Source organism: Comamonas thiooxydans, assembly GCF_002157685.2.
Taxonomy (GTDB): Bacteria; Pseudomonadota; Gammaproteobacteria; order Burkholderiales; family Burkholderiaceae_C; genus Comamonas; species Comamonas testosteroni_H.
Genome location: NZ_AP026738.1, coordinates 3987573 through 4213827, shown reverse-complemented (window position 1 = coordinate 4213827; position 226255 = coordinate 3987573). Strand labels below are relative to the sequence as shown.

Genomic DNA, 226255 nt, shown 5'->3' with positions numbered 1-226255 from the left:
GCCTGCAGGAGTTGCTGGACGTTCCCGTGGTGGATATCACCGAGGCAGCGGCCACCGCGGCCATGTTCCTGGGCCACAAATACTCGGTGGTCACGACGCTGGATCGCGCTGTGCCATTGATAGAGGATCGACTCAAGCTCGCTGGCCTGAACGACCGCTGTGCATCGGTTCGCGCCAGTGGCATGGCTGTGCTGGAGCTGGAGACTCAACCCGAGCGCGCGGTTGAAGCGATTGTTCGCCAGGCCGCCCTTGCCGTCAGCGAAGACCATGCGGAAGTCATTTGCCTTGGCTGTGGAGGCATGGCCGAGCTGGATGCCAAGATCCGTGAACTGACTGGTGTACCAGTGGTCGATGGAGTAGCTGCGGCCGTGACCATTGCCGAGTCGCTGGTGCGCCTGGGCCTGAGCACCTCCAAGGTCCGTACCTACGCTCCCCCCCGAGCCAAGCGCGTGACCGGCTTCCCATTCACTAGCCAGGTCGCAGGATGAATTGCCCGGAATTGTGTCAGTCGTCCTGGCCTCTTATTTCCATTCAGACGAGAGTTCCTTGTGGGCAGCCAATGCTATCTCGAAGAGTTCGGCTGTGAAGCGCTGAAGTAGATACGGGCAGGCCTGCCGGTCAGCGATGATCGGTCCTGACTTGGCGTCATAGTTCCGTCACCGCCTGGTGCAGGCAGGCCAGCAATGCCTGCACCAGCGGATTGGCCGGTGTACGCCGCCACATGGCCAGCATCTCCGATGATGGGTGCGAGCCTTTGAGCGGGCGGAACACCAGGCGCGGCATGCCCACGCGCGTCAGCGCCTGGGGTACCAGGGCTACGCCCTGACCCAGCGAGACCAGCGAGATCACCGACAGCCAGTGCCGTACCTCGTGGCGTACTTCGGGTGCAAAGCCATGGGCCAGGCACATCTCGTAGATGCGCTGGTGATAGGTGGGTGAGACCAGGCTGGAGAACAGAATCAGACGGTCGTTTTTGAGTTCGGTCAGATCGATGGCGGAGCTGACCTGCAGCGGGTGGCGGTCGGGCAGGCAGACCACGAAAGGCTCTTCCATCAGCAGCCGGCTGGCAATTCCTTCGGGCGGCTGTATGGAGTGGACCAGGGCCATGTCCAGCCGCATTTGCTGCAGGTCCAGGATTTGCTCTGCGCTGTTGGCCTCAAGCATGTCCACGCGTACCAGGGGGTGGTCGTGCTGGAACCGCTCCAGCGCCTGTGGCAAGCCGCGGTACAGGCTCGATCCCACGAAGCCCAGGCGCAGATGGCCGCGCGTGCCCTGGGCCACGTCGCGCGTTTCCTGGGCGGCCTGCTGACTCAACGCCAATAGCTGGCGTGCCTTGTCCAGCAAATGTTCACCGGCCGCAGTCAGCCGCACGCCCTTGCTGCTGCGCTCGAACAACTGGGCCTGCAGCTCCTGCTCCAGCTGCTTGATGGCCACGGACAGCGGGGGCTGGGAGATCGACAGCCGCTGCGCCGCACGGCTGAAATGAAGCTCTTCGGCGAGGGTGACGAAGTAGTGCAGCAACCTCAGTTCCATGTTTTATTGATATTTAAAAAGTATTGAGAAAGATTTTAATAATATTTGACGTGAATATATGAGGGTGCTGAAATTCGTGGCAGTCCTTGCCTCCGTTGCTGGCGTTGTGTGCGGTACATATCGCCCGAATTCGTCACGGCCTGAACCAGAGACGGCAAGCAAGGTAAGCCCTGTAGCGAGGTTGTCGTCCTCTTTTCAATGAGAGGGTGCTCAGCTCCTCAGGGGATATTCGAATTCAGCAGGAGACGTTCATGTCCGCCAACGATAAGAGCCAGATGCATGCCGTGGCCCAGGCTGTCTGCGCTGCAGACCATCCCGTGCCTGATCGCCACGGTGCCAATTTCTACGCCACCGATCCTGAGCTGCAGTCGCTGCTCGCACTCTACCTGCCGGCTGATCTGCTGGCCCACCTGCAACCCTATCTGCAGCGCATGGGCCATCTGGCGGGCGGGCGTGTGGACGAGCTGGCCGGCATTGCCGACAAGAACCCCCCCGAGCTGGAATACCGCACCCGCGCCGGCGTCGATCGCCAGCGCATCATCAAGCACCCGGCCTACGAGGAACTGGAGCGCATTGCCTATGGCGAGTTCGGCCTGCAGGCCATCTCGCACCGCGACGACATGCTGGGCTGGCGGGGCAAGATGCCGCCGGCCGTCAAATACGCGCTCACCTACATGTTCGTGCAGTCGGAGTTCGGCCTGTGCTGCCCGCTGTCCATGACTGACTCGCTGACGCGCACGCTCAAGAAATTCGGCACGCCCGAGCTGGTGAGCAAGTACCTGCCGCAGCTGCTGTCGCTGGACTGGGACGAACAGGCCCAGGGCGCCATGTTCATGACCGAGCAGGCCGCAGGCTCCGACATCGCCAACACGCTGACCATGGCCCGCCCGCAGGCCGACGGCTCGTGGCTTCTCACGGGCGACAAGTGGTTCTGCTCCAACCCCGATGCCGAGTTCGCCATGGTGCTGGCGCGCGTTGAAGGCGGTGCGCTGGGCATGAAGGGCATCTCGCTGTTCCTGCTGCCGCGCACCCTGGACGACGGCAGCACCAACCACTACCGCATCGTTCGCCTGAAGGACAAGATGGGAACCAAGTCCATGGCCAGCGGAGAGATCCGCATGGACGGCGCCGTGGCCTACCTGGTGGGCGAGCAGGGCCGGGGCTTCGTGCAGATGGCCGACATGGTCAACAACTCGCGCCTGTCGAACGGTGTGCGTTCGGCCGGCATGATGCGCCGCGCCGTGGCGGAGGCCGAGTTCATCGCCCACGAGCGCATCGCCTTCGGCAAGCGCCTCGAAAACATGCCGCTGATGCAGCGCCAGCTCGACAAGCTGCGCGTGCCCGCCGAACAGGCACGCACCATGGTGTTCCAGACCGCGCAGACGCTGATGCGCTCCGACGCGGGCGAGGAGGGCGCCTATGCGCTGCTGCGCATCCTCACGCCGATGATCAAGTTCCGCGCCTGCCGCGATGCGCGCAAGGTCACTGGCGACGCCATGGAAGTGCGCGGCGGCTGCGGCTACATCGAGGAGTGGAGCGACCCGCGCCTGGTGCGCGACGCGCACCTGGGCTCGATCTGGGAAGGCACGAGCAACATCGTGGCGCTGGACGTGATCCGCGCCATCAAGCGCGAAGGCTCGCTGCCAGTGCTGCAGCAATACCTGCACGGCCTGCTCGACCAGGCGCGCCTGGCACCCGGCTACCGCAGTGCCCTGGAGGACGCGCTGGCCCGCGCCAGCGCCCTGGCGGAAAAGGCCGCGCAGGATGGCGGCGATGTGCTCGCCCGCCAGGCCGCTACCGGCCTCTACAACTGCACCACGGCCATCGCCATGGCGTGGGAGGCCGCGCAGACCGGCTCGGCAGAACGCCTGCGCCTGTCGCAACTGGTGCTGCTGCACCGCGTGCTGCCACGCGATCCGCTGGCGGCGGCCGAGATGCCGCCTGCTTGGCAAGAGTGAATCAATGAATAAAACGGCTCTGACGTAATACAGACAAGCGCCAGCAGCTATGTATTTTGAAAGCCAACACCGACTGGCGTACCTACCAAGGAGACAAATCATGAACATCAGCCGTCGCCTGCTGGCCGGATCTATCGCGGTCGCCAGCGCAGCCCTGTGCCTGGGCATCTCTTCGAATGCCCAGGCCGCGGAGAAATTCCCCGAGCGCCCCATCATGTTCATCGTGCCGTTCCCGCCCGGCGGCCCTACCGATGCCATGGCCCGCATTCTGGCTACAGAGCTGACCAAGGAGCTGGGCCAGAGCGTGATCGTGGAGAACAAGGCCGGCGCCGGCGGCAATATCGGTGCGGACTTCGTGGCCCGCGCCAAGCCGGACGGTTACACGCTGATGTTCGGCACGTCGGGCCCGCTAGCCATCAACAAGCCGCTGTACAAGTCCATCAGCTACGACCCGCGCACGAGCTTCACGCCCGTCATCTATGTGGGCTATCTGCCCAATGTGCTGGTGGTGCGGCCGGACCTGGGCGTCAGCAACGTCAAGGAGCTGATCGCACTGGAAAAGAGCAAGCCCGGCAAGCTCAACTTCGCGTCTTCGGGCAACGGCGCCTCGTCCCATCTGGCGGGTGTGCTGTTCAACGGCATGGCAGGCACCCAGCTGCAGCACGTGCCCTACAAGGGCACGGGGCCGGCGCTCAACGACCTGCTGGCTGGTCAGGTGGACATGACCTTCACCGACATCCTCACGGCCATGCCCTATATCAAGGCCGGCAAGGTCAAGGCCCTCGGCGTGGCCACGGCCAAACGCTCCAGTGCCATGCCCCAGATCCCCACGATCGCCGAGCAAGGTCTGGCTGGCTACGACGTGAGCGTGTTCTTCGGCGTGGTCGGACCCAAGAGCATGCCGGCAGAGCGGGTGGAGCTGCTCAATCAGGCCTATGCCAAGGCGCTGGATTCCGAGAATGTGAAGAAAGCCTTTGCGGCCCAGGGCCTGGAGCGCGGCGCGGATACCCAGCCCGCCTATCTGGCCGGCTTCGTGAAGAGCGAGCTCGACAAATGGAGCGAGGTGGTGCGAAAGGCTGGCGTGAAGCTTGACTGATGGCGCTGTCGCTTGGGCGCAAGCGCAGGCATGCCATCGAAGGTTGGACGTGTTAGAACTTTTCGAAACTCCTCGCCTTGGCCGTGAGGAGGACACTGTTTCGCACTGCCTGCCACTTCCTGCCACTGCCCGAGAGTCCATGCAAGGCATGAGCCGGGGTACTTCAACCATCCATAGCCATGACATCTTCAACGTCCCTTCTGCTCGCCCAACTGCAGTCCGTTGCTGCCGAGTTCGTGGAGGTTCGCCGCAGCATCCATGCTCATCCCGAACTTGCCTTTGAAGAGACGCGCACCAGCGACATGGTGGCCGCATCCCTGGCTCGCTGGGGCTATGCCGTGCACCGCGGCCTGGGTGTCACCGGCGTGGTCGGCGTGCTCAGAAAAGGATCGGGAAGCAAGTCGCTGGGCATACGCGCAGACATGGACGCCTTGCCCATCCATGAAAGAACAGGCCTGGACTACGCCAGTCGCCTGCCCGGGAAAATGCATGCCTGCGGCCATGATGGACATACCGCCATCCTGCTGTGCGCGGCAAAGTTCATCGCCGAGAAGCTTGATTTCGACGGCACGCTTAACCTGATCTTCCAGCCGGCCGAGGAAAACGAGGGCGGAGCCATGCGCATGGTGGACGAAGGCCTGTTCGAGCTGTTTCCCTGCGACGAGATCTACGCGCTGCACAACGCGCCGGGCCTGCCCGTGGGCCGGATGGCGATCAGCTCGGGGCCGGCCATGGCTTCGTTCGATCGCGTGACCGTCACGCTGCGCGGGCGCAGCGCCCATGGCGCCATGCCGCACCACGGCATAGACAGCATGCAGTGCGCGGCCAGCATCGTGCTGGGGCTGCAGTCCATCATCACGCGCGAGATCGATGCCCAGCAGGCGGCCGTGATCACGGTGGGCTCCATCCAGGCCGGCGAGGTCTTCAACATCGTGCCTGAAAGCGCCGTGCTCAAGATCGGCGTGCGCGCCCTGCACCCGGACGTGCGCAGCTGGGTGGAAAAGCGCATCAAGGCCTTTGTGCAGGCCCAGGCCGAGAGCTATCAGCTCAGCTGCGACATCGACTACGTGCACAAGTACCCGGTGCTCGTGAATTGCGCAGCCCAGACCGAATACGCGCGGCAGGTGGCCATACGCCTGCTGGGCGAGGACAAGGTGGGCGAGCGCACGCCGACCATGGGCAGCGAAGACTTTGCCTACATGCTGCAAAAGCGCCCCGGTGCCTATATCCGGCTGGGCAACGGTGTGGGCGAGGACGGAGGCTGCATGGTGCACAACCCGCTGTACGACTTCAATGACAAGGCCCTGCCTATAGGGGCAGCTTTCTGGACGCACTTGGTGCAAAGCTATCTGGCCTGAGCGGTCGCACTCTGAACGGGAGAGAAAAGATGAACACAGGGAACCGCCGCGGCTTTATGCGGTACACGCTGTGGCAGGCGGCTGCCTTGGCGGCAGCTTCGACCGGGGTCCGGGCTGCAGAAAGCTTTCCGGCCAAGCCTCTGGTCCTTATGGTGCCTTTTCCCGCAGGTGGGGCCAGCGATGTGGCTGCGCGCATCTTTGCCGAATCCATAGGTCGCAGCATCAGGCAGCAGGTGGTGGTGGAGAACCTGGGCGGCGGAACGGGCCTGATTGCCGCAGCCAAGGTGCTCAACGCGCCTGCAGACGGCTATATGTTCTTCCATGGTTCGGCCAACGAGATCTTCCTGGCGCCCATGCTCAATACGGCAGCGCGCTACAAGCCGGGCGACTTCACGCTGGCGGCTCCCACGACGGAGTCGCCCATCGTTCTCATGGTCAAGAGCGGGCTGCCTGTCGAAAGCTATGACGAGTTCATCGAATATGCACGCGCCAGCAAAAGCGGCCCGCTGACCTATGGCACGGTGGGTGTGGACTCCATGTACAACCTCATGGGCGATGCTCTCGCAGCCAGACTGAAGCTGCCGTTTCTGCATGTGCCCTACAAGGGCGGTGCACCGGCCCTGCAGGACCTGGCGGGAGGGCAGGTGGACTTCGCCATCCTGCCTTATCAGACAAGCTTCGAAGGCATGGTCAGGCAGGGGCGCCTGAAGATTCTGACCAGCTTTTCCAAGGCCTTGCCGAAGGAGCTGGCCCATGTGCCGCTGATATCGCATAGCCGTCTCAGCCCCGACTTTGAATACACGGTCAGCGCTGGCTACTTCGTGAAAAAGGGCACACCCGCCGACCGCGTGGCCGCGCTGCGCAGCGCCATAGGGCAGGCGCTGGTGAATCCGGAAATCCGCGCCAAGCTGGAGCGGGAGGGCAAGCACCTCCGCCAGCCCGTTGCCTCGCAGGTAGAGGCGGACCAGAGTTTCCATGCCATCCATCAGCGCTTGAGCGCGCTGGTGCGCGGCGTGAGCCGAAAGCCTCTGGCCTGAGACATGGGCTGCCGCGACTGGCGGTGCAAGCTCACGAGCAATCTTTGATCAACACGCAGGCCATGGGCCCGCATTCTGTCGGAAAGTGAAACATGCACAATCCAGCCTCGATTGGCGCCGGAGCCCTGCAGGGCGTCAAGGTGCTTGATCTGTCACGCATTCTCGGCGGGCCGTTCTGTGGCCAGATACTGGGCGACCATGGCGCCGATGTGCTCAAGGTGGAGCCGCCGCAGGGCGACGACACCCGCACCTGGGGGCCTCCGTTTCGCGATGGCGTGGCCTCCTACTACTTCGGCTTGAACCGCAACAAGCGCCTCCAGTTTCTCGATCTGTCCGCGCCCGAAGGCCAGCAGCGCGTGCGCGCATTGATGGCCGAGGCCGATGTGGTGGTGGAGAACTTCAAGGTCGGAACCATGGAGAAATGGGGCATAGGCTATGAGCAGATGCGAGAAGAGCTGCCGCATCTGATCTGGTGCCGCGTCACGGGCTTCGGCGCCGACGGCCCTCTGGGAAGCCTGCCCGGCTACGACGCCGCCATCCAGGCCATGGCCGGCATCATGAGCATCAATGGCGAAGCCGACGGTGACCCGCTGCGCGTGGGACTGCCGGTGGTGGACATGGTGACGGGTTTGAATGCCACCATAGGCGTGCTGCTGGCCCTGCACGAGCGGGGGCGCAGCGGACAGGGGCAACTGGTGGATGCCTCGCTCTACGACTCCGGGCTGTCGCTGCTCCATCCCCATGCGGCCAACTGGTTCATGGGACGCAAGGTGCCGCAGCGCTCGGGCAATGCACATCCCAATATCTATCCCTATGACGTTCTCAGCACGGGCGGTGCCCCCATCTTTCTGGCCGTGGGCAACGACAGGCAGTTCCGGTTGCTGTGCCAGCATGTCGGGCAGGAGGGGCTGGCGCAGGACGAGCGCTTTGCCACCGCAGGCCAGCGTTCTGTCCATCGTGCCGAGCTCAAGCCCTTGCTGGAGCAGGCGTTTGCGCCGCTCGATGGCGTGAAGCTTGCCGACGAGCTGATGGCCATCGGCGTGCCTGCCGCGCCGGTGCTCGATGTCGCTCAGGCGCTAGAGCATCCGCATACCGTGCACCGCGAGATGGTGGTGACGATGGGCCAATACCAGGGGCTGGGCGCTCCGGTCAAGCTCAGCCGCACGCCGGCCAGCTACCGCTTTGCGCCCTTGAGCGAAGGAGAGGAGTTTCTGCCGGACACCGGCGCCTGAGCTTGCTTCAGCGCGACTCCAGCCCGCCCAGCGCGGGCTTTCTTTTTTCTGCGCCCATGTGAGCCGGTTTGCACTGCCGGCGCCCTTTCCCACCCTTTTCACGGGCATTGTGTGCACAATGGAATGCAAAAGCGTTTCCCCTGTGTTCTGTCCATGGAGAGTCTCACGATGTCGCATGCTTTTGCCAAAACCCTGAAGTCCTTTGAACTGGCCGAGGGCAAGAAGGGCAAGTTTTATTCCTTGCCGGCCCTGACCAAGCAGTTCCCGGAGATCAAGCGCCTGCCGGTCTCGATTCGTATCGTGCTCGAATCGGTGCTGCGCAACTGTGATGGCAACAAGATCACCGAGGAGCATGTGGCGCAGCTGGCGCGCTGGCAACCCAAGGCCGAGCGGGTCGACGAGATTCCGTTTGTCGTCGCGCGCGTGGTGCTGCAGGACTTCACCGGCGTCCCCTTGCTGGCCGACCTGGCAGCCATGCGAAGCACCGCTGCCAAGCTGGGCAAGAAGCCCAAGTCCATCGAGCCGCTGGTGCCCGTGGACCTGGTGGTGGACCACTCCATCATGGTGGACTACTTCGGCACCAAGAAGGCGCTGGACCTGAACATGAAGCTGGAGTTCCAGCGCAACCAGGAGCGCTACCAGTTCATGAAATGGGGCATGCAGGCTTTCGACACCTTCGGTGTCGTGCCGCCGGGCTTCGGCATCGTGCACCAGGTCAATCTGGAATACCTGGCGCGCGGCGTGCACAAGGCCAGGAGTGGCAAGGGTGAAGCGGTGTATTACCCCGACACGCTGGTCGGCACCGACAGCCATACCACCATGATCAACGGCATAGGCGTGGTGGCCTGGGGCGTGGGTGGCATCGAGGCCGAGGCGGCCATGCTGGGCCAGCCCGTGTACTTCCTCACGCCCGATGTGGTGGGCTTCGAACTGACCGGCCAGTTGCGCGAAGGCGTGACTGCCACCGATCTGGTGCTCACCGTCACGGAGCTGCTGCGCAAGGAAAAAGTGGTCGGCAAGTTCGTCGAGTTCTTTGGCGAAGGCACGCGCAGCCTTTCGCTGCCGGATCGCGCCACCATCGGCAATATGGCCCCTGAGTATGGGGCGACCATGGGTTTCTTCCCTGTCGATGAAAAGACCATCGAGTACTTCAAGGGAACGGGACGCACCAAGAGTGAGATCCAGGCCTTCGAAGCCTACTTCAAGGCCCAGCAGCTGTTTGGCGTGCCCAAGGCCGGCGAAATCGATTACTCGCATGTGGTCAAGCTGGATCTGGGCAAGGTGGCACCGAGTCTGGCCGGGCCCAAGCGCCCGCAGGACCGCATCGAGATCGGCCATGTGGCCGGGCAGTTCGACGAGCTGTTCAGCGCTCCCGTGGCCCAGAATGGCTTCAATCTTCCTGCCGATCAACTGGCGCGTCGCCACGTGGTGAGTCCCGATGGTCCCGAGTCATTGCAGCCCGAGAGCAAACCCCTGTCGGCCGGTGCGGAGCGCAACAAGGCCGAGATGGTGAGCAACACGCCCGAGACCGGCAAGGTCGAGGCCAGTGCGATTGCTGTGGATGCCAGCCATGCGGTTGCAGCGCCGGAAAAGAGCTTCGATATCGGCAGCGGCGATGTGCTGATTGCAGCCATCACCAGCTGTACCAATACCTCCAATCCCAGCGTCATGCTGGCCGCAGGCCTGCTGGCCAAGAAGGCAGTGCAGGCAGGCCTCAAGGTCAAGCCGCATATCAAGACCTCGCTGGCCCCGGGCTCCCGCCTGGTCACCCGCTATCTGACCGAGGCGGGCTTGCTGCCCTATCTGGAAAAACTGGGCTTTGCGCTGGCAGGCTACGGCTGCACCACCTGCATCGGCAACGCGGGTGATCTCACCCCCGAGATCAATGCCGTCATCACGCAGAACAATCTGGTCTGCTCGGCCGTGCTCTCGGGCAACCGCAATTTCGAGGCCCGCATTCACCCCAATATCAAGGCCAACTTCCTGGCCAGTCCTCCGCTGGTGGTGGCTTACGCGATTGCCGGTACGGTGCGCAAGGACCTGATGACCGAGCCCGTGGGCAAGGGCAAGGGCGGCAAGGACGTGTATCTGGGCGACATCTGGCCCAGCAGCGAGGAGATTCAGGAGCTGCTCAAGTTCGCCATGAACGGCAAGGCCTTCCGCAGCAATTACGAGCAGGTGGCCAGCGAGCCAGGCAAGCTCTGGGAAAAGATTCGGGGTGTGACGGGCTCCACCTATACCTGGCCCGAGAGCACCTATATCGCCGAGCCGCCGTTCTTTACCGACTTTGCTCTGGATTTGAAAGCGCCATCCGCAGATGGAGAAAGCGCTGCAGGTCAGAAAGGCTCTAACTCCAGCGCGGTGCACGGCGCCCGCATCATGGCCTTGTTCGGTGACTCCATCACCACCGACCATATCTCGCCTGCAGGTTCCATCAAGGAGTCTTCACCGGCAGGCAAGTGGTTGCTCGAGCATGGCGTGCAAAAGGCCGACTTCAACAGCTACGGCTCGCGTCGGGGCAATCATGAGGTGATGATGCGCGGCACTTTTGCCAATGTGCGTATCAAGAACCTGATGATTCCCGCAGCCGCCGACGGCTCGCGCGAGGAGGGCGGTGTCACCTTGTTCCGCGACGACCATGGCAAGACCGAGAAGATGGCCATTTACGACGCGGCCATGAAGTACCAGGCCGCGGGTCGTGCCACGGTGGTGCTGGCCGGCGAGGAATACGGCACGGGCTCCAGCCGCGATTGGGCGGCCAAGGGCACGCAACTGCTGGGCATCAAGGCCGTGGTGGCGCGCAGCTTCGAGCGCATTCACCGCTCCAATCTGGTGGGCATGGGTGTGTTGCCGCTGCAGTTCAAGGGCAATGACAGCTGGCAAACCTTGGGTCTGACGGGCGAGGAGTTCATCGATGTGATCCCGGCTGCCGACCTGGCGCCGCAAAGCGATGCCCAGCTGGTGATCGCGAGGCCCGACGGCAGCAAGAAAACCGTGACCGTGAAGCTGCGCATTGATACTCCCATCGAGGTGGACTACTACCGCCATGGCGGCATCCTGCCCTATGTGCTGAGGCAACTGCTGGCCTGATTGCGCCCGCTTGCCACGTAAAAAAGGCCTGCTCTCCTCGGAGGCAGGCCTTTTGCGTGGGCTGGCGCCAGTCTGTCCTATTTCATCGAGTGCAGGCCAAACATATTGCCTTCGGTATCGATGGCCAGGGCAATAAAGCCATAAGGGCCTATGGAGACCTTGTCGCGGTGCAGGCTGCCGCCGTTGCGCGCGACGCGGGCGGCTTGCTCGGCGCAGTCTTCACAGACGAAATAGACCAGCGTACCGCCGCCGCCAGACGGACATTCCGGCATGCGGACCAGCGCCCCTGTGGCGCCAGCGTTGTTCGGCTGCCCGGGAAAGGCCCACATCTCCATATCGGGGTGCTCGCCGCCTTCCGGTATGGCCAGCGCTTGCAGCTGACAGCCCAGCACGGCTTCGTAGAAGCTCCTGGCGCGCGACATGTCCTGCACGTAGATCTCGAACCAGCCAACGGGATTCATAGCCATCTTCAGCTCCTTGTCTGCTCATCGGTGGAAGTGCAGATGCTGAGGCCGCAGAGGCTGTGATGCAAGCAGACCCGGCCCTGAACAGGGATATCCGAGCCTGGCTCCTTCAGGACTTTCTCTGGGCCGCAAGCTTTCTGGCCTTGCGGCGGTGCCACCAGAGCCAGATTCCGCTGATGCCCAGGCCGCCCAGCACCAGGCCGTTGAGGCCGGCCAGGATTTCCATCAGCACGCCACCCAGCTCGCCCGTGTGCAGCGGATAGGCCACGGCCACCGCCGCAGCGCCGGGGTCGAGTTCGTTCCAGCGCCTGACGTCCAGTACCGCCCCGTTGCGCGGGTCCAGCCATACCGAGCTGATGCCGTTGGGGTGCGGTTCGTCGGGGGCGCGAAAGCGGATGCGTACGGCCTGCTTGGCATTGGGCGGCAGCTGCACGAAGCTGGCCTGGGCATCGGGCATGGCCGCGCGGGCTGCGGCCAGCATGGCGTCCACATCGGCGGGCAGGGTGCCTTCCTCAGCCAGTGCGGGCAGCTTGGGCGGCTTGATTGCCTTGCTGCTGCTGAGCACATTGAGCCAGTCGCCCAGCGGCCGCCATGCCATATAGGCACCGGTGACGACCGACACCGCGATCAGCAGGCCCATGATCACGCCGCCGATGCGGTGCATGTCGAACAGGGCGCGCACCAGGCTTTTGTTGAGTTCTATGCGCCAGTTGCCCGGCCAGCGCTTGGGCCACCAGAGAATGACGCCCGTCAGCAGCAGCAGCACGTAGGCCAGCGTGGTCCAGGCCAGTATGGCCTTGCCATTGGCGTCGAGTAGCAGGGTGCTGTGCAGCTTGAACAGCGTGTTGACAAAGCCCTCGGTCTCGCCGCGCCGGCCCTGCTCCGCTCCGGTCACAGGGTCCAGGTAGATGGTGCCGCGCCAGTTGGCCGCCTGAACGCGCAGCCACAGGCTGTCCTGTGTCTCCTGAGGCAGCCGGAAGCGCAAAGTGGCTTTGCTGCCGAACTCCTCATGGGCTCTGGCCAGTATCGGCGTCAGTGCTGCGGCCTGCTGGGCCTGTGTCGTGCGGGCCTGGAACAGCTCGGGGTGCGCCATGCGGTCCAGCGGCTGGCCGATGATGAGCAGGGTGCCGGTGAGTCCGGCCAGAATCAGAATCCAGCCCAGGCTCAGGGCAAACCAGCGGTGCAGCCGCAGCCACAGAGAACGGAGCGAAGTCATTGCGCGTGATGTTGTGATGCCCCGCGTGACCGGTCCTGAGACGGACTCGCGGGGCCGCCGCTTAGAACGGCAGGGTGGCCTGAACGTACAGGGTGCGTGGCATGCCCACGTATTTGCCACCGCCGTTGTTGTCGGTGGAGCGGGTGAAGTAGCGGCGGTCAAACACGTTCTTCATGCCCACGGTCAGGCGCAGATTGTTCAGCTCCTTGCCCGCCTGGTAGCTGGTGCGCAGGCCCAGAATGGCAAAGCCCGGGATATCGCCCAGATTGCCGTTGGCATCTTCCTGCGTGATGTAGGAATTGGGCTTGGCACTGGTGCCGGGCGTGCCGGGCGAGCGTTGCTTGGACTGGGCGTTCAGATCGGCATTGAAGGTCCAGCGCTCCATCGCATAACGTGCCGACAGGCCGGCCGTGTGGCGCGAATAAAGCGGCAGGTCGCGGCCTGCGAAAGGACCGGCCTGGCTGGTGGCCTGGGTGAAGGTATAGCTCATGCCCAGCGACAGGCCCTTGAGTGCCGGGTAGTTCTTGCCGAAGTCATAGCGCAGCGCCGATTCCAGACCACGGTGGCGCGTGGCACCCAGATCGGTCCAGATGCCGTTGCCGGTGCCGTCGCCCGGGCGGTCCAGGAACAGCTCCTTGTTGAAGTCGATATTGAACAGCGTCAGCTCGCCGTTCCAGGTGTCGCTCTTGTAGTGCGTGCCCAGCTCATAGGTCTTGGCCGATTCGGGGTAGAGCTGGTTGTTGGACGACTGGGCCAGCTGTGCGTACTGTTGGGGTCCGAAGGACTTGCCGGCATTGGCGAACACCGACCAGTGGCTGTCGACGCGGTAGAGCACCGACAGCGTGGGCAGCAGTTCGTTGGCGGCCGCCGTCGGATAGATGGCCGCTGCGGTCGCGCCCTTGTAGTCCACCACATTGTTGAAGGAGCGGATGCGCTCGTAGCGCACGCCGGGCGTGATGGTCCAGTTGCCCACATCGATGCGGTTGTCGATATAGAAGGCATTGGCCGTGGTGCCGCCCTGGCTGGTCTGGGTGGTGTTCAGCGGCAGAGCCATGGCATCGACCTGGCCGGGCACATAGAAGCCCGAAGTGGCCAGCGCCGTTTCGGAGCTCTTTTCCTTCAGGTAGCGATAGCCCACGCTGACTTCCTGCACCACGGAGCCGGTCTCGAAAATGCGCGAGTAGCGCGGCTCCACGCCGTAGTAGCTGTAGTCGCGCGGTGCGGCCGTGAGGCTGCGCTTGCCGGCATTGGCGCCGGTGGCGTCGCGTTCGATATAGCTGCCGCGGAAGGAGTCCACGTAGTAGCTGAGCACTTCGAAGTTGTTGCGACCGTCCTTGTAGCTGTACTTGAGCGAGCCGTCGGTGCGGCGGCCCGTGAACTGGTCATAGTTGCGCGTGCTCTGGAACGGGTCGGCGGCGTACTGCGCCGTGGTCAGGCCGCCGGGCATCTGGCCCTTGCCCTCGAAGTGGTGCAGCGAAGCGGAGATGCTGCTGTTGTTGCTGAGCTTGTAGCTGCCCTTGACCAGCAGATCGTCGATGTCGGTCTTGTCGTTGCTGCTGCGCCAGCCCTTGCCGTGCGTGCCCGAATACAGCACGGCCAGGCCCAGGCCTGAATCGTTGGTGCCGCCCACAAAGAAGCTGGGCGAGGTCTTCACGTTGCCGCCGTGGCTGTAGATCTCGGTGCCGATGGAGGCTTCCGCCGCAAAGGTCTTGGGAATGGCACGCGTCGTGAAGTTGATGATGCCGCCCACGTTCTGCGGGCCGTAGCGCACGGAGCCTGCGCCGCGCACCACGTCGATGGAGTCAAGATTGCCCAGCGCCACGGGTGCCAGCGACAGCTGGGGCTGACCGTAGGGAGCATAGGAGACGGGCACGCCGTCCTGCAGCACATAGGAGCGTGGCGACAGGCGCGCGGTCAGACCGCGCACGCTCAGGTTCAGGGAGATATCGCTGCCGCCCGTGCCGTTGCTGTCCTGAACCTGCACACCGGGCACCAGGCGCAGCGCTTCGCGCAAGGTGGTGGCACCGCTTTCCTGAATGCGCTCGCGTTCGACGATGGTGCGGGCGCCTGGATGCTCCAGCACCTTCTCGGCACTGGACATATCGCCATCCAGCCAATTGCCGGTGACGGTGACCGAGTCCAGGGCGGCTTCGGCAGCTGCGGCGCTGGCCGTCTGTGCATGAACGGGGCTGGCGAGCACGCCAAGGGCTGCGGCAACGGCAGCGGCGGCACTGCTCAGGCGAAAAGCGGGGGAGTCGGAAAGATGGAGGTTAGCCATAGGTGTTGTAGAGGAGGGCACACAGCACCTGGCTGGCATGAACAGCGCGCTGCCCCCAGCCTTGCGCTGGCGGCATCTCTTGTCTTCAGTCGGGGCCGGAGGGGGCTATGTGGCGTTTATTGGCAGGCGCAGATATTAATGAGAATTGCTGTCATTTGGCTGTGTGTGGTTATGTTGAGACACAAAAAAACAGCTTCCCCGTCCGGCAATCTGGCCGTCCGGGGAAGCTACGTGCGGGAGCCGGGCGAGAGGGCCGCTTAACCCTGTTCGGCCAGCAGGTCCTGCAAGGTCTTGACCTGCAGGCGAAGGCGCTCGTTCTCGGCCTCCAGCTCGGTGACGCGGGCCTGCAGCTCCTCGGGGCTGGCGGCTGGCGCGGCCTCTGCCGATTCTTCGGCTTCGGGCTTGGCGGCCTTGGGCTTTTTCTTGGCATCGCGCACGCGCTTGGCGGCCTGCTTGAGCGCATCGGCGCCTTCGGCGGCCACGGCCTGCTGCTCTTCCTCGGGCAGAGTGGCGACCACGGCTGCGGCATTGAGCGAGAGCTCACCGGCCTTGACGGCGGCCACGACTTCGGGCGCGGCCTTTTCCTGGATGGTCTCGATCATCTTGACCTGACCGGCCGACAGGCGGGCGGCTCGGGCCAGGGCTTCACGTGTGTCCAGCGCTTCGTCGGGCACCTTGGCCACGCTGGCCAGCGCCTGGGCCACCACGGGGTCGGTCTCGCCTTCCCAGGGCGCTTCCTCGCTGGCCGGCTGGGCGGCCTTGGCGGCGTTTACGGCAGCGGCTGCCGCAGCGCGTCGCTCGGCAATGATCTCGCGCTTGCGCAGCGCCAGCACGCCGCGCTGGAAGTCGGAGACTGAGCGTCGGCCCAGATGCTGGTCGATCATCCACAGATGCACGTCGTCCATGTTCTTGAACTGCGTGGCCTGCACGGTGTTGTAGGGCAGGCCGTGCTTCTGGCAGATACCGTAGCGGTTGTGGCCGTCGATGAGCAGATCGCCCCAGACCACCAGGGAGTCGCGGCAGCCTTCGGCGAGGATGCTGCGCTCCAGCGATTCGTGCTCGTCCGGGGTCAGAGGGTCGATATAGGCCTTCAGGCCTTCGTCAATCTTCAGTTCCATGTGTGTTCTTCAAATTGAGGAGCTGCTTGCGCTTGTTATCGTTGATTTTCAGCATGAATTCAATTTGAATTCAAGAGGATACGAGCGAAAGCAGCTATAGAGAAAAGAGCAACGCCCCAGCGTATGGGGCGTTGGAAAAGCAAAGCCGGTCGAGCTTACAGCAGACGCGAAATCAGCGCACCTTCCACAGGGCCGTCCAGCGGAATGCGCACGCGCACGGGGTTGCCCTGTGCGACTTCCACGGGCTGGCCTTCGAGGTTGAACATCTTCTCCAGCTTGACCTGGCGGTTGCCCTGGGGATGGATCACTTCGATGGTGTCGCCCACGGCGAAACGGTTCATGGTTTCAATCTCGGCCATGCCGTCGGCCCAGCCGCGCACCGCGCCCACGAAGTGGCTGCGCTGCAGCACGCTGTGACCGGTTTCGTAATTCTGGTAGTCGTTGGCAGGGCGGCGCTCCAGCAGGCCGCCGGTATAGCCGCGGTTGGCCAGACCTTCGAGCTCGGTGATCAGATGCGGGTTGAACGGGCGTCCGGCCACGGCGTCGTCGATGGCGCGGCGGTAGGTCTGGGCCGTGCGGGCCACGTAGTACAGGCTCTTGGTGCGGCCTTCGATCTTGAGCGAGTCCACGCCGATCCTGGTCAGGCGCTCCACATGCTCCACGGCGCGCAGGTCCTTGGAGTTCATGATGTAGGTGCCATGCTCATCTTCCATGATGGGCATCATCTCGCCGGGGCGGCCTTTTTCCTCGAGCAGATAGATGGCATCGGCCTTGGGATGGCGCTGCTGGTCGCCGCAGGTGCTGGTGAACTGGTTGTCCAGATCGTTCTTGGCTTCTTCGAAGTTGAAGCCGTTTTCCATGGTCTGGCCCAGCGCCTCGCCGGTGTTGGGGTCCACGGCCGCGTCATGCGTCTTGTAGTCCCAGCGGCAGGCATTGGTGCAGGTACCCTGGTTGGGGTCGCGGCGGTTGAAGTAGCCCGATAGCAGGCAGCGGCCCGAGTAGGCGATGCACAGCGCGCCGTGCACAAACACTTCCAGCTCCATGTCGGGGCATTCCTGGCGGATCTTCTCGATCTCGTCCAGGCTCAGCTCGCGCGACAGGATGATGCGCGAGACGCCCATCTTCTGCCAGAACTTCACGGTGGCGTGGTTGGTGGTGTTGGCCTGCACGGACAGGTGAATTTCCTGCTCGGGCCACTTTTCCTTGACCATCATGATGAGGCCGGGGTCGGCCATGATCATGGCGTCGGGCTTCATGGCGATGATGGGCTCGATGTCTCGGATATAGGTGCGCACCTTGTCGTTGTGCGCGATCAGATTGCTGGTCAGAAAGAACTTCTTGCCGCGTGCATGGGCCTCGGCAATGCCCTGGCCGATCTGCTCCAGGCGGAATTCGTTGTTGCGCGCGCGCAAGCTGTAGCGCGGCTGGCCGGCGTAGACGGCGTCGGCACCAAAGTCGTAGGCGGCGCGCATCTTGTCGAGCGAGCCGGCAGGCAGCAGCAGTTCGGGGGCTTTGAGGGTCATGATGGCGCTATTGTCCCGCATAGCGCTTTTCACCGTGGCTTGCTAAGGCTACGCGGTCTGTAGCAGCTGCGCGTGCAGCTGCCGCGCAGGCAATGACAGGGAGGCCGTCGCGGCGGGCGTGCACAGCAGCAGCTGGCGCTGCGCCCAGACGTCGGACAGCGGCACGGCCACCACGCCGGTGGCGGCGCCGTGGCGCTGCACGGCGGCCAGCGGCAGCACGGCAATGCCGACGCCCTGGCCCACGAGCTGGCACAGTCCCTCGAAATGCTGCAGCTGGACCTGGATGCGCAGCAGCCTGTCGTTGATCCGCAAGGCCTGTTTCTGCAGCAGCTGTTGCAAGGCGGAGTCGCGTGGCAGGCCGACCCAGTTCTCGTGCAGCAGCTCGGCCAGTTTCAGTTGCGGGCGTCCGGCCAGCGCATGGCCCCGCGGCAATGCGGCAGCCAGCGGGTCCGGCCTCCAGGGCTGGCAGTGCAGGCCTGCCAGGGCGCTGCTGTCTTCGGCATCCCAGGCCGCCACGCCGATATCGCACAGGCCCTGGCGCAGTCCGGCCAGCACTTCGCTGCTGGGACATTCCTGCAGTTCCAGCGCAATCTGCGGATGCTGGCGCAGAAAGCCGCTGACGGCCAGCGGCAGATGCTCGCGCACGGCCGAGGTATTGCCGCGCAGCCGGATCTGCCCAGCCAGGCCGGCGCCGAATTCGCCCATGGCTCCGCGCAGGAGCTGCATCTGGCTGAGCACCTGGCGCGCATGCTGGCCCAGGGTATGGCCCGCAGCCGTGGGCTGCACGCCGCGTGCCTTGCGAATGAGCAGTGCCGTGCCCAGAAGCGCCTCCATGCCGCGCACGCGCTCGCTGGCCGATGCCAGCGTGAGATGGCTGCGCTGTGCCGCTGCCGTCAGCGTGCCGCTGTCGAGGATGTGCACAAACAGCTGGAGGTCGGTCAGGTCAAAGCGCATGGGGGTTCAAGTCTAAGGTTTATACGAAGTCTGGTTTTGGCAAATCCCGCTGGTCAGGCGCCTTCTGTCGCTGGATTATCGGCGTCATGCAAGGTGTTGATGATTCCTGCTTGGCTTTTATGGTTCGGATGATACGAAGGATTGAAGATGTGGAACGAAGGCTGGATGGCTGCGGCAGCCATTGCCGTGTTTGGACTGGCGGGTTGTGTCAAAGGCGTGGTGGGACTGGGGCTGCCCACGGTTTCCATGGCCTTGCTGGCGGTGTTCATGCCGCCCGCGCAGGCGGCTGCCCTGCTGCTTTTGCCGTCGCTGGTGACGAATCTGGTGCAGATGCGGCCCGTGGCCGGCTTGCGGCCCTTGCTGCAGAGACTGGGCTGGATGCAGCTGGGCATTGTGCTGGGCACGCTGGGAGGTGTGGCCCTCTGGGGTGGAGTCGGCAGTCTGCCCGCAGCCAGGCCGGCGCTGGGCCTGGCGCTGGTGATGTACGCGCTGTGGGGGCTGTCGGGCCTGCGCTGGCAGACGCCGGCGCCGCACCAGGCCTGGCTGGGGGCAGTATGCGGCCTGCTGACGGGAGCCATCACGGCGGTGACCGGTGTCTTTGTCGTGCCAGCCGTGGCCTTTTTGCAGTCGCTGGGCCTGTCCCGTCCCGCACTCATGCAGGCCATGGGCCTGTGCTTTACCACCTCCACGCTGGCTCTGGGGGCCGGTTTGCTCTGGCAGGGCCAAGGCCTGGGCACGCAGGCGAAGGAGATGGGACTGGGACTGCTGGCTTCGGCCCTGATGCTGATTCCGGCTCTGGCCGGCATGCGCTGGGGCGAGCTGCTGCGTGAAAAGCTCTCGCCCGAGCTTTTCCGGAAGCTGCTGATGCTCAGTCTGCTGGCCCTGGGGGGCTACCTGTGTTTCTGAGTGGCCGGGCCTTAGCAGCAAGGGATGCAGGCCCAGCCACAGGCTGCCGAGCAGCACCCCGGAGGGCCGCTGCGACATTGTCGCCACCCCTGTGTTCGGGGGAGGGCGGCAATGTCGTTCCGGGACGGCTACAGGCGGAAGACCTTGACGGCCTGACCGCGCTCGACTTCCCAGTGCTGCTGACTGCGCAGGCGCTGGGCCTGCCCCTCGCTGCGTGCATTGTGTTGCGCCAGCTTGATGGCCAGCAGCTCGCGTGCCAGCCGCTTGTTGGCATGCTGGCTGCGTTCGCTCATGACCTTGACGGCAATCCCGCTGGGAACATGCAGGGCATGGACGGCCGAGTCCGTGGTGTTGACATGCTGGCCGCCCTTGCCAGAAGCCTTGCAGGCCTGGAACTGGATCTCGCCGTCCATGGCCAGCTGGCGCGGCGGCTCGCAGCGCTGCACGGCGACGAACCAGTTCTTGCGCGGATGCCGGGGTCGGAAGGGGCTGGCGAAGACCCACTGGATGGTGCCCAGCCATTCGCGCAGCGCTGGCGTCTCGCGCTCGCAGCGCAGCAGCACCGACCTGTAGCCGGCCGGAGTGCGGAACTCGTCCAGCACCTCGACCGCCAGATCCTCGGCCGCGCAGGCCTGCAGCAGCTTGCGCAGCGTCAGCTGCAGCGCGTATTCGCACTCGGCGGGGCCGTGGGCGGAGCTCAGTTGCATCAGCAGCATTGCAGGGCTCCCTTCTTGTAGGTCAGCAGGGGCTTGAGACGCGCGACCAGCTCCACCAGGCCGGCTTGCTGCAGGCTGGCGACCACGGAGTCCACATCCTTGTAGGCCTGGGGGGCCTCCTCGTAGACCAGCTCGCGGTCGGCGCAGACCACGGCGCTGCCGAAGCGCGTGCGCAGCAGCTCGTCCAGCGTGAAGCGGGGCCGCAGCCGGCCCACGCAGTCTGTGCGCGCCCATTTGCGGCCGGCGCCATGGGCCAGCGAATCGAGGGCCTCGTGTCGCCCGGCGACGGGCCGGACCAGGTAGCTGTAGTCGCCGCGCGAGCCTGGAATGACGACCAGCCCCCGGTCTGCCGGCGTGGCGCCCTTGCGGTGCAGAAAGCCGTCCTGGCCCTGCCAGTGGTGGGGCAGCACATGGTTGTGTGTGATGTCGAGCACGGCCTCGCCCTGGGTGCGGATCGCGCGCAGCAGGCGCTGGGCGATGCTGCGGCGGTTGAGCTGCGCATAGTCAATGGCGGCATCGTGCTGCAGCAGGTACTGCCTTGCGGCTTCGGTGCCGGCGGCCAGGCCGTCGTGGCTGAAGCGCTGCACATGCTCGCGCAGTATGGAGCCGCCAAGACCGCGCGAGCCGCTGTGCACCATGAGGTGCACGCGCTTTTTGTCGAGTGCGCCTTCCTCGTAGAGGGTCTCGACCTGCTGCAGTTCGGCAAAGTGGTTGCCGCCGCCTATGGTGCCCAGGCTCTGCAGCAGATAGGCCAGGTCGGCGACACCGCTGGTCTGCGCGATCTGCTGCAGCTGCTCCATGTCCACTGCGTCCAGCAGTTCCTGGGGCAGAGGGCCGTCGATATTGCCTACGGCTTTTTCGAGCCTGGCGCCCGAAGTCTTGTGCACGGCCAGCTCGGTTGCGTACAGGGACATGCCGCAGCCTATGTCGCCGCCGACCAGGGCCGGGTAGAAGCGTCCTGTCGAGAAAAAGGCCGCGCCAACGGGATAGCCCCGGCCCGGATGCAGGTCGGGAAGACCCACGGCGGCGCGGATGCCGTCCAGATTGGCGGCGGTGGTGTGAAGTTGCTGGATGGCAGCGTCCTCGATCCAGACGCTGCGGTTGGCGAACACCTTGATATAGGTGTCCGAAAAAGAATTGCCCATGAATGGCCCTTGGTCGAATGCATGAAATCAGCGATGGGCAGTCGCGACATGCTCGGCCGAGAGGCATCCGGGAATTCACGCGCAGCGCAAAGCCTGACTCCATGTCGTTTCATGGGTCGGCCAGGGTCTGCAGCGTGGCGGGAAGCGCTAGAAGGCTTTAGGCGTGCACGACTGCAAAGGGATTTGTCGTCTGGGACATGGCTCTCTCCTTTGCGTGAGTGGGACAGGCGCGCAATCCTTCGTGGATTGCGGCAAAGGAAAGCATGCTATGGACTGGCAGGCGGCGGCGCAAGCCGTGCAGATCGATGCGTTGTGGATTGGCCACAGATGGAAAAAAGCCCCGCAGGCCATGCCTGCGGGGCTTGAGGGGCAGCGCGGGGGGCAGTCCTGCGTCAGTCCTGAGGTCTGAAGCCGATAACCAGATCCGAGGGCACCTTGCCGTCGATATCGCGCGGCAGCTTGTCGGTCTTGTGCAGGGCGCGGACCACGGCCTCGTCCCAGGCCGCGTTGCCGCTGGACTTGGAGATCGTGGCGCTGGTGATGGTGCCGTCCGGTGCCGTGCGCACGCGAACCTCGGCGCGCGGATTGCCGCTGATGGCGTCGGGATAGACGATGTTGGGCTTGACGCGCGCGGCCACCTTGGCACCGTAGCCGGCAGAGGGGCCGCCGCTGGCACTGCTGCCCGCGCCGCCCGTGCGGCTGCCGCCGCTGCCGGCCTGATCGCTGCCGCCGGATCCGCCGGCCAGCCCTTGCAGGCGTGCCAGCTCGGCCTTGCGACGGTCATCGGCTGCCTTGGCATCCTTGGCGTCCCGGGCCGCCTTCTCCTTGGCTTCCTTGGCGGCTTTTTCCTTTTCAGCCTTGTCCTTCTCGGCTTTTTCCCTGGCAGCCTTGTCCTTGGCGGCTTTGTCGGCTTTTTCTTTCTCAGCCTTTTCCGCTTTTTCCTTCTCGGCCTTGTCCTTGGCAGCCTTGTCGGCCTTTTCCTTTCTCTCGTGCTCGAGCTTTTCCTTGCGTTCCTTTTCCGCTTTTTCAGCCTTCTCGGCCTTTTGCTTTTCCAGCTGCGCTTTTTCGGCCTTTTCCTTATCGGCCTTGTCTTTTTCGGCTTTTTCCTTGCGTTCTTTTTCCCGTTGTTCGCGGGCTTCCTGCTCGGCCTTTTCCTTTTTCAGCTGCTCCTGCTTTTTCTTTTTGGCCAGGGCAATCTCGGCCTCATGATCGTCGTCATGGGCCTGAGCCTTGGGGGCTGGCGCAGGAGGAGGCAGCGGTGCCACCACGGGCTCCGGCGGAGGTGGCGGCGGCTCGGGAGCCGGGGCTGGCTCCGGAGTGGGATCCGGGGCGGGAGGCGGCGGTGTCACGGCGGCTGCGGAAGCCGGGGCGGAACTGCTCCAGACCTCGGCTTCGACCATGGCTTCGTCGGCTTCTTTGGGGGGGCGCACCGTCCACAGCAGGGCCGCGATCAGCAACCCGTGCGCGGCCAGGGCGAGCGACCATGAGCGCGCCCGGCCTTTGGGGCGGGGCGGGGCAAACTGATCGCGATCTTGCTGGTTAGGCATGGTGAATTGGTGGTCTGCGCGGGCTGCGGCTTCAAGGCATCAAAGTCGCGGCTGGCTGCAGAGCTTCCTGTAGGGGATCAATTGCTGGAAGAAGAAACAACGCCGAAGGCAATGCGCTTGACGCCGGCCTTGGACAGCGTGGTGTGCGCCTTCATGACGTCGTCAAAAGGCAGACCTTTGTCCGCGATGATCTGGATGGCGCTGTCCTCGCCCTGGCCTTGCTGCCAGGACTGGGCCAGACCCTTGAGGTCGTCGAGCTTGATGGTCTGGGTGTTGCTGCCGTTCTTGAACTGGATGCTGCCGTCCTTGTCGAGCAGCACATAGGCAATGTTCTTGGTCGGCGGGCGCGAGGACTTGCCTGCGCTGGGTACGTTGATGGAGCCGGGCGTGAGCATGGGGGCCGTCACCATGAAGATGATGAGCAGCACCAGCATCACGTCGATGAAGGGCACCATGTTGATTTCGTTGACGGTGCGGCGATTGCGACCGCGTGAACTCATGGCTGGCATGGATCACACTCCTTACAAATAGGCTGCTTGGCGCGCAGCCGTCCTGCTTGCGCGGGGCTCAATCCAGAGGCGCAGTGCAAAGGCCCGCGGGCCTTGTGTCCTGTCAAGGCCAGAGGCCTGAAGCGACTCGGGAACAGTTTCATCTCAATGGCCGGAGGCAGAGCTGCTGGCGGTGGAGCCGACATTGCGCTGCAAGATATTGGAGAACTCTTCGATGAAGGTTTCTTCCTGGCTGGCGATGCGGTCGATGTGGTGGGCGTAGCGGTTATAGGCCGTCACGGCGGGGATGGCCGCAAACAGACCCATGGCGGTGGCGACCAGGGCTTCGGCAATGCCGGGGGCCACGGTGGCCAGCGTGATCTGTTCCATGTTGGCAAAGCCGGTGAAGGCGTGCATCACGCCCCATACGGTGCCGAACAGGCCGACGTAGGGCGAGACCGAGGCTACGGTGCCCAGGAAGGACAGGCCGGATTCGATCTCGTCGAGTTCGCGCTGAAAGCTTGCGCGCATGGCTCGGCGCGTGCCGTCCATCAGCGTGGCGACATCGCCGATGCGGCGCTCGCGCAGCTTCTGGTACTCACGCATGCCGCTGGCAAAGATGCGCTCCATGGGGCCGCCGGTCTTGGCGTTCTGCGCGGCAGAGGCGTAGAGGTCGTTGAGGCTGGTGCCCGACCAGAAGTCCTGCTCGAAGTTATCGTTGAGCGAGCGCACTCGCTTCAAGGTCTGGGCCTTGCGAAAAATGGTGGCCCAGCTCGCTATGGATGCGATCACCAGGATCAGCATGACCAGTTGTACCACCCAGCTGGCCTGCATGATGAGGCTGAGGATGGACATGTCTTGGGAGTTCATGAAAGTTGCTCCAGGATATGGTTCGGAATTCTCGCGGGGCGCATGGTCTTGCCATCCACCCACCCAATTCGGATGGAGCCCGTGCACAGCGGCGTGGGCTCTTGGGCGTGACTGTCGGAATGCACCAGCAGCGCCTGCTGCTCGATTGTGAGCGAAGCACGGCCGGCACTTTTCAAGCTAGCGGTAACAAAGAGTTGGTCATCGAGTCGCGCCGGGTGCAGATATTCAAGCTGCGCAGACGTTACGACAAAGATGCCGCCGGTTTGTTCCCGCAGCTTTTGCTGGGCGATGCCCAGCGAGCGCAACCACTCGGTGCGGGCACGCTCGAAGAACTTGAGGTAGTTGGCATAGAACACGACGCCGCCGGCATCGGTGTCTTCCCAGTAAACGCGCATCGGGAATGTGAACACCCCGGCTGCGGCGGTTTGCATGGCATCGGCCCCGTCAGGCAAAGGCGCTGGTTGGCTCTGCATCATCACGGATTCAGCAGAAGAGCTTTTTCATGCGAGCAATCGCTTCCTGCAACTGCTCCATGGAGCTGGCGGTGGAAAAGCGCACATAGTTCGCCGTCTCGGCCTGACCGAAGTCGCGACCGGGAGTGATGGCCAGGTGAGCCTGGTTCATCAGCGCATAGGCAAAGTCCCAGCTGCCCTTCACGCCGAGCTTTTCGGCGGCAGCGCGGCAGTCGGCCCAGGCGTAGAAGGCGCCGTCGGGCTTGACGGGCACGGGCAGGCCTATCGATTCGAGAGCCGGGATGAAGTAGTCGCGGCGGGCCTTGAACTCGGCGCGGCGGCGCTCGTACTCGGCGATGCTTTCGGGCTCGAAGCAGGCCAGGGCCGCATATTGCGACACGGTGCTGGCACAGATGAACAGATGCTGGGCCAGCATCTCGATGGGCGCGACCAGGGACTCGGGCACCACCATCCAGCCCAGGCGCCAGCCCGTCATATTGAAGTATTTGCTGAAGCTGTTGATGGAGATGATGTCGTCGCCCAGCTTGAGTGCCGATTGGCCGAAGGCTTCGTCATGCGACAGGCCCAGATAGATCTCATCGACGATGGTCAACCCGCCTTTGGCGCGCACGACGTCGTGGATGCGGCGCAGTTCATCGGGAGCAATCGAGGTGCCCGTGGGGTTGGACGGCGAGGCCAGCATGACGCCGCGCGTGCGCTCGCCCCAGGCCGCTTCGACCTTGGCGGCGCTGAGCTGAAAGCGCTCCGCCGCCGAGGAGGGTATCAGCACCGGCTTGCCCTCGGCCGCCGAGACAAAGTGGCGGTTGCAGGGGTAGCTGGGGTCGGGCATCAGCACCTCGTCGCCCTCGTCGATCAGTGCCAGGCAGGCCAGCTGCAGCGCGGCCGAGGCGCCGGCCGTGATGATGATGCGGCGCGCCGGCACGTCCACGCCGAAGCGGCTGGCGTACCAGGCGCTGATGCGCTCGCGCAGCTCGGGCAGGCCCGGTGCCTGGGTGTATTGCGTGCGGCCGGAGCGGATGGCGCGCTCGGCCGCTTCCTGAACCAGAGGCGGGGCGCTGAAGTCCGGCTCGCCGATGTTCAGGTAGATCATGGGCGTGCCGCTGGCGCTGGACTGGCGGGCCACTTCCTGCGCGTGCTTGGCCATTTCCATGACGTAAAAAGGCTCGATGCGTTGGGCGCGGCGGGAAAGCTCGATGACGGACATGGACGACGTTATTCTTTCAATCAATCAGCGTTCGGGCGCAATCGGGCAACTGCGGGGCGAGCGATGCAGCCGCTTGGCACCCATAAAAAAACTGCAACCAGCCAGCGGGTGCACGATAGCACCAGCGGCCCGGTTGCAGTATTTGCTTTGACTATGCATGCAGCGGCAGCAGGGCCGCGCAGGCGCGGCGCTGCAGGTCAAGCGCTTCAGCTGGCAGACTTGTTGGCGCGGTCATGCGCCACTTCGGTGGCACGCAGCTCGGGAGCCAGTCCGTTGAGCACGGCGTTGACGTACTTATGACCGTCGGTGCCGCCGAATTCCTTGGCCAGCTCGATGCACTCGTTGAGCACCACGCGCCAGGGCACGTCGGGGCAGTTCTGGAATTCGTACACGCCAATCCACATGCAGGCATGTTCGATGGGCGAGATCTCGGTCAGACCGCGATCGAGCTTGGGCGTGATCAGCGAATCCAGGGAGACTTCGTTTTCCACGCAGCCGCGCAGCAGCGCGTCGTAGTGCACCACGTCGGCCTTGTGAAAACCGGCCAGATCGCGCGTGAAGCGGTCGATGTCGAGCACCGCATTGCGGCCCACGATGTGCTGATACAGGCCTTGCAGTGCGAACTCGCGTGCGCGGCTGCGATTGGATTTGGAGCCCGCCTTGCGTGCGCCGGTGCTGGTCAGGCCGGTGCGCTTCTGGGGAGGGCGGCGCGAGCCGGACTCGCTGGATTGTTCTTCACTCATGATCGTCGTAGGAGTTGAGCAGGTTGGCCATTTCCACGGCGACGCGGGCTGCGTCGCGGCCCTTCTCGACCTGGCGGGCAATGGCCTGCTCCATGTTTTCAGTGGTGATGATCGCGTTGGCGATCGGCAGGCGGTAGTCCAGGGACAGGCGTGTCACGCCTGCGCCCGATTCGTTGGCTACCAGCTCGAAGTGGTATGTCTCCCCACGGATGATGCAGCCCAGCGCCACCAGGGCGTCGTACTGATCGGTGTCGGCCAGTGTCTGTAGCGCCACGGGCACTTCGAGTGCGCCGGGGACGGTGACATGGTCGATGTTCTCGCTCTTCACACCCAATGCCAGCAGCTCGTCGCGGCAGGAGGCAAACAGGGTGTTGGTAATGCTTTCGTTGAAGCGTGCTTGCACGATGCCGATCTTCAGTTCGGCGCCGTTGAGGTTCTGGCCTTGGCCTTTTTCTGCGTTTTGCATCTGGTGTTCCGTCTCTTATTCTTTGGGGATGTAACCCGTGATTTCCAGGCCATAGCCTGCCATGCTGGGCATGCGGCGGGGCTGGCCCATGAGGTGCATCTTGCTTACGCCCAACTCGCGCAGGATTTGCGCGCCCACGCCATAGGTGCGCAGGTCCATGCGGCCACGCTCCGGCGCCTGGGCCGAACGGGCCTTGCCTTCGAACTGGGTCAGCAACTGCTCGCCGGACTCGCTGCAGTTGAGCAGCACGGCCACGCCCTGGCCATTGCCGTTGATGTACTTGAGACTCTCGTCCAGGCACCAGGAATGCTGGTTGCGGCCGATCTCGAGCGCATCGAGCACCGACAGCGGCTCATGCACGCGCACGGGTACGGTGGTGTCGGGCTGCCACTCGCCCTTGACCAGTGCCAGATGCACCGAGCCGCTGGGCACGTCGCGGAAGGCATGGGCGATGAATTCGCCATGGGCCGTCTGCATGGGGCGGCTGCCCACTTTCTGCAGCAGCGATTCGTTGCGGCTGCGGTATTCGATGAGGTCGGCAATCGTGCCGATCTTGATGCCATGCTCGGCGCAGAACAGCTGCAGATCGGGCAGGCGGGCCATGGTGCCGTCGTCCTTCATGATCTCGCAGATCACGGCCGAGGGCGTGCAGCCTGCCAGCGCGGCCAGATCGCATCCGGCTTCGGTATGGCCGGCGCGCATGAGCACGCCGCCGTCCACGGCCTGCAGCGGGAAGATATGGCCGGGCTGCACCAGATCGCTGGGCTGGCTGTTCTTGTTCACGGCCACCTGGATGGTGCGCGCGCGGTCGGCGGCCGAGATGCCTGTGGTCACGCCTTCGGCGGCTTCGATGGAGATGGTGAAGGCCGTGCTGTACACGGTGCCGTTGCGTGCAGCCATGGGCGGCAGCTTGAGGAATTCGCAGCGCTCGCGCGTCAGCGTCAGGCAGATCAGGCCACGGCCGAAGCGGGCCATGAAGTTGATGGCTTCCGCTGTGACATGGTCGGATGCCAGAACCAGATCGCCTTCGTTCTCACGGTCTTCTTCGTCAACGAGAACGACCATGCGGCCGGCACGCATTTCCGCCACGATTTCTTCGACGGGCGAGATGGGCACAGGTTGGAGGGAGCTGTTCATGGAATGCCTTTTTGGACGTGAACTGGATGCGATGCACTGCAGTCGGCGGCTGGCGCATGACACGCACCAGTGAGGCATTGCCTACGCCGCCATGGGCGCAGGCAGGACTTCCAAAGAACGTGTGAGGCGGGAGGCCGCCTGGGCGGAGCCGCTTTCTGCAGGGCAGGGCCTTGCGGAAAGCGCTCATTCTATTGCAGAGCGGGCTTTGAGCGCGCGAGCCGACCCTGAAACCATGATGCAGTGCAAGAACCGGGCGCAGTTCCAATGCGTGGCGTTCAGCAAGAGCGGCCCCGGAGGATGCCTTCCCCCTTGGGGGAGGCGGCAAGGCGGCTCAGAGTGGCTTACAGATACTCATGATCCTTGAGCACCACATCGCTGTCGGGATAGGCACAGCAGGGCAGCACATAGCCTTCTGCCTGCTCTTCGGTCGTAACACCCGGCCACTCGATGTCGTAGTGCACGCTGCCCGATACCAGCTGTCCCATGCAGGTGCGGCAGGTGCCGTTGCGGCAGGAGCTGGGCCAGTTCACGCCGCCGCTCTCCAGCGAGTCCAGCAGGGACTGGTCGGTCCAGGCGTCGACCTGCAGGCCGCTGGGCTCGCACTTGGCAATGAAGAAGGGAGGGGCAAAAGCAGAGTCGTTGGACATGAGGCGCTGTGGTGATTCTTTGCAAAACCTGTTGTTGTAGCCGGTTTGCCAAGGCCGTGGGCCTGGTGCGGATTGCCTGTTTTTTCAGCGTTGGAAAATGAACCCTTTGGAATCAATGACTTGCCTGACTTATTCATGGGGCGGGTGCAGTTGTTCACAAGGATGTCCAGCGTAGGACGGGATAAGTGGCTGGTTGTCGGATAGGAGCTGATCAAAAAACGGGCAGTTTGAAAAACTACCGATAAATCAAGTGCTTGAGCCAGTACTGCAAAAGCTATTCAGGCTTGTCCACAGGCTTGTTGAGAAAAATTGGGGAAAAGCCCGTCGCTTGTGGATGGCCGATATTTGCTATTGAAAGAAGAGCTTTCAACGCTTGAAAGTAATGAAATTTAAATAGTTTTGATATTGGAAATAATTGAATGCTTGCGGTAATAGCTCCCAAGTCAATAGCATTCTCCTGACTTACCCGCAGGCAGTCGCAAACGCTACGTTGCGCTGCAGCATGGGCGCTTAAAGTGATTGCATCAATGCACAAGCAAGGAGCAAGACATCATGGCAATGGATTTTCAAGGTCGTGTGGCCATCGTGACGGGAGCGGGCGGCGGTCTGGGGCGTCTGCATGCGCTGGCCCTGGCCAGGCGCGGCGCCAAGGTGGTGGTCAACGATCTGGGCGGCGCGGTGGACGGCTCGGGCGGCTCGGCCACGGCGGCGCAGCAGGTGGTGGATGAAATCCGTGCAGCGGGCGGCGAGGCGATTGCCAACGCGGCCTCCGTGACCGACTTCGAAGCCGTGCAGGCCATGGTCAAGCAGGCCATCACGGCCTGGGGGCGCGTGGACATTCTGGTCAACAACGCCGGCATTCTGCGCGACAAGAGCTTTGCCAAGATGGATATGGCGGACTTCCGCCTGGTCGTCGACGTGCACCTGATGGGCGCGGCCAACTGCTGCAAGGCCGTCTGGCCCTATATGCAGGAGCAGAACTATGGCCGCATTGTGATGACGACCTCGTCCACCGGCCTCTATGGCAATTTCGGCCAGGCCAACTATGGCGCGGCCAAGCTGGCCCAGGTGGGTCTGATGCAGACGCTGGCCATCGAAGGCGCCAAACACAATATCCGGGTCAACGCGCTGGCCCCCACGGCGGCCACGCGCATGACGGCAGGCCTGCTGCCCGAGCCGGTGCTGGAAGCCTTGAAGCCGGAGGCCGTGGTGCCCGCCATGCTGGTGCTGGCGCACGAGAGCGCGCCCACGCGCACCATTGTCTGCGCCGGTGCCGGCGGTTTCGAGGCCGCGCACATCACCATGACCGAGGGCATTTATCTGGGCATGGGCGAGACCGTTCCCGAAGAGCTGGCCGCGCGTCTGGCTGAAGTCACGGCCAGCGAAGGCCAGCAGGTGCCGGCCAGCGGCGCCGTCCAGGGACAGGTGGAAGTGGGCAAGGCCATGAAAGCGCATGGACATTGATCAAGGCCAATGTCGCTGAAATTTTTGCCCTGTGCGAGCGGCAAGAGCGGCTGGCGATTGCGATTAGCACAGCTGAAAAAAGCCCTCTCGCGAGGGCTTTTTCTGTTTTGGAGTGAGCATGTGCTCATGTTTGGGTTGCTGTTAACCTGACAAATTTCTGGCAGAGGCCCTGGCTCTTGGCGGCTCAACAGGCCGAAAAACGTGGTTAAGCGGCCAGCCGCCATCGCGTTGCGTCTTGTTTCTCTATCATTCGCCGTCTGGGCGCGATTGGGCAGACGAAGTTTGTCGTCAGCGTCTTCACTAAGAAGGTAAGAACAATGAAGACATCGCAGGCCGCCGTGAATATGCCCACCGCCGAAAGGCTGCTGGGCATTCGTCGCGGTATCGAGAAAGAGGGACTGCGGGCACTGGCCACGGGCTCGCTGGCCCTGACGCCGCACCCGGCGGAACTGGGCTCGGCTCTCACGCACCCGCACATCACCACCGATTACAGCGAGTCCCAGCTGGAACTCATCACCGGCGCACGCCTGGGCGTCGAGGAATGCCTGGACGAGCTGACCGAAGTCCATCAGTTCGTGCTGCGCAACCTCAGCGAAAGCGGCGAGCTGATGTGGAATTCCAGCATGCCCTGCCGCTTGCCCATAGACGAGACGATTCCGCTGGGCCGCTATGGCAGCTCGCACTCGGGTCGTTCCAAGAGTGTGTACCGCATGGGTCTGGGCCACCGCTATGGCCGCCGCATGCAGACCATCTCGGGGATTCATTACAACTGGTCGCTGCCCGGAGTGAGCAGTGACCAGTACTTTGCGCTGATCCGCAACTTCCGCCGCAACGCCTTTGTGCTGCTGTATCTGTACGGCGCCTCTCCCGCGCTGTGTCCCTGCTTTGTGGAAGGGCGCGAGCATCGCCTGCAGCCGCTGGGCGACGGCCGGCATGCGTTGTATCTGCCTTATGCCACATCGCTGCGCATGGGACGCCTGGGCTATCAGAGCGACGCGCAGTCCAGCATCAATGTCAGCTACAACGGACTCGACGGCTATGCGGACTCGCTGCATGAGGCGCTGACCCGTCCTTACCCGGCCTACGAGCAACTGGGCGTGCGCAACCCCGGTGGCGACTACAACCAGCTGGGCACGGGCCTGCTGCAGATCGAGAACGAGTTCTACGGCACCATCCGCCCCAAGCGTACCGTCAAGAGCGGCGAGCGCCCGCTTCACGCGCTGCGCGAGCGCGGTGTGGAATACGTGGAAGTGCGGCTCATGGACATCGATCCCTATGAAACCGTGGGTATCGCCCCGGCCACCATGCGCATGATCGACGTCTTCCTGCTGCACTGCCTGCACAGCGACAGCCCCGATGACACGCCCCAGGAAATTGCCGACCTCAAGCACAACCAGCATCTGGCAGCCGAGCAGGGCCGCGAGCCGGGCCTGACGCTGGTGCGCAACGGCCAGCAGGTGCTGCTGACCGACTGGGCACAGGAAGTGCTGGAGCAGTGCCATCCCTATGCCCAGGCGCTGGATGCCGCGCATGGCACGGCCGACTATAGCGCCGCGCTGGAGCAGGCTCTGGCCCGCGTGCAGGACGCGCAGTCCACGCCCTCGGCCCATGTGCTGCAGGAGCTCACCGGCGCCTATGACAATCGTTTCATAGACTTCATGACCACACAGTCCGCCAAGGCGCGCGATGCCTTGCTGGCCATGCCCTGGACGGCCGAGCAGCAGGCGCGCTACGAGCGGATGAGCCAGGAGTCGGTGACCGCGCAGCAAGCCATCGAGGCTGCCGACACCATGACGTTCGAAGAGTGGCGCCAGCGCTATATGGATCCAGCCAGCCTGCTGTAATTCTTGGAATTTGATAGCTGGGAGCGCTTGCAATCTCTGGGTTGCAGGCGCTTTTTTATTGCATTCGGTGCTGCGGCTGTCACGTCACTGTCATCTGTGTTTCATATCGTAACGATCAGCGGAGCACTGCGCTCCGCGCTTGATCGGCGGTGTGCTCATGTTGTTGAAGAAATTCCAGAACCTTTCGGTGGCTCGCAAGATGTGGGCCTTGTTCCTGGGGCTGTTGCTGTGCAATGTGCTGGTGGCAGGCGGCTTGTTCAGCTATCTGCAGAATGTGGAGCAGCGGGTCAGCGCCGCTGTTCAGGCCACGGACAAGCGCATCAATCTTGCGCTGCGCTGGCAGGCGCTGACGCTGCAGAGCGTGGAGGCTGCGCTGGCCAGCGTGCTCTCTTCGGAAGAGCATCTGATTGCTCAGCTCTCGCAGAAAGCTCGCGGGCTGATGCAACAAGCCGGTGGTCTGCAGCAACAGGTGCAGGCCGATGCTCAGAGCGAAGTTGATCGCAGCGGCCTGGCCAGGGTGGAGCAGGAACGCAAGGCAGTGCTCGATATCTACGAGCAGGCCTATCAGGCGCGAGATCTGGGCAAGGCCTGGGAGGCGCAGAAGCTGGTGGACGAACAACTGATTCCCGCCTCCAAGCGCTATGTCCAGGCGCAGGACTCCTTTATCGAGGCTCAGCAGCAGCAGCGTCTGGACGCCGAGCAGCATGGGCGCGAGCAAACCGCCATTGCCAAGCGCATGGCCGTAGGCGTGGGCCTGTTCATGGGCCTGGTGGGGGCGTTGCTGTCGCTGACGACGATTCGCTCCATCACCACGCCCTTGAGCGAGGCGGTGCAGCTGGCGCAGACCATTGCGGCGGGCGATCTCAGCTATGCACCGCCGGCGACGGGGCGCGGCGACGAGCTGGGTCGGCTCATGCAGTCGCTGGCGCTGATGACTAGGCAGTTGCGCGGCCTGGTAGGCGAGGTGCAGGGTGGAGTGGAGGCCGTGGCTGCCGCATCCAGTCAGATGGCGCAGGACAATAGCGATCTCTCCGATCGCACAGCCCATGCTGCAGAGCAGCTCAAGGCCACGGTCAGCAGCATAGAAAACATGGTCACCCTGGTCACCCATTCGGCCGACAGTGCGCGCCATGCCGACCAGAGCGCGCGCAGCGCCGCCGAGGCTGCGGCCAGCGGAGGCAGCGTTGTGCAGGAAGTGGTTCGCAATATGGAGCACATGGCGCAAAGCAGCCAGCAGGTGGCGGCCATCGTGGGGGTGATTGACGGCATTGCCTTCCAGACCAATATCCTGGCGCTGAATGCCGCCGTGGAAGCAGCGCGGGCAGGCACTCAGGGCCGTGGCTTTGCCGTGGTGGCGGCCGAGGTGCGCGAGCTGGCACAGCGCAGTTCCGAAGCGGCCAAGCAGATCCGCCAGCTCATGGAGCATTCCACCAAGCAGATGAAGTCGGGACAGACACTGGCGCTGCAGGCCGGCCAGCGCATGGAGCATATCGTGCGCGATGTGCGCACGGTCAGCGGTCTGATCGCTTCGATCACCGAGGCGGCACAGGCCCAGAATCAGGGTATCGCCCAGATCAGCGAGGCGGTGCAGGCGCTGGACCACATGACCAGCCAGAACGCCGGCCTGGTGGCAGAGTCCAGCGCGGCAGCGCGCGAGCTATTCCATCAGGCGCAAAGGCTGGAGGCAGGGGCGGGGCGCTTCCGTATCGACTATCAAGCGCTGGAGAACGAGATCGCCGATATCGAGGTAGATTTCATGGAAAAAGAAGTCCATGTGCCTCGCCTGGCTGCGCTGGAAGCCGAAATGGCATGAGTCCCGAGTAGCGGGTTTCAGGTTGCGGTCAGGGCTTGGGCCGCATCCTCCAGCCAGAAAGCCAGCGCACCGTAGTAACCTTCCCAGACGCAACCGTTGCAGCCGCGCCCGCAGCAGCTAGCGGGCTCGGGCGGCGGCTGGCGCAGCTTCACCGCCGCTGCTGCGGCGCGCTGCTGCCATAGCGCAATCTGGCTGCGCGCCTGGGTCAGCGGCTGCAGCAGGGCTGTGTCGCTCATTTCTTGAAGCGAACCCAGAGAAACTGGGCGATGAAGGCCAGACCCAGAACCAGAGCAAACCAGCCCACGATATGGGACTGGGCAAACAGCTGGGCAATTCCGCTTTCAGGCTTGAACACCGGGGCCAGCAAGATGATGATGCCGATCAGTGCAATCGTCAGGCCCTTGATCAGAATTTCGTTGCGGGCTTTGGACTTTTGGGGGGCGGAGGGCAAGGGCATAAGCGAGCTGGCAGGTCAGAAAAGCAGAGGGAGATTATCCTTGCGCGCCTGAATTCACTGACATAAAAGGGTGTTTGCGCCCATGGCGTGCTCACACCCTGCAAAAAAGAAAGATCTCCGCTTATGGCCATCCAATGGTTTCCCGGTCACATGCATCTGACGCGTCAGGCCATCACGGAGCGCGTCAAGGAAATCGATGTGGTCATCGAGGTTCTGGATGCGCGCTTGCCCGGCTCCAGCGCCAACCCTTTGCTGCAGGAGATGACGGGCCACAAGCCGCGCCTGAAGATACTCAACAAGCAGGATATGGCCGATCCGGTCCAGACCAAGGCCTGGATGGACTGGTACAACGCCCAGAGCGAGACGCGCGCCATTGCGCTGGACGCCTCGGAACCTGCTCCCACCAAGCGTCTGATCGAGCAGTGCAAGCTGCTGGCGCCCTCGCGCGGCGGTCTGGCCAAGCCCATGCGCGTGCTGATCTGCGGCGTGCCCAATGTGGGCAAGTCCACGCTGATCAACTCCATGAGCGGCAAGACCCAGGCCAAGACCGGTAATGAGGCCGGCGTGACCAAGCTGGAGCAGCGCATCGTGCTGGCCGACGACTTCTACCTCTGGGACACGCCCGGCATGCTGTGGCCGCGCATCATCGTGGAGAAAAGCGGCTACAACCTGGCGGCCAGCGGCGCCGTGGGGCGCAATGCCTACGACGAAGACCTGGTGGCGCTGGAGCTGCTTTTGTATCTGCAAAAGCACTACGCTTCCATGCTGGAGGCGCGCTACAAGCTGGGCATTTCGGCCGAAGAAATTGCGGCGTTGCACGATGACGAGTTGCTGACGATGATCGGCAAAAAGCGTGGAGCCGTGATGAGCGGCGGCCGCGTGAATCTGCAAAAGGCGGCCGAGCTGGTGCTGACCGACTTCCGTGATGTGAGCATTGGCCGCATCACGCTGGAGACTCCGGCCGAATTCGAGGTCTGGCTTGCCGAGGGCCAGCAAAAAGATGCGGAGCGCCAGGCCAGGAAAGATGCACAGACCAAGGCACGCCGAAGCGCGCGGCGCCAGCAGCAGCGTTAGGCTGCAGGCGACAAGCCCGATGCAGCCGGAGCGGTATGCGCTCAAGCCGGGCAGGCCGCGCGTCTGGGCTTTCAAGACCTGGCTCGCAGGACGATTGAACTAATTGGCAACTGCCCCTAGCATTCATCATTCAGTCTGAATGCCAAAGGGCTTGCATGCAGCGTCACTTCGTCGAGGCCAGATACCGGTTGCCCATGCGCCGCATGGTGTGGCTGGGCTGTCTCTGGATGTGGGTCCTGGGCGCTGCGATGAGTCTGGTCTGGTTGCTGACGCCGGCGATGGACGACATGGATCTGGCGCTGTCCGGTGGCGTCATGCTGCTGTCGCTGCTGTGCATGGGCCTGGCCAAGGCCAGGCAGTGGGTCTGGGCCGTGTCCTGCTTTGTCTGGGGCAACTGGCTGTTGAGCTTGCTCTGGGTTTGGCACATGGGAGGGCTCTATGGGCCGGCCGTGATGGCATTTCCTGCCTGGCTGGCTGTTGCGCTCTGGGTGCAGGGCACGCGTGCGGCCCTGACGATGCTGGGGCTGTCCTCCATCGCCGTTGCCGCTCTATGGTGGCTGGCTCCGCATATCGGCACGCCATTTGCGGCTCTATCGGCAGCCGAGCATCTGCTGGCGATGATTCATTTGCTGGGCATGATGATGCTGGTGCTCATCATTTGCTTGCAGGCAAGAGCCAGCTTGGGGCGGCGCGTGCAGAAAAGCCAGGAGATGCTGGCCGCACTGGAGGCCAGCCAGAACGAGTTGCGCAAGTTCTATCGGGCGGTCGAGCAGAACCCCGAGAGCATCGTCATCACCGATCCCGAGCTGAAGGTCATCTATGTCAACGAGGCCTTTCTGCTGCGCTCGGGCTATGTGCGTGAGCAGGTGCTCGGCCAGTCTACAGAGCTGGTATCCACCATGGGCATGGATCGCAGTCACCGCCAGCGCGCGCTCAAGCAACTGGCCAAGGGCACGCTATGGCGTGGCGAGATGACCAATCGCACGAGCAAGGGGGAGGCCTTGCGTGAGTCGGTGCTGGTGACGCCGATTCGCACGCCTCAGGGAGAGGTCGTCAATTATGTGGAGCTCAAGCGCGATCTCTCCGAGCGTGTTCTGGCCGAGCGCCGTATCCACGATCTGGTCTACCTGGACTCGCTCACAGGGCTGCCCAACCGCCATTCGCTGACCTTGCATCTGCGCGAACTGGCCCTGGTTCGGCAGGATGCCAGCCATGGATTGCTGCTGCTGGATGTAGATCGCTTTTCCGTCTTCAACGATGTGCATGGCATGCAGCACAGCGACGAGCTGGTGCAGGCCATGGGGGCCAGACTGGTCGAGGTGCTGCCTGACGATGCCTGGATTGCGCGTATCGCGGCTGCGGAGTTTGCTATCGTCTTTGATAGCCTGCACAAGCATGCCCAGGGCGTGGAGGAGCAGCTGCAGCAGTACGCGCAGACCTTGAAGAAGGCCTTGCAAAAGCCGTTTTCCCTCAACAGCTGGGTGGAAACCGAGTTTGTCAGCTGTTGCATCGGTGGCGCGGTGCTGGAGCCGGCCATCAAAGGCGGCAACAGCCATGATGTGCTGCGCTTTGCCAGCGTGGCCTTGCATGAGGCCAAGCTGGGCGGTCCGGGCAGCGTGGTGCTGTTCGAGCCGCGCATGGCCCAGGATGTGTATCGGCGCGTGCGCATTGCCAGGGATCTGTACCACGGCATCTCCCAGGGCGAGCTGCGCCTGTATCTGCAGAGCCAGACCGATGCGCGCGGTCGTTGCGTGGGCGCCGAGGCGCTGGTGCGCTGGCAGCATCCCGAATGGGGGCTGGTCAGTCCGGGAGAGTTCATTCCGGTGGCCGAGGAGTCCGAGCTCATCGTGCGTCTGGGCGATTGGGTGCTGCGCCAGGCCTGCATGCTGCTGGCCAGGCCGGCCATGGCAGAGCGTGGACTGCGTCTGTCGGTCAACGTCAGCGCCCAGCAATTTGCGCATGACGACTTCATGGCCACGCTGGACAAGGTCTTGAGGGAAACCGGTGCCAATTCTCGCCAGCTGACACTGGAGATCACCGAAGGCACCTTGCTGCGGGATCTGGATCAGGCACGCCGGCGCATGCTGGCACTGCGCGGCCTGGGCATAGAGATTTCTCTCGATGACTTCGGGACCGGCTATTCCAGTATGTACAGCCTGCAGCACCTGCCTATTCAGGAGCTCAAGATCGACAGAAGCTTTGTCAGCGGCAGCCATCGTTCCGAAAAAGACGCGGCTCTGGTGGAAGCCATGTTGCTGGTGGCGCGCCGCTTGCAGCTGCGCGTGGTGGCCGAAGGCGTGGAACTGTCCGAGCAGGCGCTGCAGTTGACGCAGTGGAACCCGGACATCGTGCTGCAGGGCATGCTGCTCGGCATGCCCATGCCGCAGTCGCGTTGGCTGGTCGAAGTGTTGGGCGAGCCCGATGCCGCTGCCAAGATATGAAAAAAGCCCACAACCATTGCTGGTTGAGGGCTATCAACTATGAATAGCGTAGTTCTTGGCTGTTGTCAGGCGGCCGGCTGCTCAAAATAGCGACGTGCCAGCAGATCCCAGAACCTGGAGCCGCGGCCGATGTTGTCATCGTTGAAGTCGTAGGCCGGATTGTGCAGGCTCACGCCGGGCTGGTCGCCCTTGGCATTGCCAATCCAGCCATAGGCACCGGGGACGGCCTCCAGCATGAAGCCGAAGTCTTCAGAGGTCATGGCGGGCAGCACATCGTCAAAGGCGTTGTCGTCACCGACCACTTCACGCATCACGGCGGCCATGAACTTGGCTTCGCGGGCGTGGTTGGTGGTGTTGGGGTAGGCGCCGGGGCGCAGCGTGAATTCGGCCGTGCACAGATGGGCGGCTGCCACATGGCTGCTGATGCGTTTGAGGCCTTCGACAAACATCTCGCGCGTTTCCTTCTTCAGGGTGCGCACGGTGCCGGCGATGATGGCGTCATCGGGAATGATGTTTTCCACGGTGCCGCTGGTGATCTTGCCCACGGTGAGCACTGCCGAGTCCAGCGGGTCGGTGCTGCGCGAGACCAGGGTCTGCAATTGGCTGACGATGGCACAGGCCACGGGAATCGGGTCCAGCGTGGTGTGGGGCATGGCCGCATGGCCGCCCTTGCCGTGGACCCGGATCTGAAAGCGCAGGGTGGAGGCCATGATGGGGCCCACACGCACAGCCATCTGGCCGGCTGGCAGCGAGGGCCAGTTGTGCAGCGCAAACACGGCTTCGCAGGGGAATTTCTCGAACAGGCCGTCATCCATCATGGCCTTGGCGCCTGCACCGCCTTCTTCGCCGGGCTGGAAGATCAGGTGCACCGTGCCGTCAAAGTCGGGCTGCTGTGCCAGCGTGGTGGCGGCTCCCAGCAGCATGGTGGTGTGACCGTCGTGGCCGCAGGCATGCATGCGGCCCTTGTTCTGGCTGATGTGCTCGAAGGTGTTGATTTCCGTGACGGGCAGGGCGTCCATGTCGGCGCGGATGCCGATGCTGCGACCGGGGTTGTCCTTGCTGCGGCCCTTGCCGTAGATGCTGGCGACGACGCCAGTCTGGCCCAGGCCGCGATGCACGGTCAGGCCCAGGGCCGTGAGGTATGCGGCGACCTTGTCGCCGGTGCGGTGCTCTTCGTACTTGAGCTCAGGATTGGCGTGCAGGTCGCGGCGAAAACTGAGCAGCGTACCGAGGTGAGGAGTGATATCGGGTGTAGATCGCATACAGGGGCCGCGGAGCACCCAGCGCTGAAACTGTCGTGGCAGGCAAGCGTTGCGGGCCTGCCGGTGACCGCAGCATTTCAATAGCAAGACCCCCATCATAGGCGTACGCGAGGAGTGGGGGCTTAGGTAGATACCGAAATCAGGGATTTCAGCGTTTGTGCTAACCGAGAAAAAAGCAAGCGGTGACTTACCAGGCGTGAGTCCTCTTGCGGGCAGCCGGATGAGCCCTGCCGGCCCTGTCTGGTGGGGCGAAACACCCGACGATGCAGTCAGTCGTGAACCCGCAATGCCCCGTGCGTCGCCTCGTTCCGGCGCAAACGGCGAAAATACCGGGCTATGACCGCACAGAACGCCAAAATTTCCCTGTTCCAGCAGTTGCTGGTGCGCCCCGATCGCAACGATCCCAACCCCCTCATCCTCTACCATGGCCGTCGCTGCCCCGACGGCTTTGGCGCGGCGCTGGCGGCCTGGCTGTTCTATGAAGGTCAGGCCGAGTTTCGCGGTCTGGATCACGGCGAGATTCAGACGGCCGACGACCTGGGCGAGCTGGCCGGTCGCGCCGTCTATGTGCTGGACTTTGCCTTCGAGCCCACGCTGATGGCCGAGATCGAGTCGCGCGTGGCCAAGCTCGTGGTGCTGGATCATCACAAGAGTGCGGCCGAGAAACTCAGTGGCTACCAGTGCCAATGCGGCGTGGTGCATTTCGATATGAGCAAGTCCGGCGCGCGTCTGGCCTGGGAGTTTTTCCAGGCCGATAAGCCCGTGCCTGGTCTGATTCGCTACATCGAGGACCGTGATATCTGGAAATGGGAATTCCCCGAAAGCGCGGCGTTTCTCGCGGCTCTGGACATGGAACCCGTGCGCAGCTTCGAGCGCTGGGCTGAGATTGCGGCCTTCACGCCCGAGCAGGAAATCGTCTACATGGCCCGTGGCGGCGCCATGGACGAGAAATTCCAGAAGCTTTGTGCCGATATTGCCGACGGTGCCCAGGTGCTGGTTTTCAACGGCAGGCAGGGCCTGATGGTCAACTGCCCGGGCATGTTCCACAGCCAGGTGGGTGATCTGCTGGCGCGCCAGAGTGGCAGCTTTGCCCTGATGTGGCATGCCAATCACAAGGGCACCAAGGTGGGCCTGCGCTCGCGCTCGGAGTTCAACTGCATTCCTCTGGCGGAGAGCTTTGGCGGCGGCGGCCATGCCCAGGCCTGTGGCTTCAAGATGGGCAACGAGCGCTTGGTGGAGTTGCTGCAGGGGGAGCTCAAGGCCGAACCCGAAGCGCAATACGAGTTTGCGGCCGCACCAGGCCTGCAGTTCGACGAAGAGGGCAAGTGGATTCGCGCAACGCCAAAGTCTGCGTAGTTGCAGAAAATCATAGCTGCCAACGCTTGAGATACAAGCGCTGACAGCTATTTCTTATGCTATGGATTGCCAGCCCGGCAGTGCCAGCAGCTTTTGCCAGTCCCGCGCTTCCTGCAGCTGAGTCAGGCTGGGCCAGTCGGCCTCGAAGCGCATGGGCTGCCCGCTCACGGGGTGGGCAATCTCCAGTGCCCTGGCATGCAGCCATAGCCGCTGCTGACCCAGGCGTTCGGCCCACCAGCGGTTCAGCGGCCCCTTGCCATGGGTGGCGTCGCCGATGATGGGGTGGGCCACATGCTTGAGATGGCGGCGGATCTGGTGTCGGCGGCCCGTGGTTGGCAGGGCTTCGACCAGGCTGATGCGGGTTTCGGGGTGTCGGCCGTCATAGCTTTCGGGCCAGGACAGGCGCGCCAGACAGCGCAAGTGCGTGTGAGCCTCCTGCACAGGGGCATCCTCGGGCGCATCGTCGGGCTTGAGGGGATGATCGACCTCCAATGCTTCGGGCAGCCAGCCGCGCACCAGGGCCCGATATTCCTTGCGGGTTGCATGGGCTGCAAAGCTGGCAGCCAGAGCCTGGGCCGCTTGCTTGTGCAGCGCCATGAGCAGCACGCCGCAAGTGCCCTTGTCCAGCCGGTGCACGGGCCAGACATGGTGGCCCAGCTGGTCGCGCAGCGTCTGCATGACGAAGCGGGTCTCCTGCGCATCCAGGCCCGTGCGATGCACCAGCCAGCCGGCGGGTTTGTAGACCACGACCATATGCTCGTCCTGCCAGAGTATGTGCAGGGGTGGATTGGCAGAGCCGTCGGATAGGGCGGTATCGGGCATGTGGAAGGCAGACAGAAGAGGGCGAGCCGCACTCTAGCGCACAGTGCAATGCTTTGCTGACCAGGGTCTGCCTGCCGACAGGCCGCTTCGTGGCCGAAAATCGGTGCGGGCCGCTCGACGTCGGCTCATTTTTTTTGAAGTAGCTGCCAGCGCTTGACAGATCAATGCTGGCCGTCATTTGGAGGCTTGATCTTGTGTCTGTGATGTTCAAGGGCGTGGTGGTTTCGGTCTTGGCGTCCGTGCTGTTCGCCTCGCTGTATTACCTCTCGCCTTTTCTCGCCCCGCTCGATGGCGAGCAGATCTTTGGCTGGCGCGTGCTGGTGACGTTGCCCTTTACCACGGCCCTGCTGTTCGCTCTCAAGGAGGTGGCTGCGGTACATGCCTTACTGGCGCGAGCTCTGGCCCAGCCCCGCTTCGGGCTGCTGCTGGTGCTGAGCTCGGCGCTGCTGGGCGTGCAGCTCTGGATTTTCATGTGGGCCCCCATGAACGGACGCGCGCTGCCGGTGTCGCTGGGCTATTTTCTGCTGCCGCTGGTGATGGTCGTGGCCGGGCGTGTGCTGTTTGCCGAGCGTCTGACGCTGGGCCAGAGCCTGGCTACGCTCTTGGCGGCTGCGGGCGTGGCACATGAGTTCTGGCAGGCCGGCGGCATGTCCTGGGAGACCTGGGTGGTGGCTCTGGGCTACACGGTGTATTTCTCGCTGCGCCGCTGGCTGCAGACCGATACCCTGGCCGGTCACTGGATAGACATGGCGCTGCTGGTTCCGGTGGCCATTGTCTTCACGCTGCGCACGCCCGACAGTTGGCCGCTGGTGGCGGGTCATCCGACGCTATGGGGCCTGCTGCCCTTGCTGGGCATCGTTAGCGCCGTGGCGCTGGCGCTGTACATGATTGCCAGCCGCTGGCTGCCGCTAGGCCTGTTCGGTCTGCTGTCCTATGTGGAGCCGGTCCTGCTGGTCGTGGTGGCCTGGCTGCTGGGCGAGAGCATGGAGCCGCAGCAGCAGACCAGCTATGCGCTGATCTTTGCCGCCGTGGGCCTGCTGATTGGCGACGGCTTGCGGCATTCATGGCGTGGGCGTTCACACACATCGAACTGAGATTGCTGCAGTTCCAGCCCCAAGTTGGTGCATCACAGGGCAATAATTGAAGTTTTGTTTTGTTTGAAGGAATAGCTCGTCATGGCATCGACCCCATCCCCTATCCGCGTTGCTATCGTCGGTTACGGCAATCTGGGCCGCGGCGTGGAAGCTGCTGTCGCCAAGAACCCCGATATGCAGCTCAAGGGGATTTACACCCGTCGCGACCCTTCCCAGCTCCAGCCCCTGAATGCAGGTACGCCTGTGCATTCCATGGATGTTTTGCTGTCGCACAAAGGTCAGGTCGATGTGCTGATTCTCTGCGGCGGCTCCAAGGACGATTTGCCCAGACAGGCGCCCGAGCTGGCTGCCCATTTCAATCTGGTCGACAGCTTTGACACCCATGCCCGCATCCCCGAACACTTCGCCAATGTGGACAAGGCCGCTCAGGGGGGGCAGTGCACGGCCCTGATCTCGGCCGGCTGGGACCCCGGAATGTTCTCCATCAACCGCGTGCTCGGTGAAGCCCTGCTGCCTGACGGCGCTACCTACACCTTCTGGGGCAAGGGCCTGAGCCAGGGCCATTCCGACGCCATCCGCCGCGTGGAAGGCGTGGCCGGCGGCGTGCAGTACACCATCCCTGTGGAAGAGGCCGTCGACAAGGTGCGCTCCGGCGTGCGCCCCGAGCTGTCCACCCGCGAGAAGCACCAGCGTGAATGCCATGTGGTGCTCAAGGATGGCGCAGGCGCTGAAGTCGTGCGCAAGACCATTGTGGAAATGCCTCACTACTTCGACCAGTACGACACCACGGTCCACTTCATCAGCGCCGAGGAGCTGGCCCGCGACCATGCCCGCATGCCGCATGGCGGCTTTGTGATCCGCAGCGGCAACACCAGTGCCGAAAACAAGCAGGTCATCGAATACCGCCTGCAGCTGGACAGCAACCCCGAGTTCACTTCCAGCGTGCTTGTGGCCTATGCCCGCGCCGTGCATCGCCTGGCCCAGGCTGGCCAACATGGCTGCAAGACCGTATTTGACGTGGCCCCTGGCCTGCTGTCGCCCAAGAGCGCCGAACAACTGCGTGCGGAGCTGCTGTAAATCAGCCGCCGCGATCAGCAAAAAGCCTCGCAGGGTCTGCGAGGCTTTTTTGTGTCGAAACGGGTTGCGGCGTCAATTGTCCGATTATTGGCAGCTATTGATTTTTAAGTGCTTGCGGGGGGCTCGAGGCCGCTCACGCGCGCCGCATCTTCGAGCCTGTCCACATCGCGCAGGGGCTTGAACAGTGTCATCCAGCCACCCACCACGCCCAGCGTGCACAGGCTGCCCAGAATGGCGGCGGGAACTGCGCCAAACCAGGACGCGCTGCTGCCTGCGCGGAACTCGCCCAGCTCGTTGGAGGAGCCGATGAACAGCATGTTCACTGCATTCACGCGGCCGCGCATATGGTCGGGCGTGGAAAACTGCACCAATGCGCCGCGAATATAGACGCTGACCATATCGGCTGCACCGGCCACGGCCAGTGCCAGCATGGACAGTACAAACCAGTGCGAGAGCGCAAACACCAGATTGGCCAGTCCGAATACGGCCACGGCCGCAAACATCACCTTGCCCACGCGGCGGTTGATGGGGCGCGAGGCCAGCCACAGGCCCATGCAGACCTCGCCTGCGGCCATGGAGGAGCGCAGCAGGCCCAGACCCTGCGGGCCGACCTGCAGCACCTCATGCGCATAGACGGGCAGCAGGGCCACCACGCCGCCCAGCAGCACGGCAAACAGATCGAGCGAGATGGTGCCCAGGATGATGGGGCGGGTGCGCATGAAATGCAGACCTTCGGCAAAACGTTGCCACATGGTGGTTTGAACGTCGAGGCCGATCCTGGGGCTGGCAAAGTGCACTGGGACCTGGCTCAGCAGGACCGCGCCCAGAAGCAGAGCGACGCCGCAGACCGCATAGGTCAGCACGCCGCCGCCGAGTGCATAGAGCAGGCCGCCCAGCACGGGAGCGGCAATCGCCGAGATGCGCATCAGCATGCTGTTGGTGGCCAGGGCCTTGGCCAGCTGCTCGCGGGCGACGATCTGCGGCAGCAGGCTTTGCAGCGCCGGTCCGCTGAAGGCGCGGCTGCAGCCAAACAGCACCAGCACGGCGTAGATCCAGTGCACATCGTGCGCTCCGCTCTCGGCCAGCAGCCAGAGCAGGCCCGAGCAGACTGCGGCCACCAGCCAGCTGATGCCAAGCAGGCGCTTGCGGCTCATGCGGTCGCTGAGATCGCCAGCGGGAATCAGCAGACCCGCCATGGGCAGGAACTGCGCCAGCCCGACATAGGCCAGAGACAGAGGCTCGCGCGTGATGTCGTATACCTGCCAGGCCACCACCACGGCCTGCATCTGCTGGGCAAACATGGCAAGCATGCGTGCCAGCACGAAATTGACAAAAGCGGGATCGCGCAATGGCGGGATGGAGGCGGCCTGAGGCGCTGTAGAGGTGACGGGGGTGGACAAGGTGAGATCCGTGAGTGCGGCTGGGGAGGCGGGAGTTGGCCTGGGCCGACTTCCTGCCTTGGCGACCTGAAATGTCAGAGGGCCGAGTATGCGCGATCGCCTTGTTCTCTGCAGTGCCTGTGGCCGTTATGAGCATTCACTTCTGCTGCGGTTCATATCCGGCAAGCAGGCTGCGGATTGACCTTCATGCCATGCAGGAGAGAAGCCTTGTTTGTCAAAAAATGTTTACCGACGAAGGCATGAGTCACTTTCCCACACGCAAAGAAACAGCGGCGATTCATCATAGCTTCACACAAATGGTTTTGCGTTATGAATAGCGAAGCTTTCTCTCAAGGAGTCACATCATGTCCATGCTTTCGATGCAATACGCAGGAACTCTTCTGGGCCGCGAAGCAGTCATTGAATTCCCGGACAGCCAGGCCCAAGTCCGCTACACCGCCAGCGGTCAGATGCGCTGGCGCGTGGTGGACTCGCAAGGGCATATTTCCGAGGGCTGCGAGAACCTCAGCTATTTGCAACTGAGCGATCACCTACATTTTTTGAACTGGATCGAGAAAACCGGCTTCACGGTCAGCCAGGTCATTGACTCGGCCAAGGGCACGGTGCAGGCTTTCTGGTCCTATGCCGACAACCAATGCGAAAGCGGCCATCGTTCTTCCATGTTTGTGGAAGGTCGTTTCCGCCTGCGTTGAATCTTCCGGCTCTTGCCCGGGGCATGGAGCCGGGGCACGAGCCAGCTCAATGATTTGTGTGTGAGGTCAGTGACTTTCCTCTCTTGCCGACATCCGAAAGGTGTCGGCTTTTTTCTCCGTGAAACATTGCAGGTTCAACCGTTCCTGCGTATTTTTTGATCGCAGGGGCCGAAGTCAATGCCTGTGCGGCCTCGCCCTGTTTTTCCGAGGCTTGTCCACAGGCGGCTCCACAGACGCTGGGCATAACCTGCAATCCTGTTTCCCGAACTGCGGCGTTCAGAAAACATTGCCTAAGTATTTATTGCCAAAAGAAAATCGTCCTCTGGCAACGAATTCGATTGATGGAGCGTGGTGCGTGAAACATCGGCGTTGAATGTACGCATGGAAATAGAAAAGCCGGCACCTGGGCCGGCTTCTTCAATGCCTGAACGCAGGCTTACTTGCGCTTGTCGGCGATGGCCGAGGACACCACCATGTCCAGTACATAGACATAGCTTGAAGCATCGGCGGGTACATTCTGGCGCTTGAAGCGATTGATGCGCAGCACGTTGCTCACACCGGCTTCGTGCTTGTAGCCTTCAATCTCGCTATAGAAGTTCTCCCACTGGCCGGTATAGGTCTTGACGCCGTTGTCGCCGTAGCGGATCTCGCGCACCTGCAGACACTGATGGCGTCCTGCACCTGCACTACAGGCCTTGCGCTCGGGACCGACCTCGAGAAATATGCGTTCGGGAGCGCTGCCGTATTGGGTCTGGGCGGTGGGCTTGCCGTTGAGCTGCCAGCGCGTGCCATCGATGAACTGCAGCGTCAGGCGAGGCTGTTCAGTAGTGGAGCCGCCGAGCTGCACGTTCCACTGCTTGGCCGTAGGCAGAATGCGCGCAACCTTCTGCTCCAGCATCATCAGCTGGTTGTCATTGCAGGCGCGCAGGGTGCTCATGCCGCGCTGCAGATTGATGCGCTGGCCTTCCACGGTGTAAGCCGACGAGATGACGTTGCACAGATTCTTGACGACAACGCGCTGGTCCACGAAGTCCAGCTCGATAGGTGCCTGGCTGGAGCTCAGAAACCAGCTCTGGTCCTCATTGCCAGCTGGCGTGAAGGCCTCTTGCAATTTCCAGTGGTAGGCGGTCAGCGACGCGGCATCGCCTGCGGGGCCTGTAGGGCCGGGCTTGCTTGCACCGCCGCCGCCTGTCGTACCGCAGGCGGCAAGCGTCATGGAAGCAACAAGGGGAAGGCACCAGGTCCAGCGAAATTTCATAGGGTTTCCTTAAGGTGGAATAGAGGAATACGGCAAACCGTGTCAGCAGAAACAGAGTCTCGCTGACCATATCAGTTCCCTGCGGGTTGTATCTGACCTTAACCCAACGTTGCTGTTGTTTTGCGCTTCGACAACCTCAGAGTGTCAACAAATGCTGCACGCTGAAGGGCGGAGAAATCAGATGTGCTGCTCGGGCGTGAAGTCGCTGTAAAGATCGAAAAAATCCGTACGTCTAGACAGCGCTTCGTCAAATTAGTCTTTGCCAAGCTGCTACGCTTCGAAGGTTCGGGCCATGAAGAAACTATGGCCCAGGCATCAAGGAGTTTCTGTGCGCTTAGGTGGTGTTGCTTTGTTTGGGCTGAATTGGGGGCGGCTGGGTTCTGTGGGCATATTGGCGGGTTTGCTGGGGGCATGCTCGGCCACTGCACCTCAGCATATGCCGGTTCAGGAGACTTTCGACTCCAGTTCCACGTTTTCCCGCGGCTTTGATGCGACACCGGCACAGACCTGCGAGGCCGCGCGCCGCGCCTTGCTGAGCCAGGGCTATATCGCCACGGCCAGGACGCAGGAGCTGATCGAAGGGCGCAAGAACTTCCAGCCCAATACGGAGACCAATCTGGAAATCAATTTCCGTGTGGTCTGCGTGCCGCAGACCAGCGACGGCCTGGTCAGTCTGGGTTTTGCGACAGCGTTGCAGGATCGCTATTCGCTCAAGAAGAGCGCAACCTCGGCCAGCGTGGGCGTGAGCGCTCTGGGGTCGCTGTCTCTGCCGTTTTCTTCCAGCAACGATTCCCTGGTCAAGGTGGGCAGCGAGACCATTTCCAAACGCAGCTTCTACGACAGTTTTTTCGAGCTGGTGGAGAACTATCTGAAGCAGGATCAGGATGCGCCATAGTTTCAAGCAAATCAGCCCGTAGTGCTTGACGGATATACGCTTTAGGTCCTGATTTGATAGCAATAAAGTAAAAAGCGGCTCCGTGAGCCGCTTTTTTATCAGCGAGATCCGTTCAGATGAACAGCGCCGGATCCACCATGGCGCGGTTCAGCATCACGCCCCAGTGCAGATGGGGGCCGGTCACGCGGCCGGTGGCTCCGACCTTGCAAAAGGCATCGCCTGTCTGCAACTGGTCTCCTGGTCTGCAATCCACCTGGCTCAGGTGGCAGTACATGGTGAGCAGGCCACCGCCATGGTCCAGCCAGACCGTGCCGCCGTTGAAGAAATAGTCGCCCACGTCGATCACCTTGCCGGGCAGCGGTGCGCGCACCGGCGTGCCCGTGGGGGCTGCAATGTCCATGCCGCTGTGCGGATTGCGCGACTGGCCGTTGAAGACACGGCGCAGGCCGAAGCTGCTGGAGCGCCGACCCGGCACCGGCACGCGCATGTGCAGGCTGCCGGAAGGCAGCGGCTCGGTGAAGGTGGCCATCACGGTCTTCAGGTGGGCGGCCTCGCGTTCGTAGCGGGCATTGTCTTCGGCAGACAGGTCCACCGTCTTGGGCGAGACCTTGAGGCGCTGCTCCACATACTGTTTGTCGCGCACCGTATAGCTCATGCTGCGCAAACGGCCGTCGGTCTTCACGCCAATGCTCTGCTCGCCCGGTGCGGTGGCAAGCGGTATGCCCACGATTGCGGTCCATTCGATCATATCGCCCACCACCAGAACCTCGGCCTCTGCGGCCGTGACCAGGGGGCGTGCGGAAGCCGGGCCCAGCGACAGGCGTGCGACGCCGCCGGGAACCCGGCTGTCCTGCGGCCATAGCGCGCTGTCCGAGCTGGCGCTGCGTGCCGCCCAGGCCGGTGCGGCGGCAAACAGCGCTGTTTGTGCCATCCATTGCAGCAGGCGACGGCGTTCGGGCGGGAGAGAGGGGCTGGTGAGGTTTTCGGTCGGCATGGTGCTTATCGGGTTGTGCAGGCATTGTGCTGCATTGCTATCGATAGCGGAGCTAAAGGCGATACAGACATGTGAGCTTTACGCTGGTCATGCCTTGAAGACCGGCTGCGGGATCAGGGCTGGCGCATGCTCCGGGCCAGGTCCAGCTGTCCCCGCTGCTCCAGAGCCTGGACCGCGCCAAGCCGGTCGCGCTGCTGCTTGTTCTGGCTCAGCTTGAACTTGGCTTCCAGGCGGTCGACAGTCATTTCCAGGCCCACGATGGCGCCGAGCATGCGTTGCAGGTAGTCGGGCGGAGCGTCGCTCATCTTCCATGGGGCCTCGGCATTGTTGCTGGCCTCGTGGCGGCGGGTGAGCCGGCCCACCACGCCGCGCACGAACTTTTCATCGTCGCGCACGCTGATGCGGCCGTGCGCGTGGACCACACGGTAGTTCCAGGTCGGCACCTGCTCGTGGGTCTCGTGCTTGCTGGGATACCAGCTGGGAGAGATATAGGCCTGCTCGGCACGGAAGATCACCAGCACGGGGCTGTCGTCCCGGATCTGCTGCCACACAGGATTGGCGCGTGCCACGTGGGCGATCAGTCGCAGCATGCCATCCTCGTCCTGCAGCAACTCGAACGGCAGGTGATTGGCATCCAACCCCGCATCGGACTGGGTGACCAGGCAACCCAGCGGGTGAGCCTGGATCAGGGCATGCAGGGCGGTGGGGTCGTCGACCTTGAAATGGCTGGGGTTGTACATGAAGGCTGCTGCAATGAGTGGTGCAAAAACGAATGAGCTTTTATGAGCTTGTTTATACCGTCATGCAGGCTGCGCGCCGAGAAGCCGCCTGCATGACAGGCGGCATGGCACGAAGGCGAGTGGCGTTTCAGCGGTGCTCTCGATCCCCGCGCGAGCGGCCCTCGGAGCGCGCCGCTTGCATGCGAGCCTGTTGCTCGGCCTGGTGCTGCTGAGCCTGCTGCTGGTGTTGGGCCTGTTCCTGCGCCCGTTGTTGCTGCATCTGGGCTTGCTGCTGGCGTTGCTGTTGCTCACGAGCCTGTTGCTGCTGCATTTGCTGCTGGCGCTGAGCCTGCTCCTGGGCACGCTGCTGCTGCATTTGTTGCTGGCGCTGAGCTTGTTCCTGGGCGTGCTGCTGTTGCATCTGCTGCATCTGGGCCTGCTGCTGGCGCTGCTGTTGTTCACGGGCCTGTTGCTGCTGCATTTGCTGCTGGCGTTGAGCCTGCTTCTGGGCGCGCTGCTGTTGCATCTGGGCTTGCTGCTGGCGCTCCTGCTGCTCTCGGGCTTGCTGCATTTGCTGCTGGCGCTGGGCCTGTTCCTGGGCGTGCTGCTGTTGCATCTGCTGCATCTGGGTTTGCTGCCGATGCTCTTGCTGTTCACGGGCTTGCTGCTGCATTTGCTGCTGGCGCTCCTGCTGCTCTCGGGCTTGCTGGATTGGCTGCTGGCGCTGGGCCTGCTCCTGGGCGTGTTGCTGTTGCATCTGCTGCATCTGGGCTTGCCGCTGCTCCTGCCGCTCGCGGACTTGCTGCATTGGCTGCTGACGCTGGATTGGCTCCTGTGGGCGTTGCTGCAAGGCTTTCTCCGTCATGGCAGCCTGCATCTGTGGTGCCTGCGGCGGATGGCGATCATGTGGGGCTTGCGGCTGCATCAAGGCATTGCCATTGGATGCGCGCGGCCCGCCTGAAGCCTGGCTGGGGCCCTGGGCAAAGTCCGGCCGCCCCTGAGGCTGTGTCGCCAGGGGGCTTGATGCTGGTTGGCGCTGGTTCAGGACATGGCCGCCGGCTGCGAGGGCGGCGGCACCGACGGCTGCGCTCGCTGCTGCGCTCGCGGCCATCGTGCCCGGCGCTGTAAGGGTGCCTGCAGCCTGGGGCTGCCCGGCTGGCCCGCGGCGTTCGCCTGAGGCATTTTCATGAATGTTGTTGATGTAGGTGTTGTCCGTGCGATGGATGTTCTGCACCACGGTTCGCGACTGGGATATATAGGTTGTGTTGTTGTAGACCACGGCCGGGCGTGCCTGCGGGGGCGGGGGACGTTCGCCGTGACGCCAGGGCCTTTCGGGGTCGCCCCAGTGCATATTCCAGGCATTCCAGCCCCAGGACGGATGCCTGTCCATGGACCCGGCCAGCACGATGGCGGTGCCAAAGCCCAGCAGGCCGGCCATCACGGGCATGCCGGCCACGGGAGCCGGAGGCGGCACCTCCACATAACGGTAGCCGCCATATACGGGCAGCGGCTGACCGTAGACCGCAGCCGGGTCGTACTGAGGAACGTAGACCGTATCCACCTGGGAGGGGCTGATTTCAATGAACTGCTCCGGTGGCTCTATGACCGGGTCGGGCAGCGGTGTGACCACGGCTCCTGGCGTATAGGCCACGGCGGCGGGCGTGGACGCCAGGTTGACCTTGAGCTGGCTGGAGGTCTTGAGCGTGCCGGCCTTGTAGGCCCGACTGCGCATGACCTGTATGGCGTTCATCACATCCGAGGGATCGTTGTAATAGGCCTTGCCGAGCGCCGTGGTCCAGGGCAGGTTGGAGGCCAGCTGTTCCAGCACGTTGGGGAACTGGGTCAATGATTTGACGGACGGGTCCCAGTTCTGGGCGTTGACGGCATTGCTCAGCGCCGTCTTCTGCAGTCCGGGGTTCTGCCCCAGCCAGGTTTCGGCGGCGCTGATCTGGTCTGGATAGGTGGCACCGGCCAGGATCTGGGCCACCAGCTTGTCCGGGTACAGCGCAATCGGCGCCACCATCCGGTAGAGCGCGTCTGCATCGGGCGGCACATAGGCTGCGGGCTGAGGCTGGGCGGCATCGAGCGTGGCGACCGATGCCGAGGCCGGCGGTGCACTGTCCGCCTTGATCGGTGAATCCTTGTCGTTGCACGCGCTCAGCGCCATGGCGGCGGCCAGGGCTATCACGCCCGGGTGCCAGAGACGGGCGACCGTGTTTGGCTGCAGTTCCGGCTGCTCAGGCCGGGTCCGGGGGAAATGCGACATCTGACGCTCCTTGCGCCGCGCCGTGCAAATCACGGTGCTTTGGCGGATGCTGTTTTAACGCCAGTGTTGAGCCGTTGTTGACAGAGTGTTGTAAGCAAATAAAGCGTGTGGCTGCAGGCCACGCTCCACAGGAGAATATAAATCTTGATAGCTTATTTCGCAGTGTAGGTAAGGCTTGAAGGCTGAAAATACCAACAACTTTGGGCAAAGCATGCAGAGGGCGGTTGCTCGCCTGTATCTCCACGCTCGGGGCATTTTTTCCATGAAAAAGGCCTGCGCGAGGCAGGCCCTGGAGCTATCCGCGAAGCAACGCACCGGTTACATCATTCGGTCATGGTGCCCATGAGTGTGCTCGTGCCCATGGCATCCAGTGGCTTGCCGTTGACCTGGAATTCACCCTTGGCATAGACGATCTCGGTGCGCATCTTGCCGTCCTTGTCTTCGAAGATGCCTTGCTCCTTGAGCATGTCCAGGCTGGCTTGAGTCTGGGCTTTGGCGGCTTCCTCGATATCTTCGGGCTTGTACTCGCTCTCGCCTTCAAACACGGCCAGTAGGCTGGAGCGCCTGCGCGAGAGCATCATGTTTTCCATGAAGGGCTTGGGCATATCGGCCTTGAGGCTGACCTTCAGGTCCTGCAGCAGAGTGCCCATCTTCTCGCCATCGCCCAGATACTGAATGGCTGCCGCGAACTCGCTCACGCCGTCGGGGGTGCGCATGGACAGGCGTTTGAGCTCGATCACGGGCTGGCGCGCCAGGGCCTGTGTCAGCGACTTGAGCATTTTCTCGCGCAGATCGCCGCTGCGCTGCTCCTCGGCATCTTCGTCGTCAGTGGACTCGCCGAGCAGCGGGTTCTTGCGCTTGCTCATTTCCACGACCTGGTTGATCCAGTTGGCATCGACATTGTTGAACGCCATGTCCAGCACCAGATCGTCAGCCTGTTTGTCTTCGAGCTTGGCGGTCTTGATGCCGGTCTTGAGCGTCATCTCCACCACCTCGCCCTTGAGCACGGTGTCCGAATCCATGGTGATGCCTTCGAAGTGGCTGGCAGAGTTCTTGCCTTCCTCTTCCTGCTTGGTGGCGGCAATCTTGGCAATCGTCATGGCAAACGGGCCGGTCCAGAACTGCTGTCCCGGGGGCTGCTTCATGTCGAAGCGCATATCGGCCTTGTCCAGCGTCACGCTGCCTTCCTCGTCCTTGAACTGCAGGCCGGCAAAGCTGCCCGTGCCCTTGGCGGCCTTCATGTCGGCGGGCATGTCCCAGACGATCTTCATCCCGCCCCAGTTCATTTCGCTGTCCTTGATCTTGCTGCTCACAGCCGGCGATGTCATGACGTTGGAGCTGCTGCGGCCCCAGCCGACCTTGGTGTCGACTTCCAGCGGCGAGCGGCCGTTGAGCGCGGTCTTCAGCGCCGGATCCGTGTCCTCGGGAAGATTGAAGCTGGTGTGAATCTCGGCGGCATGGCCCAGGGGCAGCGGACCATGGCTGATCTTGTGCTCGGCGGTGAACTGGACGGGCTCGTCGCCGCTGTCCAGGGTCCATACCGTTTTGGCGGTGGAAGAAAAGGCGCCGCGGTCATAGCTGGTGACCTGAATCTTCACGCCATGCTCGCTCCATTTGTCCAGGCCTTCGGTAAAGCTCTGCTGCAGCTTGCCGCCCATGTAATAGCTGGTGCCCAGTGTTCCTGCCACGATCACGGCGACGGCCGCTGCAATGCCTGCTCCTGCTTTCCTGTTCATTCTTGACCTTTGATGAAAATAAAAAATCCGCGAATGAATTGCGGATTGGTAATGTTGTGGTGAGCAGGATTCTAGAAAGAAAATAATCAAATGCTCTGAATTTCAGAACATTTTATGTAAATGCTTTTCAAGTATTAAAAATCAATACCGGCGGTATTTATTTCAATATGTAACCAGAGTCCATAGGGCGCTATCCATTTTTCGATCGGAGAACCGAATAGCTTTTCCCGAGATAAATGCCGCGGCGGTTTGCGTAATAAAAAAGGCTGCCAGTGAATCCTGGCAGCCTTGCTGAAACCGGCTGAAGTGTTTACTTGCCCCAGCTGTCCTTGAGTCCGGTGATCTTGTTGAACACGGGCTTGTCGCTGCGGTGATCCTTGCGGTCGGCCACAAAATAGCCAAAACGCTCGAACTGGAACTTGTCGTCAGCCTGGGCCGCCTTGAGCGAAGGCTCCACATAAGCGGTGACCACCTTCAGGCTGTCGGGGTTCAGCAGGCTCAGGAAATCCTTGCCGCCGGCATCGGGCTGCGGATCGGTGAACAGACGGTCGTACATGCGCACTTCGGCCTGCAGGCCATCGGCCACGCCCACCCAGGTGATGGCGGCCTTGACCTTGACGCTGTCGGCACCCGGTGTGCCGCTCTTGGTATCGGGCACCACGGTGGCCAGCACCTTGGTCACATTGCCATCGGCATCTTTTTCGGCGCCCGTGCATTCGATCACATAGCCGCCCTTGAGGCGGACCTTGTTGCCGGGGAACAGGCGCTTGTAGCCCTTGGGCGGCACTTCGGCAAAGTCCTCGCGCTCGATCCACACTTCGCGGCCAAGGGTGAAACGGCGCTCGGGCACGGTTTTACCTTCTGCCGCGTGGGGCAGGGCGGGCAGGTGGCAGTCCTCCAGATGCTCGGCGCTGCCAAACACCTCGGCCCAGTTGCTGAGTTCGAGCTTGACCGGGTCCAGCACGACCATGGCGCGGTGGGCCTTGTTTTCCAGGTCTTCACGCAGGCAGCCGTCCAGCGTGCCGTAGTCGATCCAGGCGTAGTCCTTGGTCACGCCGATGCGTTCGCAGAAGTTGCGGATGGACTCAGGCGTGTAGCCGCGGCGGCGCAGGCCGACCACGGTGGGCATGCGCGGGTCGTCCCAGCCGGTGACGAACTGGTTGTCCACCAGATGCTTGAGCTTGCGCTTGCTGGTGATCACATAGGTCAGGTTCAGGCGCGAGAACTCGTACTGGCGGGGCTGGGGGGCGTCGATCAGACCGCCTTCGCGCAGATGGTTCAGCAGCCAGTCATAGAAGGGGCGCTGATCCTCGAACTCCAGCGTGCAGATGGAGTGGGTGATGTGCTCGTAGGCATCCTCGATGGGGTGCGCAAAGGTATACATCGGGTAGATGCACCACTGGTTGCCGGTGTTGTGGTGTTCGGCATGGCGCACGCGATAGATGGCCGGGTCGCGCAGATTGATATTGGGCGCGGTCATGTCGATCTTGGCGCGCAGCACGGCGGCGCCATCGGCCAGCTTGCCGTCCTTCATGTCGGCAAAGCGCTGCAGGTTTTCGGCCACGGAGCGGTCGCGGAAAGGGCTGTTCACGCCGGGGCGGGTGAAGTCGCCGCGGTTGGCCTTCATCTCGTCGGCCGACTGCTCGTCCACGTAGGCCAGGCCTTGCTCGATCAGGTAGACCGCACAGCGGTACATGAAGTCGAAGTAATTGCTGGCGAAGTAGAGGTTCTCGTGTCCGTCGACATCCTTCCAGTCGAAGCCCAACCAGCGCACGGCATCGATGATGCCGTCCACATATTCCTGGTCTTCCTTTTCGGGATTGGTGTCGTCGAAGCGCAGATGGCAGACGCCGCCGAAGTCGCGGGCCAGACCGAAGTTCAGGCAGATGGACTTGGCATGACCCACGTGCAGATAGCCGTTGGGCTCTGGCGGAAAGCGGGTGCGGATCTTCGCTTCGTCGACCTGGCCGCTCTGGTGATGCTGGGCATCGCCGGGCGCGCCGCCCCAGTGACGGGCGGCATAAGTGCCCTTGTCCAGATCCGATTCGATAATCTGGCGCAGGAAGTTGGTTGGCTTGACCGCTTCAGGGGCGGCGTTGTTGGATTTGGAGGCGTCAGCAGAGCTCATTGCACCATTTTAGGCCGGCTGCCATGACCTCATGTCGATCAGCGGACACTGCAGCTTTGCCTCGTGTGCATTTGGACACAATGTTTTTGAGGAACCGTGCCATCCTGACGGGACTCTGAAACGTTATATCCCCAAGGGCCGAAGGCGCTGCACAGATCTGCAGGCTTGCCCTCGGTGACTCATAAACAGAGGAGAGATTGTGATGTCCAGAACAACTTCCCCCCGCATGGCCAAGCTGCTTGCCGCTGGCTCTATCGTTGTGGCCGGCCTGATGGCTGCCGCAGGCGCCCAGGCGCATGGCGGCGTCAGCCTGTCGGTCGGCATCGGCGTGCCCGGCGTGGCCGTGGGCGTCGGCGCTCCCGTTTACGCCACGCCCTATGTGGCGCCGGCCCCGGTCTATATGCCGCCACGCCCTGTCTACTATGCGCCTCCGGCACCGGTCTACTATGCGCCGCCGCCTCCCGTGTACCGTCCCGCACCCGTGATGGTCGTGCCCGGCCCTATCTATTACGGTGGCGGCCCGCGCTGGCGTGGTCATCACCATCATCACTACCGTTGATGGCATCGATAACAGAGTCCTGAAAGACTCTGCACCACGGACGGCTGCCCAGGCAGCCGTTTTTTATGCCCGCAGGCCGGGTGCCGCGCTCGCATAATCCGGGGCAGTCCTTAAAAAACAGGAGAGTGCTTCCGTGAAAACCGTCTACGTCCTCAATGGCCCCAATCTCAATCTGCTGGGCATGCGCGAACCCGCCATCTATGGCTCGGCCACGCTGGTCGATGTGCGCCAGCTTTGCGAAGAGGCCTGTGCACGCCATGGCCTGAAGCTGGAGTTTCGCCAGAGCAACCATGAGGGCGAGCTGGTGGACTGGATTCACGAGGCAGGCCGTTTGCACGCCAAGGGTGAGTTGCAGGCGCTGATCATGAATGCAGCGGCCTACACCCATACCAGTGTGGCAATTCTCGATGCCGTCAAGGGCACGGCCGTGCCGCTGGTGGAGTTGCACATCAGCAATGTCCATGCGCGTGAGAGCTTTCGCCACCATTCCTATCTGTCGGCCACGGCGCGTGCCGTGATGTGCGGCTTCGGCGTGGCAGGCTACGGCCTGGCCATCGATGCGGTGGCGCAGTGGTGACATCGGCGGTTGAAGCAGCCTGTTCGCTGGAGCAGGTCTCGCAGGAGCTGGGGGTTGAGATACCGGCAGCCATTGCCCGGCTGCAGGCCACGGCGCAGCGCGTGCAGACCCGGCTTGGAGATGCTGCCGGCAGCGGCTTGATGGTCTGGCATGGCTGGCAACCCCCGGCCGGGGTGGCGCAGCGTGGCCTGCCGCTGGTGCTGCTGCATGGCGGCAGCGGCAGCTGGACGCATTGGTTGCGTGTGATCGAGCCGCTGACCGAGGCGGGCTACAGCCTGTGGCTGGCCGATCTGCCGGGTTTTGGCGAATCCGATGGCGTGCCCGGCGGCATGGATGTGGACACCATGCTGGAGCCTCTGGCCTGTGGCATCCGGCAACTGCTGGGCAGTGCCGATATGGGGCCGGTCTGCGATCTGGTCGGCTTTTCCTTTGGCGGCATGACCGCCGGTCTGCTGGCCGCCGAGTATCCGGAGCTGGCCCGCAGGCTGGTGGTGGTAGGCGCTCCCGGCATGGGAATGACCGAAGGCCGCAGCGTGCGCCTGCTGGGCTGGCGCCACCTGCAGGGGCAGGAGGCACAGATGCAGGCCCATCGCCACAATATCGCGGCCCTCATGCTGCATGACGCGGCGCTGATCGATGAGGAAACGCTGGCGCTGCATGCGCTCAATGTGGCTCGTGACCGGCTGCCGCGCAGACGGCTGTCGCGCACCGATGTGCTGGCCCGGGCTCTGACCCGTATCAAAGTGCCGGTGGCGGCGATCTATGGTGAGCATGACCCTCTGTATGCGGGCTGCCTGGCCGAGCTGCAACTGCTGATGCAGCGCCAGTGCGGGGGGGCGCTGGACTGGCATGTGATGCGGAATGTCGGCCATTGGGTGCAGCACGAGGATCCGGCCACCTTCTGCGCCGCACTGCAGGAGGCTCTGTCGTGAGCAATGCCGCCGTCTTCGAGCTGACCGAGGCCGATGTGCAATGGAGCGCCGTGCGCGCTCAAGGCCCGGGCGGCCAGAATGTGAACAAGGTGGCCAGCGCCGTACATCTGCGCTTTGATGTCCGGGCCTCGCGTCTGCCGCCCGATGTGCAGCAGCGCTTGCTGGCTTTGGGCGATTCGCGCATCACCACCGATGGGGTGGTGGTCATCAAGGCGCAAAAATACCGCACCCAGGAGCACAACCTGTGGGATGGGCTGCAGCGCCTCAATGCGCTGGTGGCAATGGTTGCCAGGCCGCCGCGCCCGCGCAAGCCCACCAAGCCGACCTGGGGCTCGCAGCAAAGGCGCCTGCAGGGTAAAAGCCTGCGCGCCGGCATCAAGGCATTGCGCGGGCGGGTGCATGACTGAGCTTGTGTAGCGGCAAAGCCACGCTCAGGCCAGTCAACTGTATCAAAAGGCATGCGCGTACCCTGTCGGGCCGAGTGCGGATCGGTCAGTCGGCTGCGGGTCTGCGCTATATTGTTTTGATAGCTGCAGTCGCAGAATGCAAAAGCGCTACAGCCTGTTTCCCATCAAATTCCGTGCTGCCTTCGGGAGTTGTCCATGAGCACATTGCCTTTGACTTATCTGGAGCGGCCCGCGCAGCTTGACGCCGGCCGGCCTGCCTGGCTGCTGGTGCTCATGCATGGCGTGGGCAGCAATGAGCAGGACCTGTTCGGCCTGGTGCCCTATGTGCCGCCGCAATTTCATGTGCTCAGTCTGCGTGCGCCCTTTGCCATGGGCATGGGCGCTTATGCCTGGTTTCAGTTCACTGTGGATGCCGATGGCACGCGCCATATCAATGTGCCGCAGGAGCAGCAGGCGCGCATCTTGCTGCAGCAGACGGTGGAGCAGGCCGCGCAGCAACTGGACATCCCGCCCGAGCGGGTGGTGCTGGGAGGTTTCAGCCAGGGCGGCATCATGAGTCTGAGCCAGTTGCTGACCCAGCCACAGACCTTGCGTGCCGCACTGGTCTGGCACAGCCGCCTGTTGCCCGAGATCGCGTCGCTGCACGCGCCCGCTGCCGCATTCGAGGGCAAGTCGGCCTGGGTCAGCCACGGCACTTATGACAATGTGATTCCGCTGACCAGCGCCCATGCCGTGCGTGATCGCCTGGCCTCCTTGCCCTTGCAGCTGAGCTATCACGAGTATCCAGGCGCCCATGAGATCCGGCCCGAGGAACTGCGCGCCAGCATGCAGTGGCTGCAGGATCTGACGCAGGCAGTGGAGGACGTCGGGGGCGAGGGCGATCAGTGACCGGCGGTCTTTGAAAACAGATTGATCACCAGCACGCCCCCCACAATCATGGCCATGCCGGCCAGAGCGGGGGCATCGAGCTTCTGGCCCTGCCAGAAATAGGCAACGGCCGAGACCAGCACGATGCCCACGCCGGACCAGATCGCATAAGCCACGCCTGTGGGAACGGTGCGCAGTGTCAGCGACAGCAGATAGAACGAAATCGCATAGCCGACCAGGGCAACAGCGGTGGGGCCGAGCCTGGAGAAGCCTTCCGACCTGGCGAGGAAGGAGGTGGCAATCACCTCGCAGATGATGGCCAGGCCCAGATACAGGTAATTTGTCATGCCGGGCACTTTAGTGCGGCTGGGGCCGGGCTGGTTCCAAGACCCCGGACCGCTTCTGGCCGTTATTGCCAAAATCCGGCAACTGTGCGCGCCTCGCCGAGGGCAGGCAATACGCGCGATTTGCCGTGCTTGATCAGATGGCTGGGTAGTCGCCTGTGCCCTCGGGCCAGGGCGTCAGCACCTCGAACCCGGCCTCCGTCACCAGCACCATATGCTCCCACTGGGCGGACAGCGATTTGTCGTTGGTGATCACGGTCCAGCCGTCAGACAGTTCGCGTGTGGCGGCCTTGCCGGCGTTGAGCATGGGTTCGATGGTGAAGATCATGCCGGGCTGCAGCACCAGTCCCTGGCCGGGCGTGCCGTAGTGCAGCACCTGAGGTTCGTCGTGATAGACCTTGCCGATGCCGTGACCGCAGTACTCGCGCACGATGGAGAAGCGCTCACGCTGGGCCACGGTCTGGATGGCATGGCCCACATCGCCCAGCGTGGCTCCGGGCTTGACCGCGCGGATGCCGGCCACCAGGGCTTCATAGGTGGTGTTGACCAGGCGCCTGGCCAGATTGCTGGGCTGGCCCACGTAGTACATGCGGCTGGTGTCGCCGATCCAGCCTTCGGGCGTGGTCACTGCGACGTCGACATTGACGATGTCTCCGTCCTTGAGGACCTGCTTGGCATCGGGGATGCCGTGGCAGACGACGTGGTTGACGGAGGTGCACACGGTCTTGGGGAAGCCGTAATAGCCGACATTGGTGGGCGTGCATTTCAGCTCGTTGACGATGTAGTCGTGACAGATCTTGTCCAGCTCCTCGGTGCTCACGCCGGGCTGCACATGGGGCGTGAGCATGGCCAGCACCTTGGCGGCCAGGCCGCCGGCCTTGCGCGAGAGGTAGATGTCGGTGGCGTCATGAATGGGCACGACTTTTTGTTTGCCGCGCTTCATTGCATGCCTCCTACCAGGCGCACGGGACGGGGGCGGCGCACGACTGTGTCGGCCTCATGAGCGCTGGCAGGCTGCAGTTCACGCTCGGCTTGTTGCAGCAGCAGGGCGCAGATGCCTTCGTAATTGAGCTGGGGGTGATGCTCGGCCAACTGGCCTACACGCAGCCAGTGCTCGGCCTGGGCATTGATGGAGCGGCCGAGGGCCGCGCTGGAGACACGAATCTGGTCGTGCAACTGGTCTGAAATTTTGACGATTCCCATGGTCGAGCATCATAAGGTCTGTATACGTTTCGTATATTGACAAATGCAAATTGCATGGTTGGAGCCGCGGTTTTGCCGTTGCTTGACAAGCGCTGTTCGTCGAATGGAGTTTTAAGGCCACGTCGTACGACATGGCGCTCAAGAAGTTGATAGCGCTCCACGCTTGATTGGCATTGCTTGCAGCCAGGGTTATTCAGAAAATTGAAAGCTTTCAAGGCAGACCTTGCATTCGTACAGCACAAGTCTTATAAAAGATATATATCATCAGTATCTGCCTTGTCCATATTGAGTTTCCTGCTATAAAAATTGAAGAACAATCAATGCGTGCCAGATATCTTGGGATGTTCTGGCGTCCGGTCACAACAGACGCAGAGTCAGGGTCGTTCATGGAAAACGCAGTCAATCAAGCAGAGCAGGGCGAGCAGCCCGTCATCGAATCCCGGGAGCCGCAAGCTCGAAAGCCACAGCCTCCACGCGATGGACATGGGGCCCGCATCGTGGTCGTGGGCGGTGGCGTGGCGGGGCTGGAAGTGGCCACGGCCCTGGGCAAGCTCAAGAGCGAAAGCATCGACACGGTGACGCTGGTGGACAGCGACTCCGCCCATGTCTGGAAGCCCATGCTGCACACGATTGCCGCCGGCACCCGTGATCTGGCCCAGCAGCAGACCACTTATCTTGCCCAGGCCACCGATGCCGACTTTGCCTACCAGCCCGGCGAGATGTGCGGCCTGGACCGTGAGGCACGCGAGATTCTGCTGGCCCCCATCTATGCACCCGATGGTCGCGAACTGGTAGCGGGTCGGCGTCTTGCCTATGACAAGCTGGTGATTGCGGTGGGCAGCGGCGCCAACGACTTCGGCACGCCCGGCGTGCATGAGCATTGCTTCATGATCGACTCGCGGCGCAAGGCCGATGCCTTCAACCAGGAAATCCGGCTGCGCATGGTGCGCTGCATGACCAGCGGGGAGCAGTTGCAGGTTGCCATCGTGGGCGGCGGTGCCACGGGGGTTGAGCTGGCGGCAGAGCTTGTCCAGCTTGCAGAAAGTGCCACGGCCTACGGCGCATTGGGTGAGGCGGCCAAGTTCCGCATCGTGCTGATAGAGGCAGGCTCGCGCTTGCTGCCCAGCTTTCCCGAAGAAATCTCCGAAGCCACGCGAGTGCGGCTGCAGGCCCTGGGCGTTTCCGTGATCGTCGGTGGCCGCGTCAGCCGTGCGACCGAGCAGGGTTTCGAGCTGGCCAATGGCGAGTTGATTCCCGCCAGCCTGCGTGTCTGGGCAGCCGGGGTCAAGGCGCCGGAATTCCTGATGCAGCTGGGTTTGCAGACCACGCGCAGCAATCAGCTGCTGGTCAATGACGAGATGCAGACCAGCGACCCCGATATCTATGCCCTGGGCGACTGTGCCAGCTATACCTTGCCGGGCAAGCAGGAGGCCCTGCCTCCCACAGCCCAGGTGGCCCACCAGCAGGCCCGCTATCTGATCGAGACCCTGCCCCATGTGCTGGAGCGTCCCGGTGCCAAACCCGTAGGCTTTGCCTACCGCGACTTTGGCGCGCTGGTGTCCCTTGCGCATTACGACGCCTATGGCTCGCTGGGAAAGTTCGGCCTGTTCAATGGCGGCGTGATCCGTGGCCGCATGGCCATGCTCAGCCACATCATGCTGTACCGCTCGCATCAGGCGCGGCTTTACGGCTTCTGGCGTGGCGGCCTGCTGTGGCTGATCGACCTGATGAATGCGCGGCTGCGGCCCTCCATCCGCCTGGACTGAGTTACAAAAATCCTTCGATGGGCAGCCAGCTCAGCACCCGCACCATGAAGCGCTGCCACTAGCTGGTGCCGGGGTCGGCACTGAAGGTCTGGGCTTCATGGGGCGGCTGCGGATTCTGGCCCGTCCAGCTCAGCCCGCCTTGCGCGTCCAGTTGCACCTTGTAGGCCATGCGCGGCAGGTGCTGATCCAGGCTGGTGCTGACCTGCTGGCTCAAGGCCGGGTCTTTGATGACCACGCCCATTTCTGTGTTGAGCATGGCCGAGCGCGGATCGAAGTTGAAGGAACCGACAAAGAGCTGCTTGCCGTCAACCGCGAAGGTCTTGGCATGCAGGCTGGCGCCCGAGCTGCCCGTGGTGGCAGAGCTGCCGCTCAGCGCGGCAGGTGACGGGACTTCGCGCTTGGGGGGCTTTTCGGCAGGCTCGCTTCTTGGTGTCATGTCCGGCCCGGTGGCAGCGGGCTGGCTGCGCAGATCGATCTGGCGGCGCATCTCGTAGAGTTCCACGCCCATCTTCAGCAGCGGCTTGCGGTATTTCTCGTAGCCCGCGTGCACCACGGCCACATCGGTGGCCTCCAGGCTGTTGGTCAGAATGCGTACCCGCACGCCTTGCTGGCGCAGGAGTCCAAAGGCGTCGACCCCGGCCCGGGTGGGCACGAAATAGGGCGAGACCACTTCCAGCAACTGCTGCGGCTTGCCAATCACCGGCTGGAGCTGGGACAGCAGCAAGTCCTCGGGCGCGGCTTCGCGCAGAACCTTGGCCGGGTCGTCGCTGACCAGGGTGGTCTCGGCCCATTGCAGCGGCAGTCGACCCGCCAGCAAGTCGGTGCTGAAGCGGCTGCGGCCCACGGCCTGCACATAGGCCTGTGACTCCGGGCGGTTCACATCGGCGTGCAGGCCTGCATAGACTTTGTCCACGGCCTGCTGTGGCATGGCGGGCAGCAGGCTGGCTGCCGGGTAGGCGGAGGGGCTGTTCCAGTAACGGTCGAATTCCGCTGCCACCTCACCCACCACCGAGCCTGTGGCCACCACATCGAGGTCGGCGAACAGCACGCCATCGGAGGCAGCAAAGTACTCGTCGCCGATATTGCGCCCGCCCACGATGGTGGCGGCGGAGTCGGCCGTGTAGCTCTTGTTGTGCATGCGCCGCTGGGTGCGCGCGAAGTCCGTTACATAGCCGATCACCTTGGGCGTGCGCAACGCGAAGGGATTGAACAGCCGTACCTCGATCTGCGGATGCTGGTCCAGGGCGGCCAGCATGGCGTCCATGCCGCCGGTGCCGCCATCGTCCAGCAGCAGGCGTACGCGCACGCCGCGGTCTGCCGCGAGCAGCAACTCATCGAGCAGCAAATGACCTGTGGTGTCGTTGCGCCAGATGTAGTACTGCACGTCGAGCGTGCGCTGCGCGGCCCGGGCCAGCAGGGCGCGGGCGGCATAGGCGTCATGGGCATCGGCCAGCATGTGAATACCGCTTTGCCCCGGATGCGCCTGCTGCAGCGGCTCCAGAGCCTGGCCGAGCCGGGTTTGCAGGGCCTGTTCGGCACTCAGAGCCTGCGTGGCAGTGCGATCCGGCAGGGGCGGCAGACCGCAGCCTGTGAGCAGCCCCGCGATCAGCAGGGCGGCCGCCGTACCGCGCCACAGGGGAAGTTCGGGTCTCGAGGCCTGTGTGTTTTGCATGACCCGAGTATGCCGCAGCGCATCAGGCGATCTTCACAGGGCCGGGGCGGCGATCTTCCACCACAAAGCGTGCCAGCGTATAGAGGCTGCTGTCGGCCTGGAGCGGGTTGCTCACGGCGCGCAGCTCGGTGCTCATGGACTGCGGCGTGATCTCCACGAGGCTGTAGCCGCGCTCCTCGCAGCGTGCGAAAACCACCTGGGGGTTGTGGGCCACGATGGCATCTACCCTGGCCTGCGTCGTGCCGCTGTGCGAGCTGATGGAGGTGCCGCAGAATTCGCTGGCGATCACCGGATTGGCCTTGTCCGGAGCCTGATCGGCCTGGGTTGCAATGGCGCAGACATAGTTCTGGTGAATGTCTCCACCGAGCAGCACGCTGTTGCGCGGCTGGCTCTCGGCAATCTGGCGCACCAGGCGTTGGCGGGCCTGAGGGTAGCCGTCCCAGCTGTCGGTCGATTGCCGGCCATTGGGATGCTTGCGGGCCGCGAACAAGGTGGTCTGCACCACGGTGCTCCAGCGGGTGGCCTCGGCCCTCTGGCGAGCATCGTCCTGCAGCCGCCGGGCCAGCCAGCGCTCCTGATCCCAGCCCAGGAAGCTGCGTGCCGGATCTTGCAGGGCAGGGCATTCGGCTGGGTCCACGGTGCCAGTGCTGGCCTTGCCCTCGGGGCGGCAGGCCTGCAGATCGCGGTACTGGCGGCCGTCCAGCAGATGCAGTCTGGCCAGCTTGCCCCACTGCAGGCTGCGGTACAGCGCCAGGCCTTGAAAGTTGCGCTGCAATGCGCTGTCACGCAGCGGCATGTTTTCATAAAAAGCCTGCCAGGCTGCCATGCGCCTTGCTAAAAAGTGAGCGCTGTCACCGCGTCCGTACTGGGCGACATAGTCGTTTTCAACCTCATGATCGTCCCAGATGACGGACCAGTTGCACGCGGCATGGGCGGCCTGCAGATGGGGGTCGCTCTTGTGCAGTGCATAGCGGTCGCGGTAGTCCTGCAGGGTCTGGGCGGTACGCAGCGGCTGTGGACGCGCCAGTCCATCGGGCTTGGCCGGTTGCGCATATTCATAGATGTAGTCGCCGAGGAACAGCACCAGATCGGGCGAGGCCTGCGCGACATCGGTCCAGGCGCTGTAGAAGCCATGCTCCCAGCGCTGGCAGGAGGCCACGGCCAGGCGCAGCTTGCGCACATCGGCGCCGGCCGCCGGGGCGGTGCGGCAGCGTGCCGTGGTGCTGAAGGCGTCCCCACAGCGGAAGCGGTAGAAATACCAGCGGTCAGGGCTCAGGCCGTTGACCTGCACATGGACGGCATGGCCCCATTCTGCCCTGGCCTGTGTCTGCCCATGGGCCACGGCCTGGCGGAACTGGGCATCATGGGCCACTTCCCAATGCACGGTCTGTGCTGCCAGGTCTGGCGCGGTCGCCGTGCCCAGGTAGTCCAGAGGCGCTGTGAGCCGTGTCCAGATCAGGATGTTGTCGGGTTCCGGGTCGCCGCTGGCCACTCCCAGGGTGAATGGGTTGTGGGTCAGTGATTCCGTGGCTCGGGCCCAGGCGGGCAGGGCACCCACGGCCGTGGCAAGGCTGGAGGCAATCAGAAAGCGCCGGCGCTCCGGCGCAGGCGCGTGAAGAGGAGAAAACATGGCGATGCTGCGGTGTTGGGGTTTTGTAGCCAGTGGCTGGAAGTATCTCCCCGACCCCACAGGCATCGCCGCGGTTTACCGCAGCTTTACGCGTTGACCAGCACCAGCTTGCCTTGTACTTGGCGCGAGCCCATGCGTTCGTAGGCGGCGAACAGCTCGCTCATGGGCATGGTGCGGTCGATCACGGGCTTGATCCTGCCCTGGGCCCACCATTGCGACAGCTCCTGCATCATGGCGGCATTGTTCTGAGGCTCGCGCTTGGCGAAGTCGCCCCAGAACACGCCGACCAGGGAAGCGCCCTTGAGCAAAGGCAGGTTCAGCGGCAGCGAGGGGATGGGGCCGGAGGCAAAGCCGATGATCAGATAGCGGCCGCGCCAGGCAATGGAGCGGAAGGCAGGTTCGGCAAAATCGCCGCCCACGGGATCGTAGATCACGTCGGGTCCCTTGCCGTCTGTCGCTGCCTTGATGGCTTCACGCAGATCGCCCTGGCTGTAGTTGATGGTGACGTCCGCACCTTGCGCCTTGCACAGCGCACATTTTTCGTCGGTGGAGGCAGCTGCAATCACCCGGGCACCGGCCGCCTTTGCGATCTGTATGGCTGCCGTGCCCACGCCGCCCGCCGCGCCCAGCACGAGTACGGTCTCTCCGGCCTTGAGCTGACCTCGGTCCATGAGTGCATGGTGGGAGGTGGCATAGGTCATGATGAAGGCGGCGGCATCGACAAAGGGGAAGTCGGCCGGCAGTGGCATGCACATGGCGGCGGGTGCCAGCGTATGCGTGGCGAACCCGCCCGTGCCCGAAAGACAGGCCACATGCTGGCCCACCTTGAGATGTTTGACACCTTCGCCCACGGCCTGCACCACGCCGGCGTATTCCGAGCCCGGCACAAAGGGCAGGGGCGGCTTGATCTGGTATTTGTTCTGCACGATCAGCAGATCGGGAAAGTTCAGGCTGGCAGCCTTGACTTCCAGCAGCACCTGGCCGGGGCCGGGCTGCGGTGTGGGCTGCTCGGTCCATTTCAGTGTTTCGACGCCGGTGGGGGTGGTGCAGAGCCATGCGTGCATATCTTGTCTCCTGATCTTCTTGAGGTGAGATTGGGGGGAATCGGCTCGCAGATGATAGAAGTGTGGTGCGAATGCCGCGTGTCTCTGTCGTGACCTTGGAGCCGCCTACAATCCGCCTCATCCATGAAGATTCTTATTTGCAATGACGACGGCTTCCAGGCCCCTGGCATCGTGGCTTTGCACGATGCGCTGCGCACCGTGGCAGACGTCGAAGTAGTGGCGCCCGAGCACAACAACAGCGCCAAGTCCAATGCGTTGACGCTGAACGCGCCGCTGTATGTGCACCAGGCCTATAACGGCTTTCGCTACGTGAACGGCACGCCCGCAGACTGCGTGCATATCGCGCTGACCGGCCTGCTTGGCTACCGGCCCGATCTGGTGGTCTCGGGCATCAACAACGGCGCCAATATGGGCGACGACACGATTTACTCGGGCACCGTGGGGGCGGCCATGGAAGGCTATCTGTTCGGTATCCCGTCGATTGCCTTCTCGCAGGTTGACAAGGGCTGGGCCGAACTGGAGGCGGCAGCTGCCACGGCCCGTCAGATGGTTCAGGAGATGCTGGCCCAGCAGTTGATCGGTACTGCTCCCTGGCTGTTGAACGTGAATATTCCCAATATGCCGCTGCATGCACTCAAAAGCGTCAAGCTGTGTCGCCTGGGGCGCCGTCATGCGGCAGAGCAGGCCATTCAGCAGCAAAGCCCGCGCGGCGAGACCATGTACTGGATCGGTAGCGCCGGCGCAGCCAAGGATGACTCCGAAGGCACGGACTTCCATGCCACGGCCCATGGCCATGTCTCCATGACGCCGCTCAAGGTCGATCTGACAGATCATGAAAACCTCGGCTATTGGGCGCAGACGGCCAGCAAGCTGGCAGGTCCATCCAACACATCGGCGGCCGCATCGTGAGCGAGCGTCGTCCGCCTCAGGTGCCGGGCTGGATTGCACGTTCCGTGCAGACAGGCACCAGCGCGGCGCGGCCGCCTGTTGCTCCCAAGCCCCTCAATCCCTTGCGTGTGGCCGCTTCGCCCGTGGGCGTGGGTCTGGATTCCTCCACGGTGCGCTCCCGCATGGCCCAGCGCATCGGTGCGGCCGGCGTCAGCAATCCCGCCGTGCTGCAGGCCATGGCCACGGTGGAGCGCCACCGCTTTGTCGACAGTGCTCTGGTCAACCAGGCCTATGAAGACACCAGCCTGCCTATCGGCCTCGGCCAGACCATCTCCAAGCCCAGCATCGTGGCCCGCATGATCGAGCTGCTGCTCGACTCCGATGCGGCCCGCAACGGGCAAGGGCGCGTGCTGGAGATCGGCACCGGTTGCGGCTACCAGGCGGCCGTGCTGTCCATGCTCACCAAAGAGGTTTATTCGATAGAGCGGCTGCGTGGCCTGCACGAGAAGGCGCGCAGCCATCTGCGCCCCATGCGCCTGTCCAATGTGCATCTGATCCTCGGTGACGGCATGGTGGGTTTTGCCAGTGGCGCGCCCTATGCGGGCATCATCTCCGCTGCCGGCGGTGATGTGGTGCCGCAGGAGTGGTGTGATCAACTGGCGGTGGGCGGGCGTCTGGTGGCTCCGGTCGTGGTGGGTGCGGGTAAGCAGGCACTGCTGGTGATTGACAAGAGTTCACACGGTTTTACGCAGACAGTTTTGGAAGCAGTCAACTTTGTCCCTCTAAAATCGGGGATCGCCTAGAAGGGAATAGCTTATGTTGGTATCGCGAAGTCTTGGTGCATGGGGAACGGCCGTGCTGGCAGGTGTCATCCTGGCCGGTTGTGCTGCCCAGGCAAACAGGGCTCCTGTGGAGGATCGCGGACAGTCGGCCTCCTCGTCTTCAACTGTGGACGTCAAGTCGCTGCCCGGCGCTGAAAATGCCGGCAAGCCGGGTTACTACACCATCAAGCCTGGCGACACTCTGATCAGGATTGGTCTGGAACACGGCCAGAGCTGGAAGGACATTGCTCGCTGGAGCAATCTGGACAATCCCAACGTGATCGAAGTCGGTCAGGTGGTGCGCGTGGTGCCGCCAGGACGCGAGGCGCCCGCCGCATCGTCCGGCTCGGGCCGCGGTGTCGCGCCCGTGGTTGTGGGTGGTGGCAGTGCCGCAACGACGACCACACCCGTGACTCCCCCCGCAGCAACTGCAACGCCCGTGCCTGCTACACCGGCCACGCCTGCAACCAGCCCGGCGCCTGTTGCCAAGGGAGCCGATGATGTGAACTTCATCTGGCCTGCCAGCGGCTCGCTGATTGCCGGCTTCGACGAGCAGCGCAACAAGGGCTACGACATCAGCGGCAAGGCCGGTGATCCCGTGGTGGCGGCGGCCGATGGCCGTGTGGTGTATGCCGGTGCCGGCCTGCGTGGCTACGGCAATCTCATCATCCTCAAGCACAACAACACCTATCTGACCGCCTACGCCCACAACCAGTCGCTGCTGGTCAAGGAAGATCAGGCCGTGAAGAAGGGACAGAAGATTGCCGAGATGGGCAGCACCGATGCCGATCGCGTCAAGCTGCACTTCGAAGTGCGTCGCCAGGGCAAGCCTGTCGATCCTTCGCGTTATCTGCCTTCACGTTGAGCATGGCCTCGCAACGCAAGCAAGCCGCACAAGCCCCTGCCCCGCAGGGGCTTGTGCCTTCTGACGCGGTCGAGCAGAGCTGGGACGAAGCAGCCGAAGACGCCATTGCCTCGGCGGAGGTCGAGAACCGCGAACTCATGGTCGGCACCGAGCATCACGGACAGCGTGTGGACAAGGTGCTGGCGCTGGGGGTGTCGGAGTTCTCGCGCAGCTATCTGCAGCAATTGCTGGCCGATGGTGCGGTCACGCTCAACGACAAGGTATTGATCAAGCCCTCGGTCAAGGTGGCCGTGGGCGATCGCCTGCGCGTGGAGATGCGGCCCACCCAGCAGAGCATGGCTTTCCAGCCCGAGGCCATGGATCTGCAGGTGGTCTATGAGGACGAGGATCTGCTGGTCATCAACAAGCCTGCGGGTCTGGTGGTGCATCCGGCTCCCGGCAACTGGACCGGCACACTGCTCAACGGCCTGCTGGCGCGTGACGAAAAAGCGCGCCAGGTGCCGCGCGCCGGCATTGTTCACCGGCTGGACAAGGACACCAGCGGCTTGATGGTGGTGGCGCGCAATCGCAGCACCATGGATGCGCTCATCAAGATGATTGCCGCGCGCGACGTGAGCCGTCAGTATCTGGCGCTTGCCCACAAGCAATGGGGCAGCCGCAAGCGCCGCGAGGTCGATGCTCCGATCGGCCGCGACCCGCGCAACCGCCTGCGCATGGCGGTGGTGGACCTGAATCTGCATCCCGGCAAGCAGGCGCGTACCGACTTCGATCTGCTCGATGGTGATGCAACTCACAGCCTGGTGCGCTGCACGCTGCACACCGGCCGCACGCACCAGATCCGGGTGCACATGGCTTCGCTCGGTCATCCGCTGATAGCCGATACGCTGTATGGCGGCCAGCCCGAGGGCGGACTGGAGCGCCAGGCGCTGCATGCCTTCAGGCTGGCCTTCGAGCACCCTGTGACGAGAAAGCCGCTGGTCCACTATGCGCCGCTGCCACAAGACATGGCCGGTGCACTGGATTTATGGGGTCTGCGTTACAATCTGCCGGAAAGCCTCTGACCATCACTCGCATGGCATCTTTGGGGCGCTTCCCTCTCTTCTTAGAATCAGGCGTCCCACCGCAGTCGGTGCGACAGCCGCTCCCGAAACGCTGCGCCCATGAATACGGTAGATGCCAAGCGGGTTCTTGAAACAGCATTGATTTGTGCCCCGCAGCCTGTAACGCTGCGGGAATTGCGCTCACTTTTTGATGATGTGCTGGGCTCGGACACGGTTAAGGATTTGCTGCTGGATCTGCAAAAGGACTGGGCCCTCAAGGGCGTGGAACTGGTGCAGGTGGCTTCTGGCTGGCGTTTCCAGAGCCGGCCCGAGATGCGCGTCTATCTGGACAAGCTTCACCCCGAGAAGCCGCCCAAGTACACGCGGGCGACGCTGGAGACGCTGGCCATCATTGCCTACCGTCAGCCGGTCACGCGGGGTGATATCGAGGACATTCGCGGTGTGACCGTGAACAGCCTGATCATCAAGCAACTGGAAGATAGAGGCTGGATCGAGGTCATCGGCCACCGTGAAACCGTGGGGCGGCCCGCGCTGTTTGCCACCACACGCCAGTTTCTCGATGATCTGGGTCTGCAGTCGCTGGATCAGCTGCCCATGCTGGAGGAAACCCAGGCCCAGCAAAGTCTGTTCAAGGCGCTGGATGGGGAGGTGGGCGACCAGACCGCCGTGCCGGAGGCCGGGGCCGAGGGCGCCCAGCGCCAGGAGGGCGTGGAGGCCGCAGAGCCGGCCGAGGTCGCTGCGGATACGGATGTCGTGACAGAGTCCGATGCGGCGGAGAGTGAGATCCTGGGTGCCCCAGATGAGGAAGATGGCGCCGAGGAGCTGCCGGATACCGATGCCGACCCTGTGGCGCAAGCGCCTGCAGAGCTTGTGTCGGAGCTTCAGCCCGAGGCGGATGCGCCAGAGTTGGAGCCATATCCGGACCAAGTGCAGAGTGATATTGAGCAAGATGCTACTGAAGAGATAGCGATTGAGCTGCCGGATTCGGAGCCAGGGCCGACTGAGGCGCCGCCAGCCGTGAGCAAGCCCAAAGCGGCCAGGCCCGCCAGGACTGCCAAGGCGGCAGAGCCGGAGCCCAAACCGGTGGCCAAGAAAGCCGGGCGTACCGAGTGGGTGGGCCTGAAGGCGTTTCTCGAGGATGACTACGGCAGCGACGACGAGGCCGAGGACACAAATACGAAAGCGCGGGCCGACGATGCCGTCGGGTCGGCAGAACAACGAATTGTGGAGGATGGCGATGGCGTCATCCCCGAAGGAAAACTGGAATGAACAACGAGACATCGAACCCGATGCCCGAGTCCGCAGCCGCTTCGCCCGAAGCCGAGCCGGTCAAGAAGACTCGCAAGCCCCGCGCAGCCAAGGCCGATGGGGTCAAGGATGCCACCGAGGCCAAGAAGCCTGCCGCACCGCGCAAGCGCGCCGGCGTCAAAAAGGACGCTGCTGCCGAGGCCAAGCCTGCGCGCAAGCGAGTGACCAAGCCCCGTACCGAAGAAGCCGTGGCCGTCGAGGAGCCGGTTCAGCCCGTGGCTGAGCAGGAGGTGGAGGCCCAGTCCCAGGACCATGACGCAGCAGATGCCGTCGTTGCGGAAGTGGCTGTGGAGAGCGCTCCCGCTCCTCATGGATCCAAGGGACGCAAGGGTCAGAACATCGACTTTGCCGATGTGATCTCGGGCGATTTCGACGACGAGGAAGAGAATGGCAGCGCCATGCCCGCCAAGCGCGTGCTTGCGCCCCAGGTTGATTCTCCCAAGCTGCACAAGGTGCTGGCCCAGGCCGGCATGGGTTCGCGCCTGGAGATGGAGCAACTGATCCTGGAAGGGCGCATCTCGGTCAACAACGAGCCTGCCCACGTCGGCCAGCGCATTCAGTTCGGCGATATCGTCAAGGTCAACGGCCAGCCCATCCGCTTCCGCATCGACCCGCCTCCCGCACGCGTGATTGCCTATCACAAGCCCGTGGGCGAAGTGGTGACGCATGACGATCCGCAGAACCGCCCCACGGTGTTCCGCAAGCTGCCCAAGCTGCAGCATGGCAAGTGGCAGTCGGTGGGGCGCCTGGACCTGAATACCGAAGGTCTGCTGCTGTTCACCAGCTCGGGCGAGCTGGCGAACTCGCTCATGCACCCCCGCTTCGGCCTGGAGCGTGAATACGCGGCCCGCGTGCTGGGCGCGCTGAGCAAGGAAGAAAAGCAGCGTCTGCTGGACGGCGTGCAGCTCGAAGACGGCGAAGCCAGCTTTGGTGCCGTGGAAGATGGCGGCGGCGAAGGTGCCAACTGCTGGTACCGCGTGACCATCTCCGAAGGCCGCAACCGCGAAGTGCGTCGCATGTTCGAGGCCGTGGGCCATGCCGTCAGCCGTCTGATCCGCATTCGCTACGGCGCCATGATGCTGCCGCGCGGTCTCAAGCGCGGCGCCTGGGTGGAGCTCGATCAGGCCGATATCCAGGCGCTGATGTCCGCAGCCGGCGTCAAGGAGCGTGCTCCCGTCGAGCGCAACAACGGCGGCGCCCGCGGTGCCAACAACCGTGGCGGCCGCAACAACCGCAGTGGCGGTCGTGGCAATGGCATGAATGCCGATCGCGCACCCCAGGGACGTCGTGAAGGCGGTGGCCAGCGCCGTGGCGAGTGGGACGGCAATCGTCCGGCACCTAGCGGCATGCTGGGTGACAACCCGCGCAACAAGTCCGGCGGCCGCTCCGGTGGCTCGGGCCGCTCGCAGGGGGGCGGTCAGCCCGACCCCATGCGCACCTCGGTGGGTTATATCGGCAGCGACAGCCTGTCGCGTGCCCGCCAGAACGCCAAGCGTCGCCCTGGTGGCGGCGGTGGTGGCGGTCGCCGCGGCGGTCGCTAAAAAGGCATCCGTAAGGATTTGAGTGCTGCCCGGACTTCAAGGTCTATGGCGGCACCGCTAAAATCAACTGTTTTGCTTTTTCGGCAAAAACCCATAGTAACCCTGATTAGGAAATAATCATCATGGCTATCGAACGTACCCTCTCCATCATCAAGCCCGACGCAGTTGCCAAGAACGTGATCGGCCAAATCTACGCCCGCTTCGAAGCTGCTGGCCTGAAGATCGTGGCTGCCAAGCTGGTGCACCTGTCGCGCGGCGAAGCCGAGCAGTTCTACGCTGTGCACGCTGCTCGTCCTTTCTTCAAGGATCTGGTGGACTTCATGGTCTCCGGCCCCGTGATGATTCAAGCTCTGGAAGGCGAAAACGCCATCCTGAAGAACCGTGAACTGATGGGCGCCACCGACCCCAAGAAGGCCGAGAAGGGCACCATCCGCGCCGACTTCGCCGACAGCATCGATGCCAACGCCGTGCACGGCTCCGACGCTGCTGAAACTGCTGCTGTGGAAGTTGCCTTCTTCTTCCCCGGCATGAACGTGTACTCGCGTTAATCCACGCTAGCTTTACAGCATGCTCTCGCTGACGCCAGCGCTTTGCATTCGTGCAAAGCGGGTGTCAGCACTTGAAGATGCTGGCCACGGCGTGGCAAACACCGTTCGCAAGACGCCTCGCCACATGCCGATATGACTACTAATTTGCTTGATTTTGACCTCGAAGGCCTGACCGCTTATTGCGAGCAGCTCGGGGAGAAGCGTTTCCGTGCGACGCAGCTGTTCCGCTGGATTCACCAGCGTGGCGCATCCGATTTCGACCAGATGACCGATCTGGCCAAGTCCCTGCGCGAAAAGCTCAAAAGCCGGGCCCACATTACCGCTTTGCCTGTGGTGACCGAGCATGTCTCGGCCGATGGCACCGTGAAGTGGCTGTTCGATGTGGGTGACGGCAATGCCGTTGAATCCGTTTTCATTCCTGAGGACGACCGTGGCACGCTGTGTGTCTCGTCCCAGGCCGGTTGCGCCGTGGGCTGCCGCTTTTGCTCTACGGGGCATCAGGGCTTCAGCCGCAACCTCAATACTGGCGAAATCCTTGCCCAACTCTGGTATGCCGAGCATTCGCTGCGCAAGCGCTTCGGTACCGAAGATCGCATCATCTCCAACGTGGTGATGATGGGTATGGGCGAGCCGCTGCAGAACTACAGTGCGCTGGTGCCTGCCCTGCGCGTGATGCTGGACGACCATGGCTATGGCCTGTCGCGTCGTCGCGTGACGGTGTCCACATCGGGCGTGGTGCCCATGATGGATCGCCTGTCGCAGGACTGCGCGGTGGCGCTTGCGGTGTCGCTGCACGCACCCAATGATCCGCTGCGTGACAACCTGGTGCCGCTGAACAAGAAGTACCCGATTGCCGAGCTGCTGGACGCCTGCGAGCGCTATCTGGAGTTCGCGCCGCGTGACTTCATCACCTTTGAATATTGCATGCTCGACGGCGTTAACGATCAGCCTGAGCATGCGCGCCAGCTGATAGAGTTGGTGCGCGCGCGCGGCGATGGCAAGAGCTGGTGCAAGTTCAATCTGATCCCGTTCAATCCCTTCCCTGCTTCGGGTTTGCTGCGCTCGCCTTCGGCTCGTGTGACCGAGTTCGCTACGTTGCTGAGCAATGCCGGCATCGTGACCACGGTGCGCAAGACCCGGGGCGACGATATCGACGCGGCCTGTGGTCAGCTCGCGGGCGATGTGAAGGACAGAACTCGCGCCGCCGAGCGTATGGCCAAGCAGCGTACTATCCCGCTCAAGCAGGTGTCTTGACGGAGTTTTGAATAAAGGACAATCAATGAGGGCAGTGGTACAGCGACCGGTTTGGCAACATTGGGGCTTGTTGGCCCGGTGGGGGGTACCGGTTGCGGTTGCGGCACTTGTGGGTTGTACTTCGACAACGACCACCACCACTTCCTCTACGTCCGTCCCCCAGGCTTCTGTGGTTGGCACGGGCGGGACCCAGGTCGCCGATGCCAATCGCCGTGCACAGATTCGCCTGGAATTGGCTGCCAATTACTTTCAGGCCGGGCGCCTGGATGTGGCCATGGATGAGGTGGGGCAGGCCTTGGCTGCCAAGCCCGATTACGCCGATGCATACGGCCTGCTGGGCCTGATCCTCATGCAGAACCAGGACTGGACGCAGGCGGAGATCGCCATGCGCAAGGCCGTGGATCTCAATCCGCGCGACGGCAACCAGATTCACAATTACGGCTGGATGCAATGCCAGCAAAAGCATTTCGACGTAGCCCAGCAGTGGTTTGATAGAGCCTTGCAGGCTCCGGGCTACCGTGAACAGCCCAGGACCCTGCTGGCCAAGGGCATGTGCTACCAGCAGGCAGGACAGTTGGAACTGGCCTACCAGAACATGTTTCGTGCCTACGAGATGGATGTGGGCAACCCCGCCGCAGGCTACAACCTGGCAAATGTGCTTTGGCTCAAAGGTGATCTGAAGAAGGCGCAGTTCTACATCCGGCGCTTGAATAACAATAGCAACCAGGCCAGTGCGGAAAGCCTCTGGCTGGGGATCAAAATAGACAGGGCATTGCACGACGACATTGGAGCGCGTCAACAGGCCGATCAGTTGCGCGAGCGTTTTCCTCAATCGCGTCAGTGGCTGGCCTATGAGCGTGGAGCTTTCAATGAATGAGGCTGCGGTGGAAGAGGAAACTATGCAAAGCGAAGAGCAGGTGCCAACTCAGGGGCAGGCCACGGCCGGGGTCTTGTTGCGTCAGGCGCGGGAAGCAGCCAGGATGCAGTTGCCCGTGATGGCTGCGACATTGAAGGTGCCGCAGCACAAGCTGGAAGCGCTGGAGGCCGATGACTATGCGGCCTTTCCCGATCATGTGTTCATGCGTGCTCTGGCCATGGGAATGTGCCGGACCTTGCATATCGATGCCGAATCGGTGCTGGCCAAGCTGCCACGCACCGAGATCAAAAGCCTTGCCAAAACAGGTCCTGGCATCAACGAGACCGTCAAGGTGCGCAGCAGCTTCAAGGTCACGGGTACACCGCTGGACTCCGGCAACAGCAGCTCTCGCAAGATTGCGGCAGGCGTTCTGATTCTGCTGGCGGCTGCCGCTGCCGTGTACTTTGTGCCATTCCAGCAGATGGTGGACGGCGCCGATGGGGCAGGCGCGCCAGCGCCGGCTCAGGCCCAGTCTGGCCAGGCGGCAGCGGTGAGCGCTCCGGCTGCAGAACCGCTTGCCCAGGCCGAGAGCGGCGCACAGGGCAGTTCTGCCGTCCCTGCGGCGCCGGTGACAGAACCTGTGTCGGTTGCTGCTGCGGCCGGCATGCCAGGCGACAGCGCTGCAGCAAGCGCTCCCGCACCTGTGGCAGCTGCCCAAACCGCAGCCCCGGCAACCGAGGCGGCTGTGCCCGTGACCGGCGCTGCCGGCCTGCTGGTGCTGAAGGTGAATACCGGCCAGTCCTGGGTCAAGGTCAGGGATGGAGCCGGCAAGGTGGTGCTGGAGAAGACCCTGTCCAAGGATGAAACTGCGACTGCCGAAGGCCAGTTGCCCCTGTCGGTGATTGTGGGCAATGCCAAGGGCACGCAGGTGACGGTACGTGGTGAACCCTTCGATATCTCGAGCACACGCGACAATGTGGCTCGCTTCGAGGTGAAGTAACCGTTCGAGGTAAACAAGAGTGCAAGATTCTCAAAGCTCGCAGCAGCTCAGCCAGGCGATAGCCATCGCCAGCCCGCTGCCGCGCAAATCGCGCCAGGCCCGGGTGGTGTGGCGCAACAACGTGGTCACCGTGGGGGGCGATGCGCCCGTGCGCGTGCAGTCCATGACCAATACCGACACCGTGGATGCGGTTGAAACCGCCATCCAGGTGCGCCAGCTGGCCCAGGCTGGCTCGGAGATGGTGCGCATCACGGTGAACACGCCCGAGGCGGCGGCGGCCGTGCCCTATATCCGTGAGCAACTCGACCGCATGGGCGAGTACGTGCCGCTGGTGGGCGACTTCCACTACAACGGCCATCGCCTGCTGACCGACTATCCCGATTGCGCCCAGGCGCTGTCCAAGTACCGCATCAACCCCGGCAACGTGGGCAAGGGCGACAAGAAGGACAAGCAGTTCGGCCAGATGATCGAGATCGCCGCCAAGTACGACAAGGCCGTGCGCATCGGCGTGAACTGGGGCTCGCTCGACCAGGAAATCATGGCCGAGCTGATGGACCAGAACAGCAAGCGTGCCCAGCCCTGGGAAACGCGCCAGGTCATGTACGAGGCACTGATCACCTCGGCCATCACCTCGGCCGAGCTGGCCAGGAACATGGGGCTGAATCCCGACAACATCATCCTGTCCTGCAAGGTCAGCGGTGTACAGGACCTGATTTCGGTCTATCGAGAGCTGGCGCGCCGCTGCGACTATGCACTGCATCTGGGCCTGACCGAGGCCGGCATGGGCACCAAGGGCACGGTGGCATCCACTGCTGCGCTGTCGGTGCTGCTGCAAGAGGGCATTGGTGACACGATTCGCGTCTCGCTCACGCCCCAGCCGGGTGAAGCGCGCACGCAGGAGGTCGTGGTGGCCTCCGAGATTCTGCAGGCCCTGGGTCTGCGCGTGTTCGTGCCCAGTGTCACCGCCTGCCCGGGCTGCGGCCGCACCACCAGCACCACTTTCCAGGAACTGGCCAAGAAGATTGACGATTTCCTGCGCGGTGAAATGCCGGTCTGGCGCACCCAGTTCCCTGGCGTGGAAGCCATGAAGGTGGCCGTGATGGGTTGCATCGTCAACGGCCCCGGCGAGAGCAAGCATGCCGATATCGGTATCAGTCTGCCCGGCAATGGCGAAGCGCCAGCAGCGCCCGTTTTCATTGATGGCGAGAAGGCCTTGACGCTGCGCGGCGAGCATATCGCCGAGGAGTTCCAGACCCTGGTGCTGGAATATGTGCAGCGCCGCTACGGCCAGAAGGCCTGAGCGAGTCGAGCGCTTGCAGCGGCCCGGCATGCGGGTGGTGATTGCGCTTGCTGGCACAATGCCAGCGAGCCAAGACTTTGGAATTGATAGCTGCTTGCGCACTATCTGTATGGATTTGAATTAGGTTTCTAGTTGAAGAGCATGATTGCCATGCGCAATATGCTCTTGTTTTGCTAGTAGCCCAAGTGTGAGACTTCACGTGGCCAAGAACGAAAAACTGACCGCCGTCAAAGGCATGAACGACATTCTCCCACCCGATTCGGCGCGTTGGGAGTGGTTTGAAGCCAAGGTGCGCGATCTGATGGGCCGCTTTGCCTATCGCAATATGCGCACCCCCATCGTCGAGCCCACGGCCCTGTTTGTGCGCGGCCTGGGCGAGGTGACCGATATCGTCGAAAAGGAGATGTACTCCTTTGAGGACCGGGCGGATAAGCATGGCCAGGCCGAGCATCTGACCCTGCGTCCTGAAGGTACGGCCGGCGTGGTGCGTTCGGTGGTGGAAAACAATCTGCTGTATGAAGGCGGCAAGCGTCTGTTCTACATCGGTCAGATGTTTCGGCGCGAAAAGCCCCAGCGCGGTCGCTATCGCCAGTTCCACCAGGTCGGTGTGGAAGCCCTGGGTTTTGCCGGTCCCGAGCTGGATGCGGAAGTGATTCTGCTGGCCGCTCAACTTTGGAAAGAACTGGGCATTGAAGGCGTGCGTCTGGAGCTCAACAGCCTGGGTCAGCCCGAGGAGCGCAAGACCCACCGCGAGGCGTTGATTGCCTACTTCGAGCAGCACACCGAGGTGATGGACGAGGAAGCCAAGCGCCGCATGTACAGCAATCCGCTGCGCGTTCTGGACACCAAGAATCCTGCCATGCAGGAAATGGTCAACGCAGCTCCCAGGCTGATGGACTATCTGGGCGATGCATCCAAGGCGCATCTGAAGGCTGTGCAGGACATTCTGGATGCCAACGACGTGGCGTGGAGCCTGAACCCGCGTCTGGTGCGCGGCATGGACTACTACAACCTCACGGTGTTCGAATTCATTACCGACAAGCTGGGTTCGCAGAGCACGATCTGCGGCGGCGGTCGTTACGACTATCTGATCGAGGAAATCGGCGGCAAGCCCGCTCCGGCCGTGGGCTGGGGCATGGGCGTGGAGCGCGTGCTCGAAGTGCTCAAGGAAGTGGGGGTGGAGATTCCCCAGCCCGCAGCCGATGTCTACGCCATCATTCCCGACGCCTCGGTGCTGCCTCAGGTCTTCAAGACCGTGCAGCAACTGCGTGCAGCCGGTGTGGCGGTTCAGATGCATGCGGCGGCCGGCGGCTCGGCCGAGGGCATGGGCTCGATGAAGTCCCAGTTCAAGAAGGCCGATGGCTCGGGTGCACGCTTTGCCCTGATCTTCGGCTCCGACGAGCTGGCCCAGGGCAAGGTGACTGTGAAGTCGCTGCGCGACGGCGAAGGCCAGCAGGTGCAGCAAGCTCTGGCGGACGTGGCCCTGTGGGCCGGCAGCCTAAAATCGGCGGTTTGATTTTCCGCACCTCGTTTTCCGACCAGCGTTCCATCCAATCTAAGTAGCCATGGCAAATCATCTCGATCTTGAAGAACAAGAGCAAATTGAGCAGCTCAAGCATTTCTGGAATTCCTGGGGAACTCTGATCACCAGCGTGCTGGTCGTGGTCTTTCTCGGACTGGCCGGCTGGAACGGCTGGCAGTACTGGCAAAAGCGTCAGGCCACCCAGGCCTCGGCCCTGGAGTTTGCCGTGGACGAAGCGCTGACGGCCAAGGATGCGGCGCGCGCCGACCAGGCTTTCAGCGAGCTGCGGGACAAGTACGCGGGCACGGCGCAGGCCGCCCAGACGGCTTTGCTGATGGCCAAGGCCTCGGTGGATGCCGGCAAGCTCGATGACGCCAAGGCTCAGCTGAACTGGGTGGCCGATAAGGGCGATGAAAGCTTCAAGGCCCTCGCCCGCATTCGTCTGTCTTCCGTGCTGGAGCAGCAAAAAAGCTATGACGAAGGCCTGAAGGTGCTTGAGGCGGCCATGCCCGAGTCCTATGTTGGTCTGCAGGCTGATCGCCGTGGCGATCTGTATGTGGCGCTGGGCAAGCAGACTGAGGCGGTTGCCCAGTACCAGGCTGCCTACAAGGCTCTGGACAAGGATCTGGACTACCGTCATCTGGTGGAATTCAAGCTGAATGCGCTGGGCGTGGCTCCTGAAGCCGCGACCCTGGTCAAGACAACGCCGTCGGAGAAATAATCTTGAAGACTTTTGCCCATCAAGTGAAGTTCGCTGCCCCCGCAGCGCAATCCGCAGCCCGTGTGCTGGTGCTGACTGCGGTGGCCGCGTCGCTGGCTGCCTGCTCCATGTTCGGCGGCAAGGACAAGCCAAAGCCCCTGGACCTGGGGCCCAATCCAGGCAAGATCGCGGTGCATCAGGCCTGGTCGGCCAAGCTGGGCAGCGAAGTGCCTCTGGCCATGCCTGCGCTGGTGCAGGGCAATACCGTCACCGTGGTCACCAAGGATGGCAGCGTTACGACGCTTGATGGCAATACCGGCAGCCAGTTGGGCAAGTTCAGTGCGGGCGAGCCGCTGACCACCGGTGTGGGCAGCGACGGACAGCGCACAGCGGTGGTTACACGCAGCAACCAGCTCATGGTGTTTGCCGAAGGCAAGCAGCTGTGGAAGAACAATCTGACCGCCGCAGTCTATACGCCGCCTCTGGTGGCTGGCGGCCGCGTGTTCGTGATGGCGGCTGACCGTTCTCTGGCGGCCTTCGATGCCAATACGGGTCGTGAGCTGTGGTCGGTTGAAGGCCCCAGCAATGAACCGCTTATTTTGCGTCAGCCAGGCGTTTTGCAGGCCGTTGGTAATAATCTGGTGGTAGGCGTGTCCGGACGTCTGGCAGGTGTTGATCCTGACAATGGCTCGGTGCGCTGGATGGCTCCTCTGGCCGCACCGCGCGGGACCAACGATGTGGAGCGACTGGTGGATCTGGTCGGTCCCGTCAGCCGTGTGGGCAGCAGTGTCTGCGCACGTGCGTTCCAGGCCTCGGTAGGGTGCGTGGATGTGAGTACGGCCAATGTGCGCTGGACGCAGACCTCCAAGGGTAGCGATGGCGTGGCGGGCGACGAGCAGGCCGTGTTTGGCGCGGAAGGCAACGGCACGGTACAGGCCTGGAATCGTGCAGACGGTCAGCGTCTGTGGTCCATCGACAAGCTGCAGTACCGCAAGCTGACGGCGCCTCTGGTGCTGGGCCGTTCCGTGGTGCTGGCCGATGATTTGGGGACGGTGCATATGCTCTCGCGTGAAGACGGCTCTGCACTGGCCCGTTTGGAAACTGACAAGGCAGGAGTTGCCACTTCCCCGGTTGTCGCCGCCAATACCCTGGTGATCGTCAGCCGAAGCGGAACTGTGTATGGCTTCAAGCCGGATTGATAGGTTGTTTTTGGAATGAAGCCAGTTATTGCCCTGGTAGGGCGCCCCAATGTGGGCAAGTCGACGCTGTTCAATCGACTCACGAAGTCGAGGGATGCCATCGTCGCCGACTTTGCAGGGCTGACGCGTGACCGCCATTACGGCCAGGGCCGTCAGGGCAAGCATGAGTACATCGTCATCGATACGGGCGGTTTCGAGCCGGACGCATCGCGCGGCATCTTCAAGGAGATGGCCAAGCAGACGCAACAAGCCGTGGCGGAAGCCGATGTCGTGATCTTCGTGCTGGATGCGCGCGCCGGTCTGTCCGGTCAGGATCACGAAATCAGCAACTACCTGCGCCGTCTGGGCAAGCCCACTATGCTGGTGGCCAACAAGGCCGAAGGCATGAAGGACGGCGTGCACCTGTCCGAGTTCTATGAGCTGGGCCTCGGCGAGGTCATGCCTGTGTCCGCAGCCCATGGTCAGGGCGTGCGCAGCCTGGTGGATGCGGCTCTGGGTCTGCTGAATCTGCCCGAGCCTGAAGAAGAGGTCTTTGGCGAGGAAGACCAGAAGCCCGTGCGTCTGGCGGTGGCAGGTCGTCCCAACGCCGGCAAGTCCACGCTGATCAATACCTGGCTGGGTGAAGAGCGCCTGGTGGCTTTTGACATGCCTGGCACCACGCGCGATGCGATCACTGTGCCTTTCGAGCGCAATGGTCAGAAGTTCGAGCTGATCGACACCGCCGGTCTGCGCCGCAAGGGCAAGGTATTTGAAGCCATCGAGAAATTCTCGGTGGTCAAGACGCTGCAGGCCATCGAAGGCGCCAACGTCGTGCTGCTGCTGATCGACGCCACGCAAGGCGTGACCGACCAGGACGCCCATATTGCGGGCTATATCCTGGAAAGCGGTCGCTCGGTCGTGCTGGGCATCAACAAATGGGATGCCGTGGATGACTACCAGCGTCAGATGCTGGAGCGCTCCATCGAGACGCGCCTGTCCTTCCTGAAGTTTGCGCCGCTGCACTTCATCTCGGCACAAAAGCGCCAGGGTCTAGAGCCGCTGTGGAAATCCATCATCCAGGCCCATCGTGCAGCCACCTGCAAGATGCCTACTCCTGTGCTGACGCGCATTCTGATGGAGTCGATCCAGTTCCAGACGCCCAAGAAGGTGGGGGCCTATCGTCCCAAGATGCGCTATGCCCACCAGGGCGGCATGAACCCGCCCATCATCGTGATCCACGGCAATTCGCTGGAACTGGTCACCGATGCGTACAAGCGCTTTCTGGAAGGTCGTTTCCGCAAGGAGTTCAATCTTGTCGGCACCCCGTTGCGCATCGACTTGAAAACCTCCCATAATCCTTACGCCGACAAGGATTAATAGCTGTCTGCTGGTGCCTACGGGAAAACCCTTTTCGCTGTTTTTCCTGGGCCCTGTGGTAATGTGTCGGTTTACAACAACACTCTTCGAACACGGAGAATATCGTGAGCAATAAAGGTCAACTCCTCCAAGATCCGTTCCTGAACGCACTGCGTCGTGAACATGTGCCGGTCTCCATCTATCTGGTCAACGGCATCAAGCTGCAGGGCCAAATCGAGTCGTTCGACCAATATGTGGTGCTTCTGCGCAACACTGTGACCCAGATGGTATACAAGCACGCCATCTCCACCATCGTTCCCGGTCGCGCCGTGAACTTCTCGGCCGCTACTCCGGCTGACAACGACGCCGCTGCTGCCTAAGCTTTCTTGCGTCAACGCCCGCCGGCTAGTCCGGCGCGGCTCTTACCCTACGGGACAGGTATTTGAGTTCTGAATCCTTTGAACGTTCCGCGTCTGCGCCAGTGCTGCTGGTGGGCGTGGATTTTGGTGTTCCCCATTTCGATGACGAGCTGGAAGAGCTGGGCCTGCTGGCACAGACCGCTGGCTTGCAACCCGTGGCGCGCTTGACCTGCAAGCGCAAAGCTCCCGATCCTGCGTTGTTCGTGGGCAGTGGCAAGGCGGATGAGATCCGCATGCTGGCCCAGATGCACGGCGCCAAGGAAGTCTGGTTCGACCAGGCTCTGAGCCCGGCGCAGCAGCGCAATCTGGAGCGCCATATCCAGATGCCGGTCAACGACCGGACCATGCTGATTCTGGAAATCTTCGCCCAGCGTGCACGCAGCCATGAAGGCAAGCTGCAGGTGGAGCTGGCTCGCCTGCAATACATCAGCACGCGCCTGGTGCGCCGCTGGAGTCACCTGGAACGTCAGGCTGGCGGTATCGGTGGCCGTGGCGGCCCCGGTGAGAAGCAGATCGAGCTGGACCGCCGCATGATTGACGATGCCATCAAGCGCACCAAGGAGCGCCTGAAAAAGGTCAAGAAGCAGCGTTCCACGCAGAGGCGTCAGCGCTCGCGTCGCGAAGTTTTCAATATTTCCCTGGTTGGCTATACCAATGCCGGCAAATCCACGCTGTTCAATGCCATGGTGAAGGCTCGCGCCTATGCCGCAGATCAGCTGTTTGCCACGCTGGATACCACCACCCGGCAGATGTATCTGACGGAGGCCGAGGAGTCGGTTTCCCTGTCGGATACCGTCGGTTTTATTCGTGACTTGCCGCACGGTCTGGTGGATGCTTTCCAGGCCACCTTGCAGGAGGCGATTGACGCCGATCTGCTGCTGCATGTCGTGGATGCATCGAACCCCGGATTCCCCGAACAAATACAACAAGTCCAAAAAGTTCTGGGTGAAATCGGGGCCGATGATGTGCCTCAGATTCTGGTTTTCAACAAGCTGGATGCCATTGAGCCCGAGCGTCAGCCTGCCATGCTGCAGGATATGTATGAGCTCGATGGCACGCCGGTGCCGCGTGTGTTTGTCAGTGCTCGCTCGGGGCAGGGGCTGGCGCAGCTGCGGCAGATGTTGGCTGACCGGGTTTTGCAGGTACGTGAAGAGGCGGCACGCGAAGAAGTCGAGGGGCAGGACGATAGGTACTGGATGTCCCCTGATGACGACGCGCAATACTAGGGGCTTGCGTTCCTATTGGGCACAATGCTTGCCATGGTCCATGTCTTTTTGAAAACACAGAGACGTCTCGCATGAATTTTTCACAACGCGTCCATCGCCTGGCGGTGCTGCCGCAACGCATTCGCGGGATGTTCAATTTGAACGATCCGCGCTGGGGTCGTGGCGACAACAACAACGAAGATGGCTCCAAGCCGGACAGCTCGGCACCCGAAGGGGATCGTCCTCCGATGCCGCCCGCTCCCGAGCAGCGACCCCGTCCTTCCTCTCCTCAGCAAGGCCAGCCGCCTGATCTGGAAGAGGTATGGCGTGATCTCAACCGCAAGCTTTCCGGCCTGTTCGGTGGAGGCTCCGGCAACGGCCGTGGTGTGCCACCCAGTCGCAGCGGCGGTCAGCCAGGCGAGCCTTTCAACCCCGGTAAAGGAATTTTCCTGATTGCCGGCGTGGCCGTGCTGATCTGGCTGGGTACGGGCTTTTTCATCGTGCAGGAAGGCCAGCAGGCCGTCATCACGCAGTTCGGCAAGTACAAGAGCACCGTGGGAGCGGGCTTCAACTGGCGCTTGCCTTATCCCGTTCAAAAGCATGAGCTGGTCTATGTTTCGCAGATTCGCTCCGCGGAGGTGGGGAGTGACAACATCGTGCGCAGCACGGGGCTGCGTGAATCGGCAATGCTGACCGAGGACGAGAACATCGTCGAGATCAAGTTTGCCGTGCAGTACCGTCTGAGCGATGCGCGAGCCTGGCTGTTCGAAAGCCGCAGTCCTTCCGAGGCCGTGATCCAGGTGGCAGAGTCCGCCGTGCGTGAAGTCGTCGGCAAGATGAGGATGGACGCGGCTCTGGCTGAGGAGCGTGACCAGATCGCGCCGCGAGTACGCGATCTGATGCAGTCCATTCTGGACCGCTACAAGGTGGGCGTTGAAGTGGTGGGCATCAATATGCAGCAAGGCGGCGTGCGGCCACCCGAGCAGGTGCAAGCCTCGTTTGACGATGTGCTCAAGGCTGGTCAGGAGCGTGAGCGTGCCAAGAATGAGGCCCAGGCTTATGCCAACGATGTGGTGCCTCGTGCTGCAGGTGCAGCGGCGCGTCTGGGTGAGGAGGCTGCTGCCTACAAGTCCAAGATCGTGGCCCAGGCTCAGGGTGATGCTGGACGCTTCAGTTCGCTGTATTCCGAGTACCAGAAGGCTCCTCAGGTCACGCGTGACCGTCTCTACATCGATGCGATGCAGCAGGTCTACACCAACGTGACCAAGGTTCTGGTGGAGTCGCGCCAGGGCTCCAATCTGCTGTATCTGCCTCTGGACAAGATCATGCAGAACGTGGGTGGCAGCGCCGCTGCTCCCGCTGCGTCGGGTGATGCAGCTGCCGGTGGCGCAGCTTCGGCTCCAGCCAACGTACGTGTAGTACCCAATCCCGCCGGTGATGCCCGCAGCCGCGATGCGCGCAGCCGTGACCGTGACGCACGCTAGGAGAGAATGCAGTGAATCGAATCGGATTTTTTGTCACCAGCATTCTCGTGGTGCTGGCCTTGCTGAGCTCGACCCTGTTTGTCGTGGATCAGCGTCAGTTCGGTGTGGTCTATGCGCTGGGTCAGATCAAGGAAGTGATCACCGAGCCCGGGCTTAACTTCAAGCTGCCGCCACCGTTGCAGAACGTGCGTTACATCGACAAGCGTCTGCTGACGCTCGACAGCACCGATACCGAGCCCATGCTCACGGCTGAAAAGCAGCGCGTGGTCATCGACTGGTATGTGCGCTGGCGCATCTCCGAGCCTTCGGAATACATCCGTAACGTGGGTCTGGATGAATCTGCCGGTGCCATGCAGCTCAACCGTGTGGTGCGCAATGCCTTTCAGGAAGAGATCAACCGCCGTACCGTGCGTGAGCTGCTGTCTTCCAAGCGTGAAACGCTGATGGCCGACGTCAAGCGTGAAGTGCTGGAAACCGTGCGCGGCTCCAAGCCCTGGGGTGTCGACATCGTCGATGTGCGCATCACTCGCGTGGACTATGCCGAAACCATCACCGAGTCCGTCTATCGCCGTATGGAGGCCGAGCGCAAGCGCGTGGCCAACGAGCTGCGCTCCACAGGCGCGGCTGAGGGTGAAAAGATTCGCGCCGAGGCCGACCGTCAACGTGACATCACCATTGCCAATGCCTACCGCGATGCCCAGAAGATCAAGGGTGAGGGCGATGCTGAAGCGGCACGTGTCTACGCAGAATCCTTTGGCAAGGATCCGCAGTTTGCGCAGTTCTATCGCAGTCTGGATGCTTACAAGGAGAGCTTCTCCAAGAAGAGCGATGTGCTGGTGCTCGATCCTTCGCAAAGCGACTTCTTCAAGGCCTATCGCAGTGGCGGCTCCGCTGGCAAATAAGCCTTGGCTTGCGCAAATTCGGATCAGGCATGGTGTTTTGCCGAGAGCAATGCCTGTTGTGCATCCTTGTTTGCGCAGGTTCGTAAAGCTTTGACAGCGATACAAGCAATGGCCCCTTGAGGGCCATTGTCTATTGGAGGATGGCAATGGATTGGTGGGAGATCCTGGGACTGGCGATCGCCATGCTGCTGGTGCTGGAGGGGCTGCTGCCCCTGTTCGCGCCCGGACTGTGGCGCCAGCTGTTTTCCCAGTTGCTGCAACTCAGGGATGGGCAGCTGCGCTTTTGCGGATTGCTCTGTATCGCAGCAGGCGCCATCATGCTGGTGCTGCTTTAAATACTGCCGATACTGGCTAGGCCTTAGCGGTCAAATTGGGCGAGGCTGGCAAAGCCGGTAGAATCGCATTTTTAACAGCCTCCCCATTTCTCCATGTCTGCTTGGGTCCTGCCGGATCACATTGCCGATGTTTTGCCCTCCGAGGCACGGCACATCGAAGAATTGCGTCGAGGATTGCTCGATACTGCGCGCAGCTATGGCTATGAGCTTGTCATGCCACCCATGCTGGAGTATCTGGAGTCCTTGCTGACGGGTACAGGCGAAGCTCTTGCCCTTCAAACCTCCAAACTGATTGACCAGCTCTCCGGTCGCACCATGGGCCTGCGCGCAGACATGACGCAGCAGGTGGCACGCATTGATGCACATTTGCTCAATCGCAAGGGCGTAACCCGTCTGTGCTACTGCGGCCCTGTCGTTCATGCGCGCCCCGATCGTCCGCGTGCCACGCGTGAGCCGTTCCAGTTCGGTGCTGAAATCTACGGTCATGAAGGCCTGGAAGCCGACCTCGAAGCCCTGCACCTGGCTCTCGACTGCCTCAAGGGAGCGGGCGTCAAGGATGTCATCGTGGACCTGGCCGATGTGCGCATCGTGCGCAGTCTGCTGGCTGGCGTGTTGGTCGATGAGCAAGTGCTGCGAGGGGTTCATGCAGCCCTGGCCTCCAAGGATGCAACCGAGCTGGCTCAGCTGACCCGCGATTTCCCCGAGGCCTCGCGTGAAGGCCTGATGGCGCTGCTGCAACTGTACGGCGGCATGGAAGTGCTCGATCAAGCTGAAAAGCTGCTGGAGCGCACTGCCGGCGTGCGCAATGTGCTGTCACATTTGCGCTGGCTGGTGCAGCATCTGGATGGCGTCAAGGTCAGCTTCGATCTGGCCGATCTGCGTGGCTACTCCTACTACAGCGGCACGCGCTTTGCGATCTATGTGCCCGGCGGCAGCGATGCCCTGGTGCGCGGTGGCCGCTACGACGAAGTTGGTGCAGTGTTCGGGCGCAATCGTCCCGCTGCCGGCTTCAGTCTCGATATCAAACAACTGGTGGCTGTCGTGCCCGAGCGTCCGCTCAAGGCTGCCATCCGCGCCCCCTGGGGCGATGACGCGCAAGTGGCTGCCGCCATTGCCGCATTGCGTCAGCAGGGCGAGACGGTGGTCTGCGTGCTGCCAGGGCATGAAAGCGAAGTGGATGAGTTCCACTGCGACCGTGAGCTTGCCAATGTAGGCGGGCAATGGGTCGTGCAAGCCATTTAAGGCATTTGACTAATTCTTCGATTTATCGGATTGGAATATGAATACATCCAAAGGTCGCAATGTGGTCGTCGTCGGCACCCAGTGGGGTGATGAAGGCAAGGGCAAGCTGGTTGACTGGCTGACCGAAAGCGCCAACGGCGTCGTGCGTTTCCAGGGCGGTCACAACGCCGGTCACACACTGGTCATCAACGGCGTGAAGACGGCTCTGCACCTGATTCCCAGCGGCATCATGCGCCCTGGTGTGAAGTGCTACATCGGCAACGGTGTGGTGCTTTCCGTGGGCAAGCTGTTTGAAGAAATCGAAGGTCTGGAAAAGGCCGGCGTGCAAGTGCGTGAGCGTCTGCGCGTGTCCGAAGCCTGCCCGCTGATCCTGCCTTTCCACCAGGCTCTGGACGTGGCCCGTGAAGCGGCCCGCGAAAAGGGTGGCGTGCAGAAGATCGGCACCACCGGCAAGGGCATCGGCCCCTCCTACGAAGACAAGATCGCCCGCCGTGCCCTGCGTGTGCAGGACCTGAAGCACCCTGAGCGCTTCGCCACCAAGCTGCGCGAGCTGCTGAACCTGCACAACCACATTCTGGTGAATGTGCTGGGTTCCAAGAACTTCGACTTCGGCGCTGGCCTGGCTCCCTACATGAAGGACGGCGAAGTGCAGTTCGACGCCGTGTATGAAGAAGCCATGCGTCATGCCGAGCTGCTCAAGCCCATGATTGCCGATGTTTCGCGCGAGCTCAATGCTGTGCACGCCGAAGGCGGAAACCTGCTGTTCGAAGGCGCGCAAGGCACGCTGCTGGACGTGGATCACGGCACCTATCCCTATGTCACATCGTCCAACTGCGTGGCCGGCAATGCCGCCGCAGGTGCTGGCGTGGGCCCGGGTCTGCTGCACTACATCCTGGGCATCACCAAGGCTTACTGCACCCGCGTGGGTGGCGGTCCCTTCCCCACTGAGCTGGAATGGGAAAAGGAAGGCACTCCCGGTTGGGTCATGTCCACTGTGGGCGCTGAGAAGGGTGTGACCACCGGTCGTTCGCGCCGCTGCGGCTGGTTCGATGCTGCGTTGCTCAAGCGTTCGGCCCAGATCAACGGTCTGTCCGGTCTGTGCATCACCAAGCTGGACGTGCTGGACGGCATCGAAGAGCTGCAACTGTGCGTGGGCTATGAGCTCGACGGCGAGAAGATCGACCTGCTGCCTCTGGGCGCGGACGATATCGAGCGCTGCAAGCCCATCTACGAATCCATCCCTGGCTGGACAGACTCCACCGTGGGTGTGACCGAATACGACAAGCTGCCCGTGAACGCTCGCCGCTATCTGGACCGTATCGCTGAAGTGACCGGTGTGCCCATTGCCATGGTGTCCACCAGCCCCGACCGCGACCACACCATCCTGATGCACAACCCGTACAGCGCCGCCTGATCGGGCCGGGTTTTACTGAACTTTCAAAGGAACTGTGCCCATGCTGACAGAAGACGGTAAGCACCTGTATGTGAGCTACGACGAGTACCACGGTCTCATCGAAAAGCTCGCCATCAAGATCCACCAGTCCGGCTGGGAATTCGACACCATCCTGTGCCTGGCACGCGGTGGTCTGCGTCCCGGCGACATCCTGAGCCGCATTTTCGACAAGCCTCTGGCCATCATGTCCACCAGCTCCTACCGCGCCGAAGCCGGCACGGTGCAGGGCCATCTGGACATCGGTCGCTTCATTGCCACGCCCAAGGGCGATATTTCCGGCCGCGTGCTGCTGGTGGACGATCTGGCGGACTCGGGCGCCACGCTCAAGGCCGTGATCGCCATGCTCAAGACCAACTACGCACCCATTACGGAGCTGCGCAGCGCCGTGATCTGGACCAAGGGCGTGTCGACCTTCGAGCCCGATTATTCGGTGGACTTCTTGGCCACCAACCCCTGGATTCACCAGCCTTTCGAAGGCTATGACACGCTGAATCCCGAAAAGCTGGCGGAGAAGTGGAAGGTCTGAGGACCCGTCACCGACGTTGGCAAAGGAGCCCTTTCAGGGCTCCTTTTTTTATAGAGCAATGATGTTCATCAATAGATGAGCGCCATGTGCCTTTATTCCAACGGTTTCAAGCTTTTTTAAAGCTGTACTGTAATAAAAGCATGAGCTAGCTGCTCCTGTTTTTGAATTGTTGTCATGATGCGGCCTGCGTCGATCAGGCAAGCTTGGCGTGGCATTTCAACAAGCTTTGTAAACCAGAAGGCTTGTGTTGGCAGCGGCTGCATTGGCGCAGCTACACTGCATGGATTCTGAGAAGGTGGTGGTTGTGGGACGTCTTTCTATTGGGCGCACTGGCGCTGCTGTGGCATTGGTCGTGGGCGTGGGTGCCGCGGCATGGTTGGGGGCTTCGGCCTTGCCCGGTTTCAAGTCTGCCAAGGCAGCCGCACCGGCGGTCGCTGCCGCTCCTGTGGTCGCGCCCGCGGCGGCGGTTGCAACCGGTGCATCTGTGCCGCCAGCCGCTGTCAAGCCCGCACAGGCGGCGCGTGCAGTGCAAGGCCCAACGCCCATCTTTGTGCTCAATTCCCTGGATGCATCCATCAGCGTGATCGATCCACAGACCTGGAAGGAGCAGTCGCGCATTCCTACGGGCAAGGAGCCTCATCATCTGTATCTGACGCCAGACGAAAAGTCGCTGGTGGTGGCCAATGCGCTGGGCGATTCGCTGACTCTGGTGGATCCGCGCACGGGGGCCGTGCAGCGTGTGATCCGCGATATCGTGGACCCATACCACCTGCGCTTTTCACCGGACATGAAATGGTTCGTCACGGCTGCCAACCGCCTCAACCACATCGATTTCTACCGCTGGGATGCGGCCACGCAGACGCCGACTCTGGTCAAGCGCGTCTCCACCGGCAAGACGCCCAGCCATTTGTTCATCGACGCGCAGAGCAAGACGCTGTACTCCACCATGCAGGACAGCGACGCCCTGGTGGCCATCGATATCGCCACCCAGACCATCAAGGCCCGCGTGCCCACAGGCCCCATGCCTGCGGACGTCTATGGCAGCCCTGATGGCAAAAAGCTGTTTGTCGGCCTGACGGGCGGCGATGGTGTCGAGGTGTTCGATATCACCGGCGCCGAGCCACGCAGCCTGGGTCAGATCAAGACGGCTGCCGGAGCGCATGCCTTCCGCGCTGCCGGCGATGATCGCCATCTGTACGTGAGCAATCGCGTGGCCAATACCATCAGCAAGATCGATATGGTCAGCAGCCAGGTCGTTGCCAATTACCCGGCGCCTGGCGGCCCCGACTGCATGGATGTCTCGGCTGACGGTCGCTACATCTTCGTGGCCTCGCGCTGGGCGCGCAAGCTGTCGGTGATCGACACGGTGGAGAAGAAGGTGGTCAATCAGGTTAACGTGGGCAAGTCGCCTCACGGTGTCTGGACGCTGTCCCACGCTGCGCGCTAAGGTGCTTGTCCTTGCTGCATCGAAACGGCAGGGATGGCTTGGTCTCCGTGTTGACCACCTCAAGGAGGGTGGATGCAAAGACGTTGTTTCATGCTTGGATCGCTGGTCGGTGGCCTGTCTGCCGTTCCAGCCTTCGCTGTCGAAGCTTCAAAAAAGATAGCTTCAGGCACTTGCTCCAAGGCGGTTTACCTGACCTTTGATACCGGGCATATGGGCATAGCCCAGCTTGTCGCCCAGGTTCTGCAAAAGCACAAGGTGCCCGTCACATTCTTTGCGGCCAATGAGGCCACGAAGGAGGGGGGCAGCAGTCTGGGCGACTTCTGGGCACCCTGGTGGAAGGCGCGTGCCGACGAAGGTCACCAGCTTGCATCGCATACCTTCGACCATATGTACTGGCTGGCCGATATCCGCGACAAGGCCACGGGCCAGGTCACGCACTTCAAGGTCAAGCCCTCGGCCGGGCCCAGAGCCGGTCAGAGCTATGTGGTGTCTGCCGATGAGTACCGCCAGGAGATTGCCCGCTCCGCTCAGCGGCTGGCGCAGATCACGGGTCGCAAGACCTTGCCGCTGTATCGTGCGCCCGGCGGCAAGACATCGCCAGCACTGATTGCCGCAGCGCAGCAAGGCGGCTTTCAGCATGTGGGCTGGGCGCCGGCAGGCTTTCTGGGCGATGAGCTGCCCAGCGACAGGTACCCCAATGAACGCTTGCTGGCCCAGGCACTCAAAAACATAGGCGGCGGCGATATCTTGCTGGCCCACCTCGGCATCTGGTCGCGCCAAGACCCCTGGGCCCCGGCGGTGCTGGAGCCGCTGATCGTCGGTCTGCTGGATAAGGGTTTTTGCTTTCGTACGCTGGCCGAGCATCCGGCGTACCAGGGCTGGATTGCGCAGCACCGCTGAGTGCTGCAAGAGGAGTGAGTTGTGGATTGGTTGGTTCAGATGTTTGGAGAGGCGCAGCAACGCTTGTTTGAAGGCGTGGTTCAGCCGTTTCTGTTCCATTTCGGCATGGCGAACCTGCTCGAAGATGGCTACACGGCCACAGGCTGGCTGTTGGTGGGCTTACTGCAGATAGCGGTCATGGTCGCGGTGATCGTGCCGCTGCAGCGCTGGAGGCCGGTCGAGCCCGTGGTCGACCGCCAGGCGATTCGTGTGGACATCCTCTACACGCTGATTCATCGGCTGGGACTTTTCCGGCTGGCCTTGTTCTTCACGACAGAGCCGCTGTGGAATTCGCTCATGGGCCAGCTCCATGTCTGGGGCTTGCCGGGCTTTCACCTTGACGACATCTGGCCGGGCGTGACGGACAACGCCTGGGTCAGCCTGCTGATGTATCTGGTTGTCTTCGATCTGGTCGAGTACTGGATTCATCGCGGCCAGCATGGATTTACATGGTGGTGGAAGCTGCATGCCGTGCACCACTCGCAGCGCCAGATGACGGTGTGGAGCGACAACCGCAATCACCTGCTCGACGACGTGATCCATGACGCCATCATCGTGCTGGTGGCGCAACTGATTGGCGTGGCGCCCGGGCAGTTCGTGGCCATCGTGGCCCTGACCCAGCTCAGCGAGAGCTTTCAGCACGCCAACGTGCGCATCTGGTTTGGCCAGCTGGGTGAGCGTCTGTGGATCAGCCCGCGCTTTCACCGACGCCATCACGCCATCGGTATCGGTCACGAGCCCATGGCGCCGGTGCGCAACAAAAAGGTCCACGGCAACAACTTCGGCGTGCTCTTGCCCTGGTGGGACATGTTGTTCGGTACGGCCAATTTCGATCTGCGCTATGACCCCACTGGCATTCGCGATCAGGTGCAGGCCAATGCGAAAGGGCAGCTGCGCGACTATGGCCGTGGCTTCTGGGCGCAGCAGTGGCTGGCTGTCCTGCGATTGATGGGTCGCGCATAAGTCAATCCTTGAGTATGCTTGCCAGCATGAGCTTGCTACTCGACTCTTTTTGGCGTGCCATGGCGTATTGCCTGCATAAGCGGGTCATTGTCTGGTCACTCTTGCCGCTGCTGGCCATGGCCTTGATGGCCTGGCTTCTTGGTTACTTCTTCTGGGCCGATGCGGTCCTCAAGGTGCAAAGCCTGCTTGATGGGGTGGGCTGGCTGCATTCCTTGTGGCTATGGCTGCAAGGGCTGGGCCTTGGGTATGCCTCGGAGGTGGTGGCTTCCATTTTTGTTGTGTTGGGAGCAACGCCTGTACTCGTGGTGCTGGTTTTGCTGCTGGTGGGCCTGTTCATGGCGCCTGTGCTGACGCAACTGGTGGCCGAGAAACGCTTTGCCGGGCTGGAGAAAAAGCATGGTGGCTCTACTGTGGCCAGCCTGGTCTGGTCGGGCGGCTCCACGTTGATTGCGCTGCTGGCCTTGTTTGTCACTCTGCCGCTATGGGTGTTCCCGCCGCTGATGCTGGTGGTGGCGCCTTTGATCTGGGGCTGGCTTACCTATAGGGTCATGGCATTTGACGCCTTGTCCGAGCATGCCAGCAAGGACGAGCGCCGGGCCCTGTTTGCCCGTCACCGCATGTCGCTCATTCTGATGGGGGTGATCTGCGGCTATCTGGGTGCAGCACCTGGTGTGGTCTGGATTTCCGGGCTGCTGTTCCTGGCCGCTTTCTGGATTCTGGTTCCGATTGCGATCTGGATCTATGCGCTGGTGTTTGCCTTCTCTGCACTGTGGTTCGCTCACTTCTGCCTGGCGGCGCTGGAGCAAATGAGGGCGCAGACCATCCCCAGTGCTGCCGACCCGCAGGTCCCGTTTGCACCTGGTGCAGGTGATTCGGATGGTGCAGCTTCGGTGGCTCGCTGATGAGCGTCTGTAGCAGGGCGAATCAGGCGTCATGCACCAAAAACAATCTTATTTCAAAAATGCACCATCTTGGTGCATTTTTATTCACCAAGATGGTGCAGCTGTGAGGCGTGCTCTGGCAGTGAGACAATGCGCGTCTGTTTGGTGCAGTTTGCAGATACAGCTCTGGTAAGTGCTTATGTCTTGTGCCGAATATCTTTACACCAAGGCTCGGTTTCGGTGCGCAGATGTTGTTGTGAGGCGCCTAGGTCGAGTTGGCACGCAAACTGCTAGATACTATTCATTCTTTATTTGATCAGCCAAAGTTGGCAGGAGAGATCTAATGGCGAAGACCGTTGCAGACGTGATGCAGATGGTGCAGGATAACGAGGTCAAGTTCGTGGACCTGCGCTTTACCGATACCCGCGGCAAGGAACAGCACGTGACCGTGCCCGTGTCGCACTTCGACGAGGACAAGTTCACCTCGGGCCATGCTTTCGACGGTTCTTCCGTTGCTGGCTGGAAGGGTATCGAAGCCTCGGACATGCAGCTGGTTCCCGATCCCAACACTGCCAATATCGATCCCTTCTTCGAAGAAACCACACTGATTCTGCAGTGCGATGTGATCGAGCCCGGTGACGGCAAGGCCTACGACCGCGATCCCCGTTCCATCGCCAAGCGTGCCGAAGCCTATCTGAAGGCTTCCGGCCTGGGCGATACCGCTTACTTCGGCCCCGAACCCGAATTCTTCATCTTCGACGGCGTGCGTTGGGGCACCGAGCCTCACAACCCCTTCTTCGAAATCGAAGAATACGAGGCACCCTGGAACACAGGCACCAAGTTCGAGACCGGTAACCGTGGTCACCGTCCTCGCGTCAAGGGTGGCTACTTCCCCGTTCCTCCTGTCGACAGCACCCAGGACATGCGCGCAGAGATGTCGCTGCTGCTGGAAGCCGTCGGCATTCCTGTCGAAGTGTTCCACCACGAAGTGGCCGGTGCCGGTCAGAACGAAATCGGCACACGCTTCTCGACCCTGGTCGAGCGTGCCGACTGGACACAGCTGCAGAAGTACATCATCTGGAACGTGGCCAACACCTACGGCAAGACGGCAACCTTCATGCCCAAGCCCTACGCTGGCGATAACGGCTCCGGCATGCATGTGCACCAGTCCGTGTGGAAGGATGGCAAGAACCTGTTCGCCGGCGACGGCTATGCCGGCCTGTCCGACTTTGCCCTGTACTACATTGGCGGCATCATCAAGCACGCTCGTGCGCTGAACGCCATCACCAACCCTGGCACCAACAGCTACAAGCGTCTGGTTCCCGGCTTCGAAGCGCCCGTGAAGCTGGCTTACTCGGCCAAGAATCGCTCGGCCTCCATCCGTATTCCTTACGTCAGCAACCCCAAGGCTCGTCGCGTGGAAGCTCGCTTCCCCGATCCTCTGATGAACCCCTACCTGGGTTTCGCCGCTCTGCTGATGGCCGGCCTGGACGGCGTGGAAAACAAGATCCATCCCGGCGAAGCCGCGACCAAGGATCTCTACCACCTGCCTCCCGAGGAAGACAAGCTGGTGCCTACCGTCTGCCACAGCCTGGATCAGGCTCTGGAAGCCCTGGACGCCGACCGTGCGTTCCTGACCAAGGGTGGTGTGTTCTCCGACAGCATGCTGGATGCCTACATCGAGCTGAAGATGGGCGAAGTGACTCGCTATCGCCAGTCGGTGCACCCTGTCGAATACGATATGTACTTCTCGCTGTAAAGCAGAGGTCAAAAAAGGCGGCGCAAGCCGCCTTTTTTATTGAGCGCCCGCTGCGGTGGGCGTGGAAGCAAAGGAACCAAACGGGTTGGTGGCGGTCAAGTAGTCAATAAAAGCCGCGGGCTTGGAGCGATACTCAGGGTATTGCGGACTTGCGGCCGCCGTCTGCCTGAGAGGACCGAATGAAGAAGTTTTATGTGTTGTCGTTGCTGTGCCTTGCATCCGGGCTGGTTTCTGCCCAGGATGTGATCTACCGCTGCGGCAATGAGTACACCAACAATGTTTCGCAGGCCAAGGCCAAAGGGTGCAAGCCGGTCGATGGCAGTGGCGTGACGGTGATTCACGGCACCAGATCCTCGGGTGGCAATACCGCTGCGGCTGCGGCCAAGCCCAAGGCGGCAAGTAGCTCTGCATCGAGCGCACCGGCCCCGGCCCGTAGCGACAGTGCCGCGCAGAAAGCGCGTGACTCCGATGCACGAGCCATCCTGCAAGGCGAGTTGAACAAGGCCCAGGCCAGACTGGCCGAGCTCAAGACAGAGTACAACGATGGCAACCCCGTGCGCACGGCGCTGGAGCTGCGCAATCCTCAGGGCTACCCGGAGCGGGTGGCCAAGCTCAAGGCCGATATCACACGCCAGGAAAGTGATATCGCAGGCATCAGGCGAGAGCTGGACCGGCTGCCTGCGGTCAATTAATCCGGCCCCTGGGGCTGGTCATTTTTGGTCTATCGAATGAGTTCCACTGCAGCCCCGCTCCCCGATATCTCCAGGCCTGATCCGGATCAGGCCAATGCTCACGGCTACCAGTCGCTGGACTGGCTTTGCACCCTGATTGCCGTGCTTGACGAGTACGGCATGGTGCGCTTCGTCAACGCCGCGCTGGAAAACGCCCTGGGCCAGTCGCGCCGCATCATGGTGGGCAGTGACTTCGCCACCTGCTTTGCCGAGCCTGCCTTGCTGGACAAGGCGCTCAGCGGCGCCCGTTCCAACGACTTTGCTGCGCTGCGCTTCGAGGCCAGCCTGCTGCGCCTGGGGCAGGAGCCCTTGCCGATTCACGCGGCGGTTTCGCTGGCCGAGAAGGCCGGCCATGTCATGGTAGAGATGTGGCCACTGGAGCAGCAGGCCCGTCAGGATCGCGAGGAGCGCATCCGAGAGCAGGCGCTGGCGAACAAGGAACTGATCCGCAATCTGGCGCACGAGATCAAGAATCCGCTGGGCGGTATTCGCGGCGCGGCCCAGCTGCTGCAGATGGATCTGGTCACGCCCGAGTTGCTGGAATACACCACGGTCATCATTCACGAGGCTGATCGCCTGCAGGCGCTGGTGGACAGATTGCTGGCCCCGCATCGCCACCCGCATGAAGTGGGCGACGTCAACATCCACGAGGTCTGCGAGCGCGTGCGTTCGCTGGTGCTGGTCGAGCATCCTCAGGGGCTCAAGATCACGCGCGACTACGACATTTCCATCCCCGAGTTCAGAGGCGACAGCGCACAGCTGATACAGGCCCTGCTCAATATCGTTCAGAACGCGGCACAGGCGCTTGGGCGGCGCATTGCAGAGGGCGATGCCGAGATCACTCTGAGGACGCGTGTGGCCAGACAGGTCACTCTGGGGCGCGAGCGCTACAGATTGGCACTGGAATTGCATGTAATCGACAACGGGTCAGGCGTGCCAGATGCCATCAAGGAGCGGATTTTCTATCCTTTGGTCTCAGGCAGGGACGGCGGATCCGGCCTGGGGCTGACGCTGGCTCAGACCTTTGTGCAGCGTCACCATGGCCTGATCGAGTGCGAGAGCCAGCCGGGGAGGACGGATTTCCGAATCCTGATACCGCTGCCATAAAGCCTGACATTATCAATATGCAGAAGAAGGGAAGGATGTTGCACGAATGAAGCCAATCTGGATTGTGGACGACGACCCTTCCATCCGCTTTGTGCTTGAAAAAGCATTGGGGCGTGAAGGCTGGCCCATTCGCAGCTTTACCCAGCCGCGTGATGTGCTCAAGGCCCTGGCTGATGTGGACAACAGCGATCCCGAGCGTCAGGCTCCGCAGGTGCTGGTCAGCGATATACGCATGCCTGGCGGCTCGGGCCTTGAGCTGCTGGAGCAAGTCAGGGCGCAGCAGCCCGGACTGCCCATGATCATCATGACGGCCTATTCCGATCTGGACAGTGCAGTCTCGGCGTTCCAGCGTGGAGCCTTCGAGTATCTGCCCAAGCCATTTGACGTACCCAAGGCCGTGGAGTTGATCCGGCGCGCCGTCGAGGAAAGCCAGCGAGAGGAGGTGGCCGATATCCAGGCTCCGGTACAGGCGGAAATGCTGGGTCAGGCACCCGCCATGCAAGACGTGTTTCGCGCCATCGGCAGATTGAGCCAGAGTCATGTCACGGTGCTGATCACCGGGGAGTCCGGTGCCGGCAAGGAGCTGGTGGCACGGGCGCTGCACAAGCATTCTCCCGTTGCAGGCGGACCGTTTGTGGCCATCAATACCGCCGCCATTCCGAAAGATCTGCTGGAGTCCGAGCTGTTCGGCCACGAGCGAGGCGCCTTTACCGGCGCGCAGACCCAGCGCAGGGGGCGTTTCGAGCAGGCCGAAGGCGGTACGCTGTTTCTCGATGAAATCGGTGACATGCCGTTCGAGCTGCAGACGCGTCTGCTGCGCGTGCTCTCCGATGGTCATTTCTACCGGGTTGGCGGACATCAGGCCGTCAAGGCCCATGTGCGTGTGATTGCGGCGACGCACCAGGATCTGGAGCTGCGCGTCAAGGACGGTGCTTTCCGCGAGGACTTGTTCCATCGTCTGAATGTGATCCGCCTGCGCCTGCCTGCATTGCGCGAGCGCAAGGAAGACGTCCCCATGCTGACCCAGCATTTCCTGCAGCAAAGCGCGCGTCAGCTGGGGGTTGAGCCCAAACGCATGAGCACGGCCGCCATGAGCCGTCTGCAGGCCTTCAACTTCCCGGGCAATGTGCGCCAGCTGGAAAACATCTGCCACTGGTTGACCGTCATGGCTCCGGCCCAGCAGATTGCACTCAAGGACTTGCCACCCGAAGTGTTGGGCAGCTCTGCATCGGCGAGCACCGCAGTCTTTGCCGGTGCATTGAGCAGTGGTGTGGGCCTGGACCAGTCCAAGGCAAGTCTGCCTGAAGCGGTAGCCATGTCCGTGCCAGGCACTGCGGCAACGCCTTTGACCGAAGCTCCGACATTGACCGAGGGCTGGCTGGAAGGATTGGGCAAGCAGGCCGAGGAACTTTTGTCGCAAGGCCACCACGATGTATGGGATCAGCTGTCCCATCAGTTCGAGGCACAGTTGCTGCGAACGGCCCTGGCAGCCACGCATGGTCGCAGAGTGGAGGCTGCCAGCCGGCTGGGGATTGGCCGCAACACCATCACCCGGAAGTTGCAGGAGCTGGGGCTGGAAAACGAGAATTTCGACTGAAGCAGTGTAGTGGCCACTTGCTTTCGCGGTGGGTTTTATCTGTCCTACATAGTGCAATCACGGTTGACGACATGAGGCAGATGGCGCAGGGATAAAAATCAACAGGCCTCTTGTTGATTGGACTGTTTGCGTTGTCTGCCTTGCCTTTACCCATCTCTTTCCCGCCTGCACCGGAGTCTTTCCCGCGGGATGCGAACGCCTTGTCGCCATTGCTGCAGATGCCGGAGGCCGAGGAGGCCTTCTGGCACGAGCGCTATATGTGTGAGCCTTACTTTGTCCCTGGGCGTAGCTTTGATCAGTATTACCCCGCCTATCTGCTGGGCTGGCAGGCCGGCAGATATCGGGCTCGGCAGTCGGCTTCAGGGAAGAGCAGGAGTTTCGAATCCCTGGAGGCCGAGTTGCGCCAGCATTGGTCGCGGCATTGCGGGGGCAGCCTGCTGGACTGGTCTCAGGTCAGAGCAGCCGTCAAGGCAGCCTGGCGCCGTGCGATTGTTCCACCCGTGTCCAAGCCTTGCGCGGAGGCCGCACTGGGCCAGATGGCGAAGAACAGTCTTGCTATGGCGTTGCAGGCAGGACTGCGTTTTGCGCAAAGCTCCAGACTGTTCTTGACGACTGCGGACTCCAGCATGGCTGTCGATGCTCTGCGCCGCTTCTCGCAGGATTCACACAAGCTGGTTTCCGAGCTGGAGGAACTGCTTGATGGTGTTCCGGAAGCCCCGCTATCCATGGCCTTGGATGAGGGCGGTCTGCTGGAGCGAGTGCGCAAGACATGGCTTGACTACTTGGGGGAGACGGTGGCCGAAACCTGGCTGGATGTGCTGCGGCGCTTGCAGACCTGGCTGGAGCGCACGGAGCACACTGTTCAGCTGGATTTGCCGGTCAAAGTTGCCAAGCTGCTCAAACGCCATGTGATGCTGTTGCGCGGCCAACTGCAGGCCTTGCAGTGGCTGAGCCATGGCGCTGCCTGATCTGCGTTCCGCCTCAGTCCAGTGTGACAACCACGGGGGCGTGGTCGCTGGGCTGTTTGTTCTTGCGCGGAGCGCGGTCCACGTTGCAGGCGCTGACCTTGCTCCTGAGCGCTTCGCTGACCAGAATATGGTCGATGCGCAGGCCGCGATTCTTCTGAAAGCCCAGCATGCGGTAATCCCACCAGGAGTAGCTTTTCTCCGGTTGCTCGAACATGCGGAAGGCATCGCTCAAGCCCAGTTGCAGCAGGCGCTGGAAATGCTCGCGTTCTTCCACCGTATGATGAATCGTGTCCTTGAGGCCGACGGGGTCGTAGGAGTCGCGATCTTCGGGGGCCACGTTGAAGTCCCCCACCAGCACTAGGCGCGGATGCAGGGTCATCTGGCTCTGAATCCAATCGTGCAGCGCCTGCAGCCAGCGCATCTTGTAGGCAAATTTTTCCGAGCCAGGTTCCTGGCCGTTGACGAAGTAGCCGTTGATCAGGCGAATTTCGCCATCCGGCGAGTCTATGGTCGTGGCAATGATGCGGGCCTGCTCGTCGTCAAGCCCGGGGATGTTGCGCACCACATCGCGCCCCGTGTCGCGCGTGATCCAGGCCACGCCGTTATAGGTCTTCTGGCCGTGGCTGACGGCCTTGTAGCCAGCTTCCTCGAACGCCATGTGCGGGAACTTGTCGTCGGTGAGCTTGAGTTCCTGCAGTCCCAGTGCATCGACGGGGTTGGCGGCAAGCCAGTCCAGCACCTGCGGCAGCCGTACGGACAAGGAGTTCACATTCCAGGTGGCAATTTTCATTGTCATATAAGCCCACTTGATTTCAATGGGTTGCGTATCTGATTTTTAGGTTTCTAGCTCCAGCTACCCAGCTAGCTACCTAAAAAAGTGTTCAAAGATGGTCGTGCTTTCAGCTCCTTCTATCGTATCAGCCACATAGTTCCCGCTGAGCGAGCGCGTTTTGGAATAAGGCGGCCAAGTTGCAGTCGCAAGCCCGTGAGTGCTGAACATGCCTTTGAGCCGTCGCACATGTGCCATCATCTGCAGGTGCTGTGCCGGTGTCACAGCCAGAGTGTGATCAGGCTACGCACACGCTCCAGGGCCTTGACGGCTTGTACCAGCGAGGTGATTGAGCCATGTCACGGCAACAAGGCTGGGTCGGCATCTCCGTCAGGCTCGTATTGGGGCGAGTGCCATTGGCTAAAACATATGACGGATACCGACGCCGAAGCCTGTCTGGTTGATTCCGGCGACCGGCAGGCTGCCAGCCTGGCCGCTGCTAGCACTGAATGTGGCATTGCCGCTGTTCTTCGTGTGTCCCAGTGATGCGTAGGCGGCGGTTCGTTTGGAGAGGTGGTAGGTGCCACGCAGCACCATGAACTGGCCTTTGTCGCTATTGGACTTGTACTGGAGCCGGTAGTACTGGGTGTCGAAAGTCCATGCCCCCGCGGGATATGAAAGGCCGACGAACCACAGGTCGCTGCGGGGGGAGACCTTGTAGCCATCGTTGTCGCGGCGCAGAAATCCCGCTCCAATCTTGATTCCGTTGAGTTTCACATAACCGTTGAGCATGCTGCGCTTGTCGCTCATGCTGCTTTGGCTTAGACCACCAAATGCACCCGAGCCCCCCTTGAGTACGTCATGAGCCAGCGCAGCCCCCCAACTGGCGGAGTCGTACTTGAGCAACATCGACCATTCGCGGCAAGCGTTCCTGTCGGTGCCACTCTCGCCGGCACAATTTGTGCCGGCGGGGCTAGGGCCGGCATTGACCGTATCACGCCCAAAGCTGTAGGTCATGCCCACGGTCAGTCCTGAGAATATGCCCTTGTAGGAGATGGCGTTGTCGGCGCGCGCATTCGGAAAATAGCTGTCGAAGTTCGCAATGCTGTGCATACCCGGTCCGATGACATCGGCGTCATGCATCGACCAAAACAGCATCGTGTACTGCCGGCCCAGGCCAACCTGACCCCAGGGGCCGTTCAGGCCAACAAACGACTGTCGCCCAAACCCGCGCCCACCTTGGTTCAAGACGCCCGAATCAGGTGCGATGCCCATTTCGAGAACGAACTGGGCACTTATTCCGCCTCCCAAATCTTCACGACCACGAAATCCCAGCCTGGATGGAATGTTGCCCGCGTTGCTGGGGATGCGCGTGAGTCCGGAACCAGTGGCACCCACATGGTTGATGTGTTCGACAGCGGTATCGAGCAACCCATAGATTGTGATGTTTGGTTGAGCATGACAGGCGCCTCCCACCCACAGGAATGCAGCGGCACGGAAAAATTGCTTGTTCATCGGGGTCTCCTCCAGCATTGCGGTCCAACGTCCGTACGCACCTCAGGCGATGGCCGTCGGCAGTGGCGAGCAATCAGCCTGTTCGCTGAGCTCCATCAGCAGCTGCATACACAACTGTCCGCGCTCGACAGCGCGCTCATGCCACAGGTTGTGTTGCTCGAGCGGATCGGCGCGCAGGTCGTAGAGCTCGCACAGCTCGGGCAAGTTGCTCAAGGTCAGGCGCCATTCTTCGCTGACGAGGCTGCGAAGGCGGTAGCGGCGCGTTCTTCCGTGCGGCAGCACCACAGGCTCGCTTTCTACAATGACGCCAGGGCGCGATGGGACTGTTTGCGACTGCCCGTCCAGCCAGGGCAGCAGATTGAGTCCCTGGATCCCGTTGTAGGGGGCGAGCCCGCAGCGCGCCAGCACGGTCTTGGCAATGTCGATGGTTCCGGATGGCAGATCCAGGACCGGAGGAGCGGCCCGGCTGCATGGGTCCTTCCAGATGAAGGGTACGCGCGTGAGCCCACTGAAATGCATGGCACCCTTGAGCACGATGCCATGGTCGCCCATCATGTCGCCGTGGTCACTGGTGAAGATGATGACCGTGTCGTCCTCTATGCCCAACTCCTGAAGAGTCTGGAGTAACGCCCCGACCTGCTCGTCGATCATGCTGACCATGCCGTAGGTCAGGGCCAGCGTTTCCTTGCATTCACGGCTGCTTACGGCGTAGGCGCCGTAACCCTCGCGGGAGCCTCCCTCTCTGGTGTAGCGATGAACGTCGACCAGCAGTTGAGAGTTGCCGGGCTTGCCGAAGCTGGGTGGCAATGGCATGTCCTCAGGCTGGTACATATCCCAGAACCGTCCCGGGGGGGTGAATGGGTGGTGCGGATCAGGAAAGGACAAGTTGAGAAAGAACGGCTTGCCGGACGAGCCTTGCACATGTTTTCTGAGCCAGTTGCAGCCGCGCTCCCCCACCCAGGCCGAGGGGTACAGTGCCTCGGGCATGGCCGTGCGCCATGCCTGCGGCGCGCTGTAGCCTGGCGAAGGCAGGGCGTTGGCGCGGCCGCGCAGACTGTCGGGTGCGGGGTGGCGTTGGGCCAGCCAGCGGGCATAGTCACCTTCAACCTGGTCGCCGTGGAAAGTAGCCAGCTCCACATGTTCGAAACCGTAGTAAGGGGTGCTCACCGCCATGCGCTTGCCACTGCGCCAATCGGACGTCCATTCGTTCAAATACCCGTCGCCGTCACGCTGGCGCTTTCGTGCGTCCAGTAGCTCGAGCGGCGGTGCGACACCTTGGTCGCCATGGCTCCAGCGACGGCGTGCAGGGCCGTCATAGCCAAAAGACTGCAGGTGAGACTTGCCTATGAGTGCCGTGGCATAGCCTCCTGCGCGCAGCAGTTCCACAAAGGTAGTGTGATCGCGCGAGAGGCTGATGCCGTTGTGCACCACGCCATGCAGCGATGGCAGCCGTCCGGTCATCAGCGTGGCACGATTGGACATGCATGTGGTGCTGGCAGCGTGAAAGTTGCTGGCGCGTACGCCGGTACGGGCCAGGCGGTCGATGTTTGGTGTCTGCAGCAGCGTGTTGCCCACGCAACCCAGGTGATCGGCACGCTGCTGGTCGGTGACGATCAGCAGCACGTTGGGAGTCTTGTTCGTCATGGGGCCGGCTTTCAGTCGGCAGTGATGCCAAGTTCTTTCACAAGCTTGCCGTAGCGCTTGTAGTCGGCGCGGGTCTTTTCGGCGAAAGCGCTGCGTGGCTGGTTTTCCACGCTCTGGTACAGGTTTCTGAACTGGGCTGCGACCTCGGGCTTGGCCAGAATCTCGCGCAAGGTCTTGTTGATATCGTCAGCCAGCGCCGGGTCCATGTTGCGGGGGCCATAGACGCCGAAGGAAATGTCGACCTCCACCCCTGCAAAGCCTTGTTCCTGCATGGTTGGCAAGCTGGGCAGAAAAGAGCTGCGGGCCTTGTCGGCCACGGCCAGCGGTACCAGGCGTCCCGCATCGATCAGGGGCTTGGCAACAGGCATGCCGAGGAAGGTCAGCATCACATGGCTGCCCAGCACGTCGTTGATCGCCGGTGTCGTACCTTTGTAGGGCACATGGCGCAATTGCACGCGGGCTGCCCTGTTGAACAGTTCACCCACGATATGCATGGGAGACCCATTGCCCGAGGTGGCGTAGCCCAGGTCGGGCTGTGTCTTTGCCATCCGGGCCACATCGCCCGCCGTTTTTGCACCGAGTCTGGGGTTGGCGAGCATCAGCATGGAGGCTGATGAGAGCAGCGCGATCGGAGTGTAGTCCTTGACGACATCGGCATGCTGCCCGCCCGCCGGCAGCACGTGAGGGACCATGGTGAAGGTGTTCGGTGTCACCAGCAGGGTGTGGCCGTCTGCCTCGGCGCGGGCGACGGAGTCGTTGCCCAGGTTGCCCGACGCACCCGCCCTGTTCACCACGATGACGGGATTTTTCCAGCGCGCTTGAAGCTGGGGCGCCAACAGGCGTGCTATCTGATCGGGAGCTCCTCCTGGCGGGAACGAGACGACCAAGGTAATGGGCCTGTCCGGATGTGTGGGCATGCCGGTTTGCGCGGCCGCGCCCCAAGCAGCCCCGCCGAGGCCGAGGCAAAGGGGGAGTAATAGTTGTCCAAGCAGGTGGGGCATCTGTGTGTCTCCGGCGATTTTGAATGTTTGCCGAACTTTACTTAGCGCCCGCGTGCTGTCACAGTAGGTGCAAGATTGAAACAGCTTCAAGCAGAATTTGTAAATACATGGACAGGCTTAGACTCATCACCACATTCATGAACGTGGCTGAGGCAGAGAATTTCAGCCGTGCCGCGCAATCGCTGCACCTGACGCCACAGGCTGTGAGTCAGCAAATATCACAGCTCGAATCGTGGTTGGGCGTGCGCCTGTTTCACCGCTCCACGCGCCGCATGGCATTGACGGAAGACGGTCGTGTGTTCTATGAGCGTTGCCGCGTCGGTCTTCAGTCGATCGACCAGGGCGAGCGCGAATTGCGCGACCGTGCAAGCGGCATCACCGGCTCGATCAAGGTGGCCTCAAGCCTGAGTCTGGGGCAGTTGCTGGTGGCGCCACTGCTGGCACAGTTCAATGAAAGCTATCCCGATATCCGCATCGAACTCGTGACACAGAACCCCTGGCCCGACACGGTGGACCTGGGCATGGACATCGGTGTAATCGGCGGGCCACTGCTCAACGTATCGCTGGTCGCGCGCAGAGTCGGGCGTTTCACTCACATGCTCTGCGCCGCGCCTGCCTATCTGGCCGCCAAGGGGACACCCAAGAGTCCGCAAGAACTGCTGCAGCACTGCTGCATCGGCCTGAGGCACCCACGCACCAACCGCATCTGGCCCTGGACCTTTCAATCGGCTCGCCGGCAGACGATGCTGGAGCCGCCGTTCTCCTTCATCACGCAGGACCCTGCCGTGCAGCGGCAGCTCGTGCTGCAGGGGGCAGGCATCGGTCAACTGACAGATTACTTTGCGCGACCTCTCATAGCCAGCGGAGCGCTGGTAGAACTCCCCCTCGGCTACAGCGGCCCTCGTCTGGACGTACATGTTTTCATTCCCCAGCGCGAACACACGCCCCGGCGCATCAAGTTGCTCAATGATTTCCTCTATGAAAGGCTCAAGCAGTTCTTTCACAGCTAAAGACGAGGGATAGAGGGGCCCTGGTCGATAGCGAGGCCTGCTGGGAGCACACCAGAATAGGCATCTTGCGCATCAATGCCGTGCATGCAGGTGGTGAGTTTGGGCATGTTCCCCCGCTGTGAAACTCACGCGAGTTGGACACCTCTCCAACCACCTGGCAGGCGACCCTGCCAACTGTCCACGGGGGCAGTGGCGATCCAAATCGGGTTCAGCCTGTGGCTGGCAGCAAATCAAGCTCTGGAGCAGGCAAGGTTGTCTGCAGCGATCCCTTTCAGGGCTTCGGGATGCCGGACTCTCTGGAGGGACATGGTCTTTCTTGATGCTTTCGGAAAGCAAATTGCTCACAAGCAGGCGTGCAGGGGTTTGCTACATTGAGCCCATGAAACATGCTTCAAGCCTGGCAGGGATGATGATTGTCGTGGCGGCAGCCGGTGGCTGCGCGCAATCGGTTTCCGTCAATTTTGGCAACCCCTCGGAAGCCAACTGCAAAAAGCAGGGCGGTGTGCTGCGCACCGAGAAGGGGGTGGATGCTGATCGAAATACCTGCGTGCTGCCTGACGGCTCTGCTTTTGAGGAATGGGTGCAGCACGCGCGGCAGCCGCCCGCGAAATAGGTCGAGGCCCAGACCTGGCTTCAGGCCGTGGCAAGGCGCTGCTCAGGCGTGGAAGAGGGGTTCAATCGCGCAGCACCACGGAGTGCTCGAAATTCTCCGATATGGCCTGTGTGCCGTCGTCAAAGACCAGTACGCGCTCGGGCCAGCGCATGGCGGCGAGCTTGCTGCGCTGCACGGGGTTGTCGCCACGCAGGCGATCCAGCCAGCGGGCACCCACCGAGTAGTCCACGCAGAACACATTGCCGCGCAGGCCGTGCCAAGACAGCGGTGGTGTGCCGCCGAACAGGTTTTCAAACTGCGAGCCATGCGCGGGTGCGTCGGCCGGGCGCAGGCGGCGCCAGTAGTGGCCGACGATGACGGCAGGCGTCTCCTCATATTCATTCCACCAGCCCACGCGTTCGACAAAACGCCATTTGCCGCCCGCGTAAAAGGGATTGCGGCATTCGCGCTCCACGCCGGCCGTCAGCACCTTCAGAGGGTTGACCATGGCCTTGTTGAGTTCGTTCTCGCTGTGGGCCGGCAGAAACGGCGGCTCGTGGCGATAGTCCTCCAGGCTGTAGGGCCAGCTCAGCGCTTCCTGGCGCATGCGTTCGGCCACGCATTGGGCGATGGCCTGCTCGTCGGCAATCGTCTCGAAGTGGTCATAGGCGGCGCGAGCGCTGCCGTCGGGCAGCTGGCGAATCATGGCAATCTGCTCGGGTCGCCAGGCCGCATGAACAATGCGCAGATCCTCGCGCTCCAGCGCGATCGGCAACTGGCCGAGCTGCTCGAGCATGGCGGGAGTCTGCTCGGCCGGCATGCGCGCGAAAGGCGCGTACTTGGGCTGGTCGGAGTCGATGCGGCTGTCGAAGAACCAGCCCGAGCCATCCTTGGCATCTTCGCGCAGCAGATTGATTTCATGGTTGCCCAGCACCGCATGGGCCGTGCCCGAGGCCAGCATGGCACCGACCAGCGCGAGCACGGAAGGACTGTCCGGCCCACGGTCGCAGAAGTCGCCGACAAACACCAGTCGCCGTCCTTCGGGGTGATGGCCCTGCAGGTCGTAGCCCAGATGGCCCAGCAATTGCACCAGCGCGGCGTATTCGCCGTGGATATCGCCAACGATATCGAGGGCGCCAGGAGGCAGGGGCTGGACTAGGCTCATGATGAAGGACGATAGGCTTGCGGGTTTGGAGGACTCAGGCTGCAGCAGGCTGCCTTGCCATTGTCATACGGCAGTCATGCAATGAAGCTGACAATTGTTGCAACGCAACACCGCGAGGGCAAGAGAGTTTTGTCTCGTGCCGGACTGCTGGCCGCCCCGTGCGGATGCGATCCCGCACGGCACGAAACAAAGGTCAGCCCCGGCGCTCGAAGCGCACAAAACAGTAGGGCAGGCCATTGGCGGAGACATGCTCGCTGCGGCTCATGGCCTGCCACTGAGCGCCCAGTTCGGGGGCAAAGGCATCGCCTTCGAAGTCGCGGCCGATTTCGGTCACTTCCACGGCATCGGCCAGCGGCAGGGCCTGGGCATAGATCTGCGCGCCGCCGATGACCCAGACGTCTTGCGAGAGCTTGTGGCCCAGCTCCAGCGCTTCTGGCAGGCTGGCGGCGCGCAGGACCTGGTCGGACGCCGGCTCGGCTTGCCAGTCGGTCTGGCGGGTGACGACGATATTGCTGCGGCCCGGCAGGGGACGAAAGCGCGCAGGCAGCGAGTCCCAGGTCTTGCGTCCCATGATGACGGCGCAGCCTCGGGTCAGCTCCTTGAAATGCGCCATGTCTTCCGGCAGATGCCAGGGCATGGTGTTGTCCTTGCCGATGACGCCGTTGGCTGCGCGGGCGTAGATGAGTTGAATGGCCATAGCTATCAATAAAGAAGCTGCTGGCGCTTGCTATTCATTGACTTCAGATATGAAAGTATTTGAAATCGCAGGATGGAAAGCGCAAGCAGCTTTGATTTTTATAGTGATCCGGAGGGGTGCAGCTCAGACCGCCACAGGCGCCTTGATGCCGGCATGGTGCTGATAGTCCAGCACTTCGAAGTCTTCGTACTCGTAGCCGAAGATGGAGTCGGGCTTGCGCCTGATGTTCAGCGTCGGATAGGCGAAGGGCTGTCGCGACAGCTGGGTCTGCACCTGTTCGAAGTGATTGTTGTAGATGTGGCAGTCGCCGCCGGTCCAGATGAAGTCGCCCACCTCCAGGCCGCATTGCTGGGCCAGCATATGGGTCAGCAGCGCGTAGCTGGCGATGTTGAAGGGCACGCCCAGGAAGATGTCGGCGCTGCGCTGGTAGAGCTGGCAGCTGAGCTTGCCGTCGGCCACGTAGAACTGGAAGAAGGAGTGGCAGGGCATGAGCGCCATCTGGTCCAGCTCGGCCACGTTCCAGGCGCTGACGATGATGCGGCGGCTGTCGGGATTGCTCTGGAGCTGCTTGACGACTTCGGCAATCTGGTCGACATGCGTGCCGTCGGCCTTGGGCCAGCTGCGCCATTGCACGCCGTAGACCGGGCCCAGGTCGCCGGTTTCCTTGTCGGCCCATTCGTCCCAGATGGTGCAGCCGCGCTCCTGCAGCCATTTCACATTGCTGTCGCCGCGCAGAAACCACAGCAGCTCAAGGATGATGGACTTCAGGTGCACCTTCTTGGTCGTGACCAGGGGGAAGCCTTCATTGAGGTTGAAGCGCATCTGGTAGCCGAACACGCTGCGCGTGCCCGTGCCCGTGCGGTCGGTCTTGGACGCGCCATGCTCGAACACATGGCGCATAAAGGTTTCGTACTGGCAGCGCACGGGGCGCAGGGTGCTGGTGGTGGAGTTCATGGTGCAAAAAGCGGTCAAAGACTTGCAAAGACTGGCTGTGCCGTCAGCGTACACAAGGTGCCGCTGCTCTTGAAGAGGGCGGGCCCGCGGGGGCCGCGATAGTCGAAGTGTGCCACGGGCCGGAGCATGCCGAGTTGCCTGCAGTCAATGACCCGACCTGCGGCCCTGTCAGTCTCAAATCTGCCGCAGCTGGCTTCACAATGTCATGGAAAACAACCGAGCCGAACAAGGAGAGTGAGCTCATGTCACGCAATTTTGTGAGCGCTGCGGCTTTTGCGCTGGCGGCGGCGGCCTTGATGACTGCCTGCGACAAGACCAAGGCACCATCACCCACCGCGGCCGCTGCAGCTGCAGCTGCTGCCGCCCCGCCCGATGCCATGCCCCAGACCCAAGAGCCCGCTGCCACGGCGCAGATCGAGGAGGCGGCCACGGTTTCCATCGAGGAAGTGCGCGTTCCCCATGTGGCCAAGGACGGCGAGCCAGGCCTGGACAGCCTCAAGCCGCTGCAGGGCAAGTACCGCTGGGATGGCGTGGACTATGTGAAGGACGGCGTGCTGGCCCAGCGGCTGAAGACGCTGATGGGCGGCAGTCAGTACGAGACGCTGCTCAAGAACCTGCAGGCCCTGGGGCCGCTGGAGTCTTCCGCAGATCTGCTGTACGTGATGGGCAACCGCCAGCATCAGGGCGGCGAGGAAATGGCCGCCGTGGTGATCGACCCGGTGCGCAACGGCCTGCGGGTCTGGTTGCTCAGCGAGGGCAGGCAGACCGTGTTCACCGATGTGGATGGCGCAGACATCCCCTGGCCCAGCGCGGTTGAGAACATGCTGCGCAATATCGTTGCCTCTCGCTAAAGCCCTGGTCAATGCAAAAAGCCCTGCACAGCAATGCAGGGCTTTTTTGTCGGCGATGCCCGGATCAGCCGCGCGTCAGCACCACGCCGGGGTTCATGAGGCCCTGGGGGTCCAGCGCATTCTTGATGGCGCGCATCATCTGCAGGGCAACGGGGGACTGGTATTTTTCGAGCTTGTCCGTCTTGAGTGCGCCCACGCCATGTTCGGCCGAGAACGAGCCGCCGAAGGCGTCCACGGCCTCGTAGACCAGGTGGTTGACCAGGGCCTCCTTGTCGCGCAGAAAGGCCTTGCCGTCCTCGCCCTCGGGTACTTGCACGTTGTAGTGCAGATTGCCGTCGCCCAGATGGCCGAAGTTGACCAGACGCACGCCGGGAATCTCGCGCTTGAGCACGGCGTCGGCATGCTCGACAAATGCGGGAATGCGCGAGGCGGCGACCGAGATATCGTGCTTGATGTTCAGGCCTTCCTCGGCCTGGGCCAGAGGAATGCTCTCGCGGATATGCCAGAGGTCATGGGCCTGGGTCAGGCTCTCCGCCACCACGGCGTTGACCACGCAGCCGTCTTCAAAGGCCAGCTCCAGCAGGTGTTCGAAGCGCAGGCGCGCATGCTGCTCGGACTCGCTGTCGCTGTTCTCCAGCAGCACGCAATAAGGGGCCTCGTCGCCCATGTCGGCAAAGGGCACGCGCAGCTGCGGCATATGCTTGACGACCAGGCTCAGTGCGAACTGGCCCATGACTTCAAAGCCCGTCAGTCCCGCGCCCAGGTGCTGGTGCGCCAGGCCCAGCAGGCGCACGGCGGCTTCCATGGAGGGGACGGCGGCAAAGGCCGTGAGCTGGGCGGCCGGCTGCGGGAACAGCTTCATGGTGGCGGCGGTGATGATGCCCAGCGTGCCTTCGCTGCCGATGAACAGATCGCGCAGGTCATAGCCGGTGTTGTCCTTGCGCAGGCCCTTGAGGCCGTCCCAGATCTCGCCCTGGGGCGTCACCACTTCCAGGCCCAGGCACAGGTCGCGCGTATTGCCATAGCGCACCACCTGCGTGCCGCCGGCGTTGGTGCCCAGATTGCCGCCAATGGTGCAGCTGCCTTCGGCGGCCAGCGACAGCGGGAACAGCAGGCCTTGCTGGTCAGCCAGCTCCTGCAGGTTCTGCAAAATGCAGCCGGCTTCGACGGTGAAGGTCAGATTGTCCTTGTCGATATGGCGCACGGCGTTCAGGCGCGTCAGGCTGAGCACGATCTGCCGGCCGCTGTCGTCGGGGGTGGAGCCCACGGAAAGCCCGGTATTGCCGCCCTGGGGCACGATCTGCACGCCGGCTGCGGCGCAGGCCTTGACCACGCCGGCCACTTCGGCCGTGTTGCCGGGGCGCACCACGGCCAGGGACTTGCCGTGCACGCGCTTGCGCCAGTCCTGTTCGTAGGCGCTGAGGTCGCCATCGGTCAGCACATGGGGCGCGCCCACAATCTGGCGCAGGGATTCAAGCAAAGCGGTGGAAGTCATGGCAGGCAGGCCGCAGCAAGGCGGCAGAGAGGGGAGACAGACGGAAATCCTAAGCCACGTACAGGGCCGCAGCCGGAAAACCATGAAGCCGCAAGCGTAGAGCATGGCAGACTACGGGACAATCGAAATAAATTGCTTGGTTATGCCGGTTTTTCCGAACAATGTCAGCCTGCGCCAACTGCGCGCCTTTGACGAGGTGTCGCGGCAGGGCGCGTTTGCCCCAGCGGCCCGCGAGCTGTGCCTGACGCAGTCGGCCCTGTCCGAATCCATTCGGCAGCTGGAAGAGGCCCTGGGTCTGCGGCTGTTTGACCGCACCACGCGAACCGTGGGGTTGACGGCCGCCGGCCAGGCCTTCTTGCTCGATGTGCGCCAGGCCTTCGAGACGCTGGAGCAGGGCTTTCAGAACCTGGGCGATCTGGCCGCTCTGCGCCGCGGCAAGGTGCGCATTGCTGCCGCACCGTCGGTGCTGTCGGTGTTGCTGCTGCCGGTGCTGCCGGCCTTGCGGGCCCGACATCCGGGCATCGAGGTGGATCTGATCGAGGACAGCGCCGAAGGCATCGCCCAGCGCGTGCAGGCCGGCAGCGTGGATTTCGGCGTGGGGGCGGCGCACCCGGCAGGCGGCGATTTGCTGACCCAGCCGCTGATCAGCGATGCCATGGGGCTGGTGGCCAGGCTCGATGAGCCCTTGCTGCAGGCGGGGCGGCTGACGGCGGCCGATCTGGCCCAACTGCCCCATCTGGCTTTTGTGGGCCTGACCACCGACACCGCCATCAGCCAGCTGCTGGCTTCGGCACCGGGCATGCCGCAGAACCTGCTGCAGACACCGCTGCGCCTGTCCAATCCGCAACTGCTGTTCGAGGCCGTGAGCCTGGGCCTGGGCGTCAGCATCGTTCCGGCGCTGACGGCGCGTCACCCTTCACTGGGATTGCAGGGCAATCTGGGCTTTCGCCTGCTGGACGAGCCGCGCATCCTGCGCCGTACGCTGCTGATTCAGCGCCCGCGCCGCGCGCTGTCGCCGGCCGCCCAGTTGCTGTTCGATGCGCTGGCGGCGCAGGTGCAGACGCTGGCGCAGTTCGAAGGCATCATGCTTGATTGAGCCGGGCCGCCCTGGCGGCACGCTGGCGCAGGCGCACATGGGCTGCGCAGGCAATGAAGAGCAGCACGCACAGCGCCACCTCTGCCAGCGCCAGCCAGCGGCTGGGTGCGGCATCGCTCCAGGCCCGCACCACGCCCTCGGTGAAGTACAGCCAGACCAGCAGGCTGAGCCAGCGATAGGTGTACATGCGGCGCTTGAGCAGGCCGATCACGGCAAACGCCAGCGGCAGGGCCTTGAGAAACAGCCAGGTGCCGCCTTCGCGCAGCGGGGCCAGCCACAGCTCCCAGGCCACGCACAGCAGCATCAATGCCAGCAGGCTGCCCACGGCCAACCAGCGCGTGGCGGCCACGTCGGAGCCTGGCTGCTGGATTGGTGAAGAAGTGTTTTCGGCGGCTTGGGGCGAGAGGGCGTCGGTCATAGCAGTGGCATCATATCGGTCATGCCAGCCCTGTTTGAATCCGGTCGTTTTGTTTTGCGTTCTGCGCTTGATGTTGCGCAGCACCCGTCCTCCTTTTGCGTTCGTGAAGGAGTGCCGTCATGAAGAAAAACGAGCGTGCCGGCTTTTGGGCTGCGCTGGAAGGCAAGGCGCAGCAAACCAGACCGGTGATGGAAGATCAGGACCGTGCGGTATCGTCGGCGTCGACAGCCTCAACTGCTGCAGCGAGCGTGGCCGCCGAGCCCAGACAGGTCGAGCAGCGCCAGGAACCCAGCCTTGACGGTCCGGGCCTACCGCTGGAGCCAGTGTTCGATCCCATGCCCGATCTTGGCAACGATCTGGCTCGGCCAGAGCCCGTGCCAGCTCCTGCCGCGACGCCTGCGGCGGCATTCAGCACGGCAGCTCAGGGCTGGACCAGCTATTCCACGCCGAATGCGACGCCAGCCCAGGAGCGGAAAGAGGCGCATGCTTCTGTTTCAGGAGTGACCGGCAGTTCTGACCTGCGCCCGGAGCGCGTTGCCGAGCACCCGCGCAGCAGCAGCCTCGACAAGGCCAGGGCGCTGGCGGCCAGCTGCAAGGATCTGGCCGGGCGTATCCCCAGGCCTCAGATGCCCAGCCAGCAGGAGCTCAAGACTGCCTTGCGCCGCAGGAGCCGCCGTGCGCAGCAGCGCCTGCGTACCTTCCCCTGGCACAACACGGCCCAGGTGCTGCTGGCGCGCTTCAAGGAAGACCGTCTGGGCGTGACGGCCAGCAGTCTTACTTTCACATCGCTGTTGGCGCTGGTGCCGTTCTTTACCGTGGCGCTGGCCCTGTTCACGGCCTTCCCGATTTTTGGCAAGGCGCAAAAGGTGCTGGAGCGCTGGCTGATGGACAGCCTGATTCCCGAGACCATTGCGCGCCAGGTGCTGGGCTATCTCACGCAGTTTGCCTCCAAGGCCAGCCAGTTGGGCCTGGTCGGCTTCTCCATCCTGATGGTCACGGCCATTGCGCTGATCCTGACCATCGACCGCACGCTCAACAACATCTGGCGCGTGCGCCAGCTGCGGCCGCTTGGTCAGCGCGTGTTGATCTACTGGGCCGCCATCACGCTGGGGCCGCTGCTGCTGGGCCTGAGCCTGGTGCTGTCGTCCTATGTGATGTCGGCCTCCAAGGGGATGGTCAATGCGCTGCCCGGCAGCCTGCGCTTTGTCTTTGATTCCATAGAGTTCGTGGTGCTGGCCGCCGGCATGGCCGGGCTTTACCACTATGTGCCCAACACGCCGGTGCGCTGGCGCCATGCCTTGGTGGGGGGCGTGTTTGTGGCCGTGTTCATGGAGGTGGCCAAGAAGGTGCTGGGCATCTATCTGTCATCCGTGCCGACCTACTCGGTGATCTACGGTGCGTTTGCCACGCTGCCGATCTTGCTGATCTGGATGTATGTGGCCTGGAGCATTGTGCTGCTGGGGGCCCTGGTCACGGCCTATCTGCCCACGGTGCTTGCAGGGGTGGAGCGGCTGACAGGGCATCGGGGCTGGCAGTTCGAGCTGGCCGTCGAGGTACTGCAATGCCTGGCCAAGGAGCGCGAGCTGCCGCACAAGGGCCTGTATGTGCACCAGCTTTCGCGGCGCCTGCGCGTGGAAGCCTCCCAGATTCAACCCGTGCTGCAGGCGCTGGCCAAGCTGGACTGGGTTGGGGCCGTGCAGCCGCCCGATGCCTATGTGTCGCTTGAGAGCACCGAGCCGCGCTATGTGCTGCTGGTCGATCCGCATGCCACGCGGGTCGAGCCCCTGGTGCAGAGCCTGTTGCTTGAGCCGTCCGAGGCGGTACGGCCGCTGTGGCAGCGCGCCCAGCTCGATGCCATGACCGTGGCCGAGCTGATTGCCGCTCCTGACGGAAATATTCATAGAGTTTGATGGCTGCGGGCAGATATCTATGAATATCTGCACTCAAGACCGGACAGCCGATTCGCTGCCTGCAAAGCAGGCCAGCGGGCGCGCAGCAGAGAGGGAGTGGCACTACATCTTGATGCGGCCCAGCAAGATGTCGCGCCACATCATCCAGTCGCCGAGAAAGCTGTAGAGCGGGCGCTTGAAGCTGGCGGGCTTGTTTTTCTCAAAGCCGAAATGCCCTACCCAGGCAAAGGCATAGCCGCAGATCAGGCCTGCGAGCAAATACCACCAGTCGCCCGTCAAAAACAGCGCCAGCAGAAACACCAGCGACAGGCTGGTACCGATGAAGTGCAGCCGCCTGCAAGTGGCGTTGCTGTGCTCGCCCAGGTAGAAGGGGTAGAACTCGGCAAAGCTCTTGAACTGGCGCGGGTCCACGCTGGCTTTGACAGCGTCGTCCGGTTCTGAGGTCGTGGTCTGTGACATGGCAAACCCCGGTGAAGTGGATACTGTTTTTATACTGCCGACAGCCGGTGCGGGCCAGCGGGTTAGCGAGTGTTGGCAAGTTGCGGTCGGAGGTCTTCGTCACCTGAACGACAGGCTATATACGGCAAGACTGCGCAAAATCGGCCAGATTCGCCATCTTTGCAGCCACTCCAGCTTCTGGCCGAGCTGCCATGAGCGTTCTCTTGCTAAGGTGGCGGCACCGCCCCCTCGCCCCTCAACCCAGACCCTGCCCATGTTTGACGACACCATGCCGCCCGTTGTGATCAGCTCCAGTGAAACCCGTGTTCAGGCGCCCGACGGGCAGCTCCATGTCAAGCGCTGGCAAGCGCAGGGCGGGGCGGCCAAGGCGCCGCTGGTGCTGATGCACGACTCGCTGGGCAGTGTCGATCTGTGGCGCGAATTTCCCGCCCAGCTGGCCGCGGCCACCGGGCGCGAAGTCATTGCCTATGACCGCCTGGGCTTTGGTCATTCGGACCCCAATCCGCATCGGCTTCAACCCAGTTTTGTGGAAAACGAGGTCGCCGCCGGCTTCACGCCGCTTCATCAGGCGCTGGGTCTGGGCGATTTCGTGATGCTGGGACACAGCGTAGGCGGCGGTATGGCGGCCATGGTGGCGGCTGCGTATGGACGCCAATGCCAGGCGTTGATTACCGAATCGGCCCAGAGCTTTGTCGAAGACCGCACCTTGCAGGGCATCAGTACGGCGCGCGACAACTTTGCCCAGCCCGGCCAGCTGGAGCGCCTTGCTCGCTACCATGGCGACAAGGCGGCCTGGGTGCTGTCTGCCTGGGTGGATACCTGGTTGAGCCCGCCTTTTGCGCATTACCGGCTGGATGCGGCCTTGAAGCAGGTGCATTGCCCGGTGCTGGCCATTCACGGCGAGCTCGATGAATTCGGCTCCCTGGTGCATCCCGAGAACATCTGCACCTGGGCGCAAGGCCCTTGCGAGGCGGAAATCATTGCCGGCGGCGGCCATGTGCCGCACCGCGAGCTGCCCGATCGCATCAGCAGCCGCATCGCCGGTTTTCTGTCAAGAATCGCCTGACTCTGTCTGATCTAGGCGCCCGCGCGCGTAGTCGACCAGATCGGCCGGATAGTGGGGGCTGGCGCGCAGGGCGCTGTCATCCCAGCCGTAGAGCACGGCCAGGGCGGCCACCTCCAGCGCCCAGTAGCCCGTGCCCAGCCACGGACTGCCTTTTTTCTGCTGCTTGGGCGAGAGCTTGAGGAACTCCTGGTACTGGGTTTGCAGATAGGGCAGCAGTGGGTTAGGCAGGGCTTCGAGCTGTTCAAAAAATGGCTTCATGGCGCCATAAGGGCGTTTGTGGAAAAGCTCCTCGCTGACCTGCTGCAACTGCAGGCCACCTGCGCAGAGATAATCCAGCAACTGGTCCGTATCGAAGGCCAGCACATGCTCGTCAATCGCCGGTACGTCGTCCTGTGCATCCAGCAGTGTGGCCAGTGACAGCAGGGTCACGGCAGTAGCGTAGTCGTCAGCGCGTGTGTTGATGGGCGCACCTACGCCATAGTCCTCGCCAGTCTCCTGCGCCATGCTGGCGCGCGCATGCTCGGCCACCGAGGCCGCATCAATCCACAGTGCGGCCACTTCCTGGTAGATGGGGCGCAGCACATCGCCGCTCAGGCCAAGATCGATGCCATAGATCAGCAGCCAGCGCGCTTGCGCGCCCACTTCCTTCCATTTCCAGTAGTTTTCCAGCGCGGCATGTGCCTTGAAATCCTGGGGCGCTTTATAGCTGTCGCTGCCGGCAAAGCGCTTGAGCGCGCTCAGTGCCTCCTTCCAGTCGGCTTTTTTATCGCTCAGATTGAGATTGCGCCGGGGCTGCAGACCGTTCAGTGAAATCTTGGCCCATTCGGCGCAGGCGGCAGCCAGTTGGCCGTGGTGCTGGAAGGTTTGGCTCATGGCCCAAGCTTAATGGCTCATGCAGCGAGAAAATCCCGAATCGCGAACAGCGTCGCGTCGGGCGACTCCGTCATCTGGTTGTGGCCGTTGGGAATGATCTGCACGTTCACCGTTTTGCCCGCGTCTTTGGCGGCCTCTATCAAGCCTTTTGCAGCCTTGGGTGGTGTCATTTGGTCTTGCTCGCCCAGCACAAACAGAAGCGGGCAGCTGACCTGCGTCATGGCCGCTTCGCCACCCGCATAGCTGTCACAGGCCTTGAAGCCTGCATGCAGCAGATTCGTGTGAGCGTTGCTGGCCAGCACGCGGCGGCCCAGGGCCATGCCGGCGCCAAACACCCAGCTGCCTGCGCCATTGGGTGGTGCCAGCGTGGCGCGCGAGAAGGTGTTGACCATCTGGATGGCTTTCTCGGGCGTATTCAGCGCTGACTCCAGCAGCGCGGGCGATACCTTCATGGGAAAGGCCGTGCCCACCAGCACCAGATGGCTGATGCGGCTATTTAGCCTGGCCGCAGTCTCCATGGCAATCAGGCTGCCCCAACTATGGCCGATCAGCGCAGCTTGCTGCAGGTTGGCCGCATCCATCAGCGCGCCGATGAAGGTCGCAGCTTCTTCGACAGTTTGCGGGGCCTGGCCGCTGCTTTTGCAATGGCCGGGCAAATCGATGGCCAGGACGTTCCAGCCGTGATTGGCCATATAGCGGCTTTGCAGCGCCCAGACGCTGTGATCGCAGAGCACGCCGTGGATGAAAATGGCTGTGGGCTTGGCCGCGTCGAAAGCCTTGCCGCCGGTGTAGGCGTAGATTTCTGCGCCTTGCACATTGATTTGCATGTTTGTCTCCGGTTCTGTTCTTTGTGGTTCAGCAGTGTTCATTCAGCCATTGCTGGGCCAGTTCGCGTATGTCGTCGCTGGCATCGTGTTCAGCGGCATGCTCAATCGTGGCGCGCTGCGCTGCGCTGGCTTTTTTCCAGTACCGCAGGCCCAGCATGGCCTGATAACGTACGTTCTCGTTGCTGTCGTGACTCAGGGCTTGTGCCAGTACAGGAGTGATGCGCCTGCCCGCGGCGGCCCCAAGGCTTCGCTCTCCCATGATGCAAGCCGCATGAACGCGCACCAGTGCGTGAACGGAATGAAGAGCGAACAGGGCTTGCTCCAAATCCTCAACCCGAAGGCTGCAATAGCCGGTTCCGGGCGATAGCTCTTCATTCAGTGCCTGGGTCAAGGCCGGATGCTTGAGGTCCAGTGCCCGCTCCAGCGGCGCGTAATCAAGGTGCAGGGCCGTGGCTCCTGGCTTGCTGTTCCAGGAGCGGTAGGGGTAGGCAATGCCCTGCGCGATTCTGTCCACAGGCACGGCCGTGGTGCCTATTTGCTGCTGCAGCCATTCCTGGTCGCCTAGCGACCCCAAGGCACTGGCGCACCAGCCTCGCTCGCTTTCTTCCCTGGGGCTGCGGATGGGGGTCTGAACCTGTTGGCGCAGTGCAGCCAGTACCTGTTCGTCCCGGTAAGCTATCTGGGCCAGCAACATGGCCGCACGCCATTGTTTGCCAGACCGAGTCAGCATGGGCAGCAGTGCATGAGCCACCTGGCTGTGATCCAGGGCAAGCAGCGCAGTCTCGGCCTCTTCGCCCAGCACTTGCGCCTCTTTTGGGCTCAGTCCCAGTTCCGGGCACCCGATACCTTCAAGACAGCTCAGATGGTATTGCAGTTGTTGAGCGGGGGGGAGCGCGGCAACTCTGGTGCGTCTTTGCGCTTCCTGGTCATGGCTGGGAAACAATGCAAGAAAGCGCGCCTCCCCCATGCTCTCGCGTGCCATGGCTTCGCATTCCTGAGTGTCTTCCACGTAGATCAGCACCGCAAACTCTGGAGTGAGCTGGCTGGCCCATGGCGATTTTTGACAGGCTTTGGTCAGTTGCTTGCAGATGCGGATCAGCGCCTTGATCAGGCGCGCTTCGGTACGCAACCAGTGGGCAGGCGTGCTTTTATTGGCCTCGGCCAGCAAGGCTTGCTCCAGTTGCTCCAACTCCTGAGAGTCCGAGGCCGAATCCAGCTCTTCCCATTCCCAATCCGGTGGGTTCCAGCGCAGACTGCCCAACTGGCCGGAATCCAGGTCGAATTCGGACAAGCGACCCTGCGGCTCGGGGGCATCCGCCATTTGTGAATAAGCCTGCTCGCTATTGGCAGACAGCGTGGGCAGGTAAATGGGGCCGTCCTGCTCACGATACAGGCCGTTCAGTGCTAGCGCGTAGATGCTTTCCTGAGGGTTCGCGGCCAGGAAAGCCTGAGCATCTTGCCAGTAGATGCTGAATAAAGTCTGTTCAAACTGCTTCCAGTCCAGCGATGCAGAAGTTGTGGCAACCATGCTTGTTCAGGTCTTTCAGGCGGCTTTCTCGGCCGCCTTCAGTGCGCGCTTGAGGTCGTCGATCAGGTCGTCGGCATCTTCCAGGCCGATGGACAGTCGTATCGTGCCCTGGCCGATGCCGGCCTGGGCCAGCGCCTCGTCGCTCATGCGGAAATGCGTGGTGCTGGCGGGGTGGATCACGAGAGAGCGGCAGTCGCCCACATTGGCCAGATGGCTGAAGACCTTCAGTGTCTCGATGAACTTCTTGCCCTGGTTGCGGTTGCCGGCAATGTCAAAGCTGAACACAGAGCCTGCGCCGCGCGGCAGCAGCTTCCTGGCCAGAGCGTGCGAGGGGTGGGTCTCCAGCATGGGGTGGCCCACGCGACTGACCAGCGGGTGGCTGGCGAGGAACTGCACCACTTTCTCGGTGTTGCGCATATGGCGCTCCATACGCAGCGGCAGGGTTTCAATGCCTTGCAGGATCAGCCAGGCACTGTGCGGACTCATGCAGGCGCCGAAGTCACGCAGGCCTTCGCGGCGCGCGCGCAGCAAGAAGGCACCGGTGGTGGACTCCTCGCTGAATACCATGTTGTGAAAGCCGTCATAGGGCTGGGTCAGCTCGGGAAAGCGCCCCGATTTTTCCCAGTCGAAGCTGCCGCCATCGACGACGATGCCGCCGATCACCGTGCCGTGACCGGACAGGAACTTGGTGGCCGAGTGGTAGACGATGTCCGCGCCATGCTCGAAAGGCTTGATCAGCCAGGGCGAGGTCAGGGTCGAGTCCACCAGCAGCGGCACGCCGGCTTCGTGGGCGATCTGGCTGACCGTGGGGATGTCCAGCACATCCAGGCCGGGGTTGCCCACGGTCTCGCCAAAGAACAGCTTGGTGTTGGGGCGCACCGCAGCCTTCCAGCCATCGATGTCGCCGGGCTTGACGAAGGTAGTCTCTATGCCGAAGCGCGCCAGCGTGTAGTGCAGCAGATTCTGCGAGCCGCCGTACAGCGCCGTGCTGGCCACGATATGGCTGCCCGCGCCCATCAGCGTGGCAATCGACAGGTGCAGCGCCGCCTGGCCGCTGGCCACGGCAATCGCGCCCACGCCGCCTTCCAGGGCCGAGACGCGCTGCTCGAGCACTGCGTTGGTGGGATTGGAGATGCGGCTGTAGACATGACCGGGGCGCTCCAGATTGAACAGGCTTGCCGCGTGGTCGCTGGATTCGAAGACAAAGGACGTGGTCAGATGGATGGGTACGGCACGTGCGCCGGTGGCGGGGTCGGGCTGGGCGCCTGCATGCAGGCTCAGGGTGTCAAAGCCGGGGTCAGAGTAGCCGGGCATGTTTTGTCTCCATGGCTGGTTTTGATCGACGTAATGTGTGATCGAGCACGCAATCAAATATCGATTTGGTCGGATAGACGAATGAATATGTAGAAATTCATATGTTTCGTCATTGCTTTAGTTTTTCTCAATGCAAGCCATTGTGGGCTATATTTGTGCACGTACCTGCATTCTGTGCAAAGCGATGCCGCATGTGCTGACACATGCAGGACAAAAGCTGCCACAGCGTGCCAAACAGATTCGGAGAACAGCAATGAAAGTTAGTGACATCCTGCGCGTCAAAGGCAATACCCTGTACACGGTGTCGCCCGACGAAAGCCTGGCCGCGGCGGTGCAGGTGATGTCGGAGAAGGACATCGGCTCGCTGGTCGTGATGGATCACGGCGATGTGGTGGGCATGCTCACTTTCCGTGAAGTGATCCAGGGTTTTGTGAAGACCGGCGGCGTGGAGAACATCTCCGTGCGCGGCGCCATGGACGATGCGCCCATGACCTGCACCATGGAAACCGATATGGACGAGGTGCGTCGCATGATGCTGGACCGCCATGCGCGCTATATGCCCGTGATGGACAAGCGCATGCTGATGGGCGTGATCTCGCTGTATGACGTGGCCAAGGCCGTGGTGGACAGCCAGAACTTCGAGAACCGCATGCTCAAGGCCTATATCCGCGACTGGCCCGAAGGCGAGCGCCAGGGCGCCGAATAAGCCAGCTTTTCAAGCCCGGCTTTTGCTGCAGACCCCGCCGAGGCGGGGTTTTTCATGTCCTGCCTGATGTTTGCTGCAGGCGGTGCAGCGTTGCCTTAAGGCTGTCGGTCAGCCGGGCTGTGCGGGCGCTGATACAGGCGTTGGCGGCTTTACCTTGCGCAGACCCTTGAGCAGCAGCCCCACAAAGCACAGCAAGGCGACACCCAGGCCCACCATCATGCCGATCACGGCCTTGCCGTAGCCGCAGGCATACTGGCCCGCGCAGCGCGACGGTGCAAATTCGAAGAACAGCAGACCACCGGCGCCGCCGATCACCACGGACATCAGGGCCGAGGCCAGAATAAACGCAAGTTTGAGCATGGTGAAAAGACTTTAGGCAGGACAGTGTGCAGCCGTCAATCATCACTTCAACGATAATCGGTAGCCTATGAGCGGCAATACCTTCGGCACAATTTTCACGGTCACCAATTTCGGTGAGTCCCACGGTCCGGCCATTGGCTGTGTGATTGACGGCTGCCCTCCGGGCATGGCCTTGAGCGAGGCGGACATCCAGCATGATCTGGACCGTCGCCGTCCCGGCACCAGCAAGTTCGTCACCCAGCGCAACGAGCCCGACGCGGTCGAGATCCTCTCGGGCGTCTACGAGGGTAAAACCACGGGCACGCCGATCGCCCTGCTGATCCGCAACACCGATCAGCGCAGCAAGGATTACTCCAATATCGCGCAGAGCTTTCGTCCCGGTCATGCCGACTATGCCTACTTCCAGAAGTACGGCATCCGTGATCCGCGCGGCGGCGGGCGCTCCTCGGCACGCCTGACGGCGCCTACCGTGGCTGCGGGTGCCGTGGCCAAGAAATGGCTCAAGGAAAAGTTCGGCACCGAGTTCCGCGCCTGCATGACCCAGATCGGCGAGCTGCCCATCGGTTTCGAGAGCTGGGAGCATGTGCCGCACAACCCCTTTTTCGCGCCCGTGGCCGATGTGAGCCGCTTCGAGGAATACATGGAGCAGCTGCGCAAGAGTGGCGATTCCTGCGGCGCGGCGCTGCGTGTGAACGCCAGCAATATGCCGGTCGGCCTGGGCCAGCCCCTGTATGACCGCCTGGACGCCGACATCGCCTACGCCATGATGGGTCTGAACGCCGTCAAGGCCGTGGAGATCGGCGCAGGCTTTGACAGCGTGGCCCAGCGCGGCACCACGCATGGCGATTCGCTGAGTCCCGAGGGTTTCCGCAGCAATAATGCGGGCGGCATCGTGGGCGGCATCAGCACCGGCCAGGATCTGGAAGTGCGCATCGGCATCAAGCCCACCAGCTCCATCATCACGCCGCGTGAGTCCATAGACGTGCACGGCCAGAGCACCGAAGTCATCACCAAGGGGCGCCACGACCCCTGCGTGGGCATCCGCGCCGCGCCGATCGCCGAGGCGCTGCTGGCGCTGGTGGTGATGGACCATGCGCTGCGCCACCGCGCGCAGAATGCCGATGTGGATTCGGGCCTGACTCCGATTCCGGCCTCGGCCAGCTGACATCACCCAGACCTTTTTGTGCGTTACAAGCTCTGACTCAGGAGAGTCCGATGGTTGCAACTGACAAAAAACCGGATCAACGCCAGCCTCGCGCTCCGTCGCCAGGCTGGCGTTGTGCTTTTCGCAAGGTCGCCGTCCCCCTTTGCGCTGCGCTGGGCTTGAGCGCATGCAGCGGTGGTGCGACAAGGCCGGCCAGCATGGAGATCACCGTGCTGGGCTTCAATGACCTGCACGGCCATCTGGAGCCGCCCGGGCTGGCGGTGACGGCACAGAACGCGCAGGGCCGGAACGTCGCCGTGCCCGCCGGCGGCGTGGCCTACATGGCCCGGGCCATCGCCCAGCGCCGCCAGGCCAGCCGCCATGTGGCACTGGTCACGGCAGGGGACATGATCGGGGCCTCGCCCATGGTCTCCGCGCTGTTTCTCGATGAACCGACGATAGAGGTGCTCAACCTCATGCGGGTGGACTTCGCGGCCACCGGCAATCACGAATACGACCAGGGCGTGGCCGAGCTGCAGCGCATGCAGAACGGTGGCTGCGAGAAGTTCACCAGCAAGCAGCCATGCCAGATCAGCCAGCCCTTCAGAGGCGCGCAGTTCCCGTTTCTCGCGGCCAATACGCTGCGTGAAGACGGCCGGCCGCTGTTTCCGGCGACCGGGGTGAAGTTCTTCGAGCAAGACGGTCTGCGCATAGGCGTGGGTTTCATCGGCATGACGCTCAGGAATACCCCGCATATGGTGCGACCCAGCGGGGTCAGGGGGCTGGCATTCGCCGACGAGGCACAGACGGCGAATGCGCTGATTCCACAGCTGCGTGCTCAGGGCGCCGATGTGATCGTGCTGCTGATCCATGAGGGCGGGGCCACCACGTCGGGCCTGCAGGACGATAGCTGCAAAGGCCTCTCCGGCGCGATCGTGCCGATTCTGGGGCAGCTCTCCAGCGAGGTCGATGTGGTGATTTCCGGTCACACCCATCGCTCCTATATCTGCGATTACGCCAGGGTGAATGCCCGTAAGCCGTTTCTGCTGACCAGCGCCGGCCAGTACGGCACGCTGCTGACCGAAGTCAGACTGACGGTGGATGCGCGCACCGGCCGCGTCAGTCGCAAATCGGCGCATCAGGCCATCGTGCAGGGCGAGGGCTATCGCAGTGCTGGTGGCCAAGTGGGCTTGCAGCCCGATTTTCCGGTCTTTGACGCCGATGCCGAAGTGGCGGCGCTGGTGGCGCGCTACAAGGCAGCGGCCCGACCGCTGGCCGAGGCTGGCGCAGGGCGGCTGGCCGGACCTGTCAGTCGCATGCCGCAAGCCAATGGCGAAAGCGTGATGGGACGCATCGTGGCCGACGCCATACTCGCTGCCACGCGCGATGCCGCCGCAGGCGGGGCGCAGCTGGCCTTTGTGAACCCCGGCGGCGTCCGCGCCGACCTGCTGCCCGTGGCCGACGGCAGCGTGACCTATGGACAGTTGTTCAGCGTTCAGCCGTTCGGCAATACGCTGATGGTGATGAGTCTGACGGGCGAACAGATTCGCCAGGCACTGGAGCAGCAGTTCGACAGCGGCAGCAACACCGTGAGCGCGCCGCGCATTCTGCAGGTGTCTGAGGGCTTCAGCTACCGCTTCGACCGCAGCCAGCCCGCAGGCCGGCGCGTGAGCGAGCTGCGCCTGAACGGCCGGCGGCTCGAGATGTCGCGGCGCTACCGCGTGGGACTGCAAAGCTATCTGGGCAGCGGCGGCGACAACTTCAGCATCTTCGCGCAAGGCATCGATGTGGTGGGCGGCATGCTGGATCTGGATGCACTGGCGGAATATCTGCGCGAGCAAAGCCGCAGCGGCCCGATGGTGCTACCTTTGAAGGAGCGCATCATGCGTGTTCATTAACGATATCAGATAAAAATCTATCTGATATCCCTTGAATTATTGCGCTAGATGCTCATAAGTTGATAGTAAACGCCTGCCGTCAAGCGCGCAAAACAAAAGCCACCCGAGGGTGGCTTTTGTCATGGCGGCGGTCAGGCCTGTGGCTTTCTGGCGGCCTTGGCCTTGGGACTGCGAACCTCATCCATGATGTTCTTGAAGTCGTCCACATCCTCGAAGCTGCGGTATACGCTGGCAAACCGGATATAGCCGACCTTGTCCAGGCCCTTGAGTTCATCCATCACCAGCTCGCCAAGGCGGCTGGAATCGATTTCACGCTGGCCCAGATTGAGCAGCCTGTCCTCGATGCGCTCTATGGCCGCATCGATGAGTTCGGTGCTCACGGGGCGCTTGCGTAGCGCGATCTGAAAAGAGCCTTGCAGCTTGGCGCGCTCGTATTCGATACGGCGGCCGTCTCTCTTGACCACGGTCGGAAAGCTGACCTCGGGGCGCTCGTAGGTCGTGAAGCGCTTGTCGCAGCCGCCACAGCGGCGGCGGCGGCGAATGAAGCCCCCGTCCTCGGACTCGCGGGTCTCAACAACTTGCGTGTCCGGGTGGTTGCAGAAGGGGCACTTCATGACAGATCAGCGCAGCAGGAATTACTTGCTGTAGACAGGGAACTTGGCGGTCAGCGCGGCCACCTTGGCGCGCACGGCGGCCAGATTGGCTTCGTCTTCGGGCTTGTCCAGCACATCGGCCACCAGATTTGCGGTGATGCGGGCTTCTTCCTCGCCGAAACCACGGGTGGTCATGGCGGGCGTGCCGATACGGATGCCGCTGGTCACGAAGGGCTTCTCGGGGTCGTTGGGGATGGCGTTCTTGTTCACGGTGATGTGAGCCAGACCCAGGGCCGCTTCGGCAGCCTTGCCGGTAATGCCCTTGGCGCGCAGGTCCACCAGCATCACGTGGCTTTCGGTGCGGCCGGAGACGATGCGCAGACCGCGCTCGGTCAGCGTTTCGGCAAACACCTTGGCGTTGTTCACGACCTGTTCCTGGTAGGCCTTGAACTCGGGAGTTAGGGCTTCCTTGAACGCCACGGCCTTGCCGGCGATGACATGCATCAGGGGACCGCCTTGCAGGCCGGGGAAGATGGCGCTGTTGATGGCCTTCTCGTGCTCGGCCTTCATCAGGATCACGCCACCACGGGGGCCACGCAGGCTCTTGTGAGTGGTGGTTGTGACCACGTCGGCGTGGGGCACGGGGTTGGGGTACACGCCAGCGGCAATCAGGCCGGCATAGTGGGCCATGTCCACCCAGAAGATGGCGCCGACTTCCTTGGCTATTCTTGCGAAGCGCTCGAAGTCGATGCGCAGGGCATAGGCGGAAGCGCCAGCCACGATGATGCGGGGCTTGTGCTCGCGGGCCAGCTCTTCGAGCTTGTCGTAGTCGATGGCTTCGTCGGCGTTCAGACCGTAGGAAACGGCCTTGAACCATTTGCCGGACATGTTCAGCGCCATGCCGTGGGTCAGGTGACCGCCTTCGGCCAGGCTCATGCCCAGAATGGTGTCGCCGGGCTTGGCGAAAGCCATCAGCACAGCCTGGTTGGCCTGAGAGCCGGAATTGGGTTGCACATTGGCGGCTTCGGCGCCAAAGATCTGCTTGATGCGGTCAATGGCCAGCTGTTCGACCACGTCCACATGCTCGCAGCCACCGTAGTAGCGCTTGCCGGGGTAGCCTTCGGCGTACTTGTTGGTCAACTGGGAGCCCTGGGCTTCCATTACGGCGGGCGAGCAGTAGTTCTCGCTGGCGATCAGCTCGATGTGCTCTTGCTGGCGATGGTTTTCAGCTTCAATAGCTGCAAACAGTTCGGGGTCGACTTTCGCGACGGTATCGGTGCGTTGAAACATGGCAGTCCTGTGAACTTAGAAATTCCCTTGAGGCCAAGGGCTGCCCAGGCGAACGGCTGAAACGCTTGCAGGCTGCAGTCGCTGCGGCCCTGGGCGGTACGCTCCCCGGTGGTTCACAGACCTTGCAGTCTGCCGGATTCCACGTCAGCGGCAGAAAATTCTGCGCCTATCGCCAGTTGCGTACACCCGCTAGTGTAGCTGAGCTGGCATGGCTGAAAAACCTATGTCCGTTTTTCCCGCAGGACCTAGCCGGGGCATAAAAAAAGCTGGCCGGAGCCAGCTTGAGAAATGCAGGGGTCTGCCGCTTAGAGGTTGGAGTTGGCCAGTGCCACTTGCTGAGCGTGAGAGACCTTGGTGGCTTCGTCGGACTTGGCCGTCATCAGCGGGCTGGCCTGCAGGCCCACGCCTTGGCGCAGACGCTGGTGTTCGGCAAGGACCTTGGCAGCATAGCCGCCGTCCGAAGGAAGATTGGCTGCACCCACGTAGTAACGCAGGCCACCCTCGATGGAGCCGGCGCGGGCAATGCATTCCTTGAGCACCTTGACGCCGACCTTGAGATTGGTCACCGGGTCGAAGGCAGCGTGCTGGCCGCCAAAGCTTTCGTACTTGTCGGTGTGCACGGAAGTCATCACCTGCATCAGGCCCTGGGCACCGACCGAACTCTGGGCAAACGGGTTGAAGCTCGATTCAATGGCCATGATGGCCAGAATCAGCGTCGGATCCAGCTTGTTGGCTTTGCCCTGGACATAGGCTTCGCTGACCAGGGCGGCAATCGGTTCGGGCGCCACCCGGTATTTTTTGCTGAGCCAGTAGGCCACAGCCGCCTGCTCCTTGGGCAGGTTCTTGGGGTTGACGGCCGTGGCGCGGTCGCTGGCGACGACGATGTTGGCGGAAGCAGGGGCTTCCTCCACTTCGGCGGCAGCCACAACGGTGCTGGCGGGCAGGCGTGTGTCGAGCCACTCGCGCAGCTCGGTTGCACCGGCCAGACGCAGGTCCGGACGAGAGATCAGAATCAGGGCCGAAATGGCCACGGCCAAGCCCAGCAGGGCGAAACCGTTGTGAGTAAGAGCAAGAAAACCGTGGGCCGTCTTATGGCCCAACGTTCGCGCAGAGGCGATTAATTTTCCTGACGCTGGCATAGCTTGTCCTTTCTTGGCTATCGCCCGAGGTCGCACCGGATCAATCTCGCGGTGCAACCAGGACAACTGGCCGATGAGGTTTGCTGCGGGCCGATTAAAAGCGCCCCTTGGGGCGCCGATCGGTCTGCTCAGTCGTGAGGCAGCGGAAACAAAAAACGCTCATTTCGAGCGCTGGCGGATTCTAGAAGCGCCCTAAATATTCAGTCAACACTAACAAAAATACTTTTTAGATTTTAAAATTATATAAAAGCTGTATGAATATACAGCTTGCTCAAGAAATTACAGCAAAAAATCACGGATTCAAGAGGTGTATACGCTCACATCGTTTTATTTGTCATCAAGGCGAAATAAAGTGCAAAAAGCCTGGTAGCCCTACACAAGCACAGATATAGTGAATCTGCCTGCACGTTGCAGGTGCTTGCCAAAGGAAAGGAAAAGCAAATTCCGCCGAGGCCTTTGATTCCATGGGCTGTTGGCACTTGCTCTTTATCTTCGCTTGAGGCACAAAAGGGAGCAATCGTTGCTTCCAGCGGCAAGGACCACACCCTCCTTGAACCGCGAAAAACGGCCCGGTCTGGTACCGGCCGTAAAGCCCGGAAGTCGGTTTCGCCACTTCCGGGCTTTGTCATTTCCGGCGTTGCCGTTTTTCTGAAGCGCATTGTTTGCATTTTTCACGTTCATCTGCCTCTGGTCGGCATTCCTATAGCGCAAACTTCTCCCTGGAAACGCCTCTTGCCTCTATCTATATATAGAGCGCAATCTAGATACACCAGAGTGCGCTCAAGGTACAGTGGTGTTCCGGGCGCGCGGCGGGTCCCGCCCCTGAGAGTCTTGGAAGGCTTTCAATCTCTGCATCAATAACAATTGCCCATGTCCTTGCTCACATCGAATCGCTGGCTTCGTCGGCTGATCTGGTCTGTTCTTGCTCTTTTGCTGTTATGGCTGTTGCTGTGGGCGGTAGTGCCCTGGGTGGCCAAAAGCCAGCTGGAAAAACGGGCCGCCGAGAAGCTGGGGCGCGGCGTGCATGTGGGAAAGATCGAGTTTGCGCCCTGGGCCATGTCCATCACCTTGCACGAACTGGTGATCGATAAAGCTATAAAAAAAGTAGCTGAAACTGCTGATGCAGAAGGCTCTGGGGCTCAGAAAGATCTGGAGTCTGCCGCCGAGCCACAGCTGCAGATCAAGCGCATCTTCATCAATGCCAGCGCGCAGTCCTTGTTCAGGCTTGCTCCTGTGCTGGATGCGATCGAGGTCGATGCGCCGGTGGTGCGACTGACCCAGCATTCGCTGGGCAAGCTCGATATCGACGATGTGATTGCCAGGCTCTCCGAGCCCGATGACGAAGAGCCGTCCAAGCCCTTGAGCTTTGCGCTCTACAACATTGCATTGCGCGACGGCCGTATCGAGCTCAATGACGAGTTTGTGCAGCGCAAGCACGAGCTCAAGGACTTGCAGCTGAGCATTCCTTTCATCAGCAATCTGGCCTCCAAGCGCGAGATCAAGGTGCTGCCACATCTGGCTTTCGATCTCAACGGCAGCAAGTTCGACACGTCGGGCGAGAGCACGCCGTTCACCGACACCCGCCAGACGGCGATGCAACTCAAATGGGAGCACATCGATCTGGCCCCTTATCTGGGCTATGTGCCTGCCAGCGTTCCCGTGCAGCCTCTGTCTGGCGTGCTGGACACGGATTTGCAGATCAGCTTCGAGCAAAAAGACCAGCCTGTGGTCAGCATCAACGGCAAGCTGGCCTTGAGCAATGTCGCGGTGCAGGACCGCCAGAGCGCACCGTTGCTGAACTTTGAGGCACTGGAGGTACAGCTCAAGAATGTTCAGCCTCTGCAGAACCAGATTGCGCTCGAATCGGTACGCTGGGTCAAGCCCGAGGTTTATGCCAGCCGCAATGCGCAGGGCGTGATCAACTGGTTGGGGTTGAATGCGCCGTCCACCGCTGCAGCAGCGCCCGCCGTAAATGCAGAGCCTGAGTCTGATTCCTCCGGCACCAAGGCCGAGGCGCCCGCCCAGTCCCTCGCAGTGAGCGTGAAGCAGTTCGATATCGATAGCGCTACAGTGCATTGGAGGGATGCTGCTACAGGCGCGGCGCCTGCGGCGCTGACCTTGGCTCCTTTGATGCTGCAGGTCAAGAATCTGGCTTGGCCCATGAAGGAGCCTTTGCAACTGACGGCTACTGCAGGCCTGCAAACGACTGAGCAGGCCCGGGCGGAAGGGGCCGCTAGGCTGGCTGTGGATGGAGAAGCCACGGACAAGGTGGGCAAGCTCAATCTCAAGCTCGAGCAGATGCCGCTGCAATGGGTGCAGCCCTATATGGAAGCGCATTTCAAGCCGCAGCTCAGCGCCATGCTCAATACCGATGCCCGGATTTCCTGGGGTGAGGGCGCAGTTGTGGCAGAGGTGGCCGAGCTGACCGCCGACAAGCTGCAGCTGCAGGACAAGCAGGCCCCTGTCAGTGTCGAACAGATCAAGGTCAGCGGCGTTCAGGTCGATCTTGCTGCCCGGCAGGTGCAGGTGGAGGCCATTGCCGTGCAGAAACCGCAGCTCGCGGCCCTGCGTGACGCACAAGGGCACTGGATGTACGAGCGTTGGTTGCCCGTGGCAGCGCCTGCAGCCAAGCCGGCAACGCAGGGCAGCAAGGCGGAGCCGGGCAAGCCCTGGTCGGTCAAACTGGCAGCGATTGCCGTGGATGGCGGTGCGCTGCAGTTTCGCGATGCAGCACCTGTGCAAGGCGGGAGTGCACGGCCCGTGCAACTGGATGTGAGCGCATTGCGCGTGCGCCTGGGTGCTTTCGAGCCTCTGGCGGCCAAGGCGGCGCCGACTCCGCTGGAGGTCTCGGCTCAGCTCGCTGCCAGTCGCCGTGTGCAGGCTGGTCATATTCAGTTCAAGGGGCAGTTGGGTCTGACCCCGGTTTCGGCTCAGGGGCAGTTGCAGGCCCGTGCCGTGCCCTTGCATGCGCTGGAGCCGTATTTTGGTCACAAGCTCAATGTGGATCTGGTGCGTGCCGACGGCAACTTCCGGGGCAAGCTTAACTATCTGGCACATGCCAAGGGGCCGCAGTTGTCTGTGTCGGGCGATGTGGAGCTCAACGACCTGCGTGTACGTTCCACGCTTGCGGCTCCTGTGCAGGAGGAGGTGGGCAAGCCCAGTACCGCCAAGGGCGCGCTGACGGCGGTGCTCAATGACTCCACGGCAGACCGTGCCAAGGCACTGGCTGCGCGCACAGGTCTGGGCCTGGGCGATGATTTGCTGGCCTGGAAAACACTGGTGGTGCGCGGCCTGGACCTGAATATGCAGCCGGCCCAGCCGCTGCGGGTGAGCGTGCGCGAAACCGCGCTGAGCGACTTTTTTGCGCGCGTCATCGTGCAGCGCAACGGCCGCATCAATTTGCAGGACATTGTGAAGACCGAAAAGTCCGAACAGTCCGTCGCGCAGAACGAAGAGGCGAATGCCCAGGCGGCTGCAGGCGAGAAGCCCGAGCTCAGCAGGCCCGTGGCCGAGCCCGTAAAGCCCGAAGATGCCGGCCCCGCGCCCATCATCAAGGTAGGGCCCATTGTGCTGACGGGCGGCAAGGTGCAGTTTTCCGACTACTTCATTCAGCCCAACTACTCGGCCGATCTGAGTGAGCTGACCGGCCGTCTGAGTGCCTTTTCTTCGCAGGCTCCTGCAGGCCAGGTCGAGCCGCAAATGGCCGATCTAGAAATCAAGGGCAAGGCCCAGGGTACGGCGAAGCTCGATATCAGCGGCAAGGTCAACCCGCTGGCCAAGCCTCTGGCACTGGATGTACGCGCCCAGATGAATGACCTGGAGCTGTCGCCGCTGTCGCCATATTCCATCAAGTATGCGGGCTATGGCATAGAGCGCGGCAAGCTCTATATGGATGTGAACTACAAGGTGCAGCCTGATGGGCAGCTCACGGCATCGAACAAGCTGGTGCTGCGCCAATTGACCTTTGGCGACAAGGTGGAGGGCGCGCCCGCATCGCTGCCCGTCAAGCTGGCGGTGGCCCTGCTGTCCGACCGCAACGGCGTGATCGATCTCGATGTGCCTCTGAGTGGCTCGCTCAACGACCCGCAGTTCCGTCTGGCGCCCATCATCTTCAAGGTGATCGGCAACATCATCATGAAGGCCGTGACCGCGCCGTTTGCGCTGTTGTCGGGAGCGTTCTCGGGTGGCGACGAGTCGGGCGCAGTCAACTTTGCGCCGGGCAGCGCCAAGCTCGACGGCAAGGCCAGGGAGCAACTGGCCAAGATCGTCAAGGCACTCAACGACCGCCCCGCACTCAAGATGACGGTGGTGGGTGAGTCGCGTGAGGCCGAAGACAAGGAGGCCTGGAAGACTGAAGAGCTGGATCGTCTGCTGCTGGCCCAAAAGCGCCGCAACGTGATTCGCGAAGGCAAGAGTGGCGACGAGGTGATGGAGTTCAGCGATGCCGAGCGTCCGGCTCTGCTCAAGGCCGTTTACGGCCGTGCCGACATCAAAAAGCCCCGCAACATGGTCGGAATGGCCAAGGATCTGCCTGCAGAGCAGATGACGGCGCTGCTGGTGGCCAGCATCAAGGTGCCTGACGATGCCATGCGCGAGCTGGCGCTGGCGCGCGGTGTGGCTGTGCGGGACTATCTGTCCACGCAGCAACTGCCGCTGGAGCGCCTGTTCCTGGGCGCTCCCAAGCTGGATGTGCAGGACAAGGACTGGACGCCACGTGCCCAGTTGAGCCTGTCTGCGCAGTGATGAAAGTGCTGCGAAATACCTTGCGATTTCGCATTTTTTGGCTTGCCTTTAAATAAAGGCGAAAATACCGGTTTGCCCAGGTGCGCATGTGCCTGGGCTTGCGCTTGGAAAGTCTGCCCTCATGTGGGTTGGCACTGGCCCGTTGCAGCGTTGACTGCGCTGGCTGCCAAGCATTTTCTGACCCTTACATGACATCTATTTCTCCTAGCAGCACCATGTCTGATGCATCTGAAGTGAACCCGGCCTCTGCCAAGAATACTGAGCAACATCCGCTGGATGCATTGACGGGTGGTGCTTTCTCCGCCGAGACGTCGGGTGATCGCGCCGCGCGCATTCGCGACTGGTTGGCGACTCAGCCCACGGTCGAGCAACTCCAGGACGTTCACAAGGAACTGAGCAAGGGCGACAAGAGTGCTGCCCGTGCCGTGCGCGAGCGCCTTGATGAAATCCGTCGCACCGCGAATCAGGAAAAAATTTCCGTGGAATGGGCCGAGAAGGCTCAGGCACTGCTGGCTGCAGAGCCCTTCGATGCCGCGGCTGCAACTGCCTGGCAGCGTGATGCCGCAAAGGCCGGTGCCGCGCTGTCGCGCGAGCCTCTGTCGCAGTTCAAGGCCCGATTGGGCGAGCGCGTGAAGGCTGTGGAAGACCTGCAGCATCGCACCCAGGTGCAGCGCGAAGTAGCGCTGCTGCTGGCGCAGCGCATCGAAGTGCTGTCCACCAAGTCCTGGAAGGATGCCAAGGCGGTGCTGGAAGCCCTGGGAGTCGATGTCGCGCGCTGGCAGGAACAGGCCAAGGAGCTGACCGGCGACGCCAGCTGGAGCAGCGTGGACGGCCGTTTCCCGCCTCAGCTGGAAGCAGCCTCTGCACAACTGGCGCTGGTTTGGGATGCTTTCCAGTCTGCACTGGCACAGACCGAGGCCGCTGCCGCCGACGAGGCAGCGCCGTTGCCCACGGTCCCCGTCTGGGCCGACGAAATCCGCGTGGCTCGTGGTCTGCCTCCCGAAGCCGCTGCTGTGGAAGTGGCCAAGCCCGTAGCACCGCGCGCAGCCGCCGCCGGCCGTGGCAAGCCCACGCCCGAGCAGGTGGAAGCAGCCAAGGCGGGCCTGGGTCAGGCTCTGCAGGCGCTGAAGGCAGAAACTGCGGCTGGCAACAGCCAGGCCGGCTCCGAAGCCGTCCAGGCCATGCGCGCAGCCATCAAGGCCCATGGCCGCTTTGTGGACGAAGCGCTGGTGGGTGAAGTGCATGAGGCCCTGCTGGCCGCCGGTGAAGCCGAGGGTTGGCAGCGCCATCTGGCGGAGAAACTGCGCGAAGACCTGGTGGCCAAGGCCGAAGCCTTGCTCAACCGTCCTGAAGGTCAGGCACTGGGTGGCCGCAAGATTCAGGAAACTCTGCGCAGCCTGCGCGAACAGTGGAAGCAGGCCGACCAGGGTGCCGTGGCCAATCATGCGCTGTGGAAGAAGTTTGACGAGGCCTGCAACGCAGCCTACAAGGTAGTCGAGTCTTGGCACGACAAGATTCGTCAGGACAGCACACAGGCCAAGGCTCAGCGTCTGGCGCTGATCGAGGAAATCAAGGCCTGGGCTGCAACCAATGCGGCCAGCCAGGACTGGAAGAACATGCTGCGCGCTCTGCGCCAGTTTGGTGAGCGCTGGCGTGAAAGCGGCCATATCGGCGAAAAGCTGTTTGCCGAACTGCAGCCCCTGTTCAAGCAGGCCATGGCTGCAGCCGAAGCGCCCCTGCAGGCTGCACAAAAGGCAAGCCTGGAGCGTCGCCATGCCATGATCGACGAAGCTACGGCCCTGGGGGCAGCCCCCAGCCTGCGCATCGACGCCGTGAAGGCGCTGCAGCAGCGCTGGCAGGCCGAAGCCCAGGTGGTGCCACTGGATCGCAAGCACGAGCAAAAGCTCTGGGATGCATTCCGCAAGCCGCTGGACGATGCCTTCAATCGCAAGAGCGTGGAGCGTGGTGGTCGCAGCCAGGTGGCGGTTGAGTTGTCCGAGCATGATCGTCGGGTGCTGGATGCGTCCAAGGCGGTCGAGGCGGCCAATGCCAGCGGCGATGCGCAAAAGATCCACGCAGCGCTGGCCGAGCTCGAAGCAGCCATCAAGGCTCAGCCCGCCAAGTCTGATGAAAACCAGCCCCAGGGCCAGGCAGGGCAAGCGTCTGAAGCTGTTGAGGCGGAAGCGAGCGAAGCCGCTGCAGTGGCCAAGCCGGCACGCCCCGTGGTGGCCGTGCGTGGCGATGACCGCCCTGGCATGAGGAAGGAAGCGGCTGCTGCTGCAGGTGGTCGTCCTGGTGATCGCAAGGATGGCGGCCGTGGCCGCGATGCAGCCCGTGGCGAGCGCGGTGGCCGTGATGGTCGCGACAGCCGTGATGCCGGCCGTGGCCGTCGCGAGTTCACGCGCGAGGAGCGCGGACCACGCCTGGCCGATCCAGCCTTCCGTGCCCAGCGTGATGCCGTGGAGCATGCCCAGGAGGCCCTGCGCAAGCTGGCGGCCCAGGCGCACGGCGAAGCGCTGACTCAGCTGCTCGGGGCCTGGCAGGCTCGTGATGCTGCGCAGCTGCCATCGGCTCAGCAGCTGGGTAGCAAGGTGACGGCGCCTGTGCGCTCTTCCTGGTCCGGTGCTGTGGCTGCTGCGCCCAAGGGCAATGCCGCAGAGGCCTTGCTGCGCCTGGAAATGGCTGCCGATGTGCATACTCCGGCCGATCAGCTGGCGGCACGCCGTGCGATGCAGCTGCAGATGCTGACCCGCCGCAACGATCCTTCGCCCCAGCAGACCTGGGGTCAGGACGTGGCCACTGTGCTGGGCAGTGCCAGCGATGAGGCATCTGCCCGTCGCCTGCAGACCGCGCTCAAGCAATTGCTGCGCAAGTAAGCGACGTATCGCCTCGATGGGAGGCGGTTGCTAAAAAAAAGGGAGCCCTTGGGCTCCCTTTTTTCGTATGTATGACCCGTCCTGAATTGGGCTGGCACCTTTCTGTGGGGCAGAAAGGAAAGTCAATCCAGATCGGGCGCGATGCACTGCTCGGCTAAAACCGTGGCCAGTGGCTGTGAGCGGCTGTGGGTCGCAGACATTACGTATCTGCCCATTAAGGAGAAGGCGAGAAGGCTACCTGCCTGAGCTTGGTGGTCGAGCAGGTCAGCCAGGTGTTGAAGATCGCGTTGCGCCAGCGGCAAACAGATCAGCCGCTCCTGCACCCCTCTGATCGAGGGGGGGGCAGTGCTGCTCGGCTCGATACCAGTGCATTCGTGCGCATCACCTGTTCCATGACCGATGGCTATGACTGCTGCCAAAACGCTCTGGCTGAGCGGGTCACTGGCATCCTCAGGATGGAATCCTTGCTGCAACGACCTGCAGATCTCTCGCAGGCACGTACCATGGTGGGCGAATCGGTCTGGCTGTACAAAGAGTGCCGGTGGCAGCAGTCCCTGAAATGCAAAACGCCTGATGCAGTACATCGGGCGTTTCCGGTCAGTCGGCTGGGGCTGGAGATTAGTCCCGGATAGGTGTCAATCTATGGCAGGGCGGATCAACTGCGTACTGACGGAAGGGGGCTTCGTCAACGAAAAAGCCGCTGCATTTGCATGCAACGGCTTGTCGTGTTTGGTGCCCAGGAGAGGACTCGAACCTCCACGGAGTTACCCGCTAGTACCTGAAACTAGTGCGTCTACCAATTCCGCCACCTGGGCTTTCAGAGTGACTCGAATTATATAGCGTTCAAAGTGGCTGCTAGGTGAGTTGAGGCACTTTTTTGCAAGTTGTCGGCAGAGTGTTCTAGGGCTTGAGCTGTTTTCCTTGACTCTCAGGATTGAGAGTGCGGCAGACGAGGGAGCCAGCTTGCGCCAGTGTCTGGCTCCTGGTGTAGGTGGCTCAAAGGTGTTGTGCGGAAACGAAAAAGCCGCTGCATTTGCATGCAACGGCTTGTCGTGTTTGGTGCCCAGGAGAGGACTCGAACCTCCACGGAGTTACCCGCTAGTACCTGAAACTAGTGCGTCTACCAATTCCGCCACCTGGGCATTTCAGAGTGAGTGAATTATATAGCAGCTTAAGTACTGCTCATGTCGGTTTGCACGTATTTTCGGAAAACTTCTCGCGACTGCTGAGGTGGCGGTAAAAACGAAAAAGCCGCTGCATTTGCATGCAACGGCTTGTCGTGTTTGGTGCCCAGGAGAGGACTCGAACCTCCACGGAGTTACCCGCTAGTACCTGAAACTAGTGCGTCTACCAATTCCGCCACCTGGGCATTTCAGAGTGGATCAATTATATAGCGGCTGGAGAGCTGCCCATGCCGGTTTGCGCGGATTTTTCGGAAAACTTCTCGCGACTGCCGAGGTGGCGGCAAAAATGAAAAAGCCGCTGCATTTGCATGCAACGGCTTGTCGTGTTTGGTGCCCAGGAGAGGACTCGAACCTCCACGGAGTTACCCGCTAGTACCTGAAACTAGTGCGTCTACCAATTCCGCCACCTGGGCATTTCAGAGTGAGCGAATTATATAGCGGCTTGAGTACTGCTCATGCCGGTTTATGTGGATTTTTCATGAAATTTTGCACGGCAGTTGAGGTGCGGCAAAAACGAAAAAGCCGCTGCATTTGCATGCAACGGCTTGTCGTGTTTGGTGCCCAGGAGAGGACTCGAACCTCCACGGAGTTACCCGCTAGTACCTGAAACTAGTGCGTCTACCAATTCCGCCACCTGGGCTTTCAGGGAAGCTTCGTATTGTAATGCATTTTTCTGCATTCAATCCGAATCTTCAAATTTTCTAAGATGCCGTCTGGCTTGCAAACATTCCCTTGAGGAATGTTTCCCAAGTTTGTTTCAACCCTTGCAGGTTGTCGTTAAACTTGGTGCCCAGGAGAGGACTCGAACCTCCACGGAGTTACCCGCTAGTACCTGAAACTAGTGCGTCTACCAATTCCGCCACCTGGGCATCTCAGGAAAGACATAGATTGTATATCAAGAAAATGAACCCTCGCGCAAAAGTTGCCGATATGAACGAAGAAATTTTGGGCACTGTGCAGGGCCACCGCGACGGACACGGCTTTGTCGTCCGTGACGACGGTGAGCGTGACATCTACCTTCCCCCCAATGAAATGCGAGCGGTGCTGCACAAGGACAAGGTCCAGGTGCGTATCGCCCGTCATGACCATCGCGGTCGCCCCGAAGGCCGTGTGGTGGAAATCGTGGAACGTCCAGACCAGCCCATCATTGGCCGTTTTCTGCAAGAAAGCGGTGTGTGGCTTGTGGCCCCTGAAGACAAGCGCTACGGCCAGGATGTTCTGATTCCTTCCAACGCCACAGGCGCGGCCAAGCCGGGGCAGGTGGTGGTGGTCGAATTGACCGAGGCGCCGGCGCTGTTCGGTCAGCCTGTGGGTCGCATCATCGAAGTGCTGGGTGAGGTGGATGACCCAGGCATGGAAATCGAGATTGCGGTGCGCAAGTATGGCGTGCCGCATATCTTCTCCGACGCCTGTCTCGAGCAGGCCAAGGCGCTGCCCGAAAAAGTCCGACCCGCAGACTACAGGCACCGCATTGATCTGACCGATATTCCTCTGGTTACCATTGACGGTGAAGATGCGCGCGACTTTGACGATGCCGTGTATTGCGAGCCCGCCAAGGTGGGGCGCAGCAAGGGCTGGCGCCTGCTTGTTGCGATTGCCGACGTGAGTCACTATGTGACCACCGGCAGTGCCATTGATGTGGATGCTTACGACCGCGCCACCAGCGTGTACTTCCCGCGCCGAGTGATTCCCATGCTGCCGGAAAAGCTCAGCAACGGGCTGTGCTCCTTGAACCCTGACGTCGATCGGCTGTGCATGGTCTGCGACATGCTGATCACGGCGCAAGGTGAGATTCACGCCTATCAGTTCTACCCGGCAGTAATGCACAGCCATGCGCGCTTCACCTATACCGAGGTGGCGGCAATCCTGGCCAATACGCGTGGACCAGAAGCGGCCAAGCGCAAGGAGCGCGTGCAGGATTTGTTGAATCTGTATGGTGTCTTCCAGTCCCTGCTCAAGGCTCGCGAGGCGCGCGGTGCCGTGGACTTTGAGACGACAGAGACGCAGATCGTCTGCGACGACAACGGTCGCATCGAAAAAATCGTGCCACGCACCCGCAACGACGCGCACAAGCTGATTGAAGAGGCCATGCTGGCGGCGAATGTCTGCAGCGCAGATTTCATCGACCAAAGCGGGCAACTTGGTCTGTTCCGTGTGCACGACAAGCCTTCGCTGGAAAAGCAGGAAATTCTGCGCAACTACCTCAAGGCCATGGGTGTGAGCATGAGCATCAGCGAGAACCCTTCGACCAAGGAGTTCCAGCAGATTGCCAATGCCACCAAGGACAGGCCGGACTCGCAGCAGATTCACACCATGCTGCTGCGCTCCATGATGCAGGCCTTCTATACGCCGGAAGGTTCGGGGCACTTTGGCCTGGCCTTTGAGGCCTATACCCACTTCACCAGCCCGATTCGTCGTTATCCAGACTTGCTGGTGCACCGCGTGATCAAGGCTGAGCTGAACGGCACACACTACAAGCTGCCCAGCCTGCCCACGCCGGGTGAAGCTGAAGCAAAGATGGCCAAGCGCCTCTCTTCGCGTGTGGTCGAGCCGGGGCAAAAGCCGCGCAAGCGCTCGGCGGCCAAGGAATTCCAGGCCTGGGAGGCTGCTGGCCTGCACTGCAGTGCCAACGAGCGCCGCGCCGACGAGGCCAGCCGCGATGTGGAGGCCTGGCTCAAATGCAAATACATGCGCGAACATCTGGGCGAGGAGTTCGCGGGCACGGTTTCCTCGGTCACGACCTTCGGAGTCTTTGTGACGCTGGATGCCATGTATGTGGAAGGGCTGGTGCATATCACCGAGCTGGGCGGCGACTACTTCCGCTTCGACGAAGCCCGGCAGGAGTTGCGTGGCGAGCGCTCGGGTGTTCGCTATGGCATCGGCGCACGAGTGCGGGTGCAGGTCAGTCGAGTGGATCTGGACGGACGTCGCATCGACTTCCGCCTGGTTCGCGATGGCGAGGATGGCCTGGTGCAGACGCCCCGCAGCGGCCGCGGTCAGGCAAAGGATGAGGGGCGTGGTCGTCGCGAGTCACGTGACGAACGCAGTGCGGGAGGCTATGCCGACAAGTGGAGTCGTCGCGATGCCAAGGCTAATCGTGCGCAGCGCAATGCGGCTGCGGGGGCTGCTTCTGCACCTGAGCCCGATCGCGCCAAGCAGGGGCGAAAGGCCGCCAAGAAAGCCATGCTGAAAAGCGTGAATCTGGCAGCACTGGAGGCAGAGTACGCACAAGAGCACGCCACGCCTAAGCCTGAACCTGTGATGGAGCCCGTCACTGCGGTGCAGCAAGCCAAGCCTCGCAAGGCGGCAGGCAGGAAAAAGATTGCAGCCCTGCTTGCGCCTGATGCTCCGGCCATCTCTGTTGCCCAGGCTGCAGTCAAGCCTGAATCAAAATCGGTCGCAAAGCCCGCAACCAAGGTCTCAGCGAAGTCTGTGGCGAAGTCGGCTCCCAAAGCCGTAAAGGCTGCTGCCAAGCCTGCGGCAGGCACCAAGGCTGCACCGGAAAGCAAAACCAGCAAGCGCAAGACCGAGCGCTGATTGCTCTCCTATCAAGAGCTGAAAGGCCTTGCCAGATAATGGCAAGGCCTTTGTTTTTGGCGGTTTACTGATTGCCTAGACGCAGAGCCAGTGCACTGGCGCTGAATGGGCGATCTGCCGGCCAGCCATCTGCAATGTGGCCGTGGCGGAAGGCTGCCTGAATCGCTGCCATATCGGCACTTTGACCCTGTGCCCATAGCGCCGCTATCAATCCGGCCAGCACATCGCCCGTGCCGCCCGTGGCCAGCCGGGCATTGCCGCTGGCATTGATCCAGATTTGCTGCTGTGGATTGGCAACAACCGTGCCCGAGCCCTTGAGCAGCACCGTGCACTGAAATTTGCTGGCAAGCTGCAGGCAGGCTTGAAGGCGGTTGGCTTGTACTTGAGCGGTGCTGGTTTGCAGCAGGCGCGCGGCCTCCAGCGGGTGGGGGGTCAAGACCGTGGTTTGCTGGCGTGCGGCGCGCTGGCTCAACTGCTGTGCCAATGCCTGGCTGGCCGCAACGGCGTTGAGTGCGTCGGCATCCAGCACCAGTTGCGGTGCTTGTGCCAGTATGTGGGGCAACCATGCCTGCACGGCTTCGCCGCCACCGCAGCCGCAGACCGCGGTGGCCTGACTCCAGTCCTGCGCGGCGGGTTGGCGCGACATGATTTCCGGCCAGGGCGCAATGCCTTGTGGTGATTGCTCGTCCAGCAAGGCCAGCATGACGCGACCGGCTCCTGCGTGCAGTGCCGCCAGTGCCGCCAGCCAGGCGGCGCCCGTCATCGACAGGCCGCGCATGCCCAGGCCTTCGCCGCCGAGCACGGCCACATCGCCAAAGCTGCCTTTGTGACTGGCGTGCGGGCGTGCTCTTGAGGAGTCAAGGCCAGGGCTGCTCAGATGTGCCGTGGGCTGTGCTGCCGCGGCTAGGGTGGGTGAGTGCGATACGTCGGGAACGCTGGCAATGCCGCAGCCCAGGTCGTCCCACCAGATTTGTCCGCAGGCATCGCGGCCCTGGCCGGTGAACAGGCCGGGCTGCAGGGTCAGCAAGGCAAGCGTATGGCGCCGTTGGCCGGCGGCGATATGGCCGGGTACGAATCCCCTCGGATATTGACCGGTATCGGCATCGAGGCCTGAAGCAACGTCTACACAGAGCACGTTGCAGATGCAATGCTGAACCTGGGCCAGTAGCTGCGGCAGACGCTGATCGGCAGCCGAGGTCTTGCCAGAAGTGCGCAGGCTCAGTCCTATGCCCAGCAACGCGTCGACGCACAGGTCTTGTGGCTCCAGATCGATGGGGGCGTCATTGAGCCATTGCACGCCAGCCTGCAAGGCTTTGTTCCGGGAAATCTGTGCATCGGGCGGAAGTTCGGCAGGCGCGCGCACTTCGCTGACCATGATTCGCGCATGGGGCAGCATAGCCCTGAGCTGCGCCGCCGCCTCAAAGCCGTCGCCGCCGTTGTTGCCAGGGCCGCAGGCAATCCAGATGCGTTGTGCGTGCGGGGCTATTGCCATTGCCAGCCTGGCGATGGCAAGGCCTGCGCGCTCCATCAGCCTGTGAGGCGGCAGTCGGTCGGCGCAAGCCTTCTCGATCTGACGTGTGGCGGCGGTGCTGAACAGCGGCCAGCCTTGACCAGCGGAAATGGAGGTGGGCGGGGTGTCGGAGGGGGAAATGCGCAGCATGGCCCGAGGATAGCCTCCGGCTGCGCATTTGTGGATTTTGATGATTTTTGCCTTGTGGTCCAATAACCATGAGCGGTTATAGCTACAGAAATTGAAGTCAGTCGCGATTGAGCACGGCTTTAATGCCCGCGCTGATATTCAAGATGGCATCGTCGTGCAGGGCGGCATGCCAGATCATCAGGCCCATGGGGAGTTCGTTCGGGTTGTGGCACGGTAGTGACAGGGTGCAGCCGTCCAACAATTGACCACGCTGGTATTGCGCAGCAGCAGGCCGTTGACGCGGAAAAATTTCTCGTCACGCTTGGCGTCGGCTGCGGCGTCGATCCCGTTGGCCGGGGCGACGGATGCAATCGTGGGTGCCGTGATCGGTGTGGTGGGCGAGAGCAGGGCGTCGTGGCCGGCAATGGCACTTTCCATCCTGGCAATCCAGTGCTTGCGCGCTGTCGGCAGATCCAGCGAGTGCATCCGGCTGAAGCCGAGCCGCTTCCTGGATGAGCAGCCCGCCGCCGAACTGCAGCGCGATGGCGTCGGTTCGATGGCGGACGCGGAGCGCAAGAAGGAACGCGCCAACGCGGGGCTGGCGGCGATACAGGCGTTGTGTGACAGCTGGACGCTATCGCCCCCTTTCCTGACGAAAGGGATGAGTCGCCCCCGGTGATCGAGAAGCGACCATTGTCGGTGCGAGGAGCAAGTCAACCATCGCTTTCGTTCCTCCCTTTTTTGGAAGAAGGAGAGGGGGTTCGCGCTTTTATGTGGCCCGCTTTTTCTGCTCACTTTCCACGGTGGATGCAGGAAGATCGGGCGCCAGACGATTCACCAGGTCACGCATGGCATCCGCAAGATCAGTGAGGCCCGGCTCTTCGATCGGGAAATGTCCGCACTCGCGAAGCAGGACAAGCCGCGTCGGCGCCGCCGTCCGGCGAAGCACGCGGGTACTCAACGCCACAGGGGTCCACTCATCCCGATCAGGGTGAACGAGCAGCACCGGAACGGTCATGGACTCCGGAGAAGCATGTCGGTAACGCAGGTAGGAAGCGAGAAATCCCAGGGGCACCGAAGCTCCGCCTCCGAGCGGATCAGCGGCGCACATCCGCGAAAGTTCGGGATTGCGACTCATCTTCGAGAGATTGGCCACCCAGCGCATCGGAATCATCGTCGTCGCAAGCGGGCCACGGGCAAGCACGGACAAGGGCCCTGCAAGCATGCCGAGCGGCCCGAAGCGAGTCATCCGTGCACGGGCGCGCCAGTCGCAGGGATCGAGGAGACATGTTGCGGCCACCGCCGCGACCGAGGGAGATGTCGCGGCGACCTCGTAGGCCAGCATGCCGCCGATGCTCGCTCCAAACAGGATGAGAGGGCGATCATCCTGCTCGGCCGCAACGAAATCGCTCAGCAGTCGCACCCAGTCACCGTAGCGCACCGTCCCGGGTCGAGGTGAAGCGGTTCGCCCGTACAGTGGAAGGTCAACGGCGGTGACATCGACGCCCTGCTCGGTGAGAAGCGCGGCCAACGGCCAGAGGGCCCCGCTGTGTCCTCCAGCCCCATGAACGACGATCACGCGAACGGCTGCTTGCGGACGAGAGGCCTTCATCACGTGAACGCGATGGTCGTGCCATGACCACTCGCTCTCGTGCGTTTCTATATGTGACGCGCCTCGCCTGTCGGCGGGTAAAAACGCGAGGTAGGGATTGGAGCTCACGGTTTCAACCTATCTTTGCAGTCAATCAGGCGATAGTCGGCTGCGTTCATGCTCGCGCCGCGCTCTATGCGCGAGCGTACCCGGGGATCGCAGAGTGCGGCTTTGGCGGGATCCTGCAGATGGCGTCGGTGCCTGGCATGGCTTTCGGCGGGCGAGAAGCCACCGATGATGGCCGCGCCTGCAGCATCAGGGAGCTGGCGGCACTGCGCGCACCTTGCGAGCTCCTTGAGCGAGATGGCCAAGGGCGTAGTGGATGGCATTTCTGCAGCAGCCCAGCGTGCCTCGTCAAAAAAGTCTGGCTGAAAACGTTGGCGCACAAGGGGCTTTGCGCGGCAGCAATGCTCATTTGCATGAGGCTTGCGGCGCTTTGGCGGCCTTCGCGAATCTCAAGAGCGACGTGACTGAGGCCGAGTTGCATGGCAGTGTGCTAAAATTTTGCGGCTTTGCTAAGGGTTAGTCCGTGAGGATTGACTTGAAAAGCTCTGAAAGTGGTTGATGCGATGGCGTTTTGTGTGTTGCAACAATTGCTTTTAAGTCGGCAAGGCAAATAGCAAACCGGCCTATCCAAGGTGTTGCAAACGCTTTTTCAAGGCGGCTGCAATCGTTGGGCCGGATTTTAGACCCAACCTTTGAGGTAATTAACATGGCAGTAACAATGCGCGAGATGCTGGAAGCCGGCGTCCACTTCGGTCACCAAACTCGTTTCTGGAATCCCAAGATGGCTCCGTTCATCTTCGGTGCCCGCAACAAGATCCACATCATCAACCTGGAAAAGTCCCTGCCGATGTTCCAGGAAGCCCAGAAGTTCGCCAAGCAGCTGACTGCTAACGGCGGCACCATCCTGATGGTGGGTACAAAGCGTCAAGCCCGTGAGCTGGTGGCTGAAGAAGCCAAGCGCGCTGGCGTGCCCTTCGTTGACCAGCGCTGGCTGGGCGGCATGCTGACCAACTTCAAGACCGTCAAGACCTCCATCAAGCGTCTGAAGGACATGAAGGCTCAGCAAGAAGCCGGTCTGGAATCCATGTCCAAGAAGGAACAGCTGATGTTCGTTCGCGAACTGGAAAAGCTGGAAAAGGACATCGGCGGCATTCAGGACATGAACGGTCTGCCCGACGCCATTTTCGTGATCGACGTGGGCTTCCACAAGATCGCTATCGCTGAAGCCAAGAAGCTGGGCATTCCTCTGATCGGCGTGGTTGACACCAACCACAACCCCGATGGCATCGACTACGTGATCCCTGGTAACGACGACTCCGCCAAGGCTGTGCAGCTGTACGCCCAAGGCATTGCCGACGCAATCCTGGAAGGCCGTGAAGCTCGTCTGAACGACGTGGTGAAGGCTGCTGCCGGTGAGAACGGCGACGAGTTCGTGGAAGTGGAAGAATCCGCCGCCTAAGCGAAGTCCGGCTGCGCGACCGCATCGCGAGAAAAAGCGGGGCTCTAGGTAGCCCCGTTTTTTTAGCCGGAATCCTGTAACGAATCGAACTGATACTGGAGAAATACGATGGCAATTACTGCAAGCATGGTCGCTGAACTGCGCGCCAAGACCGACGCCCCCATGATGGAATGCAAGAAGGCTCTGACCGAAGCTGATGGCGATATGGCCAAGGCTGAAGAGCTGCTGCGCGTCAAGCTGGGTACCAAGGCTGGCAAGGCCGCTTCCCGTGTGACTGCTGAAGGCGTTGTGGCTGCTTTCATCGACGGCGGCAAGGGCGGCCTGATCGAAGTGAACAGCGAAACCGACTTCGTGTCCAAGAACGACAGCTTCCTGGCCATGGCCAACGCCGCTGCCAAGCTGGTCGCCGAGCACAATCCCGCTGACCTGGACGCTCTGGGCGCCCTGGCCTACGAACAAGACGGCTACGGCCCCACTCTGGAAGACGTGCGCAAGGGTCTGATCGGCAAGATCGGCGAAAACATGTCTTTCCGTCGCTTCAAGGCTTTCAGCGGCGCTGGCCTGGCTGCCTACGTGCACGGCACCCGCATTGGCGTGGTGGTCGAGTTCGACGGCGACGCTGCTGCTGCCAAGGACGTGGCAATGCACGTGGCTGCCATGAAGCCCGTGGCTCTGACTTCCGCTGACGTGCCTGCTGACCTGATCGCCAAGGAACGCGCTGTGGCCGAAGGCAAGGCCGCCGAATCCGGCAAGCCTGCCGACATCGTCTCCAAGATGGTGGAAGGCTCCGTGCAGAAGTACCTGAAGGAAGTGTCCCTGGCTGACCAGGTCTTCGTGAAGGCTGCTGACGGCAAGCAAACCGTGGCTCAGATGCTCAAGGCTGCCAACACCAATGTGAAGGCGTTCACGATGTATGTCGTGGGTGAAGGCATTGAGAAGAAGACTGACGACTTCGCCGCTGAAGTGGCTGCCCAGGTGGCAGCAGCCAAGGCTGGTGCTTAAACCTAAGCCTTAGCAACAATCGCGGCCTAGAGCCGCGATTGATTTATTCCCCTCCCGTTTTCATACTCATTCAACTTCCATCGGAGAAACACCATGTCCAACGCCATTCCAGCCCACAAGCGCATCTTGCTCAAGCTGTCGGGGGAGGCGTTAATGGGAGATGACCAGTTCGGCATCAACCGTGCAACCATCGAGCGCATGGTGGCTGAGATCGTGGAAGTGACCAAGGTGGGTGTGCAGGTTGCCGTGGTGATCGGCGGCGGCAACATCTTCCGCGGCGTGGCCGGTGGCTCGGTCGGTATGGACCGTGCGACTGCCGACTATATGGGCATGCTGGCCACGGTGATGAACGCCCTGGCTCTGGCAGATGCCATGGACAAGCAGGGTTTGACGGCTCGTGTGATGTCCGCCATCGGTATCGAGCAGGTGGTCGAGCCCTATGTGCGCCCCAAGGCGCTGCAATACCTGGAAGAGGGCAAGGTCGTGGTGTTCGCTGCCGGTACGGGCAATCCCTTCTTCACCACCGACACGGCCGCTGCGCTGCGTGGTGCTGAAATCGGCGCCGAAGTCGTGCTCAAGGCCACCAAGGTGGATGGCGTGTACACGGCTGATCCGGTCAAGGATCCTTCGGCCACGCGTTACGACAAGCTGGCTTTCGATGAGGCCATCTCGCGCAATCTGGGCATCATGGATGCCACGGCTTTCGCGCTGTGCCGCGACCAGAAGCTGCCGATTCGCGTGTTCTCCATCGTCAAGCCCGGCGCACTCAAGCGCGTGGTCATGGGTGAAGACGAAGGCACTCTGGTGTACGCTTGAGCGTTTTGCCGCCCAATGCTCGCAAAGGAACAAGAACATGACGATCGCTGAAATCAAAAAGAACACCGAAACCAAGATGGGTCAGTCCATCGAGGCTCTGAAGAACAACCTGGCTCGCGTGCGCACCGGCCGTGCGAATCCCGCGCTGCTGGATGCCATCCATGTCGAGTACTACGGCTCCATGGTGCCTCTGTCTCAGGTGGCCAATGTGTCTTTGCTGGATTCCCGCACCATCAGCGTGCAGCCCTGGGAAAAGAACATGGCTGCCAAGGTCGAAAAAGCCATTCGCGAGAGCGATCTGGGCCTGAATCCCGCTTCCATGGGCGATCTGATTCGCGTGCCCATGCCTCCCATGAGCGAAGAGCGCCGCAAGGAAATGACCAAGCTGGCGCGCAACGAAGGCGAGAACGCCAAGATTGCCGTTCGCAACCTGCGTCGCGATGCCAATGAAGGCGTGAAGAAGCTGGTCAAGGACAAGGAAGCCTCTGAAGACGATCAGAAGCGCTCCGAAGCCGAAATCCAGAAGATCACCGACAAGCATATTGCCGAGGTCGATACGCTGGTGGCGGCCAAGGAACAGGACATCATGGCGGTCTGAGTCTTTCCAAAGGACCTGCACTTTTGACATCCAAGAAAAACGGCGCGGTTCCGCGCCATATTGCCGTCATCATGGACGGCAACGGACGGTGGGCCAAGCGCCGTCTGCTTCCACGTCTTGCCGGTCACAAGCAGGGAGTGGAGTCCCTGCGCCGCTGCGCTCGCGCCTGCGTCGAGCGTGGCGTGCAGGTGCTCACTGTGTTTGCGTTTTCCTCCGAGAACTGGAACAGGCCTCAGGAAGAGGTCTCGGGGCTCATGAGCCTGCTGGCCAATGCCCTGGCCAAGGAGGTCGCTCAACTCAGCCGTGACGGCGTGCGCCTGTACTTTGTCGGCGACCGTCAGGGGCTGAGCGACAAGGTTCGGGAGGGCTTGGCAGAGGCCGAGCGCATCACCGCTCACAACACGCGCCTGGTTCTCAACGTCTGCTTCAACTACGGTGGCCGCTGGGATATTGCCCAGGCTGCACAGAGGCTGGTGGCCCAGGGGCTGGAGCTGACTCCCGAGAATCTGGACAGGGCCATGGCCTTGGCCCATGTGCCGGATCCTGATCTCATGATCCGCACCGGCGGTGAAACTCGCATCAGCAATTTCCTGCTCTGGCAGGCTGCTTATACAGAGCTTTTTTTCAGCAATGCCCTGTGGCCTGATTTCGACGAGGCGGCTCTTGACGAGGCCATTGCCGTGTTTGGCGGTCGTGAGCGCCGCTTCGGCCAGACTTCCGAACAGATTCAACCATCATCCACCGTCACCTTGACGGTCTAACCATAAGAGGTGCCATGCTCAAGCAGCGCGTCATTACCGCCTTGATTTTGCTGGCCATTTTGCTGCCGGCACTGTTTTATACGGCCAGCACCGTGCCCTTTGCCGCACTGATGCTGTTGTTCATGGCGGCTGGTGCCTGGGAGTGGGGGCGACTCAATGGTTTTGGGCAGGCAGGCTCGCTGGGCCTGGGCGCTGTCTGTACGGCGCTGTGCGCCGGCTCCTGGTGGGCCGGCTGGGTTGATCAGCCTCTGCCCACGGTGTGGCTGATTGCGGGTTCCCTCTGGGTGCTGGGGGGCGTTTTGCTGCTGCGCGCTGGCGTGACGGGCTGGCCGCATATTCCGGCAGCAGTCCGTCTGGTCGGCGGCGTGCTGGCATTGTGGCTGGCCTGGCTGGCCGTGGTGCAGGCGCGCAATATCGGCATCAACTTCCTGCTGTCGGTGCTGGTGCTGGTCTGGGTGGCTGATGTCTTCGCCTATTTTGCAGGCCGCACTTTCGGCCTGAAGTTCACCAGGAACAAGCTTGCTCCTTCCATCAGTCCCGGCAAGAGCTGGGAGGGTGTCTGGGGCGGTATGCTGGGGGTGATTGTGCTGGCTCTGGTCTGGAGCTGGGCAGATCGTCACTACGGCGCCGGTGTTCCCAGTTTCTATTCGGTGCTGCAGTCGCGCGGACTTTGGTTCCTGCTGCTGGCTGCGGTGTTTATGGCTGCGATGAGTGTAGTGGGCGACCTGGTCGAATCCCTCATCAAGCGCAGCGTCGGTGTCAAGGACAGCAGCGGCTTGCTGCCCGGCCATGGTGGTGTCCTGGATCGCATTGATGCCCTCCTGCCCACGCTGCCGTTGGCGATGATGCTCTCATCCTTTGTGCATCCATGAAGCAGAAAATCACGGTTCTGGGTTCTACCGGTTCCATCGGAACCAATACCCTGGATGTGGTGGCGCGCCACCCTGAACAATACGAAATCTTCGCGCTGAGTGCAGCCACTCAGGTGGATCTGATGCTCAGGCAATGCGCGCAGTTCAAGCCGCAGTTCGCTGTGATGGCCAGTGCGCCCCATGCTCGTCAACTGGCTGAGGCAATCAAGCAAAACGGGCTTCAAACACAGGTTCTTCAGGAGCGGGATGCTCTTGAAGTGATTGCGTCGCACCCCGATGTGGATGCCGTCATGGGGGCGATTGTCGGAGCGGCCGGTCTGGCGCCCTGTCTGGCGGCCGCCAGGGCCGGCAAGCGTCTGCTGCTGGCCAACAAGGAGGCCCTGGTGGTGGGCGGCGCGTTGTTCATGGACACCGTCAAACGCCATGGTGCCACTTTGCTGCCCATCGACAGCGAGCACTCGGCCATCTTCCAGTGCTTGCCCGAAGACAGCAGCACCTGGGCTGACCGCGTCGACTCCTTGCTGTTGACGGCATCGGGTGGTCCCTTCCGCCAGCGTGATCCGGCGACACTGTCCGAAATCACGCCCGAGCAGGCTTGCTCGCATCCCAATTTTTCCATGGGGCGCAAGATCTCGGTGGACTCGGCCACCATGATGAACAAGGCGCTGGAGGTGATCGAGGCGCGCTGGCTGTTCGATATGGCGCCCGAGAAGATCAAGGTGGTGATCCATCCGCAGCAGATCGTGCACTCCATGGTGCAGTTCAGGGATTCGTCGGTGATCGCTCAGCTGGGTACGCCCGATATGCGTGTGCCGATTGCCTGCGGTCTGGCCTGGCCCGAGCGCATCGAGAGCGGCGCACCTGTGCTGGATTTCACCAAGCTGGCGGCGCTGACCTTCGAGGAGGCGGATGCGCATCGCTTTCCAGGCCTGCATCTGTCCTGGCAGGCGCTGCGCGCGCCCGAGGGAACGACCACGGTGCTCAACGCAGCGAACGAAGTGGCTGTCGCCGCATTCCTGGAGCGTCGCCTGTCGTTTGACCGCATTCATGCCGTCAATCTGCAGACGCTGGAATCCGTGCAACCCGGTGTCGTGGGCAGTCTGGAAGAGTTGATGGCGCTCGATGAGCGAGCCCGCGAGCGTGCGGCTGACATAGCCAGGCAGTGGGCGCGCTGATCTGGCGCCGAGTTTGGTGGCTTGAGGGCTCGCGGTTGAACTTGCGGCCTGCTGCGCACTCCAAACATTGATTGGCATTAAGGAGTTTCAGGTGTTGCTGACGGTTGTGGCTTTCATCGTGGCGCTCGGCGTTCTGATTGCGGTGCATGAGTGGGGCCACTATCGCGTTGCCGTGGCCTGTGGCGTCAAGGTGCTGCGTTACTCCGTGGGCTTTGGCAAGCCGCTGCTGCGCTGGGTCGGCAAGAAGTCGGGCACCGAATATGTGATCGCGGCGCTGCCTCTGGGCGGCTATGTGCGCATGCTTGACGAACGTGAGGGCGAGGTCAGGGCCGAGGAAAAACACCTGGCCTTCAACAATCAGCCCCTGCGTTCACGTGCAGCCATTGTTGCCGCGGGACCGGCGGCCAATCTGGTGCTGGCCGTGGCGCTGCTGACGGTGGTCAACTGGTTGGGGGTCAACGAGCCAGCAGCCCGGCTTGCTGCTCCTGCGGCTGGCAGCTTGCTGCAGCAGGCCGGTATTCAAAGTGGCGACTGGGTGCAGCGTGCCTCCGTGGGAGGCCAGGAGTGGCAGCCTGTGCGTGCCCTGGGTGATTTGCGCTGGCTGGTCACGACGGCTGCCATTGAAGGTGAGACCTTGCAGCTGGAGGTGGCGACACAAGAGCATGATGGCGCGACGCGTGTCGTGCCGCTCGATCTCGCTTCTTTGCAACAAAAGGAACCCGATGCAGCTTTCTTTGACAAGGTAGGGCTGCAGGGGGCCTGGAGTCGTCCGGTCATAGAAGAGGTTGTTGCAGGTGGCCCCGCAGAAAAGGCGGGCCTGCAAAAAGGCGATGTGCTGCTCAGCATCGATGGCCAGGCAGCTCAGGATGGCGCTCAGGCACGCGCTGCGATTCGTGCCTCGGGAGCATCCGGTCGAGTCGAGCCGCAGGCCTGGGTGGTGGAGCGTGCGGGCCAGCGTCTGAATCTGCAGGTGCAGCCGGAAATAGTACCTGGCAAGGATGGTCAGGCGCCTGCGGCACGCGTGAATGCCTTCATCGGCAGCCAGCCCGAGATGGTGCTGGTGCGCCATGGCTTTCTGGATGGCTTGAGCGCCGGTGTGCACAAGACCTGGGAGCTGTCCTCCATGACGCTGCGCATGATGGGGCGCATGCTGATCGGTCAGGCCTCGCTCAAGAATATCAGCGGTCCTTTGACGATCGCAGACTATGCAGGCAAGTCCGCCAGCATGGGGCTGGTGCAATACCTGTCGTTCCTCGCGCTGATCAGCATCAGCCTGGGCGTTCTCAACCTGCTACCATTGCCCGTTCTGGATGGTGGGCACCTGATGTATTATCTTTGGGAAGGTTTGACGGGGCGCAGTGTCTCTGATGTCTGGGCTGAAAGACTGCAGCGTGCAGGTGTCGCAGTCATATTGCTGATGATGTCAGTCGCCTTTTTCAACGATATCAACCGGCTCTGGGGCTAATTTTTACCGCTACGGTAGGCCGCATTCGCGGCGATTTCCACTCATGAAAAAACATTTCAATCGCTTGGGCGTGCGCTCTGCAACGGCCCTGGCTGCTATGGTTTTAGCTGCGCAAGCGGCATGGGCATTGGAGCCCTTCAAAGTTCAAGATATCCGCGTCGAGGGTTTGCAGCGAGTGGAGCCCGGTACGGTGTTCGCCTCCATGCCTTTGCGCGTGGGCGATGACTACAACGACGAAAAGGGCGCGGCTGCCATTCGTTCACTGTTTGCTCTGGGTCTGTTCAAGGACGTGCGCCTCGAAGCCAATGGCAATGTGCTGGTGGTGGTTGTGGAAGAGCGTCCCACCATTGCCGAGGTGAACTTTGCCGGCACCAAGGAGTTCGACAAGGACACTCTGCTCAAGGCCATGCGTGACGTGGGCCTGGCCGATGGCCGTCCTTTCGACAAGGCCTTGGCCGACCGTGCCGAGCAGGAGCTCAAGCGCCAGTACATCAACCGCAGCCTGTATGGCGCTGAAGTGGTGACCACGGTGACGCCTATCGAGCGCAACCGAGTGAACCTGACCTTCACCGTCTCCGAAGGTGAGCCGGCCAAGATCAACGAAATCCACATTGTGGGCAACAAGGCCTTCAAGGAATCGACGCTCAAGGACCTGTTTGACCAGGACACAGGCAACTGGATGAGCTGGTACACCAAGTCCGACCGCTACGCTCGCAACAAGCTCAATGCCGACCTGGAGTCGCTGCGCTCCTACTATCTGCAGCGAGGCTATCTGGAGTTCCGTGTGGAGTCCACCCAGGTTGCCATCTCTCCGGACAAGCAAAATATCGGCTTGACCGTGAATATTCACGAAGGCAATCAGTATGTGGTCTCCGGTGTGAAGCTCGAAGGCAACTACCTGGATCGTGACGACGAGTTCAAGTCGCTGGTCAAGATCAAGCCCGGTGAGCCCTATAACGCCGACCAGGTTTCCGAGACCGTCAAGGCGTTTACCGACTATTACAGCAATTTCGGTTTTGCCTTCGCCAAGGTGGAGGCCGTGCCCGAAATCGATCGCGCCAACAATCGTGTGGCCATCGTGTTGCAGGCACAGCCTTCGCGTCGCGCCTATATCCGTCGCATCAGCGTCAGCGGCAACAACAAGACCCGCGACGAAGTGATTCGCCGCGAGTTCCGTCAGTTCGAGGCCTCCTGGTATGACGGCCAGAAGATCAAGCTGTCGCGCGACCGTGTGGACCGTCTGGGCTTCTTTACCCAGGTGGACATTGAAACCCAGGAAGTGCCCGGTTCTCCCGATCAGGTTGATCTGATGATCAATGTGGTTGAGAAGCCCACCGGCTCGATCCAGCTGGGCGCAGGTTTTTCCAGCGCTGAAAAGGTCTCGCTGTCCTTCGGCATCAAGCAGGAAAACGTGTTCGGCTCGGGCAACTACCTGGGTCTGGATGTCAACACCAGCAAGTACAACCGCACCATGGTGGTGTCGACAACCAATCCGTACTTCACGGATACCGGTATCTCGCGCACCTATGACCTGTACTACCGCACCATCCGTCCCTACTATGACGATGGCGCCTACAAGATCATCACCAAGGGTGCCAGCGTGCGCTTCGGTGTGCCCTTCAGCGAAGTGGACACCATCTTCTTCGGTGCCGGTGTTGAAGGCAATGAGATCAAGCCTGGCACCTACATGCCGGCGGTCTATAACGAGTATTGCGGTGGTCTGTCTGGCCAGAACATAGGCTGCTCCAAGACTGGTATCCCTCTGACTCTGGGATGGTCTCGTGATAACCGCGACAGTGCCCTGGCACCCAATGCCGGTCGCTATCAGCGTGTGAATCTGGAAGCCTCGTTCATGAGCGATATGCGCTATGCGAAGGCCAACTACCAGATTCAGCAATATATTCCGCTGAACAAGAAGTACACGATTGCCCTGAACGGCGAGCTGGGCTGGGGCAAGGGCCTGGGCGGCAATCCCTATCCTATTTTCAAGAATTTCTATTCGGGTGGTTTGGGTTCGGTGCGTGGCTTTGAGCAGGGCTCTCTGGGGCGTCGTGACTCAGTGAATACCAATCTGGCCTTGGGTGGTACGCGCAAGCTGACTTTGAATAGCGAATTCATGGTCCCGTTCCCAGGTGCCGGTAATGACAGAACACTGCGTCTGTTCGGCTTTGTGGACGTGGGTAATGTGTGGGCGGAAGGTGAAAGCATGGATCTGGGAACCTTGCGTGCTTCCACCGGTATCGGTATTAGTTGGATTTCGCCGCTGGGCCCTCTGCGTTTGGCGTATGCTCAGCCAATCCGTAAGGAAACCGGCGATAGAATCCAGAAACTGCAATTCCAAATCGGAACATCTTTCTAATGAAATCTCTCTCTAGCCATCTTTCTTTGGCTGTGCTGCTTGGCGCCATGGCCGTCTCTGCGCATGCACAGGAATTCAAGGCCGGTTTTGTGAACACGGATCGTATCTTCCGTGAGGCATCCGCTGCCAAGGCTGCCCAAGCCAAGCTTGAGCAGGAGTTTTCTAAGCGTGAAAAGGATTTGGTCGATCAGGGCAATTCCTTGAAGAACGCCTCGGACAAGTTCGAGCGTGAAGCTACCACCATGTCCGAGAGTCAGCGTGCTTCGCGCCAGCGTCAGCTGGTGGATCAGGATCGTGAATTCCAGCGCAAGCGCCGTGAATTCCAGGAAGACCTGAACGCTCGCAAGAACGAAGAGCTGGCCACCGTGCTGGATCGTGCGAACAAGGTTGTCAAGCAAGTGGCCGAGACTGAAAAGTACGACGTCATCCTGCAAGAGGCCGTGTATATCAACCCCAAGTTTGATATCACCGACAAGGTCATCAAGGCCCTGAACGGCGCAAAGTAATCCCAAGGATACTTTTGTGAGCGTTCTATTGGGACAGATTCTCGATGCGCTCGGTGGAGAACTGATCGGCGGCGAGCGCGAGATGCCTATCTCGCGCATCGCTCCACTGGACTCTGCGGGTCACGGTGATCTGAGCTTTTTAAGCAATCCCCGCTATCGCCAGCAACTGGCCGCCTCACAGGCGGCCTGTGTCATTGTGGCGCCGACGATGCGTGATGAAGCGGCGCAGCGTGGCGCCTGCATTGTCACGGCCGATCCTTATGCCTATTTCGCGCGTGCCACCCAGTGGTGGAAGGCGCACCAGCAGGGCTGCAGGCCACGCGGCATCCATGCGAGTGCGGTGGTGGATGTCACGGCCCAGGTGCATGAAAGTGCCTATGTGGGGCCGCAATGTGTGGTGGAAGCAGGCGCGGTCATCGGTGCCGATACGGTGCTGAAATCGCGCGTCACCATCAGCCAGGGCTGTGTGCTGGGCGAGCGCTGCGTTCTGCATCCCGGTGTGGTCATCGGTGCCGACGGCTTCGGCTTCGCGCCCTCGGCGGGCCAATGGGAAAAGATAGAGCAACTGGGGGCCGTGCGCATCGGCAACGATGTGGAAATCGGCGCCAACACCTGCGTGGATCGTGGGGCACTTGATGACACCGTCATTGAAGATGGCGTCAAGATCGATAATCTGGTGCAGATTGCCCACAATGTGCACATTGGTGCGCATACGGTGATTGCCGGCAATACCGGTATTGCCGGCAGTGCGCGCATCGGCAAGCGCTGCCAGATTGGTGGAGCTGCCAATATTCTGGGGCATTTGACGATTGCGGACGGCACGGTGATTTCGCCGACCTCCATGGTCACTCGCTCCTTGCCCAAGGCAGGTTTTTATACAGGCATCTTTCCGTTGCAAGAGAACGAGCAATGGGAAAAGAACGCTGCAACCTTCAGGCAGTTGTACACGCTCCGGGAGCGGGTCAAGAAGCTTGAACAAGCGCTGGCAGAGGGCCGGCAAAGCAACAACGGAAATTGATGATGGATATTCAAGAAATTCTCAAGCAACTGCCTCACCGCTATCCCTTTCTTCTGGTGGACCGGGTGCTGGAGCTTGAGCGCAACACGCGCATCAAGGCGATCAAGAACGTCACCTTCAACGAGCCGTTCTTCACCGGGCATTTCCCCGGTCGTCCGGTCATGCCCGGCGTGCTGATTCTTGAAGCTCTGGCCCAGGCTGCCGGCTTGCTGGCCTTCGACGCCATGGGTCAGGTGCCTGATGAAAACAATATCTACTACTTCGTGGGCATCGACTCGGCACGCTTCAAGCGCCCCGTGGTGCCGGGAGATCAGCTGGCTCTGGAGATTACCATCGACCGCGTGCGCGGCGGCATCTGGAAGTTCAACGCCGTCGCCAGCGTGGATGGCGAAGTGGCCGCTGAAGCCCAGCTGATGTGCACCATGCGTCACGTGGGATAAGCGTTGATGGCGGCTGTGAGCTTGATTCATCCCACCGCCGTGGTGGACCCTGCGGCTCAGCTTGACACCTCGGTGTCGGTGGGGCCGTATGCCGTCATCGGCCCCAGCGTACGCATTGGCGCCGGCAGCAAGGTGGGCGCGCATTGCGTGATCGAAGGCAACACCACCATTGGTGAAGGCAACCACATCTTCCAGTTCGCTTCGCTGGGTGCGCAGCCCCAGGACAAGAAGTATGCGGGCGAGCCCACGCGTCTGGTGATCGGTGATCGCAACACGGTGCGCGAGTTCTGTACATTCAACACGGGCACCACGCAGGACCGCGGCGAGACCACCATCGGCAATGACAACTGGATCATGGCCTATGTGCACATCGCGCATGACTGCATCATCGGCAACCAGACCACGCTGGCGAACAACACCACGCTGGCAGGCCATGTGCATGTCGGCGACTGGGTGACCATCGGTGGGCTGACCGGCGTGCTGCAGCGCATGCGCATCGGCGCGCACGCCATGGTGGGCTTTCAGGCCCATGTGAACAAGGATGTGCCGCCCTTCATGACGGTGGACGGCAATCCGCTGGCCGCGCGCAGCGTGAATCTGATCGGCCTCAAGCGCCGCGGTTTCTCGGATGCACGCATTGCCGCGGTGCGCGAGATGCACAAGCTGCTGTACCGCCAGGGTCTGACGCTGGAGCAGGCCATCGCGGCCATGGATGCGATCAAGTCGGCAACGCCCGAAGCCGTGCAGGACGTGGACTTCATGCAGTCCTTTCTGGCATCGGCAACCAGTGGCATCACACGTTGATAGCAGCTTGCGCTGTCTCCATCTGGATTTGAGTCGTGAATAGCCCTGAAATGCCCAATAAGCAAGCGCAAGCTGCTGCAGACTCCGTAGCGCCCAGCATTGCCATGGTGGCAGGCGAGGCCTCTGGCGATCTGCTGGCTTCGCTGTTGCTGGACGGTCTTCGTCAGCGCTGGCCCGATGCGAGCTCCATGGGCATAGGCGGCGACAGAATGCAGGAGCGCGGCTTCGATGCTTGGTGGCAGTCAGAGCGCCTGGCCGTGCACGGTTACAGCTGGGAAGTACTGGCGCGCGTGGCCGAGTTGCTCGGTATTCGCAAAAGGCTGCGTCAGCGCCTGATTGCGCATCCGCCCTCGGTCTTCGTCGGTGTGGATGCCCCCGACTTCAATCTGGGGCTGGAAACCAGCTTGCGTGAAGCCGGAGTCAAGACCGTGCACTTTGTCTGCCCGTCGATCTGGGCCTGGCGTGCCGATCGTGTGGAGAAAATCCGCCGCGCGGCCGACCATGTGCTGTGTATCTTCCCGTTCGAGCCCGAACTGCTGGCTCAGCATGGCATCGAAGCCACCTACGTCGGTCATCCGCTGGCGCAGGTGATTCCGTTGCATCCTGATAGAGCCGCCGCGCGTGCGCGCCTGGGTCTGGCCGAAGAGGGGCTGGTGCTGGCCTTGCTGCCTGGCAGCCGCCGCTCCGAGGTGCGCTACATTGCCTCGGGCTTTTTCAAGGCGGCAGCGCTGGTCCAGAAGGCATTGCCCCAGACCCGCATCGTCGTGCCTGCCGTGCCTTCGCTGTACGAAGAGGTGCAGCGCATTGCGGCCGAGGCCGGCATGCAGGGCAAATGTCTCATCGTCAAGGGCCAGTCCCACGATGTGCTGGCAGCCTGCGACTGCACGCTGATTGCCAGCGGCACCGCCACGCTGGAGGCGGCGCTCTACAAGCGCCCCATGGTCATCAGCTACAGCATGCATCCCTGGAGCTGGCGCCTGATGAAGCGCAAACAGCTGCAGCCCTGGGTGGGGCTGCCCAATATTCTGTGCGGCGATTTTGTCGTGCCCGAGCTGCTGCAGGATGCGGCAACACCCGAGGCGCTGGCCCAGGCCGCACTGGGTTGGCTTAGAGCCAGCCAGGATTCTCCTGCCACCATTGAAGCGCTGGTTGAGCGCTTCACCGCGCTACATCACGAACTGCGCCGCGATACCGCCGAACTGGCTGCCCATGCGATCCAAAAAATCATTGCCACCCCCGCTGCTTGAGCAAGGCTGCCTGCCCTGGCATCCGCCCGGGCTGGTCGCAGGGGTGGATGAGGCAGGGCGCGGCCCGCTGGCTGGTCCGGTGGTGGCTGCCGCCGTCATCCTGGACGATCTGAAGCCCATTGCCGGGCTTAACGACTCCAAGAAGCTCACGGCCAACCGCCGCGAGGTGCTCTATGACGAAATCCGTGCCAAAGCGCTGTGCTTTTGCATAGCGCAGGCCTCGGTGCAGGAGATTGACGAGATCAACATCCTCAAGGCAACGCTGCTGGCCATGCGTCGCGCGGTGATGGGCTTGCGTCTCAAGCCCGTGCTGGTGCTGGTGGATGGCAACCAGCTGCCGCAGATCGATGTGCAGGCCGAGGCCATCGTCAAGGGGGACTCGCTGGTGCAGGCCATTTCTGCTGCGTCCATTTTGGCCAAGGTCACGCGCGACCGCTGGTGCGAACGCCTGGATGCCCAGTACCCGCAGTATGGCTTTGCTGGCCACAAGGGCTATGGCACGGCCGCGCACCTGCAGGCCTTGCGTGCCCATGGTGCGACGGCAGAGCACAGGCGCTCCTTTGCCCCCGTGGCTCAGGTGCTGCAGGCCGGCCAGGTGTGTGCAGGCGGCACGGCGCAGCCTGTGCTGTGCGAGACCGGGCTGTCGGGTGTGACATCCAGCCTGCTGATGTCGCAGGCATCGCTCTACGTCTGATGCGCGCCTGATAGACATTGTCTGCATTCCCGAGTGCGGTGCAGGGCCGCCTCGGGCGTTCTATCTTCTTGTTTCAAGCTCGGTCAGGCGCTTGCATGCCGGGTTTTTGTTTTTTCTCAGAGGTCGACATGGCTGCACGCCCCCAGGTCACGGATATTCATTCGCGTGACAACGCTTTCGTCAAAGAACTGCGCCGCCTGTCCCAGGACAGCACGGCCTACCGCAAGCAGGGCCAGGTCTGGCTGGAAGGCGATCATCTTTGCCGTGCGGCCCTGGTGCGCGGTCTCAAGCCCAAGGTGGCGGTGTTTGCGCAGTCGTTCTGGCCTCAGGCGCCCGAAGAGTGGGTGCTGGCGGCCAGCAAGGTCGTGGTGCTGGCCGATGCCTTGTTCGACGAGATCAGCAGTCTGGAATCTCCTGCCCGCATGGGCTATGTGATGGACTGGGATGCGGGTGTGCAGGTGCAGCCGGGCGTTGCCACCGTGGTGCTGGACCGCGTCCAGGATGCCGGCAATGTAGGCAGTATCTTGCGCAGTGCTGCGGCCTTTGGTTTTACCCAGATCGTGGCGCTCAAGGGCACGGCCGCACTGTGGAGTCAGAAGGTGCTGCGCGCCGGAATGGGGGCTCACTTCGGCCTGCATCTGGTCGAGGCGGCCTCGGTCGATGAGGTGCAAGGCCTGCAAGTCCCCCTGGTAGTGACCAGCTCCCATCAGGGGACATTGATCCATGAGGCCGATCTGCCATGGCCCTGTGCCTGGGCCATGGGCCATGAAGGGCAGGGCGTGGGCGAGGCGCTGATGGAGATGGCGCGGCACCGCATCAGCATTGCGCAGCCCGGAGGTGAGGAGTCACTCAATGTGGCCGCTGCAGCCGCGATCTGCCTGCATGCGAGCAGCGTAAGCATGCTACGCCGTAGAGGGTAATCCCGGGGCGCTTCAAAGGGGTGAAGCGGAGAGAGCCTATAATGGGCGGCTTTCAAGCATTCCTTCATACGCCTAGCGACGCTTCCTCGCCATTCCCTGCAGACACAAATGTCCCAGCGCACACGCCGGGGCTTCGTTGGGCGTAACCGTAATTAAAAAACCGGAGAACCCAGTGCTTTTGTCTCTCAAGGGAAATTTCCCATCCGCCATTCTGGCGCTCGCAGACGGCACGGTCTTTATTGGCAACTCGATTGGTGCGCAAGGCACCACTGTTGGCGAAGTCGTTTTCAACACTTCGCTGACCGGCTACCAGGAAATCCTCACAGACCCCAGCTATTGCCAGCAGATCGTGACGCTCACGTATCCGCACATCGGCAACTACGGTGTCAATCCTGAAGACGTCGAAGCTGACAAGATCCATGCCGCAGGTCTCATCATCAAGAACCTGCCTTTGCTGGCCAGCAACTTCCGAAGCACCCAGACGCTGTCCGAGTACCTGACCGAAGGTAAGACCGTCGCCATCGCCAACATCGACACCCGCAAGCTCACGCGACTGCTGCGTGATCACGGCGCGCAGAACGGCGCAATCGTGGGTCTGGCCGCTGGTGAGGAAGTCACCCAGGCCAGGATCGACGAGGCCATCGCCGCAGCCAAGGCCGCACCCAGCATGAAGGGTCTGGATCTGGCCAAGGTCGTGACCACCGACAAGTCCTATCCCTGGACCGAGACCGAGTGGAAGCTGGGCGAAGGCTACGGCAAGCTCGAAGCGCCCAGGTTCAAGGTCGTGGCCTATGACTTCGGCGTGAAGAAGAACATTCTGCGCATGCTGGCCGAGCGCGGCTGCGACGTGACCGTGGTGCCCGCCCAGACGCCTGCCAAGGATGTGCTGGCCCTGAATCCGGATGGCGTGTTCCTGTCCAACGGCCCTGGCGACCCAGAGCCTTGCGACTACGCCATTGCCGCTGTGCAAGAGATCATGGCCGCCAGGAAGCCTCTGTTCGGCATCTGCCTGGGTCACCAGATCATGGCTCTGGCCTCCGGTGCCAAGACCTTCAAGATGCAGAACAGCCATCACGGTGCCAACCACCCCGTCAAGGACCTGGACACCGGTCACGTCAGCATCACCAGCCAGAACCACGGTTTTGCGGTGGAGATCGAGTCGCTGCCCGCCAATGCCCGCGCCACGCACATCAGCCTGTTCGACGGCACGCTGCAAGGTCTGGAGCGCACCGATGTGCCTGCCTTCTGCTTCCAGGGTCACCCCGAAGCATCGCCCGGCCCCAACGATATCGGCTATCTGTTTGACCGCTTCACAGCGCTGATGGAGAAACACAACAATGCCTAAGCGCAACGACCTTAAAAGCATTCTGATCATTGGCGCCGGTCCCATCGTGATCGGTCAGGCCTGCGAGTTTGACTACTCTGGCGTGCAGGCCTGCAAGGCCCTGCGCGAAGAGGGTTACAAGGTCATCCTGATCAACAGCAACCCCGCCACGATCATGACCGACCCGGCCACGGCCGACGTCACCTACATCGAGCCCATCACCTGGCAGACGGTCGAGAAGATCATTGCCAAGGAGCGTCCCGATGCCATCCTGCCCACCATGGGCGGCCAGACCGCGCTGAACTGCGCGCTGGACCTGTGGAAGAACGGCGTGCTGGACAAGTACAAGGTCGAGCTGATCGGTGCCAAGCCCGAAGCCATCGACAAGGCCGAAGACCGTCTGAAGTTCAAGGACGCCATGACCAAGATCGGTCTGGGCTCCGCGCGCTCCGGCATCGCCCACTCCATGGACGAAGCCTGGGCCGTGCAAAAGCAGATGGGCTTCCCCACCGTCATCCGCCCCAGCTTCACGCTGGGCGGCACCGGCGGCGGCATTGCCTACAACCCCGAGGAATTCGAAACCATCTGCAAGCGCGGTCTGGAGGCTTCGCCCACCAACGAGCTGCTGATCGAAGAATCCCTGCTGGGCTGGAAAGAGTACGAGATGGAAGTGGTGCGCGACACCGCCGACAACTGCATCATCGTCTGCTCCATCGAAAACCTGGACCCCATGGGCGTGCACACCGGTGACTCCATCACCGTGGCGCCGGCCCAGACACTGACCGACAAGGAATACCAGATCATGCGTAACGCATCTCTGGCCGTTCTGCGCGAAATCGGTGTGGACACGGGCGGCTCCAACGTGCAGTTCTCGGTGAATCCCAAGGACGGTCGCATGATCGTCATCGAGATGAACCCCCGCGTCTCGCGTTCCTCGGCACTGGCCTCCAAGGCCACGGGTTTCCCCATCGCCAAGATCGCTGCCAAGCTGGCCGTGGGCTTCACGCTGGATGAGCTCAAGAACGAAATCACCGGCGGCAAGACCCCCGCTTCGTTCGAGCCCTCGATCGACTACGTGGTCACCAAGATCCCGCGTTTCGCCTTCGAGAAGTTCCCCGCTGCCGACAACCGCCTGACCACACAGATGAAGTCCGTGGGCGAAGTGATGGCCATCGGCCGTACCTTCCAGGAGTCCTTCCAGAAGGCCTTGCGCGGCCTGGAAGTGGGCGTGGACGGCATGAACGAAAAGACCCAGGACCGCGAAATCCTGGAAAAGGAACTGGGCGAGCCCGGTCCCGACCGCATCTGGTACGTGGGCGACGCTTTCGCTGCCGGCTGGTCGCTGGACGAAGTGCACAACATCACCAAGATCGACAAGTGGTTCCTGGTGCAGATCGAAGAGATCGTCAAGATCGAACTCGACCTGGACAAGCTGTACGAAGAAAAGGGCGAGGGTGCTCTGGCGGCTCTGGATGCCCAGACCCTGCGCGCCCTCAAGCAAAAGGGCTTCTCCGATCGCCGCCTGGCCAAGCTGCTGCACACCAGCGACAAGGCCGTGCGCGAAGCGCGCAAGGCGCTGAAAGTGCGCCCCGTGTTCAAGCGCGTGGACACCTGCGCGGCCGAGTTCGCTTCCAACACCGCATACATGTACTCCACGTATGACGAAGAGTGCGAAGCAGCTCCCACGGACAAGAAGAAGATCATGGTGCTGGGCGGTGGCCCGAACCGTATCGGCCAGGGCATCGAGTTTGACTATTGCTGCGTGCACGCCGCCATGGCCATGCGCGAAGATGGATACGAAACCATCATGGTTAACTGCAACCCCGAGACCGTGTCCACCGACTACGACACTTCCGATCGCCTGTACTTCGAGCCCCTGACGCTGGAAGACGTGCTGGAAATCGTGGACGTGGAGCAGCCTGAAGGCGTGATCGTGCAGTACGGCGGCCAGACGCCTCTGAAGCTGGCCCTGGGCCTGGAGCGCGAAGGCGTGAAGATCATCGGCACCACGCCCGACATGATCGACGCCGCCGAGGACCGCGAACGCTTCCAGAAGCTGCTCAACGAACTGGGTCTGCGCCAGCCTCCCAACGCCACTGCGCGTACCGAAGCCGAAGCCCTGGAAAAGGCTGCCGGCCTGGGTTACCCCCTGGTGGTGCGTCCTTCCTATGTGCTGGGCGGCCGTGCCATGGAAATCGTGCACGAGCAGCGCGACCTCGAGCGCTACATGCGCGAAGCCGTGAAGGTCTCCAACGACTCTCCCGTGCTGCTGGATCACTTCCTGTCCAACGCCATCGAGTGCGACGTGGACTGCGTGCGCGACAAGACCGGTGCCGTGTACATCGGTGGCGTGATGGAGCACATCGAGCAAGCCGGCGTTCACTCCGGTGACTCCGCCTGCTCGCTGCCCCCTTACTACCTGAAGGCCGAAACCGTCGCTGAGATCAAGCGCCAGACCGCAGCCATGGCCGAAGGCCTGCATGTGGTGGGCCTGATGAACGTGCAGTTCGCCATCAAGGAAGCGGACGGCCAGGACGTGATCTACGTGCTGGAAGTGAACCCCCGTGCCTCGCGCACCGTGCCCTTCGTCTCCAAGGCCACTGGCGTGCAACTGGCCAAGGTGGCTGCACGCTGCATGGCCGGCGATACGCTGGCCGAGCAGGGCATCACCAAGGAAGTCACACCGCCTTACTTCAGCGTCAAGGAAGCTGTGTTTCCGTTCGTGAAGTTCCCTGGTGTGGACACCATCCTCGGCCCCGAGATGAAGTCCACCGGTGAAGTCATGGGCGTGGGCAAGACCTTTGGCGAAGCCTTTGTGAAGAGTCAGATGGGCGCTGGCGTGCACCTGCCTGCCGAGGGCAAGGTCTTCCTGTCGGTGAAGAACAACGACAAGACCCGTGCCGTGGCCGTGGCCAAGGAGCTGGTTGCCATGGGCTACAGCCTGTGCGCTACACGCGGTACGGCTGCAGCGATTGCGGAAGCTGGCCTGGAAGTGCAAGCGGTCAACAAGGTGACTGAAGGCCGCCCTCACATCGTGGACATGATCAAGAACGGCGAAATCGCCCTGGTCATCAACACCGTGGAAGAGCGCCGCAACGCCATCGCCGACTCGCGCCAGATCCGTACCAGCGCACTGCTGGCACGTGTGACCACCTTCACCACCATCTTCGGCGCGGAAGCCGCCGTGGAAGGCATGAAGGCCATGCGCGGCAATCTGGACGTGCACTCGGTGCAAGAGCTGCATGCCATGCTGACCAAGGCCTGAAAAGCCTGACGCCCGATGCAGCCCGCAAGGGCTGCCGGGTTTTTACCGCACTTGTGCCGCAGCAAACACGGCATAATCTGCGGTAATGTATTTGAACCGCCGCGCGGCAACGTGCGGCGGTTTGCTTTTGGGGCACAGGCCCCTGTTTGACGTTGTCACTCAGGCCTGTGCGAGAGGTGCCGCGCTGGGCGCGGCGTTTGCTGAATTTGGAGACTCGATCATGGCCACCATCCCAATCACCAAGCGCGGAGCAGAAAAGCTCAAGGTGGAACTGCAACGCCTGAAGACTGTGGATCGTCCCGCGGTCATTCAAGCCATTGCAGAGGCCCGTGCCCAGGGTGACCTGAGCGAAAACGCCGAATACGAATCCGCGAAGGAGCAGCAGGGCTTCATCGAAGGTCGCATCATCGAGGTCGAAGGCAAGCTGTCTGCCGCGCAGGTGATCGATCCTACCGAGCTGGATGCAGGCGGCCGCGTGGTGTTCGGTGCGACCGTGGACCTGGAAGATGAAGACAGCGGCTCGGCCGTGACCTACCAGATCGTGGGTGAGGACGAGGCCGATCTCAAGCACGGCCTGATCAATGTGTCCAGCCCGATTGCCCGCGCCCTGATCGGCAAGGAAGAGGGCGATACCGCCGTGGTGCAGGCACCGGGCGGCGAGCGTCGCTACGAGATCGTAGGCGTAAAGTACATCTAATCACCCCTGAGGCGCTGCGCGCCTTCCCCTCTCTCTACGTGCTTCGCGCTGTGGGAGGGGGCGATGCCCTTGCCTGGGCGGCCCCGCCGCGAGGCGGCTCTTGCTCGGCATCTCTGGTTTGCGCTCTGCCATGCTGAAATTTCACCATGATGTTTGAACGCTTGCCTGTTTTCTTTGCGGCTCTGTGGTGGGGCAGCCTGTCGGCCATCGGCTTTGTGGCCGTACCCATGCTGTTTGCCCATCTGCCCACGCCGGCTCTGGCGGGCTTCATGGCAGCCAAGCTGTTTGCGGCGCAGACCTGGATATCGATAGCGTGTTGCGCTCTTTTGCTGGTGTTTTCAAAGCGGAAACATGCTGAAAAGCTTGAGCAATGGGCGCAAGCAGCTATCGGTTTTGTTATCACAGGCATGCTGCTGGCCCTGCTGGTGCAGTATGGCGTATCGCCGAAGATCGTGGCGCGCGAGAACCTCAGGCTCTGGCACAGCGTTGGCATCGGCATGTATGCGCTGCAGTGGCTGTGCGCCGCCATCGTGCTGTGGCGTGTGGCGGGTGCTCGCAAGCCGGCTTGATCCAGTGCAAGCCCGGTTCGTCTGCGGGGAGTACACTGCCGAAGCCATGGAATCTCAAATCGTAAAAATCGACGCGACCGAATGGAGCAATGTCCAGGGGCGCGATGAATGGACTGCTGCCGTCGAGGCCGGCAAGGTGCTGTACTTTCCCCAGCTGAGCTTTCAGCTGACCGAGCAGGAAAAAGCGCTGTTGCGCCCCGATGTGCGCGATCCCAAGACGCGCAATATCAGCCTCAATGTGGATGGCTCGATCAAGGGCGTGGCGGGCGACGAGGCCATGCAGGCGCAGGTGGCGGCCATGATCGGACGCTTTCGCGAGCAGGCCACGGCGCTGATCGCAGGCCTGTTCCCGGCCTATATGCCGGTGGTACGCATGGCACCCACCAGCTACCGCCCTTCGCAGGTGGAAACGCGGGCGCAGTCCTGGCGTGCCGACGACAAGCGCATGCATGTGGATGCCTTTCCTTCGCGGCCCAACTATGGCGAGCGCATTCTGCGCGTCTTCACCAATGTCAACCCGGATGGCCAGCCCCGGGTCTGGCGAGTGGGCGAGCCGTTCACCGATGTGGCCAAGCGTTTTGTGCCGCGTGCCAAGCCCTACAGCGCCTGGCAGGCCAAGGCGCTGGAGCTGCTGCATGTGACCAAGTCCTATCGCAGCGAATACGACCATCTGATGCTGCAGCTGCATGACGGCATGAAGGGCGATCCTGACTATCAGAAAAATGCTCCCCAGGAAACCGTGCCTTTCGCGGCAGGTTCCTCCTGGGTGTGTTTCTCCGATCAGGCAGTGCATGCCGTCATGTCGGGGCAGTACATGCTGGAGCAGACCTTGTTTCTGCCACCAGGCAGTGAATACAATCCCGCGGCCAGCCCGCTGTCGATTCTCTCGCGCATGAAGGGGCATCCGCTGGTCGATGCCAAATATCGCTGATCCATCGGTCAGGCGAGCACAAAAAAGGCGTTGAACCTCGCGGTCAACGCCTTTTGTTTTTGAGGCTGCAACTGCAGCCGTCTCTCAGCCCCAGGCCTTCTCGATCCACCTGGCGGGCTCGATATGGCGAAAGCGCTTGTTGCGGCGGCCTTCCAGGGCATCGGGCGGGTTCACTTCGCCGTGGAAGATCACGATGCGCGCATCGGCCGGCGGTACCGGCTCCTTCCAGTAGTTGCTGGGCCAGGCCGGAATGCAGTAGTACTTGAAGCTGGGGCACCAGGCTGCAGGCCAGTAGTCGAGCTTGCCCTGCTTGTGCAGAAAGTGCGACAGATACTCCTGCTCGTTGCGGTACTTGCCGCGCATCTCTTCGGTGTGCGCACGGAAATGCTCCAGCACATCGGCATGGGCGCCCAGCTTGAAGCGGTAGACCGAAGAGTTGCCGACAATGCGTTCGCCAAAGCGCCAGAAACGCGGATAGTCGTGAATGATGCGGAAGTCACCGGGCAGCGTGAAGAACTCGTCAAGGCTGCCCACAATCACCACGTCCAGGTCCAGGAACAGCGCCTGACCCTTGAGGCCATGCAGGTCGCGCTCGAAGGTGGTGAGCTTCTTCCAGGCGCCGTCACGCTGGCCGGGCGCCAGGTGAATGTTCAGGTCGGGGATGGAAAAGCACTCCACTTCGGAGCGAATCCCCTCTGTGCTGTCGGTCAGGCAGACAAAGCGAAAATCTCCGCTGAGATGGCGGCGCACCATGGCATAGAGTCGGTTGACGTACTCCGGGCCGTATTTGGTGCCCCATTTCATGCAAAGAATGTGGCGTTGCTGCTGTGTGATCTGAGCCATGGCTTGGTGGTCTGGGCGAAGAAAAAAGGCGGTTGGGCGGGCAGACAGGGCGGATCGGCAGATCAGTCCTGACGGCCTTTCTTGACCGACTTCTGCTTGGGCTTGGCGCGCTTGATGGTGCCGCCGGCGGTCAGGCGCTGGTTGCCGAGCACGCGCAGCTGCTTGACTTCGGGCTTCTGGCCGGCGCGGCCGAACTTGAGCACCTTGACGTCGCGAGGACCGGGCATGCGGTCTTCGTCAAAGGCCTTTTCCTTTTCGGGAATAGGGCGCCACAGCACCAGCAGCTTGCCGATGTGCTGGATGGGAGCCGCGTTCAGCTCGTCGCAGAGTTGTTGATAGATCTGCTCGCGGGCTGCACGGTCGTCGCCGAAAACGCGGACCTTGATCAGACCATGGGCATTGAGTGCGGCGTCCACTTCCTTTTGAACGGCAGTGGTCAGACCATCGCCACCGATGAGGACGACGGGGTCCAGATGGTGGGCTTCGGCGCGGTGTTCCCGGCGCTGCGCGGGAGTTAATTCAATTTGGGGCATACCCGTATTATCAAGGCTGCGAGAATTCAGGCATGAAAACGAAAACCAAAAGCAAGAAGGTCAATAAGAATTGGCTGCACGATCACATCAATGACCCGTATGTGAAAGCTGCCCAAAAGGACGGCTATCGTGCGCGCGCGGCCTACAAGCTCAAGGAAATTGACGAGTCGCTCAAGCTGATTCAGCCCGGTCACACCGTGGTGGACCTGGGGTGCGCGCCCGGTGCCTGGAGTCAGTATGTGCGCCGTCGTCTCTCGCCCAGCGGTGCGGCCGTGGGCGAACTCAACGGCCGCATCATCTCGCTGGACCTGCTGCCCATGGAGCCTATCGAGGGCGTGCATTACATCCAGGGCGACTTTCGTGAAGAGGCGGTGCTGGCGCAGCTTGAAGAGGCCATGGGCGGTGGCAAGGCCGACGTGGTGGTCTCGGATATGGCGCCCAATCTGTCGGGCCATGGAGCCACGGACGGGGCGCGGGTTGCGGTGCTCATCGAGATGGCCGTCGATTTTGCGATCAACAACATGAAGCCCGAGGGGGCACTGGTGGTCAAGCTTTTCCACGGCAGCGGCTATAACGAGCTGGTGGATCTTTTCAAGCAGACCTTCAAGGTGGTCAAGCCCATCAAGCCCAAGGCTTCGCGTGACCGGTCTGCCGAGATTTTTCTCGTGGGAATGGGTCTCAAGCAGGGCTCTTGACGGAGTTGCCGGCTTGCATAGGGGCATTTGACCTCATGGTTTGCTGCAGCAAACCAGTGAAACTGATAGCGCAAAGCCTTGATAAAACACAGGCTTAGGGCCGATTGCCTGCAGGGCCATACCTTGCCTATGGCCGCTATAGGGGGAAATAGGCGTCTTTGGCGCTTGAAACACCTAAAATGAACCTCAACTAGGTCTGGAGTCCCCTCCGGGCCTTTACGTCTGAATATTCCATTGGAGCCCCGCTTGAACAATCAGTGGTTTTCAAAAGTCGCCGTCTGGCTGGTCATCGCCATGGTGCTGTTTACGGTGTTCAAACAGTTTGACACCCGAGGTGCTGGCGGTGCCTCTCATGTTGGCTACTCGGAATTCCTGGAGCAAGTGCGCAACAACCGTATCAAGAGCGCCACCATTCAGGAAGGTGGCGGCGGTACCGAGGTCGTAGCCACCACCACCGATGATCGCAAGATCCGCACCACGGCCACCTACCTCGATCGCGGTCTGGTGGGCGACCTGATCAACAACAACGTCAAGTTCGATGTCAAGCCGCGTGAAGAAGGCTCGCTGCTCATGACGCTGCTCGTGAGCTGGGGTCCCATGCTGCTGTTGATCGGCGTATGGGTGTACTTCATGCGCCAGATGCAGGGTGGCGGCAAGGGCGGCGCCTTCAGCTTCGGCAAGTCCAAGGCGCGCATGCTCGACGAGAACAGCAATACCGTCACCTTTGCCGATGTGGCTGGTGCCGATGAGGCCAAGGAAGAAGTCAAGGAAGTTGTGGACTTCCTCAAGGACCCCAACAAGTTCCAGAAGCTCGGCGGTCGCATTCCCCGCGGTCTGCTGCTGGTCGGCCCTCCCGGTACCGGCAAGACGCTGCTGGCCAAGTCCATCGCGGGCGAAGCCAAGGTGCCTTTTTTCTCGATCTCGGGTTCCGATTTCGTTGAAATGTTCGTCGGCGTGGGCGCGGCCCGCGTGCGCGACATGTTCGAGAACGCCAAGAAGAATGCGCCTTGCATCATCTTCATCGACGAAATCGACGCCGTCGGCCGCCAGCGCGGCGCCGGCATGGGCGGCGGCAACGACGAGCGCGAGCAGACTCTGAATCAGATGCTGGTCGAGATGGACGGTTTCGAGACCAACCTCGGTGTGATCGTGGTGGCGGCAACCAATCGCCCCGACATTCTCGACGCCGCCTTGCTGCGCCCCGGTCGCTTCGACCGTCAGGTCTATGTGACGCTGCCCGATATCCGCGGCCGCGAGCAGATCCTGAACGTGCACATGCGCAAGATTCCCGTGGGCCAGGACGTGAACCCCGCCATCATCGCGCGTGGCACGCCCGGCATGTCGGGTGCCGACCTGGCCAATCTCTGCAACGAAGCTGCGCTGATGGCGGCACGCCGCAATGCGCGCACCGTGGAGATGCAGGACTTCGAGAAGGCCAAGGACAAGATCATCATGGGCCCCGAGCGCAAGACCATGGTCATGCCCGAGGAAGAGCGCCGCAATACGGCCTATCATGAAGCTGGCCATGCCCTCATCGGCAAGCTGCTGCCCAAGTGCGATCCCGTGCACAAGGTCACCATCATCCCACGCGGTCGCGCACTGGGCGTGACCATGAGCCTGCCCGAGAAGGACCGCTACTCCTATGACAAGGAGTACATGCTCAACCAGATTGCCATGCTGTTTGGCGGACGTATCGCCGAAGAAGTGTTCATGAACCAGATGACGACTGGTGCCTCGAACGACTTCGAGCGCGCGACCCAGATCGCCCGCGACATGGTGACGCGCTACGGCATGAGCGATGCCCTGGGCACCATGGTCTACTCCGAGCAGGAAGGCGAGCCTTTCCTGGGCCGTACCTTCAGCCGAGGCTCCAATCTGTCCGAGTCCACCATGCAGAAGGTGGACGACGAAGTGCGTCGCATCATCGACGAGCAATATGCGCTGGCGCGCAAGCTGATCGAAGACAACAGCGACAAGATGCACGCCATGGCCAAGGCCATGCTGGACTGGGAGACGATCGACGCCGAACAGCTCAACGACATCATGGCAGGCAAGGAGCCTCGTCCTCCCAAGGACTGGACGCCTCGCAATCCGCCCTCGTCGGATGGCGGCAACTCCTCTGGAGGCAATCCCGCATCGAATGCTGAGCCTTCACCGACTACGGCTTGAGTGCCAAGTCTCCGCAACAAAAGGTCCCTCAGGGGCCTTTTGTTTTTGCATTCTCAGATATCGGAAGATCTATGTCGCAACAGTGGCAAACCTCGCGTTTTCTCTTGCAGCTCGACAAGCCCCAGGTCATGGGCATCGTGAATGTGACCCCGGATTCCTTTTCCGACGGCGGCAAGCATGCCGGGGTATCCCTGGCCATGGCCCATGCAGAGCTGCTGCTGGCGCAGGGCGCGCATATTCTGGATATAGGCGGCGAGTCCACCAGGCCGGGCTCACCTGCGGTCAGCCTGGAGGATGAGCTGGCGCGTGTTCTGCCCGTGCTGCGCGAAGCCGTCAAGCTCGATGTGCCCATCTCCATCGATACCTACAAGCCCGAAGTCATGGCGGCAGCCCTGGATCTCGGGGCCGACATCATCAATGACATCTGGGCGCTGCGCCAGCCCGCCGCCTTCGAGGTGGTGAGCCGGCACGACAGCTGTGGCGTGTGCCTGATGCATATGCACAAGACCCCGCAAGACATGCACATGGAGCATATGCAGGGCGATGCCGTGGTTCAAGTGCGGGACTTTCTGCTGCAGGCGACGCAGCCCTTGCTCGATGCAGGCGTCGCGCGCTCGCGCATCGCCTGGGATTACGGTATTGGCTTCGGCAAGAGCGTGGTACAAAATTTTGCCTTGCTTGCACATCAGCGTGAGCTGCTGGGCCTAGACTTCCCCCTGCTGGCGGGCTGGTCGCGCAAGGGCTCCCTGGGGCAGGTGACCGGCCTGCCTGTGGATCAGCGCATGGTGCCCAGTGTGGCCGCGGCATTGCTGGCGGTCGAGCGTGGGGCCAGAATTGTGCGTGTCCACGATGTGAAGGATACGGTGGCTGCGCTGGCAGTCTGGCAGGCCATGCGTGATGCGCAGGCGACAGAGTATTGAATCTAAAAAGGACAACGAGAATATGGCACGACAGTATTTCGGCACCGACGGGATTCGCGGAACGGTGGGCAAGTCGCCCATCACGCCTGATTTTGCCCTGCGCCTGGCGCATGGCGTGGGGCGCGTGTTGCGCCGCACGCAAGAGCGTCCTCTGGTGCTGATCGGCAAGGACACCCGCATCTCTGGCTACATGCTGGAGAGCGCGCTCGAGTCGGGCTTCAACTCTGCCGGTGTCGATGTCATGTTGCTTGGCCCCTTGCCGACACCGGGCGTGGCCTATCTGACACGCGCCCAGCGCGCCAGTCTGGGGGTGGTGATCAGTGCCAGTCACAACCCGTTTTATGACAACGGCATCAAGTTCTTCAGTGCCGAGGGCACCAAGCTGCCTGATTCCTGGGAAGAGGATGTGGAAGCCGCTCTCAAGGAAGATCCCGTCTGGGTGGATTCAGCCTCTTTGGGCAAGGCACGGCGTCTGGCCGATGCCGCAGGCCGTTATATCGAATTTTGCAAGAGCACCTTCGATCACAGCCTGTCGTTGCGCGGCCTGAAGATCGTCGTGGATGCGGCCCATGGCGCGGCCTATCAGATTGCTCCCAAGGTCTTTCACGAGCTGGGTGCCAATGTGGTGGAAATCGGCTGCTCCCCGGACGGCCTGAACATCAATGAGGGCGTTGGTGCGACCCATCCCGAAGCATTGGTGAGGGCAGTGCGTGCCAACAATGCCGACTATGGCGTGGCGCTGGACGGCGATGCCGACCGTCTGCAGCTGGTCGATGCGCAAGGCCGTCTCTACAACGGCGACGAGCTGCTCTATCTCATGGCGGCCGATCGTCTGGCGCGCGGCGACGTAGTCAGCGGCGTGGCGGGAACCCTGATGACCAATATGGCGGTGGAGCAGGCGCTCAAGGCGCAGGGCGTGGGTTTTGTCCGTGCCAAGGTGGGAGACCGCTATGTTCTGGAAGCGCTCAATGCCAAGGGCTGGCAGCTGGGCGGCGAAAGCTCGGGCCACCTGCTGGCGCTGGACAAGCACACGACCGGTGACGGCCTGGTCAGCGCACTGCAGGTGCTGCAGGCCTGCGTGCGCTCGAAGAAGACCATTGCCCAGTGGCTGGAGTCCGTGAAGCTGTTCCCCCAGGTCATGATCAATGTGCGCTTGCAGCCGGGACAGGACTGGAAGAGCAACGCCAAGCTGCCTGGTGAGCAGGCAGCGGTCGAAAAGCTGCTGGGCAGTGACGGCCGTGTGCTGATCCGTCCCAGCGGTACCGAGCCCCTGGTGCGAGTCATGGTCGAGGCCAGGAGTGCGGACATGGCCAGCAACTGTGCCGAGCGTCTGGCCGAGGTGGTCAGGGCCAGCTGAAGCTGCGCAAACCCTGATGACTGTCATGAACAACGATGACAGTCATCTTTTGGTCATCTAATTGTCATAAACCATGGGCAGACTGCGGACATGCCCTCAGGGGCGCTTCAAGCTTTCGCAGGCTGCAGCCACATGTCCCAATCCGTACCTGGTTCCGATTCTTTCTTTTCCGCTTCCATCACTTCATCTTCAGGGCAGGATCCGGCTGCAGTTTCCCCAGTGACCTCGCAGACCGATAGTCAGGCGCATGAGGCGGGACCTGCATCCCTGGGTCTGGCGCATATCTCGCTTGTGCCTTCCGTCACGACGGCGGCCGTCAGCTCCGCGAGCGAACCGGCTGCAGTTGCGCAAGCCCGGGCGGCCGGGCACCATGGTGTGCCCGGTGCCGTTGCGACACCGGCCCCTGCCAAAGCGCCGCGCCGACGCCGAGCGGCGTCCAAGAACGAGGTAGCCATGCCGCCTGTGATCGAGCCGACCCTGGAGCTGCTGGACCGCGATCAAAGCATTCTGGTCTTCAATGAGCGCGTGCTGAACTGGGCCGAGCGCGAGGATGTGCCGCTGCTCGAGCGCCTGCGCTATCTGTGCATCGTGTCTTCCAATCTCGACGAGTGGTTCGAGGTGCGCTGTGCACCTCATGTCTCGGCCGCCAAGGTGGGTGATGAACAGGGGACGTACTCGCGCGCCAGCTTCGAGCGACTGATGACCACGGCCCACGGCTTGGTGGCCAAGCAGTACCAGCTCTATAACCAGTCCATCATTCCCGCGTTCGACAAGCATGCGATTCGCCTGGTTTCTCACGGCGAGCGCAGCGTGGCGCAGCGTAAATGGGTGCGCGACTACTTTATGCGCGAGGTGCAGCCCCTGCTGATGCCGGTGGGACTGGATCCGTCGCATCCCTTCCCGCAGGTCGCCAACAAGGCCCTGAATTTCATCGTGCGCCTCAATGGTGTGGATGCCTTCGGGAGGGCCAATGAAGTGGCCATCGTCAAGGTGCCGCGTGCCTTGCCGCGCCTGATCCGTCTGCCCGAGAAGATCTCGGGCAAGCAAAAGCTGTTTGTCAGCATCTCCAGCGTGGTGCGTGCCCATCTGGCCGAGCTGTTCCCGGGGCGCGAAGTGTCGGAGTTCTCGCAGTTCCGTGTCACCCGCCACTCCGATCTGGCCGTGGATGAAGACGATGTGGTTGACCTGCGCATGGCCCTGCGCCAGGGCCTGCACCACCGTCACTACGGCCAGGCCGTGCGTCTGGAGGTGTCCTCGTCCTGCTCTGTGGTGCTCTCTGACCTGTTGCTGGAGCAATACGGCCTGCCGGCCGAGGCGCTGTTCCGCGTCAAGGGGCCGGTGAATCTGGTGCGCCAGATGCAGCTGATCGATCTGGTCGACGACCCGGCCTTGCTGTTTCCCAAGTGGAAGCCGGCCTGGCCCACGCAGCTCGTGCCCGGCCGCTCCATCCTGGCGCAGATGCGCAAGAGCGACATCATCATCCATCAGCCCTTCGAGAGCTTCGATGGCGTGCTGGAGTTGCTGCGCGAGGCCGTCAACGACCCGCAGGTCCTGGCCATCAAACAGACCATCTACCGCACGGGTACCGACTCCGAGATCATGAGCCTGCTGGCCGAGGCCGTGAGCCGCGGCAAGGAAGTGCTGGCCGTGCTGGAGCTCAAGGCGCGCTTTGACGAAGAGGCCAACATCAACTGGGCGGAAAAGCTGGAGTCGCTGGGCGTGCAGGTGGTGTACGGCGTGGTCGGCCTCAAGACCCACGCCAAGATGCTGCTGATCACGCGGCGCGAAAAGCGCAACAACCAGCTCAAGCGCTATGCCCATCTGTCCACGGGCAACTACAACGCCCGCAGCGCGCGTCTGTACACCGACATCAGCCAGCTGACCTGCAATGACGAGATCACGGCCGATATGGATGCGGTGTTCCGCCACCTCTCCAGCCACAACACCATGCCCAGGCTGCAAAAGCTGGTCATGGCGCCCTTCCATCTGCAAAACCGCATGCTGGAGCTGATCGGCCTGGTGGCCGCCGCAGCGGCGCGGGGCGAGAAGGCGCGCATGGTGCTCAAGATGAACGCACTGACTGACGAGCCGCTGATCCGCGCTCTGGTCGAGGCCGGTCGCAAGGGCGCGCAGATCGATCTCATCGTGCGCGGCTCCTGCATGCTGCCGGCCCAGCGCCCGGGCGTGACGGACAATATTCGCGTGCGCTCCATCATCGGCCGTTTCCTGGAGCATTCGCGCGTTTTCTACTTTGCCTGGGGCCAGGAGGAAGAGCTGCTGCTGTCCAGCGCCGACTGGATGAATCGCAATATGCTCAGCCGTGTGGAGCTGGCCTGGCCGGTGCTGGACAAGAAGCTGCGCCAGCGCGTGATTGACGAGTGCCTGGTGGCCTATCTGGGCGATGACCGCGATGCCTGGACGCTGGATGCTTCGGGCGCTTACCAGAAGCCCGAGCGTCCCCTGGAGGGCAAGGGGGCCCAGCAGGCGCTGATGGTGCGCTACGGCGGCAAGAGCCTCTGAGTTATCAAAAAAAGGAGCTGATTGCGCTTGTTTTCCAAGGATTTCAGATGCTTTTCATACTGAAATCGTTATCTGACAGGCGCGTGCAGCTCTCTTTTTGAAGGCTGAATGCAAAAAAGGGACTGCCTCGCAGTCCCTTTGTCTTTGCCATGCGGCTGCATGGCCGGTCGCATCAACGCAGCTGCAGTTTGAGGCTCCAGGGCGTCTTGCTCCAGGCCATGGCTTCCTCTTCCAGCAGGCGTGCGGATTGCGGATAGGTCAGCATCCAGCCCGAAGGGGTTGAGAGCCTGCATTCCGAACCCGAGCGCTTGATCTGCATGCCTTTCATGTCCGGCTCGCGGCGGGTGTGGCACAGCTGCACGGCGATGCGCAGCGCCATCAGCGGCAGGGCCAGCTGGGGCTCGCCGATGGCGTCCTCCAGCTTGCGCAGCTTGCCCTGGTGACCCAGCACCAGTTGGCAGATGCGCTGGCGCAGCTCGGGCTCCCAGGTGGCCAGGCCGCAATGCTCGACAATGTAGGCGCCGTGACGGTGATAGTCGCTCAGGGCCACGCGCATGCCGATCTCATGCAGTTGCGCGGCAATGGCCAGGGCCTGAGTGCTCAGCGGTGCGGTTTCTGCGGGCAGGATTTGCTGGCATAGCTGGGTGGCAATGCGCTGCACGCGCTGGGCATGGGGTACGTCCACGCCGAAGTCCAGTTGCAGCGCGCCGACTTCCGCGGCTTCCTTGTCGGCAGGGGGCTCATGGTCGAGCAGGTCGTGCAAAGCTCCCTGGCGCAGTGCGCCCTGTGCGACTTCCAGCTCGGTAATGCCCAGCAGGTCGACCACGGCCATCATCACGCTGATACCGCCTGCGACCACCGGGCGGCGATCTTCCTTGAGGCCCGGCATGCGCAGGCGCTCCACATGACCGATGTCCAGCAGCAGCTCGTAAAGGTAGCGCAGCTTGGCAGGCGTGATCACCTGCCCGTCCAGGCCCTGGGCCGTGAGAGCGTCCGCCACGGCGTTGGCCGTGCCGGAGGAGGCATAGGCGCAGTCCCAGGCCGTGCCCGGGTAGGCGAACTGGGCCTGGGTCAGGCATTGCTTGGCGGCGGCAACGGCGGCCTGGAAGTTGGCCTTGTTCAGTGCACCGTCGCTGAAGAAACGGCTGCTCCAGGAGACGCTGCCCAGTGCGAACGATGCCACTTGCAGAGGCTGGCTGTGCTGGCCGATGATGATTTCGGTGGAGCGTCCGCCAATGTCGATGACCAGGCGCTTTTGCTGGCTGGGCGGCAGCGAACTGGCCACGCCGCGATAGATCAGCCGAGCTTCCTCCTCGCCGGCAATGACTTCGATGGGAAAGCCCAGCAACTGGCTTCCACGCGTCACGAATTCGTCGGCATTCAGTGCCTCGCGCAGAGTCTGGGTGGCTACAGCGCGGACATGCGAGGCATCAAAGCCCCTGAGGCGCTCGCCAAAGCGAGCCAGGCATTCCCAGCCACGCTCCATGGCTTCGCGGGAGAGTTCCTGGCGCGAGTTCAGGCCATTGCCCTGGCGCACGGTTTCCTTGAGGTATTCCACACGCTCGATGCGTTGATGCGAGCCGATACGGCCTATTTCAAGGCGAAAACTATTGGAACCAAGGTCTACGGCGGCAAGAAGCGATTCAGGAGCCATTTCTGAGCCAATCAATGCGTTGTTGTTATGCGGGTTGGGGCGCGGGCAGAGCATGAGTGTGGTGGAACTGGCGACACATGCACTGGGCAGTGGAATATGCAATACGGGCCGTCATCGAGCTTGTGGGGCGCTGGGTTCAACCTCTGCCAAGTCAGGTATTTGCCGGGTTGGGCCGCTGGAGTGTGGTCATGCTGTGTGACAGACTATGTCATACATTGCTGGCGATCAGACTCCAGCCTTGCGACAAGCTGTTACTCAGGTCAAGTCGGGTCGGGTCTGCGGGTTAAGGCTCAGCAGTTTGCGAATGAAATATGACACTCGCATGACTGCTTTGGAGGTCTTTCACTCGGTTGCGCCTTGAAATTTTCATGTCACGACCTTGTCATAAAAGGTTTTTAAAGTTCACTCCATCGAATCTTTCAACCCTAAGAGGTCGTTTCATGAAGTTGTCCTTGATTCACGTTCTGGTGGCTGGTGCTCTGTCTGCGGCGGGTATTGCCAACGCCAGCCAGGAAGCTACAGGTGCTGGTGCGAGCTTCCCGGCTCCTCTGTATTCCAAGTGGGCTGCCGACTATAACAAGGCAACCGGCGTCAAGATTAACTACCAGTCCGTGGGCTCCAGCGCCGGTGTCAAGCAGATCGATGCCAAGACCGTGGACTTCGGCGCCTCGGACGCTCCCCTGACCGATGAAGAGCTGAAGAAGAAGGGCCTGCTGCAGTTCCCCACCGTGATCGGCGGCATTGTTCCCGTGGTCAACATCAAGGGCGTGGCTCCCGGCCAGCTGAAGCTGTCGGGCCAGGTGTTGGGCGACATCTACCTGGGCAAGATCACCAAGTGGAACGATCCCGCCGTTGTCGCTCTGAACCCCGGCGTGGCGCTGCCTGATGCTGCCATCGCTCCCGTGCGCCGCGCTGACGGCTCCGGCACCACCTTCGGCTTCACCAACTACCTCTCCAAGGTCAACACCGAGTGGAAGGACAAGGTCGGCGAAGGCACGGCCGTGAACTGGCCCACCGGTGCCGGCGGCAAGGGTAACGAAGGCGTTGCCGCCTTTGTGGGCCGTCTGCCCAACTCCATCGGCTACGTCGAGTACGCCTATGTGAAGCAGAACAAGCTGACCTTCACACAGCTGCAGAACAAGGAAGGCGCTTTTGTCTCTCCTGACGACGATACCTTCAAGGCTGCCGCTGCCGGCGCCGACTGGGCCAAGAGCTTCTACCAGATCCTGACCAACCAGCCTGGCAAGAGCGCCTGGCCCATCACCTCGGCCACCTTCATCCTGATGCACAAGACTCAGGACAAGCCCGCCCAGGCCGCCACTTCGCTGAAGTTCTTCGAGTGGGCCTACAAGCAAGGTGACAAGACTGCCGCCGATCTGGACTACGTGCCCATGCCCGAGTCCGTCAAGAACGTGATCTACAAGTCCTGGAACGACATCAAGGACACTTCGGGTAAGGTTGTTTCCAAGTAATTTCGTGTCAACAGTGAGCAGCGGGCTGCCGTGCCGGACGGTATGTTCGCTGCTTGTTTCAACCCTTTGCGAATAAAGGCGCTCACGTGTCCACTACGTCGCCCTCCAGTTCGCTGGCTGCAGCCTCCACCGATGCCGCCAAGCGACGCTCTCCTTCTCCGCCACGTGCTCCGATGATCTCGGGACGTATGGCGGATCGTTTGTTTGGTGGCCTGGCACGCAGTGCAGCGATTCTGACGCTGGTGCTGCTGGTGGCCATCATGGGTTCGCTGATCATCGGTGCCTGGCCCGCCATCTCCGAATATGGTCTGGGCTTTCTGACCAGCAGTGTCTGGGACCCCGTCCAGAATCAGTACGGCGGCCTGGTCATGATTTACGGCACGCTGGCCACTTCGGCCATCGCGCTCCTCATTGCCGTGCCCGTTAGCTTCGGCATTGCCCTGTTTCTGACGGAACTCTCGCCCGCCTGGCTCAAGCGCCCTCTGGGCACGGCCATCGAGTTACTGGCCGCAGTTCCCTCCATTGTTTACGGCATGTGGGGCCTGATGGTGTTCGGCCCCGTGCTGGCCACCTACGTGCAACAGCCTCTGCAGAACTTGCTGAGCGGCGTGCCCTATCTGGGCGCTTTTGTCTCCGGCCCTCCCGTCGGTATCGGCATTCTGTCGGCCGGCATCATTCTGGCCATCATGATCATCCCCTTCATCGCCTCGGTGATGCGCGATGTGTTCGAGGTCACACCGGCGCTGCTCAAGGAGTCGGCCTACGGCCTGGGCTCCACAACCTGGGAAGTGGTCTGGAAAGTGGTGCTGCCCTATACCAAGACCGGCGTGCTGGGCGGCGTCATGCTGGGCCTGGGTCGTGCGCTGGGCGAGACCATGGCCGTGACCTTTGTGATCGGCAATATGAACCAGCTCAATTCCCTGTCCGTGTTCGAGGCTGCGAACAGCATCACCTCTGCCCTGGCCAATGAGTTCGCCGAAGCCGGCGAAGGCCTGCATCAGGCGTCGCTGATCTATCTGGGTCTGGTGCTGTTCTTCATCACCTTCGTGGTGCTGGCCCTGTCCAAGGTGCTGCTCAACCGCCTGCAGAAGAACGAAGGAGCACGCTCATGAGCCCGACCTCTACCTCCGCCAAGATGCTCGATGCGGCCGACCTGGCTGCGGTGCGTCAGGCCAAGTACGACAGGCGCAAGCGCCTCAATCAGCTTGCGCTGACCCTGTCCATGGCCGCCATGCTGTTCGGTGTCTTCTGGCTGGTCTGGATTCTCTGGGAAACCATTCGCCAGGGCGTGGGCGGTCTGAACTTCGCCCTGTTTACGCAGATGACGCCTCCTCCCAACGAAGAGGGCGGCATTGCCAACGCCATCTGGGGCTCGCTGATGATCGTGACGCTGGCCACTTTTGTCGGCACTCCGATCGGCGTGATGGCCGGCGTCTATCTGGCCGAGTACGACAAGAAGAGCTGGCTGGCTTCCACCACGCGCTTCGTCAACGACATTCTGCTGTCGGCACCTTCCATCGTCATCGGTCTGTTTGTCTATACCGTGGTGGTGGTGCGCTTCAAGAGCTTCTCCGGCATGGCCGGCGTGATCGCGCTGGCGCTGATCGTGATTCCCGTGGTCATCCGCACCACGGAAAACATGCTGGTGCTGGTTCCGGCCAGCCTGCGTGAAGCAGCTTATGCGCTGGGTACGCCCAAGTGGAAGGTCATCATCATGGTGACCTTGCGCGCAGCCCGCGCCGGCGTGATCACCGGCGTGCTGCTGGCAGTGGCCCGCATTGCTGGCGAGACCGCTCCACTGCTGTTCACGGCGCTGAACAACCAGTTCTGGAATGCGGACATGAGCAAGCCCATGGCCAGCTTGCCGGTCACCATCTTCAAATTTGCCATGAGCCCGTATGAGAACTGGCAGCAACTGGCCTGGGCCGGTGTCTTCCTCATCACTGTGGCTGTGCTGGGTCTGAATATCCTGGCGCGTTTCATCACCCGCCAGAAATAATTCGAAAGTTCAAGATCATGACTGCAACCACTGCTCCCGCCAACATCAAGCTGGCCGTGCGCGACCTGAACTTCTACTACGGCAAGTTTCACGCGCTGAAGAACATCAATCTTGATATTCCCGAGAAGAAGGTCACGGCCTTCATCGGCCCCTCGGGCTGCGGCAAGTCCACGCTGCTGCGCACCTTCAACCGCATGTTCGAGCTCTATCCCGAGCAGCGCGCCGAAGGTCAGATCATGCTGGACGGCGACAACCTGCTGACCAGCAAGCAGGATGTGGCCCTGATTCGTGCCAAGGTCGGCATGGTGTTCCAGAAGCCCACGCCGTTTCCCATGTCCATCTATGACAACATCGCTTTCGGCGTGAAGCTGTTCGAGAATCTCAACGCCTCGGACATGGACGACCGCGTGGAGTGGGCACTGCGCAAGGCGGCGCTGTGGAACGAAGTCAAGGACAAGCTGCAGCAAAGCGGCTCGGGCCTGTCGGGCGGGCAGCAGCAGCGTCTGTGCATCGCGCGCGGCATTGCCATCAAGCCCGAAGTGCTGCTGCTGGATGAGCCCTGCTCGGCGCTGGACCCCATCTCCACGGCCAAGATCGAAGAGCTGATTGCGGAGCTGAAGAACGACTACACCGTGGTCATCGTGACACACAACATGCAGCAGGCCGCCCGTTGCAGCGACTACACGGCCTATATGTATCTGGGGGATCTGGTGGAGTTTGGCGACACCGAAAAAATGTTCTTCAAGCCCCAGCGCAAGGAAACGGAAGACTACATCACAGGCCGCTTCGGCTAAGGACTTAAAAATGACAGAAAAACATTTGTCCACGCAGTTCGACTCCGAACTCAATCGTGTCTCTGCCCGCGTCATGGAGCTGGGCGGTCTGGTCGAGTCGCAGATCAGCAATGCCGTCTATGCACTGACCAGCTTCAGCACCGAGGCGGTTGAGCAGGTCATCAGCACCGAGCAGCGCGTCAACGCCATGGAGGTCGAGATCGACCATGAGCTGTCGTCCATCATTGCACGCCGCCAGCCCACGGCCCGCGACCTGCGCCTGCTGATCGCCTTCTCCAAGGCCACGGCCAACCTGGAGCGCATGGGCGACGAAGCCTGCAAGATGGCCCGCATGGTCAAGTCCATCATCGAAAGCGGCGCTGCCCGTTCGCTGCCCAGCGGCGAGTTGCGCATGGCGGCACAGATGGCTTCCGAGCTGCTGCGCAAGACCCTGGATGCCTTTGCCCGCCTGGACACCAAGGCGGCGGTTGCCATCTTGCGTGAAGACGATCTGATCGACGAAGAGTTCGACGGCTTTGTGCGCAAGCTCATCACCTACATGATGGAAGATCCGCGCACCATCTCCGCCAGCCTGGACCTGCTGTTCCTGGCCAAGGCCATCGAGCGTATCGGCGACCACTCCAAGAACGTGGCCGAGCTGATCATCTACCTGGTCGAGGGCAAGGATGTGCGCCATCAGACCATGGCTGAAATCGAATCTGCGGTGTTGTAAGACGGAGGCTACTCAGGGATGAAGAAGATGCCCATGGTCCTCATCGTGGAGGACGAACCTGCGATTGCAGAGTTGATCGCGGTCAATTTGAGGCATAACGGCTTCCAGCCCGTCTGGGCGGAAGACGGTGTTTCGGCGCAGCGCGAGCTTGATGCCGTGCTGCCCGACGTGATTTTGCTCGACTGGATGCTGCCCGGAGCCAGCGGCCTGTCACTGGCCCGCAAATGGCGCGCCGACAGCCGCACCAAGGCCGTGCCCATTCTCATGCTGACCGCGCGTGGCGACGAGCCCGACAAGGTGGCGGGCCTGGATGCCGGAGCTGATGACTACATCACCAAGCCTTTCTCCACACAGGAGCTGCTGGCCCGCATTCGTGCCGTGCTGCGCCGCCGTGCGCCTGAGCAGGTCCAGGACAAGGTCAGCATTGGCGAGCTGGTGCTGGATGCCGCAGCCCACCGCGTGAGCTGGCAGGGCGATCTGCTCAAGATCGGTCCCACCGAGTTCAAGCTGCTCAACTATCTGATGAAGCACCCCGAGCGCGTGCACAGCCGTGCGCAGTTGCTCGACAAGGTCTGGGGCGATCATGTCTTCATTGAAGAGCGCACCGTGGACGTGCACGTCAAGCGCTTGCGAGAATCGCTGGGTGTGGCGGGTGTTCTGATTGAGACCGTGCGCGGTGCGGGCTACCGTTTCAGCGCCCAGGCCATGGCCTGACAGCACTTCCCCCCGAACCTCGGCCCGGCCTGGCTGGGTCGTCAAAAATCACAACTGAAAGCAAATATGGGGTGGCGTGGTTTTCGATTGTTGGCTTCTCAGGTCGCGGCAGCCGTGGTGGTATGGCTGCTGTGGGCCTATCTCGTTGCACCCGATGCGACGGTGCTGCAGCAATGCGTGGCGGCCATGACGGGCGCCTTGATCGGCGGCTGGATATGGTGGCTGGTGGACAGCTGGAATGGCGCACGGCTGCTGCACTGGCTGCGTCAGTCGGAGCTGGGCGCGGTGCCCAATCTGGCGGGTATCTGGGGCGAGGCTAGCGTGCGCATGCGCCGCTGGATTCGCCAGAGCGTGCAGCAGGTGCAGCAGGGCGACCAGCGGCTCAATGACATTCTGTCTGCCTTGCAGGCCAGTCCCAATGGTGTGGTGCTGCTCGATGCACAGGGCCGCATCGAATGGTGCAATCAGATTTCCGCCAGGCAGTTTGGCTTTGATGCCGAGCGCGATGTGCTGCAAAGCATCGGTAATCTGGTGCGAGATCCTCAGTTCAGTGCCTATTTTGCGGCGCAGGACTTCAGCCATGATCTGGTCATGCAGGGGCGCGAAAGCACACCTTCGCGGCCGGTCAAGCTGTCGGTCCAGCTCTACGGCTACGGTGAAGGGCGCAAGCTGCTGTTGGCACGCGATGTGACGGCGCTGGAGCAGGCCGAGGCCATGCGCCGTGACTTCGTGGCCAATGTCTCCCACGAAATCCGCACGCCTCTGACCGTGCTGGCCGGTTTTGTCGAGACCCTGCAGAACCTGCCGCTCGAGGAAGACGAGCGCAGGCGCTATCTGGAGCTGATGGCCCAGCAGGCCGAGCGCATGCAGCATCTGGTGGAAGACTTGCTGACCTTGTCGCGCCTGGAGGGAAGCCCGCTGCCCAGCAACAATGACTGGGTGTCGGTGGCGCAGTTGCTCAATCGCTGCGAGAACGAGGCTCGTGGGCTCTCCAATGCCTTGACGCGCAAGCAGGCCAAACCCCATGTACTGAACTTTCCTGATGAGCAGGCGCTGCGGCAGGCCGGAGATCTGGCAGGCGCGAGCGCAGAACTGCACAGCGCGTTTTCCAATCTGCTGGCCAATGCCATGCGCTACACGCCGGCCGGCGGGCAGATCGATGTGCGCTGGCAACTGCTGCCCGATGGATCGGCCCGCTTTGCCGTCAAGGACTCCGGTCCCGGCATCGACGAAAAGCATGTGTCGCGTCTGACGGAGCGCTTTTATCGCGTGGATCGCAGCCGCTCACGCGACACAGGCGGCACCGGCCTGGGGCTGGCCATCGTCAAGCATGTGCTGCAGCGGCATGGCGCCAGGCTCAGTATCCAGAGTGAGTTGGGCAAGGGTTCGGAATTCGCCGTCACCTTCCCGCCCAGCCGTGTGCGGGCAGCTGCTGAAGTACCTGCCAAGGCACTTTCTCATTAGGAGGCGTTAGGCTGGGCCTGCGGCTTTGGAGGTCGTATGGCTCTGTGCAAAATGCTGCTGAAGGCCATGGCCGTGACAAACAGGGCTGCCGCGCTGCAAACCCAGAAGGGCATGGGCGTGGCCTGCCAGTCCAGCCAGCCTTCGGCTGCTTGCCATCGGTAGGTCAGCCAGTAGCCAAGGCCCAGGCCGCCGCCCCACAGCAGCAGGCAATAGATCACCAGAGGCGCCACGGTCACGCGATAGCAGCGCAGCACGAAAATGCAATAGGTCTGCACGCAGTCCGCCACATGGTATGCAGCCACGCAGATCAGCAGCCAGGACGTCATTGCCAGCACCCGCGGGGAGTCGGTGTAGATGTCTGCAATCCAGGTGCGAGCGATAAAGAGCGTAGCTGCTGTCGCAATACCGATGAGCAGAGCAAGCTTGAAACACTGTTGAATCAACGTCCTGGCCTGGGCTTCGTCACCGGCGCCGCGCCAGTAGCTGACGCGAGCGCTGGTCGCAATGGCCAGAGACAGCGGCACCATATAGCAGATGGCTGCCAGATTGGCGGCGATCTGGTGGCTGGCAGACGAGAGCGAGCCCTGCCTTGCCACATACAGGGCCATGAGGGTGAAGGAGGTGACTTCCACCAGAATGGCCAGGCCTGCAGGGATGCCAAGGCTGCAGAAGCGGCCCAGTTGCCGCCAGTCAGGGCGCTCCAGCCTCTGCCAAAGCGCCAGCGGAGCATAGAAATCCTGAGTGCGCATCAGCCACAGGGCCACGGCAAACATGGTGTAGTTGACCAGCAGCGTGGCCAGTGCGCAGCCCACTGCTCCCAGGGGGGCAAGGCCCAGTCCGCCAAAGGTGAACCAGATGGACAAGGGAATCTTGATCAGCAGCGAGATGAGTTGCAGCCAGGTGACCAGCTTGGGGTGGCCCAGCGCCTGGTTGAGCGCGCTGTAGATGCGAAACAGCAGCGCCGGCGGCAAGCCCCAGGCCAGTACGGCGAGATAGCGCTTGACCTCCAGCTGCAGCGCATCGGGCACATCGGTCCAGCGCAGCAGTGCGCCGGGCATGAGCAGCACCGCCATGCCAAGCACGCAGGCCAGTGCACACAGATACATGGACTGGCGCAGCGAATGGCCGATGGCCTGCGGCTGACCGGCACCCCGCTGTTCGGACCACAAGGGCAGAAGAGCCTGGAAAATGCCCATCAGCGAGGCATAGACACTGATGAAAATGGCCGACCCTACGGAGAGGGCGGCCACGGCATCGTTGGAATAGCGGCTTGCCACGATGGTATCGGTGGTGCCAAAGGCCATGACGGCCAGCTGTCCGGCCAGCACGGTGCCTGCATGCCGGCCTATGTACTGCAATTCGCCCTTCATGGGGCTTTGGGGCCGCTGTACTTGAGCAGTACTAGGACTTCCTTTTGGCCCGCCAGACGGGTGATGCGGCTGACCTCATTCCAGCCTTGACGCAGCTTGCGATTGTGATCGCCCGCCCAGCGGTCTGCGTCGACCAGTGCCCAGCCGCAGTCGCCGGGATTGCTGCGGCGCAATAGCGCCGTATCCACATGGGTGTAGTAGCGCACGGCCGCAATCTGCGAACGGCCCAGGCCGTAGGTCAGCACGCAGCTTGTGGCACCGTTCTGCTTGAGTTCGCCACCCAGCTGCGTCATCTGGAATTGATAGCTGCGAGCATGATCCAGTGGCTCCATCCAGAGTGTGGACAGCAGCACCCAGCTCAGTGTGGCGCCGCCGGCCGGGAGCACCAGGCTCTTCCAGATGGCTGCGCGATTGCGCGAGGTGCGCCAGATCACCAGCACAAACCAGCCGGCAGTGGCGATCAGCGCCACGATGACCGTGGGCCAGGAGATGCTTGCTTCGAATTGCGGAGCCAGACGCGCAATATTGGCAGCGATCTTGGGTGGAAATCCCGTTTGAAATGCCAGCCAGACCACCCAGATGGCAATTGCGGATGCCGTAAAGAACAGCAGCGTGAACCAGTCGATCAGCGCGCTGATGCTGCGGCGGAAAGTGGGCAGGGCGAAGGCGGCCAGGGTGGCGATGGCGGGAAGTCCCAGCAGCAGTGCCCGATCGGCAGGGGTGCTGCTCAGGCAGGCAGCCACAGGGACTGTGGCAAACAGCAGGGCGATGGACAGATGCGGGTTGTGGCCGGGGTAGGCAATCTGGCGGCGCCAGACCCACAGCGTCCACAAAGCCAGGGGCCAGGCAGGCCAGCAGAACCACAGCAGCAGTTGCAGCAAGGCATCCCAGTCCTTGAACGAGTCCACCAGATGCCAGACCCATTGATCCAGGGCCGTGGTCAGGCTGGCTGCGAGCACCGTGGCGGCCAGCCAGGCTGCGGCCCAGGTGCGGGCCTGACGGTGGGCACGGCCGGGATTGTCGCCCCAGCTGCGCTGTGTGAAGGCGATCACGCTGCCGCCAAGACCGAACAGCACGGAAAGAGTGGGGGCGCCGCTCAGGGCCAATCCCAGCAGGCCGAATAGCAGTGCCCCGGCTGACTTCCTGGGGTGATAGGCCATGGCCGCAGCTGCAAAAAACAGCAGCGCCGTGCAGCCCAGCTGCGTGACATAGCTGGTGGTTTCATGCGAGAGCTGGGCCAGGCCCAGGCAGGCAACCAGGGCCAGCAAAGCCGCATCGGCCATGGCGCGGGCATAGTCGATCAGCTGGGCTTCCCCGCCAAAGGCAAAGGCCACGGGCTGCGCCCCGGGGGTGCGTGCCAGGTAATAGGCTCCCCACCAGGTGGCGCCCAGGGTCACGATCAGCAAGGCGATGAAGGGTAGGCGCGCCGCCATCTCGGCGCCGAGCAGCCACTCGAAACCCTGCAAGGACAAGGCACCCAGCCAGTAGGGAAGCAGACCGTCCATGCTGGGAGCCAGGCCCGAGAGCTTGGGGGCCAGCCAGTCGGTCTTGCCCAGCGCCAGCTCGCGCATATAGCCAAAGGCCTCCATGTCGTTGGAGCGCCAGGGGCCACGCATGACAAAGCCGGGGATCACATAGGCCAGGCACAGCAAAAGCAGGGCCCAGCGCGGCAGGCGGCGTACAGCGCTTTGGGCAACGATGGCAGGTGTGGGCTGGTTCACGCAATCAATCCAGTAGCGGCTGTGCGAATTTGCACGGCCAGATCAGGCGAAAGCGCTTGAGGTCAAAGCGCTTGGTGCTCCGATGATAGGAGCATTGGGATTCCGTGGGGCGACACCCCAAAAAGAAAAAGGCAGCACGGTTGCCCGGGCTGCCTTTTCAGCAAAAAAGTAAGAATTACTTCTTGCCGAAGCGGTTGCGGAACTTCTCCACGCGGCCACCCATGTTGTCCACCGACTTTTGTGTGCCAGTGTAGAAGGGGTGCGATTCAGAAGTGGTATCCAGCTTGAACAGAGGGTACTCTTTACCTTCGAAGTTTTCGGTTTCCTTGGTGGAAACGCAAGAACGAGTCACGAACTTGAAGCCGTTGGACATGTCAACGAACAGAACTTCGCGGTAATTGGGGTGAATGCCTTCTTTCATGATCTTTCCTTTGGTCAAGTGCGGGAGCCGCACCAGCCTGTCCGGTGTACTTTCCGCATAAAAGCTCTCCATTATTGCACACAATGAGAAAACAGTACCGTATGCGTCGGCAGGCTGCGGTGTGCGTTCAGCTTGCAAACCATGGCCAATCGCTTCGGTGGAAGGCCTGATCCAGGCAAGGCTGCAGAGTTCTTCTAGCTGCTGCAGCCCGGTGCTTGGAGCCGGCTTGCGCATGCCGGAGCGCTTCTGGCTGCGGGAGCTTGATGTGGCTCAACTCCCGGCAGGTCGTGACTATGCAACAACTTCTGCAGCGCATAAGATGTTGCGTTATTGCCATGCAGCAAAAAGGGGCCGCTATGGTTGACCGCAAGGCCGAAGCTCAGTTCAGTTCCAGCCAGCAGCTTGATCAAGCTGTGCGTGCGATGTGGGCGCAGCAGTGGCTGTCGGTTTCCCCCGAGTCCCAATGGCAGGCCTGGCTGGATTGGGCTGGCAATCTTGCCATCAGCCCGGGAAAGCGTCTGGATCTGGCAAGGCTGGCGCTGGAGGAATGGGCCAGGCTTTGTTATGGCGGCCCACAGACGCAGGAGGCGGAGCGTCTCTTTCAGGCTCCTGAATGGAAGCAATGGCCGTTCAATGTCATCAGTGCGGGCTTTGCCGCTCAGCAACGCTGGTGGCAGGCTGCCAGCCAAGGCGTTCCGGGTGTTGAAAGACACCACGAGCGTCTGGTTGGGTTCTGGGGAAGGCAGTGGCTGGATATGCTTTCGCCCGCGAACTTTTTTGCCACCAACCCGATAGTTCTGGAGCGCACCGTCAAAGAGGGCGGGGCGAATCTGGTGCGTGGCTTCCAGTACCTGATGGAAGATGTGCATGCGCAGCTCGCAAACACGCCGCCTGCGGGTTGCGAGGGGTTTCAGGTGGGGCGCGATGTGGCCGTCACCGCTGGCAAGGTGGTGCTGCGCAACCAGCTGATGGAACTGATCCAGTACGCGCCGACCACCGACAAGGTCCATCCCGAGCCGGTATTGATCATGCCGGCCTGGATCATGAAGTACTACATCCTGGATCTCTCGCCACACAATTCGCTGATCAGGTATCTGGTCGATCAGGGACATACGGTGTTCTGCGTCTCCTGGAAGAACCCCGATGCCGGAGATCGAGATCTGGGCATGGACGACTATGTCGAGCTGGGCTGGCGTGCTGCGCTGGATGCCGTCACGGCCATCGTTCCGGGGCAGAAGGTGCATGCCGCTGGCTATTGTCTGGGCGGCACGCTGCTCGCCATCGTGGCCGCTGCCATGGCGCGCGATGGAGACGAGCGTCTGGCATCGATGACCTTGCTGGCCGCGCAGACCGATTTCACCGAACCTGGCGAGCTGGCGCTGTTCATCGACGAAGCGCAGGTCAGCCTGCTTGAGGCCCAGATGGCCCAGCAAGGCTATCTGCGCGCCGATCAGATGGCGGGCGCATTCTTGATGCTGCGCTCCCATGATCTGCTGTGGTCGCGCATGGTCAGTCAATACCTGCTGGGCGAGCGGGCGCCGATGAGCGATCTCATGGCCTGGAATGCCGACGCAACGCGCATGCCTGCCAGGATGCACTCGCAATACCTGCGCCGTCTGTTTCTGGATAACGATCTCAGTGAAAGCCGCTATCCGGTCGATGGCAAGCCGGTCTCGCTCCTCAATCTGCAAGTGCCCATCTTCTGTGTGGGAACGCTCACCGATCATGTAGCGCCTTGGCAATCGGTATTCAAACTGCATCACCACACTGCGGCTGAAATCACCTTTGTGCTGACGAGTGGCGGCCACAACGCCGGCATTGTCAGCGAGCCAGGTCATCCGCGACGCCGTTATCAGTTGCTTACTCGGCCTGTCGGCGCCCAGGACATTGTCGCCCAGCAGTGGCAGCAAGAGGCCGAGCAGCGCCAGGGCTCCTGGTGGCCGGCATGGGACGAGTGGCTCAAAAACAGATCCGGCACACCGATAGCTCCGCCGCGTATGGGCGGTACGAGCGGCGGGCTCTTGCATGACGCTCCGGGCCAGTACGTGCTCGGGCATTGAGTTTTCAAAAGCCGTTTGGTCACGGTGATATGCCGGACGGTTCGCCAGCCTCTCGATAGGCACCACCATCACCATAGGGAGAACGATATGAGCATTCAAGCGACCCCCCTGAATCTGTTCAAGGCCAATGCCGAGCTGCAGCTGCGCATCGCTCAGCTCATGCGTGAAAGTGGCCATCGCTGGCTGGCAGCCGCGCAGCAGACCAGTGCTGCAGGCATCAGTGAAACCACGGCGGAGCTGCAAAGCCTGCTGCGTGCCGAAGACTGGCAATCACTGGCCAGTCTGCCCGCCGAGGCTTTCATGCGCAGGCTCGAAGATCGCATGAGTGATGCCAAGAGCGCCAGCGATATCGCAATCAAGAACCAGCAGGCTTTTGCCAGCGGTCTGCAGCAGGCCCTGGAGGCCTGGCAAAAATCTGTAGCCGAGGCCCTGCGTGCAGACGGCGCGCCCAATCTGCCCGCTTTGCCACTGCAGGACATCTTCAAGCAATGGCTGTCTGCCTGGGCGCCGGCAACTCAGGACCCCGCTCAGGCCAAGAGCGGCAAAGCGGCGCAGAAGTAGGCAACAGGCTGGCGCAGCTTCAGCTAAAGATGGCGGCGCTGCTGCCTCCGGGCCGGCTGGTCAGCTGGCTTTTCATTGCAAAAAATCAGGTGTTTTCGGCGTTTTGTGTTGAACCATGAAGCGCTGGAAGCTATTGTTTTTGAATCTTCTTGAGAGAGAAGATTGTGACTTCGGGAGCACGACATGAGCAAACCCAGCGGGGTCGGTCCGTCGACCAACGGGTCTGTTGATCCTTTTGCGTGGTGGCGGGCCGCCGGGACCTATGCGGTGGACGCCGCTCAACGTGCCGTGCTGTATGCCGACATCGAGCGGCAGGTGGGCGACCAGTACCGGACTCAGCGTGAGGCCAGGATGCCGAACGTGCTGCATTTCCCCGCTGAATTCGTGATGTCGGGGCTGGACCTCCCAAGACCTGTCAACTATGGCCTGGTGCGCATTCAGGCGTCCGAAGATCGACCTGCCGACCCCGCCAAGCGTCCATTCGTCGTGATAGATCCACGCGCCGGGCATGGCCCGGGCATAGGTGGCTTCAAGCCTCATAGCGAGATCGGTGCGGCGCTGGAGGCCGGTCACCCTTGCTACTTCGTCGGTTTTCTGCCTGATCCCGTACCTGGTCAGACGGTGGAGGACGTGATGCGTGCCGAGGCCGCGTTCATGCGTCGCGTGGCCGAGCTTCACCCCGAGAGTGAAGGCAAGCCAGCAGTCATCGGCAACTGCCAGGCGGGCTGGCAGATCCTGATGACGGCCGCTGTCTGGCCCGAGCTGTTCGGGCCCATCATTGTTGCCGGAGCGCCCCTCTCGTACTGGGCCGGTGACAATCCCATGCGTTATTCGGGCGGGCTTCTCGGGGGGAGCTGGATGACGGCTCTGGCCAGTGATCTGGGTAACGGCCGCTTCGACGGCGCCCATCTGGTGCAGAACTTCGAGCAGCTCGATCCGGCCAACACGCTCTGGAGCAAGCAGTACAAGGTCTATGCGAATGTCGACACTGAAGCCGAGCGCTATATAGGCTTCGAGAAATACTGGGGCGGCTATGTCTTCCTCAACGATGTGGAGATGCAGTACATCGTCGACAATCTGTTCATAGGCAACAGGCTGTCGACGGCCCAGTTGCTGACATCGGATGGGGTGCGCATCGATCTGCGCAATATCCGCTCGCCCATCCTGGTGTTCTGCTCCTATGGCGACAACATCACGCCGCCGGCCCAGGCCCTGGGCTGGATCACCGATTTGTACGCCAGCGACGACGACGTGCGCGCTCATGACCAGACCATCATCTTCAGCACGCACGACAGCATCGGTCATCTGGGCATCTTTGTTTCGGGCACCGTCGGCAGCAAGCAGCACCGCAAGTTCGCCAGTGCCATCGAGCAGATCAATCTGCTGCCGGCAGGCATCTATCGCGCCAGCGTTGACGATGCCACGAAGCAGGAGCAAAAGCTGCTCCATGATCCTTATCTGTTGAGCATCCGTGCCAGCGGCATCGATGAAGTGCGCGATATCGTCAAGCCCGATCCCGAGTCCGATCGCCGTTTCGACGCGGCGGCCCGGGTATCCGACATCAACCTGGCTCTGTACCGCAGCATGTGGCAACCCTGGGTGCGTGCGCTGAGCACTTCCCAATCGGCACACTGGTTGCAGACCTTGCATCCCATGCGCCTGCAATTCGAGGCATGGAGCAGCCAGCACCCGCTGGCTTGCCTGATACGCAGCAGCGCCGAATACATACGCGAACATCGCCAGCCCGTGGATGAAGCCAATCCCTGGTGGCAGATGCAGCAGCGGTGCTCGGCCGCGCTGGATCGCGCTCTCGATGATTTCCGCGACCGGCGAGATCATATCTACGCCTTGTGGTTCGACATGCTCTATGGCTCGCCGCTCATGCAGGCGCTGGCCGGGCATGCTTATGGCGAGAGCGCAGCGGTGCGCCAGCATCCTGGCTCCACCCCAGAGCATCTGGCGCTGATGGCGGGCAGGCAGCGACAGATAGAGAGCAGTGTGGATCAAGGGGGCGTGCTTGAAGCCACGCTGCGCGGCTTGCTGAACGTGCTGTCCCGGCGCCGCGCTGTGGACGAGCGCTACTACCATCTGGCTGCGCAATTGCTGGAGCAGCAAGCACCTGGGCGCTGGAGTCTGGCCGAGCTGCGAGCCGCCATCCGCGAGCAGACCCTGGTGATGAGGCAATGCGGCAGCGCCGCCATCGAAGCCATTCCCGGCCTGCTCAAGAACACGCCTGCCGACACCATCCGCAAGGCCGGCGAAGCCATCACCCAGATGGCAGCCATCGATAAGGAGCCTGGCGCCGAGGAGGATGCCGTGAAGCATGCCTTGCAGCAGGTGCAGGCCTTGTTCGAGCAGGCCGCGCTGGCGCAGCAGCCTCGTATCCAGGCACCTCTGGAGCTGGCGCCGGCTCCGGTGCAGACTCCTGCAGCACCCCAGCGGGCTGCGGTTGCTGCGCGACGTAAACCGGCCGCACCACGCGGCAAGAAAGGAGTGCGATGAGTCAAGCGAGCCCAGACATGACGCTGCAGCCGTTTGAGGGCATAAACGTCGGCGACAGCCTGCGCGTCACCGTTGCCTCCCGTGACGCGAGCACGCTGACGCTGCTCTGCGCCCACGATGCACAGCCTCGGCAGCCATCCTCGCAGCAAGCGGTTTCCATGCCATCAGGCGGCGCAGCGCAGCCGCTTGACGTTGCCTCACATCACGGCCTGACCCGGCTGCTGGCGGCTGTCAAGGAGCTGCCCCCGGTTCGCGTGGGGGTCGTCCATCCCTGCGATGCCACCAGCCTGTCCGCAGCGCTTGACGCGCATCGGCTGGGGCTGATCGAGCCGGTCCTGATTGCTCCGCGCGCCAGGCTGGAGGCGGTTGCTCTTGCGCAGGGGATCGAGCTGCAGGGCCTGCGCATCGAGGACGTGCCGCACAGTCATGCAGCAGCCGAGCGCGGTGCCAGACTTGCCGCCGGCGGCGAAGTCGAGGCACTGATGAAAGGCAGCTTGCATACCGACGAGCTGATGGCGGCTGTTGTTGCCGGCAGTGCCGGGTTGCGCACCAAGAGGCGTGTGAGCCATTGCTTTGTGTTGCAGACGGCCAGCTACCCACGCCCCTTCATCGTCACCGACGCTGCCATCAACCTGGCCCCCGATCTGTTGCAGAAGGCCGATATCGCGCGCAATGCCATCGAGCTGGCACAGGTTCTGGGTGTGGCCAAGCCCAGGCTCGCCATCCTCGCCGCCGTCGAGACGGTCAACCCCAACATGCCCGCGACACTGGATGCTGCCGCACTGTGCAAGATGGCCGACCGAGGCCAGATCACCGGAGGCGTGCTGGACGGACCGCTGGCTTTCGACAATGCAGTCTCCATCGAGGCCGCGCGCACCAAGGGCATCACGTCTCCAGTGGCCGGTCAGGCCGACATCCTGCTGGTGCCCGACCTGGAAAGCGGCAATATGCTGGCCAAGCAGCTGATGTACCTGGGGGGCGCTGCCAGCGCGGGCATCGTGCTCGGGGCCAAGGTGCCCATCGTGCTGACCAGCCGCGCCGATTCGCGCGAATCCCGCATTGCATCCTGCGCGATAGCGCTGCTGCTCGCACATCACTATCGGCAGACGCCGCCCTGAAATACATGGCCGATGGCGCCGGGCTGGCCGTTGCCACGGTCTGTGCTCTGTCGGCAGACAAAGGCACTGACATGAGCAATTCCGTCATCATCGTCCTGAACTGCGGCTCGTCGAGCATCAAGTTCGCCGTCTTCGAGGCCGCTAGTCCCCTGCCGCGCAAGCCGCTGTGGAACGGCAAGGTACAGGGGATTGGCGGGCCCGCTCCCGACTTCGGTGAAACCGGCGTCCAGCCTTTTGCCATCGAACTGGGCGCAGAGCATCCGTATCGCGATGCGCTGCGCATCATCCGCGAGCGCATCACGGCCCGGCTCGCGGACCGGCCCGTGGCGGCGATCGCCCATCGGGTGGTGCATGGCGGCAGCAAGTATTTCGAGTCCACCTGCATCGATGCAGGCGTGTTGCGAGACTTGCGCAGCTATGTGCCGCTGGCGCCGCTGCATCAGCCGTTTGCGCTGGAGGCCATCGAGATCCTGTTGCGCGAGCGGCCCGACATCGTGCAGATTGCCTGCTTCGATACCGGCTTTCATCACAGCTTGCCCAAGGTGGAGCAGATCCTTCCGCTACCCTACGAATGGTGGCAGCGCGGCGTGCGCCGCTATGGCTTTCACGGGCTCTCGTATGCCTATATGGCGACCGCGCTGGCCGAGCGTCATGGAGACAGGGCCAGGGGGCGCACCATCGTCGCCCATCTGGGCAGCGGCGCCAGTCTGTGTGGCATGCAGCAGCTGCAAAGCATGGCGACCACCATGGGCTTCTCGGCCCTGGACGGATTGATGATGGGCACCCGTACCGGGGCGTTGGACCCGGGGGCCGTGCTCTATCTGATGGAGATCGAGAAACTGACGCTTCAAGAGGTGGGGCGTCTGCTCTATCACGACTCGGGGCTGCTTGGCGTGTCGGGCATCTCGTCCGAGCCGCGCGTGGTCCTGCGCCATGTCCAGGATTCAGGTGAGGCTGGCGAGCGGGCACGCATCGCGCTGGACCTCTTTGTGCGCCGCATCGTGCGGGAGATCGGCTCTCTGGCCGCTGCGCTGGGCGGGCTGGACATGCTGGTGTTCACGGCGGGCATTGGCGAGCACAGCGAGGAGATTCGCGCCCGCGTCTGTGCCGGTCTGGATTGGCTGGGCCTGGGGCTGGATGCTGAGGCCAATGCAGCCCATGCGCCGGTCATTTCATCTGCAGACAGCCGGGTAGTGGTGGCGGTTGAGCCTACGAATGAGGAGTGGGTGGCCGCCCGCGATACGGTGCGGCTTCTCGCGGATTCATAGTCTTTTTGACGCGCATCGAGTAGCGGCCGGGCTTGAAGGCGCCATGCATATATTCATGGCGGCCCAGAGCAGCGGCTGGGCGGTTGCCGCTTTACCGAATGGCTTCGCTCTCTTGCGCCGGATGCTGCCTGGCCGCATCGATGCTCGCCTGGATGGCCGCGCGTGCCTGAGGGCTGTTCTTCCAGCAGCTGGAGCCGGTGAGGGCAGAGGCCTTGGCGACGATGTCCAGGGCGTTGGCCTGACGCAACTGGGCAAATGAGCCGTAGCCCAGGGATTCCAGCCGGCTCAGTACCGTCGGGCCCACGCCCTTGAGGGCAAGCAGTGATTGGCGTTCTTCGATGGTGAATGGCATGGGTCGAGGCCTTGAAGTTGGAAGGGAAAAGACTTTCAGCAGAAACAGGCGATACACCCGCCATGGTTGCCGTGGCGCCCGGCCAGAACTCAGGCCATGCTCGACAAGGTTTTTCTGAACCGCATCAGCGACAGCCAGAACAGCACGGCGCCGATTCCCGCCAGCCACAGAAAGGGCTTCCACACGGTTTCTATGCCGGCGCCGCGATACAGAATCGCCTGACCCAGCTCCACAAAATGCGTGGTGGGGGCGAACAGCATCACATCCTGCACCAGCTGGGGCATGGATTCGCGGGGTGTCATGCCGCCGGACAGCAATTGCAGCGGCAGCAGCGTCAACACCATCAGCAGGCCGAACTGCGGCATGCTGCGCGCCACCGTGGCCAGGAAGATGCCCATGGCCGTAGTGGCAAACAGGCACAGTGCCGAGCCTGCCATGAACAGCAGCAGACTGCCTTCGATGGGCACTTTGAGCGCGCCGCGCACGACCAGATTGAGCGAGACACCTGCCGCCAGCAGCACCACGGCTCCCATGGACCAGACCTTGGCCAGCATGATCTCGGTAGGCGTCACGGGCATGACCAGCAGATGCTCGATGGTGCCATGCTCGCGTTCGCGGATCAGCGCCGCGCCCGTGAGGATGATGGAGAGCATGGTGACATTGTTGATGATCTGCATCAGTCCGCCGAACCAGATCTTGTTCAGTCCGGGGTTGAAGCGCGCGCGCAGCTCCAGGTCCACGGGCAGTGCGCTGCCTCCCCGGTGACGCTGCACGAACTCGTTGACTTCGGCCAGCACGATCTGCTGCACATATCCGCTGCCGGAGAATGCCTGGCTCATGCGTGTGGCATCCACGTTCAGCTGCAGCTCGGCCTTTCTGCCGGCCAGTACATCGCGCTGGAAGTTGGGAGGAATGGTCAGCGAGAAGGTGAAGTCGCCTGCATCCAGCCCGGGATCCACATGGCTGAAATCCACCATCTGCGGAGGCATGAACTGAGGCGGGTAGAACGCCGAGGTGATGCGTGCGGACAGCGGTGACTGGTCTTCGTCGACGATGGCAATCGGCGCCTTGTGCAGCGTATCGGGCATGGCCGTGGCCGCGGTGTAGACCGAGGCCGTGAAGGTGTAGACGATGAGCACCAGCATCACCGGATCGCGCCACAGGCTCCACAGTTCCTTGACGCCCAGGCGCCAGATATTCTTCAGGCTATGCCACATGGTGTTTCTCCATGACGAAAACGAGGGCTGCTGCTGAAACTGGCGCTGGCCCACCGCCAGGACAGCGAGCAAGGGCCGCCCCGCAGCGAGGCTGTCGTCGGTTGCCCGCATGCCCCCCTCCCGCGTTAGCGAGAGAGGGCGCCGTGCACACGGGGGAAGCTGCGCAGCAGCTCAGGGGGAGCTTCATCACTTCTCCTGCTTGGGCAGAGCCCAGATGGCCACGCCCATGATCACGGGAACGGCAATCAGCAGCGGCAGCAAGGTAGGTGCCAGATCGTGCAGTCCCAGCGCCTTGTTGAAGACGCCACGGCTGATGGCGAACATATAGGTGGCCGGGTAGATCTCGCCAATCCAGCGACCGGCGCCTTCGAGCGAGGACACCGGATCGGTCAGTCCCGAGAACTGCGTGGCCGGAATCAAGGTGCCCAGCATGGCAAAGAACATGGCGGCAATCTGGCTGCTGGTGACGGCAGAGGCCAGCAGTCCCATGCCCGTGGCAATGATGCTGAAGAGCAGGGCGGCCATGACGAGCAGAGGGAAGCTGCCGGTCATGGGCACGCCGAAGACAAAGACCGCCATGGCGCACATCAGAAAGAAGTTCAGCATGGCCAGCACCACATAAGGCAGTTGCTTGCCCAGCAGAAACTCGATGCGGGTCACGGGAGTGACGTACAGATTCACGATGGAGCCCAGTTCCTTTTCCCGCACCACGGCCAGGGCCGTGAGCATGGCGGGCAGCATCATCAGCAGCAGCGGAATCACGGCCGGCACCATGGCGGGCAGGCTTTTCACATCGGGGTTGTAGCGAAAGCGGGTTTCCAGGCTGACCTGGCTGCCGAGCTGAATGCCCAGACGCTCCCGCGCCTGCTGCACTAGCCACAGCTGGTGCATGGCCTGGACATAGCCTTTGACGGTCTCGCCGCGCTGGGGCATGGCGCCGTCGAACCAGGCGCCCACGGCTACCTTCGAGCCGCGCAGCACGTCACGGCCAAAACCGGGTGGAATCTCGATGGCCAGCGCCAGCTCGCCGCTTTTCATGCGCCGGTCCAGGTCCGCATAGTCCTGGATGGGAGGCATTTCAATGAAATAGCGCGAGCCTGCGAGATTGTTCACATAGTTCTGGCTGATCGTGCTCTGGTCGCGGTCGAGCACGGCAAACTTCAGGTCTTCGACGTCCATGCTGATGCCGAAGCCGATCACCACCATCAGGACCAGCGAGCCCACCAGAGCCAGGGTGGCCCGCACGGGATCGCGCTGCAGCTCCAGCGCCTCGCGCCACAGATAGCTCCACAGGCGCTGCAGGCTGAAGCCGGTGCCGCTGGAGTGTGCTGCGGAAACAGTAGCTTGCTGCGGTTGACTTGATTTGGAATCGGCATCTTCTGATGCTGAAAACGAGTCCGAGCAAGCGGTGGCAGCTTCTTTTTTGATATCAAGCACGGGGGCAGCCTCGCCCGAGGCCTCCACCAGATAACCGATGAAGGCCTCCTCCAGTGTGGCAGCGCCGCGCTTGGCGGTCAGTGCTGCCGGCCTGTCGCTGTCCAGCACCTTTCCCGCATGCATCATGGACATGCGGTCGCAGCGCTCGGCTTCGTTCATGAAGTGCGTGGAGATGAAGATCGTCACCCGGTCGCGGCGCGAGAGCTCGATCAGCAAGCGCCAGAACTGATCGCGAGCCACGGGGTCCACGCCCGAGGTGGGCTCGTCGAGAATCAGCAGCTCCGGCTTGTGCACCATGGCCACGGCCAGAGACAGGCGCTGGCGCATGCCCAGCGGGATATTGCCGGGCAGCGTCTCGCGCACTTCGGTGAGCCCGAAGCGGGTGAGCATTTCCTCGACCCGCGCAGGGATCTCGGCCGGATCCACGTGGAAGAGTTCGGCGTGCAACACCAGGTTCTGCAGCACGGTCAGCTCGCCATAGAGCGAGAAGGCCTGCGACATATAGCCCACGCGCCGGCGCGTGGCCACGTCATGCGGATCGATTTTCTTGCCAAACAGCCAGGCATCGCCCTCGCTGGCGGGCAGCAGCCCGGTCAGCATCTTCATGGTGGTCGATTTGCCGCAGCCGTTGGAGCCCAGAAAACCGAAGATCTCGCCGCGACGAATGCGGAAATTCACATGGTCCACGGCCACGAAATCGCCAAAGCGCATGGTGAGATCACGCGCCTCGATGGCGATGTCGTCATCGCTGGTCTGCAGCGGCGGGATCACCACGGCGGCATGGCCACGCTTTTTTTCCTCGGGCAGCAGGGCGATGAAGGCCGCTTCCAGCGCCGGCATGCCGGTGCGCGCCAGCAGCTCGGCGGGGGTGCCGGTGGCCAGAATCAGGCCGTCATCCATGGCTGCCAGCCAGTCGAATCGCTGGGCCTCGTCCATATAGGCCGTGGCAACGATCACGCTCATCTGCGGGCGCTGGCCACGGATGCGGTTGATCAGATCCCAGAACTGTGCGCGCGCCAGCGGGTCCACGCCGGTCGTGGGCTCGTCCAGAATCAGCAGGTCGGGGTCGTGGATCAGGGCGCAGCACAGCGCCAGCTTCTGCTTCATGCCACCCGAGAGCTTGCCGGCTGGGCGGGAGAGGAATTTCTGCAGTCCGGTGCTCTGGGTCAGATCGTCAATGCGCGCCCGGCGCTCGGCCGCGTCATGCCCGAAAAGGCGGCCGAAGAACTGCAGGTTCTCTTCCACCGACAGCGTGGGGTAGAGATTCTTGCCCAGGCCCTGAGGCATGTAGGCAATACGGGGACAGACGGCATCGCGATGCTTTTTGCTGCGCATATCGCCGCCAAGCACCTGTATCTCGCCGCCCTGCAGGGCGCGCGCTCCGGCAATCAAAGACAACAGGCTGGACTTGCCCACGCCGTCAGGGCCGATCAGGCCGACCATGATGCCTGCAGGAATCTCCAGGCTCAGTCCGCGCAGCGCCTGCGTCTTGCCGTAGGCCAGCGTCACCTCGCGCAATATGGCTACATGCTTGTTCATGGCAAACAGGGCCCGGGCGTTCACGAGGCCGAAGCGTCGCCGGTGCGCAGTTCCAGCTTGGCCGGCCATTCGCGCTCTTTATCGAGCTTGATCCAGGCCACGCCGGGCAGGCCTGTCTTGACTTGAGTCAGGTGCTTTTGCAGCAGGTCCGGTGCAATGCGGGCCTTGACGCGGAACATCAGCTTCTGTCTTTCGCTGGCCGTCTCCACGGTCTTGGGCGTGAACTGGGCGGTGCTGGCGACAAAGGACACCTGAGCCGGGATCACATATTGCGGAGCCGCATCCAGCACGATGCGCACCTCGGTGCCCAGTGCTACCCGGCCTGCCACGGTCTCGGGCAGGAAGAAGCTGATGTAGACGTCCGAGACATCCACCATGTTCAGCACCTTGCCGCCTGCGCCGATCACCTCGCCGGGCTGGGCCAGCCGGTATTGCACGCGGCCGTCGCGCGGGGCGGTGAGTTCGCTGTCCTTCACATCGGCATCGATGCGCTGGACGGTGGCGGCAGCGGCCGTCACCGCCGATTCCGCACCTATGGTCTGGGCCTTGGCAGCGTCGATGGCCGCCTTGGCTGCCGTGGCCTGTGCCTGGGCGGCCTTGAGTGCGGCCTGGGCGCCACGCACGCGGGCCCGGTCGTCGTCCAGTTCCTGCTCCGATGAAGCACCTTCGCGTGCCAGTGTCTCGGAGCGCTTGACGCGGCGCAGCGCTGCATCCAGTTCGGCTTCGCGCTGGGCAACAGTGGCCATGGTGGCAGCGTACTGGCTTTCGCGCAGCGCGATTTCGGCACGCGCCGATGTCACGGCATGAGAGGCGCGCTCGCGGCCCGCAATGGCTTCGCGCTGCTGGGCCTGCAGGCTTTCGATCTGCATGCGCGCCAGTGGCTGACCGGCTTTCACGAACTCGCCTTCCTGCACCAGGATTTCAGCGATGCGGCCCGCATATTTGGTGGCGACGTCGATTTCGGTGGCTTCGATGCGGCCGTTGCCGCTGACCAGGCCTTCGGATGCCTGTGCGCTGCGCCATTGCTGCCAGCCATAGGCGCCCAGGGCGGTTGCGGCAACGATGAGCGCGGCGATGGTCAATTTCTTGTTCATGGACATGGATTCGCAGGTCAAGGTTGGAGGGCTGCAGGGCTGGGGGCGCTGCTCTGGCCTTGAGCAAAGTAGCCTCCACCCAAAGCGGCATAGAGAGCGACCTGGGTGGACAGCAGGGCTTCACGGCCCTGAACCAGTTGCTGCTCGGCACTCAGCAGGTCACGTTCGGCATCCAGCACATCGAGATAGGGCGAGGCTCCCTGGTCATAGCGCAGCCGGGCGAGGCGGCTGCGTTCCTTGAGTGCAGCGCGCTGCTCGGTCAGCACCACGAGCTGCTGCTCGAGTATGGTGCGGCTGGACAGGGCATCCAGCACTTCGCGCATTGCGGTCTCTATGGTTTTTTCGTACTGGACCACGGCCATGTTCTGTCGCACGGCCTGCATATTCAGGTTGGCCTGGCGCTGGCCGCCGTCAAAGATCGGCAGCGAAATCGTGGGGGCAAACTGCCAGGCACGGCTGCCGCTTCTGAACAGGCCGTCGAGCTCCGCGCTGGCCGTGCCCCAGCTGCCAGTCAGCGCGATACGGGGTAGAAACGCAGCGCGCGCGGCGGCCACATTGGCCTTGGCCGCCTGCAGCCCGTACTCGGCGGCAATAATGTCGGGGCGCTGTGTCAGCAGATCGGATGGCAGACCTTCGGGAATGGGTTTCAGTATTACGGCGGTGGAACTGCTTTGCGGCAAGCGGTCTGTATCCATTCCCGTGAGCTGCTGCAGTGCATTGGCTTGCAGCGCACGTTGCTGTGCCAGCTGGGTGCCTATGGCCTTGGCCTGGTGAACCAGGGTCTGTACCTGCGTGAGCGCATAGCGAGAGGTGGACCCCACTTCGGTGCGGCGCTTGAAGATGCGCAGCGATTCCTCGCGGCTGGCAACCGTGCGCTGGGTCAGGGCCAGGCGTTCGTCGAGGCTGCGCAGGGCCAGATAATTCAGTGCAACCTGCTTGACAAGACTGGATTGAACCGCATGCTGCGTGGCATCCAGCGCCAGATAATTGCCTAAGGCAGCATCGCTGAGACTTTTGACACGGCCCCAAAGATCGAGCTCCCAGCTGTTGAGCCCGATGAACACCTCCTGATCGCCCGCTACCACGGAGCGGCCGGTTGCGTTGAGATCGCCGGGCACACGTGCTCTGCCATGACTGCTGCCCAGGCCAATACTCGGCAATCGAGCAGCACTCTGTATGCCATAGGCAGCCTGGGCTTCCTGCACACGCAGCAATGCAAGGCGCTGGTCCTGATTGTGGGCAAGAGCTGCGCGAATCAGCTCCTGCAGGTTTTGGTCAAGGTAAAAGTCTTGCCAGGCAATCGAGGCCGTATGTGCTGGCGCGGCGTTCTCTTGTTTTTTTGTCCACTCCTGAGGCCACTTGTCCGGCAGCTTGGCCTGGGCCTGTGGCTGCAGAATCGGCACAGTCGGGCTGCAGGCGGCCAGTGCCGTCAGCAATGTGGCTGCTGCCAGCAGGCGTATCGGTGTGGTGTTGTAGGGTGGTGTGCGATTTGCTGAAGGGGCCATGAATGCAGAACCTGCGACTTGAAAGCTTTTGGCTTCCGGTTATCGCAAGATTTGTATAGATGTATATCCCTAGTATTGGGGGGTGGCTCGCAATTCAGTTTGAGCTATGTCAAGCAATGGAGTCAAGCGCCAGAAACAACAAAGCCCCGCGAGGCGGGGCTTTGTTGTTTCGGTGCACGAAGGCCTTAGCCGCCGCGACGCATCATGTCGAAGAACTCCACATTGTTCTTGGTGGCCTTCATGTTCTTGATCATGAGTTCCATGGACTCGATCTCGTCCATGTTGTACATGAACTGGCGCAGGATGCGGGTCTTCTGCAGGATCTCGGGAGCCAGCAGCAGCTCTTCGCGGCGTGTACCGCTCTTGGTGAGTTCGATGGCCGGGAACACGCGCTTTTCGTACAGGCGACGGTTCAGGTGCAGTTCGCTGTTGCCGGTGCCCTTGAATTCTTCAAAGATCACTTCGTCCATGCGGCTGCCGGTGTCGACCAGTGCCGTGGCGATGATGGTCAGCGAGCCGCCTTCTTCCACATTGCGGGCCGCGCCGAAGAAGCGCTTGGGGCGCTGCAGCGCATTGGAGTCCACGCCGCCCGACAGCACCTTGCCCGACGAGGGCACGACGTTGTTGTAGGCGCGGGCCAGGCGGGTGATGGAGTCCAGCAGGATGACCACATCCTTGCCCAGTTCCACCAGGCGCTTGGCACGCTCGATCACCATTTCGGCCACGTGCACATGACGGGTAGCTGGCTCGTCAAAGGTGGAGGCAATGATCTCGCCCTTCACCGAGCGCTGCATTTCCGTCACTTCTTCAGGGCGCTCGTCCACCAGCAGCACCATCAGGTGCACATCGGGGTGGTTGGCGGTGATGGCATGGGCAATGCTCTGCATCATCATGGTCTTGCCGCTCTTGGGCGGTGCCACGATCAGCGCGCGCTGGCCGCGGCCAATGGGGGCGATGATGTCGATGATGCGGCCGGTGATGTTTTCTTCGCCCTTGATGTCGCGCTCAAGGCGCATCTGCTCCTTGGGGAACAGAGGGGTCAGATTCTCAAACAGCACCTTGTGCTTGTTTTGCTCGGGTGGGCCGCCGTTGACCTTGTCGAGCTTGGTCAGTGCAAAGTAGCGCTCGCCGTCCTTGGGGATGCGCACTTCGCCTTCGATCATGTCGCCGGTGTGCAGATTGAAGCGGCGCACCTGGCTGGGCGAGATATAGATGTCGTCGGTGCTGGCGGTGTAGCTGGTATCGGGGCTACGCAGGAAGCCGAAGCCATCGGGCAGGATTTCCAGCACGCCGTCGGCGAAAACCTGTTCACCGGCCTTGGCGCGCTTTTTGATGATGGCGAACATCAGTTCCTGCTTGCGCATGCGACCGACGTTTTCGATCTCAAGCGCTTCGGCCTGCTTCAAGACTTCAGACACGTGCAGTGCCTTGAGTTCATTAAGGTGCATGAAATGACTCCAAGCGTGGAGTGAGAATAACCAGGGGGGGAGGCGTAGAGCCTAACGAAACACTGTGAAAGTGGGCAGGCTTGCCTGAAGAAAATCCAGCGCGGTCCCATGCGGTGGCCGGCGGTTCATACATTATGACAGGAAAACTGGCGCAGCTTGCAAGCAATTTATCGAGGACTTGTCATCTGCAGCCTGTGCCGGGTCTGTAGCAGATGCAAATGGGGGGCTGCGCGTGCCCAGAAGCAAACAGAGCTCCATTGGGAGCCCTGTTTGTTGAATGCATCAGATGTGCTGGTCGAGGAAGGCGGACAGTTGCGTCTTGTTCAACGCGCCAACCTTGGTGGCGGCCAGTTGGCCGTCCTTGAACAGCATCAGCGTGGGAATGCCGCGAATGCCGAACTTGGCAGGGATCTCACGGTTTTCGTCCACATTCATCTTGGCGATCTGCACCTTGCCTTTGTAGCCTTCGGCCACATCGTCCAAGATGGGGGCGATCATCTTGCAAGGGCCGCACCATTCAGCCCAGTAATCCACCAGCACGGTCGTGCCGGGTTGCAGTACGTCAGACTCAAAGCTTGCATCCGTGATGTGCTTGATCAATTCGCTGGCCATTTGTAGTCCTGGATTTTCTTGAATCAAAAAGGTAGGCGGTCTATTCGCCTAGTGAGTTGATTGTGACAGAAACTCATCTCCCGCCACGGTGTGTGGCTGGTTGTTTGCAGCTATCGCGCTAATAGTGCCCGCAATATTGCAGAAATGCCGTCGGTGGTATTCTGCGCACCCTTTGGCGGCCGGTGGCTGCCGGCAGATTGAGGTGGTAGAAGTATGAGTGTCTCGGAGCCCTTGATGGCCGATTCCGAATGGGTCTGTGATGTGGCTGTGATCGGTGCCGGGCCTGCAGGCTTGATGGCGGCCGAGCAACTGGCAAAGGCCGGCTTGTCGGTCAGAGTGTTCGAGGCGAAAGCCTCGGCGGCTCGCAAATTCCTCATGGCCGGCAAAGGCGGTCTCAATCTTACGCACTCCGAGGAGTTTTCGAGCTTTGTGACTCGCTATGGCTGCCGCTCTGCAGATTTGACTCCCTGGCTCGAAAAGTGGGGGGCGAGCGAGCTTCAGGCCTGGGTCAAGGAACTGGGCTTTGATACCTTTGTGGGGTCATCCGGAAGAGTGTTTCCTGCGGATATGAAGGCGGCGCCGCTGTTGCGTGCCTGGCTGGTGCGTATGAAGTCGCAGGGCGTGCAGTTTCATATGCGTCATCGCTGGATAGGCTGGTCAGAGGATGGCAAGCCGGTTCTTCAGACAGAGGATGCCAGAGTCAAGATTGGCTGCAAGGCGTTGGTGCTCGCGACGGGTGGCGGCAGCTGGGCGCGTCTGGGTTCGGACGGCGCTTGGGTTTCGTTGCTGCAGGACAAGGGGGTGGGCATTGCCCCGCTGCAGGCGGCCAACTGTGGTTTTGATGTGGGCTGGCCGCAAGGACGTGAAGCCGGCTGGAGCGAGGTCTTTGCTCAGCGCTTTGCCGGGCAGCCGTTCAAGTCGGTGGTTTTGAAGTTTGCGGACGAGCAAGGTGCCGGTTTTGAGCGTCAGGGTGAATTTGTTGCGACGCAGACCGGGGTGGAGGGGAGCCTGATCTATGCTGTCTCCTCCCTGTTGCGGGACTGCATTGCCCGCCAGGGCGCTGCGCGCTTCGAGCTGGATCTGCTGCCGCAGTGGAGTGCGGAGCGTGTGCAGCAGGAGGTGATGCGGCCGCGCGGCTCGCGCAGTCTCAGCAGTCATCTCAAAGGGCGTCTGGGGCTTGATGGCATCAAGGCGGGTTTGCTGTATGAGGTGCTCGGCAAGGATGGCATGGCGGACATGAAGCGCCTGGCATCCACGATCAAGGCGGTGCCTTTGACGGTGATCGCACCGCGCCCCATCGATGAGGCCATCAGTACTGCAGGCGGAGTTCGTCTGGAGGCTCTGGATGCGCGGGGGATGTGTGCTGCTCTGCCTGGCGTCTTCTGTGCGGGAGAAATGCTGGACTGGGAGGCTCCCACGGGCGGTTATCTGCTCACGGCCTGTATGTCCTCTGGTGTTCATGTGGCCGAAGGGGTGCTGAACTTTCTGCGGGACAACTGACTCGCGAGCTTGTGCCTGTCTGTGTGGCGGGGACGCTGCATTGAATCCTGGAGCGATCCCGCCTTGATGGCGGGTGTTCTTGTCTGCCGCAGCGCTTAGGCGGGCTAGGCTTGGCCGCAAGTCGGCATTGCTATTGCTATTTGTGGGCAGGCGGCGGTCGGCATCGAGCTGTACCCCGGAGCGTGGCTGCAATGCATAGCTCAATCCGAGGGGGAGGCCCTTGCCCACCGGGCGATGTGGGGGCTTCCGCAAATACCCGAACAATGTGTCTGATTGACTCTTGAGCTGGGCTTTGTGGCAGGATGGCTGTATCTCAAGCCCTGCCTGGAGCCGGCTTTGGGTGGGCGGCCGCAAGTGGCGGGTGCCCCTCCTACGAGGCGAACTCTTGCTGTGGGACAGATGTCTTGAACCGGAGACATTACGCTGGCAACATTGCTCCATCGGTTGAGGAGTCGTGACGGATTTGCGTTGTTACCGGAAAAGGAGGTTGGACATGTTTTTCGGCAAGATCTTCGGTTTTGGACGTTCCGAACCGCGCTATATCCGCCGTACGCGTGCCTATCTGCAAGAGGCGCGCATGGCTGTTCTGGAGCACACTATCGCGGCGGAGTACTACCAGTCCTCCGCTCAGATGTACGCCGAACGTGCCGCGCGACTGGAGGATGAATTGCGAGCCTGGGAGCAGGGCGAGCAGCATATTCCCGTGGTGCCGCATCACTATCCCTATGTCCCTCACTCTGCACACAAGGCCGTCGCCGTAGATGCGCCGCCCGTGGGTGCTTCGGTGGGGGTGGTGAGAGCTGCCTGAGCAGATAAAAGAAAAAGCCTGTATGAATGCATACAGGCTTTTGAATGGCTCCTCAACCTGGGCTCGAACCAGGGACCTACGGATTAACAGTCCGGCGCTCTACCGACTGAGCTATTGAGGAATGTGTCGGTGTGACATGCCTTGAGCGATTGCAAGGCGACTAAATTTTGGCTCCTCAACCTGGGCTCGAACCAGGGACCTACGGATTAACAGTCCGGCGCTCTACCGACTGAGCTATTGAGGAATGTGTCGGTGTGACATGCCTTGAGCGATTGCAAGGCGACTAAATTTTGGCTCCTCAACCTGGGCTCGAACCAGGGACCTACGGATTAACAGTCCGGCGCTCTACCGACTGAGCTATTGAGGAATGTGTCGGTGTGACATGCCTTGAGCGATTGCAAGGCAACTAAATTTTTGGCTCCTCAACCTGGGCTCGAACCAGGGACCTACGGATTAACAGTCCGGCGCTCTACCGACTGAGCTATTGAGGAATATGTCGGTGTGATGCTTTGATATCCGCAAAGCATCGGAATTCTTGGCTCCTCAACCTGGGCTCGAACCAGGGACCTACGGATTAACAGTCCGGCGCTCTACCGACTGAGCTATTGAGGAAGAAGACCTAGATTATAGGGTGTAAAAATGAGCTCGCAGGAAGTTCATCACAATTTCATTAAATTCTCTGTGCCTGATACCCGAACTGGCCGCACCGTTCACGTGGATTGGTGGCGACGCTATGCTTTTGATGATTGAACAGTGCGGTGACCCGGTGGTTGCTGCACGCCATATTGATATATGACTGTACGTACCATTTTGAAGATGGGTGATCCCCGTCTGCTGAGGCTTGCCAAGCCCGTGACTGAATTTGATACGGATGCGCTGCATCTGCTCCTCAAGGATTTGCTGGACACCATGCATGCTGCCAACGGTGCTGGCCTGGCGGCGCCGCAGATCGGCGAGGATTTGCAGATGGTGGTGTTTGGCTCGGGTGAGCCCAATCCCCGTTATCCGGATGCCCCCATAGTGCCCCGCACCGTGCTGATCAATCCAGTCATCACACCCATCGGTGAAGAGGAGCAACTGGATTGGGAAGGTTGTCTGTCTGTTCCCGGTCTGCGAGCCATGGTGCCACGCTGGAGCAAGGTGCGCTACACCGGCTTTGATATCTACGGCGACCCGATTGACCGCACGGTCGAGGGCTTTCACGCGCGCGTGGTCCAGCATGAGTGCGACCACCTCTGGGGCAAGCTCTATCCGATGAGGGTGCGCGATTTCAGTCGTTTCGGCTTTACCGATGTACTGTTTCCCGGCATCGCTCAGGCCGAGGAAGACTGATCGGCCACTGACAAGCGCTCCGGATCTCTCTTTTCTCTTCTTTGCTGGATGCAAGACACAACTGGGAATGTGTCTTGCATCCTTTTGTTCGTTATAGAGGGCATGAATGCCTCGATGGACATGATCTGCATCAATTTCAAGTGCCCGATCGCAGCCAATGAGGCTGTTTTTTTTGCTTTGGAAAGGTTCTGGTCAGCACTTTGTATACAAAACTGTAGACAATTTTGGTGTCCTAGCAACGTACAGTCTCGACTCATGCCCTTCTGGGTATGGCTTTGATTGCGTAATGGAATAGTCCGTCCGGCGGATGTCATGCAATCAAAGGAGATTGAAAGACTGACCTGGGTGAATGAAAGAGTGGTTTGCTCTTTTCTATAGGTCGGATCGCTCTCGAAGAAGAGCGACTGGCTGCAGCACAAGGCCTCGCTGGGGCGATCGGAAAAGATCGCTGCCGAAAGAGTTGCTGCAAGTCGACCGGACAGAGCGAAAGGCCTCTAGAGCCTTGGTGAGTAGGTAATTTAGGAGACAAAGATGAACGATCAGACCGGAGCATCCAGGGATGCGGCCGTCAAGCGCCCCGAGGATGAGAATCTTGGCGTCACCGCCAACCTCATGTATGGCTTGCAACATGTGTTGACCATGTACGGCGGTATCGTGGCTGTGCCTCTGATCGTGGCTGAAGCGGCAGGCATGTCTGCTGCCGATGCCGGTCTGCTGGTGACCGCCTGCCTGTTCATGGGTGGTGTGGCAACCTTGCTGCAGACCCTGGGCATCCCTTTCTTCGGCTGCCGTCTGCCTCTGGTTCAAGGTGTTTCATTCGCAGGCGTGGCCACCATGGTCAGCATTCTGCACACCGGGGGCGGCATGCAGGGCGTGCTGGGAGCCGTCATGTACGCCTCGGTACTGGGTCTGATCATTGCACCGGTTTTTTCGCGCATCACCAAATTCTTTCCACCGCTGGTCAATGGCTGCGTGATCACGGTGATCGGCATGTCGCTGATGCCTGTGGCTGCGCATTGGGCCATGGGCGGCAATGCCAAGTCTGCTGATTACGGCAGCATGGGCAATATCGGTCTGGCCGGTCTGTCGCTGTTCATGGTGCTGCTGTTCAGCAAGCTGGGCAATGCCATGCTGTCGCGCCTGTCGATTCTGGTGGCGATCGTGGTGGGTACCATCACGGCCGTCTTCATTGGCAAGGCCGATTTCTCGCAGGTGTTCAACGGCCCCATTTTTGCGGTGCCTACGCCTTTGCACTTCGGCTGGCCCACTTTCGACATGGCGGCCACCATCTCCATGTTCATCGTGATTCTGGTGATCCTGGTGGAAACCTCGGCCGACGTGCTGGCCGTGGGCGAAATCGTGGACAGCCCTGTGGACGGTCGCCGTCTGGGTGATGGTCTGCGCGCCGACATGCTCTCCAGCATTGTGGCTCCCATCTTCGGCGGCTTCACGCAAAGCGCTTTTGCACAGAACGTGGGTCTGGTGGCCGTGACCGGAATCAAGAGCCGCTTCGTGGTGGCTTTCTCCGGCCTGATCCTGATCGTGTTTGGCGTGCTGCCGGTGATGGGCCGCATCGTGGCTTGCGTGCCTCCCTCCGTGCTGGGCGGTGCCGGCCTGGTGCTGTTCGGTACCGTGGCTGCCAGCGGCATCCGTACCCTGGCCAAGGTGGAATACAACAACAATATGAATCTGATCATTGTTGCCACCTCGGTGAGCGCGGGCCTGCTGCCGGTGGTGGCTCCCAAGTTCTATGACCAGTTCCCTGCATGGTTTGCCACGATCTTCCACTCGGGCATCAGCGCAACGGCGCTGGTTGCCGTGACCCTGAACCTGCTCTACAACCACTTCAAGCAAGGCAATTCCGATCAGCCTTCCGTCTTTGAAGCCGGCTATGGCCGCGCCCTGAGCCAGCATGTGCTGGAAGCCCTGGCCGATGGGGACCGCGTCGAAGGTGGCAAGGTCTATGACAAGGAAGGCAAGGAAGTGCCCATCATTCCGGTCAAGCCGGCACATGGCCATTGAGCCGAGATCAAAGTGCGCGCGGTGGGGTCTGACCCCGTCGTGATTTACACCGCTATCCCGAGGGATAGCGGTTTTTTTATGCCAGCCTCAAAAGCGGCGGACTCCAAGGAGTCCGAGGGAGGACACTGGCGGCTCTTCAGTGGGACACACCCAAGATGGCATGCAGGCGCGCGCTGGTCGTCGTGTATTCCAGCAACGGCTTGCTGTCTTGCAGGTATTCGGCGGCTGCAAACGCGGCCATGGTGGCCTCGTGGAAGGCGCAGAGGATCAGCCGTTTCTTGCCGCTGTAGCTGACGATGTCGCCGATGGCATAAATCCCCGAGGCGCTGGTGGCAAGCGTTGCCGGATCCACGGCCAGCTGTTTGCGCTCCAGTGCCAGGCCCCAGTCCGTCAACGGGCCCAGCTTGGGTGAAATGCCCTGGTAGACGAGCAACTGTTCGACAGGATGCAGATGTTCGTCGCCTTCGCCGTCCATCCATTGCACGGACTCCAGTAGGCCATCGCCGTGCCGCACTTCGGTGATCTGGCCGATCAGTACTTCGACGGTGCCAGATTCGCGCAGTTGCTGAAGCCGGGTCAGTTGCGCCGGCTCGGCATTGAAGCTGTCACGGCGATGCATGAGAACGGTTCTGGCCGCGCTTGAACTGCAGGCAATGGCAGCTGCTACGGCATCCTCATCGCCGCCATAGACCAGCACCTGGCGACCTGCAGCCATATCCAGCTGCTGCGGGTGATAGTGCAGCTGGCCCGTGCCGAGCTCATCCACCCCCGGTGCTTTGAGGGCCTTGGGCACGAACGCGCCGACGCCTGCGGCGATGAAGACGGTACGGGTGTGGAACAGCGCTCCTGCCGTGGTGCCGACCTGCCAGCGTCCGTCGTCGAGGGCTTGCAGAGTCTGTACTTGCTGGGATAGATGGCGGGTCACCTGCATGGGCGCGATCTGCTTTTCCAGCAGTTGCACCAGCTCCAGGCCCGTGCAGACGGGAATGCCGGGAATGTCGTAGATGGGCTTGTGCGCGTAGATCTGGCTGCACTGGCCGCCCACATGGGGCAGGGCATCGATCAAATGGGCTTGAATGCCCTGCAGGCCAAGCTGGAAGGCCTGAAACAAACCCGCCGGACCTGCGCCAATGATGATGGCGTCGGTTTCCACGGCGGGTTGTAGTGAGAGGGAAGCGTTGGTCGTTGCGTTGGACAGGCTCATGCAGGCAAGCGTAGCGCAGTCCGCGTCCTGACTGGCTTAGCGCTCCAGCAAATCCACTTTGTTCGGCTTGCCATTCCACTCGTCGGCGTCGGGCAGCGAAGCCTTGCGCTTGGTGATGCTCTTCCAGCTCTTGAGCTGGGACAGATCCACGTTCAGCTTGATGAAGGCCAGTTGATCTGCGGGGACATCTTCTTCGGCAAAGATGGCATTGGCCGGGCACTCGGGAATGCAGACGGCACAGTCGATGCATTCATCGGGATCGATCACCAGAAAGTTGGGGCCTTCACGGAAGCAGTCCACGGGGCAAACGTCCACGCAATCGGTGTACTTGCACTTGATGCAGTTTTCGGTAACGACGTGAGTCATTGAGAATCTTCTTCTTGGGTGGGGATTGGTAAAACCCCGTGATTTTAGGTTTTTTCCCGCGCAGCGCCAGTGCCTGGCTGGATAAGGCCGTATGGAGATCTGGTTTGGCGGCCAGATCGCGGTTGCGGCCTTGTCTTCATTGGCTTCAGTTCACCAGCGCGGCACCGGCCGTTGCATTGCTGGCGGTGTCCACCAGAATCAGCGAGCCCAGCTGGCGGGCTTGGGTGAAGGGGGCGGCCGGAATGGCTTCCTGCAGCACCAGCTCCACCTGGCCGATGGCATTGGCCTCGAGCTGCTGCGCGTCTTCCTTGTCCAGTGTATTGATATTGAGGCGGTGCACCAAGCGGCGCGCCTTGGCCTTGACCCAGCGATGGCCATGCAGCGCCCAGTAAACGCGACCGGGCACCAGGGGTTCTGTGTCCATCCAGGCCACGGTGGCGGTAATTTCGCGGCTGCTGGGCCAGGGGCTTGCGGCAGCAGGGGCATCAAAGTCATCCTCGGCCACTTCGGCTTGCACCGGGGCGGCAATGATCCAGTCGCCGCGCGAGACATCGACCTCGCGGTCCAGCGTGATCCCTGCGGACAGGCCGGCAGCTACCTCCTTGGGAGCGCGGGCATGGTCTATGACCTGGGCCACGGTCGCGAGCTGGCCGCTGGGCAGAATCTGCACCTGGGCACCGACCCGGGCCACGCCCGTGGCGACACGGCCCCAGAACACGCGGCGGCCCTGGCTTGTGTCGGACGAAGAAGAGAACTTCTCCACCCACTGCACGGGGAAGGCCAGCGCCAGATCGCTGTCGGTGGGCGTGTTGGGCAGTTGCTCCAGCAGTTGCAGCAGGCTGGGGCCGTGGTAGCCGGCCCAACCGTCAGTGCTGTTGACCACGTTGTAGCCCTTGAGCGCGGACACGGGCACGGTGGCCGTGATCTTGATGTCTGCGGAGGCCGTGAACTTCTGCAGCGCCGCGCTGATATGGGCAAAGGCCAGGGCCGGGTCCTGCACGGCATCGAGCTTGTTGACGGCAAACACCAGCGAATTCACGCGCAGCAGATGGGCCAGCAGGCTGTGGCGGCGGGTCTGGGGCAGCAGCTCCAGATCGGCATTCTTCCAGTCCAGCTTGGTGGCGTCGACCAGCACCACGGCGGCGTCGGCGCTCGATGCCGCCGTGACCATATTGCGTGTGTACTGCTCGTGACCGGGAGCGTCGCCGATGATGAACTTGCGCGACTCGGTGGCGAAGTAGCGGTAGGCCACATCGATCGTGATGCCTTGTTCGCGCTCGGCGGCCAGGCCGTCGGTCAGCAGGGCCAGATCCGTCTCGCCGGACTTGGTGACGCCGGCCAGCTGATCCTGCAGCACGGCGCGGGTGTCCACCAGCAGGCGACCGATCAGCGTGCTCTTGCCGTCATCGACCGAGCCGCAGGTGATAAAGCGCAGCGCGCTGCTGTTATGTGCATCAAATTGGCCTGAAGCGCTTGATGGGTTTGCGCTAGCAGCTACGGAATTAATAGTCTCAGTCATCGCATTCTTTCTAAAAACCGACATGTCCCAACTCAGAGACACCGAGGAAGCGCCGCCGCGCACCGAGGGTGTCGTCCCCTTCCGGAGCGAAGCTCCAGAGAAGGGGAAGGCGCGTAGCGCCTCAGGGGATGCCTTAGAAGTAGCCGTCTTTCTTGCGCTTTTCCATGGACGCTTCGCTGGTCTTGTCGTCCATGCGCGTCGCGCCGCGTTCGCTGACCTCGGCGGCCAGGGTTTCGATCACGATGTCTTCGGCCGTTGCTGCCGTGCTTTCCACGGGGCAGGTGCAGGTGATGTCGCCCACGGTACGGAAACGCACATCGCGCTGCACGACTTCCTCGCCGTCACGCGGCGGGGTCAGTTCGGTCACGGGCACCAGTAGGCCCTTGCGCTCCACCACATCGCGCTTGTGGGTGTAGTAGATCGATGGCAGGGCGATGTTTTCACGGGCGATGTACTGCCACACATCCAGCTCGGTCCAGTTGCTGATAGGGAAGACGCGGAAATGCTCGCCCTGTGCAATGCGGGTGTTGAACAGCGTCCACAGCTCGGGGCGCTGGGCCTTGGGCTGCCACTGGCCGAAGCTGTCGCGGTGGCTGAAGATACGCTCCTTGGCGCGGGCCTTTTCCTCGTCGCGGCGCGCGCCGCCGATCAAGGCATCGAAGCGGAACTCGTCAATCGCCTCCAGCAGCGTCACGGACTGGTGCACATTGCGCGATTCGCCGGGGTGTGCCAGGCGCACGGTACCGCGTGCCATCGAGTCTTCCACGCTGCGCACGATCAGCTCGGCGCCCAGCTCCTTGGCTCGCTGGTCGCGGAAATCGGTCACTTCGGGGAAGTTGTGGCCGGTGTCGATCATCAGCAAGGGATAGGGGATGCGGCCTGCGCCAAAGGCTTTTTCGGCGCAGCGCAGCATGACCAGCGAATCCTTGCCGCCCGAAAACAGCAGGGTGGGGCGTTCAAAAGCGGCGGCCACTTCGCGCAGGATGAAGATGGTTTCTTCTTCCAGCGCATCCAGGTGGCGATTGCTGAGATGGCTCAACACGGAAGTATCCACACGGGCGTTCATAAATACACTTTCAAGCGAAACAGTTCTCTAGCGCATATGTAGCAAGCGCTGGTTGCTATTTTTTAGTGAGCGATGTGGAGGCCGCACTCGCGGTTGTCTTCGCCCTTGGTGGGGTCCACATAGTCAAAGTTGTTGGGCAGGCCGTGCTTTTCGCAGTATTCGTACAGCTCCTTGGACGACCAGTGCAGCAGAGGTGCAACCTTGATCAGGCCGTCGGGATTGATGCTCACGGGCTCCATCTGTGCTCGCACGGCGGTGTCGGTGGCGCGCAGGGCGGTGAACCAGACCTTGGGTGCGGTTTCACGCAGGGCGCGGGCAAAGGGCTCCAGCTTCACCTCTTCGGTGAAGGCCGCATGGCGCGGATCGTCCAGCGCTGGCGTGGCGCCTTCCACGGCCTCGCGGTGGGCGCGTGAGCGCAGCGGCAGGTAGATCTTGAGCTTGAGCCCAAGCTGCTTGGTCACCGCATCGGCAAACCGATAGGTGGCTTCGGTGTTGTAGCCGTTGTCCATCCAGACCACGGGCACGTCGGGGTTGGCGCGCGTGACCATGTGCAGGATCACCGCCTCGAAGGGGCGGAAGTTGGTGGTGACTATGGTGGACTGACCCAGGCCCACGGCCCAGTTCACCAGCGCCTGGGCGTCGCGGCCCAGCTCGGCGTTGATTCGTGCCAGATCCAGGTCGAGGGTGCTTGCGGGGGCGAGCTGGCTCATGCTTGCACCTCTACGAAATGGGGCTGTGTGTGCACGGCATCGGCCTGGTAGAAACCGCCAAAGCGCTCGAACTGGCGCTGGGCGTCGGCGGCGTCCACGCCTTCGCGCAGCACGGCGCTGCTAAAGCCCGTGCGCTCCATCTGAACCAGCTGGTCGATCAGCACATCGCCGGTGGCGCGGATGTCGCCCGCAAACTTCAGGCGGCGACGCAGCAGATAGGCCTGGCTGAAGGCACGGCCGTCGGTGAAGTTGGGGAAGTACAGATCCACCTGCGTGATGCCGTCCAGATTCGCCTCGAGGGCGTTCACGTCATTGGCCAGCACCAGCACATTGCCGGTGCTTTCGGTGGGGGCCTGGTATTCGTTGCTTGCCAGAATTTTCATGACTCTATCCTTGTTCTTATGGCTTCAGGCCAGCGCTTCTTCTTCGGCTTCCGCAGGGTGGCGGGCGGCCTTGCCGGCCTCCTTGAAGGGGTCCAGGCCGATGCGGCGCACGGCGTCGATGAAATGCTCGCCGGGCTGGCGCAGGTCGCGATAAGTGCTGAGCACGGCTTCGATCACATCGGGCACTTCGGCTGCGCTGAACGAGGGGCCGATGACCTTGCCGGCCACGGCCTGGCCGGACAGGGTCGAGCCGTCGGAGCCGCCCAGCGTGACCTGATACCACTCCTTGCCGTCCTTATCCACGCCCAGGATGCCGATATGGCCGCTGTGGTGGTGGCCGCAGCTGTTGATGCAACCGCTGATATGCAGATCGATCTCGCCGATGTCGTCCAGCTCGTCCAGATCCTGGTAGCGGGCCGTGATGGCGTCGGCAATCGGCAGGCTGCGGGCATTGGCCAGCGCGCAGAAGTCGCCGCCGGGGCAGGCGATCATGTCGGTGAGCAGCGCCACATTGGTGCTGGCCAGGCCCAGGGCCTTGGCCTCGGTCCACAGTGCATGCAGCTGGCCGACCTGCACCCAGGGCAGCATCACGTTCTGGTCGTGCGTCACGCGGGCTTCGCCGGCAGAGAACTTGTCCACCAGATGAGCCAGTGCGTCGAGCTGTTCGCTTTGTGCATCGCCGGGGGCCTGGCCCACACGCTTGAAGGACAGGGTCACGGCGCGCAGACCGGCCACGCGGTGGGCGTGGACGTTGCGGGCAATCCAGCGTGCAAAGGCGGGTTCCTTGGCGGTCTGCGCAATCAGGGCCTGCTCATCGCCTGCGGCATCGGCCACTACGGGCAGAGCGGGCGTTGTGAACATGGCAGACACGCGATCGAACTCGGCCTGGGGCACGGTGTGAGGGCCGCCGTCCACTTCGACGATCTGGCGGAATTCCTCTTCCACGGCATCGATATAGGCCTGGCCTTCGGCCTTGACCAGAATCTTGATACGGGCCTTGTACTTGTTGTCGCGGCGCCCCAGCTCGTTGTAGACGCGGACGATGGCCTCGATGTAATTCATGATCTGGTTCCAGGGCAGGAACTCGCGGATCACGGTGCCGATCACGGGCGTGCGGCCCATGCCGCCGCCCACGAAGACCTTGAAGCCGATCTCGCCGGCTTCGTTCTTGACCATGTGCAGGCCCACGTCATGCCAGCCCGTGGCGGCGCGGTCTTCGCTGGCGCCTGTGATGGCGATCTTGAACTTGCGCGGCAGAAACGCGAACTCGGGGTGCAGCGTGGTCCACTGGCGCAGGATTTCTGCGTAGGGGCGGGGGTCGATGATCTCGTCGGGTGCGATACCGGCCAGCGCATCGGTGGTGGTGTTGCGGATGCAGTTGCCGCTGGTCTGGATGCCGTGCAGGTTCACGGATGCCAGCAGATCCATCACGTCGGCGGACTTGCTCAGCGGAATCCAGTTGAACTGCACATTGGTGCGCGTGGTGAAGTGGGCGCAGTTCTTGGGCAGGTAGGTCGTGCCCAGCTTGCCCTGGCCTTCCAGAGCCTGTTTGAAGACTTCGGCCTCGGGCTCGTCGTACTCGCGTGCCACCCTTGCCAGCACGCGGATCTGGGCGGAATTGATTTCACCGTAGGGCACGGCCACACGCAGCATGGGCGCATAGCGCTGCACATACCAGCCGTTTTGCAGACGCAGCGGGCGGAAGTCGTCTTCCGTGAGCTTGCCTGCCTGCCAGCGCTGGAGCTGGTCACGGAACTGGTCGGCGCGTTGCTTGACGAACGCTTTGTCGAAATCGGTGTATTGATACATGTCTTCAGTTCTTCCGTGGAGCGTATGCCCTGCCGCGGGTGGCATTGCACTTGGATCGTTGGACCGAACTGTAGAGAGGCTTTATATAAAAACAAACGATTATTTAGTGCTTCATATATATCTGAATGAATATGTGAAGAGCTGCCAGAACGCTCGTACGGAGCGCTTGAACCAATTTCCTTTATGCGCGCTTGCATTTTGTGAGCGGCCCTGCGCCGGGCATTCTCTAGAATCAAGGCTTGTTCAATGATTGAGGCGCCTGGATTGAAAGCGGGTGCCTGACTATGGAAATAGCCATACTTTTCGCTCTCATCTGTCTGAACGGCGTTTTCGCCATGTCGGAAATTGCGCTAGTCACCGCTCGCAAAACCCGCATGCAGAAACTGGTGGATGAGGGCGACAGCGGAGCGGCGGCTGCTATCAAATTGGGAGAGGATCCGACGCGTTTCCTCTCCACCATCCAGATCGGTATCACCTCCATCGGCGTGCTCAACGGCATCGTCGGGGAGGCGGCTCTGGCCGGCCCGCTGGAGAACTGGCTGATCACCCTGGGCATGACCCAGAAATATGCCGACTACCTCTCCACCGGCCTAGTGGTGGTGCTGATCACCTACTTCTCCATCGTCGTGGGCGAGCTGGTTCCCAAGCGCCTGGGTCAGACCCATCCCGAGGCCCTGGCGCGCCTGATCTCGCGTCCCATCAACTTCCTGGCCCTGGCCACCAAACCCTTTGTCTGGTTGCTGTCGGCATCGACGCGCGGCCTGCTCAAGGTCCTGGGCGTCAAGGAAAGCAATGGCAGCGTGGTGACCGAAGAGGAAATCCAGGCCATTTTGGTGGAAGGTCACACGGCCGGCGTGATCGAGTCGCAGGAGCACACCATGGTGCGCAATGTGTTCCGTCTGGACGATCGCCAGATCGGCTCGCTGATGGTGCCGCGCAGCGATGTCATCTGTCTCGATATCGACGAGAGCCTGGAAGAGACTCTGGCCCGTGTCGAACAGGCCGACCATGCGCGCTTCCCGGTCGTGCGTGGCGATATGAACAATATCGTGGGCGTGCTCAATGCCCGCCAGTGGCTGACGCAGGCCTTGCTCAACAAGGGCAGGCAGGCGCTCAAGGACCAGCCTCTGCAGGCTGCCCTCTATGTGCCCGAGACCATTACCGGCATGGAGTTGCTGGACAACTTCCGCACCTCCGATCTGCATATGGCCTTTGTGATCGACGAGTACGGCGAGGTGCAGGGCATTGTCACGCTGCAGGACCTGATCGAGGCGATTACCGGCGAATTTCAGCCGCGTGATCCCGAAACCAGCTGGGCCGTGCAGCGCGAAGATGGCAGCTGGCTGCTGGATGGCCATATTCCCGTGCCCGAACTCAAGGACCGCCTGAGCCTGCATACCGTTCCCGAGGAAGAGCGCGGCCGCTATCACACCTTGAGCGGCATGATCATGCTGCTGCTGGGCCGTGTGCCCACCGAGGCCGACGTGGTGGAGTGGGAAGACTGGCGCTTTGAAGTCGTGGACATGGACGGCAAGACGCTGGACAAGGTGCTGGCGACCAGGCTCGAGCCTCTGGTCACTGTGGCATCGCTAAGCAGCGAATAAAACCGGCTTCAGAATCAGGCCCGAAACGGCACGCAGCACTTCTCCGTAAGCGCTGCGTGCTTTTTTTCGCGAGTGGCTTACCTGGGCTGCTGCAGGGAGCGGCTCCACAGGCGTTGCGTACCCAGGGCCTGAGCCAGCCTGGCATCCAGCGGCAGCGGCTCGCCATGCAGGCGTGCCGCCAGCAGTTCGCCGCAAAGCATGGATAGCGTCAGCCCACGTGAGCCCAGCCCAGTCAGCACCCACAGGCCCGGTAGATCGGCTGTCGACTGCCCGGCGGGGCCTGCCAGCGGCAGACGGTCATAGGCCGCGCAACGCAGGCGCGCCCAGGTGGCGGGCCGTTGGTCTGCATCGAAGAAGGAGCCCAGCGCCTGCCTGCAGCCGGGCAGCAAAGCGCCCAGCTTTTCGCCGTTGCTGGCATGGGCGGCCTGCTGGTCGGCGGCCGTGGGCGGCAGCTCGGTCACATCGCGCTCGAAGGTCGATCCCATGATCCACTGGTGCGCGCCAGCTTGGTCGCCCGAGGGAAAGTCCGGCACCAGATTGCCATGACCGTTGACGGGGAAGGGCGGCATGGCCGCAAGCGTCACTGCATCATGCTCGGCCACGCTGACCTGGCCGCGTATGGCTTGCAGCTCCCATTCCCCTGCTGCTAGGCCGCTGGCTTGCAACAAGGGCTTGGTGTCCGGACCCAGGGCCAGCACCAGCATGGGGGCTTCGGCCAGGGTCTGGTCCTGAGCATCCAGCACCTGCCAGATATTGCGCACTTCATCGCGCACCAGGCGCGAAGCTCGGGCATGGCCCTGCCAATGAATCCCGGGGGCTTGCAGCAGCGCGTGCACCAGTTGTGCAGGACGTACCCAGCCAGCCTGCTCATGCCAGACGGCGTGACTGTCTGCAGGCAGCTTTGCCGCAGCCAGCTGAGCCGGCAGGGCGGGCGCACTCCAGTGCAGGCCCCAGGGGGAGGTGTCGCTTCCGGGTTGCAGCCATGACCTGGGTAGGTGGGAGGGCTCGTTCAGGTCATGCTCCAGCACGCCGCCATGGGCCCAGTCCTGGTCTGGATGCAACTTTTGCGTTTGGCTCAGTTGCTGCAGATTTTGTAGCGTTGTGCGTACGCCACTTCTGGACAAGCGCGACAGAACACTGTCATCGGGCGAAATATGCGGGCAAAACAAGCCGGCTGGCAGGCCTGATGCTCCTGCCGCAGGCTCGGCTGCCGCATCCAGCACCGTCACTTCCCAGCCGCGTCTGGCCAGACTGGCGGCAGCGGCGGCACCAGCCAGGCCTGCACCCAGCACCAGGCAGCGGCCGGCCTGGCTCACCGGCGCAGGCAGGCCGTCAGGGCGATGGCGCGGCTCCCAGGCCGGGTTGTAGGTTGCATGCAGGTTATGGCGCTTGGGCGGCACGCCAGCGCGCTTCTTTACTTCAAAGCCCTGAGCCTTGAGCGCCTGGCGCACATCGCCGGCCACGCACCAGGTGGCAAGCTGCGTGCCCCGGCGGCAATGGCGGGCGATGTTCTTCATGGCATCTTCATCCCACATCTCGGGGTTGAGCTGAGGAGAGAAACCATCCAGATATACGCTGTCCGCCGTCATCTGCTGCTTGCGCAGCATGGTCCTGGCATCGCCGATATAAAGCGTCAGCAGCACCTGGCCGTTGTCAAATGAGAGGCGATGCACACCGGGCAGCAGTCCCCACCATTGCTCGGCCAGTTGTTCGCCAAGCGGGCGCAGTTCCTCATCGCCAGGCAAAAACGCGAGCAGATCCTCGCGCGAGACAGGGTAGGCCTCCACCGAGACAAAATGCAGAATGCGCGGGCGCCTGGGGTCAGCTTTCCATGCCGCCCAGGTGACCAGGAAATTCAGGCCGAAGCCAAAGCCGGTTTCCAGAATGCGCCACTGCGCAGCATCAGCCCAGGCCACCGGCAGATCGCAGCCACCGAGAAAAACCTGGCGTGCCTGGTCGAGGCCGCCGAACTCGCTGTGATAGCGATCGCCGAATCTGGTGCTATAGGGGGTGCCATCCGGCATCCATGTGATCGGTTCAGACATGGAAAGTGAAACTACATAGGTAATGCATGGCGCAGTCTAGGTCAGAGCAGCCAAGCAAGGGCCGCCCCGCAGTGATGGCTGCGTCCCCCTCCTGCGTAGCAAGAGAGGGGGAAGGCGCGCAGCGCCACAGGGGGAGTCTCGATCACTCCCAGCGCTGCTGGTACGAAAAAACCGGCAGGCGCCATTTGAAACGAATGGCGGCCAGACGGAAGGCCAGACCGCCGGCAAAACATACGATGGTGCTGATATTGGGGCTGACATCCAGGTAGCGCAGGCCCAGGAACATCAGGCATACGGACAGCGACACGCTGGCATACAGCTCGCGGCGGAACACCACGGGGACCTGATTGCAGAGCACATCGCGCAAGATGCCGCCGCTGATGCCGGTAATCATGCCGGCCATGATGATGACGATGGTGGGGTAGCCCAGCTCCAGCGCGGTATTGCAGCCGATCAGCGAAAAGGCGATCAGGCCCATGGCGTCCAGCAGCAGAAACACCTGCTTGAGCCTGTGCATATGGCGTGCAATCACGGTGGTCAGCAGACCGAAGCTGATGACCAGATACACATATTCAGGGTGCTGGGTCCAGCCGATGGGGTAGTGGCCCAGCACCATGTCGCGGATGGTGCCGCCGCCCAGGGCTGTGACAAAGGCGATGACGACGACACCGAAGATATCCATATTGCGCCGGCCTGCGGCGAGTGCGCCGGACATGGCTTCGGCGGTAATGGCCACCAGATAGATGACCAGCATGACGGTGAAGTTGGAGGCCTGGAACGAGTCCAGCAAAGAGACGGAAGGAAGCATGAAGGCACTTGAAAATAGACCAGCCACTCACATCGGCGGGAGTGTCCGGCTTGCCTCTCCCGCTGTCCTTTTACCTGAGAGTTGCGCATGAGCACCTTCGCGGTGGACATGCTTGCCCCTTCGGTGAGCCCTGCAGACTTGTGGTTGCGGGCTGCTCTCCAGTTGGCGATATCCGGGTCCTGTCAGACCCACCTGCGGTACTTATTGCCTGAGCGATTATGGGAGTTTGCGCCTTCGGCGGGAACCCTCGAAAGGCTCCGCTCTCCCGCGGGATGGGCGCGATTCTAGCCAGTTTCAGCGACTTTATTCGGGTTAATACCTGTATTGGTGTGGTTCTGCGGCTGCCGGCCTGGGGGGCGGAAGGCCGGTCTGAGCCCGCCATGACTCGCGCAATCCCGCATCCTCGTCTGTGAAACAGTCCGCCATAAAAACTCATACGCACGACATCGAAGGCTAAAAAGCGCAAAGCTCGCCGGAACGAAAGCCATTGCGCTTCGTTTGGCCAGCGCTGCGCCGGCGCACCCTCACGGCCATTTTTAAGAATCTTCCTATCCTGCTCGCTCGAGTCCGCTCCTATCCTTGCTCATTCCAGATCAAACATCCTCGCCGCAGGATCTCACCTTAGCCGGCAATTTGTGCAACAGCGCCCCCAGCGGTAATTTGGGCGGGAGCGTGTATTGGCTCATTCGAGGTGGCTTGAGAGCGCAGGTTTTTCGTTCCGGCCGCCTTTTTCGGCGATCTGAATTCGGAGAAGGCATTGCATGAATCGTTCCGCGACTGTGCTGCACCCAAATGGTATGTATGTCGAGCGGTACTTGCCTACAGATGCCAGAGCAAAAAGCGCGGCAGAAAAGCGTAGATTGAATTTCGGAATCCACTCGGCCTGTCCGAGCGGAATGAATGTCCGGCAGCGAAGAAAATAAAAAATACGTCCAATGTTGTCAGAGTTTGCAGAGTATTCGACTTCGACGAAAGTCCTTCTGAAATCTACGCAAAGCTATGCCAGAGTTTGTCTTTGCTTCCTGCGCCTTGGGGGCTGGCCAATGTGGATGTCATCACATTTGAAGATCGGCCTGATTGGCCTATCCATGAAGTGAGCTATCGACTTCACGAGGAGGTCAGGCGCCTTGAAATTGGACTTTTAAGCCGGGGTGCCGGCGAAGTTCAGAGGCGCTTCCATGCCTTGAAGACTACATGACTGTCGAATTCAATTCTGCGAAAAATGGAGCCGACCTGAAGTATGTTTTCGATCAGGTGATCCCCCTCTACATACGTAGCTTTGGTGCATTCTTCGCTGCGGTGGAGTATATGGATGTGCTGGCTGAAGAGGAAGATGAACTCTGGAAATCAAGTGATGAAGAGCGTATGCAGGTCCGGGCTCGATCCGGTCCACGTAGACAAGAGTGCTTTCACATCAGGCAACTGAACTACTGGGCCAGAGAACAGTGCAACAACTACTTCTGACTTACGCCAGAGCAGGTGGTCGGCATGCTCAGCGACCACGTCGCCCGTGCGAATGTACTGGAGGAGGGCGCCTATATTGTTGTCTCGTACGACCCGCTGACCTCGGCGCAGGCGCAAGCAATTACTCCTGCATTGATGCTCTTGCTGAAGAAGCGCTATAAGTGACGTCGCGGGCTTTCAGTTTGTCTCTGCGTCCACATTGTCGCCGCACGTGAATAGGCCATGAGCGGTTTCTCCTGCCGCTTCACTCGAAACCGTGCAGTTACGTCCACGTCGCTTCGCTGCGTAGAGAAAGTCGTCTGCGCGCTTGACAGCGCTGGCTATGGATTCGCCCGGTTGAACCAGAGTCACGCCCATGCTGGCTGTGAAACGCGAATTGGGAGCATGCGGGGACCAACGCTGCGCCACGAAATTCGCGCGGATTTCATCTGCAATTGCGACGGCACTTTCTAGATTTGCTCCGGGCAGCAGCAGCAGAAATTCCTCCCCGCCCATCCGTGCGGCGCAAATCTGCGCTCCAGCTTCCGGCCGCAAAAGGCCTCCAAATCGAGCGAGCACTATGTCGCCAAACGCATGGCCGAAGACATCGTTAATGCGTTTGAAATTGTCGATATCGGCCATGATCACCCCGAGCGGCCTCGCCGCATGCGGAAAAGAGCGCTTGGAAAGGGTGGCAAGATGACTATCGAGACCTTGTCGATTCAGCAGGCCGGTCAATGCGTCGGTATGGGCCTGGTGACGGAATTCCGCCATGGCGTCGTAGTTCGTCGCGATGATGACCGCGAAGGTCAGAACGATGCTCCCGAGTAGTCCTGTGTATTGGATCAAAGTCCCCCAGACGGAGACTCTCCATTCTCCCAGCGCAAGAGAAGGTGTGGGGGCTGCAATATATAAGATGCACTGTCCCGTCAATACTAGCGCGATGAAGAGGAATGCGGCGGCGAGCACCTTGTCAGACTTGGTTGTGGCTTGTCTTGCAGAAGAGAGTGTGGCTCGCCAAATCACCAGTGCACAAGAGGCCTGGACGAAGAATGTCTCCAGTTTTGCGCTGGAAAACAGAACAACCGAGACGATTACCATTGCGGTTGAAGCGAGCAGGACCGCAATATCAATGTAGGGAGAGCTGTGCCTGCCGCAACGGCTTTGCAGTGCACGGCATGCCAAAATAACGCCGCACAGAATGAAAGCATCCTCGACGGCTTGTTTATAAGGGGAAAGTTCGCTGGCCTGAACGAGCATGATGGCGTAGCCAGTGCCCAAGCAGGCAAGGGCACTACCCCACTGGAGCGTATTGAAGCCAACGAAGCGTAAGGCGCTGAGTCCGCCTGCGCACAAGAGGATCGCTGCAGGCACAGACCATTCAAGTAGAGTTGCAGGCATAAACGAGCGCGAACATAGAAGAGGGCGGGTGGAGGTGGAGCAGAGACAATTGCCGCTTCAAAGAAGCTTGCAAAGCTGCGCTGCTTTGTATGGAGTCTGGCCTAGACCCAGGTGACAGAAAATG

The 226255-nt window shown here is 61.9% G+C and carries 196 protein-coding genes, 11 tRNA genes, 1 pseudogene and 3 riboswitches (1 of these 211 running past the window's edge); of the genes and pseudogenes, 116 read left to right on the top strand and 92 right to left on the bottom strand.

Annotated features, from left to right (window positions below; translation table 11 throughout):
* A protein-coding gene (locus CTR2_RS19555) for an aspartate/glutamate racemase family protein (protein WP_087081726.1) crosses the window boundary here: on the top strand, positions 1 to 488 show its 3' portion. It extends 247 nt beyond the left edge of the window; only the last 488 of its 735 coding nucleotides appear in the window; its start codon lies off the left edge, out of view; the stop codon is at positions 486 to 488.
* A gap of 157 nt (positions 489 to 645) precedes the next feature.
* Here the strand turns inward: CTR2_RS19555 and CTR2_RS19550 are convergent, their stop codons facing one another.
* Positions 646 to 1533 carry a LysR family transcriptional regulator gene (locus CTR2_RS19550; protein ID WP_087081728.1) on the bottom strand — a complete coding sequence of 296 codons (888 nt, stop codon included), beginning with the start codon at positions 1531 to 1533 and terminating at the stop codon, positions 646 to 648.
* 251 nt (positions 1534 to 1784) lie between these two features.
* On the opposite strand from CTR2_RS19550, the gene CTR2_RS19545 reads away from it, so the two are divergent.
* The 6 genes from CTR2_RS19545 (at position 1785) to CTR2_RS19520 (ending at position 11304) form a co-directional block, all read left to right on the top strand.
* A complete protein-coding gene (locus tag CTR2_RS19545) occupies positions 1785 to 3491 on the top strand; it encodes an acyl-CoA dehydrogenase family protein (protein ID WP_087081730.1) in 1707 nt (568 codons plus the stop codon).
* 100 nt (positions 3492 to 3591) lie between these two features.
* Positions 3592 to 4587, top strand: coding sequence for a Bug family tripartite tricarboxylate transporter substrate binding protein (locus CTR2_RS19540; protein WP_087081732.1), 996 nt, complete (start codon positions 3592 to 3594; stop codon positions 4585 to 4587).
* A 179-nt stretch (positions 4588 to 4766) separates the two neighbouring features.
* Positions 4767 to 5945, top strand: a complete 1179-nt coding sequence (locus CTR2_RS19535; RefSeq protein ID WP_087081734.1) for a M20 aminoacylase family protein — start codon at positions 4767 to 4769, stop codon at positions 5943 to 5945.
* Between the two features lie 29 nt (positions 5946 to 5974).
* Positions 5975 to 6982: a tripartite tricarboxylate transporter substrate binding protein gene (locus CTR2_RS19530; protein WP_087081736.1), complete on the top strand. Its 1008-nt coding sequence runs from the start codon at positions 5975 to 5977 to the stop codon at positions 6980 to 6982.
* Positions 6983 to 7074: 92 nt separating this feature from the next.
* A complete protein-coding gene (locus CTR2_RS19525; RefSeq protein ID WP_087081738.1) occupies positions 7075 to 8214 on the top strand; it encodes a CaiB/BaiF CoA transferase family protein in 1140 nt (379 codons plus the stop codon).
* A gap of 168 nt (positions 8215 to 8382) precedes the next feature.
* Positions 8383 to 11304, top strand: coding sequence for an aconitate hydratase (locus CTR2_RS19520; RefSeq protein WP_087081740.1), 2922 nt, complete (start codon positions 8383 to 8385; stop codon positions 11302 to 11304).
* Between the two features lie 77 nt (positions 11305 to 11381).
* Here the strand turns inward: CTR2_RS19520 and CTR2_RS19515 are convergent, their stop codons facing one another.
* The 6 genes from CTR2_RS19515 to CTR2_RS19490 all read right to left on the bottom strand — a co-directional run bounded on the left by CTR2_RS19515 (position 11382) and on the right by CTR2_RS19490 (position 18857).
* Positions 11382 to 11771 carry a VOC family protein gene (locus tag CTR2_RS19515; RefSeq protein ID WP_087081742.1) on the bottom strand — a complete coding sequence of 130 codons (390 nt, stop codon included), beginning with the start codon at positions 11769 to 11771 and terminating at the stop codon, positions 11382 to 11384.
* Positions 11772 to 11877: 106 nt separating this feature from the next.
* Positions 11878 to 12984 carry a PepSY-associated TM helix domain-containing protein gene (locus CTR2_RS19510; RefSeq protein ID WP_087081744.1) on the bottom strand — a complete coding sequence of 369 codons (1107 nt, stop codon included), beginning with the start codon at positions 12982 to 12984 and terminating at the stop codon, positions 11878 to 11880.
* Between the two features lie 61 nt (positions 12985 to 13045).
* Positions 13046 to 15262 carry a TonB-dependent receptor family protein gene (locus tag CTR2_RS19505; protein ID WP_087081746.1) on the bottom strand — a complete coding sequence of 739 codons (2217 nt, stop codon included), beginning with the start codon at positions 15260 to 15262 and terminating at the stop codon, positions 13046 to 13048.
* Positions 15263 to 15519: 257 nt separating this feature from the next.
* Positions 15520 to 16380, bottom strand: a complete 861-nt coding sequence (locus CTR2_RS19500) for a ParB N-terminal domain-containing protein (protein ID WP_087081748.1) — start codon at positions 16378 to 16380, stop codon at positions 15520 to 15522.
* A gap of 155 nt (positions 16381 to 16535) precedes the next feature.
* Entirely contained in the window at positions 16536 to 17924 is a 1389-nt protein-coding gene (gene trhP, locus CTR2_RS19495; protein WP_087081750.1) for a prephenate-dependent tRNA uridine(34) hydroxylase TrhP, read from the bottom strand.
* A 27-nt stretch (positions 17925 to 17951) separates the two neighbouring features.
* On the bottom strand, positions 17952 to 18857 hold the full coding sequence (locus CTR2_RS19490; protein WP_087081752.1) for a LysR substrate-binding domain-containing protein: 906 nt from the start codon (positions 18855 to 18857) through the stop codon (positions 17952 to 17954).
* Between the two features lie 147 nt (positions 18858 to 19004).
* Between CTR2_RS19490 and CTR2_RS19485 the strand changes: the two genes are divergently transcribed.
* A complete protein-coding gene (locus tag CTR2_RS19485) occupies positions 19005 to 19763 on the top strand; it encodes a sulfite exporter TauE/SafE family protein (protein WP_087081755.1) in 759 nt (252 codons plus the stop codon).
* 128 nt (positions 19764 to 19891) lie between these two features.
* Here the strand turns inward: CTR2_RS19485 and prfH are convergent, their stop codons facing one another.
* From prfH to CTR2_RS19430, 11 genes are all read right to left on the bottom strand, one after another.
* A complete protein-coding gene (gene prfH, locus CTR2_RS19480; RefSeq protein WP_087081757.1) occupies positions 19892 to 20479 on the bottom strand; it encodes a peptide chain release factor H in 588 nt (195 codons plus the stop codon).
* The gene (locus tag CTR2_RS19475; protein ID WP_087081760.1) at positions 20470 to 21624 is read right to left on the bottom strand and encodes an RNA ligase RtcB family protein; all 1155 of its coding nucleotides are present in this window, start codon (positions 21622 to 21624) and stop codon (positions 20470 to 20472) included. The genes prfH and CTR2_RS19475 overlap by 10 nt, the downstream gene beginning before the upstream one ends.
* Positions 21625 to 22016: 392 nt before the next feature.
* Positions 22017 to 23171 carry a cell envelope integrity protein TolA gene (tolA, locus tag CTR2_RS19470; protein WP_087081762.1) on the bottom strand — a complete coding sequence of 385 codons (1155 nt, stop codon included), beginning with the start codon at positions 23169 to 23171 and terminating at the stop codon, positions 22017 to 22019.
* A gap of 77 nt (positions 23172 to 23248) precedes the next feature.
* The gene (locus tag CTR2_RS19465; RefSeq protein WP_012839211.1) at positions 23249 to 23680 is read right to left on the bottom strand and encodes a biopolymer transporter ExbD; all 432 of its coding nucleotides are present in this window, start codon (positions 23678 to 23680) and stop codon (positions 23249 to 23251) included.
* Between the two features lie 144 nt (positions 23681 to 23824).
* On the bottom strand, positions 23825 to 24529 hold the full coding sequence (tolQ, locus tag CTR2_RS19460) for a protein TolQ (RefSeq protein ID WP_087081764.1): 705 nt from the start codon (positions 24527 to 24529) through the stop codon (positions 23825 to 23827).
* Positions 24526 to 24960 (bottom strand): tol-pal system-associated acyl-CoA thioesterase, encoded by a 435-nt coding sequence (gene ybgC / locus CTR2_RS19455; RefSeq protein WP_087084505.1) that lies wholly within the window; start codon positions 24958 to 24960, stop codon positions 24526 to 24528. Before ybgC ends, tolQ begins: the two co-directional genes overlap by 4 nt.
* A gap of 52 nt (positions 24961 to 25012) precedes the next feature.
* Entirely contained in the window at positions 25013 to 26206 is a 1194-nt protein-coding gene (locus tag CTR2_RS19450) for a pyridoxal phosphate-dependent aminotransferase (RefSeq protein ID WP_176391613.1), read from the bottom strand.
* Between the two features lie 206 nt (positions 26207 to 26412).
* Complete coding sequence (gene nusB, locus CTR2_RS19445; protein WP_087081766.1) at positions 26413 to 26949, bottom strand: transcription antitermination factor NusB; 537 nt, start codon at positions 26947 to 26949, stop codon at positions 26413 to 26415.
* Positions 26942 to 27415, bottom strand: a complete 474-nt coding sequence (gene ribH, locus CTR2_RS19440) for a 6,7-dimethyl-8-ribityllumazine synthase (protein ID WP_034376468.1) — start codon at positions 27413 to 27415, stop codon at positions 26942 to 26944. Before ribH ends, nusB begins: the two co-directional genes overlap by 8 nt.
* A gap of 15 nt (positions 27416 to 27430) precedes the next feature.
* Positions 27431 to 28552: a bifunctional 3,4-dihydroxy-2-butanone-4-phosphate synthase/GTP cyclohydrolase II gene (gene ribBA, locus CTR2_RS19435; RefSeq protein WP_003077673.1), complete on the bottom strand. Its 1122-nt coding sequence runs from the start codon at positions 28550 to 28552 to the stop codon at positions 27431 to 27433.
* 341 nt (positions 28553 to 28893) lie between these two features.
* On the bottom strand, positions 28894 to 29199 hold the full coding sequence (locus tag CTR2_RS19430) for a 2Fe-2S iron-sulfur cluster-binding protein (protein WP_087081768.1): 306 nt from the start codon (positions 29197 to 29199) through the stop codon (positions 28894 to 28896).
* 552 nt (positions 29200 to 29751) lie between these two features.
* Between CTR2_RS19430 and CTR2_RS19425 the strand changes: the two genes are divergently transcribed.
* The 3 genes from CTR2_RS19425 to CTR2_RS19415 all read left to right on the top strand — a co-directional run bounded on the left by CTR2_RS19425 (position 29752) and on the right by CTR2_RS19415 (position 34320).
* A complete protein-coding gene (locus CTR2_RS19425; protein ID WP_034376464.1) occupies positions 29752 to 30663 on the top strand; it encodes an SDR family NAD(P)-dependent oxidoreductase in 912 nt (303 codons plus the stop codon).
* A 317-nt stretch (positions 30664 to 30980) separates the two neighbouring features.
* The gene (gene gshA, locus CTR2_RS19420; protein ID WP_087081770.1) at positions 30981 to 32507 is read left to right on the top strand and encodes a glutamate--cysteine ligase; all 1527 of its coding nucleotides are present in this window, start codon (positions 30981 to 30983) and stop codon (positions 32505 to 32507) included.
* Between the two features lie 157 nt (positions 32508 to 32664).
* The gene (locus CTR2_RS19415) at positions 32665 to 34320 is read left to right on the top strand and encodes a methyl-accepting chemotaxis protein (RefSeq protein WP_238707764.1); all 1656 of its coding nucleotides are present in this window, start codon (positions 32665 to 32667) and stop codon (positions 34318 to 34320) included.
* Positions 34321 to 34337: 17 nt separating this feature from the next.
* On the opposite strand, the gene CTR2_RS19410 is transcribed toward CTR2_RS19415, so the two are convergent.
* Both CTR2_RS19410 and CTR2_RS19405 read right to left on the bottom strand, forming a co-directional pair.
* Positions 34338 to 34556 carry an oxidoreductase-like domain-containing protein gene (locus CTR2_RS19410; RefSeq protein ID WP_087081774.1) on the bottom strand — a complete coding sequence of 73 codons (219 nt, stop codon included), beginning with the start codon at positions 34554 to 34556 and terminating at the stop codon, positions 34338 to 34340.
* Entirely contained in the window at positions 34553 to 34777 is a 225-nt protein-coding gene (locus tag CTR2_RS19405; protein ID WP_003063898.1) for a hypothetical protein, read from the bottom strand. Before CTR2_RS19405 ends, CTR2_RS19410 begins: the two co-directional genes overlap by 4 nt.
* A 123-nt stretch (positions 34778 to 34900) precedes the next feature.
* Between CTR2_RS19405 and ylqF the strand changes: the two genes are divergently transcribed.
* On the top strand, positions 34901 to 35851 hold the full coding sequence (gene ylqF, locus CTR2_RS19400; protein WP_087081776.1) for a ribosome biogenesis GTPase YlqF: 951 nt from the start codon (positions 34901 to 34903) through the stop codon (positions 35849 to 35851).
* A 155-nt stretch (positions 35852 to 36006) separates the two neighbouring features.
* Positions 36007 to 38292 (top strand): putative bifunctional diguanylate cyclase/phosphodiesterase, encoded by a 2286-nt coding sequence (locus tag CTR2_RS19395; RefSeq protein WP_087081778.1) that lies wholly within the window; start codon positions 36007 to 36009, stop codon positions 38290 to 38292.
* Positions 38293 to 38357: 65 nt separating this feature from the next.
* Here the strand turns inward: CTR2_RS19395 and CTR2_RS19390 are convergent, their stop codons facing one another.
* A complete protein-coding gene (locus tag CTR2_RS19390; protein WP_087081780.1) occupies positions 38358 to 39554 on the bottom strand; it encodes a M20 aminoacylase family protein in 1197 nt (398 codons plus the stop codon).
* Positions 39555 to 39890: 336 nt separating this feature from the next.
* On the opposite strand from CTR2_RS19390, the gene CTR2_RS19385 reads away from it, so the two are divergent.
* A complete protein-coding gene (locus CTR2_RS19385; protein ID WP_087081782.1) occupies positions 39891 to 40910 on the top strand; it encodes a DHH family phosphoesterase in 1020 nt (339 codons plus the stop codon).
* Between the two features lie 54 nt (positions 40911 to 40964).
* Here CTR2_RS19385 and CTR2_RS19380 read toward each other — a convergent pair whose 3' ends face one another.
* Positions 40965 to 41732 carry a pseudouridine synthase gene (locus tag CTR2_RS19380; RefSeq protein WP_087081784.1) on the bottom strand — a complete coding sequence of 256 codons (768 nt, stop codon included), beginning with the start codon at positions 41730 to 41732 and terminating at the stop codon, positions 40965 to 40967.
* A 203-nt stretch (positions 41733 to 41935) separates the two neighbouring features.
* Here CTR2_RS19380 and rarD point away from each other — a divergent pair, with 203 nt between their 5' ends.
* Positions 41936 to 42826 (top strand): EamA family transporter RarD, encoded by an 891-nt coding sequence (gene rarD / locus CTR2_RS19375; protein WP_087084507.1) that lies wholly within the window; start codon positions 41936 to 41938, stop codon positions 42824 to 42826.
* 81 nt (positions 42827 to 42907) lie between these two features.
* On the top strand, positions 42908 to 43903 hold the full coding sequence (locus CTR2_RS19370; RefSeq protein WP_087081785.1) for a diaminopimelate dehydrogenase: 996 nt from the start codon (positions 42908 to 42910) through the stop codon (positions 43901 to 43903).
* Positions 43904 to 44007: 104 nt separating this feature from the next.
* Here CTR2_RS19370 and CTR2_RS19365 read toward each other — a convergent pair whose 3' ends face one another.
* The gene (locus tag CTR2_RS19365; protein WP_254913415.1) at positions 44008 to 45252 is read right to left on the bottom strand and encodes an MFS transporter; all 1245 of its coding nucleotides are present in this window, start codon (positions 45250 to 45252) and stop codon (positions 44008 to 44010) included.
* Positions 45253 to 45647: 395 nt separating this feature from the next.
* Between CTR2_RS19365 and CTR2_RS19360 the strand changes: the two genes are divergently transcribed.
* Positions 45648 to 45995: a MoaF-related domain-containing protein gene (locus tag CTR2_RS19360; protein WP_003053278.1), complete on the top strand. Its 348-nt coding sequence runs from the start codon at positions 45648 to 45650 to the stop codon at positions 45993 to 45995.
* A gap of 436 nt (positions 45996 to 46431) precedes the next feature.
* Here CTR2_RS19360 and CTR2_RS19355 read toward each other — a convergent pair whose 3' ends face one another.
* Entirely contained in the window at positions 46432 to 47253 is an 822-nt protein-coding gene (locus CTR2_RS19355; protein WP_087081789.1) for an META and DUF4377 domain-containing protein, read from the bottom strand.
* 436 nt (positions 47254 to 47689) lie between these two features.
* On the opposite strand from CTR2_RS19355, the gene CTR2_RS19350 reads away from it, so the two are divergent.
* Positions 47690 to 48148, top strand: coding sequence for a DUF2242 domain-containing protein (locus tag CTR2_RS19350; protein WP_003063876.1), 459 nt, complete (start codon positions 47690 to 47692; stop codon positions 48146 to 48148).
* A gap of 112 nt (positions 48149 to 48260) precedes the next feature.
* Here the strand turns inward: CTR2_RS19350 and CTR2_RS19345 are convergent, their stop codons facing one another.
* From CTR2_RS19345 to CTR2_RS19325, 5 genes are all read right to left on the bottom strand, one after another.
* The gene (locus CTR2_RS19345; protein ID WP_087081791.1) at positions 48261 to 49142 is read right to left on the bottom strand and encodes a M23 family metallopeptidase; all 882 of its coding nucleotides are present in this window, start codon (positions 49140 to 49142) and stop codon (positions 48261 to 48263) included.
* Positions 49143 to 49255: 113 nt separating this feature from the next.
* Entirely contained in the window at positions 49256 to 49882 is a 627-nt protein-coding gene (locus CTR2_RS19340) for an FMN-binding negative transcriptional regulator (protein ID WP_087081793.1), read from the bottom strand.
* 127 nt (positions 49883 to 50009) lie between these two features.
* Positions 50010 to 52127, bottom strand: a complete 2118-nt coding sequence (locus CTR2_RS19335; protein ID WP_087081795.1) for a DUF3300 domain-containing protein — start codon at positions 52125 to 52127, stop codon at positions 50010 to 50012.
* Between the two features lie 323 nt (positions 52128 to 52450).
* Positions 52451 to 53863, bottom strand: coding sequence for a YdgA family protein (locus CTR2_RS19330; RefSeq protein ID WP_087081797.1), 1413 nt, complete (start codon positions 53861 to 53863; stop codon positions 52451 to 52453).
* Positions 53864 to 54173: 310 nt separating this feature from the next.
* Complete coding sequence (locus CTR2_RS19325; RefSeq protein ID WP_087081799.1) at positions 54174 to 55991, bottom strand: glutamine--tRNA ligase/YqeY domain fusion protein; 1818 nt, start codon at positions 55989 to 55991, stop codon at positions 54174 to 54176.
* Between the two features lie 226 nt (positions 55992 to 56217).
* Here CTR2_RS19325 and CTR2_RS19320 point away from each other — a divergent pair, with 226 nt between their 5' ends.
* The 5 genes from CTR2_RS19320 (at position 56218) to CTR2_RS19300 (ending at position 59354) form a co-directional block, all read left to right on the top strand.
* Entirely contained in the window at positions 56218 to 56550 is a 333-nt protein-coding gene (locus tag CTR2_RS19320; protein WP_043005464.1) for a hypothetical protein, read from the top strand.
* A 133-nt stretch (positions 56551 to 56683) separates the two neighbouring features.
* Positions 56684 to 57127 (top strand): type II 3-dehydroquinate dehydratase, encoded by a 444-nt coding sequence (gene aroQ, locus CTR2_RS19315; RefSeq protein ID WP_087081801.1) that lies wholly within the window; start codon positions 56684 to 56686, stop codon positions 57125 to 57127.
* The gene (locus tag CTR2_RS19310) at positions 57121 to 58059 is read left to right on the top strand and encodes an alpha/beta fold hydrolase (RefSeq protein WP_087081803.1); all 939 of its coding nucleotides are present in this window, start codon (positions 57121 to 57123) and stop codon (positions 58057 to 58059) included. Before aroQ ends, CTR2_RS19310 begins: the two co-directional genes overlap by 7 nt.
* Positions 58056 to 58466 carry an alternative ribosome rescue aminoacyl-tRNA hydrolase ArfB gene (gene arfB, locus CTR2_RS19305; RefSeq protein WP_087081805.1) on the top strand — a complete coding sequence of 137 codons (411 nt, stop codon included), beginning with the start codon at positions 58056 to 58058 and terminating at the stop codon, positions 58464 to 58466. Before CTR2_RS19310 ends, arfB begins: the two co-directional genes overlap by 4 nt.
* 195 nt (positions 58467 to 58661) lie before the next feature.
* Complete coding sequence (locus CTR2_RS19300) at positions 58662 to 59354, top strand: alpha/beta hydrolase (RefSeq protein ID WP_087081807.1); 693 nt, start codon at positions 58662 to 58664, stop codon at positions 59352 to 59354.
* Here CTR2_RS19300 and CTR2_RS19295 read toward each other — a convergent pair.
* From CTR2_RS19295 to CTR2_RS19285, 3 genes are all read right to left on the bottom strand, one after another.
* Positions 59348 to 59680: an SMR family transporter gene (locus tag CTR2_RS19295; protein ID WP_003063858.1), complete on the bottom strand. Its 333-nt coding sequence runs from the start codon at positions 59678 to 59680 to the stop codon at positions 59348 to 59350. The two genes, CTR2_RS19300 and CTR2_RS19295, sit on opposite strands and share 7 nt — an antisense overlap.
* Before the next feature lie 133 nt (positions 59681 to 59813).
* Positions 59814 to 60620, bottom strand: a complete 807-nt coding sequence (gene map, locus CTR2_RS19290; protein ID WP_087081809.1) for a type I methionyl aminopeptidase — start codon at positions 60618 to 60620, stop codon at positions 59814 to 59816.
* On the bottom strand, positions 60617 to 60880 hold the full coding sequence (locus CTR2_RS19285; protein ID WP_003063854.1) for a ParD-like family protein: 264 nt from the start codon (positions 60878 to 60880) through the stop codon (positions 60617 to 60619). The genes map and CTR2_RS19285 overlap by 4 nt, the downstream gene beginning before the upstream one ends.
* A gap of 386 nt (positions 60881 to 61266) precedes the next feature.
* Between CTR2_RS19285 and CTR2_RS19280 the strand changes: the two genes are divergently transcribed.
* Complete coding sequence (locus CTR2_RS19280) at positions 61267 to 62646, top strand: NAD(P)/FAD-dependent oxidoreductase (RefSeq protein WP_087081811.1); 1380 nt, start codon at positions 61267 to 61269, stop codon at positions 62644 to 62646.
* A gap of 58 nt (positions 62647 to 62704) precedes the next feature.
* On the opposite strand, the gene CTR2_RS19275 is transcribed toward CTR2_RS19280, so the two are convergent.
* From CTR2_RS19275 to CTR2_RS19265, 3 genes are all read right to left on the bottom strand, one after another.
* The gene (locus tag CTR2_RS19275; protein WP_087081813.1) at positions 62705 to 64318 is read right to left on the bottom strand and encodes a phospholipase D family protein; all 1614 of its coding nucleotides are present in this window, start codon (positions 64316 to 64318) and stop codon (positions 62705 to 62707) included.
* A gap of 22 nt (positions 64319 to 64340) precedes the next feature.
* Positions 64341 to 65948: an alkaline phosphatase D family protein gene (locus tag CTR2_RS19270; RefSeq protein WP_087081815.1), complete on the bottom strand. Its 1608-nt coding sequence runs from the start codon at positions 65946 to 65948 to the stop codon at positions 64341 to 64343.
* Between the two features lie 86 nt (positions 65949 to 66034).
* Complete coding sequence (locus CTR2_RS19265; protein WP_087081817.1) at positions 66035 to 67012, bottom strand: NADPH:quinone oxidoreductase family protein; 978 nt, start codon at positions 67010 to 67012, stop codon at positions 66035 to 66037.
* 123 nt (positions 67013 to 67135) lie between these two features.
* Here CTR2_RS19265 and surE point away from each other — a divergent pair, with 123 nt between their 5' ends.
* From surE to CTR2_RS19105, 32 genes are all read left to right on the top strand, one after another.
* Entirely contained in the window at positions 67136 to 67921 is a 786-nt protein-coding gene (gene surE, locus CTR2_RS19260; RefSeq protein WP_087081819.1) for a 5'/3'-nucleotidase SurE, read from the top strand.
* A complete protein-coding gene (locus CTR2_RS19255) occupies positions 67918 to 68703 on the top strand; it encodes a protein-L-isoaspartate(D-aspartate) O-methyltransferase (protein ID WP_087084508.1) in 786 nt (261 codons plus the stop codon). Before surE ends, CTR2_RS19255 begins: the two co-directional genes overlap by 4 nt.
* A 13-nt stretch (positions 68704 to 68716) precedes the next feature.
* Positions 68717 to 69586 carry a peptidoglycan DD-metalloendopeptidase family protein gene (locus tag CTR2_RS19250; RefSeq protein WP_087081821.1) on the top strand — a complete coding sequence of 290 codons (870 nt, stop codon included), beginning with the start codon at positions 68717 to 68719 and terminating at the stop codon, positions 69584 to 69586.
* 2 nt (positions 69587 to 69588) lie between these two features.
* Positions 69589 to 70647: an RluA family pseudouridine synthase gene (locus CTR2_RS19245; protein ID WP_087081823.1), complete on the top strand. Its 1059-nt coding sequence runs from the start codon at positions 69589 to 69591 to the stop codon at positions 70645 to 70647.
* Positions 70648 to 70746: 99 nt separating this feature from the next.
* Positions 70747 to 71916, top strand: coding sequence for an SMC-Scp complex subunit ScpB (gene scpB, locus CTR2_RS19240; RefSeq protein WP_087081825.1), 1170 nt, complete (start codon positions 70747 to 70749; stop codon positions 71914 to 71916).
* On the top strand, positions 71913 to 73496 hold the full coding sequence (locus CTR2_RS19235) for a pseudouridine synthase (RefSeq protein WP_087081827.1): 1584 nt from the start codon (positions 71913 to 71915) through the stop codon (positions 73494 to 73496). The genes scpB and CTR2_RS19235 overlap by 4 nt, the downstream gene beginning before the upstream one ends.
* Positions 73497 to 73618: 122 nt before the next feature.
* On the top strand, positions 73619 to 74044 hold the full coding sequence (ndk, locus tag CTR2_RS19230) for a nucleoside-diphosphate kinase (protein WP_003053316.1): 426 nt from the start codon (positions 73619 to 73621) through the stop codon (positions 74042 to 74044).
* Between the two features lie 132 nt (positions 74045 to 74176).
* The gene (rlmN, locus tag CTR2_RS19225; protein WP_034376389.1) at positions 74177 to 75298 is read left to right on the top strand and encodes a dual-specificity RNA methyltransferase RlmN; all 1122 of its coding nucleotides are present in this window, start codon (positions 74177 to 74179) and stop codon (positions 75296 to 75298) included.
* A 25-nt stretch (positions 75299 to 75323) separates the two neighbouring features.
* The gene (pilW, locus tag CTR2_RS19220) at positions 75324 to 76175 is read left to right on the top strand and encodes a type IV pilus biogenesis/stability protein PilW (RefSeq protein WP_254913247.1); all 852 of its coding nucleotides are present in this window, start codon (positions 75324 to 75326) and stop codon (positions 76173 to 76175) included.
* Complete coding sequence (locus CTR2_RS19215; protein ID WP_087081831.1) at positions 76168 to 77154, top strand: RodZ domain-containing protein; 987 nt, start codon at positions 76168 to 76170, stop codon at positions 77152 to 77154. Before pilW ends, CTR2_RS19215 begins: the two co-directional genes overlap by 8 nt.
* A gap of 19 nt (positions 77155 to 77173) precedes the next feature.
* Positions 77174 to 78454, top strand: coding sequence for a flavodoxin-dependent (E)-4-hydroxy-3-methylbut-2-enyl-diphosphate synthase (ispG, locus tag CTR2_RS19210; RefSeq protein ID WP_087081833.1), 1281 nt, complete (start codon positions 77174 to 77176; stop codon positions 78452 to 78454).
* Between the two features lie 199 nt (positions 78455 to 78653).
* The gene (gene hisS / locus CTR2_RS19205) at positions 78654 to 79970 is read left to right on the top strand and encodes a histidine--tRNA ligase (RefSeq protein ID WP_012839174.1); all 1317 of its coding nucleotides are present in this window, start codon (positions 78654 to 78656) and stop codon (positions 79968 to 79970) included.
* Positions 79971 to 80019: 49 nt separating this feature from the next.
* The gene (locus tag CTR2_RS19200; protein ID WP_087081835.1) at positions 80020 to 80697 is read left to right on the top strand and encodes a YfgM family protein; all 678 of its coding nucleotides are present in this window, start codon (positions 80020 to 80022) and stop codon (positions 80695 to 80697) included.
* Positions 80698 to 80699: 2 nt separating this feature from the next.
* Complete coding sequence (bamB, locus tag CTR2_RS19195) at positions 80700 to 81875, top strand: outer membrane protein assembly factor BamB (RefSeq protein WP_087081837.1); 1176 nt, start codon at positions 80700 to 80702, stop codon at positions 81873 to 81875.
* A gap of 15 nt (positions 81876 to 81890) precedes the next feature.
* Positions 81891 to 83231 (top strand): ribosome biogenesis GTPase Der, encoded by a 1341-nt coding sequence (der, locus tag CTR2_RS19190; protein WP_087081839.1) that lies wholly within the window; start codon positions 81891 to 81893, stop codon positions 83229 to 83231.
* Positions 83232 to 83335: 104 nt separating this feature from the next.
* Positions 83336 to 83590, top strand: coding sequence for an RNA chaperone Hfq (hfq, locus tag CTR2_RS19185; RefSeq protein WP_012839170.1), 255 nt, complete (start codon positions 83336 to 83338; stop codon positions 83588 to 83590).
* Positions 83591 to 83691: 101 nt separating this feature from the next.
* A complete protein-coding gene (gene hflX, locus CTR2_RS19180) occupies positions 83692 to 84855 on the top strand; it encodes a GTPase HflX (protein ID WP_176391707.1) in 1164 nt (387 codons plus the stop codon).
* Between the two features lie 71 nt (positions 84856 to 84926).
* A complete protein-coding gene (gene hflK / locus CTR2_RS19175; protein WP_087081843.1) occupies positions 84927 to 86318 on the top strand; it encodes an FtsH protease activity modulator HflK in 1392 nt (463 codons plus the stop codon).
* 11 nt (positions 86319 to 86329) lie between these two features.
* On the top strand, positions 86330 to 87220 hold the full coding sequence (gene hflC, locus CTR2_RS19170; protein ID WP_003077535.1) for a protease modulator HflC: 891 nt from the start codon (positions 86330 to 86332) through the stop codon (positions 87218 to 87220).
* Positions 87221 to 87366: 146 nt separating this feature from the next.
* Positions 87367 to 87555 carry a DUF2065 family protein gene (locus CTR2_RS19165; RefSeq protein ID WP_012839168.1) on the top strand — a complete coding sequence of 63 codons (189 nt, stop codon included), beginning with the start codon at positions 87367 to 87369 and terminating at the stop codon, positions 87553 to 87555.
* A 93-nt stretch (positions 87556 to 87648) separates the two neighbouring features.
* A complete protein-coding gene (locus CTR2_RS19160) occupies positions 87649 to 88797 on the top strand; it encodes an ATP phosphoribosyltransferase regulatory subunit (RefSeq protein ID WP_087081845.1) in 1149 nt (382 codons plus the stop codon).
* 37 nt (positions 88798 to 88834) lie between these two features.
* Positions 88835 to 90211 (top strand): adenylosuccinate synthase, encoded by a 1377-nt coding sequence (locus CTR2_RS19155; protein ID WP_087081847.1) that lies wholly within the window; start codon positions 88835 to 88837, stop codon positions 90209 to 90211.
* Between the two features lie 40 nt (positions 90212 to 90251).
* Entirely contained in the window at positions 90252 to 90776 is a 525-nt protein-coding gene (locus CTR2_RS19150; RefSeq protein ID WP_003063794.1) for a phosphoribosyltransferase, read from the top strand.
* 280 nt (positions 90777 to 91056) lie between these two features.
* Positions 91057 to 92223 carry a YncE family protein gene (locus CTR2_RS19145; protein WP_087081849.1) on the top strand — a complete coding sequence of 389 codons (1167 nt, stop codon included), beginning with the start codon at positions 91057 to 91059 and terminating at the stop codon, positions 92221 to 92223.
* Between the two features lie 72 nt (positions 92224 to 92295).
* Positions 92296 to 93123 (top strand): polysaccharide deacetylase family protein, encoded by an 828-nt coding sequence (locus CTR2_RS19140; RefSeq protein ID WP_087081851.1) that lies wholly within the window; start codon positions 92296 to 92298, stop codon positions 93121 to 93123.
* Between the two features lie 21 nt (positions 93124 to 93144).
* Positions 93145 to 94125, top strand: coding sequence for a sterol desaturase family protein (locus CTR2_RS19135; protein ID WP_087081853.1), 981 nt, complete (start codon positions 93145 to 93147; stop codon positions 94123 to 94125).
* A 14-nt stretch (positions 94126 to 94139) separates the two neighbouring features.
* Entirely contained in the window at positions 94140 to 95027 is an 888-nt protein-coding gene (locus CTR2_RS19130; RefSeq protein ID WP_087081855.1) for an EI24 domain-containing protein, read from the top strand.
* Between the two features lie 322 nt (positions 95028 to 95349).
* Entirely contained in the window at positions 95350 to 96765 is a 1416-nt protein-coding gene (glnA, locus tag CTR2_RS19125) for a type I glutamate--ammonia ligase (protein WP_003077519.1), read from the top strand.
* Between the two features lie 179 nt (positions 96766 to 96944).
* The gene (locus CTR2_RS19120) at positions 96945 to 97457 is read left to right on the top strand and encodes a hypothetical protein (RefSeq protein ID WP_087081857.1); all 513 of its coding nucleotides are present in this window, start codon (positions 96945 to 96947) and stop codon (positions 97455 to 97457) included.
* A gap of 36 nt (positions 97458 to 97493) precedes the next feature.
* The gene (gene glnL / locus CTR2_RS19115) at positions 97494 to 98603 is read left to right on the top strand and encodes a nitrogen regulation protein NR(II) (protein WP_176391614.1); all 1110 of its coding nucleotides are present in this window, start codon (positions 97494 to 97496) and stop codon (positions 98601 to 98603) included.
* A 46-nt stretch (positions 98604 to 98649) separates the two neighbouring features.
* Positions 98650 to 100200, top strand: coding sequence for a nitrogen regulation protein NR(I) (gene ntrC, locus CTR2_RS19110; protein ID WP_087081859.1), 1551 nt, complete (start codon positions 98650 to 98652; stop codon positions 100198 to 100200).
* A 200-nt stretch (positions 100201 to 100400) separates the two neighbouring features.
* Entirely contained in the window at positions 100401 to 101168 is a 768-nt protein-coding gene (locus CTR2_RS19105) for a hypothetical protein (protein WP_254913248.1), read from the top strand.
* A 13-nt stretch (positions 101169 to 101181) separates the two neighbouring features.
* Here the strand turns inward: CTR2_RS19105 and xth are convergent, their stop codons facing one another.
* From xth to CTR2_RS19085, 4 genes are all read right to left on the bottom strand, one after another.
* Entirely contained in the window at positions 101182 to 101958 is a 777-nt protein-coding gene (gene xth / locus CTR2_RS19100; RefSeq protein WP_087081863.1) for an exodeoxyribonuclease III, read from the bottom strand.
* Positions 101959 to 102357: 399 nt separating this feature from the next.
* Entirely contained in the window at positions 102358 to 103452 is a 1095-nt protein-coding gene (locus CTR2_RS19095) for a porin (protein WP_087081865.1), read from the bottom strand.
* 42 nt (positions 103453 to 103494) lie between these two features.
* Positions 103495 to 105096, bottom strand: a complete 1602-nt coding sequence (locus CTR2_RS19090) for a sulfatase family protein (RefSeq protein ID WP_087081867.1) — start codon at positions 105094 to 105096, stop codon at positions 103495 to 103497.
* Between the two features lie 11 nt (positions 105097 to 105107).
* Positions 105108 to 106013 (bottom strand): Bug family tripartite tricarboxylate transporter substrate binding protein, encoded by a 906-nt coding sequence (locus CTR2_RS19085; RefSeq protein WP_087081869.1) that lies wholly within the window; start codon positions 106011 to 106013, stop codon positions 105108 to 105110.
* Positions 106014 to 106204: 191 nt separating this feature from the next.
* On the opposite strand from CTR2_RS19085, the gene CTR2_RS19080 reads away from it, so the two are divergent.
* Both CTR2_RS19080 and CTR2_RS19075 read left to right on the top strand, forming a co-directional pair.
* Entirely contained in the window at positions 106205 to 107107 is a 903-nt protein-coding gene (locus CTR2_RS19080) for a LysR family transcriptional regulator (RefSeq protein WP_057092744.1), read from the top strand.
* A gap of 319 nt (positions 107108 to 107426) precedes the next feature.
* Positions 107427 to 107720: a putative hemolysin gene (locus CTR2_RS19075; protein ID WP_254913249.1), complete on the top strand. Its 294-nt coding sequence runs from the start codon at positions 107427 to 107429 to the stop codon at positions 107718 to 107720.
* A gap of 61 nt (positions 107721 to 107781) precedes the next feature.
* On the opposite strand, the gene CTR2_RS19070 is transcribed toward CTR2_RS19075, so the two are convergent.
* The 3 genes from CTR2_RS19070 to CTR2_RS19060 form a co-directional block, all read right to left on the bottom strand.
* Complete coding sequence (locus CTR2_RS19070; RefSeq protein WP_087081873.1) at positions 107782 to 108864, bottom strand: metallophosphoesterase; 1083 nt, start codon at positions 108862 to 108864, stop codon at positions 107782 to 107784.
* Positions 108865 to 109057: 193 nt separating this feature from the next.
* On the bottom strand, positions 109058 to 109561 hold the full coding sequence (locus tag CTR2_RS19065; RefSeq protein WP_087081875.1) for a dihydrofolate reductase: 504 nt from the start codon (positions 109559 to 109561) through the stop codon (positions 109058 to 109060).
* 123 nt (positions 109562 to 109684) lie between these two features.
* Positions 109685 to 110515, bottom strand: a complete 831-nt coding sequence (locus CTR2_RS19060; protein WP_176391615.1) for a thymidylate synthase — start codon at positions 110513 to 110515, stop codon at positions 109685 to 109687.
* 242 nt (positions 110516 to 110757) lie between these two features.
* Between CTR2_RS19060 and CTR2_RS19055 the strand changes: the two genes are divergently transcribed.
* The gene (locus tag CTR2_RS19055; RefSeq protein ID WP_087081877.1) at positions 110758 to 111366 is read left to right on the top strand and encodes a hypothetical protein; all 609 of its coding nucleotides are present in this window, start codon (positions 110758 to 110760) and stop codon (positions 111364 to 111366) included.
* Positions 111367 to 111430: 64 nt separating this feature from the next.
* On the opposite strand, the gene CTR2_RS19050 is transcribed toward CTR2_RS19055, so the two are convergent.
* On the bottom strand, positions 111431 to 112861 hold the full coding sequence (locus CTR2_RS19050) for an FAD-binding oxidoreductase (RefSeq protein WP_012839149.1): 1431 nt from the start codon (positions 112859 to 112861) through the stop codon (positions 111431 to 111433).
* 142 nt (positions 112862 to 113003) lie between these two features.
* On the opposite strand from CTR2_RS19050, the gene CTR2_RS19045 reads away from it, so the two are divergent.
* Positions 113004 to 113957: a LysR family transcriptional regulator gene (locus CTR2_RS19045; RefSeq protein ID WP_087081878.1), complete on the top strand. Its 954-nt coding sequence runs from the start codon at positions 113004 to 113006 to the stop codon at positions 113955 to 113957.
* Here CTR2_RS19045 and CTR2_RS19040 read toward each other — a convergent pair.
* A complete protein-coding gene (locus tag CTR2_RS19040) occupies positions 113944 to 114459 on the bottom strand; it encodes a DUF2069 domain-containing protein (RefSeq protein ID WP_087081880.1) in 516 nt (171 codons plus the stop codon). The two genes, CTR2_RS19045 and CTR2_RS19040, sit on opposite strands and share 14 nt — an antisense overlap.
* Positions 114460 to 115001: 542 nt before the next feature.
* Between CTR2_RS19040 and CTR2_RS19035 the strand changes: the two genes are divergently transcribed.
* Positions 115002 to 116285 (top strand): YihY family inner membrane protein, encoded by a 1284-nt coding sequence (locus CTR2_RS19035; protein WP_238707771.1) that lies wholly within the window; start codon positions 115002 to 115004, stop codon positions 116283 to 116285.
* A gap of 102 nt (positions 116286 to 116387) precedes the next feature.
* Here CTR2_RS19035 and CTR2_RS19030 read toward each other — a convergent pair whose 3' ends face one another.
* A complete protein-coding gene (locus CTR2_RS19030) occupies positions 116388 to 116744 on the bottom strand; it encodes an Mpo1-like protein (protein WP_003063755.1) in 357 nt (118 codons plus the stop codon).
* Between the two features lie 253 nt (positions 116745 to 116997).
* On the opposite strand from CTR2_RS19030, the gene CTR2_RS19025 reads away from it, so the two are divergent.
* The gene (locus CTR2_RS19025; RefSeq protein WP_087081884.1) at positions 116998 to 117810 is read left to right on the top strand and encodes an alpha/beta fold hydrolase; all 813 of its coding nucleotides are present in this window, start codon (positions 116998 to 117000) and stop codon (positions 117808 to 117810) included.
* Here CTR2_RS19025 and CTR2_RS19020 read toward each other — a convergent pair.
* The 4 genes from CTR2_RS19020 to CTR2_RS19005 are packed head-to-tail and all read right to left on the bottom strand — an operon-like array spanning position 117796 to position 122352.
* The gene (locus CTR2_RS19020) at positions 117796 to 118683 is read right to left on the bottom strand and encodes a PoNe immunity protein domain-containing protein (protein ID WP_087081886.1); all 888 of its coding nucleotides are present in this window, start codon (positions 118681 to 118683) and stop codon (positions 117796 to 117798) included. The genes CTR2_RS19025 and CTR2_RS19020 overlap by 15 nt on opposite strands.
* Positions 118684 to 118700: 17 nt before the next feature.
* Positions 118701 to 119510: an alpha/beta fold hydrolase gene (locus CTR2_RS19015; protein ID WP_087081888.1), complete on the bottom strand. Its 810-nt coding sequence runs from the start codon at positions 119508 to 119510 to the stop codon at positions 118701 to 118703.
* Positions 119511 to 119538: 28 nt separating this feature from the next.
* On the bottom strand, positions 119539 to 121038 hold the full coding sequence (locus CTR2_RS19010; RefSeq protein ID WP_087081889.1) for a DUF4303 domain-containing protein: 1500 nt from the start codon (positions 121036 to 121038) through the stop codon (positions 119539 to 119541).
* Between the two features lie 15 nt (positions 121039 to 121053).
* Complete coding sequence (locus tag CTR2_RS19005) at positions 121054 to 122352, bottom strand: O-acetylhomoserine aminocarboxypropyltransferase (RefSeq protein ID WP_003076227.1); 1299 nt, start codon at positions 122350 to 122352, stop codon at positions 121054 to 121056.
* Between the two features lie 253 nt (positions 122353 to 122605).
* Between CTR2_RS19005 and CTR2_RS19000 the strand changes: the two genes are divergently transcribed.
* Positions 122606 to 123058, top strand: coding sequence for a CBS domain-containing protein (locus CTR2_RS19000; RefSeq protein WP_003053381.1), 453 nt, complete (start codon positions 122606 to 122608; stop codon positions 123056 to 123058).
* 108 nt (positions 123059 to 123166) lie between these two features.
* Here CTR2_RS19000 and CTR2_RS18995 read toward each other — a convergent pair whose 3' ends face one another.
* Positions 123167 to 123418, bottom strand: coding sequence for a hypothetical protein (locus CTR2_RS18995; protein ID WP_254913250.1), 252 nt, complete (start codon positions 123416 to 123418; stop codon positions 123167 to 123169).
* 67 nt (positions 123419 to 123485) lie between these two features.
* Between CTR2_RS18995 and aroC the strand changes: the two genes are divergently transcribed.
* Entirely contained in the window at positions 123486 to 124583 is a 1098-nt protein-coding gene (aroC, locus tag CTR2_RS18990) for a chorismate synthase (RefSeq protein WP_087081891.1), read from the top strand.
* A 50-nt stretch (positions 124584 to 124633) separates the two neighbouring features.
* Positions 124634 to 126460, top strand: coding sequence for a bifunctional metallophosphatase/5'-nucleotidase (locus CTR2_RS18985; RefSeq protein ID WP_087081893.1), 1827 nt, complete (start codon positions 124634 to 124636; stop codon positions 126458 to 126460).
* 131 nt (positions 126461 to 126591) lie between these two features.
* Here CTR2_RS18985 and nrdR read toward each other — a convergent pair whose 3' ends face one another.
* The 4 genes from nrdR to CTR2_RS18965 all read right to left on the bottom strand — a co-directional run bounded on the left by nrdR (position 126592) and on the right by CTR2_RS18965 (position 130150).
* Positions 126592 to 127074, bottom strand: coding sequence for a transcriptional regulator NrdR (gene nrdR, locus CTR2_RS18980; protein WP_087081895.1), 483 nt, complete (start codon positions 127072 to 127074; stop codon positions 126592 to 126594).
* Positions 127075 to 127095: 21 nt separating this feature from the next.
* Entirely contained in the window at positions 127096 to 128343 is a 1248-nt protein-coding gene (gene glyA / locus CTR2_RS18975) for a serine hydroxymethyltransferase (RefSeq protein WP_003063740.1), read from the bottom strand.
* Positions 128344 to 128378: 35 nt separating this feature from the next.
* Positions 128379 to 128533, bottom strand: a riboswitch (ZMP/ZTP riboswitch).
* A gap of 115 nt (positions 128534 to 128648) precedes the next feature.
* On the bottom strand, positions 128649 to 129482 hold the full coding sequence (locus CTR2_RS18970) for a lytic transglycosylase domain-containing protein (RefSeq protein ID WP_034359288.1): 834 nt from the start codon (positions 129480 to 129482) through the stop codon (positions 128649 to 128651).
* A gap of 317 nt (positions 129483 to 129799) precedes the next feature.
* Entirely contained in the window at positions 129800 to 130150 is a 351-nt protein-coding gene (locus CTR2_RS18965; RefSeq protein WP_140400995.1) for a hypothetical protein, read from the bottom strand.
* A 202-nt stretch (positions 130151 to 130352) separates the two neighbouring features.
* Between CTR2_RS18965 and CTR2_RS18960 the strand changes: the two genes are divergently transcribed.
* The 3 genes from CTR2_RS18960 (at position 130353) to CTR2_RS18950 (ending at position 137733) form a co-directional block, all read left to right on the top strand.
* The gene (locus CTR2_RS18960) at positions 130353 to 134225 is read left to right on the top strand and encodes a DUF748 domain-containing protein (RefSeq protein ID WP_087081897.1); all 3873 of its coding nucleotides are present in this window, start codon (positions 130353 to 130355) and stop codon (positions 134223 to 134225) included.
* A gap of 215 nt (positions 134226 to 134440) precedes the next feature.
* Positions 134441 to 137101, top strand: a complete 2661-nt coding sequence (locus CTR2_RS18955; RefSeq protein WP_087081898.1) for a DUF349 domain-containing protein — start codon at positions 134441 to 134443, stop codon at positions 137099 to 137101.
* Positions 137102 to 137352: 251 nt separating this feature from the next.
* Positions 137353 to 137733: an integrase core domain-containing protein gene (locus tag CTR2_RS18950; protein ID WP_254913416.1), complete on the top strand. Its 381-nt coding sequence runs from the start codon at positions 137353 to 137355 to the stop codon at positions 137731 to 137733.
* Between the two features lie 98 nt (positions 137734 to 137831).
* On the opposite strand, the gene CTR2_RS18945 is transcribed toward CTR2_RS18950, so the two are convergent.
* From CTR2_RS18945 to CTR2_RS18920, 6 genes are all read right to left on the bottom strand, one after another.
* Positions 137832 to 137916 (bottom strand) — tRNA-Leu (locus tag CTR2_RS18945).
* 242 nt (positions 137917 to 138158) lie between these two features.
* Positions 138159 to 138243: transfer RNA gene (locus CTR2_RS18940), tRNA-Leu, on the bottom strand.
* A 142-nt stretch (positions 138244 to 138385) separates the two neighbouring features.
* Positions 138386 to 138470: transfer RNA gene (locus CTR2_RS18935), tRNA-Leu, on the bottom strand.
* A gap of 143 nt (positions 138471 to 138613) precedes the next feature.
* Positions 138614 to 138698 (bottom strand) — tRNA-Leu (locus CTR2_RS18930).
* 142 nt (positions 138699 to 138840) lie between these two features.
* Positions 138841 to 138925, bottom strand: a tRNA-Leu gene (locus CTR2_RS18925).
* Positions 138926 to 139069: 144 nt separating this feature from the next.
* Positions 139070 to 139154 (bottom strand) — tRNA-Leu (locus CTR2_RS18920).
* Between the two features lie 34 nt (positions 139155 to 139188).
* Between CTR2_RS18920 and rnr the strand changes: the two genes are divergently transcribed.
* Complete coding sequence (rnr, locus tag CTR2_RS18915; RefSeq protein ID WP_087084511.1) at positions 139189 to 141822, top strand: ribonuclease R; 2634 nt, start codon at positions 139189 to 139191, stop codon at positions 141820 to 141822.
* A gap of 64 nt (positions 141823 to 141886) precedes the next feature.
* On the opposite strand, the gene CTR2_RS18910 is transcribed toward rnr, so the two are convergent.
* Together CTR2_RS18910 and CTR2_RS18905 are read right to left on the bottom strand one after the other, a co-directional pair.
* Positions 141887 to 143482: an NAD(P)H-hydrate dehydratase gene (locus CTR2_RS18910; RefSeq protein WP_087084512.1), complete on the bottom strand. Its 1596-nt coding sequence runs from the start codon at positions 143480 to 143482 to the stop codon at positions 141887 to 141889.
* 97 nt (positions 143483 to 143579) lie between these two features.
* Positions 143580 to 143938, bottom strand: a pseudogene (locus CTR2_RS18905) (amidase); the annotation flags it as partial.
* Between CTR2_RS18905 and CTR2_RS18900 the strand changes: the two are divergent.
* Positions 143886 to 144140 (top strand): hypothetical protein, encoded by a 255-nt coding sequence (locus CTR2_RS18900; protein WP_217896254.1) that lies wholly within the window; start codon positions 143886 to 143888, stop codon positions 144138 to 144140. The pseudogene CTR2_RS18905 and the gene CTR2_RS18900 overlap by 53 nt on opposite strands.
* 90 nt (positions 144141 to 144230) lie before the next feature.
* Here CTR2_RS18900 and CTR2_RS18895 read toward each other — a convergent pair whose 3' ends face one another.
* Both CTR2_RS18895 and CTR2_RS18890 read right to left on the bottom strand, forming a co-directional pair.
* Positions 144231 to 145181: an alpha/beta hydrolase gene (locus tag CTR2_RS18895; RefSeq protein WP_087081902.1), complete on the bottom strand. Its 951-nt coding sequence runs from the start codon at positions 145179 to 145181 to the stop codon at positions 144231 to 144233.
* Positions 145178 to 145441 carry a hypothetical protein gene (locus tag CTR2_RS18890; protein WP_254913251.1) on the bottom strand — a complete coding sequence of 88 codons (264 nt, stop codon included), beginning with the start codon at positions 145439 to 145441 and terminating at the stop codon, positions 145178 to 145180. The genes CTR2_RS18895 and CTR2_RS18890 overlap by 4 nt, the downstream gene beginning before the upstream one ends.
* Between CTR2_RS18890 and CTR2_RS18885 the strand changes: the two genes are divergently transcribed.
* The 22 genes from CTR2_RS18885 to CTR2_RS18780 all read left to right on the top strand — a co-directional run bounded on the left by CTR2_RS18885 (position 145435) and on the right by CTR2_RS18780 (position 168040).
* Positions 145435 to 145638 (top strand): hypothetical protein, encoded by a 204-nt coding sequence (locus tag CTR2_RS18885; protein WP_254913252.1) that lies wholly within the window; start codon positions 145435 to 145437, stop codon positions 145636 to 145638. The two genes, CTR2_RS18890 and CTR2_RS18885, sit on opposite strands and share 7 nt — an antisense overlap.
* Positions 145639 to 145824: 186 nt before the next feature.
* Positions 145825 to 146577 (top strand): 30S ribosomal protein S2, encoded by a 753-nt coding sequence (gene rpsB / locus CTR2_RS18880; RefSeq protein ID WP_003067383.1) that lies wholly within the window; start codon positions 145825 to 145827, stop codon positions 146575 to 146577.
* 108 nt (positions 146578 to 146685) lie between these two features.
* Positions 146686 to 147579 carry a translation elongation factor Ts gene (tsf, locus tag CTR2_RS18875; protein ID WP_003067381.1) on the top strand — a complete coding sequence of 298 codons (894 nt, stop codon included), beginning with the start codon at positions 146686 to 146688 and terminating at the stop codon, positions 147577 to 147579.
* 93 nt (positions 147580 to 147672) lie between these two features.
* A complete protein-coding gene (gene pyrH / locus CTR2_RS18870) occupies positions 147673 to 148395 on the top strand; it encodes a UMP kinase (protein WP_003053409.1) in 723 nt (240 codons plus the stop codon).
* 37 nt (positions 148396 to 148432) lie between these two features.
* Positions 148433 to 148993 (top strand): ribosome recycling factor, encoded by a 561-nt coding sequence (gene frr, locus CTR2_RS18865; RefSeq protein ID WP_003067379.1) that lies wholly within the window; start codon positions 148433 to 148435, stop codon positions 148991 to 148993.
* A gap of 23 nt (positions 148994 to 149016) precedes the next feature.
* Positions 149017 to 149754, top strand: a complete 738-nt coding sequence (uppS, locus tag CTR2_RS18860; RefSeq protein WP_087081904.1) for a polyprenyl diphosphate synthase — start codon at positions 149017 to 149019, stop codon at positions 149752 to 149754.
* 14 nt (positions 149755 to 149768) lie between these two features.
* Positions 149769 to 150626: a phosphatidate cytidylyltransferase gene (locus CTR2_RS18855; RefSeq protein ID WP_087081906.1), complete on the top strand. Its 858-nt coding sequence runs from the start codon at positions 149769 to 149771 to the stop codon at positions 150624 to 150626.
* Positions 150623 to 151801: a 1-deoxy-D-xylulose-5-phosphate reductoisomerase gene (gene ispC, locus CTR2_RS18850; protein ID WP_087081908.1), complete on the top strand. Its 1179-nt coding sequence runs from the start codon at positions 150623 to 150625 to the stop codon at positions 151799 to 151801. Before CTR2_RS18855 ends, ispC begins: the two co-directional genes overlap by 4 nt.
* Positions 151802 to 151892: 91 nt before the next feature.
* On the top strand, positions 151893 to 153266 hold the full coding sequence (gene rseP, locus CTR2_RS18845) for an RIP metalloprotease RseP (protein ID WP_087084513.1): 1374 nt from the start codon (positions 151893 to 151895) through the stop codon (positions 153264 to 153266).
* A gap of 43 nt (positions 153267 to 153309) precedes the next feature.
* On the top strand, positions 153310 to 155625 hold the full coding sequence (gene bamA / locus CTR2_RS18840) for an outer membrane protein assembly factor BamA (protein ID WP_087081910.1): 2316 nt from the start codon (positions 153310 to 153312) through the stop codon (positions 155623 to 155625).
* Positions 155625 to 156131 carry an OmpH/Skp family outer membrane protein gene (locus CTR2_RS18835; RefSeq protein ID WP_087081913.1) on the top strand — a complete coding sequence of 169 codons (507 nt, stop codon included), beginning with the start codon at positions 155625 to 155627 and terminating at the stop codon, positions 156129 to 156131. Before bamA ends, CTR2_RS18835 begins: the two co-directional genes overlap by 1 nt.
* Before the next feature lie 16 nt (positions 156132 to 156147).
* Entirely contained in the window at positions 156148 to 157149 is a 1002-nt protein-coding gene (lpxD, locus tag CTR2_RS18830) for a UDP-3-O-(3-hydroxymyristoyl)glucosamine N-acyltransferase (RefSeq protein ID WP_087081915.1), read from the top strand.
* Positions 157149 to 157589, top strand: coding sequence for a 3-hydroxyacyl-ACP dehydratase FabZ (fabZ, locus tag CTR2_RS18825; RefSeq protein WP_003053425.1), 441 nt, complete (start codon positions 157149 to 157151; stop codon positions 157587 to 157589). Before lpxD ends, fabZ begins: the two co-directional genes overlap by 1 nt.
* Positions 157590 to 157604: 15 nt before the next feature.
* Positions 157605 to 158393 (top strand): acyl-ACP--UDP-N-acetylglucosamine O-acyltransferase, encoded by a 789-nt coding sequence (lpxA, locus tag CTR2_RS18820; protein WP_176391616.1) that lies wholly within the window; start codon positions 157605 to 157607, stop codon positions 158391 to 158393.
* A gap of 50 nt (positions 158394 to 158443) precedes the next feature.
* The gene (gene lpxB, locus CTR2_RS18815) at positions 158444 to 159640 is read left to right on the top strand and encodes a lipid-A-disaccharide synthase (RefSeq protein ID WP_087081919.1); all 1197 of its coding nucleotides are present in this window, start codon (positions 158444 to 158446) and stop codon (positions 159638 to 159640) included.
* Entirely contained in the window at positions 159603 to 160334 is a 732-nt protein-coding gene (rnhB, locus tag CTR2_RS18810; RefSeq protein WP_087081921.1) for a ribonuclease HII, read from the top strand. Before lpxB ends, rnhB begins: the two co-directional genes overlap by 38 nt.
* Positions 160335 to 160462: 128 nt before the next feature.
* Positions 160463 to 161254, top strand: a complete 792-nt coding sequence (locus CTR2_RS18805) for a TrmH family RNA methyltransferase (RefSeq protein ID WP_087081923.1) — start codon at positions 160463 to 160465, stop codon at positions 161252 to 161254.
* A gap of 172 nt (positions 161255 to 161426) precedes the next feature.
* A complete protein-coding gene (carA, locus tag CTR2_RS18800) occupies positions 161427 to 162599 on the top strand; it encodes a glutamine-hydrolyzing carbamoyl-phosphate synthase small subunit (protein ID WP_087081925.1) in 1173 nt (390 codons plus the stop codon).
* Positions 162592 to 165843, top strand: a complete 3252-nt coding sequence (gene carB, locus CTR2_RS18795) for a carbamoyl-phosphate synthase large subunit (protein WP_087081927.1) — start codon at positions 162592 to 162594, stop codon at positions 165841 to 165843. The genes carA and carB overlap by 8 nt, the downstream gene beginning before the upstream one ends.
* 220 nt (positions 165844 to 166063) lie before the next feature.
* Entirely contained in the window at positions 166064 to 166540 is a 477-nt protein-coding gene (gene greA, locus CTR2_RS18790) for a transcription elongation factor GreA (protein WP_003053437.1), read from the top strand.
* Between the two features lie 149 nt (positions 166541 to 166689).
* A complete protein-coding gene (locus tag CTR2_RS18785) occupies positions 166690 to 167109 on the top strand; it encodes a DUF4149 domain-containing protein (protein WP_087084514.1) in 420 nt (139 codons plus the stop codon).
* 46 nt (positions 167110 to 167155) lie between these two features.
* Positions 167156 to 168040: a Kdo hydroxylase KdoO gene (locus tag CTR2_RS18780; protein WP_087081929.1), complete on the top strand. Its 885-nt coding sequence runs from the start codon at positions 167156 to 167158 to the stop codon at positions 168038 to 168040.
* Between the two features lie 84 nt (positions 168041 to 168124).
* Here CTR2_RS18780 and CTR2_RS18775 read toward each other — a convergent pair whose 3' ends face one another.
* Both CTR2_RS18775 and CTR2_RS18770 read right to left on the bottom strand, forming a co-directional pair.
* Positions 168125 to 168883 (bottom strand): glycosyltransferase, encoded by a 759-nt coding sequence (locus CTR2_RS18775; RefSeq protein WP_176391617.1) that lies wholly within the window; start codon positions 168881 to 168883, stop codon positions 168125 to 168127.
* A gap of 62 nt (positions 168884 to 168945) precedes the next feature.
* A complete protein-coding gene (locus CTR2_RS18770; protein ID WP_003067342.1) occupies positions 168946 to 169416 on the bottom strand; it encodes a YhbY family RNA-binding protein in 471 nt (156 codons plus the stop codon).
* 32 nt (positions 169417 to 169448) lie between these two features.
* Here CTR2_RS18770 and CTR2_RS18765 point away from each other — a divergent pair, with 32 nt between their 5' ends.
* From CTR2_RS18765 to ppk1, 5 genes are all read left to right on the top strand, one after another.
* Positions 169449 to 170111: an RlmE family RNA methyltransferase gene (locus CTR2_RS18765; RefSeq protein ID WP_003053442.1), complete on the top strand. Its 663-nt coding sequence runs from the start codon at positions 169449 to 169451 to the stop codon at positions 170109 to 170111.
* A gap of 246 nt (positions 170112 to 170357) precedes the next feature.
* A complete protein-coding gene (gene ftsH, locus CTR2_RS18760; RefSeq protein ID WP_087081933.1) occupies positions 170358 to 172280 on the top strand; it encodes an ATP-dependent zinc metalloprotease FtsH in 1923 nt (640 codons plus the stop codon).
* Positions 172281 to 172351: 71 nt separating this feature from the next.
* Positions 172352 to 173200: a dihydropteroate synthase gene (folP, locus tag CTR2_RS18755; protein WP_087081935.1), complete on the top strand. Its 849-nt coding sequence runs from the start codon at positions 172352 to 172354 to the stop codon at positions 173198 to 173200.
* A 22-nt stretch (positions 173201 to 173222) separates the two neighbouring features.
* Entirely contained in the window at positions 173223 to 174557 is a 1335-nt protein-coding gene (gene glmM, locus CTR2_RS18750; protein WP_087081937.1) for a phosphoglucosamine mutase, read from the top strand.
* A 453-nt stretch (positions 174558 to 175010) separates the two neighbouring features.
* Positions 175011 to 177077, top strand: coding sequence for a polyphosphate kinase 1 (gene ppk1, locus CTR2_RS18745; RefSeq protein ID WP_087084515.1), 2067 nt, complete (start codon positions 175011 to 175013; stop codon positions 177075 to 177077).
* 172 nt (positions 177078 to 177249) lie between these two features.
* Here the strand turns inward: ppk1 and CTR2_RS18740 are convergent, their stop codons facing one another.
* The gene (locus tag CTR2_RS18740) at positions 177250 to 178731 is read right to left on the bottom strand and encodes a Ppx/GppA phosphatase family protein (RefSeq protein ID WP_087084516.1); all 1482 of its coding nucleotides are present in this window, start codon (positions 178729 to 178731) and stop codon (positions 177250 to 177252) included.
* 440 nt (positions 178732 to 179171) lie between these two features.
* Here CTR2_RS18740 and pstS point away from each other — a divergent pair, with 440 nt between their 5' ends.
* The 7 genes from pstS (at position 179172) to phoR (ending at position 185886) form a co-directional block, all read left to right on the top strand.
* Entirely contained in the window at positions 179172 to 180203 is a 1032-nt protein-coding gene (pstS, locus tag CTR2_RS18735) for a phosphate ABC transporter substrate-binding protein PstS (RefSeq protein ID WP_087081939.1), read from the top strand.
* A 173-nt stretch (positions 180204 to 180376) separates the two neighbouring features.
* Positions 180377 to 181315, top strand: a complete 939-nt coding sequence (gene pstC / locus CTR2_RS18730; RefSeq protein WP_087081941.1) for a phosphate ABC transporter permease PstC — start codon at positions 180377 to 180379, stop codon at positions 181313 to 181315.
* Positions 181312 to 182202 (top strand): phosphate ABC transporter permease PstA, encoded by an 891-nt coding sequence (gene pstA / locus CTR2_RS18725; RefSeq protein WP_087081942.1) that lies wholly within the window; start codon positions 181312 to 181314, stop codon positions 182200 to 182202. The genes pstC and pstA overlap by 4 nt, the downstream gene beginning before the upstream one ends.
* Before the next feature lie 17 nt (positions 182203 to 182219).
* Entirely contained in the window at positions 182220 to 182996 is a 777-nt protein-coding gene (gene pstB, locus CTR2_RS18720) for a phosphate ABC transporter ATP-binding protein PstB (RefSeq protein WP_003080251.1), read from the top strand.
* 10 nt (positions 182997 to 183006) lie between these two features.
* Positions 183007 to 183708: a phosphate signaling complex protein PhoU gene (gene phoU, locus CTR2_RS18715; protein ID WP_003067322.1), complete on the top strand. Its 702-nt coding sequence runs from the start codon at positions 183007 to 183009 to the stop codon at positions 183706 to 183708.
* Positions 183709 to 183726: 18 nt separating this feature from the next.
* Complete coding sequence (gene phoB / locus CTR2_RS18710) at positions 183727 to 184422, top strand: phosphate regulon transcriptional regulator PhoB (RefSeq protein ID WP_003053455.1); 696 nt, start codon at positions 183727 to 183729, stop codon at positions 184420 to 184422.
* 87 nt (positions 184423 to 184509) lie between these two features.
* Positions 184510 to 185886: a phosphate regulon sensor histidine kinase PhoR gene (gene phoR, locus CTR2_RS18705; RefSeq protein ID WP_087081944.1), complete on the top strand. Its 1377-nt coding sequence runs from the start codon at positions 184510 to 184512 to the stop codon at positions 185884 to 185886.
* Here the strand turns inward: phoR and CTR2_RS18700 are convergent.
* From CTR2_RS18700 to CTR2_RS18690, 3 genes are all read right to left on the bottom strand, one after another.
* Complete coding sequence (locus tag CTR2_RS18700; protein WP_087081946.1) at positions 185883 to 187256, bottom strand: MATE family efflux transporter; 1374 nt, start codon at positions 187254 to 187256, stop codon at positions 185883 to 185885. The genes phoR and CTR2_RS18700 overlap by 4 nt on opposite strands.
* Positions 187253 to 188977 carry a hypothetical protein gene (locus CTR2_RS18695; protein WP_087081948.1) on the bottom strand — a complete coding sequence of 575 codons (1725 nt, stop codon included), beginning with the start codon at positions 188975 to 188977 and terminating at the stop codon, positions 187253 to 187255. The genes CTR2_RS18700 and CTR2_RS18695 overlap by 4 nt, the downstream gene beginning before the upstream one ends.
* 175 nt (positions 188978 to 189152) lie before the next feature.
* Positions 189153 to 189398, bottom strand: coding sequence for a type B 50S ribosomal protein L31 (locus CTR2_RS18690; RefSeq protein ID WP_003053459.1), 246 nt, complete (start codon positions 189396 to 189398; stop codon positions 189153 to 189155).
* A 356-nt stretch (positions 189399 to 189754) separates the two neighbouring features.
* Here CTR2_RS18690 and CTR2_RS18685 point away from each other — a divergent pair, with 356 nt between their 5' ends.
* From CTR2_RS18685 to CTR2_RS18665, 5 genes are all read left to right on the top strand, one after another.
* On the top strand, positions 189755 to 191458 hold the full coding sequence (locus tag CTR2_RS18685) for a PHA/PHB synthase family protein (RefSeq protein ID WP_087081950.1): 1704 nt from the start codon (positions 189755 to 189757) through the stop codon (positions 191456 to 191458).
* A gap of 87 nt (positions 191459 to 191545) precedes the next feature.
* Positions 191546 to 192019 (top strand): phasin family protein, encoded by a 474-nt coding sequence (locus CTR2_RS18680; protein WP_087081952.1) that lies wholly within the window; start codon positions 191546 to 191548, stop codon positions 192017 to 192019.
* A gap of 183 nt (positions 192020 to 192202) precedes the next feature.
* Positions 192203 to 194521, top strand: a complete 2319-nt coding sequence (locus CTR2_RS18675; protein WP_087081954.1) for a DUF3141 domain-containing protein — start codon at positions 192203 to 192205, stop codon at positions 194519 to 194521.
* On the top strand, positions 194518 to 195639 hold the full coding sequence (locus tag CTR2_RS18670) for a bifunctional enoyl-CoA hydratase/phosphate acetyltransferase (RefSeq protein ID WP_087081956.1): 1122 nt from the start codon (positions 194518 to 194520) through the stop codon (positions 195637 to 195639). Before CTR2_RS18675 ends, CTR2_RS18670 begins: the two co-directional genes overlap by 4 nt.
* A 71-nt stretch (positions 195640 to 195710) precedes the next feature.
* Positions 195711 to 196907 carry an acetate/propionate family kinase gene (locus tag CTR2_RS18665; RefSeq protein ID WP_087084517.1) on the top strand — a complete coding sequence of 399 codons (1197 nt, stop codon included), beginning with the start codon at positions 195711 to 195713 and terminating at the stop codon, positions 196905 to 196907.
* A gap of 91 nt (positions 196908 to 196998) precedes the next feature.
* Here CTR2_RS18665 and CTR2_RS18660 read toward each other — a convergent pair whose 3' ends face one another.
* From CTR2_RS18660 to trxA, 7 genes are all read right to left on the bottom strand, one after another.
* Entirely contained in the window at positions 196999 to 197259 is a 261-nt protein-coding gene (locus CTR2_RS18660) for a Pathogenicity locus (protein WP_046462518.1), read from the bottom strand.
* Positions 197260 to 197348: 89 nt separating this feature from the next.
* Positions 197349 to 198476 carry an ABC transporter permease gene (locus tag CTR2_RS18655; RefSeq protein WP_087081958.1) on the bottom strand — a complete coding sequence of 376 codons (1128 nt, stop codon included), beginning with the start codon at positions 198474 to 198476 and terminating at the stop codon, positions 197349 to 197351.
* A gap of 186 nt (positions 198477 to 198662) precedes the next feature.
* Positions 198663 to 201452 (bottom strand): ribosome-associated ATPase/putative transporter RbbA, encoded by a 2790-nt coding sequence (gene rbbA, locus CTR2_RS18650; protein ID WP_140401068.1) that lies wholly within the window; start codon positions 201450 to 201452, stop codon positions 198663 to 198665.
* A 20-nt stretch (positions 201453 to 201472) separates the two neighbouring features.
* Positions 201473 to 202552 carry an HlyD family secretion protein gene (locus tag CTR2_RS18645; RefSeq protein ID WP_087084518.1) on the bottom strand — a complete coding sequence of 360 codons (1080 nt, stop codon included), beginning with the start codon at positions 202550 to 202552 and terminating at the stop codon, positions 201473 to 201475.
* A gap of 11 nt (positions 202553 to 202563) precedes the next feature.
* Positions 202564 to 204006, bottom strand: a complete 1443-nt coding sequence (locus CTR2_RS18640; protein ID WP_087084519.1) for an efflux transporter outer membrane subunit — start codon at positions 204004 to 204006, stop codon at positions 202564 to 202566.
* A gap of 230 nt (positions 204007 to 204236) precedes the next feature.
* Positions 204237 to 205499 carry a transcription termination factor Rho gene (gene rho / locus CTR2_RS18635; protein WP_003053478.1) on the bottom strand — a complete coding sequence of 421 codons (1263 nt, stop codon included), beginning with the start codon at positions 205497 to 205499 and terminating at the stop codon, positions 204237 to 204239.
* Between the two features lie 282 nt (positions 205500 to 205781).
* Complete coding sequence (gene trxA, locus CTR2_RS18630) at positions 205782 to 206111, bottom strand: thioredoxin TrxA (RefSeq protein ID WP_003053480.1); 330 nt, start codon at positions 206109 to 206111, stop codon at positions 205782 to 205784.
* A gap of 213 nt (positions 206112 to 206324) precedes the next feature.
* On the opposite strand from trxA, the gene CTR2_RS18625 reads away from it, so the two are divergent.
* Both CTR2_RS18625 and CTR2_RS18620 read left to right on the top strand, forming a co-directional pair.
* Entirely contained in the window at positions 206325 to 207611 is a 1287-nt protein-coding gene (locus CTR2_RS18625) for a TIGR03862 family flavoprotein (RefSeq protein ID WP_087081961.1), read from the top strand.
* Between the two features lie 493 nt (positions 207612 to 208104).
* Positions 208105 to 208419, top strand: a complete 315-nt coding sequence (locus tag CTR2_RS18620) for a hypothetical protein (protein WP_003067300.1) — start codon at positions 208105 to 208107, stop codon at positions 208417 to 208419.
* A 45-nt stretch (positions 208420 to 208464) separates the two neighbouring features.
* Here CTR2_RS18620 and CTR2_RS18615 read toward each other — a convergent pair.
* The 5 genes from CTR2_RS18615 to CTR2_RS18595 form a co-directional block, all read right to left on the bottom strand.
* A tRNA-Asn gene (locus CTR2_RS18615) sits at positions 208465 to 208540 on the bottom strand.
* A gap of 47 nt (positions 208541 to 208587) precedes the next feature.
* Positions 208588 to 208663, bottom strand: a tRNA-Asn gene (locus CTR2_RS18610).
* 47 nt (positions 208664 to 208710) lie between these two features.
* Positions 208711 to 208786 (bottom strand) — tRNA-Asn (locus CTR2_RS18605).
* Between the two features lie 48 nt (positions 208787 to 208834).
* Positions 208835 to 208910: transfer RNA gene (locus tag CTR2_RS18600), tRNA-Asn, on the bottom strand.
* A 45-nt stretch (positions 208911 to 208955) separates the two neighbouring features.
* Positions 208956 to 209031, bottom strand: a tRNA-Asn gene (locus tag CTR2_RS18595).
* A 180-nt stretch (positions 209032 to 209211) separates the two neighbouring features.
* Between CTR2_RS18595 and def the strand changes: the two genes are divergently transcribed.
* Positions 209212 to 209751, top strand: a complete 540-nt coding sequence (def, locus tag CTR2_RS18590) for a peptide deformylase (RefSeq protein ID WP_087081963.1) — start codon at positions 209212 to 209214, stop codon at positions 209749 to 209751.
* A gap of 531 nt (positions 209752 to 210282) precedes the next feature.
* A complete protein-coding gene (locus CTR2_RS18585) occupies positions 210283 to 211773 on the top strand; it encodes a nucleobase:cation symporter-2 family protein (protein WP_003069706.1) in 1491 nt (496 codons plus the stop codon).
* A gap of 136 nt (positions 211774 to 211909) precedes the next feature.
* Here the strand turns inward: CTR2_RS18585 and CTR2_RS18580 are convergent, their stop codons facing one another.
* The 7 genes from CTR2_RS18580 to CTR2_RS18550 all read right to left on the bottom strand — a co-directional run bounded on the left by CTR2_RS18580 (position 211910) and on the right by CTR2_RS18550 (position 218830).
* Positions 211910 to 212977, bottom strand: a complete 1068-nt coding sequence (locus tag CTR2_RS18580; protein ID WP_087081965.1) for an NAD(P)/FAD-dependent oxidoreductase — start codon at positions 212975 to 212977, stop codon at positions 211910 to 211912.
* A 36-nt stretch (positions 212978 to 213013) separates the two neighbouring features.
* A complete protein-coding gene (gene fdxA / locus CTR2_RS18575; RefSeq protein WP_003053491.1) occupies positions 213014 to 213343 on the bottom strand; it encodes a ferredoxin FdxA in 330 nt (109 codons plus the stop codon).
* A gap of 145 nt (positions 213344 to 213488) precedes the next feature.
* Positions 213489 to 214862, bottom strand: a complete 1374-nt coding sequence (locus tag CTR2_RS18570; protein ID WP_034379301.1) for a sulfate adenylyltransferase subunit 1 — start codon at positions 214860 to 214862, stop codon at positions 213489 to 213491.
* A gap of 133 nt (positions 214863 to 214995) precedes the next feature.
* Entirely contained in the window at positions 214996 to 215928 is a 933-nt protein-coding gene (gene cysD, locus CTR2_RS18565; RefSeq protein WP_087081966.1) for a sulfate adenylyltransferase subunit CysD, read from the bottom strand.
* 62 nt (positions 215929 to 215990) lie between these two features.
* Positions 215991 to 216638 (bottom strand): phosphoadenosine phosphosulfate reductase domain-containing protein, encoded by a 648-nt coding sequence (locus CTR2_RS18560; RefSeq protein ID WP_087081968.1) that lies wholly within the window; start codon positions 216636 to 216638, stop codon positions 215991 to 215993.
* Positions 216635 to 217021: a DUF934 domain-containing protein gene (locus CTR2_RS18555; RefSeq protein ID WP_087081970.1), complete on the bottom strand. Its 387-nt coding sequence runs from the start codon at positions 217019 to 217021 to the stop codon at positions 216635 to 216637. The genes CTR2_RS18560 and CTR2_RS18555 overlap by 4 nt, the downstream gene beginning before the upstream one ends.
* Before the next feature lie 24 nt (positions 217022 to 217045).
* Positions 217046 to 218830 (bottom strand): nitrite/sulfite reductase, encoded by a 1785-nt coding sequence (locus CTR2_RS18550; protein WP_087081972.1) that lies wholly within the window; start codon positions 218828 to 218830, stop codon positions 217046 to 217048.
* Positions 218831 to 219114: 284 nt separating this feature from the next.
* Between CTR2_RS18550 and CTR2_RS18545 the strand changes: the two genes are divergently transcribed.
* Positions 219115 to 220434, top strand: a complete 1320-nt coding sequence (locus CTR2_RS18545) for a hemolysin family protein (RefSeq protein WP_003069691.1) — start codon at positions 219115 to 219117, stop codon at positions 220432 to 220434.
* Between the two features lie 77 nt (positions 220435 to 220511).
* Here CTR2_RS18545 and mnmC read toward each other — a convergent pair whose 3' ends face one another.
* Both mnmC and CTR2_RS18535 read right to left on the bottom strand, forming a co-directional pair.
* Entirely contained in the window at positions 220512 to 222479 is a 1968-nt protein-coding gene (gene mnmC, locus CTR2_RS18540; RefSeq protein WP_476390646.1) for a bifunctional tRNA (5-methylaminomethyl-2-thiouridine)(34)-methyltransferase MnmC2/FAD-dependent 5-carboxymethylaminomethyl-2-thiouridine(34) oxidoreductase MnmC1, read from the bottom strand.
* A 142-nt stretch (positions 222480 to 222621) separates the two neighbouring features.
* Entirely contained in the window at positions 222622 to 223287 is a 666-nt protein-coding gene (locus CTR2_RS18535) for a trimeric intracellular cation channel family protein (protein WP_003069687.1), read from the bottom strand.
* Positions 223288 to 223339: 52 nt separating this feature from the next.
* Positions 223340 to 223459, bottom strand: a riboswitch (glycine riboswitch).
* Positions 223460 to 223472: 13 nt separating this feature from the next.
* A riboswitch (glycine riboswitch) is annotated at positions 223473 to 223565 on the bottom strand.
* Between the two features lie 916 nt (positions 223566 to 224481).
* Between CTR2_RS18535 and CTR2_RS18530 the strand changes: the two genes are divergently transcribed.
* Together CTR2_RS18530 and CTR2_RS18525 are read left to right on the top strand one after the other, a co-directional pair.
* Positions 224482 to 224751, top strand: a complete 270-nt coding sequence (locus tag CTR2_RS18530; RefSeq protein ID WP_087081976.1) for a hypothetical protein — start codon at positions 224482 to 224484, stop codon at positions 224749 to 224751.
* Between the two features lie 24 nt (positions 224752 to 224775).
* A complete protein-coding gene (locus tag CTR2_RS18525) occupies positions 224776 to 224916 on the top strand; it encodes a hypothetical protein (RefSeq protein WP_176391618.1) in 141 nt (46 codons plus the stop codon).
* 12 nt (positions 224917 to 224928) lie between these two features.
* On the opposite strand, the gene CTR2_RS18520 is transcribed toward CTR2_RS18525, so the two are convergent.
* Positions 224929 to 225990 carry a GGDEF domain-containing protein gene (locus CTR2_RS18520; protein WP_254913254.1) on the bottom strand — a complete coding sequence of 354 codons (1062 nt, stop codon included), beginning with the start codon at positions 225988 to 225990 and terminating at the stop codon, positions 224929 to 224931.
* Positions 225991 to 226255: the final 265 nt, after the last annotated feature.

What these genes read in the sequence shown, in the direction of transcription:
- CTR2_RS19245 (WP_087081823.1), top strand. Translation starts at nt 69,589, where the DNA reads ATGGCCTCGCAACGCAAGCAAGCCGCACAAGCCCCTGCCCCGCAGGGG.
- CTR2_RS19410 (WP_087081774.1), bottom strand. Translation starts at nt 34,556, where the DNA reads ATGAGCGACACAGCCCTGCTGCAGCCGCTGACCCAGGCGCGCAGCCAG.
- CTR2_RS19160 (WP_087081845.1), top strand. Translation starts at nt 87,649, where the DNA reads ATGTCTGCTTGGGTCCTGCCGGATCACATTGCCGATGTTTTGCCCTCC.
- CTR2_RS18655 (WP_087081958.1), bottom strand. Translation starts at nt 198,476, where the DNA reads ATGTGGCATAGCCTGAAGAATATCTGGCGCCTGGGCGTCAAGGAACTG.
- CTR2_RS19520 (WP_087081740.1), top strand. Translation starts at nt 8,383, where the DNA reads ATGTCGCATGCTTTTGCCAAAACCCTGAAGTCCTTTGAACTGGCCGAG.
- CTR2_RS19005 (WP_003076227.1), bottom strand. Translation starts at nt 122,352, where the DNA reads ATGCCCGGCTACTCTGACCCCGGCTTTGACACCCTGAGCCTGCATGCA.
- CTR2_RS19075 (WP_254913249.1), top strand. Translation starts at nt 107,427, where the DNA reads ATGCTTTCGGAAAGCAAATTGCTCACAAGCAGGCGTGCAGGGGTTTGC.
- CTR2_RS19340 (WP_087081793.1), bottom strand. Translation starts at nt 49,882, where the DNA reads ATGTACAACCCCAGCCATTTCAAGGTCGACGACCCCACCGCCCTGCAT.
- CTR2_RS18555 (WP_087081970.1), bottom strand. Translation starts at nt 217,021, where the DNA reads ATGAAAATTCTGGCAAGCAACGAATACCAGGCCCCCACCGAAAGCACC.
- CTR2_RS19265 (WP_087081817.1), bottom strand. Translation starts at nt 67,012, where the DNA reads ATGCACGCATGGCTCTGCACCACCCCCACCGGCGTCGAAACACTGAAA.
- CTR2_RS19145 (WP_087081849.1), top strand. Translation starts at nt 91,057, where the DNA reads ATGGATTCTGAGAAGGTGGTGGTTGTGGGACGTCTTTCTATTGGGCGC.
- ybgC (WP_087084505.1), bottom strand. Translation starts at nt 24,960, where the DNA reads ATGCAAACCGCCGCAGCCGGGGTGTTCACATTCCCGATGCGCGTTTAC.
- ylqF (WP_087081776.1), top strand. Translation starts at nt 34,901, where the DNA reads ATGGCCATCCAATGGTTTCCCGGTCACATGCATCTGACGCGTCAGGCC.
- rlmN (WP_034376389.1), top strand. Translation starts at nt 74,177, where the DNA reads ATGACTACTAATTTGCTTGATTTTGACCTCGAAGGCCTGACCGCTTAT.
- CTR2_RS18660 (WP_046462518.1), bottom strand. Translation starts at nt 197,259, where the DNA reads ATGCCATTCACCATCGAAGAACGCCAATCACTGCTTGCCCTCAAGGGC.
- CTR2_RS19325 (WP_087081799.1), bottom strand. Translation starts at nt 55,991, where the DNA reads ATGAGCTCTGCTGACGCCTCCAAATCCAACAACGCCGCCCCTGAAGCG.
- CTR2_RS18570 (WP_034379301.1), bottom strand. Translation starts at nt 214,862, where the DNA reads ATGACTGAGACTATTAATTCCGTAGCTGCTAGCGCAAACCCATCAAGC.
- CTR2_RS18580 (WP_087081965.1), bottom strand. Translation starts at nt 212,977, where the DNA reads ATGAGCCTGTCCAACGCAACGACCAACGCTTCCCTCTCACTACAACCC.
- CTR2_RS19345 (WP_087081791.1), bottom strand. Translation starts at nt 49,142, where the DNA reads ATGCCGACCGAAAACCTCACCAGCCCCTCTCTCCCGCCCGAACGCCGT.
- CTR2_RS18780 (WP_087081929.1), top strand. Translation starts at nt 167,156, where the DNA reads ATGGAATCTCAAATCGTAAAAATCGACGCGACCGAATGGAGCAATGTC.
- CTR2_RS18775 (WP_176391617.1), bottom strand. Translation starts at nt 168,883, where the DNA reads ATGGCTCAGATCACACAGCAGCAACGCCACATTCTTTGCATGAAATGG.
- CTR2_RS19085 (WP_087081869.1), bottom strand. Translation starts at nt 106,013, where the DNA reads ATGCCCACACATCCGGACAGGCCCATTACCTTGGTCGTCTCGTTCCCG.
- phoB (WP_003053455.1), top strand. Translation starts at nt 183,727, where the DNA reads ATGAAGAAGATGCCCATGGTCCTCATCGTGGAGGACGAACCTGCGATT.
- CTR2_RS19250 (WP_087081821.1), top strand. Translation starts at nt 68,717, where the DNA reads ATGTTGGTATCGCGAAGTCTTGGTGCATGGGGAACGGCCGTGCTGGCA.
- fabZ (WP_003053425.1), top strand. Translation starts at nt 157,149, where the DNA reads ATGATGGATATTCAAGAAATTCTCAAGCAACTGCCTCACCGCTATCCC.
- CTR2_RS19550 (WP_087081728.1), bottom strand. Translation starts at nt 1,533, where the DNA reads ATGGAACTGAGGTTGCTGCACTACTTCGTCACCCTCGCCGAAGAGCTT.
- pstB (WP_003080251.1), top strand. Translation starts at nt 182,220, where the DNA reads ATGACTGCAACCACTGCTCCCGCCAACATCAAGCTGGCCGTGCGCGAC.
- CTR2_RS19200 (WP_087081835.1), top strand. Translation starts at nt 80,020, where the DNA reads ATGGCAAATCATCTCGATCTTGAAGAACAAGAGCAAATTGAGCAGCTC.
- CTR2_RS19490 (WP_087081752.1), bottom strand. Translation starts at nt 18,857, where the DNA reads ATGCGCTTTGACCTGACCGACCTCCAGCTGTTTGTGCACATCCTCGAC.
- CTR2_RS18680 (WP_087081952.1), top strand. Translation starts at nt 191,546, where the DNA reads ATGAGCATTCAAGCGACCCCCCTGAATCTGTTCAAGGCCAATGCCGAG.
- phoU (WP_003067322.1), top strand. Translation starts at nt 183,007, where the DNA reads ATGACAGAAAAACATTTGTCCACGCAGTTCGACTCCGAACTCAATCGT.
- glnL (WP_176391614.1), top strand. Translation starts at nt 97,494, where the DNA reads ATGAGTTCCACTGCAGCCCCGCTCCCCGATATCTCCAGGCCTGATCCG.
- CTR2_RS18585 (WP_003069706.1), top strand. Translation starts at nt 210,283, where the DNA reads ATGAACGATCAGACCGGAGCATCCAGGGATGCGGCCGTCAAGCGCCCC.
- CTR2_RS19450 (WP_176391613.1), bottom strand. Translation starts at nt 26,206, where the DNA reads ATGTCCGTCATCGAGCTTTCCCGCCGCGCCCAACGCATCGAGCCTTTT.
- CTR2_RS19475 (WP_087081760.1), bottom strand. Translation starts at nt 21,624, where the DNA reads ATGGGCAATTCTTTTTCGGACACCTATATCAAGGTGTTCGCCAACCGC.
- CTR2_RS18685 (WP_087081950.1), top strand. Translation starts at nt 189,755, where the DNA reads ATGGTTGACCGCAAGGCCGAAGCTCAGTTCAGTTCCAGCCAGCAGCTT.
- CTR2_RS19270 (WP_087081815.1), bottom strand. Translation starts at nt 65,948, where the DNA reads ATGTTTTCTCCTCTTCACGCGCCTGCGCCGGAGCGCCGGCGCTTTCTG.
- CTR2_RS18955 (WP_087081898.1), top strand. Translation starts at nt 134,441, where the DNA reads ATGTCTGATGCATCTGAAGTGAACCCGGCCTCTGCCAAGAATACTGAG.
- CTR2_RS19505 (WP_087081746.1), bottom strand. Translation starts at nt 15,262, where the DNA reads ATGGCTAACCTCCATCTTTCCGACTCCCCCGCTTTTCGCCTGAGCAGT.
- CTR2_RS19370 (WP_087081785.1), top strand. Translation starts at nt 42,908, where the DNA reads ATGGCATCGACCCCATCCCCTATCCGCGTTGCTATCGTCGGTTACGGC.
- CTR2_RS18625 (WP_087081961.1), top strand. Translation starts at nt 206,325, where the DNA reads ATGAGTGTCTCGGAGCCCTTGATGGCCGATTCCGAATGGGTCTGTGAT.
- ribBA (WP_003077673.1), bottom strand. Translation starts at nt 28,552, where the DNA reads ATGAACAGCTCCCTCCAACCTGTGCCCATCTCGCCCGTCGAAGAAATC.
- CTR2_RS18995 (WP_254913250.1), bottom strand. Translation starts at nt 123,418, where the DNA reads ATGCTCAAACTTGCGTTTATTCTGGCCTCGGCCCTGATGTCCGTGGTG.
- CTR2_RS18855 (WP_087081906.1), top strand. Translation starts at nt 149,769, where the DNA reads ATGCTCAAGCAGCGCGTCATTACCGCCTTGATTTTGCTGGCCATTTTG.
- xth (WP_087081863.1), bottom strand. Translation starts at nt 101,958, where the DNA reads ATGAAAATTGCCACCTGGAATGTGAACTCCTTGTCCGTACGGCTGCCG.
- prfH (WP_087081757.1), bottom strand. Translation starts at nt 20,479, where the DNA reads ATGCTGCTGATGCAACTGAGCTCCGCCCACGGCCCCGCCGAGTGCGAA.
- CTR2_RS18910 (WP_087084512.1), bottom strand. Translation starts at nt 143,482, where the DNA reads ATGCTGCGCATTTCCCCCTCCGACACCCCGCCCACCTCCATTTCCGCT.
- CTR2_RS19525 (WP_087081738.1), top strand. Translation starts at nt 7,075, where the DNA reads ATGCACAATCCAGCCTCGATTGGCGCCGGAGCCCTGCAGGGCGTCAAG.
- CTR2_RS19080 (WP_057092744.1), top strand. Translation starts at nt 106,205, where the DNA reads ATGGACAGGCTTAGACTCATCACCACATTCATGAACGTGGCTGAGGCA.
- bamA (WP_087081910.1), top strand. Translation starts at nt 153,310, where the DNA reads ATGAAAAAACATTTCAATCGCTTGGGCGTGCGCTCTGCAACGGCCCTG.
- glmM (WP_087081937.1), top strand. Translation starts at nt 173,223, where the DNA reads ATGGCACGACAGTATTTCGGCACCGACGGGATTCGCGGAACGGTGGGC.
- CTR2_RS18665 (WP_087084517.1), top strand. Translation starts at nt 195,711, where the DNA reads ATGAGCAATTCCGTCATCATCGTCCTGAACTGCGGCTCGTCGAGCATC.
- def (WP_087081963.1), top strand. Translation starts at nt 209,212, where the DNA reads ATGACTGTACGTACCATTTTGAAGATGGGTGATCCCCGTCTGCTGAGG.
- folP (WP_087081935.1), top strand. Translation starts at nt 172,352, where the DNA reads ATGTCGCAACAGTGGCAAACCTCGCGTTTTCTCTTGCAGCTCGACAAG.
- CTR2_RS18970 (WP_034359288.1), bottom strand. Translation starts at nt 129,482, where the DNA reads ATGCCAGCGTCAGGAAAATTAATCGCCTCTGCGCGAACGTTGGGCCAT.
- pstA (WP_087081942.1), top strand. Translation starts at nt 181,312, where the DNA reads ATGAGCCCGACCTCTACCTCCGCCAAGATGCTCGATGCGGCCGACCTG.
- CTR2_RS19140 (WP_087081851.1), top strand. Translation starts at nt 92,296, where the DNA reads ATGCAAAGACGTTGTTTCATGCTTGGATCGCTGGTCGGTGGCCTGTCT.
- CTR2_RS18675 (WP_087081954.1), top strand. Translation starts at nt 192,203, where the DNA reads ATGAGCAAACCCAGCGGGGTCGGTCCGTCGACCAACGGGTCTGTTGAT.
- CTR2_RS18530 (WP_087081976.1), top strand. Translation starts at nt 224,482, where the DNA reads ATGACTGTCGAATTCAATTCTGCGAAAAATGGAGCCGACCTGAAGTAT.
- der (WP_087081839.1), top strand. Translation starts at nt 81,891, where the DNA reads ATGAAGCCAGTTATTGCCCTGGTAGGGCGCCCCAATGTGGGCAAGTCG.
- CTR2_RS19335 (WP_087081795.1), bottom strand. Translation starts at nt 52,127, where the DNA reads ATGTCGCATTTCCCCCGGACCCGGCCTGAGCAGCCGGAACTGCAGCCA.
- CTR2_RS18520 (WP_254913254.1), bottom strand. Translation starts at nt 225,990, where the DNA reads ATGCTCGTTCAGGCCAGCGAACTTTCCCCTTATAAACAAGCCGTCGAG.
- CTR2_RS19050 (WP_012839149.1), bottom strand. Translation starts at nt 112,861, where the DNA reads ATGACTTCCACCGCTTTGCTTGAATCCCTGCGCCAGATTGTGGGCGCG.
- CTR2_RS19010 (WP_087081889.1), bottom strand. Translation starts at nt 121,038, where the DNA reads ATGGTTGCCACAACTTCTGCATCGCTGGACTGGAAGCAGTTTGAACAG.
- CTR2_RS18700 (WP_087081946.1), bottom strand. Translation starts at nt 187,256, where the DNA reads ATGAAGGGCGAATTGCAGTACATAGGCCGGCATGCAGGCACCGTGCTG.
- trhP (WP_087081750.1), bottom strand. Translation starts at nt 17,924, where the DNA reads ATGCGGGACAATAGCGCCATCATGACCCTCAAAGCCCCCGAACTGCTG.
- pstS (WP_087081939.1), top strand. Translation starts at nt 179,172, where the DNA reads ATGAAGTTGTCCTTGATTCACGTTCTGGTGGCTGGTGCTCTGTCTGCG.
- mnmC (WP_476390646.1), bottom strand. Translation starts at nt 222,479, where the DNA reads ATGTCTGAACCGATCACATGGATGCCGGATGGCACCCCCTATAGCACC.
- glyA (WP_003063740.1), bottom strand. Translation starts at nt 128,343, where the DNA reads ATGTTTCAACGCACCGATACCGTCGCGAAAGTCGACCCCGAACTGTTT.
- rho (WP_003053478.1), bottom strand. Translation starts at nt 205,499, where the DNA reads ATGCACCTTAATGAACTCAAGGCACTGCACGTGTCTGAAGTCTTGAAG.
- CTR2_RS19535 (WP_087081734.1), top strand. Translation starts at nt 4,767, where the DNA reads ATGACATCTTCAACGTCCCTTCTGCTCGCCCAACTGCAGTCCGTTGCT.
- pstC (WP_087081941.1), top strand. Translation starts at nt 180,377, where the DNA reads ATGATCTCGGGACGTATGGCGGATCGTTTGTTTGGTGGCCTGGCACGC.
- CTR2_RS18645 (WP_087084518.1), bottom strand. Translation starts at nt 202,552, where the DNA reads ATGTCCATGAACAAGAAATTGACCATCGCCGCGCTCATCGTTGCCGCA.
- CTR2_RS19415 (WP_238707764.1), top strand. Translation starts at nt 32,665, where the DNA reads ATGTTGTTGAAGAAATTCCAGAACCTTTCGGTGGCTCGCAAGATGTGG.
- rnhB (WP_087081921.1), top strand. Translation starts at nt 159,603, where the DNA reads ATGCGATCCAAAAAATCATTGCCACCCCCGCTGCTTGAGCAAGGCTGC.
- nrdR (WP_087081895.1), bottom strand. Translation starts at nt 127,074, where the DNA reads ATGAAGTGCCCCTTCTGCAACCACCCGGACACGCAAGTTGTTGAGACC.
- pilW (WP_254913247.1), top strand. Translation starts at nt 75,324, where the DNA reads ATGAGGGCAGTGGTACAGCGACCGGTTTGGCAACATTGGGGCTTGTTG.
- greA (WP_003053437.1), top strand. Translation starts at nt 166,064, where the DNA reads ATGGCCACCATCCCAATCACCAAGCGCGGAGCAGAAAAGCTCAAGGTG.
- CTR2_RS19090 (WP_087081867.1), bottom strand. Translation starts at nt 105,096, where the DNA reads ATGACGAACAAGACTCCCAACGTGCTGCTGATCGTCACCGACCAGCAG.
- gshA (WP_087081770.1), top strand. Translation starts at nt 30,981, where the DNA reads ATGAAGACATCGCAGGCCGCCGTGAATATGCCCACCGCCGAAAGGCTG.
- CTR2_RS19300 (WP_087081807.1), top strand. Translation starts at nt 58,662, where the DNA reads ATGAGCACATTGCCTTTGACTTATCTGGAGCGGCCCGCGCAGCTTGAC.
- CTR2_RS19295 (WP_003063858.1), bottom strand. Translation starts at nt 59,680, where the DNA reads ATGACAAATTACCTGTATCTGGGCCTGGCCATCATCTGCGAGGTGATT.
- CTR2_RS19330 (WP_087081797.1), bottom strand. Translation starts at nt 53,863, where the DNA reads ATGAACAGGAAAGCAGGAGCAGGCATTGCAGCGGCCGTCGCCGTGATC.
- CTR2_RS19150 (WP_003063794.1), top strand. Translation starts at nt 90,252, where the DNA reads ATGCTGACAGAAGACGGTAAGCACCTGTATGTGAGCTACGACGAGTAC.
- CTR2_RS18690 (WP_003053459.1), bottom strand. Translation starts at nt 189,398, where the DNA reads ATGAAAGAAGGCATTCACCCCAATTACCGCGAAGTTCTGTTCGTTGAC.
- CTR2_RS18805 (WP_087081923.1), top strand. Translation starts at nt 160,463, where the DNA reads ATGGCTGCACGCCCCCAGGTCACGGATATTCATTCGCGTGACAACGCT.
- CTR2_RS18545 (WP_003069691.1), top strand. Translation starts at nt 219,115, where the DNA reads ATGGAAATAGCCATACTTTTCGCTCTCATCTGTCTGAACGGCGTTTTC.
- CTR2_RS18620 (WP_003067300.1), top strand. Translation starts at nt 208,105, where the DNA reads ATGTTTTTCGGCAAGATCTTCGGTTTTGGACGTTCCGAACCGCGCTAT.
- hflK (WP_087081843.1), top strand. Translation starts at nt 84,927, where the DNA reads ATGAATTTTTCACAACGCGTCCATCGCCTGGCGGTGCTGCCGCAACGC.
- CTR2_RS18965 (WP_140400995.1), bottom strand. Translation starts at nt 130,150, where the DNA reads ATGCAAACAATGCGCTTCAGAAAAACGGCAACGCCGGAAATGACAAAG.
- CTR2_RS18985 (WP_087081893.1), top strand. Translation starts at nt 124,634, where the DNA reads ATGGTTGCAACTGACAAAAAACCGGATCAACGCCAGCCTCGCGCTCCG.
- tolA (WP_087081762.1), bottom strand. Translation starts at nt 23,171, where the DNA reads ATGCCTAACCAGCAAGATCGCGATCAGTTTGCCCCGCCCCGCCCCAAA.
- glnA (WP_003077519.1), top strand. Translation starts at nt 95,350, where the DNA reads ATGGCGAAGACCGTTGCAGACGTGATGCAGATGGTGCAGGATAACGAG.
- CTR2_RS19360 (WP_003053278.1), top strand. Translation starts at nt 45,648, where the DNA reads ATGTCCATGCTTTCGATGCAATACGCAGGAACTCTTCTGGGCCGCGAA.
- CTR2_RS18740 (WP_087084516.1), bottom strand. Translation starts at nt 178,731, where the DNA reads ATGGCTCCTGAATCGCTTCTTGCCGCCGTAGACCTTGGTTCCAATAGT.
- trxA (WP_003053480.1), bottom strand. Translation starts at nt 206,111, where the DNA reads ATGGCCAGCGAATTGATCAAGCACATCACGGATGCAAGCTTTGAGTCT.
- CTR2_RS19485 (WP_087081755.1), top strand. Translation starts at nt 19,005, where the DNA reads ATGTGGAACGAAGGCTGGATGGCTGCGGCAGCCATTGCCGTGTTTGGA.
- CTR2_RS19545 (WP_087081730.1), top strand. Translation starts at nt 1,785, where the DNA reads ATGTCCGCCAACGATAAGAGCCAGATGCATGCCGTGGCCCAGGCTGTC.
- CTR2_RS18670 (WP_087081956.1), top strand. Translation starts at nt 194,518, where the DNA reads ATGAGTCAAGCGAGCCCAGACATGACGCTGCAGCCGTTTGAGGGCATA.
- ntrC (WP_087081859.1), top strand. Translation starts at nt 98,650, where the DNA reads ATGAAGCCAATCTGGATTGTGGACGACGACCCTTCCATCCGCTTTGTG.
- cysD (WP_087081966.1), bottom strand. Translation starts at nt 215,928, where the DNA reads ATGAACGCCCGTGTGGATACTTCCGTGTTGAGCCATCTCAGCAATCGC.
- CTR2_RS19405 (WP_003063898.1), bottom strand. Translation starts at nt 34,777, where the DNA reads ATGCCCTTGCCCTCCGCCCCCCAAAAGTCCAAAGCCCGCAACGAAATT.
- rbbA (WP_140401068.1), bottom strand. Translation starts at nt 201,452, where the DNA reads ATGAACAAGCATGTAGCCATATTGCGCGAGGTGACGCTGGCCTACGGC.
- ndk (WP_003053316.1), top strand. Translation starts at nt 73,619, where the DNA reads ATGGCTATCGAACGTACCCTCTCCATCATCAAGCCCGACGCAGTTGCC.
- carB (WP_087081927.1), top strand. Translation starts at nt 162,592, where the DNA reads ATGCCTAAGCGCAACGACCTTAAAAGCATTCTGATCATTGGCGCCGGT.
- CTR2_RS19000 (WP_003053381.1), top strand. Translation starts at nt 122,606, where the DNA reads ATGAAAGTTAGTGACATCCTGCGCGTCAAAGGCAATACCCTGTACACG.
- CTR2_RS19350 (WP_003063876.1), top strand. Translation starts at nt 47,690, where the DNA reads ATGCCGGTTCAGGAGACTTTCGACTCCAGTTCCACGTTTTCCCGCGGC.
- map (WP_087081809.1), bottom strand. Translation starts at nt 60,620, where the DNA reads ATGAAGCGCGGCAAACAAAAAGTCGTGCCCATTCATGACGCCACCGAC.
- tolQ (WP_087081764.1), bottom strand. Translation starts at nt 24,529, where the DNA reads ATGAACTCCCAAGACATGTCCATCCTCAGCCTCATCATGCAGGCCAGC.
- CTR2_RS19355 (WP_087081789.1), bottom strand. Translation starts at nt 47,253, where the DNA reads ATGAAATTTCGCTGGACCTGGTGCCTTCCCCTTGTTGCTTCCATGACG.
- pyrH (WP_003053409.1), top strand. Translation starts at nt 147,673, where the DNA reads ATGTCCAACGCCATTCCAGCCCACAAGCGCATCTTGCTCAAGCTGTCG.
- CTR2_RS18770 (WP_003067342.1), bottom strand. Translation starts at nt 169,416, where the DNA reads ATGCCCCAAATTGAATTAACTCCCGCGCAGCGCCGGGAACACCGCGCC.
- CTR2_RS19425 (WP_034376464.1), top strand. Translation starts at nt 29,752, where the DNA reads ATGGCAATGGATTTTCAAGGTCGTGTGGCCATCGTGACGGGAGCGGGC.
- ribH (WP_034376468.1), bottom strand. Translation starts at nt 27,415, where the DNA reads ATGCAAAACGCAGAAAAAGGCCAAGGCCAGAACCTCAACGGCGCCGAA.
- CTR2_RS19430 (WP_087081768.1), bottom strand. Translation starts at nt 29,199, where the DNA reads ATGTCCAACGACTCTGCTTTTGCCCCTCCCTTCTTCATTGCCAAGTGC.
- CTR2_RS19095 (WP_087081865.1), bottom strand. Translation starts at nt 103,452, where the DNA reads ATGAACAAGCAATTTTTCCGTGCCGCTGCATTCCTGTGGGTGGGAGGC.
- CTR2_RS19380 (WP_087081784.1), bottom strand. Translation starts at nt 41,732, where the DNA reads ATGCCCGATACCGCCCTATCCGACGGCTCTGCCAATCCACCCCTGCAC.
- CTR2_RS18885 (WP_254913252.1), top strand. Translation starts at nt 145,435, where the DNA reads ATGGCATTTCTGCAGCAGCCCAGCGTGCCTCGTCAAAAAAGTCTGGCT.
- CTR2_RS19130 (WP_087081855.1), top strand. Translation starts at nt 94,140, where the DNA reads ATGCTTGCCAGCATGAGCTTGCTACTCGACTCTTTTTGGCGTGCCATG.
- CTR2_RS19275 (WP_087081813.1), bottom strand. Translation starts at nt 64,318, where the DNA reads ATGCAAAACACACAGGCCTCGAGACCCGAACTTCCCCTGTGGCGCGGT.
- frr (WP_003067379.1), top strand. Translation starts at nt 148,433, where the DNA reads ATGACGATCGCTGAAATCAAAAAGAACACCGAAACCAAGATGGGTCAG.
- ppk1 (WP_087084515.1), top strand. Translation starts at nt 175,011, where the DNA reads ATGCCGCCTGTGATCGAGCCGACCCTGGAGCTGCTGGACCGCGATCAA.
- CTR2_RS18835 (WP_087081913.1), top strand. Translation starts at nt 155,625, where the DNA reads ATGAAATCTCTCTCTAGCCATCTTTCTTTGGCTGTGCTGCTTGGCGCC.
- CTR2_RS19280 (WP_087081811.1), top strand. Translation starts at nt 61,267, where the DNA reads ATGGAAAACGCAGTCAATCAAGCAGAGCAGGGCGAGCAGCCCGTCATC.
- CTR2_RS19235 (WP_087081827.1), top strand. Translation starts at nt 71,913, where the DNA reads ATGAACAACGAGACATCGAACCCGATGCCCGAGTCCGCAGCCGCTTCG.
- CTR2_RS18535 (WP_003069687.1), bottom strand. Translation starts at nt 223,287, where the DNA reads ATGCTTCCTTCCGTCTCTTTGCTGGACTCGTTCCAGGCCTCCAACTTC.
- fdxA (WP_003053491.1), bottom strand. Translation starts at nt 213,343, where the DNA reads ATGACTCACGTCGTTACCGAAAACTGCATCAAGTGCAAGTACACCGAT.
- ispC (WP_087081908.1), top strand. Translation starts at nt 150,623, where the DNA reads ATGAAGCAGAAAATCACGGTTCTGGGTTCTACCGGTTCCATCGGAACC.
- lpxB (WP_087081919.1), top strand. Translation starts at nt 158,444, where the DNA reads ATGCCCAATAAGCAAGCGCAAGCTGCTGCAGACTCCGTAGCGCCCAGC.
- aroC (WP_087081891.1), top strand. Translation starts at nt 123,486, where the DNA reads ATGAGCGGCAATACCTTCGGCACAATTTTCACGGTCACCAATTTCGGT.
- CTR2_RS19025 (WP_087081884.1), top strand. Translation starts at nt 116,998, where the DNA reads ATGTTTGACGACACCATGCCGCCCGTTGTGATCAGCTCCAGTGAAACC.
- CTR2_RS18525 (WP_176391618.1), top strand. Translation starts at nt 224,776, where the DNA reads ATGCTCAGCGACCACGTCGCCCGTGCGAATGTACTGGAGGAGGGCGCC.
- CTR2_RS19030 (WP_003063755.1), bottom strand. Translation starts at nt 116,744, where the DNA reads ATGTCACAGACCACGACCTCAGAACCGGACGACGCTGTCAAAGCCAGC.
- CTR2_RS19320 (WP_043005464.1), top strand. Translation starts at nt 56,218, where the DNA reads ATGGCCAAGCTGCTTGCCGCTGGCTCTATCGTTGTGGCCGGCCTGATG.
- scpB (WP_087081825.1), top strand. Translation starts at nt 70,747, where the DNA reads ATGAATACGGTAGATGCCAAGCGGGTTCTTGAAACAGCATTGATTTGT.
- CTR2_RS18560 (WP_087081968.1), bottom strand. Translation starts at nt 216,638, where the DNA reads ATGAGCCAGCTCGCCCCCGCAAGCACCCTCGACCTGGATCTGGCACGA.
- CTR2_RS19500 (WP_087081748.1), bottom strand. Translation starts at nt 16,380, where the DNA reads ATGGAACTGAAGATTGACGAAGGCCTGAAGGCCTATATCGACCCTCTG.
- tsf (WP_003067381.1), top strand. Translation starts at nt 146,686, where the DNA reads ATGGCAATTACTGCAAGCATGGTCGCTGAACTGCGCGCCAAGACCGAC.
- CTR2_RS19035 (WP_238707771.1), top strand. Translation starts at nt 115,002, where the DNA reads ATGCCCAGCCAGCAGGAGCTCAAGACTGCCTTGCGCCGCAGGAGCCGC.
- rpsB (WP_003067383.1), top strand. Translation starts at nt 145,825, where the DNA reads ATGGCAGTAACAATGCGCGAGATGCTGGAAGCCGGCGTCCACTTCGGT.
- CTR2_RS19155 (WP_087081847.1), top strand. Translation starts at nt 88,835, where the DNA reads ATGAATACATCCAAAGGTCGCAATGTGGTCGTCGTCGGCACCCAGTGG.
- CTR2_RS19465 (WP_012839211.1), bottom strand. Translation starts at nt 23,680, where the DNA reads ATGCCAGCCATGAGTTCACGCGGTCGCAATCGCCGCACCGTCAACGAA.
- CTR2_RS19285 (WP_003063854.1), bottom strand. Translation starts at nt 60,880, where the DNA reads ATGGGAATCGTCAAAATTTCAGACCAGTTGCACGACCAGATTCGTGTC.
- CTR2_RS19045 (WP_087081878.1), top strand. Translation starts at nt 113,004, where the DNA reads ATGCCGGTTTTTCCGAACAATGTCAGCCTGCGCCAACTGCGCGCCTTT.
- CTR2_RS18900 (WP_217896254.1), top strand. Translation starts at nt 143,886, where the DNA reads ATGGCACTTTCCATCCTGGCAATCCAGTGCTTGCGCGCTGTCGGCAGA.
- surE (WP_087081819.1), top strand. Translation starts at nt 67,136, where the DNA reads ATGAAGATTCTTATTTGCAATGACGACGGCTTCCAGGCCCCTGGCATC.
- CTR2_RS19055 (WP_087081877.1), top strand. Translation starts at nt 110,758, where the DNA reads ATGTCACGCAATTTTGTGAGCGCTGCGGCTTTTGCGCTGGCGGCGGCG.
- CTR2_RS18765 (WP_003053442.1), top strand. Translation starts at nt 169,449, where the DNA reads ATGAAAACGAAAACCAAAAGCAAGAAGGTCAATAAGAATTGGCTGCAC.
- CTR2_RS19395 (WP_087081778.1), top strand. Translation starts at nt 36,007, where the DNA reads ATGCAGCGTCACTTCGTCGAGGCCAGATACCGGTTGCCCATGCGCCGC.
- CTR2_RS19065 (WP_087081875.1), bottom strand. Translation starts at nt 109,561, where the DNA reads ATGGCCATTCAACTCATCTACGCCCGCGCAGCCAACGGCGTCATCGGC.
- rnr (WP_087084511.1), top strand. Translation starts at nt 139,189, where the DNA reads ATGAACCCTCGCGCAAAAGTTGCCGATATGAACGAAGAAATTTTGGGC.
- CTR2_RS19530 (WP_087081736.1), top strand. Translation starts at nt 5,975, where the DNA reads ATGAACACAGGGAACCGCCGCGGCTTTATGCGGTACACGCTGTGGCAG.
- rarD (WP_087084507.1), top strand. Translation starts at nt 41,936, where the DNA reads ATGTTCAAGGGCGTGGTGGTTTCGGTCTTGGCGTCCGTGCTGTTCGCC.
- CTR2_RS19215 (WP_087081831.1), top strand. Translation starts at nt 76,168, where the DNA reads ATGAATGAGGCTGCGGTGGAAGAGGAAACTATGCAAAGCGAAGAGCAG.
- CTR2_RS19165 (WP_012839168.1), top strand. Translation starts at nt 87,367, where the DNA reads ATGGATTGGTGGGAGATCCTGGGACTGGCGATCGCCATGCTGCTGGTG.
- CTR2_RS18550 (WP_087081972.1), bottom strand. Translation starts at nt 218,830, where the DNA reads ATGTATCAATACACCGATTTCGACAAAGCGTTCGTCAAGCAACGCGCC.
- CTR2_RS19540 (WP_087081732.1), top strand. Translation starts at nt 3,592, where the DNA reads ATGAACATCAGCCGTCGCCTGCTGGCCGGATCTATCGCGGTCGCCAGC.
- nusB (WP_087081766.1), bottom strand. Translation starts at nt 26,949, where the DNA reads ATGAGTGAAGAACAATCCAGCGAGTCCGGCTCGCGCCGCCCTCCCCAG.
- CTR2_RS19060 (WP_176391615.1), bottom strand. Translation starts at nt 110,515, where the DNA reads ATGAACTCCACCACCAGCACCCTGCGCCCCGTGCGCTGCCAGTACGAA.
- CTR2_RS18785 (WP_087084514.1), top strand. Translation starts at nt 166,690, where the DNA reads ATGTTTGAACGCTTGCCTGTTTTCTTTGCGGCTCTGTGGTGGGGCAGC.
- CTR2_RS18890 (WP_254913251.1), bottom strand. Translation starts at nt 145,441, where the DNA reads ATGCCATCCACTACGCCCTTGGCCATCTCGCTCAAGGAGCTCGCAAGG.
- CTR2_RS19385 (WP_087081782.1), top strand. Translation starts at nt 39,891, where the DNA reads ATGACCGCACAGAACGCCAAAATTTCCCTGTTCCAGCAGTTGCTGGTG.
- CTR2_RS19390 (WP_087081780.1), bottom strand. Translation starts at nt 39,554, where the DNA reads ATGCGATCTACACCCGATATCACTCCTCACCTCGGTACGCTGCTCAGT.
- CTR2_RS19070 (WP_087081873.1), bottom strand. Translation starts at nt 108,864, where the DNA reads ATGAGCCTAGTCCAGCCCCTGCCTCCTGGCGCCCTCGATATCGTTGGC.
- CTR2_RS19120 (WP_087081857.1), top strand. Translation starts at nt 96,945, where the DNA reads ATGAAGAAGTTTTATGTGTTGTCGTTGCTGTGCCTTGCATCCGGGCTG.
- CTR2_RS19020 (WP_087081886.1), bottom strand. Translation starts at nt 118,683, where the DNA reads ATGAGCCAAACCTTCCAGCACCACGGCCAACTGGCTGCCGCCTGCGCC.
- CTR2_RS19015 (WP_087081888.1), bottom strand. Translation starts at nt 119,510, where the DNA reads ATGCAAATCAATGTGCAAGGCGCAGAAATCTACGCCTACACCGGCGGC.
- CTR2_RS19515 (WP_087081742.1), bottom strand. Translation starts at nt 11,771, where the DNA reads ATGGCTATGAATCCCGTTGGCTGGTTCGAGATCTACGTGCAGGACATG.
- CTR2_RS19510 (WP_087081744.1), bottom strand. Translation starts at nt 12,984, where the DNA reads ATGACTTCGCTCCGTTCTCTGTGGCTGCGGCTGCACCGCTGGTTTGCC.
- CTR2_RS18960 (WP_087081897.1), top strand. Translation starts at nt 130,353, where the DNA reads ATGTCCTTGCTCACATCGAATCGCTGGCTTCGTCGGCTGATCTGGTCT.